Source organism: Pseudomonas sp. UYEF17, from assembly GCF_040546125.1.
Classification (GTDB): Bacteria; Pseudomonadota; Gammaproteobacteria; order Pseudomonadales; family Pseudomonadaceae; genus Aquipseudomonas; species Aquipseudomonas putida_Z.
This window is the reverse complement of record NZ_JBEPNE010000003.1, coordinates 112,370-338,594: the sequence shown is the minus strand read 5'-3', so window position 1 is coordinate 338,594 and position 226,225 is coordinate 112,370. Positions and strand designations below refer to the sequence as shown.

The 226,225-nt window shown below is 63.5% G+C and carries 202 protein-coding genes, 1 tRNA gene, 1 other RNA gene and 2 pseudogenes (2 of these 206 cut by a window edge); 119 read left to right on the top strand and 87 right to left on the bottom strand.

Annotated features, from left to right (window positions below):
* A protein-coding gene (locus ABIB24_RS06905) for a tryptophan--tRNA ligase (protein ID WP_137162370.1) crosses the window boundary here: on the top strand, positions 1-1,349 show its 3' portion. Its footprint begins 1 nt before the window's first position; the window shows 1,349 of its 1,350 coding nt (coding positions 2-1,350); only part of the start codon is in view: it crosses the left edge, with 2 bases visible at positions 1-2; it ends in the stop codon at positions 1,347-1,349.
* A 164-nt stretch (positions 1,350-1,513) separates the two neighbouring features.
* Positions 1,514-2,608: a cell division protein ZapE gene (zapE, locus tag ABIB24_RS06900; RefSeq protein ID WP_025340562.1), complete on the top strand. Its 1,095-nt coding sequence runs from the start codon at positions 1,514-1,516 to the stop codon at positions 2,606-2,608.
* 116 nt (positions 2,609-2,724) lie between these two features.
* Here the strand turns inward: zapE and ABIB24_RS06895 are convergent, their stop codons facing one another.
* The gene (locus tag ABIB24_RS06895) at positions 2,725-3,645 is read right to left on the bottom strand and encodes a GlxA family transcriptional regulator (protein WP_075047039.1); all 921 of its coding nucleotides are present in this window, start codon (positions 3,643-3,645) and stop codon (positions 2,725-2,727) included.
* Positions 3,646-3,858: 213 nt separating this feature from the next.
* Entirely contained in the window at positions 3,859-4,899 is a 1,041-nt protein-coding gene (locus tag ABIB24_RS06890) for an NADP(H)-dependent aldo-keto reductase (protein ID WP_023662822.1), read from the bottom strand.
* Positions 4,900-5,156: 257 nt separating this feature from the next.
* Here ABIB24_RS06890 and rplM point away from each other — a divergent pair, with 257 nt between their 5' ends.
* The 7 genes from rplM to ABIB24_RS06855 all read left to right on the top strand — a co-directional run bounded on the left by rplM (position 5,157) and on the right by ABIB24_RS06855 (position 10,022).
* Positions 5,157-5,585 (top strand): 50S ribosomal protein L13, encoded by a 429-nt coding sequence (gene rplM / locus ABIB24_RS06885; protein ID WP_003260798.1) that lies wholly within the window; start codon positions 5,157-5,159, stop codon positions 5,583-5,585.
* 14 nt (positions 5,586-5,599) lie between these two features.
* The gene (rpsI, locus tag ABIB24_RS06880) at positions 5,600-5,992 is read left to right on the top strand and encodes a 30S ribosomal protein S9 (protein ID WP_003260797.1); all 393 of its coding nucleotides are present in this window, start codon (positions 5,600-5,602) and stop codon (positions 5,990-5,992) included.
* Between the two features lie 263 nt (positions 5,993-6,255).
* On the top strand, positions 6,256-6,849 hold the full coding sequence (gene petA / locus ABIB24_RS06875) for a ubiquinol-cytochrome c reductase iron-sulfur subunit (protein ID WP_015271723.1): 594 nt from the start codon (positions 6,256-6,258) through the stop codon (positions 6,847-6,849).
* Positions 6,849-8,060 (top strand): cytochrome b, encoded by a 1,212-nt coding sequence (locus ABIB24_RS06870; RefSeq protein ID WP_025340560.1) that lies wholly within the window; start codon positions 6,849-6,851, stop codon positions 8,058-8,060. Before petA ends, ABIB24_RS06870 begins: the two co-directional genes overlap by 1 nt.
* Entirely contained in the window at positions 8,060-8,839 is a 780-nt protein-coding gene (locus tag ABIB24_RS06865) for a cytochrome c1 (RefSeq protein WP_085614300.1), read from the top strand. The genes ABIB24_RS06870 and ABIB24_RS06865 overlap by 1 nt, the downstream gene beginning before the upstream one ends.
* A gap of 117 nt (positions 8,840-8,956) precedes the next feature.
* Complete coding sequence (locus tag ABIB24_RS06860; protein WP_137162367.1) at positions 8,957-9,580, top strand: glutathione S-transferase N-terminal domain-containing protein; 624 nt, start codon at positions 8,957-8,959, stop codon at positions 9,578-9,580.
* Positions 9,581-9,590: 10 nt separating this feature from the next.
* Positions 9,591-10,022 (top strand): ClpXP protease specificity-enhancing factor, encoded by a 432-nt coding sequence (locus ABIB24_RS06855; protein WP_084785265.1) that lies wholly within the window; start codon positions 9,591-9,593, stop codon positions 10,020-10,022.
* A gap of 48 nt (positions 10,023-10,070) precedes the next feature.
* Here the strand turns inward: ABIB24_RS06855 and ABIB24_RS06850 are convergent, their stop codons facing one another.
* From ABIB24_RS06850 to ABIB24_RS06830, 5 genes are all read right to left on the bottom strand, one after another.
* Entirely contained in the window at positions 10,071-10,289 is a 219-nt protein-coding gene (locus ABIB24_RS06850) for a YgdI/YgdR family lipoprotein (RefSeq protein WP_025340556.1), read from the bottom strand.
* 163 nt (positions 10,290-10,452) lie between these two features.
* Complete coding sequence (locus ABIB24_RS06845; protein WP_015271720.1) at positions 10,453-11,031, bottom strand: BON domain-containing protein; 579 nt, start codon at positions 11,029-11,031, stop codon at positions 10,453-10,455.
* Positions 11,028-11,621: a phosphoheptose isomerase gene (locus ABIB24_RS06840; RefSeq protein ID WP_012274070.1), complete on the bottom strand. Its 594-nt coding sequence runs from the start codon at positions 11,619-11,621 to the stop codon at positions 11,028-11,030. Before ABIB24_RS06840 ends, ABIB24_RS06845 begins: the two co-directional genes overlap by 4 nt.
* A gap of 86 nt (positions 11,622-11,707) precedes the next feature.
* Entirely contained in the window at positions 11,708-12,079 is a 372-nt protein-coding gene (locus ABIB24_RS06835) for a YraN family protein (RefSeq protein ID WP_085664411.1), read from the bottom strand.
* Entirely contained in the window at positions 12,079-13,896 is a 1,818-nt protein-coding gene (locus ABIB24_RS06830) for a penicillin-binding protein activator (protein ID WP_025340555.1), read from the bottom strand. Before ABIB24_RS06830 ends, ABIB24_RS06835 begins: the two co-directional genes overlap by 1 nt.
* Positions 13,897-14,082: 186 nt before the next feature.
* On the opposite strand from ABIB24_RS06830, the gene rsmI reads away from it, so the two are divergent.
* The 18 genes from rsmI (at position 14,083) to lpxC (ending at position 33,503) form a co-directional block, all read left to right on the top strand.
* Positions 14,083-14,958 carry a 16S rRNA (cytidine(1402)-2'-O)-methyltransferase gene (gene rsmI / locus ABIB24_RS06825; RefSeq protein WP_043935900.1) on the top strand — a complete coding sequence of 292 codons (876 nt, stop codon included), beginning with the start codon at positions 14,083-14,085 and terminating at the stop codon, positions 14,956-14,958.
* A 67-nt stretch (positions 14,959-15,025) separates the two neighbouring features.
* Positions 15,026-15,385: RNase P RNA component class A (rnpB, locus tag ABIB24_RS06820), an RNA gene on the top strand.
* 308 nt (positions 15,386-15,693) lie between these two features.
* Entirely contained in the window at positions 15,694-16,149 is a 456-nt protein-coding gene (mraZ, locus tag ABIB24_RS06815) for a division/cell wall cluster transcriptional repressor MraZ (protein ID WP_004575120.1), read from the top strand.
* Positions 16,146-17,093, top strand: a complete 948-nt coding sequence (gene rsmH / locus ABIB24_RS06810) for a 16S rRNA (cytosine(1402)-N(4))-methyltransferase RsmH (RefSeq protein ID WP_502945820.1) — start codon at positions 16,146-16,148, stop codon at positions 17,091-17,093. Before mraZ ends, rsmH begins: the two co-directional genes overlap by 4 nt.
* Entirely contained in the window at positions 17,090-17,383 is a 294-nt protein-coding gene (gene ftsL, locus ABIB24_RS06805) for a cell division protein FtsL (RefSeq protein ID WP_025340552.1), read from the top strand. The genes rsmH and ftsL overlap by 4 nt, the downstream gene beginning before the upstream one ends.
* Positions 17,383-19,125 carry a peptidoglycan D,D-transpeptidase FtsI family protein gene (locus ABIB24_RS06800; protein ID WP_162276789.1) on the top strand — a complete coding sequence of 581 codons (1,743 nt, stop codon included), beginning with the start codon at positions 17,383-17,385 and terminating at the stop codon, positions 19,123-19,125. The genes ftsL and ABIB24_RS06800 overlap by 1 nt, the downstream gene beginning before the upstream one ends.
* Positions 19,122-20,612, top strand: coding sequence for a UDP-N-acetylmuramoyl-L-alanyl-D-glutamate--2,6-diaminopimelate ligase (locus ABIB24_RS06795; RefSeq protein ID WP_286918961.1), 1,491 nt, complete (start codon positions 19,122-19,124; stop codon positions 20,610-20,612). The genes ABIB24_RS06800 and ABIB24_RS06795 overlap by 4 nt, the downstream gene beginning before the upstream one ends.
* Positions 20,605-21,972 carry a UDP-N-acetylmuramoyl-tripeptide--D-alanyl-D-alanine ligase gene (locus ABIB24_RS06790; protein ID WP_075046265.1) on the top strand — a complete coding sequence of 456 codons (1,368 nt, stop codon included), beginning with the start codon at positions 20,605-20,607 and terminating at the stop codon, positions 21,970-21,972. Before ABIB24_RS06795 ends, ABIB24_RS06790 begins: the two co-directional genes overlap by 8 nt.
* The gene (gene mraY, locus ABIB24_RS06785) at positions 21,972-23,054 is read left to right on the top strand and encodes a phospho-N-acetylmuramoyl-pentapeptide-transferase (RefSeq protein ID WP_025340548.1); all 1,083 of its coding nucleotides are present in this window, start codon (positions 21,972-21,974) and stop codon (positions 23,052-23,054) included. The genes ABIB24_RS06790 and mraY overlap by 1 nt, the downstream gene beginning before the upstream one ends.
* Before the next feature lie 6 nt (positions 23,055-23,060).
* Positions 23,061-24,407 (top strand): UDP-N-acetylmuramoyl-L-alanine--D-glutamate ligase, encoded by a 1,347-nt coding sequence (gene murD, locus ABIB24_RS06780; RefSeq protein WP_039613069.1) that lies wholly within the window; start codon positions 23,061-23,063, stop codon positions 24,405-24,407.
* On the top strand, positions 24,404-25,618 hold the full coding sequence (gene ftsW, locus ABIB24_RS06775; RefSeq protein WP_025340546.1) for a putative lipid II flippase FtsW: 1,215 nt from the start codon (positions 24,404-24,406) through the stop codon (positions 25,616-25,618). Before murD ends, ftsW begins: the two co-directional genes overlap by 4 nt.
* On the top strand, positions 25,608-26,687 hold the full coding sequence (gene murG, locus ABIB24_RS06770) for an undecaprenyldiphospho-muramoylpentapeptide beta-N-acetylglucosaminyltransferase (protein ID WP_137162364.1): 1,080 nt from the start codon (positions 25,608-25,610) through the stop codon (positions 26,685-26,687). The genes ftsW and murG overlap by 11 nt, the downstream gene beginning before the upstream one ends.
* Complete coding sequence (gene murC, locus ABIB24_RS06765; protein WP_013974110.1) at positions 26,680-28,128, top strand: UDP-N-acetylmuramate--L-alanine ligase; 1,449 nt, start codon at positions 26,680-26,682, stop codon at positions 28,126-28,128. The genes murG and murC overlap by 8 nt, the downstream gene beginning before the upstream one ends.
* Positions 28,125-29,081, top strand: a complete 957-nt coding sequence (locus tag ABIB24_RS06760) for a D-alanine--D-alanine ligase (protein WP_015271707.1) — start codon at positions 28,125-28,127, stop codon at positions 29,079-29,081. Before murC ends, ABIB24_RS06760 begins: the two co-directional genes overlap by 4 nt.
* 5 nt (positions 29,082-29,086) lie before the next feature.
* Positions 29,087-29,956, top strand: a complete 870-nt coding sequence (locus ABIB24_RS06755; RefSeq protein WP_025340544.1) for a cell division protein FtsQ/DivIB — start codon at positions 29,087-29,089, stop codon at positions 29,954-29,956.
* Between the two features lie 14 nt (positions 29,957-29,970).
* Positions 29,971-31,227, top strand: coding sequence for a cell division protein FtsA (gene ftsA / locus ABIB24_RS06750; protein WP_051098537.1), 1,257 nt, complete (start codon positions 29,971-29,973; stop codon positions 31,225-31,227).
* Positions 31,228-31,282: 55 nt separating this feature from the next.
* Positions 31,283-32,479: a cell division protein FtsZ gene (gene ftsZ, locus ABIB24_RS06745; RefSeq protein WP_003260772.1), complete on the top strand. Its 1,197-nt coding sequence runs from the start codon at positions 31,283-31,285 to the stop codon at positions 32,477-32,479.
* A 112-nt stretch (positions 32,480-32,591) separates the two neighbouring features.
* Positions 32,592-33,503, top strand: coding sequence for a UDP-3-O-acyl-N-acetylglucosamine deacetylase (gene lpxC / locus ABIB24_RS06740; RefSeq protein WP_003260771.1), 912 nt, complete (start codon positions 32,592-32,594; stop codon positions 33,501-33,503).
* A 47-nt stretch (positions 33,504-33,550) separates the two neighbouring features.
* On the opposite strand, the gene ABIB24_RS06735 is transcribed toward lpxC, so the two are convergent.
* Positions 33,551-34,006: a DUF721 domain-containing protein gene (locus tag ABIB24_RS06735; RefSeq protein WP_025340543.1), complete on the bottom strand. Its 456-nt coding sequence runs from the start codon at positions 34,004-34,006 to the stop codon at positions 33,551-33,553.
* Positions 34,007-34,396: 390 nt separating this feature from the next.
* On the opposite strand from ABIB24_RS06735, the gene secA reads away from it, so the two are divergent.
* From secA to ABIB24_RS06715, 4 genes are all read left to right on the top strand, one after another.
* On the top strand, positions 34,397-37,132 hold the full coding sequence (gene secA / locus ABIB24_RS06730; RefSeq protein WP_075046258.1) for a preprotein translocase subunit SecA: 2,736 nt from the start codon (positions 34,397-34,399) through the stop codon (positions 37,130-37,132).
* 195 nt (positions 37,133-37,327) lie between these two features.
* Positions 37,328-38,545, top strand: coding sequence for a bifunctional glutamate N-acetyltransferase/amino-acid acetyltransferase ArgJ (gene argJ / locus ABIB24_RS06725; protein WP_289514478.1), 1,218 nt, complete (start codon positions 37,328-37,330; stop codon positions 38,543-38,545).
* A gap of 143 nt (positions 38,546-38,688) precedes the next feature.
* Positions 38,689-39,321: a glutathione S-transferase family protein gene (locus ABIB24_RS06720; RefSeq protein ID WP_289514479.1), complete on the top strand. Its 633-nt coding sequence runs from the start codon at positions 38,689-38,691 to the stop codon at positions 39,319-39,321.
* Positions 39,318-40,262, top strand: a complete 945-nt coding sequence (locus tag ABIB24_RS06715) for a Nudix family hydrolase (RefSeq protein ID WP_274078292.1) — start codon at positions 39,318-39,320, stop codon at positions 40,260-40,262. Before ABIB24_RS06720 ends, ABIB24_RS06715 begins: the two co-directional genes overlap by 4 nt.
* A gap of 143 nt (positions 40,263-40,405) precedes the next feature.
* Here the strand turns inward: ABIB24_RS06715 and ABIB24_RS06710 are convergent, their stop codons facing one another.
* Genes ABIB24_RS06710 through ABIB24_RS06700 form a run of 3 tightly spaced genes read right to left on the bottom strand, consistent with a single transcriptional unit; the run spans position 40,406 to position 43,960 of the window.
* On the bottom strand, positions 40,406-40,972 hold the full coding sequence (locus ABIB24_RS06710; RefSeq protein WP_085614292.1) for a cob(I)yrinic acid a,c-diamide adenosyltransferase: 567 nt from the start codon (positions 40,970-40,972) through the stop codon (positions 40,406-40,408).
* A 1-nt stretch (position 40,973) separates the two neighbouring features.
* On the bottom strand, positions 40,974-43,004 hold the full coding sequence (locus ABIB24_RS06705) for a sensor histidine kinase (protein WP_085592119.1): 2,031 nt from the start codon (positions 43,002-43,004) through the stop codon (positions 40,974-40,976).
* A 38-nt stretch (positions 43,005-43,042) separates the two neighbouring features.
* Complete coding sequence (locus ABIB24_RS06700; protein WP_286918957.1) at positions 43,043-43,960, bottom strand: putative 2-dehydropantoate 2-reductase; 918 nt, start codon at positions 43,958-43,960, stop codon at positions 43,043-43,045.
* A 100-nt stretch (positions 43,961-44,060) separates the two neighbouring features.
* On the opposite strand from ABIB24_RS06700, the gene ABIB24_RS06695 reads away from it, so the two are divergent.
* From ABIB24_RS06695 to ABIB24_RS06685, 3 genes are all read left to right on the top strand, one after another.
* Positions 44,061-44,546: a YajQ family cyclic di-GMP-binding protein gene (locus ABIB24_RS06695; RefSeq protein WP_013974099.1), complete on the top strand. Its 486-nt coding sequence runs from the start codon at positions 44,061-44,063 to the stop codon at positions 44,544-44,546.
* Positions 44,547-44,660: 114 nt separating this feature from the next.
* Complete coding sequence (locus ABIB24_RS06690) at positions 44,661-45,503, top strand: mechanosensitive ion channel family protein (RefSeq protein ID WP_015271698.1); 843 nt, start codon at positions 44,661-44,663, stop codon at positions 45,501-45,503.
* 204 nt (positions 45,504-45,707) lie between these two features.
* A complete protein-coding gene (locus ABIB24_RS06685; protein ID WP_025340535.1) occupies positions 45,708-46,952 on the top strand; it encodes an MFS transporter in 1,245 nt (414 codons plus the stop codon).
* Positions 46,953-47,084: 132 nt separating this feature from the next.
* On the opposite strand, the gene ABIB24_RS06680 is transcribed toward ABIB24_RS06685, so the two are convergent.
* Positions 47,085-48,632, bottom strand: a complete 1,548-nt coding sequence (locus tag ABIB24_RS06680) for an AmpG family muropeptide MFS transporter (RefSeq protein WP_025340534.1) — start codon at positions 48,630-48,632, stop codon at positions 47,085-47,087.
* Between the two features lie 43 nt (positions 48,633-48,675).
* The gene (locus ABIB24_RS06675) at positions 48,676-49,029 is read right to left on the bottom strand and encodes an MGMT family protein (protein WP_085592113.1); all 354 of its coding nucleotides are present in this window, start codon (positions 49,027-49,029) and stop codon (positions 48,676-48,678) included.
* A gap of 166 nt (positions 49,030-49,195) precedes the next feature.
* Between ABIB24_RS06675 and ABIB24_RS06670 the strand changes: the two genes are divergently transcribed.
* The 5 genes from ABIB24_RS06670 to groL all read left to right on the top strand — a co-directional run bounded on the left by ABIB24_RS06670 (position 49,196) and on the right by groL (position 53,933).
* The gene (locus tag ABIB24_RS06670; RefSeq protein ID WP_274078294.1) at positions 49,196-50,206 is read left to right on the top strand and encodes a DUF481 domain-containing protein; all 1,011 of its coding nucleotides are present in this window, start codon (positions 49,196-49,198) and stop codon (positions 50,204-50,206) included.
* 149 nt (positions 50,207-50,355) lie between these two features.
* The gene (locus tag ABIB24_RS06665; RefSeq protein ID WP_137162359.1) at positions 50,356-51,087 is read left to right on the top strand and encodes a HugZ family pyridoxamine 5'-phosphate oxidase; all 732 of its coding nucleotides are present in this window, start codon (positions 50,356-50,358) and stop codon (positions 51,085-51,087) included.
* 67 nt (positions 51,088-51,154) lie between these two features.
* On the top strand, positions 51,155-51,616 hold the full coding sequence (locus ABIB24_RS06660) for an FxsA family protein (protein WP_025340530.1): 462 nt from the start codon (positions 51,155-51,157) through the stop codon (positions 51,614-51,616).
* 334 nt (positions 51,617-51,950) lie between these two features.
* Positions 51,951-52,244 carry a co-chaperone GroES gene (locus tag ABIB24_RS06655; protein WP_003260750.1) on the top strand — a complete coding sequence of 98 codons (294 nt, stop codon included), beginning with the start codon at positions 51,951-51,953 and terminating at the stop codon, positions 52,242-52,244.
* A gap of 48 nt (positions 52,245-52,292) precedes the next feature.
* On the top strand, positions 52,293-53,933 hold the full coding sequence (gene groL, locus ABIB24_RS06650) for a chaperonin GroEL (protein WP_013974091.1): 1,641 nt from the start codon (positions 52,293-52,295) through the stop codon (positions 53,931-53,933).
* A gap of 167 nt (positions 53,934-54,100) precedes the next feature.
* Here the strand turns inward: groL and ABIB24_RS06645 are convergent, their stop codons facing one another.
* A complete protein-coding gene (locus ABIB24_RS06645; protein ID WP_085592104.1) occupies positions 54,101-54,829 on the bottom strand; it encodes a phosphatase PAP2 family protein in 729 nt (242 codons plus the stop codon).
* Between the two features lie 183 nt (positions 54,830-55,012).
* Between ABIB24_RS06645 and colR the strand changes: the two genes are divergently transcribed.
* From colR to ABIB24_RS06620, 5 genes are all read left to right on the top strand, one after another.
* The gene (gene colR, locus ABIB24_RS06640; RefSeq protein ID WP_003255215.1) at positions 55,013-55,696 is read left to right on the top strand and encodes a two-component system response regulator ColR; all 684 of its coding nucleotides are present in this window, start codon (positions 55,013-55,015) and stop codon (positions 55,694-55,696) included.
* Positions 55,686-56,996 carry a sensor histidine kinase gene (locus tag ABIB24_RS06635; protein ID WP_025340528.1) on the top strand — a complete coding sequence of 437 codons (1,311 nt, stop codon included), beginning with the start codon at positions 55,686-55,688 and terminating at the stop codon, positions 56,994-56,996. The genes colR and ABIB24_RS06635 overlap by 11 nt, the downstream gene beginning before the upstream one ends.
* 107 nt (positions 56,997-57,103) lie before the next feature.
* Positions 57,104-57,787, top strand: a complete 684-nt coding sequence (locus tag ABIB24_RS06630) for a class I SAM-dependent methyltransferase (RefSeq protein ID WP_025340527.1) — start codon at positions 57,104-57,106, stop codon at positions 57,785-57,787.
* A gap of 6 nt (positions 57,788-57,793) precedes the next feature.
* Entirely contained in the window at positions 57,794-58,495 is a 702-nt protein-coding gene (locus ABIB24_RS06625; protein ID WP_025340526.1) for a lipopolysaccharide kinase InaA family protein, read from the top strand.
* Positions 58,492-58,725: a hypothetical protein gene (locus ABIB24_RS06620; protein ID WP_085592097.1), complete on the top strand. Its 234-nt coding sequence runs from the start codon at positions 58,492-58,494 to the stop codon at positions 58,723-58,725. Before ABIB24_RS06625 ends, ABIB24_RS06620 begins: the two co-directional genes overlap by 4 nt.
* Before the next feature lie 169 nt (positions 58,726-58,894).
* Here ABIB24_RS06620 and ABIB24_RS06615 read toward each other — a convergent pair whose 3' ends face one another.
* From ABIB24_RS06615 to ABIB24_RS06575, 9 genes are all read right to left on the bottom strand, one after another.
* Positions 58,895-61,939, bottom strand: coding sequence for a multidrug efflux RND transporter permease subunit (locus ABIB24_RS06615; protein ID WP_354316244.1), 3,045 nt, complete (start codon positions 61,937-61,939; stop codon positions 58,895-58,897).
* 12 nt (positions 61,940-61,951) lie between these two features.
* Positions 61,952-63,100: an efflux RND transporter periplasmic adaptor subunit gene (locus ABIB24_RS06610; protein WP_075046245.1), complete on the bottom strand. Its 1,149-nt coding sequence runs from the start codon at positions 63,098-63,100 to the stop codon at positions 61,952-61,954.
* A gap of 233 nt (positions 63,101-63,333) precedes the next feature.
* The gene (locus ABIB24_RS06605) at positions 63,334-64,431 is read right to left on the bottom strand and encodes a DUF1513 domain-containing protein (RefSeq protein ID WP_274078296.1); all 1,098 of its coding nucleotides are present in this window, start codon (positions 64,429-64,431) and stop codon (positions 63,334-63,336) included.
* Between the two features lie 2 nt (positions 64,432-64,433).
* Positions 64,434-65,498 (bottom strand): imelysin family protein, encoded by a 1,065-nt coding sequence (locus tag ABIB24_RS06600; protein ID WP_025340522.1) that lies wholly within the window; start codon positions 65,496-65,498, stop codon positions 64,434-64,436.
* A 20-nt stretch (positions 65,499-65,518) separates the two neighbouring features.
* The gene (locus ABIB24_RS06595) at positions 65,519-66,946 is read right to left on the bottom strand and encodes a di-heme oxidoreductase family protein (protein WP_025340521.1); all 1,428 of its coding nucleotides are present in this window, start codon (positions 66,944-66,946) and stop codon (positions 65,519-65,521) included.
* A 317-nt stretch (positions 66,947-67,263) separates the two neighbouring features.
* Positions 67,264-68,601: an imelysin family protein gene (locus ABIB24_RS06590; RefSeq protein ID WP_274078298.1), complete on the bottom strand. Its 1,338-nt coding sequence runs from the start codon at positions 68,599-68,601 to the stop codon at positions 67,264-67,266.
* Positions 68,602-68,759: 158 nt separating this feature from the next.
* Positions 68,760-70,814, bottom strand: a complete 2,055-nt coding sequence (locus tag ABIB24_RS06585) for a putative bifunctional diguanylate cyclase/phosphodiesterase (RefSeq protein WP_025340519.1) — start codon at positions 70,812-70,814, stop codon at positions 68,760-68,762.
* A gap of 351 nt (positions 70,815-71,165) precedes the next feature.
* Positions 71,166-71,762 (bottom strand): superoxide dismutase, encoded by a 597-nt coding sequence (locus tag ABIB24_RS06580; RefSeq protein WP_013974076.1) that lies wholly within the window; start codon positions 71,760-71,762, stop codon positions 71,166-71,168.
* Between the two features lie 473 nt (positions 71,763-72,235).
* Entirely contained in the window at positions 72,236-72,835 is a 600-nt protein-coding gene (locus ABIB24_RS06575; RefSeq protein ID WP_003258234.1) for a LysE/ArgO family amino acid transporter, read from the bottom strand.
* A gap of 97 nt (positions 72,836-72,932) precedes the next feature.
* Between ABIB24_RS06575 and ABIB24_RS06570 the strand changes: the two genes are divergently transcribed.
* The 3 genes from ABIB24_RS06570 to ABIB24_RS06560 all read left to right on the top strand — a co-directional run bounded on the left by ABIB24_RS06570 (position 72,933) and on the right by ABIB24_RS06560 (position 75,825).
* Positions 72,933-73,823, top strand: coding sequence for a LysR family transcriptional regulator ArgP (locus ABIB24_RS06570; protein ID WP_054573319.1), 891 nt, complete (start codon positions 72,933-72,935; stop codon positions 73,821-73,823).
* Between the two features lie 49 nt (positions 73,824-73,872).
* Complete coding sequence (locus tag ABIB24_RS06565) at positions 73,873-74,868, top strand: NAD-dependent epimerase/dehydratase family protein (RefSeq protein ID WP_085614284.1); 996 nt, start codon at positions 73,873-73,875, stop codon at positions 74,866-74,868.
* 87 nt (positions 74,869-74,955) lie between these two features.
* The gene (locus tag ABIB24_RS06560) at positions 74,956-75,825 is read left to right on the top strand and encodes a hypothetical protein (RefSeq protein WP_025340516.1); all 870 of its coding nucleotides are present in this window, start codon (positions 74,956-74,958) and stop codon (positions 75,823-75,825) included.
* Positions 75,826-75,933: 108 nt separating this feature from the next.
* Here ABIB24_RS06560 and ABIB24_RS06555 read toward each other — a convergent pair whose 3' ends face one another.
* A complete protein-coding gene (locus ABIB24_RS06555; RefSeq protein ID WP_013974072.1) occupies positions 75,934-76,983 on the bottom strand; it encodes an alkene reductase in 1,050 nt (349 codons plus the stop codon).
* Positions 76,984-77,000: 17 nt separating this feature from the next.
* Complete coding sequence (locus ABIB24_RS06550; RefSeq protein ID WP_003258229.1) at positions 77,001-77,303, bottom strand: ArsR/SmtB family transcription factor; 303 nt, start codon at positions 77,301-77,303, stop codon at positions 77,001-77,003.
* A 150-nt stretch (positions 77,304-77,453) separates the two neighbouring features.
* On the opposite strand from ABIB24_RS06550, the gene ABIB24_RS06545 reads away from it, so the two are divergent.
* Positions 77,454-78,038, top strand: coding sequence for an acyl carrier protein phosphodiesterase (locus ABIB24_RS06545; protein ID WP_274078299.1), 585 nt, complete (start codon positions 77,454-77,456; stop codon positions 78,036-78,038).
* 122 nt (positions 78,039-78,160) lie between these two features.
* Here ABIB24_RS06545 and ABIB24_RS06540 read toward each other — a convergent pair whose 3' ends face one another.
* Both ABIB24_RS06540 and olsB read right to left on the bottom strand, forming a co-directional pair.
* A complete protein-coding gene (locus ABIB24_RS06540) occupies positions 78,161-78,949 on the bottom strand; it encodes a lysophospholipid acyltransferase family protein (RefSeq protein WP_025340514.1) in 789 nt (262 codons plus the stop codon).
* Positions 78,949-79,704: an L-ornithine N(alpha)-acyltransferase gene (olsB, locus tag ABIB24_RS06535; RefSeq protein WP_274078300.1), complete on the bottom strand. Its 756-nt coding sequence runs from the start codon at positions 79,702-79,704 to the stop codon at positions 78,949-78,951. The genes ABIB24_RS06540 and olsB overlap by 1 nt, the downstream gene beginning before the upstream one ends.
* A 160-nt stretch (positions 79,705-79,864) precedes the next feature.
* On the opposite strand from olsB, the gene ABIB24_RS06530 reads away from it, so the two are divergent.
* From ABIB24_RS06530 to ABIB24_RS06505, 6 genes are all read left to right on the top strand, one after another.
* Positions 79,865-80,752 carry an acyl-CoA dehydrogenase middle domain-containing protein gene (locus tag ABIB24_RS06530; protein WP_025340513.1) on the top strand — a complete coding sequence of 296 codons (888 nt, stop codon included), beginning with the start codon at positions 79,865-79,867 and terminating at the stop codon, positions 80,750-80,752.
* A 172-nt stretch (positions 80,753-80,924) separates the two neighbouring features.
* Complete coding sequence (locus ABIB24_RS06525) at positions 80,925-82,004, top strand: serine hydrolase domain-containing protein (protein ID WP_137162355.1); 1,080 nt, start codon at positions 80,925-80,927, stop codon at positions 82,002-82,004.
* Positions 82,001-82,297: an amidase gene (locus ABIB24_RS06520; RefSeq protein ID WP_137162354.1), complete on the top strand. Its 297-nt coding sequence runs from the start codon at positions 82,001-82,003 to the stop codon at positions 82,295-82,297. The genes ABIB24_RS06525 and ABIB24_RS06520 overlap by 4 nt, the downstream gene beginning before the upstream one ends.
* Positions 82,298-82,341: 44 nt before the next feature.
* Positions 82,342-82,923, top strand: a complete 582-nt coding sequence (locus tag ABIB24_RS06515) for a YceI family protein (RefSeq protein ID WP_025340510.1) — start codon at positions 82,342-82,344, stop codon at positions 82,921-82,923.
* A 1-nt stretch (position 82,924) separates the two neighbouring features.
* Positions 82,925-84,082: a phospholipase D-like domain-containing protein gene (locus tag ABIB24_RS06510; RefSeq protein WP_025340509.1), complete on the top strand. Its 1,158-nt coding sequence runs from the start codon at positions 82,925-82,927 to the stop codon at positions 84,080-84,082.
* A 51-nt stretch (positions 84,083-84,133) separates the two neighbouring features.
* A complete protein-coding gene (locus ABIB24_RS06505) occupies positions 84,134-84,712 on the top strand; it encodes a DJ-1/PfpI family protein (protein WP_025340508.1) in 579 nt (192 codons plus the stop codon).
* 123 nt (positions 84,713-84,835) lie between these two features.
* Here the strand turns inward: ABIB24_RS06505 and ABIB24_RS06500 are convergent, their stop codons facing one another.
* Positions 84,836-85,234, bottom strand: a complete 399-nt coding sequence (locus ABIB24_RS06500) for a nuclear transport factor 2 family protein (RefSeq protein WP_015271666.1) — start codon at positions 85,232-85,234, stop codon at positions 84,836-84,838.
* Between the two features lie 115 nt (positions 85,235-85,349).
* On the opposite strand from ABIB24_RS06500, the gene ABIB24_RS06495 reads away from it, so the two are divergent.
* A complete protein-coding gene (locus ABIB24_RS06495) occupies positions 85,350-85,940 on the top strand; it encodes a GNAT family N-acetyltransferase (protein WP_137162352.1) in 591 nt (196 codons plus the stop codon).
* Positions 85,937-86,809, top strand: coding sequence for a carbon-nitrogen hydrolase family protein (locus ABIB24_RS06490; protein WP_354316243.1), 873 nt, complete (start codon positions 85,937-85,939; stop codon positions 86,807-86,809). The genes ABIB24_RS06495 and ABIB24_RS06490 overlap by 4 nt, the downstream gene beginning before the upstream one ends.
* A 120-nt stretch (positions 86,810-86,929) precedes the next feature.
* Here the strand turns inward: ABIB24_RS06490 and ABIB24_RS06485 are convergent, their stop codons facing one another.
* A complete protein-coding gene (locus ABIB24_RS06485; protein WP_025340505.1) occupies positions 86,930-88,453 on the bottom strand; it encodes a fumarate hydratase in 1,524 nt (507 codons plus the stop codon).
* 372 nt (positions 88,454-88,825) lie between these two features.
* On the opposite strand from ABIB24_RS06485, the gene ABIB24_RS06480 reads away from it, so the two are divergent.
* The gene (locus ABIB24_RS06480) at positions 88,826-89,746 is read left to right on the top strand and encodes an iron-sulfur-binding ferredoxin reductase (RefSeq protein ID WP_354316242.1); all 921 of its coding nucleotides are present in this window, start codon (positions 88,826-88,828) and stop codon (positions 89,744-89,746) included.
* A gap of 125 nt (positions 89,747-89,871) precedes the next feature.
* On the opposite strand, the gene pyk is transcribed toward ABIB24_RS06480, so the two are convergent.
* Positions 89,872-91,326, bottom strand: coding sequence for a pyruvate kinase (gene pyk / locus ABIB24_RS06475; RefSeq protein WP_013974057.1), 1,455 nt, complete (start codon positions 91,324-91,326; stop codon positions 89,872-89,874).
* A gap of 179 nt (positions 91,327-91,505) precedes the next feature.
* Here pyk and ABIB24_RS06470 point away from each other — a divergent pair, with 179 nt between their 5' ends.
* From ABIB24_RS06470 to sbcB, 3 genes are all read left to right on the top strand, one after another.
* Positions 91,506-91,892: a tol-pal system YbgF family protein gene (locus ABIB24_RS06470; protein WP_025340503.1), complete on the top strand. Its 387-nt coding sequence runs from the start codon at positions 91,506-91,508 to the stop codon at positions 91,890-91,892.
* Positions 91,893-92,015: 123 nt separating this feature from the next.
* Positions 92,016-92,375, top strand: coding sequence for a PilZ domain-containing protein (locus ABIB24_RS06465; protein WP_025340502.1), 360 nt, complete (start codon positions 92,016-92,018; stop codon positions 92,373-92,375).
* A gap of 75 nt (positions 92,376-92,450) precedes the next feature.
* Positions 92,451-93,884 carry an exodeoxyribonuclease I gene (gene sbcB / locus ABIB24_RS06460; RefSeq protein WP_286918947.1) on the top strand — a complete coding sequence of 478 codons (1,434 nt, stop codon included), beginning with the start codon at positions 92,451-92,453 and terminating at the stop codon, positions 93,882-93,884.
* Positions 93,885-93,969: 85 nt separating this feature from the next.
* Here sbcB and mvaT read toward each other — a convergent pair whose 3' ends face one another.
* Positions 93,970-94,347 (bottom strand): histone-like nucleoid-structuring protein MvaT, encoded by a 378-nt coding sequence (gene mvaT, locus ABIB24_RS06455; RefSeq protein ID WP_003259590.1) that lies wholly within the window; start codon positions 94,345-94,347, stop codon positions 93,970-93,972.
* A 283-nt stretch (positions 94,348-94,630) separates the two neighbouring features.
* On the opposite strand from mvaT, the gene purU reads away from it, so the two are divergent.
* The gene (purU, locus tag ABIB24_RS06450) at positions 94,631-95,482 is read left to right on the top strand and encodes a formyltetrahydrofolate deformylase (RefSeq protein WP_023662871.1); all 852 of its coding nucleotides are present in this window, start codon (positions 94,631-94,633) and stop codon (positions 95,480-95,482) included.
* 308 nt (positions 95,483-95,790) lie between these two features.
* On the opposite strand, the gene gpgF is transcribed toward purU, so the two are convergent.
* The 5 genes and pseudogenes from gpgF to ABIB24_RS26790 all read right to left on the bottom strand — a co-directional run.
* A complete protein-coding gene (gpgF, locus tag ABIB24_RS06445) occupies positions 95,791-96,783 on the bottom strand; it encodes a glucosaminyl phosphatidylglycerol flippase (RefSeq protein ID WP_061551882.1) in 993 nt (330 codons plus the stop codon).
* Entirely contained in the window at positions 96,780-97,544 is a 765-nt protein-coding gene (gene gpgD / locus ABIB24_RS06440) for an N-acetylglucosaminyl phosphatidylglycerol deacetylase (protein ID WP_025340499.1), read from the bottom strand. Before gpgD ends, gpgF begins: the two co-directional genes overlap by 4 nt.
* Positions 97,537-98,658, bottom strand: a complete 1,122-nt coding sequence (gpgS, locus tag ABIB24_RS06435; protein ID WP_354316241.1) for an N-acetylglucosaminyl phosphatidylglycerol synthase — start codon at positions 98,656-98,658, stop codon at positions 97,537-97,539. The genes gpgD and gpgS overlap by 8 nt, the downstream gene beginning before the upstream one ends.
* Positions 98,659-98,901: 243 nt before the next feature.
* Positions 98,902-99,498, bottom strand: a pseudogene (locus ABIB24_RS26795) (methyl-accepting chemotaxis protein); the annotation flags it as partial.
* A 261-nt stretch (positions 99,499-99,759) separates the two neighbouring features.
* Positions 99,760-100,776: pseudogene (locus ABIB24_RS26790) on the bottom strand (HAMP domain-containing protein); the annotation flags it as partial.
* Between the two features lie 169 nt (positions 100,777-100,945).
* Between ABIB24_RS26790 and ABIB24_RS06425 the strand changes: the two are divergent.
* Positions 100,946-102,421 (top strand): helicase HerA-like domain-containing protein, encoded by a 1,476-nt coding sequence (locus tag ABIB24_RS06425; protein WP_354316240.1) that lies wholly within the window; start codon positions 100,946-100,948, stop codon positions 102,419-102,421.
* A gap of 224 nt (positions 102,422-102,645) precedes the next feature.
* On the opposite strand, the gene ABIB24_RS06420 is transcribed toward ABIB24_RS06425, so the two are convergent.
* Both ABIB24_RS06420 and ABIB24_RS06415 read right to left on the bottom strand, forming a co-directional pair.
* Positions 102,646-104,118, bottom strand: coding sequence for an inorganic phosphate transporter (locus ABIB24_RS06420; protein WP_025340495.1), 1,473 nt, complete (start codon positions 104,116-104,118; stop codon positions 102,646-102,648).
* Between the two features lie 312 nt (positions 104,119-104,430).
* Positions 104,431-104,631 carry a hypothetical protein gene (locus ABIB24_RS06415; RefSeq protein WP_003259583.1) on the bottom strand — a complete coding sequence of 67 codons (201 nt, stop codon included), beginning with the start codon at positions 104,629-104,631 and terminating at the stop codon, positions 104,431-104,433.
* A gap of 489 nt (positions 104,632-105,120) precedes the next feature.
* Here ABIB24_RS06415 and pcaR point away from each other — a divergent pair, with 489 nt between their 5' ends.
* The 9 genes from pcaR (at position 105,121) to pcaC (ending at position 114,901) form a co-directional block, all read left to right on the top strand.
* Positions 105,121-106,011, top strand: coding sequence for a pca regulon transcriptional regulator PcaR (pcaR, locus tag ABIB24_RS06410; RefSeq protein WP_025340494.1), 891 nt, complete (start codon positions 105,121-105,123; stop codon positions 106,009-106,011).
* A 434-nt stretch (positions 106,012-106,445) separates the two neighbouring features.
* Positions 106,446-107,792 carry a 4-hydroxybenzoate transporter PcaK gene (gene pcaK / locus ABIB24_RS06405; RefSeq protein ID WP_354316238.1) on the top strand — a complete coding sequence of 449 codons (1,347 nt, stop codon included), beginning with the start codon at positions 106,446-106,448 and terminating at the stop codon, positions 107,790-107,792.
* 226 nt (positions 107,793-108,018) lie between these two features.
* Positions 108,019-108,879: a CoA transferase subunit A gene (locus ABIB24_RS06400; protein ID WP_015271654.1), complete on the top strand. Its 861-nt coding sequence runs from the start codon at positions 108,019-108,021 to the stop codon at positions 108,877-108,879.
* Entirely contained in the window at positions 108,876-109,655 is a 780-nt protein-coding gene (locus ABIB24_RS06395) for a CoA-transferase subunit beta (RefSeq protein ID WP_015271653.1), read from the top strand. Before ABIB24_RS06400 ends, ABIB24_RS06395 begins: the two co-directional genes overlap by 4 nt.
* Positions 109,652-110,857, top strand: a complete 1,206-nt coding sequence (pcaF, locus tag ABIB24_RS06390; protein ID WP_354316272.1) for a 3-oxoadipyl-CoA thiolase — start codon at positions 109,652-109,654, stop codon at positions 110,855-110,857. The genes ABIB24_RS06395 and pcaF overlap by 4 nt, the downstream gene beginning before the upstream one ends.
* Positions 110,858-111,042: 185 nt before the next feature.
* The gene (locus ABIB24_RS06385) at positions 111,043-112,332 is read left to right on the top strand and encodes an MFS family transporter (protein WP_046617253.1); all 1,290 of its coding nucleotides are present in this window, start codon (positions 111,043-111,045) and stop codon (positions 112,330-112,332) included.
* A gap of 9 nt (positions 112,333-112,341) precedes the next feature.
* Positions 112,342-113,694 carry a 3-carboxy-cis,cis-muconate cycloisomerase gene (locus tag ABIB24_RS06380; RefSeq protein ID WP_137162344.1) on the top strand — a complete coding sequence of 451 codons (1,353 nt, stop codon included), beginning with the start codon at positions 112,342-112,344 and terminating at the stop codon, positions 113,692-113,694.
* A gap of 11 nt (positions 113,695-113,705) precedes the next feature.
* On the top strand, positions 113,706-114,497 hold the full coding sequence (pcaD, locus tag ABIB24_RS06375; RefSeq protein WP_015271650.1) for a 3-oxoadipate enol-lactonase: 792 nt from the start codon (positions 113,706-113,708) through the stop codon (positions 114,495-114,497).
* A gap of 11 nt (positions 114,498-114,508) precedes the next feature.
* Entirely contained in the window at positions 114,509-114,901 is a 393-nt protein-coding gene (gene pcaC, locus ABIB24_RS06370) for a 4-carboxymuconolactone decarboxylase (RefSeq protein WP_013974040.1), read from the top strand.
* A 127-nt stretch (positions 114,902-115,028) separates the two neighbouring features.
* Here the strand turns inward: pcaC and ABIB24_RS06365 are convergent, their stop codons facing one another.
* The 6 genes from ABIB24_RS06365 to ttgA form a co-directional block, all read right to left on the bottom strand.
* The gene (locus tag ABIB24_RS06365; protein WP_025340488.1) at positions 115,029-115,541 is read right to left on the bottom strand and encodes an Mpo1 family 2-hydroxy fatty acid dioxygenase; all 513 of its coding nucleotides are present in this window, start codon (positions 115,539-115,541) and stop codon (positions 115,029-115,031) included.
* A 194-nt stretch (positions 115,542-115,735) separates the two neighbouring features.
* Positions 115,736-116,659, bottom strand: coding sequence for a LysR family transcriptional regulator (locus tag ABIB24_RS06360; protein WP_085692306.1), 924 nt, complete (start codon positions 116,657-116,659; stop codon positions 115,736-115,738).
* Between the two features lie 181 nt (positions 116,660-116,840).
* Positions 116,841-118,097, bottom strand: coding sequence for an OprD family porin (locus ABIB24_RS06355; RefSeq protein ID WP_274078307.1), 1,257 nt, complete (start codon positions 118,095-118,097; stop codon positions 116,841-116,843).
* 359 nt (positions 118,098-118,456) lie between these two features.
* Entirely contained in the window at positions 118,457-119,914 is a 1,458-nt protein-coding gene (locus ABIB24_RS06350; protein WP_274078308.1) for an AdeC/AdeK/OprM family multidrug efflux complex outer membrane factor, read from the bottom strand.
* Positions 119,911-123,063 carry a multidrug efflux RND transporter permease subunit TtgB gene (gene ttgB / locus ABIB24_RS06345; RefSeq protein WP_075046219.1) on the bottom strand — a complete coding sequence of 1,051 codons (3,153 nt, stop codon included), beginning with the start codon at positions 123,061-123,063 and terminating at the stop codon, positions 119,911-119,913. The genes ABIB24_RS06350 and ttgB overlap by 4 nt, the downstream gene beginning before the upstream one ends.
* Positions 123,064-123,066: 3 nt before the next feature.
* The gene (gene ttgA / locus ABIB24_RS06340) at positions 123,067-124,221 is read right to left on the bottom strand and encodes a toluene efflux RND transporter periplasmic adaptor subunit TtgA (RefSeq protein ID WP_075046218.1); all 1,155 of its coding nucleotides are present in this window, start codon (positions 124,219-124,221) and stop codon (positions 123,067-123,069) included.
* A gap of 258 nt (positions 124,222-124,479) precedes the next feature.
* Between ttgA and ttgR the strand changes: the two genes are divergently transcribed.
* Positions 124,480-125,112 carry an efflux transport transcriptional regulator TtgR gene (gene ttgR, locus ABIB24_RS06335; RefSeq protein ID WP_025340482.1) on the top strand — a complete coding sequence of 211 codons (633 nt, stop codon included), beginning with the start codon at positions 124,480-124,482 and terminating at the stop codon, positions 125,110-125,112.
* A 221-nt stretch (positions 125,113-125,333) separates the two neighbouring features.
* On the opposite strand, the gene ABIB24_RS06330 is transcribed toward ttgR, so the two are convergent.
* The gene (locus tag ABIB24_RS06330; protein ID WP_286918941.1) at positions 125,334-126,785 is read right to left on the bottom strand and encodes an MDR family MFS transporter; all 1,452 of its coding nucleotides are present in this window, start codon (positions 126,783-126,785) and stop codon (positions 125,334-125,336) included.
* Positions 126,786-127,225: 440 nt separating this feature from the next.
* Between ABIB24_RS06330 and ABIB24_RS06325 the strand changes: the two genes are divergently transcribed.
* A complete protein-coding gene (locus ABIB24_RS06325; protein WP_354316237.1) occupies positions 127,226-128,095 on the top strand; it encodes an oxaloacetate decarboxylase in 870 nt (289 codons plus the stop codon).
* Positions 128,096-128,228: 133 nt separating this feature from the next.
* On the opposite strand, the gene ABIB24_RS06320 is transcribed toward ABIB24_RS06325, so the two are convergent.
* Positions 128,229-129,134: a LysR family transcriptional regulator gene (locus ABIB24_RS06320; RefSeq protein ID WP_354316236.1), complete on the bottom strand. Its 906-nt coding sequence runs from the start codon at positions 129,132-129,134 to the stop codon at positions 128,229-128,231.
* Between the two features lie 103 nt (positions 129,135-129,237).
* Here ABIB24_RS06320 and ABIB24_RS06315 point away from each other — a divergent pair, with 103 nt between their 5' ends.
* Both ABIB24_RS06315 and ABIB24_RS06310 read left to right on the top strand, forming a co-directional pair.
* Entirely contained in the window at positions 129,238-130,113 is an 876-nt protein-coding gene (locus ABIB24_RS06315) for an MBL fold metallo-hydrolase (protein ID WP_137162339.1), read from the top strand.
* Between the two features lie 27 nt (positions 130,114-130,140).
* Positions 130,141-130,755 carry an NAD(P)-dependent oxidoreductase gene (locus ABIB24_RS06310; RefSeq protein ID WP_274078311.1) on the top strand — a complete coding sequence of 205 codons (615 nt, stop codon included), beginning with the start codon at positions 130,141-130,143 and terminating at the stop codon, positions 130,753-130,755.
* A 200-nt stretch (positions 130,756-130,955) separates the two neighbouring features.
* Here ABIB24_RS06310 and ABIB24_RS06305 read toward each other — a convergent pair whose 3' ends face one another.
* Positions 130,956-131,831: a LysR substrate-binding domain-containing protein gene (locus tag ABIB24_RS06305; protein ID WP_354316235.1), complete on the bottom strand. Its 876-nt coding sequence runs from the start codon at positions 131,829-131,831 to the stop codon at positions 130,956-130,958.
* Between the two features lie 114 nt (positions 131,832-131,945).
* On the opposite strand from ABIB24_RS06305, the gene ABIB24_RS06300 reads away from it, so the two are divergent.
* The gene (locus ABIB24_RS06300; RefSeq protein ID WP_354316234.1) at positions 131,946-133,583 is read left to right on the top strand and encodes a 5-guanidino-2-oxopentanoate decarboxylase; all 1,638 of its coding nucleotides are present in this window, start codon (positions 131,946-131,948) and stop codon (positions 133,581-133,583) included.
* 134 nt (positions 133,584-133,717) lie between these two features.
* Here ABIB24_RS06300 and ABIB24_RS06295 read toward each other — a convergent pair whose 3' ends face one another.
* Complete coding sequence (locus ABIB24_RS06295) at positions 133,718-134,638, bottom strand: AraC family transcriptional regulator (protein ID WP_025340474.1); 921 nt, start codon at positions 134,636-134,638, stop codon at positions 133,718-133,720.
* A gap of 202 nt (positions 134,639-134,840) precedes the next feature.
* Between ABIB24_RS06295 and ABIB24_RS06290 the strand changes: the two genes are divergently transcribed.
* A complete protein-coding gene (locus ABIB24_RS06290) occupies positions 134,841-135,134 on the top strand; it encodes a putative quinol monooxygenase (protein ID WP_137162335.1) in 294 nt (97 codons plus the stop codon).
* Between the two features lie 130 nt (positions 135,135-135,264).
* The gene (locus tag ABIB24_RS06285; protein WP_015271637.1) at positions 135,265-135,531 is read left to right on the top strand and encodes a hypothetical protein; all 267 of its coding nucleotides are present in this window, start codon (positions 135,265-135,267) and stop codon (positions 135,529-135,531) included.
* Here the strand turns inward: ABIB24_RS06285 and ABIB24_RS06280 are convergent, their stop codons facing one another.
* Positions 135,532-136,137, bottom strand: coding sequence for a flavin reductase family protein (locus tag ABIB24_RS06280; RefSeq protein WP_085614260.1), 606 nt, complete (start codon positions 136,135-136,137; stop codon positions 135,532-135,534).
* A 118-nt stretch (positions 136,138-136,255) separates the two neighbouring features.
* Positions 136,256-136,660 (bottom strand): heme utilization protein, encoded by a 405-nt coding sequence (locus ABIB24_RS06275; protein WP_215520800.1) that lies wholly within the window; start codon positions 136,658-136,660, stop codon positions 136,256-136,258.
* Positions 136,661-137,003: 343 nt separating this feature from the next.
* Here ABIB24_RS06275 and ABIB24_RS06270 point away from each other — a divergent pair, with 343 nt between their 5' ends.
* Positions 137,004-137,756, top strand: coding sequence for a COG4705 family protein (locus tag ABIB24_RS06270; RefSeq protein WP_137162333.1), 753 nt, complete (start codon positions 137,004-137,006; stop codon positions 137,754-137,756).
* Here ABIB24_RS06270 and ABIB24_RS06265 read toward each other — a convergent pair.
* The 5 genes from ABIB24_RS06265 to bglX all read right to left on the bottom strand — a co-directional run bounded on the left by ABIB24_RS06265 (position 137,735) and on the right by bglX (position 146,180).
* Entirely contained in the window at positions 137,735-138,874 is a 1,140-nt protein-coding gene (locus ABIB24_RS06265) for a Fic family protein (protein WP_354316233.1), read from the bottom strand. The two genes, ABIB24_RS06270 and ABIB24_RS06265, sit on opposite strands and share 22 nt — an antisense overlap.
* Before the next feature lie 183 nt (positions 138,875-139,057).
* Positions 139,058-140,377 carry an MFS transporter gene (locus ABIB24_RS06260; RefSeq protein WP_137162331.1) on the bottom strand — a complete coding sequence of 440 codons (1,320 nt, stop codon included), beginning with the start codon at positions 140,375-140,377 and terminating at the stop codon, positions 139,058-139,060.
* A 279-nt stretch (positions 140,378-140,656) separates the two neighbouring features.
* Entirely contained in the window at positions 140,657-141,991 is a 1,335-nt protein-coding gene (gene mifR / locus ABIB24_RS06255; RefSeq protein ID WP_354316232.1) for a two-component system response regulator MifR, read from the bottom strand.
* Positions 141,985-143,742 carry a sensor histidine kinase gene (locus ABIB24_RS06250; RefSeq protein WP_354316231.1) on the bottom strand — a complete coding sequence of 586 codons (1,758 nt, stop codon included), beginning with the start codon at positions 143,740-143,742 and terminating at the stop codon, positions 141,985-141,987. Before ABIB24_RS06250 ends, mifR begins: the two co-directional genes overlap by 7 nt.
* 146 nt (positions 143,743-143,888) lie before the next feature.
* Entirely contained in the window at positions 143,889-146,180 is a 2,292-nt protein-coding gene (gene bglX, locus ABIB24_RS06245) for a beta-glucosidase BglX (RefSeq protein WP_025340465.1), read from the bottom strand.
* A 186-nt stretch (positions 146,181-146,366) separates the two neighbouring features.
* Between bglX and ABIB24_RS06240 the strand changes: the two genes are divergently transcribed.
* From ABIB24_RS06240 to ABIB24_RS06230, 3 genes are all read left to right on the top strand, one after another.
* The gene (locus ABIB24_RS06240; RefSeq protein ID WP_025340464.1) at positions 146,367-146,984 is read left to right on the top strand and encodes a TPM domain-containing protein; all 618 of its coding nucleotides are present in this window, start codon (positions 146,367-146,369) and stop codon (positions 146,982-146,984) included.
* A gap of 321 nt (positions 146,985-147,305) precedes the next feature.
* Complete coding sequence (locus tag ABIB24_RS06235) at positions 147,306-148,520, top strand: class I SAM-dependent methyltransferase (RefSeq protein WP_354316230.1); 1,215 nt, start codon at positions 147,306-147,308, stop codon at positions 148,518-148,520.
* 265 nt (positions 148,521-148,785) lie between these two features.
* Complete coding sequence (locus tag ABIB24_RS06230; protein WP_289514492.1) at positions 148,786-149,286, top strand: helix-turn-helix transcriptional regulator; 501 nt, start codon at positions 148,786-148,788, stop codon at positions 149,284-149,286.
* On the opposite strand, the gene ABIB24_RS06225 is transcribed toward ABIB24_RS06230, so the two are convergent.
* Positions 149,271-150,149: a response regulator transcription factor gene (locus ABIB24_RS06225; protein WP_137162325.1), complete on the bottom strand. Its 879-nt coding sequence runs from the start codon at positions 150,147-150,149 to the stop codon at positions 149,271-149,273. The genes ABIB24_RS06230 and ABIB24_RS06225 overlap by 16 nt on opposite strands.
* Positions 150,150-150,599: 450 nt before the next feature.
* On the opposite strand from ABIB24_RS06225, the gene ABIB24_RS06220 reads away from it, so the two are divergent.
* The 14 genes from ABIB24_RS06220 (at position 150,600) to ABIB24_RS06155 (ending at position 163,402) form a co-directional block, all read left to right on the top strand.
* Positions 150,600-150,791 carry a Flp family type IVb pilin gene (locus ABIB24_RS06220; RefSeq protein WP_137162324.1) on the top strand — a complete coding sequence of 64 codons (192 nt, stop codon included), beginning with the start codon at positions 150,600-150,602 and terminating at the stop codon, positions 150,789-150,791.
* A 32-nt stretch (positions 150,792-150,823) separates the two neighbouring features.
* On the top strand, positions 150,824-151,342 hold the full coding sequence (locus ABIB24_RS06215; RefSeq protein ID WP_137162323.1) for an A24 family peptidase: 519 nt from the start codon (positions 150,824-150,826) through the stop codon (positions 151,340-151,342).
* Positions 151,343-151,357: 15 nt separating this feature from the next.
* The gene (locus ABIB24_RS06210; protein ID WP_137162322.1) at positions 151,358-152,692 is read left to right on the top strand and encodes a DUF8689 domain-containing protein; all 1,335 of its coding nucleotides are present in this window, start codon (positions 151,358-151,360) and stop codon (positions 152,690-152,692) included.
* Positions 152,693-152,704: 12 nt separating this feature from the next.
* A complete protein-coding gene (gene cpaB / locus ABIB24_RS06205) occupies positions 152,705-153,517 on the top strand; it encodes a Flp pilus assembly protein CpaB (RefSeq protein WP_137162321.1) in 813 nt (270 codons plus the stop codon).
* 87 nt (positions 153,518-153,604) lie between these two features.
* A complete protein-coding gene (locus tag ABIB24_RS06200; RefSeq protein WP_137164737.1) occupies positions 153,605-155,092 on the top strand; it encodes a type II and III secretion system protein family protein in 1,488 nt (495 codons plus the stop codon).
* Between the two features lie 15 nt (positions 155,093-155,107).
* On the top strand, positions 155,108-155,389 hold the full coding sequence (locus tag ABIB24_RS06195) for a hypothetical protein (RefSeq protein ID WP_354316229.1): 282 nt from the start codon (positions 155,108-155,110) through the stop codon (positions 155,387-155,389).
* A gap of 35 nt (positions 155,390-155,424) precedes the next feature.
* Positions 155,425-156,738: a TadE/TadG family type IV pilus assembly protein gene (locus tag ABIB24_RS06190; RefSeq protein ID WP_354316228.1), complete on the top strand. Its 1,314-nt coding sequence runs from the start codon at positions 155,425-155,427 to the stop codon at positions 156,736-156,738.
* Between the two features lie 9 nt (positions 156,739-156,747).
* Positions 156,748-157,218, top strand: coding sequence for a TadE/TadG family type IV pilus assembly protein (locus ABIB24_RS06185; protein WP_354316227.1), 471 nt, complete (start codon positions 156,748-156,750; stop codon positions 157,216-157,218).
* Entirely contained in the window at positions 157,218-157,721 is a 504-nt protein-coding gene (locus tag ABIB24_RS06180) for a TadE/TadG family type IV pilus assembly protein (protein ID WP_289514493.1), read from the top strand. The genes ABIB24_RS06185 and ABIB24_RS06180 overlap by 1 nt, the downstream gene beginning before the upstream one ends.
* On the top strand, positions 157,715-158,932 hold the full coding sequence (locus tag ABIB24_RS06175) for an AAA family ATPase (RefSeq protein ID WP_354316226.1): 1,218 nt from the start codon (positions 157,715-157,717) through the stop codon (positions 158,930-158,932). Before ABIB24_RS06180 ends, ABIB24_RS06175 begins: the two co-directional genes overlap by 7 nt.
* A gap of 3 nt (positions 158,933-158,935) precedes the next feature.
* Positions 158,936-160,378 (top strand): TadA family conjugal transfer-associated ATPase, encoded by a 1,443-nt coding sequence (locus ABIB24_RS06170; protein WP_354316225.1) that lies wholly within the window; start codon positions 158,936-158,938, stop codon positions 160,376-160,378.
* A complete protein-coding gene (locus tag ABIB24_RS06165) occupies positions 160,375-161,361 on the top strand; it encodes a type II secretion system F family protein (protein WP_354316224.1) in 987 nt (328 codons plus the stop codon). Before ABIB24_RS06170 ends, ABIB24_RS06165 begins: the two co-directional genes overlap by 4 nt.
* A gap of 27 nt (positions 161,362-161,388) precedes the next feature.
* Positions 161,389-162,357, top strand: a complete 969-nt coding sequence (locus ABIB24_RS06160) for a type II secretion system F family protein (protein ID WP_137162314.1) — start codon at positions 161,389-161,391, stop codon at positions 162,355-162,357.
* A 1-nt stretch (position 162,358) separates the two neighbouring features.
* A complete protein-coding gene (locus ABIB24_RS06155; RefSeq protein ID WP_085614245.1) occupies positions 162,359-163,402 on the top strand; it encodes a tetratricopeptide repeat protein in 1,044 nt (347 codons plus the stop codon).
* 352 nt (positions 163,403-163,754) lie between these two features.
* On the opposite strand, the gene ABIB24_RS06150 is transcribed toward ABIB24_RS06155, so the two are convergent.
* Positions 163,755-164,765, bottom strand: a complete 1,011-nt coding sequence (locus ABIB24_RS06150; protein ID WP_354316223.1) for a DUF4917 family protein — start codon at positions 164,763-164,765, stop codon at positions 163,755-163,757.
* A 239-nt stretch (positions 164,766-165,004) separates the two neighbouring features.
* Here ABIB24_RS06150 and ABIB24_RS06145 point away from each other — a divergent pair, with 239 nt between their 5' ends.
* Positions 165,005-166,072, top strand: a complete 1,068-nt coding sequence (locus ABIB24_RS06145; protein WP_274078328.1) for a glycerophosphodiester phosphodiesterase family protein — start codon at positions 165,005-165,007, stop codon at positions 166,070-166,072.
* Positions 166,073-166,154: 82 nt separating this feature from the next.
* Here ABIB24_RS06145 and ABIB24_RS06140 read toward each other — a convergent pair whose 3' ends face one another.
* The 7 genes from ABIB24_RS06140 to ABIB24_RS06110 all read right to left on the bottom strand — a co-directional run bounded on the left by ABIB24_RS06140 (position 166,155) and on the right by ABIB24_RS06110 (position 171,253).
* On the bottom strand, positions 166,155-166,442 hold the full coding sequence (locus ABIB24_RS06140) for a helix-turn-helix domain-containing protein (RefSeq protein ID WP_354316222.1): 288 nt from the start codon (positions 166,440-166,442) through the stop codon (positions 166,155-166,157).
* Entirely contained in the window at positions 166,439-166,759 is a 321-nt protein-coding gene (locus ABIB24_RS06135; protein ID WP_075046186.1) for a type II toxin-antitoxin system RelE/ParE family toxin, read from the bottom strand. The genes ABIB24_RS06140 and ABIB24_RS06135 overlap by 4 nt, the downstream gene beginning before the upstream one ends.
* Positions 166,760-166,946: 187 nt before the next feature.
* The gene (locus ABIB24_RS06130) at positions 166,947-168,653 is read right to left on the bottom strand and encodes a SulP family inorganic anion transporter (protein ID WP_137162309.1); all 1,707 of its coding nucleotides are present in this window, start codon (positions 168,651-168,653) and stop codon (positions 166,947-166,949) included.
* A 164-nt stretch (positions 168,654-168,817) separates the two neighbouring features.
* Positions 168,818-168,891: transfer RNA gene (locus ABIB24_RS06125), tRNA-Gly, on the bottom strand.
* Between the two features lie 111 nt (positions 168,892-169,002).
* Entirely contained in the window at positions 169,003-169,890 is an 888-nt protein-coding gene (gene phaG / locus ABIB24_RS06120) for a (R)-3-hydroxydecanoyl-ACP:CoA transacylase (protein ID WP_274078332.1), read from the bottom strand.
* Between the two features lie 448 nt (positions 169,891-170,338).
* Positions 170,339-171,031: a pseudouridine synthase gene (locus ABIB24_RS06115; protein ID WP_274078333.1), complete on the bottom strand. Its 693-nt coding sequence runs from the start codon at positions 171,029-171,031 to the stop codon at positions 170,339-170,341.
* A 9-nt stretch (positions 171,032-171,040) separates the two neighbouring features.
* On the bottom strand, positions 171,041-171,253 hold the full coding sequence (locus ABIB24_RS06110; protein ID WP_274078334.1) for a cysteine-rich CWC family protein: 213 nt from the start codon (positions 171,251-171,253) through the stop codon (positions 171,041-171,043).
* 143 nt (positions 171,254-171,396) lie between these two features.
* Between ABIB24_RS06110 and ABIB24_RS06105 the strand changes: the two genes are divergently transcribed.
* Positions 171,397-171,849: a hypothetical protein gene (locus tag ABIB24_RS06105; protein WP_025340441.1), complete on the top strand. Its 453-nt coding sequence runs from the start codon at positions 171,397-171,399 to the stop codon at positions 171,847-171,849.
* A gap of 130 nt (positions 171,850-171,979) precedes the next feature.
* Here the strand turns inward: ABIB24_RS06105 and dspII are convergent, their stop codons facing one another.
* The gene (gene dspII / locus ABIB24_RS06100; protein WP_025340440.1) at positions 171,980-173,086 is read right to left on the bottom strand and encodes an enoyl-CoA hydratase/isomerase DspII; all 1,107 of its coding nucleotides are present in this window, start codon (positions 173,084-173,086) and stop codon (positions 171,980-171,982) included.
* 126 nt (positions 173,087-173,212) lie between these two features.
* On the opposite strand from dspII, the gene ung reads away from it, so the two are divergent.
* Positions 173,213-173,905 (top strand): uracil-DNA glycosylase, encoded by a 693-nt coding sequence (gene ung / locus ABIB24_RS06095; RefSeq protein ID WP_075046180.1) that lies wholly within the window; start codon positions 173,213-173,215, stop codon positions 173,903-173,905.
* A 120-nt stretch (positions 173,906-174,025) separates the two neighbouring features.
* On the opposite strand, the gene ABIB24_RS06090 is transcribed toward ung, so the two are convergent.
* The 5 genes from ABIB24_RS06090 to ABIB24_RS06070 form a co-directional block, all read right to left on the bottom strand.
* Positions 174,026-175,057, bottom strand: a complete 1,032-nt coding sequence (locus ABIB24_RS06090) for an AbrB family transcriptional regulator (protein WP_085614237.1) — start codon at positions 175,055-175,057, stop codon at positions 174,026-174,028.
* Positions 175,050-176,564, bottom strand: a complete 1,515-nt coding sequence (locus ABIB24_RS06085; RefSeq protein WP_025340437.1) for a tripartite tricarboxylate transporter permease — start codon at positions 176,562-176,564, stop codon at positions 175,050-175,052. Before ABIB24_RS06085 ends, ABIB24_RS06090 begins: the two co-directional genes overlap by 8 nt.
* A 3-nt stretch (positions 176,565-176,567) precedes the next feature.
* Entirely contained in the window at positions 176,568-177,026 is a 459-nt protein-coding gene (locus tag ABIB24_RS06080) for a tripartite tricarboxylate transporter TctB family protein (protein ID WP_274078335.1), read from the bottom strand.
* A 200-nt stretch (positions 177,027-177,226) separates the two neighbouring features.
* Positions 177,227-178,207: a Bug family tripartite tricarboxylate transporter substrate binding protein gene (locus tag ABIB24_RS06075; protein WP_274120330.1), complete on the bottom strand. Its 981-nt coding sequence runs from the start codon at positions 178,205-178,207 to the stop codon at positions 177,227-177,229.
* A gap of 46 nt (positions 178,208-178,253) precedes the next feature.
* On the bottom strand, positions 178,254-179,543 hold the full coding sequence (locus ABIB24_RS06070) for an OprD family porin (RefSeq protein ID WP_025340434.1): 1,290 nt from the start codon (positions 179,541-179,543) through the stop codon (positions 178,254-178,256).
* Positions 179,544-179,742: 199 nt separating this feature from the next.
* Here ABIB24_RS06070 and tctD point away from each other — a divergent pair, with 199 nt between their 5' ends.
* Together tctD and tctE are read left to right on the top strand one after the other, a co-directional pair.
* Positions 179,743-180,414 (top strand): two-component system response regulator TctD, encoded by a 672-nt coding sequence (gene tctD, locus ABIB24_RS06065; protein WP_025340433.1) that lies wholly within the window; start codon positions 179,743-179,745, stop codon positions 180,412-180,414.
* Positions 180,407-181,786, top strand: coding sequence for a two-component system sensor histidine kinase TctE (gene tctE / locus ABIB24_RS06060; protein ID WP_025340432.1), 1,380 nt, complete (start codon positions 180,407-180,409; stop codon positions 181,784-181,786). Before tctD ends, tctE begins: the two co-directional genes overlap by 8 nt.
* 127 nt (positions 181,787-181,913) lie before the next feature.
* On the opposite strand, the gene ABIB24_RS06055 is transcribed toward tctE, so the two are convergent.
* Both ABIB24_RS06055 and ygfZ read right to left on the bottom strand, forming a co-directional pair.
* Entirely contained in the window at positions 181,914-182,720 is an 807-nt protein-coding gene (locus ABIB24_RS06055; RefSeq protein ID WP_015271603.1) for an HDOD domain-containing protein, read from the bottom strand.
* 55 nt (positions 182,721-182,775) lie between these two features.
* Entirely contained in the window at positions 182,776-183,717 is a 942-nt protein-coding gene (ygfZ, locus tag ABIB24_RS06050; protein ID WP_025340430.1) for a CAF17-like 4Fe-4S cluster assembly/insertion protein YgfZ, read from the bottom strand.
* 133 nt (positions 183,718-183,850) lie between these two features.
* On the opposite strand from ygfZ, the gene ABIB24_RS06045 reads away from it, so the two are divergent.
* Both ABIB24_RS06045 and ABIB24_RS06040 read left to right on the top strand, forming a co-directional pair.
* Positions 183,851-184,105 carry an FAD assembly factor SdhE gene (locus ABIB24_RS06045; protein ID WP_003252043.1) on the top strand — a complete coding sequence of 85 codons (255 nt, stop codon included), beginning with the start codon at positions 183,851-183,853 and terminating at the stop codon, positions 184,103-184,105.
* Positions 184,089-184,553: a protein YgfX gene (locus ABIB24_RS06040; RefSeq protein ID WP_100412747.1), complete on the top strand. Its 465-nt coding sequence runs from the start codon at positions 184,089-184,091 to the stop codon at positions 184,551-184,553. The genes ABIB24_RS06045 and ABIB24_RS06040 overlap by 17 nt, the downstream gene beginning before the upstream one ends.
* A gap of 82 nt (positions 184,554-184,635) precedes the next feature.
* Here ABIB24_RS06040 and nadB read toward each other — a convergent pair whose 3' ends face one another.
* On the bottom strand, positions 184,636-186,240 hold the full coding sequence (gene nadB, locus ABIB24_RS06035) for an L-aspartate oxidase (protein WP_075046174.1): 1,605 nt from the start codon (positions 186,238-186,240) through the stop codon (positions 184,636-184,638).
* Between the two features lie 434 nt (positions 186,241-186,674).
* Between nadB and rpoE the strand changes: the two genes are divergently transcribed.
* The 10 genes from rpoE (at position 186,675) to pdxJ (ending at position 196,655) form a co-directional block, all read left to right on the top strand.
* Entirely contained in the window at positions 186,675-187,256 is a 582-nt protein-coding gene (rpoE, locus tag ABIB24_RS06030) for an RNA polymerase sigma factor RpoE/AlgU (RefSeq protein WP_003252049.1), read from the top strand.
* 31 nt (positions 187,257-187,287) lie between these two features.
* A complete protein-coding gene (locus tag ABIB24_RS06025; RefSeq protein ID WP_075046173.1) occupies positions 187,288-187,878 on the top strand; it encodes a sigma-E factor negative regulatory protein in 591 nt (196 codons plus the stop codon).
* Positions 187,879-187,890: 12 nt separating this feature from the next.
* A complete protein-coding gene (locus ABIB24_RS06020; RefSeq protein ID WP_085692281.1) occupies positions 187,891-188,853 on the top strand; it encodes a MucB/RseB C-terminal domain-containing protein in 963 nt (320 codons plus the stop codon).
* A gap of 222 nt (positions 188,854-189,075) precedes the next feature.
* Positions 189,076-190,476 (top strand): DegQ family serine endoprotease, encoded by a 1,401-nt coding sequence (locus ABIB24_RS06015; protein ID WP_371257967.1) that lies wholly within the window; start codon positions 189,076-189,078, stop codon positions 190,474-190,476.
* A gap of 181 nt (positions 190,477-190,657) precedes the next feature.
* Entirely contained in the window at positions 190,658-192,457 is a 1,800-nt protein-coding gene (gene lepA / locus ABIB24_RS06010; protein WP_025340425.1) for a translation elongation factor 4, read from the top strand.
* A gap of 5 nt (positions 192,458-192,462) precedes the next feature.
* Positions 192,463-193,317 carry a signal peptidase I gene (gene lepB, locus ABIB24_RS06005; RefSeq protein ID WP_003258486.1) on the top strand — a complete coding sequence of 285 codons (855 nt, stop codon included), beginning with the start codon at positions 192,463-192,465 and terminating at the stop codon, positions 193,315-193,317.
* 161 nt (positions 193,318-193,478) lie between these two features.
* On the top strand, positions 193,479-194,168 hold the full coding sequence (gene rnc, locus ABIB24_RS06000; RefSeq protein ID WP_003258487.1) for a ribonuclease III: 690 nt from the start codon (positions 193,479-193,481) through the stop codon (positions 194,166-194,168).
* Complete coding sequence (gene era, locus ABIB24_RS05995; RefSeq protein ID WP_015271595.1) at positions 194,161-195,063, top strand: GTPase Era; 903 nt, start codon at positions 194,161-194,163, stop codon at positions 195,061-195,063. Before rnc ends, era begins: the two co-directional genes overlap by 8 nt.
* A 124-nt stretch (positions 195,064-195,187) precedes the next feature.
* Positions 195,188-195,871 (top strand): DNA repair protein RecO, encoded by a 684-nt coding sequence (recO, locus tag ABIB24_RS05990; RefSeq protein WP_015271594.1) that lies wholly within the window; start codon positions 195,188-195,190, stop codon positions 195,869-195,871.
* Between the two features lie 61 nt (positions 195,872-195,932).
* Positions 195,933-196,655 carry a pyridoxine 5'-phosphate synthase gene (pdxJ, locus tag ABIB24_RS05985; protein WP_153670549.1) on the top strand — a complete coding sequence of 241 codons (723 nt, stop codon included), beginning with the start codon at positions 195,933-195,935 and terminating at the stop codon, positions 196,653-196,655.
* 127 nt (positions 196,656-196,782) lie between these two features.
* Here pdxJ and ABIB24_RS05980 read toward each other — a convergent pair whose 3' ends face one another.
* On the bottom strand, positions 196,783-198,165 hold the full coding sequence (locus ABIB24_RS05980; RefSeq protein WP_354316221.1) for a heavy metal sensor histidine kinase: 1,383 nt from the start codon (positions 198,163-198,165) through the stop codon (positions 196,783-196,785).
* Positions 198,162-198,836 (bottom strand): heavy metal response regulator transcription factor, encoded by a 675-nt coding sequence (locus ABIB24_RS05975; RefSeq protein ID WP_137162299.1) that lies wholly within the window; start codon positions 198,834-198,836, stop codon positions 198,162-198,164. The genes ABIB24_RS05980 and ABIB24_RS05975 overlap by 4 nt, the downstream gene beginning before the upstream one ends.
* Before the next feature lie 343 nt (positions 198,837-199,179).
* Between ABIB24_RS05975 and ABIB24_RS05970 the strand changes: the two genes are divergently transcribed.
* A complete protein-coding gene (locus ABIB24_RS05970; protein ID WP_025340422.1) occupies positions 199,180-199,383 on the top strand; it encodes a hypothetical protein in 204 nt (67 codons plus the stop codon).
* A gap of 68 nt (positions 199,384-199,451) precedes the next feature.
* Here the strand turns inward: ABIB24_RS05970 and cmoB are convergent, their stop codons facing one another.
* On the bottom strand, positions 199,452-200,408 hold the full coding sequence (gene cmoB, locus ABIB24_RS05965; protein WP_025340421.1) for a tRNA 5-methoxyuridine(34)/uridine 5-oxyacetic acid(34) synthase CmoB: 957 nt from the start codon (positions 200,406-200,408) through the stop codon (positions 199,452-199,454).
* Positions 200,405-201,148 (bottom strand): carboxy-S-adenosyl-L-methionine synthase CmoA, encoded by a 744-nt coding sequence (gene cmoA / locus ABIB24_RS05960; protein WP_025340420.1) that lies wholly within the window; start codon positions 201,146-201,148, stop codon positions 200,405-200,407. The genes cmoB and cmoA overlap by 4 nt, the downstream gene beginning before the upstream one ends.
* A gap of 238 nt (positions 201,149-201,386) precedes the next feature.
* Between cmoA and ABIB24_RS05955 the strand changes: the two genes are divergently transcribed.
* A complete protein-coding gene (locus tag ABIB24_RS05955) occupies positions 201,387-202,538 on the top strand; it encodes an alpha-xenorhabdolysin family binary toxin subunit A (protein WP_137162297.1) in 1,152 nt (383 codons plus the stop codon).
* 13 nt (positions 202,539-202,551) lie between these two features.
* A complete protein-coding gene (locus tag ABIB24_RS05950) occupies positions 202,552-203,475 on the top strand; it encodes an alpha-xenorhabdolysin family binary toxin subunit B (protein WP_137162296.1) in 924 nt (307 codons plus the stop codon).
* A gap of 7 nt (positions 203,476-203,482) precedes the next feature.
* Here ABIB24_RS05950 and ABIB24_RS05945 read toward each other — a convergent pair whose 3' ends face one another.
* From ABIB24_RS05945 to ABIB24_RS05925, 5 genes are all read right to left on the bottom strand, one after another.
* On the bottom strand, positions 203,483-203,875 hold the full coding sequence (locus ABIB24_RS05945; protein ID WP_137162295.1) for a protease inhibitor I42 family protein: 393 nt from the start codon (positions 203,873-203,875) through the stop codon (positions 203,483-203,485).
* A 170-nt stretch (positions 203,876-204,045) separates the two neighbouring features.
* Positions 204,046-206,466 carry an endopeptidase La gene (gene lon / locus ABIB24_RS05940; RefSeq protein ID WP_075046168.1) on the bottom strand — a complete coding sequence of 807 codons (2,421 nt, stop codon included), beginning with the start codon at positions 206,464-206,466 and terminating at the stop codon, positions 204,046-204,048.
* A 237-nt stretch (positions 206,467-206,703) separates the two neighbouring features.
* Entirely contained in the window at positions 206,704-209,115 is a 2,412-nt protein-coding gene (locus ABIB24_RS05935; protein ID WP_354316220.1) for a glucose/quinate/shikimate family membrane-bound PQQ-dependent dehydrogenase, read from the bottom strand.
* Between the two features lie 30 nt (positions 209,116-209,145).
* Positions 209,146-210,480, bottom strand: coding sequence for a carbohydrate porin (locus ABIB24_RS05930; RefSeq protein ID WP_354316219.1), 1,335 nt, complete (start codon positions 210,478-210,480; stop codon positions 209,146-209,148).
* Between the two features lie 303 nt (positions 210,481-210,783).
* On the bottom strand, positions 210,784-212,829 hold the full coding sequence (locus ABIB24_RS05925; RefSeq protein ID WP_274120346.1) for a TonB-dependent receptor: 2,046 nt from the start codon (positions 212,827-212,829) through the stop codon (positions 210,784-210,786).
* 165 nt (positions 212,830-212,994) lie between these two features.
* Between ABIB24_RS05925 and ABIB24_RS05920 the strand changes: the two genes are divergently transcribed.
* Together ABIB24_RS05920 and ABIB24_RS05915 are read left to right on the top strand one after the other, a co-directional pair.
* Positions 212,995-213,216, top strand: coding sequence for a VF530 family protein (locus ABIB24_RS05920; protein ID WP_003252112.1), 222 nt, complete (start codon positions 212,995-212,997; stop codon positions 213,214-213,216).
* A gap of 1 nt (position 213,217) precedes the next feature.
* Positions 213,218-213,853 (top strand): Pr6Pr family membrane protein, encoded by a 636-nt coding sequence (locus ABIB24_RS05915; protein ID WP_085590256.1) that lies wholly within the window; start codon positions 213,218-213,220, stop codon positions 213,851-213,853.
* A 259-nt stretch (positions 213,854-214,112) separates the two neighbouring features.
* Here ABIB24_RS05915 and ABIB24_RS05910 read toward each other — a convergent pair whose 3' ends face one another.
* From ABIB24_RS05910 to ABIB24_RS05900, 3 genes are all read right to left on the bottom strand, one after another.
* On the bottom strand, positions 214,113-214,874 hold the full coding sequence (locus ABIB24_RS05910; RefSeq protein ID WP_075046163.1) for a siderophore-interacting protein: 762 nt from the start codon (positions 214,872-214,874) through the stop codon (positions 214,113-214,115).
* Positions 214,867-215,412: a PadR family transcriptional regulator gene (locus tag ABIB24_RS05905; RefSeq protein WP_046614772.1), complete on the bottom strand. Its 546-nt coding sequence runs from the start codon at positions 215,410-215,412 to the stop codon at positions 214,867-214,869. The genes ABIB24_RS05910 and ABIB24_RS05905 overlap by 8 nt, the downstream gene beginning before the upstream one ends.
* A gap of 89 nt (positions 215,413-215,501) precedes the next feature.
* Complete coding sequence (locus ABIB24_RS05900) at positions 215,502-218,651, bottom strand: transglycosylase domain-containing protein (protein ID WP_085692276.1); 3,150 nt, start codon at positions 218,649-218,651, stop codon at positions 215,502-215,504.
* 476 nt (positions 218,652-219,127) lie between these two features.
* Between ABIB24_RS05900 and ABIB24_RS05895 the strand changes: the two genes are divergently transcribed.
* A complete protein-coding gene (locus tag ABIB24_RS05895; protein ID WP_137164735.1) occupies positions 219,128-220,546 on the top strand; it encodes an amino acid permease in 1,419 nt (472 codons plus the stop codon).
* 124 nt (positions 220,547-220,670) lie between these two features.
* Here the strand turns inward: ABIB24_RS05895 and ABIB24_RS05890 are convergent, their stop codons facing one another.
* On the bottom strand, positions 220,671-222,290 hold the full coding sequence (locus tag ABIB24_RS05890) for an FMN-binding glutamate synthase family protein (protein WP_025340407.1): 1,620 nt from the start codon (positions 222,288-222,290) through the stop codon (positions 220,671-220,673).
* A gap of 276 nt (positions 222,291-222,566) precedes the next feature.
* A protein-coding gene (locus ABIB24_RS05885; RefSeq protein ID WP_354316218.1) for a DEAD/DEAH box helicase crosses the window boundary here: on the bottom strand, positions 222,567-226,225 show its 3' portion. Its footprint extends 610 nt past the window's final position; only the last 3,659 of its 4,269 coding nucleotides appear in the window; its start codon lies off the right edge, out of view; the stop codon is at positions 222,567-222,569.

The window sequence follows — 226,225 nt, the reverse complement described above, 5'->3', positions numbered from 1 at the left end:
TGACCACGCGCATTCTTACCGGTATCACCACCACCGGCACTCCGCACCTGGGCAACTACGCCGGCGCCATCCGCCCGGCGATCCGTGCCAGCCAGCAGCCCGGTGTCGACTCGTTCTATTTCCTGGCCGACTACCACGCCCTGATCAAGTGCGACGACCCGCTGCGCATCCAGCGTTCGCGCCTGGAAATCGCCGCCACCTGGCTGGCCGGTGGCCTCGATCCGGACAAGGTGACCTTCTACCGCCAGTCCGATATCCCGGAAATCCCCGAGCTGACCTGGCTGCTGACCTGCGTCAGCGCCAAGGGCCTGCTCAATCGCGCGCACGCCTACAAGGCTTCGGTGGACAAGAACCTGGAAAACGGCGAAGACCCGGATGCCGGCGTGACCATGGGCCTGTACAGCTACCCGGTGCTGATGGCCGCGGACATCCTGATGTTCAACGCCAACAAGGTGCCGGTCGGCCGTGACCAGATCCAGCACGTGGAAATGGCCCGCGACATCGGCCAACGCTTCAACCACCTGTTCGGCCAGGGCAAGGACTTCTTCGCCCTGCCGGAAGCGGTGATCGAGGAGAGCGTGGCGACCTTGCCGGGCCTGGACGGGCGCAAGATGTCCAAGAGCTACGACAACACCATCCCGCTGTTCACCAGTGCCAAGGAGATGAAAGACGCCATCTCGCGCATCGTCACCGACTCGCGTGCGCCTGGCGAAGCGAAAGACCCGGACAACGCTCACCTGTTCACCCTGTTCCAGGCCTTCTCGACGCCGGCGCAGTGCGCCGAGTTCCGTGAAGAGCTGCTGCAGGGCCTGGGCTGGGGCGAGGCCAAGCAGCGCCTGTTCCAGCTGCTGGACGGCCAGTTGGCCGAGAAGCGCGAGTACTACCACCAGCTGATCGCCCGCCCGGCGGACCTGGAAGACATACTGCTGGCCGGTGCCGCCAAGGCTCGCAAGATCGCCACGCCATTCCTCGAGCAACTGCGCGAGGCCGTTGGCCTGCGTTCGTTCCGCAGCAGCGTGCAGGCCAGCACCGAAGTTAAGAAGAAGGCCGCCAAGAGCGCGCGTTTCGTCAGCTTCCGCGATGAAGACGGCAGCTTCCGCTTCCGCCTGCTGGCCGCTGACGGCGAACAACTGCTGCTGTCGCGCAGCTTCGCCGACGGCAAGAGCGCCGGCGCCGTGAGCAAGCAGCTGCAGCAAGGTAGCGAGGCGGATGTGCGCGTCGAAGGGCTGGGCTTTGGGCTGTGGCTGAACGGCGAACAGGTTGCCGACGGGCCGCAGTTCGACAGTGCCGAAGCCCGTGATTCGGCCATTGAAAGCCTGCGTGCAGCGCTTGCTCCTCAACCGGACTGAGGCATTTCGCCTATAGGAGCGGGTTTACCCGCGAACACCGGCAAAGCAGGTACCATCCAGCACTTAGTTGGTCTGGATGAGGCATATTGACGCAAGTCGCATTGCCATTAAGCGGGCCTGTCGCTACAGTGACGGCCCGTTTTTTGTTGCCTCGCTAACGAATCATGACGCCCCTAGAACGATATCAAGCAGATCTGAAACGTCCCGACTTCTTCCATGACGCGGCGCAGGAAACTGCGGTGCGTCACCTGCAGCGCCTGTACGACGACCTGGTGCACGCGCAGAACAACAAGCCGGGCGTGTTCGGCAAGCTGTTCGGCAAGAAGGAGCAGACCCCGGTCAAGGGCCTGTACTTCTGGGGTGGGGTAGGGCGCGGCAAGACCTACCTGGTCGATACCTTCTTCGAGGCGCTGCCGTTCAAGCAGAAGATGCGCACGCACTTCCACCGCTTCATGAAGCGTGTGCACGAGGAAATGAAAACCCTCAAGGGCGAGAAGAACCCGCTGACCATCATTGCCAAGCGCTTCAGCGAAGAAGCCAAGGTCATCTGTTTCGACGAGTTCTTCGTATCGGACATTACCGACGCGATGATCCTCGGCACCCTGATGGAAGAGTTGTTCAAAAACGGCGTATCGCTGGTGGCTACTTCCAACATCGTGCCGGACGGCCTGTACAAGGACGGCTTGCAGCGCGCGCGCTTCCTGCCCGCCATCGCCATGATCAAGCAGTACACCGAGGTGGTGAACGTCGACAGCGGGGTCGACTACCGCCTGCGTCACCTGGAGCAGGCCGAGCTGTACCACTACCCGCTCGATGAGGCGGCGCACCAGAGCCTGCGCGCCAGCTTCAAGGCGCTGACCCCTGAATGCACCCAGGCGGTCGAGAACGACGTGCTGATGATCGAGAATCGCCCGATCAATGCCCTGCTTACCTGTGACGACGTGGCCTGGTTCGACTTCCGCGCCCTGTGCGACGGCCCCCGCAGCCAGAACGACTACATCGAACTGGGCAAGATCTTCCATGCCGTGCTGTTGAGCAACGTGGAGCAGATGGGTGTCACCACCGACGACATCGCCCGCCGCTTCATCAACATGGTGGACGAGTTCTACGACCGCAACGTCAAGCTGATCATCTCGGCCGAGGTGGAGCTGAAGGACCTGTATACCGGTGGGCGCTTGGCCTTCGAGTTCCAGCGTACCCTGAGCCGCTTGCTGGAGATGCAGTCGCACGAGTTCCTGGCGCGGGCGCACAAGCCCTGAGAATCCGGGGCCGCTTTGCGGCCCTTTCGCGACACAAGGCCGCTCCTACAGGATTACGCGATTCCCTGTAGGAGCGGCCTTGTGTCGCGATGGGCTGCAAGGCAGCCCCATTGGCCTCAAGCTTCTTGCATGAACTGCTGCCGATACTGGTTCGGCGACAACTCGGTGTGCTGACGGAACAGCCGCGCAAAGAAACTGGCATCGTCATATCCGACCTCATAGCTGATGGTCTTGATGCTCTTGCGCGTACTCGACAGCAACCCCTTGGCCGTCTCGATCCGTAGCCGTTGCAGGTAGTGCAGCGGTTTGTCACCCGTCGCGCCCTGGAAGCGGCGCATGAAATTGCGAATGCTCATGCCGTGGTTGCGGGCCACGTCCTCGAAGCGGAACTTGTCGGCGAAGTGTTCCTCCAGCCAGTGCTGGATCTGCAGGATGATCAGGTCCTGGTGCAGCTTCTGCCCGCCAAAGCCCATGCGCCCGGGGGTGTAGTTGCGCTGCACTTCGTAGAGGATGTCGCGGGACACGGCGCGGGCCACGTTGGCGCCACAGAAGCGTTCGATCAGGTAGATGTACAGGTCACAGGCCGAGGTGGTGCCGCCGGCGCAGTACAGGTTGTCGGCGTCGGTCAGGTGCTTGTCCTGGTTCAGCCGGATCTTCGGGAAACGTTCGGCAAAGCTGTTGAAGAAGCGCCAGTAGGTGGTCGCTTCCTTGCCGTCGAGCAGGCCGGACTCGGCCAGCCAGAACACGCCACTGGCCTCGGCGCACAGCACAGCGCCACGGGCATGCTGTTCACGCAGCCACGGCAGCACCTGTGGATAACGTTGCAGCAGGTTGTCGAAGTCGTCCCAGAAGGCCGGGAGGATGATCACATCGGCGTCGTCCAGGCCGCCTTCGACCGGCAGCTGCACATTGCTGAAGCTGTCCACGGGCTGGCCGTCCGGGCTTACCAGGCGGATCTCGAACATGGGCTGAAGGCCCAGGCCCAGCTGCTTGCTGTAGCGCAAGCTGGCGAGGTGGAAGAAATCCTTGGCCTGCATCAAGGTCGAAGCGAACACCTTGTCAATGGCCAGGATGCTGACGCGCCGCAGCGACGCGGAGGGTTGGGTAAACATCATTGTCATTGTTCTTATAGGGTAGAGTGGTCAATCACCGGCTGGATCGTCTTATTTTTTGGCGATTGTGTCTAGCCTGCTACACCGCGCTGGTTTCTTCGCGGGCTTGCCCGCGAAGAACACAGCACAGGGTCCGGCTCAAGGCGCCGGGTTCGGTTGCTCCTGGTGAATCGCCTCGATCGCCGCCAGCAGTTCATCACTCAGGCTCAGCTCGAGGCTGGCAAGGTTGCTGTCCAGTTGCTCGAGGCTGGTCGCGCCAATGATGTTGCTGGTCACGAACGGCTGCCGGGTGACGAATGCCAGGGCCATCTGTGCCGGGTCCAGGCCGTGCTCGCGGGCCAGCTGCACATAGCGGCTGCAGGCCGCCACGGTCTGTGGGTTGGAGTAGCGGGCAAAGCGGCTGAACAGGGTCAGGCGTGCGTTTTCCGGGCGTGCGCCGTTCTCGTATTTGCCGGAAAGCATGCCGAACGCCAGCGGCGAATAGGCCAGCAGGCCGCACTGCTCGCGGATGGCCACTTCCGCCAGGCCCACCTCGAAGCTGCGGTTGAGCAGGTTGTACGGGTTCTGGATCGACACCGCTCGCGGCCAGCCGCGGCTTTCGGCCAGTTGCAGGAACTTCATGGTGCCCCACGGCGTTTCGTTGGACAGGCCGACGTGGCGGATCTTGCCCGCGCGCACCTGCTCGTCGAGCACTTCGAGGGTTTCTTCAAGCGGGGTGAAGTGGTCCTGTGGCAGGTGCTGGTAGCCCAGCTTGCCGAAGAAGTTGGTGCTGCGCTCGGGCCAGTGCAGCTGGTACAGGTCGATGCGGTCGGTCTGCAGGCGCTTGAGGCTCTCGTCCAGCGCGGCGACGATGTGCTGGCGGTTGTGCTTGAGCTGGCCGTCGCGGATGTGGCTGATGCCGTTGCCGGGGCCGGCGACCTTGCTGGCCAGCACCCAGTCGTCGCGATCGCCATTGGCGCGGAACCAGTTGCCGATGATGCGTTCGGTGGCGGCGTAGGTTTCGGGGCGGGGCGGCACCGGGTACATCTCGGCGGTGTCGATGAAGTTGACCCCGGCGGCCTTGGCCCGGGCAATCTGCTCGAAGGCCTCGGCCTGGACGTTCTGCTCGCCCCAGGTCATGGTGCCCAGGCACAGGGCGCTGACATTGAGGTCGGTACGGCCGAGCTGGCGGTATTCCATCGGGTAGACACTCCTTGACAAAGAAGCCCATCAAAGCAGGTTGAAATTTTTCGCGCAATCTGGATAATTCGGCCCCTCTCCGTGTGGCGGAAGTGATGCACCACCACGCAGGAAGAACCCCGTCGAACATTGGCGTGCCTGACCCGAGCCCCCAAAAGCGTCAGCGTTCGGCTGCGCGCTTGCCCTTGGCAAGCTGTGCACTATCCAGTAAGATTCGCCGTCTATTTTTCGCTGGGCGGCCTCTGAGGCTTTAGAGAATGAAAACTTTTACTGCTAAACCGGAAACAGTAAAGCGCGAGTGGTTCGTAGTCGACGCCGCTGGCCAGACCCTGGGTCGTCTGGCTACCGAAATCGCTAGCCGTCTGCGTGGCAAACACAAACCAGAATACACCCCTCACGTTGACACCGGCGACTACATCGTCGTCATCAACGCCGAGCAGGTTCGTGTGACTGGTGCCAAGTCTTCCGACAAGATGTACTACTCCCACTCCGGTTTCCCGGGCGGTATCAAGGAAATCAACTTCGAGAAGTTGATCGCCAAGGCCCCTGAGCGTGTTATCGAAACTGCGGTCAAAGGCATGCTGCCGAAGAACCCGCTGGGTCGCGACATGTACCGCAAGCTGAAAGTGTACGCGGGTGCTGCTCACCCACACACTGCTCAGCAGCCTCAAGAACTGAAGATCTAACGGGATAGTTCATTATGTCGGCGACTCAAAACTACGGCACTGGCCGTCGCAAGACCGCAACCGCTCGCGTATTCCTGCGTCCGGGTACTGGTAACATTTCCATCAACAACCGTTCTCTGGACGTGTTCTTCGGTCGCGAAACCGCTCGCATGGTTGTTCGTCAGCCGCTCGAGCTGACCGAAACCGTCGAGAAGTTCGACATCTACGTCACCGTTTCCGGTGGTGGTGTCAGCGGTCAAGCCGGTGCGATCCGTCACGGTATCACCCGCGCTCTGATGGAATACGACGAAACCCTGCGTGGCGCTCTGCGTCGTGCTGGTTACGTCACCCGCGACGCTCGTGAAGTTGAGCGTAAGAAAGTGGGTCTGCGTAAAGCGCGTAAGCGTCCTCAGTACTCCAAGCGTTAATACCGCTTCGGCAGTCGAAAAAAGCCCGGTTCCTTGGAACCGGGCTTTTTTTATGTCTTGAACTAACCTGTCAGCATGTCGGTGACGACTTGCCGCATAGACGCAGATCAAGCAAAGCGAGGGTTGTAGCCCGTTCCCCGGGTAATCACCTTGTCAGTGTGTGGATTTGTTTCTTACCATGGCGGCCAATTTTTAGTGCCACAGACATTACCTAAGTACAGGCCAGGTCCAACTGGCCAAGCAAGCTGATGGGAGAGGACTGAATGAGCAATGACGGCGTCAACGCAGGCCGGCGCCGCTTCCTCGTAGCCGCGACATCTGTAGTCGGGGCAGCGGGGGCAGTGGGGGCTGCGGTACCGTTCGTGGGGTCATGGTTTCCCAGTGCCAAGGCGAAAGCCGCGGGTGCACCGGTGAAGGTCAATATCGCCAAGGTCGAGGCCGGGCAGCAGATGGTGGCCGAGTGGCGTGGCCAGCCGGTGTTCATCGTGCGGCGAACGGACGAGATCCTCGGTAACCTGAAAAAGGTCGTCGGTGACCTGGCTGACCCCGAGTCCAAGGCCTCGGTACAGCCCACCTACGTCGACCCGCAGGTTCGTTCGATCAAGCCGGAAATCCTCATCCTTGTCGGCCTGTGCACACACCTGGGCTGCTCGCCCACCTTCCGTCCGGAAGTCGCACCCGCCGACCTTGGCCCGAAATGGGTCGGTGGCTATTTCTGCCCGTGCCACGGCTCCCACTACGACCTGGCCGGGCGTGTCTACAAGTCGCAGCCGGCACCTCTCAACCTGCCCGTGCCACCGCACTCTTACGAGTCGGACGAGATCGTCGTCATCGGCGTTGACCAGGAGAACGCATGATGAGCAAGTTCATGGACTGGATTGATGCTCGCTTCCCCGCCACCAAGATGTGGGAAGACCACCTGAGCAAGTATTACGCGCCCAAGAACTTCAACTTCCTGTACTTCTTCGGCTCCCTGGCGCTGCTGGTGCTGGTCAACCAGATCGTCACCGGTGTGTGGCTGACCATGAGCTTCACGCCCTCGGCGGAAGAGGCGTTCGCCTCTGTCGAGTACATCATGCGTGATGTGGAATACGGCTGGATCCTGCGCTACTTGCACTCCACCGGTGCATCGGCGTTCTTCATCGTGGTCTACCTGCACATGTTCCGCGGCCTGCTCTACGGCTCCTACCAGAAGCCGCGTGAACTGGTTTGGCTGTTCGGCATGCTGATCTACCTGGCGCTGATGGCCGAAGCCTTCATGGGCTACCTGCTGCCGTGGGGCCAGATGTCGTACTGGGGTGCCCAGGTGATCATCTCGCTGTTCGGTGCCATTCCGGTGATCGGTGGCGACCTCACCCAGTGGATCCGCGGTGACTACCTGATCTCGGGTATCACCCTGAACCGCTTCTTCGCCCTGCACGTGGTCGCCCTGCCGATCGTGATTCTCGGCCTGGTGGTGCTGCACATCCTCGCCCTTCACGAAGTGGGTTCGAACAACCCCGATGGCGTCGACATCAAGAAGAAAAAGGACGAGAACGGTATCCCGTTGGATGGTATCCCGTTCCACCCGTACTACACCGTCAAGGACATTGTCGGCGTGGTGGTGTTCCTGTTCGTGTTCTGCGCCGTGGTGTTCTTCTTCCCGGAAATGGGCGGTTACTTCCTGGAGAAACCTAACTTCGAGCAGGCGAACGCCTTCAAGACCCCCGAGCACATTGCGCCTGTGTGGTACTTCACGCCGTTCTACGCGATCCTGCGTGCGGTGCCTGACAAACTGATGGGCGTCATCGCCATGGGTGCGGCCATTGCCGTGCTGTTCGTGCTGCCCTGGCTCGACCGCAGCCCGGTGCGCTCCATGCGCTACAAGGGCTGGATCAGCAAGCTCTTCCTGCTGGTGTTCTGCGTGGCCTTCGTCATCCTCGGCGTGCTGGGCGTACTGGCGCCGACACCTGGGCGTACCTTGCTGTCGCAGGTGTGCACGGTGTTGTACTTCGCCTACTTCCTGCTGATGCCGTTCTACACAAGGCTCGAGAAGACCAAACCGGTTCCGGAAAGGGTGACTGGCTGATGAAAAAGTTGATTGCAGTATTTTTGCTGGCAGTGATGCCTGCCTTTTCCTTCGCGGCCGAAACGGGCCTGGAGCTGGACAAGGTCGACATCGACCTGGGCGACAAGGCCGCCATGCAGGACGGGGCGCGTACCTTTGCCAACTATTGCATGGGTTGCCACAGTGCCAAGTTCCAGCGTTACGAGCGGGTGGCCGATGACCTTGGCATCCCCCACGAGCTGATGCTCGAGAAGCTGGTGTTCACCGGTGCCAAGATCGGTGACCACATGCAGATCGGCATGAAGCCCAGTGACGCCAAGACCTGGTTCGGCGCCGCACCGCCAGACCTGACCCTGGTGGCGCGGGTGCGTGGCACCGACTGGCTGTACACCTACCTGCGCAGCTTCTATGAGGACCCGTCGCGGCCTTATGGGGTGAACAACAAGGTGTTCCCGAACGTTGGCATGCCAAACGTGCTGGTTGGTCTGCAGGGCAACCAGTACGTCGGCTGCAAACAGGTGCAGACCGTGACCGATGGCAAGAAGCAATTCGACCCGTTGACCGGCGCCCCGATCACCCATGAAGCCTGCGACCAGCTGACCATTACGCCGAATTCCGGTACCCTGACGACCGAGCAGTTCGACGAGAAGGTCAAGAACCTGGTGACCTTCCTGGCCTATTCGGCCAACCCGGTCAAACTGGAAAGCCAGCGCATCGGTACCTACGTGTTGCTGTACCTGGCTTTCTTCTTCGTATTCGCCTACTTGCTCAAGCGTGAATACTGGAAGGACGTGCACTGATCACGCAGTAGTTTCTGGTTGTTGAACGCGCCCGTGGTGGCCTGGCAGATCTGCCAGGTCACCACGGGCGCGTTTTCATTTACAGTTTCACAAGCATCCCGTGCGAGGAGGCGCTACATGGGCGCAACCAACAGGTTAGCCTGCTATTCCGACCCCGCTGATCACTATTCTCATCGGGTACGCCTCGTGCTGGCCGAGAAGGGTATCAGCGTGCAGGTCATCGATGTCGACCCCAGTCGCCTGCCGCCCAAGCTGGCCGAGGTGAACCCTTACGGCAGCGTGCCGACCCTGGTCGACCGTGACCTGGCGCTGTATGAATCGTCCGTGGTGATGGAATACCTCGAGGAGCGTTATCCACATCCGCCGCTGATGCCGGTGTACCCGGTTGCGCGGGGGAACAGTCGCTTGCTGATGCATCGCATCCAGCGCGACTGGTGCTCCCTGGCCGATACCGTGCTCGATCCGCGCAGCAGCGAGGCTGACCGAGCCGAAGCGCGCAAGGCGTTGCGTGAGAGCCTGACCGGGGTCTCGCCGCTGTTCGGCGAGTACGCCTGCTTCATGAGTGAGGAGCAAAGCCTGGTCGATTGTTGTCTACTGCCCATCCTCTGGCGTCTGCCGGTGTTGGGTATCGAGTTGCCGCGGCAAGCCAAGCCGCTGCTGGATTACATGGAGCGGCAGTTCGCCCGCGAGCCTTTCCAGGCGAGCCTGTCCTCTGTAGAACGTGAAATGCGCAAGCTTTAAGGAGCCGTTGATGAACTCCAGTCGCCCCTATCTGGTTCGAGCACTGTACGAGTGGATCGTCGACAACGATTGCACGCCCCATATGCTGGTCAATGCCGAATTCCCGGCGGTGCAGGTGCCGCAAGGTTTCGCCAGTGATGGCCAGATCGTGTTGAACATCTCGCCAAGTGCCGTGCGCAGCCTGCACATGGACAACGACGCGGTCAGCTTCGAGGGCCGCTTCGGTGGCGTGGCTCACTCGCTGTACGTGCCGGTTGGCGCCATCCTGGGTATCTATGCCCGCGAAAATGGCCAGGGTATGGTCTTCGAGCTGGAGCCGCCCGTGATGGATGACGATGAGCCGGAAGATGATGATGTACAGCCGGATGACAATGGCCCACCAGAAGGTGGTGGCCAGCCGCCACGCCCGACTGGCCGGCCAAGCCTGAAAGTGGTCAAGTAACAAAAAAGGCGATCCAACCGGATCGCCTTTTTCTTTACCAGCCCTGGCTTACAGGTCGCTGATGGTGCGTACCTGGTCCTTGTTGATGCGGGTACGCTTGCCGTCGAGTTGCTGGAACTCGTAGAAGCCGGCGTCGCGGTCGAATTCCGGTACGTCGACGGCCTGGATTTCACGGCCATCGTTGAGGGTGATCAGGCTTGGTGTGGAGCAGCCGGCCAGGGTGGCGAAAGTGCCGAACAGCAGGGCAGGCAGCAGAAGCTTTTTCATGCGGTGTTTCCTGGATTTCTGAAAGGTGGGGCAGTGTTGTCGCCTGTGCTGGCCTTTTCGCGGGTAAACCCGCTCCCACAGGAACACAACAAGCCTCGAAAGCTGTGAGATCCCTGTGGGAGCGGGTTTACCCGCGAAGAGGCCGGTGCAGGCAATCAGTGAATCAGTCGATGTACTCGAACAGTTTGACGATCTTCTGCACACCCGAAACGCCCTGTACCACGGCAGTGGCCGAGTTGGCCTCCTGCTGGGTCACCAGGCCGAGCAGGTAGACGATGCCGTTCTCGGTAATCACCTTGATGCGCGAGCTGGGCACGGCATTGTCGGTCAGCATCTGGGTCTTGATCTTGGTGGTCAGCCAGGCGTCGTTGTTGCGCGCCAGGATGGAGGAGGGCTGCATCACCTGCAGCTCGTTGTGTACTTTCTTGACCCGCTGTACCTGGCTGGCAGTCTGCTCGGCAAGGCTCTTGAGGTCGGCGCGCGGGGTCTGGCCGGCCAGCAGGACGATGCCGTTGTAGCTGCTGACAACGATGTGCGAACCTTTGTCCAGGTCAGGGCTGGCCTTGGCGATGTTGACCGAGGCCTTGGTTTCGATCAGCGAGTCGTCGATCTTGCTGCCGATGGTGCGCGTGCCGCGATCGTCCTCGATCGGCGAATTGCGGGTAGAGGTCAGTACCGAGCTGCAACCAGTGACGCTCAGGCACAGGGTCAGGGCCATAAGGCCGAGGCGCATAGGGGTCATTCTTCACTCCCGAACAGTTGGCTGTCGATCAGATCACACAGGCAGTGGATCGCCAGCAGGTGGACTTCCTGGATGCGCGCGGTAACCGTCGAAGGTACGCGGATTTCCACGTCTTCGGGCAGCAGCAACGAAGCCATGCCGCCGCCATCGCGACCCGTCAATGCTACGACAATCATTTCGCGGTCATGTGCGGCCTGGATCGCCTGGATCACGTTGGCCGAGTTGCCGCTGGTGGAGATCGCCAGCAGAACGTCACCGGGCTGGCCCAGCGCGCGGATCTGCTTGGAAAAGACTTCGTTGTAGCTGTAGTCGTTGGCGATCGAGGTCAGGGTCGAGCTGTCGGTGGTCAGCGCGATGGCCGGCAGGCTCGGGCGTTCGCGCTCGAAGCGGTTGAGCAGCTCCGAGGAAAAGTGCTGGGCATCGCCGGCCGAGCCGCCGTTGCCGCAGGCGAGCATCTTGCCCTCGTTGAGCAGTGCATTGACCATGACCAGGCTGGCCTGCTCGATGTGCGGTGCCAGGATGTCCATTGCCTGTTGCTTGGTATCGATGCTGGCCTGGAACAGCCGGCGAATTCGGGATTGCATGTCCATCTGGTGACCTTAAGTGGGGCGGTGGCCTTTGCTACGCGCAACAACGACCAGCCCGCGAAACATAGAGCAAAAAAATCGGAGTGGGTTCAGCATTCGAAGGCGTTTTTCAGCCATTGAAGCGGTCTGCCTGCATGGTGGCTGCCCTGCAGGGCGACTACGTCGAAGCGGCAGGGGTGGTTGCCCCAGTGGGGCTCCTTCTGCAGGAACAGGCTGGCGGCGAGCACCAACCGTTTCTGCTTGCGCCCGTCGATACTGCCGAGGGCGCCACCGAAGCCCGCGTGCAACCGGTAGCGGACTTCGACGAATACTACTGTATCGGCGTCGAGCATGACCAGATCAAGCTCACCGCCTTTGCATCGCCAGTTGCGCGCCAGCAGGTGCAGGCCCTGCCCTTGAAGGTATTCAAGGGCTTGGGTTTCCGCTGCCTGCCCGGCGCTGGTGGGCGACGCTGCTGCCATCAGCGGGCGGTGTCTGGCAGGCGCTGGACCTGGCCGCCGACGAACTCGGCCCAAGGCAGCTGGCGCTCGACACGCTGGTTGGCGTTCATGCTCAGGCTGCCCGAAAGGCCCAGTACGCGGTTGTCCGGCAGCGCTTTCAGTTGGCCCAGGCGCGGCGCCAGGCTGTAGGCGTCGACGCCCATGGCATACAGGCGGCCCAGGCTGCCGGCGGCTTGCGGCCATTGCTGCACGACCTGCTGGCGCAGGCTGTTGCTGGTATCGAGCAGCCACGGGGTTTCGCAGAAGCGGATGCCGTTCATGTCGTTGTACTGGTTGACGTCACCACTGGCGCTGTACAGGTTCGAGGTGGCGTAGACCGGTACGTCACCGGCGTACTGGAAGTTCAGGGTCGGCTTGATCTGCTGGGCCTGTTGCGGGGTCGAGGCGAGGAAGATGAAGTCGATGTCCTGGCGGCGCGACGGCTGCGCGGCGATGCTGCCGCCTACCGTGCTCTGCAGGCTCTTGGCGCGGCCTTCGCTCTGGCGCAGCTGGAACAGGTCGGCAATCTGCTGGGCCAGTGCGACCGGCTGGGCGATGCGCTCGGCGGCGAGCAGGGTGCCACCGTTGCCTTCCCAGTCCTGGCGGAAGGCGGCAAGCACGCGGTCGCCCCATTCGCCGCTCGGCACCAGGGCCACGGCGCGGACCATTCCATCGGCGCGGGCGCGGCGGGCCACTTCACGGGCTTCGTCTTCGGCAGCCAGGCCGAACTGGAACAGCTGCGGCGGCGCCTTCTGGCCGGCGTCGGCGTAGTTCAGGGCCAGGGTGGTGATCGGCAGTTGTGGCTTGGCAGCCAGTTGCTTGACCAGCGGTTTTTCCAGCGGGCCGATGACCAGCTGTACGCCTGCGGCCTGGGCCTGGCGATAGAAGTCGTCGAGCGAACCGATGCGCGAGCTGTCGAATACCTGCACGGCTGGCGCCTGCTGGCCGGCTTGCTGGGCCTGGAAGTGCGCAGCCATGAAGCCGTCACGCAGGGCGCGGGCAACACCGGCCAGCGGGCCTTCCTGAGGCAGCAGCAGGGCAATCTTGGTCAGCGGCTGGCTGGCCAGCTCCTTGAGCTTGGTCAGTGCCAGCGGCAGTTGCTGGGCAGCCGGGTGGTCCGGGTGCTGTTTGACCCAGGCGTCGATAGCCGCTTGCTGCTGTTCCAGGGTGCCGGCGCTTTTTACCGCGAAGGCCAGGCTGGTCCAGCCCGCCAGGGTCTGGTCGTTGCCAGGCTGCTGCAGTTGCTCTGCCGGCAGCGAGGCGACCAGTGCCCAGATGGCGTCATTGTTGGCGCTGGCGGCCTGGCCGCTGAGCAGCGGGGCCAGCAGCACGCGCTGTTGCGCGGCGGCCAGGGCCTGGCCATCGGCTTCGAGGGCGGCCGCGTGTACGCTGTAGGTGCGCGCTTGCTGTTCTTCCGGCAGTTCGGCGACGCGCTGCAGGCTCGGGTGGGCCAGGGCGGTCAGGGCGGCCTTGGGCTGGTTGCGGCTCATGGCCAGCTCGGCACCGAGGGTGCTGGCGAACACTTGCTGCGCCGGCTTGAGCGTGTCCAGCGGCACCTGCTCGAGGATGCGTGCGGCGCGTGGGAAATCCTTCTGCTTGTAGGCCAGGTCGGCTGCGCTCAGGCGCAGCAGGGCGGCGTCTTCCGCGGACTTGCTGGAAGCAGCCTTCTCGAGCAGTTGCTCGATGCTGGCGTCCGGGGTGCGTGGCAGTTCGCCCAGGCTGGATGAGGGCGAGCTGGCGCAGGCTGCCAGCAAGGCAGCAAGGCAGAGGGCTGTGAACAGCCGCAGGCAAGCGATCATGTAAAGGTCCTGTTACTCGATCAAGGTGGCCGGCAATTGTACCCAAGCGCTGGCCGGGGCGCGATGTTGCCGTGTCGATCCTTCACTATAGGAGGCCTGCCATCGGTCGTCGGCGAAGTTCTTTGCGCCCTGTTGCAGGCGCTCGGGCTACAATGGCGCCTTTGATCCGAACGACAGGTGTGCGCAGTGACTGATGTGGCAGGGGCTTCGAAATCCACCGTGGGGACGCTGTATGTGGTCGCAACCCCCATCGGCAACCTTGACGACATGAGCGCCCGGGCGCTGAAGGTGCTGGCGGACGTGGCCCTGATCGCGGCGGAAGATACCCGTCATTCGATCCGCCTGCTGCAGCACTTCGGCATCGACACGCCGCTGGCGGCCTGTCATGAGCACAACGAGCGTGACGAGGGCGGGCGTTTTCTCACCAAGCTGCTGGCGGGTGAGAATGTGGCGTTGGTCTCCGATGCCGGCACGCCGCTGATTTCCGATCCGGGGTACCACCTGGTGCGCCAGGCGCGCGCTGCGGGTGTGAACGTGGTGCCGGTGCCGGGCGCCTGCGCTCTGATCGCCGCGCTGTCGGCGGCCGGCCTGCCTTCGGACCGCTTCATCTTCGAAGGCTTCCTGCCGGCCAAGGCAGCGGGGCGTCGGGCGCGCCTGGAGCAGGTAAAGGAAGAGCCGCGCACGCTGATCTTCTATGAGGCCCCGCACCGTATCCTGGAATGCCTCGAGGACATGGAGGCGGTGTTCGGTGGCGAGCGCCCGGCGCTTTTGGCGCGCGAGCTGACCAAGACCTTCGAGACCCTCAAGGGCCTGCCCCTGGCCGAGCTGCGCGCGTTCGTTGCCGGCGACAGCAACCAGCAGCGCGGTGAGTGCGTGGTGCTTGTCGGTGGCTGGAGTGCGCCGGAGGGCGAGCAGGCGATCAGTGCCGAGGCGCAGCGGGTGCTCGACCTGCTGCTGGCCGAGTTGCCACTCAAGCGGGCGGCGGCACTGGCCGCGGAAATTACCGGGGTGCGCAAGAACCTGCTGTACCAACTGGCCCTGGAAAAGCAGAAAGCCGAGTAGTGGCAAATTGATATAGATGTCGGTATTGCTTGTTCTCGGGCGCGCGTGCCGTTAATCTTGGCGGCGGAGAGTCGATCGGACAGTCGCTGCCTGCTTTTGTTCCGCAACAGCAGGGGGAGGAAAGTCCGGGCTCCATAGGGCAGAGTGCCAGGTAACGCCTGGGAGGCGCGAGCCTACGGAAAGTGCCACAGAAAATAACCGCCTAAGCACTTCGGTGCCGGTAAGGGTGAAAAGGTGCGGTAAGAGCGCACCGCACGGCTGGCAACAGTTCGTGGCTAGGTAAACCCCACTCGGAGCAAGACCAAATAGGGTTCCATCAGGCGTGGCCCGCGTCGGAACCGGGTAGGTTGCTAGAGGCGTCCAGCGATGGCCGTCGTAGAGGAATGACTGTCCTCGACAAAACCCGGCTTACAGATCGACTCTCCACCTTTCCCTCCCTGCTTTATTCGATAGCAGATGCCCTCTGGTAATACCGAAAAAATCTTACTCTTAATAAATCACTTTAACTTCGAACTCCATTCGCCTGCGTGGGTTTGATTTTTCTCGTGTTTTTTTCTCCTCGGTAGTCCTTCCGCATTCCTTTATTGCGCTAAATCTCGGTCCTGTAAGGCTTTTCCTTCCGAACGTGCCTTGACGGTGCTGCGGGCGGATTCCTATAGTGTGCGCAAGTGGCAGAAAGTGGGATGAAGTGGGTTTTCTGGCACAAAAAAGCTAACATTGTGGGGAATCGCAGCCGTGTTCCGCGGAGCCAACGCCGTCAGCCTCGATGCCAAGGGCCGTCTCGCCATGCCGAGCCGGTACCGTGACGAGCTCGATTCGCGTTGCAATGGTCAGCTGATCGTGACCATCGACGCCGTTGACCCCTGCTTGTGTGTTTATCCCCTCGATGAGTGGGAACAGATAGAAGCCAAGTTGCGTGCCTTGCCATCGTTGCGTGAGGAAAACCGCCGCCTGCAGCGTTTGCTGATCGGTAATGCGGTTGACCTGGAGCTCGATGGCAGCGGGCGTTTCCTGGTGCCGCCCCGTCTGCGTGAGTACGCCAAACTCGACAAGAAGGCGATGCTGGTGGGGCAACTGAACAAATTCCAGCTGTGGGATGAAGATGCCTGGAACGCGGTTTCGGCAGCCGACCTTGCAGCTATTCAACAACCGGGCGCCATGCCCGACGAATTGCGTGACCTGATCCTGTGACCATAGATAGCGGCTTCAACCACATTACCGTCCTGCTCGACGAAGCTGTCGAGGCATTGGCCTTGCGCGCCGACGGTTGCTATCTGGACGGCACTTTCGGCCGTGGCGGGCACAGCCGGCTGATTCTCAGCAAGCTCGGGCCGCAAGGGCGGCTGCTGGGTTTCGACAAAGATCCACAGGCGATTGCCACGGGGCAAGCGCTGGCGGCCGAAGACGGCCGCTTTGTCATTGTGCAGCGCAGCTTTGCCGAGCTGGGCGCGGAAGTGGCCGAGCGCGGCCTGGATGGCAAGGTCAGTGGCGTATTGCTCGACCTGGGCGTTTCCTCGCCGCAGCTGGATGACCCCGAGCGTGGCTTCAGCTTCCTCAATGATGGCCCGCTGGACATGCGCATGAACCCGGACCAGGGCATCAGCGCCGCCGAGTTCATCGCCACTGCGCCGGTGGAAGAGATCGCCCGCGTATTCAAGGAATACGGCGAGGAGCGCTTTGCCGGGCGCATGGCGCGTGCTGTGGTGGAGCGCCGCGAAAAGCAGCCGTTCACCCGTACCGCCGACCTGGCGGAATTGCTCAAGGTGGCCAACCCGGCTTGGGAAAAGGGCAAGAACCCGGCTACCCGTGCCTTCCAGGGCCTGCGTATCCACGTCAACAACGAACTGGGCGACCTAGAGACCGGTCTTGAGGCAGCGCTCGAAGCGCTGGAAGTTGGCGGGCGCCTGGCAGTCATCAGTTTCCACTCGCTGGAAGACCGTATCGTCAAGCTGTTCATGCGCAAGCTGGTCAAGGGCGAGGCCGACAACCTGCCACGTAACCTGCCGGTTCAGCACAAGGCCTTCGAGCCGAAAATCAAGCTCATCGGCAAGGCCCAGTTCGCCTCCGAAGCCGAGCTCAAGGCCAACCCGCGGGCGCGCAGCGCCGTGATGCGGGTGGCGGAGAAGCTGCGGTGAGCAGGCTGTTTGCCAAACCCTTGCCAGGCGGAAGCTTCCTGATGCTTCTGCTGTTCGTTGCCGTGCTGATTTCGGCCATCGCCGTGTCCTACAGCGCGCACTGGAACCGTCAGTTGCTCAACACCCTGTACGGCGAGTTGAACGAACGCGACAAGGCCCAGGCCGAGTGGGGCCGGCTGATCCTCGAGCAAAGCACCTGGACCGCCGCCAGCCGCATCGAAAACCTGGCTTCCGAGCAACTGAAGATGCGCGTACCTTCGGCTGACGAAGTACGGATGGTGGCGCCATGATGAAGCTCGAAGGCGCACTCTACCCATGGCGCTTCCGTGTGGTGATCGGCTTGCTGGCGCTGATGGTCGGTGCCATCTGCTGGCGCATCATCGACCTGCAGGTGGTCGACCGTGACTTCCTCAAGGGCCAGGGCGATGCGCGCAGCCTGCGTCACATCCCTATCCCGGCTCACCGCGGCCTGATCACCGACCGTAACGGTGAACCGCTGGCGGTCAGTACCCCGGTCACCACCCTGTGGGCCAACCCCAAGGAAATGCAGGCCTCCAAGGACCGCTGGCCACAGCTGGCGGCAGCGCTGGGGCAGAACCCGCAGCAGCTGACCGAGCGCCTGACCCAGCAGGCCAGCAAAGAGTTCATCTATCTGGTCCGCGGCCTTACCCCGGAGCAGGGCCAGCATGTACTCGACCTGAAAGTGCCAGGCGTGTACGGCCTGGAAGAATTCCGCCGCTTCTACCCGGCCGGTGATGTCACCGCGCACATGGTCGGCTTCACCGACCTCGACGACCACGGTCGCGAAGGGGTAGAACTGGCCTATGACGAGTGGCTGGCCGGCGTACCCGGCAAGCGGCAGGTGATCAAGGACCGGCGCGGCCGGCTGATCAAGGACATCCAGGTAACCAAGAACGCCAAGGCCGGGAAGACCTTGGCGTTGTCGATAGACCTGCGCCTGCAGTACCTGGCTACCCGCGAGCTGCGCAACGCCATTGCCGAACAGGACGCCAAGGCCGGCAGCCTGGTGATCATGGACGTCAAGACCGGTGAGGTCCTGGCCATGGTCAACCAGCCGACCTACAACCCCAACAACCGACGCAGCATGTTCCCGGCCGCCATGCGTAACCGCGCGATCATCGACGTGTTCGAGCCAGGTTCCACGGTCAAGCCGATCTCCATGAGCGCGGCACTGGAAAGTGGCCGCTGGAAGCCGACCGACAAGGTCGAGGTGTACCCGGGCAGCCTGCAGATCGGCCGCTACACCATCAAGGACGTGTCCAGGAGCGAAGGCCCGATCCTCGACCTGACCGGCATTCTGATCAACTCCAGTAACGTTGGCATGAGCAAGATCGCCTTCGACATCGGCGGCGAGGCCATCTACCGGGTCATGTCCCAGGTCGGCCTGGGCCAGTACACCGGCCTTGGCTTCCCCGGCGAGCGCGTCGGCAACCTGCCCAACCACCGCGAGTGGCGCAAGGCAGAGACCGCGACCCTGTCCTATGGCTATGGCGTGTCGGTCACCGCCCTGCAGCTGGTGCATGCCTACGCGGCGCTGGCCAACGACGGCAAGATGGTGCCGCTGTCGATCCTCAAGGTCGACAAGGCCCCGGAAGCCGTGCAGGCCATTCCGAAGGAAACCGCCGAAACCGTCCAGGGCATGCTGCAGCAGGTGATCGAAGCACCGCGCGGCGTGTTCCGCGCCCAAGTGCCGTTCTACCACGTGGCCGGCAAGTCCGGTACCGCGCGTAAAGCCACCGTGGGCTCCAAGGGCTACACCGAAAACGCCTACCGCTCGCTGTTCGCCGGCTTCGGGCCGATGAGCGACCCGCGCTACGCCATCGTCGTGGTCATCGACGAACCAGGCAAGGGCGGCTACTTCGGCGGCCTGGTTTCGGCGCCGGTGTTCAGCAAGGTCATGTCCGGCACCCTGCGCCTGATGAACGTGCCGCCAGACAACCTGCCGCCACCAGCACCCGTCGAACAATCGCAAGTCAATGCAGCAGCAACCGCCAAGGGAGGGCGTGGATGATGACAATGCCATTGAGCAAGCTTTTCGCTCACGCCAGCCGCGACCCGCTGATCCGTGAACTGACCCTGGACAGCCGCAATGTGCGCCCGGGCGACCTGTTCCTGGCCGTGCCGGGCGCCAAGGTCGATGGCCGCGAGCATATCGCCGATGCCCTGGCGCGTGGCGCTGCTGCTGTGGCCTATGAAGAACAGGGCACGAGCGTTCTGCCACTGACCGACGTGCCGCTCATCCCGGTCAAGGGCCTGATCGCCCAGCTTTCGGATATCGCAGGGCGCTTCTATGGCGAACCGAGCCGCCAGCTGAACCTGGTGGGCGTGACCGGTACCAACGGCAAGACCAGTGTCACCCAGCTGGTGGCCCAGGCGCTGGACTTGCTTGGTCAGCGTTGCGGCCTGATCGGCACCCTGGGTACCGGCTTCTATGGTGAGCTGCAGAGTGGCCGCCTGACCACGCCCGACCCGATCGCCGTACAGTCGACCCTCAACGACCTCAAGAAAGGTGGCGCCAAGGCCGTGGCCATGGAGGTTTCCTCCCACGCCCTGGAGCAGGGCCGGGTCGCCGCGCTGGAATTCGACATCGCGGTCATGACCAACCTGTCCCGCGACCACCTGGACTACCACGGCAGCATGGAGGCCTACGAGGCCGCCAAGGCCAAGCTGTTCGCCTGGCCGAGCCTGCGCTGCCAGGTGGTCAACCTGGATGACGACTTCGGCCGTCGCCTGGCCGCCGATTTTGCCCGCCGCCCGAGTGTCGACCATATCGAGACCCGGTTGCTCAGCTACAGCCTGGAGAACCCGGAGGCCTCGTTGTTCTGCCGCGAAGCCATGTTCAATGACGATGGCGTGCGCGCCACCCTGGTCACCGCCCAGGGCGAACGTACCCTGAGCAGCAAGTTGCTGGGCCGCTTCAACCTGAGCAACATGCTCGCCGCCGTGGCGACCCTGTTGGCGCTGGACTACGCGCTGGACGAAATCCTCAAGGTCACCCCGCAGCTGCAGGGGCCGATCGGCCGCATGCAGCGCCTGGGTGGGGGCGACAAGCCGCTGGTGGTGGTCGACTACGCACACACCCCGGACGCCCTGGAGAAAGTGCTCGAAGCCCTGCGCCCGCATGCGCACGGCAAGCTGCTGTGCCTGTTCGGCTGCGGCGGCGACCGAGACCGCGGCAAGCGTCCGTTGATGGCCGAAGTGGCCGAGCGCCTGGCCGACCGCGTGCTGGTCACCGACGACAACCCGCGTACTGAAGACCCGCTGCGCATCTTTGACGACATCCGCCCGGGTTTCGCCAAACCTGCCGGGGTCGAGTTCGTTGCCGGTCGTGGCGAAGCCATCGCACACCTGATCGCCACTGCCGCTACCGACGATGTGATCGTGCTGGCCGGCAAGGGGCACGAGGATTACCAGGAGATCAATGGCGAGCGCCATGATTTCTCCGATTTGATCGAGGCCGAAAAGGCACTTGCAGCCTGGGAGGCTCCACATGCTTAAGCCGATGTCACTCAGCCAGCTGACCACAGCACTGAGTGGTCAACAAATCGGTGCCGACGCCACCTTCACCGGCGTCAGCATCGACAGCCGCAGTGTTGGCGCCGGGCAACTGTTCGTCGCCCTGGCCGGCCCGCGCTTCGATGGCCACGACTACCTGGCCGATGTGAAGGCCAAAGGCGCTGTCGCGGCCCTGGTCGAGCGGGAAGTAGCCGATGTCGACCTGCCGCAGCTGCTGGTCGCCGATTGCCGCCTGGCCCTCGGCCAGCTTGGCGCGCTGAACCGTGCTGCCTTCGACAAGCCGGTGGTGGCCATCACCGGTTCCAGCGGCAAGACCACGGTCAAGGAGATGCTCGCCAGCATCCTGCGCACCCGTGGCCTGGTGCACGCCACCCGCGGCAACCTGAACAACGACCTCGGCGCGCCGCTGACCCTGCTGGAGATCGCTCCCGAGCACAGTGCCGCGGTGATCGAACTGGGCGCCTCGCGCATTGGCGAGATCCGCTACACCGTCGGCCTGACCCAGCCCCAGGTGGTCATCATCAACAACGCCGGTACCGCCCACGTTGGCGAGTTCGGCGGCCCGGAAAAGATCGTCGAAGCCAAGGGCGAGATCCTCGAAGGCCTGGGCGAGGGCGGCATCGCCATCCTCAACCTGGACGACAAGGCCTTTGATATCTGGAAGGCACGCGCCGGCGCGCACAAGGTCTTCAGCTTTGCCCGCAGCAATGCAAAGGCCGATTTCCATGCCACGGACATCGGTCGCGATGCCCGTGGTTGCCCGTCGTTCAAGCTGCACGGCGCTGGTGACGTGGTAGACGTGCAACTCAATGTGCTTGGTGAGCACAACGTCAGCAATGCCCTGGCCGCCGCCGCCGCTGCCCATGCCGTTGGTCTGAGCCTGAGCGGCATCGCCGCCGGCCTGGCTGCCGTGCAGCCGGTCAAGGGCCGTACCGTGGCGCAGATCGCGCCGAACGGTGTGCGCGTGATCGACGACAGTTACAACGCAAATCCCACCTCCATGTGCGCGGCCATTGATATACTCGCCGGCTTTTCCGGACGCACCGTCCTGGTGCTTGGAGATATCGGCGAACTGGGGCAATGGGCGGAAGAAGGCCACCGTCAGGTGGGTGACTACGCGCGTGGCAAGGTCGACGCCCTGTACGCAGTGGGTTCCAACATGACACACGCGGTCAAGGCGTTCGGCGCCAATGGCCGCCATTTCGCTACTCAAGCTGAGCTGATCGACGCGGTTGGCGCCGAGAATGCCAGCGACACCACAATCTTGATCAAGGGCTCGCGCAGCGCTGCGATGGAAAACGTCGTGGCGGCATTGTGCGGTGCCAGCGGGGAGAAACATTAATGCTGCTGCTGTTGGCCGAGTATCTGCAACAGTTCCACAAAGGCTTCGCGGTCTTCCAGTACCTGTCCCTGCGCGGGATTCTGGGTGTGCTGACCGCGTTGTCCCTGGCGCTGTGGCTGGGGCCGTGGATGATCCGTACCCTGCAAATCCGCCAGATCGGCCAGGCCGTGCGTAACGACGGCCCGCAATCGCACCTGTCCAAGTCCGGCACCCCGACCATGGGTGGGGCGCTGATCCTGTCCGCGATTGCCGTCAGCACCCTGCTGTGGGCCGACCTGACCAACCGCTACGTGTGGGTGGTGCTGATCGTTACCCTGGCATTCGGTGCCATCGGCTGGGTCGACGACTACCGCAAGGTGATCGAAAAGAACTCGCGTGGCCTGCCAAGCCGCTGGAAGTACTTCTGGCAGTCGGTGTTCGGCCTGGCTGCAGCCATCTTCCTGTACAAGACCGCGCCGACCAGCGTCGAAACCACGCTGATCCTGCCGTTCATCAAGGATGTCACCATTCCGCTGGGCATCGGCTTCGTCGTGCTGACCTACTTCGTCATTGTCGGTTCGAGCAACGCGGTCAACCTCACCGACGGCCTCGACGGCCTGGCGATCATGCCGACGGTGATGGTCGGCGGTGCCCTGGGCATCTTCTGCTACCTGTCGGGCAACGTGAAGTTCGCCGAATACCTGCTGATCCCCTATGTGCCGGGCTCGGGCGAGCTGATCGTGTTCTGCGGCGCGCTGATCGGTGCCGGCCTGGGCTTCCTGTGGTTCAACACCTACCCGGCGCAGGTATTCATGGGTGACGTCGGCGCGCTGGCGCTGGGCGCCGCGCTGGGCACCATCGCCGTGATCGTCCGCCAGGAAATCGTGCTGTTCATCATGGGCGGCGTGTTCGTCATGGAAACCCTGTCGGTGGTGATCCAGGTTGCCTCCTTCAAGCTTACCGGCAAGCGCGTGTTCCGCATGGCGCCGATCCACCACCACTTTGAACTCAAGGGCTGGCCAGAGCCACGGGTGATCGTCCGCTTCTGGATCATCACCGTGATCCTGGTGCTGGTCGGCCTTGCAACCCTGAAACTGAGGTAGATGAGCGTGTCCCTGATCGCTTCCGACCAATTCCGCATCGTTGTCGGCCTCGGCAAGAGCGGCATGTCCCTGGTTCGCTTCCTGGCGAGCCGGGGCATTGCCTTTGCGGTCGCCGACACCCGCGAGCAACCGCCGGAACTGGACACCCTGCGCCGTGATTACCCGCAGGTGGAAGTGCGCTGTGGTGAACTGGACGTGGACTTCCTGTGCCGCGCCAACGAGCTGTACGTCAGCCCCGGCCTGGCCCTGGCCACCCCGGCCCTGCAGCAGGCGGCCGCGCGTGGCGTGAAGCTGTCCGGTGACATCGAACTGTTCGCCCGCCACGCCAAGGCCCCGATCATTGCCATCAGCGGCTCCAACGCCAAGAGCACCGTCACCACCCTGGTCGGCGAAATGGCCGCCAAGGCGGGCAAGCGCGTGGCGGTGGGCGGCAACCTCGGTACCCCGGCGCTGGACCTGCTGGCCGATGACGTCGAGCTGTACGTGCTGGAACTGTCCAGCTTCCAGCTGGAAACCACCGACCAGCTCAACGCCGAAGTGGCCACCGTGCTGAACATCAGCGAAGACCACATGGACCGCTACAGCGGCCTGCCGGCCTACCACCTGGCCAAGCACCGGATCTTCCGTGGTGCCCGCCAGGTCGTGGTCAACCGCCAGGACGCGCTGAGCCGGCCGCTGCCGGTGGAAGGCCGCCCATGCTGGACCTTCGGCCTCAACCAGCCGGACTTCAAGGCCTTCGGCCTGCGCGAAGTGGACGGCGAGAAATACCTGGCGTTCGAATTCCAGGCGCTGATGCCGGCGCGTGAGCTGAAGATTCGTGGCGCCCACAACCAGAGCAATGCCTTGGCGGCACTGGCCCTGGGGCATGCTGCCGGCCTGCCGTTCGAACCGATGCTCGAGGCACTGCGCGAGTTCGGCGGCCTAGCCCACCGTTGCCAATGGGTGCGCGAGCGCAATGGCGTTAACTGGTACGACGATTCCAAGGCCACCAACGTCGGTGCTGCCCTGGCCGCCATCGAAGGCCTGGGTGCCGACATCGAAGGCAAGCTGGTGCTGATCGCCGGTGGCGATGGCAAGGGCGCCGACTTCGCCGCGCTGCGCGAGCCGGTCAAGCGCTTCTGCCGTGCCGTGGTACTGCTTGGCCGTGATGCCGAGCGCCTGGCCGAAGCCCTGGGCGATGGCGTGCAACTGGTCCGCGTGAAGACCCTCGACGACGCCGTGCAGCAATGCGCCGAACTGGCCCAGGCGGGTGATGCCGTGCTGCTGTCGCCGGCGTGCGCCAGCCTCGACATGTTCAAGAACTTCGAAGAACGCGGGCGCCTGTTCGCCCAGGCAGCGGGAGGCCTTGCATGATCTTCGGCATCCTCAAGCCCTATCCGTCGCCGCTGATCAGCGGCCGTGGCATCGACCTGGACTTCGCGATGCTTGCCGGCTGCCTGGCATTGTTGGGCCTGGGCCTGGTGATGATCACCTCGGCGTCCTCGGAAGTGGCTGCGGTGCAGTCGGGCAACCCGCTTTATCACATGTTCCGCCACCTGGTGTACGTGTTCCTCGGCCTGGTCGCCTGTGGCGCCACCATGCTGGTACCGATCGCCACTTGGCAGCGCATGGGCTTCATGATGCTGCTGGGTGCCTTCGGCCTGCTGGTACTGGTGCTGGTGCCGGGTATCGGCCGCGAAGTGAACGGCTCCATGCGCTGGATCGGCTTCAGCTTCTTCAACGTGCAGCCTTCGGAAATTGCCAAGGTGTTCGTGGTCGTCTACCTGGCCGGCTACCTGGTGCGCCGGCAGACCGAGGTACGCGAAACCTGGATGGGCTTCTTCAAGCCGTTCATCGTGCTGCTGCCCATGGCTGCCCTGCTGCTGATGGAGCCGGACTTCGGTGCCACCGTGGTGATGATGGGCGCGGCGGCGGCCATGCTGTTCCTCGGCGGGGTGGGGCTGTTCCGCTTCAGCCTGATGGTGGTGTTGGCGGTGGTCGCAGTGTTCGTCCTGGTACAGGCGCAGCCTTACCGGATGGCGCGCCTGATTACCTTTACCGACCCGTGGTCCGACCAGTTCGGCTCGGGCTACCAGCTGACCCAGGCGCTGATTGCCTTCGGCCGTGGCGAGTGGTTGGGCGTTGGCCTGGGCAACAGCGTGCAGAAGCAGTTCTACCTGCCTGAAGCGCACACCGACTTCGTGTTCTCGGTACTGGCCGAAGAGCTCGGCGTGGTCGGCTCGCTGCTGACTATCGCGCTGTTCGTATTCGTGACTGTACGTGCCCTGTATATCGGCCTGTGGGCCGAAAAAGCCAAGCAGTTCTTTGCCGCTTATGTTGCCTTCGGCCTGGCCTTCCTGTGGATCGGCCAGTTCCTGATCAACATCGGTGTGAACGTCGGCCTGCTGCCGACCAAGGGCCTGACCCTGCCGTTCCTCAGCTACGGGGGCAGTTCGCTGGTGATCTGCTGTGCCTGTGTGGGCCTGTTGCTGCGTATCGAGTGGGAAAGCCGCACGCACCTGGGCAGTGAGGAACACGAATTCAGCGAAAGCGATTTTGCCGAGGAGACCAATCATGGCCGCTGACGGCAAGAACGTACTGATCATGGCGGGCGGCACCGGGGGCCACGTGTTCCCGGCCCTGGCCTGCGCCCGTGAATTCCAGGCGCGCGGCTACAGCGTGCACTGGCTGGGCACCCCGCGTGGCATCGAGAACGAACTGGTGCCCCAGGCCGGCCTGCCGCTGCACCTGATTCAGGTCAGTGGCCTGCGCGGCAAGAGCAAGCTGTCGTTGCTCAAGGCGCCGTTCACCCTGGTCAAGGCCGTGCTGCAGGCGCGGCGTATCGTACGCGAGCTCAAGCCGGTATGCGTGGTCGGCTTCGGTGGCTATGTGACCGGCCCCGGCGGCGTGGCCGCACGCCTGTGCGGCGTACCGCTGGTGATCCACGAGCAGAACGCCCGCGCCGGTACCACCAACCGCCTGCTGCTGCCGCTGGCTGCGCGTGTGTGCGAAGCCTTCCCGGCCACCTTCGCCGCCAGCGACAAACTGCGCACCACCGGCAACCCGGTGCGCCCGGAACTGTTCATGGACGCCCTGCGCGCGCCCCTGGCCGAGCGCCGTGCGCGCCTGCTGGTGATGGGCGGCAGCCTGGGTGCGGAACCATTGAACAAATTGTTGCCTAAGGCCCTGTCCGAAGTGCCCGCCGCGCTGCGGCCAGAGGTATTCCACCAGGCCGGCAAGCAACACGCGCCGGCCACCGCCAAGCGTTATCACGAGGCGGGTGTCGAGGCTCAGGTAGAGCCCTTCATCAAGGACATGGCCCAAGCCTATGGCTGGGCCGACATTGTGGTGTGCCGGGCCGGCGCCCTGACCGTCAGCGAGCTGGCGGCAGCGGGCCTGCCTTCGATGCTGGTGCCATTGCCCCACGCGATCGACGACCACCAGACCCACAACGCCCAATATCTGGCCCGGGAAGGCGCAGCCTTCCTGATGCCACAAGCGACAACTGGCGCAGCGCAGCTCGCTGAACGCCTGAACGAGGTGCTGATGCAACCCGAGAAACTCAACGTCATGGCAGGCACCGCACGGCGCCTGGCCAAACCTGCCGCAACCAGCACCGTGGTCGATATCTGCCTGGAGGTGGCCCATGGTTGAGAGCCAGAAAGCCATGCCCCAGCCGAAGATGGGCCGTATCCGCCGTATCCACTTCGTCGGTATCGGCGGCGTGGGCATGTGCGGCATTGCCGAAGTGTTGCTGAACCTGGGCTATGAAGTGTCCGGTTCCGACCTGAAGGCCTCGCCGGTCACCGAGCGCCTGGAATCGTTCGGCGCCGAGATCTTCGTCGGCCACCGCGCCGAGAACGCCGCCACCGCCGATGTGCTGGTGGTATCCAGTGCCATCAACCCGGCCAACCCGGAAGTCGCCACCGCCCTCGAGCGGCGCATTCCGGTGGTGCCGCGTGCCGAGATGCTCGCCGAGCTGATGCGCTATCGCCATGGCGTGGCTGTTGCCGGCACCCACGGCAAGACCACCACTACCAGCCTGCTGGCCTCGGTGTTCGCCGCTGGCGGCCTGGACCCGACCTTCGTCATCGGTGGCCGCCTGACCGCGGCCGGCACCAATGCCCAGCTGGGTACCAGCCGCTACCTGATTGCCGAAGCGGACGAGAGCGATGCCAGCTTCCTGCACTTGCAGCCAATGGTTGCCGTGGTCACCAACATCGACGCCGACCACATGGCGACCTACGAAGGTGACTTCAACAAACTGAAGAAAACCTTCGTCGAGTTCCTGCACAACCTGCCGTTCTACGGCCTGGCCGTGATGTGCCTGGACGACCCGGTAGTGCGCGAGATCCTGCCACAGGTCAAGCGCCCGACCGTGACCTATGGCTTCAGCGACGAGGCCGACATCCGCGCCATCAACGTGCGCCAGATGGGCATGCAGACCCACTTCACCGTGCTGCGCCGCGACCGCGAGCCGCTGGAGGTGTCGGTGAACATGCCCGGCAACCACAACGTGCTGAATGCCTTGGCCACCATCGCCATCGCCACCGACGAAGGCATCACTGACGAAGCCATCGTCCAGGGCCTGTCCGGCTTCCAGGGCGTCGGCCGCCGCTTCCAGGTGTACGGCGAACTGCCGGTCGAAGGCGGCAGCGTGATGCTGGTCGACGACTACGGCCACCACCCGACCGAAGTGGCTGCGGTGATCCAGGCCGTGCGCGGCGGTTGGCCAAGCCGTCGCCTGGTGATCGTCTACCAGCCGCACCGCTACAGCCGTACCCGCGACCTGTACGACGATTTCGTCCAGGTGCTGGGCGATGCCAACGTGCTGCTGCTGATGGAGGTCTACCCGGCCGGCGAAGAGCCGATCCCCGGCGCCGACAGCCGCCAGCTGTGCCACAGCATCCGCCAGCGCGGCAAGCTGGACCCGATCTACATCGAGCGTGGCGTCGACCTGGCGCCGCTGGTCAAGCCACTGCTGCGCGCTGGCGACATCCTGATCTGCCAGGGTGCCGGTGATGTCGGCGGCCTGGCCCCTCAATTGATGAAAAGCCCGCTGTTCGCTGGCGCCAAGCAGGAGAAGTCGAAATGACCAGCGCCTACGACAAACTGCACTCGACCCTGGACGTCAAGGCGTTCGGCCGCGTCGCGGTGCTGTACGGCGGCAAGAGCGCCGAGCGCGAAGTGTCGCTCAAGTCCGGTGCCGCAGTGATCGACGCGCTGACCACCGCCGGTGTCGACGTGGTCGCCATCGACGTGGGTGACGACCTGCTCGACCGCCTGCAAAGCGAGAAGATCGACCGCGCTTTCATCATCCTCCACGGCCGTGGCGGTGAAGACGGCAGCATGCAAGGCCTGCTCGAGTGCCTGGGCATCCCCTACACCGGTAGTGGCATCCTTGCCTCGGCACTGGCCATGGACAAGCTGCGCACCAAGCAGGTGTGGCAGAGCCTGGGTATTCCTACCCCGCGCCACGCGGTGCTGGCGAGCGAAAGCGATTGTTTGCAGGCCAGTACGGAACTGGGCTTCCCGCTTATCGTCAAACCCGCCCATGAAGGTTCCAGCATCGGCATGGCCAAGGTGAACAGCGCCCAGGAACTGGTCGCCGCCTGGCAGGATGCCGCCCGATACGATTCCCAGGTACTGGTGGAGCAGTGGATCCACGGGCCGGAGTTCACCGTTGCGGTATTGCGCGGCCAGGTGCTGCCGCCGATCGCCCTGGGTACGCCGCACGTGTTCTACGACTACGACGCCAAGTACATCGCCAACGATACCCAGTACCGCATTCCGTGCGGCCTGGACAGCGTCAAGGAACAAGAACTGATCGACCTGACCGCACGTGCCTGCGATGCCATCGGCATCGAAGGCTGGGGGCGGCTGGACGTGATGCAGGACGAGCAGGGCCGGTTCTGGCTGCTCGAAGTCAACACCGCACCCGGCATGACCGACCATAGCCTGGTGCCCATGGCGGCCCGCGCGGCCGGCCTGGACTTCCAGCAACTGGTGCTGGCGATCCTGGCCGAAAGCGTGGCGACGCGAGGTTAACAACCATGCAAGGCGCGATGATACGTCAGCAGCAACCCGTTACCGGCCGTAGCAAGCCGGTGCCGCGTGGTGCCAGCCGGCTGGTGGCCGACGAGCCCGTATCGGCGCGCCTGCCGCGGCCAAGCCTGGGTGGTCTCAAGCGCCTGCTGTGGCCGGTGCTGCTTGTGGCGGCCGGGTTTGGCGCCTACGAGGGCGCCATTCGCCTGATGCCGTACGCCGACCGGCCGATCACCAAGATCGACGTGCAGGGCGACCTCAGCTACATCAGCCAGCAGTCGGTGCAGCAGCGTATCGCGCCCTACGTGGCAGCGAGCTTCTTCAGTGTCGACCTGCCGGCGATGCGCGCAGAGCTCGAGCAGATGCCGTGGATCGCCCACGCCGAAGTGCGCCGGGTGTGGCCCGACGAGGTGGTGATCCGCCTGGAAGAACAGTTGCCGGTGGCGCGCTGGGGTGACGAAGCCTTGCTCAACAACCAGGGCCAGGCCTTCACCCCGCGCGAACTGGCCAACTACGAGCACCTGCCGCAGCTGGCCGGGCCGCAGCGTGCTCAGCAACAAGTGATGCAGCAGTATCAGGTATTGAGCCAGATGCTGCGCCCCCTGGGCTTTTCCATCGCTCGCCTGGAGCTGCGCGAGCGAGGCAGCTGGTTCCTGACCACGGGCGCGAGCAGCGCCGGGCCGGGCATCGAGCTGCTGTTGGGGCGCGACCATCTGGTGGAGAAGATGCGCCGTTTCATTGCCATTTACGACAAGACACTCAAAGACCAGATCAGCACTATCGCCCGCATTGATCTGCGTTACTCCAACGGACTTGCCGTTGGTTGGCGGGAACCGATTGCACCGACGACGGCCCAACCCGCCGTTGCGAAGAATTAGAGAGAGGCAGGACCATGGCAAACGCGCATAGCGGCAAAATGATCGTCGGGCTGGACATCGGCACCTCCAAGGTGGTGGCGCTGGTGGGTGAAGTGGGCGAGGACGGCACCCTGGAAATCGTCGGGATCGGTACCCATCCGTCCCGCGGCCTGAAAAAAGGCGTGGTGGTGAACATCGAGTCCACCGTGCAGTCGATCCAGCGCGCCGTGGAAGAAGCGCAGCTGATGGCCGGCTGCCGCATCCACTCGGCCTTCGTCGGCGTGGCCGGCAACCACATCCGCAGCCTGAACTCCCACGGTATCGTCGCCATTCGCGACCGCGAGGTCAGCCTGGCCGACCTGGAGCGCGTACTCGACGCCGCCCAGGCCGTTGCCATCCCGGCTGACCAGCGCGTGCTGCACACCCTGCCGCAGGACTACGTGATCGACAACCAGGAAGGCGTGCGCGAGCCGCTGGGCATGTCTGGCGTACGTCTGGAAGCCAAGGTCCACGTGGTCACCTGCGCGGTCAACGCGGCGCAGAACATCGAGAAATGCGTACGCCGCTGCGGCCTGGAAATCGACGACATCATCCTCGAGCAGCTGGCCTCGGCCTACTCGGTGCTGACCGACGATGAAAAAGAGCTGGGCGTGTGCCTGGTGGACATCGGTGGCGGCACCACCGACATCGCCATCTTCACCGAGGGCGCGATCCGTCACACTGCGGTGATCCCAATTGCCGGCGACCAGGTGACCAACGACATCGCCATGGCCCTGCGTACCCCGACCCAGTACGCCGAAGAAATCAAGATCCGCTACGCCTGCGCCCTGGCCAAACTGGCTGGCGCCGGCGAGACCATCAAGGTGCCAAGCGTGGGTGATCGCCCACCGCGCGAGCTGTCGCGCCAGGCCCTGGCCGAGGTGGTAGAGCCACGTTACGACGAGCTCTTCACCCTGATCCAGGCCGAACTGCGCCGCAGCGGCTACGAGGACCTGGTGCCGGCCGGCATCGTCCTCACCGGCGGCACCGCGAAGATGGAAGGCGCTGTGGAACTGGCCGAGGAAATCTTCCACATGCCGGTACGCCTGGGCGTGCCGCACAGCGTTCGGGGGCTCAGCGACGTGGTTCGCAACCCGATCTATTCCACCGGCGTGGGCTTGCTCACCTACGGCCTGCAGAAGCAGACCGAAGACCTGCCCCTGACCGGTAACAGCAGCAGCAACAGCTATGGCGATGAACCGAAGGCTCCAGTGCTTGAACGCTTCAAGCGCTGGGTCCAGGGCAACTTCTAAGTTTCAAAGCAGTAGTGGTAGGCGCGACAACTAGAGAACTGTAAGGAGAGGGAAAATGTTCGAGCTCGTAGACAACGTCCCGCAAAGCCCGGTCATCAAAGTGATCGGTGTTGGCGGTGGTGGCGGCAACGCCGTCAACCACATGGTCAAGAGCAGCATCGAAGGCGTGGAATTCATCTGCGCCAACACCGATGCTCAGGCGCTGAAGAACATCGGCGCGCGCACCATCCTGCAATTGGGCACTGGCGTGACCAAGGGCCTGGGTGCCGGTGCCAATCCGGAAGTCGGCCGCCAGGCCGCGCTGGAAGACCGTGAGCGCATCGCTGAAGTGCTGCAGGGCACCAACATGGTGTTCATCACCACTGGCATGGGCGGCGGTACCGGTACCGGTGCAGCGCCGATCATCGCCGAAGTGGCCAAGGAAATGGGCATTCTCACCGTTGCCGTGGTGACCCGTCCGTTCCCGTTCGAAGGCCGCAAGCGCATGCAGATCGCCGATGAAGGCATCCGCATGCTGGCCGAAAGCGTCGACTCGTTGATCACCATCCCCAACGAGAAGCTGCTGACCATCCTGGGCAAGGATGCCAGCCTGCTGTCCGCCTTCGCCAAGGCTGACGACGTACTGGCCGGTGCCGTGCGCGGTATCTCCGATATCATCAAGCGCCCGGGCATGATCAACGTCGACTTCGCCGACGTGCGTACCGTGATGGGTGAAATGGGCATGGCCATGATGGGTACTGGCTGCGCCAGCGGCCCGAACCGTGCGCGTGAAGCCACCGAGGCAGCGATCCGCAACCCGCTGCTGGAAGACGTCAACCTGCAGGGCGCCCGCGGCATCCTGGTGAACATCACCGCAGGCCCTGACCTGTCGCTGGGTGAGTACTCCGACGTGGGTAGCATCATCGAAGCCTTCGCCTCCGACCACGCCATGGTCAAGGTCGGCACCGTGATCGACCCGGACATGCGTGACGAGCTGCACGTGACCGTAGTGGCCACCGGCCTGGGCGCGCGCATCGAGAAGCCTGTGAAGGTAGTCGACAACACCCTGCAGACTGCCCAGCAGGTGTACGAGGCTTCCAACCCGGCGCCGGTTCGCCAGGAGCAGCCTGCGGTCAACTACCGTGACCTGGAGCGCCCGACCGTAATGCGCAACCAGGCCCATGCAGGTGCTGCTGCAGCCGCTAAACTGAACCCTCAGGATGACCTGGACTACCTCGATATCCCGGCATTCCTGCGTCGTCAGGCTGATTAATGGAATTTATCAGGGGTATAAAGGTGATTGGTATTCATCAAAGGTTGGGTCTGTTATCATCCCCAGCCTTTGTTGATACCTGTTCGCAATTTGCGCTGAAGCGGCCAATGCCATGATTAAACAACGCACCCTGAAGAATACCATCCGTGCCACAGGTGTCGGTCTGCACTCCGGGGAGAAGGTTTACCTGACCCTCAAGCCTGCACCTGTTGACACCGGCATCGTCTTCCGCCGCGCCGACCTCGACCCTGTGGTCGAAATCCCGGCGCGCGCGGCCAACGTCGGCGAGACAACCATGTCGACGACGCTGGTCAACGGTGACGTCAAGGTCGATACGGTCGAGCACCTGCTCTCCGCCATGGCGGGCCTGGGCATCGATAACGCCTACGTCGAGCTCTCCGCCTCGGAAGTGCCGATCATGGATGGCAGCGCCGGACCCTTTGTATTTCTGATTCAGTCTGCCGGCCTGGAAGAACAGGACGCAGCCAAGAAGTTCATCCGCATCCTCCGTGAGGTAACCGTGGAAGAGGGCGACAAGCGCGCCACTTTCCTGCCTTTCGACGGTTTCAAGGTGAGCTTCGAGATCGACTTCGATCATCCGGTCCTCAAGGGCCAGACCCAGAGTGCGGTCGTCGACTTCTCCAGCACCTCGTTCGTGAAGGAAGTCAGCCGCGCCCGTACCTTCGGTTTCATGCGTGACATCGAGTACCTGCGCAAGCACAACCTTGCGCTGGGTGGCAGTGTCGAGAACGCCATCGTGGTCGACGAGACCGGTGTGCTCAACGAAGACGGCCTTCGTTCCGATGACGAATTCGTCAAGCACAAGATCCTCGACGCCATTGGCGACCTTTATCTGCTGGGCAACAGCCTGATCGGCGAGTTCAAGGGCTACAAGTCCGGCCACGCGCTGAACAACCAGCTGTTGCGCAAGCTGATTGCCGAAACCGATGCCTGGGAAGTGGTCACCTTCGAAGATGCCAGCACGGCACCGATCTCGTACATGCGCCCTGTTGCGGCCGTGTAAGTTCGAACACTCTCTAGTTCATTAAGGCCACCTTCGGGTGGCCTTTTTTATGGCTTGCCCTGGGCGTGGGCGGCCAATCGTTCCAGTGCTGCGCGCAGCTTGGGGTCAGTGATGCCCTCGGCGGTATCGCGCAGGCTCTCGGCTGCGTTATTGGACAGTTCCGCAGCATGGCCACCACGCTTGGCTGGCACCAGCGGGGGCTGGACCTTGTACAGGATGCGCCTGAGATTGGCGAACGCCTCCATGGCCTGTAATGCCGACATCAGGCGTTTCTGCTGATAGCGCAGGCGGGTTGCCCAGTGGCCGTCGGTTACCACCAGCAACAGTGTGCCATCGCGCCACGACGCCACATGGCAGTGCTCGCGGGCGGCTGGTTGCAGCTGGCTTTCCAGCAGGCGCTGCAGGTGCTCCAGGCGTTCGGCCTGGTTCAGCAGCAGGCGCAGCGGGCGGACCTGGCGGAGCAGGGCCGAGGGCGGCTGGGCGGGGGAGGGTTTGTAGGCCATGGGGGTACGCATGAGGTTACATGGTCCGCAGTCTAACATCTCTATAGCCTGCACTGGCCTCTTCGCGGGTGAGCCCGCTCCCACAGGTACGGCACTGCCCTTGATGTGTAGGTGATCCTGTGGGAGCGGGTTTACCCGCGAAGAGGCCGGCACAGATAACAAAAGACAAGACTCATTCTCGATACGTTTCATCTTCCCGAACCTTGAACTCAGGGAAAATGCCCCTATCTAAAACAAGCCCCCGCCAAAACGCTGTACAAGCATCGTGGAAATCCACCACTTTCCTCACCATCGTTTCCGGGTAGAATGCTCGTTCGCATGCGGCCTCAGGGCTGCACGGGCGACTCATGGGGCCGCCCTCCATCCCTACGTGTGGAAGATCCTGCCGATATGTTTGCGCCTTTGTTAAAGAAACTTTTTGGAAGCAAGAACGAGCGTGAAGTCAAACGCATGCTCAAGACGGTGAACATCGTCAATGCTCTCGAAGAGAAGATGGTGGCCCTCTCCGACGAGCAACTGCGGGGCAAGACCGCAGAGTTCAAGGAGCGCCTGGCCAAAGGCGAGACACTGGACCAGTTGCTGCCTGAAGCCTTCGCCGTGGCCCGTGAGGCCGGCAAGCGCGTGATGGGCATGCGCCACTTCGACGTGCAGCTGATCGGTGGCATGACCCTGCACGAGGGCATGATCGCAGAAATGCGTACCGGTGAAGGCAAGACCTTGGTCGGTACCCTGGCCGTGTACCTCAACGCATTGTCCGGCAAGGGCGTGCACGTGGTCACTGTCAACGACTACCTGGCCCGCCGCGACGCCAACTGGATGCGCCCGCTGTACGAGTTCCTCGGCCTGTCGGTCGGCATCGTCTCGGCCTTCCAGCCGCCGGAAGAAAAGCGCGCCGCCTACGCGTCCGACATCACCTACGGCACCAACAACGAATTCGGTTTCGACTACCTGCGCGACAACATGGCGTTCAGCCAGGACGAGAAGTTCCAGCGTGAACTGAACTTCGCCGTGATCGACGAAGTCGACTCCATCCTCATCGACGAAGCGCGTACCCCGCTGATCATCTCCGGTCAGGCCGAGGACAGCTCCAAGCTGTACATCGAGATCAACCGTCTGATCCCGCGCCTTACCCAGCACATCGAAGAGGTCGAAGGCCAGGTCACCCAGGAAGGCCACTTCACCATCGACGAGAAGAGCCGTCAGGTCGAGCTGAACGAAGCCGGTCACCAGTTCATCGAAGAGATGCTCACCCAGTCCGGCCTGCTGGCCGAGGGCGAGAGCCTGTACTCGGCGCATAACCTGAGCCTGCTGACCCACGTCTACGCCGGCCTGCGCGCGCACAAGCTGTTCCACCGCAACATCGAATACATCGTCCAGGACGGCCAGGTCCTGCTGATCGACGAGCACACCGGCCGTACCATGCCGGGCCGTCGTCTGTCCGAAGGCCTGCACCAGGCCATCGAAGCCAAAGAGAACCTGAACATCCAGGCCGAGAGCCAGACCCTGGCTTCGACCACCTTCCAGAACTACTTCCGCCTGTACACCAAGCTGTCCGGCATGACCGGTACCGCCGACACCGAAGCGTTCGAGTTCCAGTCGATCTACGGGCTCAACGTGATGGTCATTCCGCCGAACAAGCCGTTGGCGCGTAAAGACTTCAACGACCTGGTGTACCTGACCGCCGACGAGAAATACGCCGCGATCATCGCCGACATCAAGGAAAGCATGAAGCAGGGCCGCCCGGTGCTGGTGGGTACTGCGACCATCGAAACCTCCGAGCACATGTCCAACCTCCTGAAGAAGGAAGGTATCGACCACAAGGTGCTCAACGCCAAGTACCACGAGAAGGAAGCCGAGATCATCGCGCAAGCCGGTGCGCCAGGTGCCCTGACCATCGCCACCAACATGGCCGGCCGTGGTACCGACATCCTGCTGGGCGGTAACTGGGAAGCCGAAGTGGCTGCCCTGGAAAACCCGACCGCCGAGCAGATCGCCCAGATCAAGGCCGACTGGCAGAAGCGTCACCAGCAGGTGATCGAGACGGGTGGCCTGCACGTGATCGCTTCCGAGCGCCACGAATCGCGCCGTATCGACAACCAGCTGCGTGGCCGTTCCGGCCGTCAGGGCGACCCGGGCTCCAGCCGCTTCTACCTGTCGCTGGAAGACAGCCTGATGCGTATCTTCGCCTCTGACCGGGTGAAGAACTTCATGAAGGCGCTGGGCATGCAGTCCGGCGAGGCCATCGAGCACCGCATGGTCACCAACGCCATCGAGAAGGCCCAGCGCAAGGTCGAAGGCCGCAACTTCGACATCCGCAAGCAGTTGCTGGAATACGACGATGTGGCCAACGAGCAGCGCAAGGTGATCTACCACATGCGCAACAGCCTGCTGGCCGCCGAGAACATTGGCGACACCATCGTCGAATTCCGCAAGGAAGTACTGGACGCTACCATCAGCCAGCACATTCCGCCGCAGTCGCTGCCAGAGCAGTGGGACGTGGCCGGTCTGGAAGCTTCGCTTGCCAGCGATTTCGCCATGAAGCTGCCGATCCAGCAGTGGCTCGACGAGGACGATCACCTCTACGAAGAGACCCTGCGCGAGAAGCTGCTGAACGAAATCACCACCGCGTACACCGAGAAGGAAGACCAGGCCGGTATCGAAGCCCTGCGTACCTTCGAGAAGCAGATCCTGCTGCGCGTGCTGGACGACCTGTGGAAAGACCACCTGTCGACCATGGACCACCTGCGTCACGGTATCCACCTGCGTGGTTATGCGCAGAAGAACCCGAAGCAGGAGTACAAGCGCGAATCCTTCAGCCTGTTCCAGGAGCTGCTCGAGTCGATCAAGCGCGACACCATCCGTGTGCTGTCGCACGTTCAGGTACGCCGCGAAGACCCGGTCGAAGAGGAAGCCCGCCTGCGCCGCGAGGCCGAGGAACTGGCCAGCCGCATGCAGTTCCAGCATGCCGCTGCCCCGGGCCTGGAAAGCGAGCAACTGAACGAGGAGGGCGCCGAAGTGGCCGTTGCCTCGGCACCGGTGCGCAACGAGCAGAAGCTGGGCCGCAACGAGCCGTGCTGGTGTGGTTCGGGCAAGAAGTTCAAGCATTGCCACGGGCAGATCGAGTGATCTGACCAGGCTGTTGTAACCTGAAACATCCGGGGCCGCTTTGCGGCCCATTCGCGGCACAAGGCCGCTCCTACAGGGATCGCGCCAGCCCCAATGGTTGCGATGTCCTTGTAGGAGCGGCCTTGTGCCGCGAATGGGGCGCGAAGCGGCCCCGCTTTCCATCACCTGTTCACCGTATTTTCTAGGAGCGCTCTAATGGCTGTTGGTCTTGGTCCTTTGCCCACCCTGCACCCGGTTCCGGGTTTTGAACTCGGCATCGCTTCTGCCGGCATCAAGCGCCCGGGGCGCAAGGATGTGGTGGTCATGCGCTGCGCCGAAGGCTCCAGCGTGGCTGGCGTGTTCACCCTCAACGCCTTCTGCGCAGCGCCGGTGATCCTGTCCAAGCAGCGTGTGCAGGGCACCGTGCGCTACCTGCTGACCAACACCGGTAACGCCAACGCCGGCACCGGCGCGCCAGGCCTGGCCGCCGCCGAGCGCACCTGCGCCAAGCTGGCCGAACTGGCCGGCGTACCGGCCGAGTCGGTACTGCCGTTCTCCACCGGCGTAATCGGCGAGCCGCTGCCAGTCGAGAAGATCGAAGGCGCGCTGCAGGCCGCCCTCGACAACCTGTCGGAAAACCACTGGGCCGAAGCCGCCACCGGCATCATGACCACCGACACCCTGCCCAAGGGCGCCAGCCGCCAGTTCCAGCACGATGGCGTGACCGTTACCGTCACCGGCATCAGCAAGGGTGCAGGCATGATTCGCCCGAACATGGCTACCATGCTCGGCTACATCGCCACCGACGCCAAGGTTGCCCCGGCGGTACTCAAGGACCTGATGCTGGACGGCGCCAACAAGTCGTTCAACCGCATCACCATCGATGGCGACACCTCGACCAACGACTGCTGCATGCTGATCGCCACCGGCAAGGCCAACCTGCCGGAAGTCACCGAAGCCAGCGGCGCATTGTTCGAAGCGCTGAAGAAGGCGGTGTTCGAAGTGTGCATGGAAGTGGCCCAGGCCATCGTCCGTGACGGCGAAGGCGCCACCAAGTTCGTTACCGTGCAGGTCAACGGCGGTGGTAACCACCAGGAGTGCCTGGACGTCGGCTACGCCGTGGCCCACTCGCCGCTGATCAAGACTGCGCTGTTCGCTTCCGACCCCAACTGGGGCCGTATCCTCGCCGCCGTTGGCCGTGCCGGCGTACCGGAGCTGGATGTGAGCCTGATCGATGTGTACCTGGACCGCGTGTGCATTGCCAGCAAAGGCGGCCGCAGCCCGAGCTACACCGAAGACCAGGGCGCCAAGGTAATGGCCCAGGAAGAGATCACCATCCGCATCGAGCTGGGCCGTGGCCAGTGCAGCGAAACCATCTGGACCACCGACCTGTCCCACGAGTACGTGAAGATCAACGCCGAGTACCGTACCTGATGTAGTTGGGGCCGCTTTGCGGCCCATCGCGACACAAGGCCGCTCCCACAAGGACCTGCGTACACCGCCCCATGTGGGAGCGGCCTTGTGTCGCGAAAGGGCTGCAGAGCAGCCCCAAAATTCCCAAACGATGGAGCCGAACCATGAGCTATCACCTGATCATCGGCGACAAGCTGTATTCCTCCTGGTCGCTGCGTGGCGCCCTGGCCCTCGAGCTGGCTGGCGTGCCTTACGAAGAAACACTGATCAAACTCAACCAGCCTGACACCCGTCAGCGCATCCTCGCCTTCTCTGCTACCGGCAAGGTTCCGCTGCTCAAGACCGAGCACGGTGTGATCGCCGACTCGCTGGCCATTGCCGAATACCTCAACGAACGCCACCCCGACGCCCAGCTGTGGCCTGCCGACGTGGCGGCCCGGGCCCAGGCCCGTTCGGCCTGCGCGCAGATGCACAGCGGCTTCTTCGCCCTGCGCGGTGCCATGCCGTTCGACCTGTCGCGCGACCAGGCGCTGGACAGCGTGCCGCTGGAGGTTCAAATCGATATCGACCGTATCGTTGCTCTGTGGTCCGAATGCCGCCTGGTGGCCAAGGACAGCGGCCCGTTCCTGTTCGGCAAGCCGAGCCTGGCCGATGCCTTCTTTGCCCCGGTGGCCGTACGCCTGCGCACCTACCGCGTGGAAGTGCCTGCGGAGGCGGCGGCCTATATCGAAACCATTTACCAGTGGCCGGCCTTCCTGGCCTGGCAGCAGGCTGGCCTGGCGGAGCGTGAAGGGTGAAACGGATTCATGTTGTAGCCGCTGTCATTCGTGGTACTGACGGCCGCATTCTGATCGCACGGCGTGCCGATACCCAGCACCAGGGCGGCCTGTGGGAATTCCCGGGCGGCAAGGTGGAAGAGGGTGAGGGCGTCGAGGCGGCGCTGGCCCGCGAGCTGCGCGAGGAGCTGGGCATCGAGGTAAGCCGTTCGCGCGCGCTGATCAAGGTCAGCCACGACTACCCGGACAAACAGGTGCTGCTGGACGTGCGCGAAGTCGAGGCGTTCACCGGCGAGCCGCATGGCGCCGAGGGCCAGCCGCTGGAATGGGTTGCCCCACGTGATCTGCCCCAGTACGAATTCCCCGAGGCCAATAAACCGATCGTTGCGGCCGCGCGCCTGCCGGACCAGTACCTGATCACCCCCGATGGCCTGGAAGTGCCGCAGATGCTCAAGGGCATCCAGAAGGCGGTGGCCAGCGGCATTCGCCTGATCCAGTTGCGTGCGCCGGACATGTACGACCCCAAGTACCGCGATGTGGCGGTGGATGCGGTCGGCCTGTGCGCGGGCAAGGCGCAGTTGATGCTCAAGGGGCCGCTGGAGTGGCTGGGTGACTTCCCAGCCGCGGGTTGGCACCTGACGGCTGCACAACTGCGCAAGTATGCCGCCAACGGCCGGCCGTTCCCCAAGGAGCGCTGGCTGGCGGCGTCCTGCCACAGTGCCGAAGAGCTGGCGCTGGCGGAGGAGATGGGCGTGGACTTCGTCACCTTGTCGCCGGTGCAGGCAACCCGGACACACCCTGAGGCGGTGCCGCTGGGCTGGGACGAGGCACAGCGGTTGATTGCCGGGTTCAACAAGCCTGTCTACCTGCTGGGTGGGATAGGCCCGGGTGAGCGCGAGCAGGCCTGGGAAGCGGGGGCACAGGGTGTGGCCGGGATCCGGGCGTTCTGGCCTGAGATCTGAGTCGCCTGTAATTGGGGCCGCTTTGCGGCCCATCGCGACACAAGGCCGCTCCTACACAGGAATCGCGTAATCCTGAATGAATCGCGCCCCCCCTGTAGGAGCGGCCTTGTGTCGCGATGGGCTGCGCAGCAGCCCCAAAAATATCAGCCCTGCGGCTTTTCAGCAGGCTGCCACAAAACCTCAGCCACCCCCTGCCGCCGCCCAATGATCCGCGCCGCCACGAACAGCAGATCCGAAAGCCGGTTGATATACGCCAACCCAACCCCCGCCAACGGCTCCAGCGCATTCAGCTGCTGGCACCGTCGCTCCGCACTGCGCGCCAGGCTCCGGCACACATGCGCCTGCGCCACCAGCGCCGAGCCACTGGGCAAGATGAAGTTCTTCAACGGCCCCAGCTCTTCATTCCACACATCGATCGCCGCCTCCAGGCGTTCCACTTCCGCCAGGTTCAACGCCTGATAACTGGGCATCGCCAACTCACCGCCCAGGTCGAACAGGCGGTGCTGACACGGCGCCAACACCGCGCTCACTTCATCCAACCCTTGTTCGGCCAGCCCCGCCAGCAGCAAACCCAGTTGGCTGTTCAGGCTGTCCACCTCGCCAATCGCTTCGATCCGTGGGTGGTCCTTGGGCACCCGACGCCCGTCGCCCAGGCCGGTTTCGCCTTTGTCGCCGGTGCGGGTGTAGATCTTCGACAGGCGGTAACCCATGTCATTTCTCCGTTTTGGCCGGCGCCACCGCTGCCGGCTGGCCGAGGGGCAGGCGCAGGGTGAAGCAGGTACCCTGGCCGGGCGTGGATTGCACTTCCATCTGCCCCTTGTGGTTGTTGGTGATGATGAAGTACGAGACCGACAGGCCCAGCCCGGTGCCCTGGCCGATTTCCTTGGTGGTGAAGAACGGCTCGAAGGTGCGTTTGCGCACCCCCTCGGGCATGCCGACGCCGTTGTCCTCGACCTGGATTTCCGCCCATGGCGGGCTCAAGCGGGTGCGCAGGGTGATGCGCCCGGGCTCGCTCGGCTGCGGCCGCTGGTGGATGGCCTGGGCGGCGTTTTTCAGGAGGTTCAGCAGCACCTGCTCCAATTCGTTGGCGGTGCACGGCACCTGCCCCAGTTCGGGGTCGAACTGGCGCACGATGGCCTGGCCCTTGAAGTCGAAGCCGATGGCCAGGTCGAAATCGTTGCCGGCAATCTCCACCGCCTGATCGATCAGCGCCGGCAGGTCGCACGGCGCCAACTGGCGGTTGCTGCGGCGGCTGAAACTGAGCATGTGGGTGACGATCTTCGCCGCCCGGGCACCGGCCTGCTGGATGCCGTCGAGCAATAGCGGCACTTCGCGGCTCTCCAGGTAGCGGTTGACCGTGGGCAGGTCGATGCCCAGTTCCTCGGCCTGCTCCTGGTTGCGCGGCAGCTCGGGTGACAGGCGCCGGCGGATGTTCTGCACGTTATGCAGGATCGCGCCTAGCGGGTTGTTGATCTCGTGGGCCATGCCGGCGGCCAGGCCGCCGACCGAAAGCATCTTCTCCGATTGCACCATCATTTCCTCCAGCGACAGGCGCTGGGTGATGTCGTCGATACGGATGACCACGCCACGGCCGCCGCCACCGGTCAGCGGGTAGAAGGTCAGGGCGTAGTGGCGCAGGTCGTCGCCCTTGGGCCAGGTGACCCGCTCGATCTTCGCCACCCGGTGCTTTTCCACGGTTTCCTTCAGCTGTGGCAGGAACGGTTTGAGCGGTTCGAAGGCGATGAAGATCGGCTGGTTCAGCGCCTCGTCCAGTGGCGTGCCGGAAAGCACCGTGGCTTCGTGATTCCACTGGGTCACGTAGAGCTGTTCGTCGAGAGCGATCAGCGCCGAAGGCATCGAGTCGATGATGCTGTTGAGGTAATTCTGGAAGCCGGTGAGTTTCTTCTCGATCTTGCTGCGCACCTGGACTTCCAGCTCCAGCTTGCGGTTGGTATGGCGGGTTTCCTCAGCCAGGCCCTGGGCCTGGTCATAGGCCTCCTGGAACTCGTCGCGGGTGCGCTTGAGCTGCTGTTCGCGGGCCTCGATGCGCGAAAGCATGGTGTTGAACGCTTCGGCCAGGCTGCCGATTTCGTCGTCGTTGCCGCGATGCGCACGCAGGGCATAGCTTTCTTCGCGGGTGACCTGGCGGCTGAGTTCTTCGAGCTGGTTGATCGGCTGGGTGATCAGGCGCTTGATCTGCCGGGCGATGACGATCCACAGCAGGATGCTGAACACCAGGATGCCAAGGCTGGCGCTGAGGGTGCCGGTATAGAAAGCCGTGGGCAGTTCGCTGCTGGCCACCAGCAGCAGGTGCGCGGGCGGGTTGGCGTCGCGTGGCATGCGGATCAGCTGGGTGCTGCGAAACTCCATCAGGCGCCAGCCGTCGATGTCGCGAAAACGCCTGGGCAACGCCAGCGGCTCGCCGTGCTGCAGTTGCGCCAGTATGCGGCCATCGCCACCGTAGACGGCGGCGGCGCGCAGCGGCGTGTAGCTGTCCAGTTCCTTGAGCAGGGCGCTGGCGGTGTCCGGGCTGTCGCCGGCGCGGGCCGCCAGCTGCGGGTTGGCCACCAGCCGGCCGATGGTGTGCAGCGCCTGTGGCGCCATGCTTTCCTGGGTGATCCAGTAGGCGGCGCTGATGAAGGTGAGGTTGGCCACCAGCAGGATGGTCACCAGCAACACCAGCAGGGCCGCCAGCAGCTTCTGCCCGACCGGGAGGTTTTCCAGGCGTTGGCGCAAGGTCATGGGCTAGGCAATGTCCATATCCGGTTGAAAGGGCCGCGTCAGTCGCAGGGCAAACCACGCACGCGCAGGTTATCGACCAGGTGCTGCAGCAGGCGTTCCAGCTCTGGCAGCTGCAGGCCATGACGGCCAGCGGCGCGGCAGGCGTGGCCAAGCAGGTAGTGCACCTCGGTGCGCCGGCCAGCGCGTACATCCTGGTACATGGAAGAGTAGTTGGCTGCGGTGGCGAGGATCACCCGCTGTACTTCTTCGTCCAGCCCGTTTGCCGCTTCTGGCTGGCCACAGTGGCGCAGCAGCTGGGCCAGCTCGACGCACAGGGCGTCCACTTCGCCCAGGTGCCCCAGCAGCCCGCCGTTCTGGCAATCGTGCAGCACGGTCAGCGGGTTGATGGCGCAATTGAGCGCCAGCTTGCGCCACAGGCGGGTGAGGATATCCACCGTCCACTCGGCGGGGATGCCGGCCTCGTGCAGGTCATCGAACCAGGTCGGGATCGTCGGATTGCGTGGGTCGCCCAGCCAGTTGAAGCCGTGGCCGGCAAAGCGTACCTGCCAGTCACCCTCGCGGAACGCCCCTTCGGTACTGGAGGCGAAGATGCAGCGCGCGTGGGGCACCAGGTCGGCGACTTCGTCCTGGCTGCCCAGGCCGTTCTGCAGCAGCACCACTTCGGCGCCCTCGGCCAGGCGCGCTGCCACGCCGGCAATGGCCGGGGCAGCGTCGTAGGCCTTGCAGGCCACCAGCAGACGGTGGATCGGGCCGTGTGCCTGCGCGGTTTCGGCGGGGATGGCGTAGTGGCGGGGCTGGTCCTGTTCGACCAGGGTAAGGCCGCCGGCCTGCTGGTAGGCCTGCAGCCGTTGCCCGTCACGCAGGATCAGGCGTACTGCCTTGCCTGCGCGCGCCAGGCGGCAAGCCCACAGGCTGCCCAGGCTACCGGCGCCGAGAATATGCCAGGTGCTGCTCATATGCGTTTCGCAACCCGTTATAATGAGCCCGCATTTTAACCGTCAAACCCAGCGCGCTCCATCTTCAGCCTGAGCGCGCTTTTATTTTGGGAGAACAACCATGCCTTCGTTCGACGTGGTATCGGAACTGGACAAGCACGAAGTGCAGAACGCGGTCGACAACGCCATCAAGGACCTGGACCGCCGCTACGACCTCAAGGGCAAGGGTACCTTCGAGTTCAAGGACAAAGAGCAGACCGTGATGCTCACCGCCGAGGAAGAGTTCCAGCTCGAAGCGATGCTGGAAATCCTGCGCCTGGCGCTGGTCAAGCGCAAGATCGACGTGAAGTGCCTGGAAACCAAGGACCCGTACGCCTCGGGCAAGGAAAAGAAACAGGAAGCCAAGTTCCGCGAAGGCATCGACAAGGACCTGGCGAAGAAGATCGTCGCCACCATCAAGGATGCCAAGCTGAAAGTGCAGGCCGCCATCCAGGGCGAACAGGTACGCGTTACCGGTAAAAAGCGTGACGACCTGCAGGAAGCCATTGCCCTGCTGCGTACCAAGGAATTCGACATGCCGTTGCAGTTCAACAACTTCCGCGACTGATGTGGGCACCACCCGGAACCCCGATGGCGAGATGATGTCCATGGGGGCCGGGGCTGCGCAATCGCGCGCGGCCTGTTCTACCGTGTACTTGCCGCTCGGCATCAGGAGATGAATATGGATTTGAACGCTGAAGTCGATCAGCTGGTCCGCCAATCCCAGACCTGGATTCCCTTGATCATGGAATACGGCAGCCGTGTGCTGCTGGCGCTGCTGACCCTGGCGGTCGGCTGGTGGATCATCAACAAGGTCAGCGCCCGCTTGGGCAAGCTGGTTGGCCTGCGCAACGCCGACCTGGCGCTGCAGGGGTTCATCAGCACCCTGTCGAATATCGTGCTGAAGGTGCTGCTGTTCGTCAGCGTGGCGTCGATGATCGGTATCGAGACCACCTCGTTCGTTGCCGCCATCGGTGCCGCGGGCCTGGCCATCGGCCTGGCCTTGCAGGGCAGCCTGGCGAACTTCGCCGGCGGTGTGCTGATCCTGATGTTCCGCCCGTTCCGCATCGGTGACTGGATCGAGGCGCAAGGCGTGGCCGGCACCGTCGACAGCATCCAGATCTTCCACACCGTGCTGCGCACCGGTGACAACAAGACTGTGATCATGCCCAACGGCAGCCTGTCCAACGGCATCATCACCAACACCAACCGCCAGCCGACGCGCAAGGTGGTGTTCGATGTGGGCGTGGACTACGAGGCCGACCTGCAGAAGGCCCGCAACGTGTTGCTGGAGCTGGCGCAGGACCCGCGTGTACTGCCCGACCCGGCGCCGCAGGCGGTGGTCGCGACCCTGGGCGACAGCTCGATCACCGTGTCGTTGCGCTTGTGGACCAAGACTGCCGATTACTGGGATGTGATGTTCATGCTCAACGAGCATGCGCGCGACCGGTTGAAGGCTGAAGGGATCGACATTCCGTTCCCGCAGCGGGTGATTCGCGTGGTGCAGGAGACTGCAGCGCAGTAATACCGCGTTGTCATCGGTTGGGGCCGCTTCGCGCCCCTTCGCGACACAAGGCCGCTCCTACAGGGAATCGCGTAACCCTCGTAGGAGCGGCCTTGTGTCGCGATGGGGCGCGAAGCGGCCCCGGCTTTTTACACTTGTTCACAGCAATACCCCGCCATTTCTGGCATATAGCCTGACCCCACCTGCCACACCCGATACGCCATCATGAAACCACTGCTGTACATCACCCCCCTGCGCGCCTTGCTGTTCGGCCTGACCCTGGCGCTGTTCGAGCTGCTCACCTACCTGGCCAGCGACGCCGTCATGCCGGCCATGCCGGTGGTGGTCGGCGACCTGAACGCCAGCCCCGAATACATTCCCCACGCCCTCAACCTGTACCTGCTGGGTGGCGTGGTGCTGCAATGGCTGATCGGCCCGCTGGCCGACCGCTATGGCCGGCGCCCGTTGCTGCTGATTGGCTGCGCGTTCTTCGGCCTGGCCTGCCTGGCCACCTTCTGGGTCCACGACATCGGCCTGTTCAACTTGCTGCGCCTGCTGCAGGGCATCGGCCTGGGCTTTGTGGTCACGGTCAGCTACCCGGCCCTGAACGAAGCCTTCAGCGAAGCGGACGCCGTGCGCATGATGGCCCTGCTGGCCAACATCGCCTTGCTCTCGCCACTGCTCGGGCCGCTGGTGGGCACCTTGCTGCTGCAGTGGCTGGACTGGCGCTGGCTGTTCGTGGCCTTTGCCATCGGCGCGGTTCTGGCCTGGCTGCTGCTGCACCGGCTGATGCCGGAAACCCTTGGCGTGGAACGTCGTGATGGCTCGCGCCTGGCATTCACGCCCATCCACCTGCTGCCGCTGCTGGCCGGTTACGGCCAGTTGCTGGCCAACCGCCGCTTTGTCGCTGGTAGCGCGGCCCTGGGCCTGGTCGGTCTGCCGCTGATTGGCTGGATCGGCCTGTCGCCGGTGCTGCTGATCCACGACGAGGGGCTGAGCACCATGGAATACGCCTTGTGGCAGTTGCCGGTGTTTGGCGGGCTGATCCTGGGCAACCTGATCATCAACCGCATCGCCGACCGCTATCCGCTGCCGGCGCTGGTGCGGGGTGCGTTGTGGCCATACCTGGCCGGCCTGTGCCTGATGGTGCTGGCGACCTGGTACTGGCCGAGCGTGACCAGCGTGGTGGCGGGCATGTCGCTGTACGCACTGGGGTTGGGCGTGGCCAACGCGGTGCTGTATCGCATGACGCTGTTCGCCAGCGAGCAGAGCAAGGGCCTGGTCTCGGCCATGCTGGGGATGATCACCATCGCCTTGCTGGGGTTGGGTGGGGCGGTGCTGGCGATGATTGGCGCCGGGGCCAGCTTGCTGCACTTTGCCCTGGCGGCGGGTGTGGCGGGGGCCTTGGCGCTGTGGCCGCTGTGGTTTGTGGTGGGTGGGCGGCCTGGTGAGGGGGCTGTTGCTCAGTAAACTTTATTGCCTGTACTGGCCTCTTCGCGGGTAAACCCGCTCCCACAGGTACAGCACTGCCCTCGAGAGCTGTGCAGTCCCTGTGGGAGCGGGTTTACCCGCGAAGAGGCCAGTACAGGCAATACAAATCTGTCAGGGCCGCTCGGCCGCCGAACCTTCCTCTGCCACCGGTTTGCCCGGCCCGGCCTCCTGGCGCCACTGCAGGGCAATCAGGATCAAGGTCGGCACGCCCAGCAGGGCAGTGATCAGGAAGAAGTCGTGGTAACCGAACTTCTCCACCATCACCCCCGAATAACCCCCGATCAGCCTTGGCAACAGCAGCATGATCGAACTGAGCAACGCGTACTGGGTAGCCGAGAACTTCAGGTTGGTCAGGCTCGACAGGTAGGCGACGAAGGCCGAGGTGGCCATGCCGGAGCTGAAGTTGTCCAGCGAGATGGTCACCACCAGCATCTGCAGGTTCGGGCCCATGTCGGCCAGCATCAGGAACAGGATGTTGGTACCCGCCGAGGCCACACCGCCGATGAACAGGATCGGCATGATGCCGAAGCGCACGATCAGCAGGCCACCAACCCCGGCGCCGACCAGGGTCATGATCAGGCCGAAGATCTTGCTGACGCTGGCGATCTGGTCCTTGGTGAAGCCCATGTCGATGTAGAACACGTTGGCCATCACGCCCATCACCGTGTCCGACATGCGATAGGTGGCGATCAGGCCGAGCAGCAGCAGTGCCTGCCAGCGGTAGCGGGCGATGAAGTCGTTGACCGGGGTCAGCACCGGGGCCAGGCCGCGACGGCCCAGGCTCGACAGGCACGCCCAGGTCAGCAGCACGTAGAGGATCAGGCGCAGGAAGGCGCGGTCCTCCAGCAGCAGGTCCAGTGGCGTGGCATCACCGGAGATGACGCTGGACCAGCCGGTATTGAACATCTGGGTAAAGCTGGCCGGTACCGAAACCAGCAGGATGATCAGCACGAACACCGAGGCCAGCTGGTGCACCAGCCCATAGCGCGCTGCCGACAGCTGGGTACGCATGGGTACGGGCGGTTCGCGCATGATCAGGGTGGTGAACACGGCGGGCAGCATCATCACCGCGAACATGACGTAGGTGCCGGCCCAGGCCTTGTGCAGGTAGCTGAAACCGGTGGAGCCGAACCACTCGGCGAAGAACAGTGCACCAGCCGTGGCCAGCAGGGCCGCCACGCGGTAGCCGGCCATGTAGCTGGCAGCGAGCGCAGCCTGGCGCTGGTCGTCGGCGATTTCCAGGCGGTAGGCATCGACGGCGATGTCCTGGGTAGCGGAGGCGAAGGCCACCAGCACCGCCAGGGCGATCAGCCATGACAGGTGCTGCTGGGGATCGCACAGGCTCATGCCGACCAGCCCGACCACCACCAGCGCCTGCGACAGCAGCAGCCACGAACGCCGACGCCCCAGGCTGCCGAGCAGCGGCAGGCGCCATTGGTCGAGCAGCGGCGACCACACCCACTTGAAGGCGTAGGCCAGGCCGATCAGGCTGGCGTAACCAATGGTCTCGCGGGCCACGCCGGCTTCGCGCAACCACACCGAAAGGGTGGAGAACACCAGCATGTAAGGCAGACCGGCAGCGAAGCCGAGCAGCAAAAGTACCAAGGTTGACGGGCTGGCATAGGCAGCAAGCGCAGCGCGCCAGGTTTTACGGGGCATGGGCCAACATCTGCCTCAAGTTTGCGAAAACAAAGCGCGCACTCTAACCGCTGTGCTCCATCGGGCGCCAGCCATGGCGCGTCATATCCACACGATTGTTGGTTACATTCACACCCTCCGCACGCAGTCGCGCCCGTTGTTCATCCCCGGACGGGGTACCCAGTGCCAGGCTCAGCCGGCCACCTGCGCCAAGCACCCGGTGCCAGGGCAGGCGAGTGTCCGCGGGCAGTTGCCCGAGGGTACGCCCGACCCAGCGTGCCGCCCGCCCAAGCCCCGCCAGCTCGGCCAACTGGCCATAGCTGACCACCTTGCCGGCCGGCACTTGGCCGAGTACCGAATACAGCGCCGTTCGTCGGCCCTCGGCGGAGTCCAGGGCGTGCTCATATCCGTCAGACATCAGGCCCCCACTGGGCTGCAGATGAAACCGGACCGGCGGTCTGGCAAATGAGAGTTGAACTCAACGGCATGCTCCCGGTCTTTCCTTGCTCTGGTCGTGGTTATCTGGATAATGCCCGGCTTTTTTCGTCAAATCGAACCCGTAGTCCGCAAAACATAGCCCGCTTATGAATTCTAGATCCTTGTTGTGCCTGCTTGCTGTTTCCCTGTGCGCCTCCCCGGTGTTCGCCGACACCGTGTGGATGAAGAACGGTGACCGGCTCAGCGGCAAGATCAAAGTCTTCGATGGCGGCAAGCTGCTGCTGGAAACCCCCTATGGCGGTTCCATCGCCCTGGACTGGAAAGAAGTCCAGACCTTGGAGAGCGACCAGGAGATGCTGGTCAAGCAGGACGCCTACAGCGGTGAGCGCGCCAAGTCGCTGAAGGCCGCCGAGCCCGGCAAGGTGACCTTGGCCAATGGCGAGGCGCCAAAGACCGTGGAGCTGGCCAGCATCGAGCAGATCATGAAGCCCAAGCCACTGGTCGAGGACTTCGTGTGGAAGGGCAATGTCGACGTGGCGCTGGACTACAAGCGCGCCGAGAACGACACCGACGACTACGACATCGGCTTCAAGACCAGCGCCCGCCATGGCCGCTGGCGGCACAACGCCGAAGGCGAATACAACCGCGAGACCAAGGACGACGTCACCACCACCGACAACTGGAGTGCCGAGTACGCCCTGGACCGCTTCCTTACCGAGAAGTGGTTTTGGCAGGGGCGCGCGGAGTACAAGCGCGACCGCATCGAAGACCTCGCCCGCCAGCGCACCGTGGGTACCGGCCCGGGTTACCAGTTCTGGGACGACGAGCTGGGCGCGTTCTCGCTGGGTTCGCTGATCAACCGTACCGACTTCGAATACCAGGATGGCGCCAAGGACAACTTCTATTCCGCGGCGGTGAAGTGGGACTACACCCGTTACCTGATTGGCAAGAACGTGCAGCTGTTCACCAACGGCGAGTTCGCCAAGCCGCTGGGTGGCGTGGCCGACTACGCGCTGGATGCCGAGATTGGCCTGCGCTACAAGGTCACCGAGTGGGCCTCGCTCAACCTCAAGGCGGAGAAGGACGTCATCACCGGTACGCGTGACAGTGACCTGGACAAGACCCGCTATACCGCAGGCTTCGGCGTTACCTGGTAAATCTTTGCGGCCTATCGCGATACAGGATGTACGCGATCTCTTGTAGGAGCGGCCTTGTGTCGCGATGGGCTGCAAAGCAGCCCCATTGGCACTGGATCTGATAATGCTTATCTTGTCCCATCCAGCCCGATATCAGGAGCCGCCCCCAAGTGAGTACCAATGCCATCCGCCCCGCCCGGGAGCTGCTGCTCAAGGAATACCGCGGCGTGCTCTCGACCCATTCCAAGTCGATGCCCGGCTACCCGTTCGGCTCGGTCGTGCCGTACTGCCTGGACGCCCAGGGCAACCCGCTGATCCTCATCAGCCGCATCGCCCAGCACACCCACAACCTGCAGAAAGACCCCAAGTGCTCGCTGCTGGTGGGCGAACGCGAAGCCGAGGACGTGCAGGCCGTGGGGCGCCTGACGGTGATGGCCGAGGCGCACAAGCTGGTGGAGGAGACCGCCATCGAGGCCGCCGCCGAGCGCTACTACCGCTATTTCCCGGACGCGGCCAACTACCACAAGGCCCACGACTTCGACTTCTGGGTGCTGCAGCCGGTGCGCCACCGCTACATCGGCGGCTTCGGCGCGATCCACTGGCTTGACCAGGTAACCCTGGCCAACCCGTTCGCCGGTAAAGCAGAGGCAAGCATGGTCGAGCACATGAACAACGACCACGCCAACGCCATCGCCCACTATGTGCAACTGACCGAGCTGCCAAGCCATGCGCCAGCGCAGATGGTCGGGGTAGACAGTGAAGGCATGCACCTGCGTATCGGCCAGGCGGTGCACTGGTTGCCTTTCCCAAGTACTTGCAACACGCCGACACAAGTCCGCGAAGCCCTGGTTTTACTGGCACGCGCCGACCAGTGGCCGGTTGCGACAGAAGTCGAGGGTTGAAAAGCCGAGCGCCCGCATCCATTTGTTGGTCTTACAGGAAGGGTCTCTTCCGACGAGGAATGCTTTGATGCGTGCTTTTCTACTGTTGTTTCTACTGTTTCCCGTGCTGGAGCTGTTCGTCTTCGTGAAGGTCAGTGCCGCCATCGGTTTCTTCCCGGCGCTGCTGCTGATCATCGCCGGCTCCGCCCTGGGTGTGCTGGTGATGCGCGTGGCCGGGCTGGCCACCGCACTGCGCGCCCGTGAAAGCCTGCAGCGTGGCGAACTGCCCGCCGAGGACATGTTCCAGGGCATGATGCTGGCCGTTGGTGGTGGCCTGCTGTTGCTGCCAGGTTTCATCAGCGACGTGCTGGGCTTGCTCTGCCTGCTGCCATTCACCCGTCACCTGGCCGCGCGCAAGATGCGCGAGCGTGCCGAGGCCCAGGCCATGCGCCAGCGCGCCTTCCAGGACGACCCGTTCCAGGCCCGGCCGCAGGATGGCGGGCATCGGCCGAATGTGATCGAAGGCGAGTACGAGCGCCGCGACAAGTAATAGCCGGGGGCCGCTTCGCGCCCCTTTCGCGACACAAGGCCGCTCCCACAGGGAATGCACACCTCCTGTGGGAGCGGCCTTGTGTCGCAAAAGGGGCGCGCAGCGGCCCCAGCTTTTTGCGGGGCCAAGGCGCTAATGAAAAATTTTCTGAAACAAGCCTTGTAATTGAATATGGCGGCCTCATGTATGTGGTCACCGCAAGGTTTCTGGTGGCGACACCAGACATTACACAGGTGCTTCGCCCATTGCGGATCACCCCCGGCAACGCCGGACTGCATCAAACCGCCGGTGTCGACACCGGCCGATGAAAACCACTATTTGGGAGAGATCGACAATGAAGCTTCGTCCTCTGCATGACCGCGTCGTTATCCGTCGCAGCGAAGAAGAATCGAAAACCGCTGGCGGTATCGTCCTGCCGGGTTCGGCCGCTGAAAAACCAAACCGCGGCGAAGTCGTCGCCGTCGGCACCGGTCGCATCCTGGACAACGGCGAAGTTCGCGCGCTGGCCGTGAAAGTGGGTGACAAAGTGGTTTTCGGCCCTTACTCGGGCAGCAACACCGTGAAAGTCGATGGCGAAGACCTGCTGGTCATGGCCGAAAACGAAATCCTCGCCGTTATCGAAGGCTGATTTCCCCGACTTCCCGTTACTCCAAAGAATTCCAAGGATTAAACGATCATGGCTGCTAAAGATGTAAAATTCGGCGACTCCGCTCGTAAGAAAATGCTGGTTGGTGTCAACGTTCTGGCTGACGCGGTAAAAGCGACCCTGGGCCCGAAAGGCCGTAACGTGGTGCTGGCCAAGAGCTTCGGCGCGCCGACCATCACCAAGGACGGCGTTTCCGTCGCCAAAGAAATCGAGCTGAAAGACGCCTTCGAGAACATGGGCGCCCAGCTGGTCAAGGAAGTTGCTTCCAAGGCCAACGACGCTGCCGGTGACGGCACCACCACCGCTACCGTCCTGGCTCAGGCCATCGTCAACGAAGGCCTGAAAGCCGTCGCTGCCGGCATGAACCCGATGGACCTGAAGCGCGGCATCGACAAGGCCACCGCTGCCGTCGTCGCCGAGCTGAAGAACCTGTCCAAGCCATGCGCCGACTCCAAGGCCATCGCCCAGGTAGGTACCATCTCCGCCAACTCCGACAACTCCATCGGTGAAATCATTGCCGAAGCCATGGAAAAAGTCGGTAAAGAAGGCGTGATCACCGTTGAAGAAGGCTCGGGCCTGGAAAACGAACTGTCGGTCGTGGAAGGCATGCAGTTCGACCGTGGCTACCTGTCGCCGTACTTCGTCAACAAGCCGGACACCATGGTTGCCGAGCTGGAAGGCCCGCTGCTGCTGCTGGTCGACAAGAAGATCTCCAACATCCGTGAGCTGCTGCCAGTTCTGGAAGCCGTTGCCAAGGCCGGCCGCCCACTGCTGATCGTTGCCGAAGACGTTGAAGGCGAAGCCCTGGCTACCCTGGTAGTCAACAACATGCGCGGCATCGTCAAGGTTGCTGCGGTCAAGGCTCCGGGCTTCGGCGACCGCCGCAAGGCCATGCTGCAGGACATCGCCGTCCTGACTGGCGGCCAGGTCATCTCCGAAGAAATCGGCCTGTCCCTGGAAACCGCTACCCTGGAGCACCTGGGTAACGCCAAGCGCGTCATCCTGTCCAAGGAAAACACCACCATCATCGACGGCGCTGGCGCCGACACCGAGATCGAAGCACGCGTCAAGCAGATCCGTGCCCAGATCGAAGAGACTTCCTCGGACTACGACCGTGAGAAGCTGCAAGAGCGTCTGGCCAAGCTGGCTGGCGGTGTTGCCGTGATCAAGGTCGGTGCCGGCACCGAAGTTGAAATGAAAGAGAAGAAAGCCCGCGTTGAAGACGCCCTGCACGCTACCCGTGCAGCCGTTGAAGAAGGCGTGGTGCCTGGCGGTGGTGTGGCCCTGGTTCGCTCCCTGGCTGCCATTGCCAACCTCAAAGGCGACAACGAAGACCAGAACGTCGGTATCGCCCTGCTGCGTCGCGCCGTTGAAGCGCCGCTGCGCCAGATCACTGCCAACGCCGGCGACGAGCCAAGCGTTGTCGCTGACAAGGTCAAGCAAGGTTCGGGTAACTTCGGTTACAACGCTGCTACCGGCGAATACGGCGACATGATCGAGATGGGCATCCTGGACCCAGCCAAGGTCACCCGTTCGGCGCTGCAAGCTGCTGCTTCGATCGGCGGTCTGATGATCACCACCGAAGCCATGGTTGCCGACCTGCCGGAAGACAAGCCAGCTGCTGGCATGCCTGACATGGGCGGCATGGGTGGCATGGGCGGCATGATGTAAGCCAGCCTTACCCCCTGCACCATGAAAAGCCCCGGTTCGTGAGAACCGGGGCTTTTTTGTTTTCCTTGTGAGGGCCCTTTCGCAGCACAGGGCTGCTCCTACAGACGATCTCGTACTCTTGTAGGAGCAGCCTTGTGCTGCGAAAGGGCCGCAAAGCGGCCCCTGGGTCAGGCGACGCTACGCTCGGCAGCAGGCACCTCAGCCATTCCCCGACGATACAGAACCAGGTAATACGACCCCAAGCCGATCAACCAGCAGAACACCGCCGTCCACACGTTGTGCGAAAGGAAGTGCGCCCCTTGCATCATCCGCCCCAGCGAAAGCACAGACCCGGCCACTAAGGCCACCGCCAACGCCACCCGCGCCAGCCTCGGCTTGCGATCACGCAACATGAAGAACAGCCCGAACAGGCAGAACCCGGTGGCGGCATGCCCGCCCGGCCAGCACAGCCCGGGCTTGTCGGTCGCCGGCCGCGGCTCCAGCAGCTTGCTGTAGGTTTCCTTGCCGCCAAACTGGGTCAGGCTCCACGGGCATTGCACCTGAGTCACTTTCTTCAGCGGTGTGACAAACGCCGTGGACAGGCCCAGTGCCAGTACCAGGCAGCCCAGCTCACGGCGCCAGCCGAACAGGCGCTTCCAGAAGAAGCTGGCAGCAAAGGTCACCAGCGACATCACGCCCAGCAGGATCACCCCCTGTTTGACCCGGTCATGCAGGATGTTCTCCAGCAAATAGCTGTGGCGGCCGATGAATTGCCCGGCAGCAGGGTCGAAGAACAGGTTGGCAATGTCCATGTCGACCGAGGTCAGTTCCAGCAGGATCAGGCCAAGCGCGGTCGCCAGGGGTAGCCCAAGGTACAGCCAGAAATTGATCGGGCGAGGGCGGGTTGGTTGCTGCATGACGGCTCCAGGGCGCGAAAAAGATCGGGCATTGTCGGCCGCCCGCTATCCTGTGTCCGTGAAGGATCAGTGAAAAAACCGTCAAGTGCGCTGAATTTTCCCTGGGGCTGGCACCCTGCAGGCATAGGCCTTAAGCTGCGCCTGCCGCGCACCACAGCGAGAAGCGCCGCACAGGAGAAACCGATGCGCATTCTTTTGGTTGAAGACAACCGCGATATCCTGGCCAACCTGGCCGATTACCTGGGCATGAAGGGCTACACCGTCGACTGCGCCCAGGATGGCCTGTCCGGCCTGCACCTGGCTGCCACCGAGCACTACGACCTGATCGTGCTCGACATCATGTTGCCGGGCATCGACGGCTACACCCTGTGCAAGCGCCTGCGCGAAGACGCCCGCCGCGATACGCCGGTGATCATGCTCACCGCCCGCGACCAACTGGACGATCGCCTGCAAGGCTTCCGCTCCGGTGCCGACGATTACCTGCTCAAGCCCTTCGCCCTGTCGGAGCTGGCCGCTCGCATAGAGGCGGTGCTGCGCCGGGCCCAAGGTGGCGGGCGCCGCACCTTGCAGGTGGCTGACCTCAGCTATGACCTCGACACCCTCGAAGTCACCCGCCAGGGCCGCTTGCTCAAGCTCAACCCGGTCGGCCTCAAGCTGCTGGCGGTGCTGATGCAGAAGAGCCCGCACGTATTGCGTCGCGAAGTGCTGGAAGAAGCCCTGTGGGGCGATGACTGCCCTGACAGCGACAGCCTGCGCAGCCACGTGCACCAGCTGCGCCAGGTGATCGACAAGCCGTTTGAAAAACCGCTGCTGCATACCGTCCATGGCGTCGGCTATCGCCTCGCCGAGGGCCGTGATGGAGTTTAAGCAAAGCCTTGCCCAGCGCATCATCATCGCCTTTGCCCTGATGAGCGCGCTGGTGGCCGGGGCCTTCGCCTTCGGCATCGTCGGCACCGTGCACCTGGTCGAAGAGCGGCTGATTTCCTCGGTGCTGGGCGGTGACCTGCAACGCCTGCTGCGCATGGACAGCGTCAGCGACTGGAGCCACCGGCCACGTCCCGACCAGCTGTTCTACTTCAGCGGCGGGCGTGACGACTTCGAGCTGCCCAAGGACCTGCGCCACCTCGACCGCGGCTTCCACGAGGTATTCCGCGATCAGCTGTCGTACCACGCCATGGTCGAGATCGTCGATGGCCGCCGCTATGTGCTGCTGCAGGACCAGAGCGACTTCGAGGAGCGCGAGCGCGTGCTGTTCGCGGTGGTGGTGGTGGGCTTCCTGCTCAGCCTGGTGCTGGCGGTCATCCTCGGCTGGCTGGTGGCGCGCCGAGTGATGGCGCCGGTGATCCGCCTGGCGCGCCAGGTACGCCACCGTGACCAGTTGCTGGGCCTGGCCCCGCCGCTGGCGCCGGACTACGCCGCGGACGAAGTCGGCCAGCTGGCGGTAGCCTTCGACGATACCCTGGGCCGCCTGCGCGATGCGCTGACCCGCGAACGGTTGTTCACCAGCGACGTCAGCCATGAACTGCGCACGCCCTTGATGGTGCTGGCCACCTCGTGCGAACTGCTGATGGAAAACCCGACGCTGGACGCTCGCTCGCGCAGCCAGGTGGAGCGTGTGGCGCGGGCCACGGAAGAAATGCGCGAACTGGTCAAGACCTTCCTGATGCTGGCCCGGGCACAGCGCGACGAGGGCGCCGTGGCTTCGCGGGCCACCCTGCGGGAAGTGGCGGACGAACTGGTCGGGGTCTGGCGCGACACCATCGAACAGAAGGGCCTGGCCCTGTATTTCGATGGTCGCGTCAGTGCCAGCCCGGTGCTGTACAACGCCACCTTCCTGCAGTCGGTGATGGGCAACCTGCTGCGCAATGCCGCGCACTACACCGACAGTGGCTACATCCGCCTGAGCCTGGAAGCCAACGGCTTCAGCGTGGAGGACAGCGGCGTGGGTATCCCGGAGGAGCAGCGCGAGGCGATGTTCCGGCCGTTCGTGCGCGGCGATGAGCGGCGCGGCGAGGGCCTGGGCCTGGGCCTGTCGTTGGTACAGCGGATCTGCGACGACCAGGGCTGGCATGTCACCCTGACCTCGACCTTGCCGCACGGCTGCCGTTTCATGGTGGACCTGAGCAATACCGCGGCCAAGGGCGACCCGGAGGCTTTGGTCGAGTAATCTGTTGTAACAGGTCATGCGGCGCTCAACATATTTTTCACATCAGCATGACCTGATTCCTACGCTTGCTTACCTAATGTGGGCGGAATGGAGTCAGGAGATGCCCAATGCGTAGCCCCATCAAGCTTGAATTTTCCGAGAAGTACGACAAAGAACATGCGCGCGAGTACTTTCTCAAGCACCAGGATGGCCTGGCGCGACGCCTTTCCCACAAGCGTGATGAGCAACTGGCGCGTCGCGCCTTGGCATTGGCTGGTGAGCCTGGGCTAGTCCTCGACCTGCCATGCGGTGCCGGCCGCTTCTGGCCATTGCTGGCAGAAAAGCCCAACCGGGTGATCATCGGCGCCGACAACTCCGAAGCGATGATTGAGACAGCCTGTACCGCGCAAGCGCCAGAGGTGGTTGCACGGGTACGCCCTTTGCAGACTTCGGCGTTTGCCATCGACTTGCCGGACAACTCGGTGGACAGCATTTTCTGCATGCGCTTGTTCCACCACATTGGCGAAGCGGCGCACAGAAAGACCATTCTGTCGGAATTTCAACGGGTTAGCCGTGATAGTGTGATCCTGTCCTTGTGGGTGGATGGCAACTTCAAGGCCTGGCGCCGGAAAAAGCTGGAACAGCGTCGCAGCGCCAGAAAGGGCGACCAGGACAATTACCAGAACCGTTTTGTGTTACCGGCCGACACGGTCGAAGAAGAATTCCGAGCCGCCGGCTTCAGAATCCAGGAACGCCTCGACTTCCTGCCGTTCTATGCCATGTGGCGGGTCTATGTATTGCGTAAGGGGTAGTGTTTGATGGCTGTAGCCCAGAGAGGGGAGTCGCGGTTCGATTTTTACTGGCGCCAGCAGGGCGAGTGGGTCGAGGAGCCTAACCAGCGCCGTGGTGGCGAGAGTGGTGTGCAACGCCTCGACGATGGCAATGGCAAGCTGCTGTATGCCAAGCGCCAGGTCGGGCATATCTACCGTAGCCTGCTGCACCCTTTCGGCCGGCCGACCGTATTGCGTGAACTCGATGCGTTGAACAGCTTCGAGCAACTGGGCGTGCGTGTACCGCGCATCGTCTTCTGTGGCGCCGAGCGTGGTGCCGACCAGCAGTGGCGTGCGCTGCTGGTTAGCGAAGCACTCGACGGCTTCGTCGAACTCGACACCTGGCATGCCGAAGGTGCCCGCGAGCGTTACCCGCAGGTGGTGCATGAGCGCATGCTCAAGGACCTGGCGGACAACCTGGCGCGCATGCACCTGGGGCACTGGCAGCACGGCTGCCTGTATGGCAAGCACGTGTTCATCAAGGTGATTGGCGAGGGCGAGCAGGCCCGGGTCGAGGTCGCCCTGCTGGACCTGGAAAAATGCCGGCGGCGCATCAGCTGCCAGCGCGCGGCGGGCAATGACCTGCGCCAGCTGCGCCGCCATTCGTCGATCAATGACGCGGAATGGCAAACACTGCTCTACTTTTACCAGATGGCGTTTGGCAGCGCTGTCAAAGGGTTAGGGCAATGAAACTAGAAATAGCTCGAGCTTTGTTCCTGGTAGCTGGCTTGGCGGTGACCACCGCAGCGGTGGCTGCGTGGGAAGAGCCGAGGCCGACAGTGTTCAGCAAGGCCGAGCTGGCCGACCAGTGCGCGTTGCCGCGGGATGTGAAACCGCAGCAACAGGCCGAGGCCGCGCCGGACCAGGACTTGTTGCTGTTCCTGTTCGGCATGCGCCAGGGGTTGCGGCCGTTCGGTTGAACCCGGTGGTAGATGGAAATGCCAGAGGCCTTGCGATTGCGGGGCCTCTGGCATTTTTGCATTTGCCTTGCCGGCCTCTTCGCGGGTAAACCCGCTCCCACAGGTACTGCACCCATTCCGGATCCGGTGCCGTACCTGTGGGAGCGGGTTTACCCGCGAAGAGGCCGGTTCAGGCAACCGATGTCGCTCTGGCCACCTCTTTGTGCGCCAGCAGGGTGTAGATACAAGGCAACACGAACAGGGTAAACAGCGTGCCGATCGACATCCCGGTGGCAATCACCGTACCGATGTCGAAGCGGCTTACCGCCCCCGCCCCGGTCGCCAGGATCAGCGGCACCATGCCGAACACCATCGCCGCCGTGGTCATCAGCACCGGCCGCAGGCGAATCGCCGCGGCTTCCTCGATCGCCTCGCGCACGCTCAGGCCGCGCTCCTCACGCAACTGGTTGGCAAACTCGACAATGAGGATGCCGTGCTTGCTGATCAGCCCGATCAGCGTCACCAGCCCGACCTGGGTGTAGATGTTCATGCTCGATACGCCCAGGAACAGCGGCAGCAGCGCGCCACAGATCGACAACGGTACCGTCACCAGAATCACCAGCGGGTCGCGGAAGCTTTCGAACTGCGCCGCCAGCACCAGGAAGATGATCGCCAACGCCAGGCCGAAGGTCACCCACAGCGCGCTGCCTTCCTGCACGTACTGCCGCGCCACGCCGGCATAGTCGAAGGCGAAGCCTTCCGGAGCCTCTTCGCGGGCGATGCCCTGCACGGTCTGCAGCGCCTCGCCCAGGCTGACCATGGGCACGCCCTGGATGATCGCCGAGTTCAGCTGCTGGAACTGGTTGAGCTGGCGCGGGCGGGCGCGGTCGGTGAGGGTGATGAGGGTGGATAGTGGCAGCAGTTGGCCCTGGTCGTTCTTCACGTAGTAGTTGTTCAGCCAGCCGGGGTTGTCGCGGTACGGCCGCTCGACCTGGGCAATCACCTTGTAGCTGCGGCCTTCGAGGGTGAAGCGGTTGATTTCCGCCTCGCCCAGCAAGGTAGCAAGGGTGCTGCCCAAGGTGTCCATCGACACCCCCATCTGCGCTGCCTTGGCCCGGTCGATATCCACCACCACCTCGGGCTTGTCGAAGGCCAGGTCGATGTCGAGGAAGGCGAACTTGCCGGTATCCTGGGCGCGGGCCTTGATGCGCTGGGCCACATCCAGCAGTGCCGGGTAGTCGCCAGCGCTGTTGATGACGAACTGGAATGGCAGGCCCTCGCCGGTGCCGGGCAGCGACGGCAGGTTGAAGCCGAAGATCTGCAGGCCACTGATTTCCTCGAGCTTGCTCTGCACCAGCGGCAGCAACTCCATCTGCGTGCGTTCGCGCTCGTTCCAGGGCTTGAGCAGGAAGCCACCGATGCCGGTCTGCACGCCATTGAAACCGTTGATCTGGAACGACGAGTAATATTCGGGGAAAGCCTTGAACAGCGGGGTGAATTCGTCGGTATAGGCGTTGAGGTAATCAAGGTTGGCCGGCTGCGGCGAACTGCTCATCATGAAGATCACCCCTTGGTCCTCGTTCGGCGCCAGTTCGTTCTGGGTGAACTTCAGCAGTACCGGAATCAGGCACAGGATGATCACGGCAAACACCAGCACGACAGGCCGGCTGTCGAGGGTGGTGTGCAGCAGGCGCTGGTAGCGCACCTTCAGGCGTTCGAACAGCATGTCCAGGCGGTGGGCCAGGCCGCTGGGGTTCTGTTCCTGGCGCAGCAGCAGGGCGCACATCATCGGTGACAGGGTGAGGGCAACGATGCCGGAGATGATCACCGCACCGGCCAGGGTCAGGGCAAACTCCTTGAACAGCGCGCCGGTGAGCCCGGTAAGGAAGCCGATCGGTGCATACACCGCCGCCAGGGTGATGGTCATCGACACCACCGGCATGGCGATTTCGCGGGCGCCCTCGAGGGCGGCGTCGAACGGCGACTTGCCTTCTTCCATGTGCCGGTGGATGTTCTCCACCACGACAATCGCGTCGTCCACCACCAGCCCGATGGCCAGCACCATGGCCAGCAGGGTCAGCAGGTTGAGCGAGTAGCCCATCATCTGCATGAAGAACAGCACGCCGATCATCGACAGCGGGATGGTCACCACCGGGATCAGCACCGAACGCAGGGCACCGAGGAACAGGAACACCACCACGATGACGATCAGTACCGCTTCGCCGAGGGTCTTGATCACTTCGTCGATGGAGGCCTGGATGAACAGTGTGGCGTCGTAGGCGATCGATACCTTCAGCGCCGAGGGTAGCTGGTTTTCCAGCTCGGGCATGATGCGCCGCACTTCCTTGATGACGTCCAGCGGGTTGGCGGCCGGTGTGGCCTTGATGCCGATGTACACCGATGGGGTGCCGTCGAACGAGCTGACCGTGTCGTAGTTTTCCGCCCCCATCTCGACCCGTGCCACATCGCCCAGCAGCACGCGGCTGTCGCCACTGGTCTTGACCGGCAGGGCGGCGAACGCCTCGGCCGACTTCAGCTCGGTGCTGGCGTTGATGCTGGTGACCACGTATTCACCCTTCACCTCGCCGGCCGCGGAAAGGAAGTTGTAGCGGCGCACGGCATTGGTCACGTCGGTGGCCGACAGGCCATAGCCTGCCAGTTTCACCGGGTCGATCCAGATGCGCATGGCGAACACCTGGTTGCCGAGGATTTCCGCTTCGGCCATGCCCGGCAGGGTCGCCAGCTTGGGCTGGATCACCCGTGACAGATAGTCGGTGATTTGCGGGTTGCTCATCTCCTTGCTGTAGAAACTGATGTACATCAGCGCCGAGGCATCGGCGGCTTCCTTGCTCAGTACCGGGTCTTCCGAGTCCTGGGGCAGCTTGTTGCGCACTTCGTTGGCCTTGGCCAGCAGTTCGGTGAACAACCGGTCGCTGTCGGCGCCGATGCGGGCGTAGATGGAAATGATCGAGAAGTTTTGCCGGCTCACCGAGGTCATGTAGTCGATGCCTTCGGCGCTGGCCAGGCTTTGCTGCAGCGGCTGGGTGATATAGCCCTGGATGGTCTCGGCGTTGGCGCCGGGGTAGGCGGTGGTCACCGTGATCAGGGCGTTTTCCATTTGCGGGTACTGGCGGATCTGCAGCTTGTTCCAGGCCTGGAAGCCCAGCAGCAGGATCAGCAGGCTGACCACGCTGGCCAGCACCGGGCGGCGGATGAACGGGTCGGTGAACGCCATGCCAGCCTCCTGTCAGTCCTTGCCCGGCGCGCCCTGTGCGGGCTTGAGGGCTTTGTCCTGGCCGATGCGGATCGCGGCGCCGGGGGTGAGCTTCAGTTGGCCGGCGGTGACCACCTGTTCCCCGGCCTGCAGGCCCTTGCTGACCACCACCACGCCGTCACGGCGCTCGCCGGTCTGCACCGTGCGCTGCTCGGCGGTGAGCTGCGGCTGGCCCTTGTCGTCGTTTTCCGGCTTGCCGTCCTTGTCCTTTTTCGGCGTGGCGACGTATACCGAGTTGCCATACAGGGTGTAGGTGATGGCGCTTTCCGGCACTACCACTTGTGGCTGCGGGTTGGGTAGCAGGATCAGCAGGCTGGCGAACATGCCCGGCAGCAGCTTGCCGTCCGGGTTGGCCATGGTCGCGCGCACCAGCAGGTTGCGCGTGGTTTCCTCGACCTTGGGGTTGATGGCGCTGAGGCTGGCTGGGAAGGTCTGGCCCGGGTAGGCGGCCACCTGCACCAGCACCTGCTGGCCCAGGCTGAGGTGCGGCAGGGCCTGTTCCGGTACGTTGAAGTCGACGTAGAGGCTGGATGTGTCCTGCAGGGTGGCGATCACCGTGCCGGCGGCGAGGTAGTCGCCGACGTCCACCTGGCGAATGCCGATGGTGCCGCTGAACGGGGCGCTGATGCTCTTCTTGGTCTTCGATGCCTTGAGCTGGTCGACCACCGCCTGGTTGCGCCGGTACTGGGCGGTGAGGCGGTCGAACTCGCCGCGGGAGATGGCCGAGTCGCCGACCAGCTGGCTGCCACGTCCGAAATCTACCTTGGCCAGGCCCAGGTCGGCCTGGGCGGTGCCGAGCAGGGCGGTTTCCTGGTCGTCGTTGAGTTGCAGCAACAGTTGCCCGGCCTTGACCTGCTGGCCCGAGTCGAAATGCAGGGCCTTGACGATACCCTCCACCTCCAGGCTCAGCTCCACGCCCTGTAGCGCCTTGAGGCTGCCGACGGCGGGCAGGCGCTCTTGCCACGGGCGCTGTTCGGCCAAGGCGGCCGCCACGGTGATGGGCGGCTTGGGGGCAGTGAACATCTGGATCTGCTGGTAGATCGAAAAGGCTTTGTAGCCCCCCAGGGCCAGCACGATCAGCAGAACCACGGCCAACATGATGAGCATGCGGCGGCGCAGCATAGGTCCGGTTCCTTGGATGCGGTTGTTATTCGCTTAGACACGACAACGGGCGATCCTGCCCACGTGTGGATGGGGGAAGTATTGACTGTTTTTGGGGGGAAGGGGAGTGGAATGCCTGGGCCGGCCCCTTCGCGGGCACGCCCGCTCCCACAGGAACCGCGCAGTCAGTGGGTTGCGCGGCCCCTGTGGGAGCGGGCGTGCCCGCGAAGAGGCCGGTGAAGGCAGCAGAAAAATCAGACCAGATGCAGGTGGTTGTCCCAGAAACCCGACGGCAGGTTCATCGGTTGCCCGACCAGCTCGGCCTTGCGGCAATCATAGAACCGGCAACGGCCCTGCCCGGAGGTGACGACAAAGCCGTCCTGTACCGCGCCCACCCCCGCGCAATCGGGCATTGGCGCATCCAGCCGCACCGCGCCGCTGTCCAGGTCCCAGACGAACAGGCGGTTGGCCCGTGGCGCGGTCAGCGCCACCAGCCGCAGCTCGCTGTGGATAGCCACGCTGGCGGTGTACTGGGCCATGGCCTGCAACTGCCGCTCCGGCACCGGGAAGGCCTTGAACGGCTCGCCCGGGCGCTTGATCGCCAGCAGCTCTGCGGTTTCATCGGCATCGCCCATGAACTGTTGGCAGGCGGCGATGGTGCCATCGCTGCCTACTGCCAGGTGGCGCACGCTGTTCATCTGCTGGGCCAGGGTTTCCTTGCTCAGCAGGGTACCGTCGCGCTGCATCAGCACCAGGCTCGGTTCCATGGCGTCGAGGTTCATCTCCACCCGGCTTTCGGCTTCGGTGCGGATACCGCCGTTGGCCACGATCAGCGTTTCGCCGTCCGGCAGCCAGGCCACTTCGTGCGGGCCGATGCCGTGGGTCGGAATCTCCCCGGTGTGCACCAGGCGCTCGCCTTCGAAGCGGTACACACCGAGTACGCCACGCCCCGGGTCGGTGGTGTCGTTCTCGGTGGCATACAGCCATTCGCCACCTTTGTGGATGACCGCGTGGCCGTAGAAGTGCCGGTTCGGCTGCGAGGTGACGGTCTGCAGCAGGCGCCCGTCGCGCAGGTCGACCAGGTAGCTTTCGGTGCCGGGACGGCGGGCGACGAACAGGGCGATCGGCAGGTCCGGGTGATGGATGATGGCATGGCAACGTTGGGCGACCTGGGTGCTGAACACCTGGGTGCCGTCCAGGCGGAACCCGACCGCATAGTGCTTGCCGTCGCCGTCGTCACGCGCCGACAGCAGCAGGGGCTCGCTGCCTTTGTTGCGGAACAGGCTCCAGCCGCCCAGGGTGAGGGCGCTGAGCAATACGCTACCGAGTTTGAGGGCCTGGCGTCGCAGCATGATCAGTCACCGTCGTTGGCATTGAAGCCCAGCTGGATGTTCAACGCCTTGGCCAGCTCGCCTTCGTGCAGGCGGTGGACGGCGTTGAGGCTGTCGTAGATCTGGTTCAGGGTTTGCTGGCCGGCGTCGTCGGCCAGCAGCTCGCCCAAGGTCTTCTGGTTGGCGGCCAGCAGTTTGAGCGAGGCAGCGTAGGCGGCGTCGATCTTGTCCGCCAGGGCTTTCTGATCGCTGGACAGCAAGCCGCGCAGGCCTTGGTTGTCGACCCCGACCCAGACCGCTTCGGCGGCCTTGAGGCTGGCCTCCAGGCTCTTGAGCGAGCTGTGGCTGCGCCAGGCTTCGGCCTGCAGTGGCTGCGGGATACCCTTGCTCTGGCGGCCCATCGGCGCACCGAGCTTTTTCTTCAGGCTGTCCAGGGCGGTGACCTGAGCGCGCAGCAGGTCGGCGATGGCCTCGTGGGAGTCGGCGTAGCGCTGGTTGGGGAACTTGGTCATCTGCGAGAGCATGCCGTCGGTGCTGTTCCAGCCCTTGAGGATCTCTTCGGCCAGGGCCTTCTGGTGTTCACCAATGGCCACCAGCAACGGGCAGTAGCGGGCTTTCTGCTCGGCGGTGGCGATGTCCGGCTTGCTATCGAACAGGATGTACTCGTAGGCCGACAGGCCACGTACCACCACGCTGGCCTTGCCCAGGGCCGCGGCATCGACCGGCTGGTCGGCGTTGACCAGTTGCTCGACCTGGCGGCCGACCAGGTTCTTCTTGTCGGGCCAGAACTGTACCTGCCAGGCGCGGTTGCCTTCGGCCAGCGGGCCGACCAGCAGCGGTTGCAGCTCGGCCCAGGCCTTTTGCGCGTTGAGGAAGTCGGCACGGGCCTTGTCCAGGGTTTCCTTGCCTTCGCAGTAGGCCAGGGCGCTGGCGGCCAGCGTGCGGTCGGCTTCGACCCAGCGGCTGTAGGTGGGCAGGATCACCTGCTTGGCGATGGCAGCGGAGGTCACGGCTTGCGGGTCCTGCGGCGAGCAGGCGCCGAGGGCGAGTGCGGCGAGGCTGGTGAACAACAGTTTGGGTCGGAACATGCCCGGCTCCTTTGCGCTTTTTAAAGTGAGTTCAGGAACGCCAGCAACGCGGCACGCTGCTCGGCATTGAAAGTGAGTACGAAATTGCGTGCCGCCTCGGCCTCGCCACCGTGCCAGAGCACGGCTTCGAGCAGGTTGCGGGCGCGGCCGTCGTGCAGGAACTGGCTGTGGCCACTGACCGTTTCGCTCAGGCCGATGCCCCACAGTGGCGGGGTGCGCCAGTCCTGGCCGTTGGCGGCAAATTCGGTGCGCTCGTCGGCCAGGCCCGGGCCCATGTCATGCAGCAGCAGGTCGCTGTAGGGACGGATCAGCTGGTTGGCCAGCTCCGGCTCGGCGGCATTGGCGGCGGTGGTGAACTGCGGTGTATGGCAGCCCTGGCAGCCGGCCTGGTAGAACAGGTTCTTGCCTGCCAGCACCTGCGGCGAGCCCACGTCGCGGCGGGCCGGCACGGCCAGGTTGCGGGTGTAGAAAGTGACCAGGCGCAGGATGTTGTCGCTGACTTCCTTCTCGCCATTGGCACCGTCGCCGTTGGGCGCGGCCAGGCAGTCGGCCTGCGCCGGGGTACAGTCGTCGTTGGGCTGCAGGGTGGTGGTCAGGCCCATGTCGCCGGCAAAGGCGTGCACGTTCTGCTGGTTGACGTTGGGCTGCCCGGCCTTCCAGCCGAAGCGGCCGACCACGGTCTTGCCTTGGGCGTCGTCCCACACCCGGTTGGCCCGGCCGCGGATGCCGTCGCGGTTGCGGTCATCCGGGTCTTCGTTGGCCAGCAGGTCGGCTTCGGGGATGGCTTCGAGCAGGCCCAGGCCGATCATCGGCGGCGCCACCCGCGCCGAAAAGCGCGTGTCGGGGTGCATCACGCCATAGCCGAGTTGGGTGATCTGCAGGGCCGGCTTGCGCAGCTCGACCTGGTGGCCGTCCTCGAACGACACCGTTTCGCTGGTGTAGCTCACCCGCACCTTGCCTTCCGGCGTCACGCCAGGGATGGCCATGTCCTGCAGCTGGGTGCCATAGACCGGCTCCGGCACCACGCCGAGGCGTTCGACCACCTTGGCCAGGTAGGGCTGGTCGGGGATCGACAGGCGTACCAGCATCGATACGGCGTTGCTGTCGCCCGGCTCTGGCGGGTGGCCGCGGCCGTCGCGCACGTGGCAGTTCTGGCAGGCATTGGTGTTGAACAGCGGGCCCAGGCCGTCACGGGCGGTGGTGGTGGACGGGGCGATCACCCAGGGGTTGCGGAAGAAGCTGTTGCCTACGGCGAAGTCCAGGCGCCGCTCGGGCGAGAGGTTGGCCGAGGGCAGGGAATAGGCATTGCGGTCAGTGCGCTGCACGGTGGCTTTGCCGCCCGACAACGCTTCGCCGGGCTCGGCCTGGGTGAAACGCGGGGCGTCGTCACAGGCGGCGAGGGCAAAGGCCAGCAGCAGGGGGGAGAGTCGGGACAGCGACAAGGACATCGAGAATCCTGGGCGTGAGCGAAAAACCGGCGTGCAAGCTTAGCAGGGTGAGGGAGTTTGAATAAGAGCAATTTGCAATTGCTGGATGAAATCGGTGTCAGTTGGCCATGTCGGCAGCATTGGTGCGGGCTCTTGTAGGAGCGGCCTTGTGTCGCGAAGGGCCGCAAAGCGGCCCCAGGACCATAGCGTCAACGTCCAGATAGCTGGGGCTGCTTTGCAGCCCTTCGCGACACAAGGCCGCTCCTACAGGGGACCGTGCAGCTTGCAAAGAAAAAGGCGACCCGAAGGCCGCCTCTTTCAGAACCGCTACAGCAGGATTAGAACTCGTGATCCGCGGTATCCGGGTTCAGGTTGGCAATGCCCAGCTTGCCCGCGGCCTGCTCGATCGCACCGGTCTGCTTGACCAGGGAGGCGATGGCGTCACGCACGATCTGGTTGCCGGCTGCGTTGTCGGCAGCGATCAGCTGGTCGTAGTGCTCGCCCTTGAGGGCGTGGTCGACGATCACCTGGATCTTGGCTTCGGTGGCTTCCAGGTCGGCCTTGAGGGTGGCGTCGGCGGCCGGGTCTACCTTGGCCACCAGCGATGACAGGCTCGGGCCGGTCACCTTGCTGCCGTCCGGGCGGGTGTACTCGCCCAGGTAGACGTTGCGGATGCCCTTGGCGTCGTAGAAGTGCGAGTAGTGGGTGTTGTCGCTGAAGCAGTCGTGCTCGTCTTCCGGCGAGTTGGCCTCCAGCGAAACCTTCATGCGTTCGCCAGCCAGTTCGCCCAGCGACAGGCTGCCCATGCCGAACAGCATCTTGCGCAGGCCGTCGTTGACCGACTCGGCTTCCAGCTTGGCGCGGTAGTTGTCGGCGACGTTCGGTGCCCAGTTGCCGACCATCTCTTCGAGGTCCTTGACCAGCAGGTCGGTGACCGCTTTCAGGTAGGCACGGCGGCGGTCGTTGTGGCCGCCGGTGGCGCCCTTGCCTTCCAGGTAGTCCGACGCCGGACGGTTGCCCGCGCCCGGGCCGGTGCCGTTCAGGTCCTGGCCCCAGAGCAGGAACTCGATGGCGTGGTAGCCGGTGGCGACGTTGGCCTCGGAGCCGCCCAGTTCGTTCAGGCTGGCCAGCTTCTCGGGGGTGATGTCCTTGACGTCGACCTTCTCTTCTCCCACCTGGATCTCGGTGTTGGCGATGATGTTGGCGTTGGCCGCCGGGTTGCCCAGGGCGTGCTCATAGCTCTTGTCGACGTAGTCGATCAGGCCTTCGTCCAGCGGCCAGGCGTTCACCTGGCCTTCCCAGTCGTCGATGATGGTGTTGCCGAAGCGGAAGGCTTCGCTCTGCAGGTACGGTACGCGCGAGGCGACCCAGGCTTCTTTGGCTGCCTTCAGGGTTTCGTCGTTGGGCTTGGCCAGGAACGCGTCGACTGCGGTCTGCAGGGTCTTGGCGGTGCTCAGCGAATCGCTGTACACGGCGTAGACCAGCTCGGCGTAATGCTTGACCACGGCTTTGCCGGCAGCTTCGTCGACAGCCCCGGGCGCCGCAGCGGTGGTGCTGGCGGCAGCAGGTGCCTGGGCTTGCGGCGCGGCGGCCTTGTCGTCCTTGCCTTCACCGCAACCGGCGAGAGCGATGGCAATGGCCAGCAGACTGGCGGAGGCCAGAGGCATTCGAATCATTATTGGTTTTCCTGCGTCGTGTGGTTGGACCAAGGGGTGGACCGTGCGCCGTGGCACGCGAAACCGCAACATCATGCGAAAGATTTGCATTTGCTGTAAAGGGGGCGGGCATGCAATTCGTGTAAATGCCGGTCACGGCCTGTAACCGGGCAGGCGGCTCAGAGCATCGAAACCTGGTTTCGCTGTGCCTGCTTGAGGAAGTTGGTCAGCTCACGGGCCGACAGCGGCTTGCTGTAGTGGTAGCCCTGGCCCTCGTGGCAGCCCTGGGCGACGATGTAGGTTTCCTGTTCGGCGGTTTCCACGCCTTCGGCGATCACCTGCATCCCCAGGCTCTTGCCCAGCTGGATGATGGCGCGAACGATGGTGGCGTCGTCATCGTCGTCCAGCAGGTCCTGGACGAAGCTCTTGTCGATCTTGATCTTGTCCAGCGGCAGCGATTTCAGGTAGCTGAGCGACGAGTAGCCGGTGCCGAAGTCGTCGATGGCAATCAATGCTCCGGAGCGGCGCAGGCTCAGCAGGTGCTGGGCGGCGGTGCTGATGTCTTCCATCAGGCCGGTCTCAGTGACTTCCAGTTCCAGGCTGCGCGGCGGCAGGCGATAGGCCTGCAGCAGGTTGTTGACCACCCGCGGCAGTTCGCTGTGGTGCAGCTGCACGGTGGACAGGTTGACCGCCATGCGCAGCTCGCTGAAGCCCATGTCGTGCCATTCGCGCAATTGCCGGCAGGCCTGGTCGAGCACCCATTCGCCAATGCTGATGATGCTGCCGTTCTGTTCGGCCAGGGGGATGAACTGATCTGGCGGCACCATGCCCAGCTCCGGGTGCTGCCAGCGCAGCAATGCCTCGACACCGACCACGCGGTGGTCGCGGTAGCTGATCTGTGGCTGGTACACCAGGTACAGCTGGTTGCGCGGCAGGGCTTCGCGCAGGTCCTTTTCCAGCTCGCGACGGCGGCGCATCTCGCTGTCGACGCTGGCGATGTAGAACTGGTAGCGGTTGCGCGAACGGGCCTTGGCCAGGGTCATGGTCTGTTCGGCTTTCTGCAGCAGCTTCTCGGTGCTGTCGCCGTCTTCCGGGAACAGGGTGATGCCGATGGTGGCGCGCAGGCGGATCTGCTGGTGGTGGTCGAGGTCGAACGGCACTTCCAGGTCGTCGAGGATACTCTGCGCCAGTTCGGCCGCCTCGTAGGGCTGCTCGATATTGGCCTGCACCAGGGCGAACTGGTCACCACCCAGGCGTGCCAGGGCGCCCAGGCGGCCACTGTGGGCGCGCAGGCGGTCGGCCAGGGCCAGCAGCAGCTGGTCGCCGACCTGGTAGCTGAACTGCTCGTTGATGCCCTTGAAGTCGTCCAGGCCTACGCACAGTACCGCCACGCGGTGTTGCAGGCGGCCGCCGTCGACCAGGATCTTGTCCAGTTGCTGCTGCAGCTGCTGGCGGTTGGGCAGGCCGGTGAGGAAGTCGTACTGGGCCATGCGTTGCAGGCTGTTTTCCGCCTCGTGGCGCAGATGGGTGTTGCGCTCGATCGAGGCCAGCAACTGGTTGGCGGTATTTACCCAAAGGCCCAGCTCGTTCTTCTCGTGGCCCTTGAGCAGCGGCAGTTGGTGCTGGCTTGGGCGGTCGGGGTTGATCTGGGTGAGGTGCTCGATGATCTTCGACAGCGGTTTGGTCAGCAGCCAGTGGTAGACCAGGTACAGCACCAGGCCCATGGCCAGGGCCCGCAGCACACCGGAGATGAAGATGATCACGGCGTTGATCAGGAAGTCTTCGCCGTAGGACGAGGTGTCCAGGGTGATGCTCAGGTCGCCGTAGTATTCGCTGTAGGGGCCGCGGCCGACCAGTTGCGTGGTGTAGGTACGTTCCTGGCCGAGGATCAGGTCGGTCAGCCAGCGCATGGACATGTCCTGCAACGGGCGGGACTTTTCCGCCAGCATGGTTTCGTTGGGGTGGCCGATGGAGGCCATGCGTACCGATTCGTCCTGGAACAGGCCTTCCATCACCTGCATGCCCATTTCGCGGTCGAGGCTGTATACCGCCTGGGTCGAGGGGTCGCGGAACATGTCGAGGATGCGCTGGGCATCGTTGTTCACGGCCTGGCGGGTCTTGTAGGTGTCGTAGACGATTTGCGCACAGCTGAGCACGACACCGACCGCTAGCGCCGACAGCAGCACGACCCTAAGCAACTTGACCGACAAGCTGTTCCGCAATTCCAGCTTCAATGGGGTTTCCTTAATCCATGCGCATGGCATCATTTTGCCATCAACGATGACGATACACTATCGGCCGACCATCAATAGTGTATCGGTTGCCTGACCCCGCAACTTGAATGCGCTGTAACAATCTTCCAGAGGTTTGATGTTAGCGTGCTATGCGGGCTGAGCAAGCCTTTGCTGGTGGGTTGAAGGTGAAATCTGTGCTGACCCCTTCGCGGGCACGCCCGCTCCCACAGGTAGGGCGCCGCCTGTGGACCTGATGCTATCCCTGTGGGAGCGGGCGTGCCCGCGAAGAGGCCGGTACAGGCATAAAAAAACCCGGCACCGGGCCGGGTTTTTTGTTCAGGGCTGAATGACTCAGGCCTTGAAGGTCTTGCCTTCGAACTGTTCGGCAACGAAGGCCCAGTTGACCAGGTTCCAGAACGCCTCGACGTACTTCGGACGCAGGTTGCGGTAGTCGATGTAGTAGGCGTGTTCCCATACGTCGCAGGTCAGCAGCGGGGTGTCGCCGCTGGTCAGCGGGCAGCCGGCGCCGATGGTGCTGGCCAGGGCCAGGGAACCGTCAGCCTTCTTCACCAGCCAGCCCCAGCCGGAACCGAAGGTGCCAACCGAAGTCTTGGTGAACTCTTCCTTGAACTTGTCGAAGGAACCGAAAGCGGCGTTGATGGCGTCAGCCAGGGCACCGGTCGGCTGGCCACCGGCGTTTGGTGCCAGGCAGTTCCAGTAGAAGGTGTGGTTCCAGACTTGAGCGGCGTTGTTGAAGATGCCGCCCGAAGAGCTCTTGACGATCTCTTCCAGGGTCTTGCCTTCGAATTCGGTGCCTGGGACCAGGTTGTTCAGGTTCACGACATAGGTGTTGTGGTGCTTGTCGTGGTGATACTCCAGGGTTTCCTTGGAGATGTGCGGCTGCAGGGCATCGTGGGCGTACGGCAGCGGCGGCAATTCAAAAGCCATGGTGGATCTCCTGATTCAGGTCTGTTTGCGGTTTGCGCAAGGCCGATCACGGGCGGCCCGATGAGCGTCGGCGAGTTTGTACTCTTTGCGACGCAAGGGCTGGATCATAGCACCGGGCCCGGCGCATAACCACGCAACAAAGATAGGGAATAGAGGTTCCAGAGCGGTCGGGGTGTGCCGACCGGTGGTGTTCGGCTTAACGCTTGTAGCGCCTGTGAGATCGAGCGCCGCCCGCGCGGCGCTTCGCAGCACAAGGCTGCTCCTACATCTGTTTCAGGCCAGTCATTCCTGAGGCAGGCGCGCTCGGCCCCTTAGTGTTCACCTCGATATCGTGTCGGACCAACAAGGCGGTCGCGCGCGTTGGTGCAGGCATTACTGGCCCAAAACAGATGTAGGAGCAGCCTTGTGCTGCGAAGCGCCGCGCGGGCGGCGCTCGATCTCACAGGCGATAAAGATGTTGTGGTGAGCCGAGGTCAGTTGAAGATCAACTGCGCCGCCACCGCGAACATCATCACCGCCACCATCAGGTCGAGCATGCGCCAGGTCGCCGGCCGAGCCAGCCAAGGTGCTAGCCAGGCGGCACCGATCGCCAGGGTCGAGAACCACAGCAGCGAGGCGCTGGCAGCGCCGGCCACGTAGGCGCCAGGCGCAGCCTGCTGGGCGCCCAGCGAGCCGATCAGCAGCACCGTGTCGAGGTATACGTGCGGGTTCAGCAGGGTCACCGCCAGGGCGCTGAGCAGTACCGCGCGGCGTGAGCGCGCACCCTGGCCTTGCTGGTGCTGCAGGCTCTGCCTGGAGCAGGCGCTGCGCAAAGCCTTGGCGCCGTACCAGATCAGGAACACCGCCCCGCCCCAGCGGGCGATCGCCAGCAACGTCGGGTTGTGCGCCAGCACGGTGGCCAGGCCGAACACACCGGCTGCTACCAGGATGGCGTCACAGACGATGCACAGTGCCGCCACCGGCAAATGATGCTCGCGGCGCAAGCTCTGGGCGAGGACGAAGGCGTTCTGTGCACCGATGGCCATGATCAGGCCGAAGGCCACGAGCATGCCGTTGAGATAGCTTTGCCACATGGCGTGCTCTCCAAAGAGTCCAAAAGATGCTGGTCATTGTGATGAACCACGCTGTATAAGAAAAACAAATAGAGCTGATCCGTCATTAGGAAAATCGATGTTCGACTACAAGCTGCTGGCCGCCCTTGCCGCCGTGATCGAGCAGGGTGGTTTCGAACGCGCGGCGCAGGTGCTGGGCTTGTCGCAGTCGGCCATCTCCCAGCGCATCAAGCTGCTCGAGGCGCGGGTCGGCCAGCCGGTGCTGGTGCGTGCCACACCGCCAAGCCCGACCGAAGTCGGCCGCCAGTTGCTCAACCATGTGCAGCAGGTGCGCCTGCTCGAACGCGACCTGCAGCGCCAGGTGCCGGCGCTGGACGAGGAGGGCATGCCGGAGCGCCTGCGCATCGCCCTCAACGCCGACAGCCTGGCTACCTGGTGGGCCGGCGCAGTGGGCAACTTCTGCGCACAGCAGAACGTGCTGACCGACCTGGTGGTGGAAGACCAGGAAGTGGGCCTGAAACGCATGCGTGCGGGCGAAGTGGCGGCCTGCCTGTGTGGCAGCGAGCGGCCGGTCGCCGGCGCGCGCAGCCTGCCGCTGGGCGCCATGCGCTACCGGGCGCTGGCCAGCCCCGGGTTCATGGCGCGGCATTTTCCGCAGGGCTTCGCTGCCAGCCGCCTGGCCCGTACCCCGGCGATCGTGTACGGCCCGGACGACTTCCTGCAACACCGCTACCTGGCATCGCTGGGCATCGAGGATGGCTTCCTGCACCACTTGTGCCCGTCGTCCGAAGGCTTCCTGCGCATGACCGAAGCCGGCCTGGGCTGGGGCCTGGTGCCGGAACTGCAGGCTCGCGAGCAACTGGCCAGCGGCCAGTTGGTGGAAATCTGCAGCGATACCCCCATCGATGTGCCGCTGTACTGGCATCATTGGCGCAATGGCGGGCAACTGCTCGCGCAACTGACCGACCACCTGCGGCACACCGCACGGCAATGGCTGGTGCCCTTGTAGCCACGGCTGGCGTCAGTTGCATCTGAAATCTGGCAAGACGGAGTCTTACATGCGAATTCTGGTCACCGGCGCGAGTGGCTTCATTGGCGGGCGCTTTGCGCGCTTTGCCCTGGAGCAGGGCCTGGACGTGCGGGTCAGCGGCCGTCGAGCCGAAGGGGTCGAGCACCTGGTCAAGCGCGGCGCCCAGTTCATCCCCGGCGACCTGGGTGATGCCGAGCTGGCACGCCGCCTGTGCCAAGGCGTCGAGGCGGTGGTGCACTGCGCCGGCGCAGTGGGCAACTGGGGGCGCTACCAGGACTTCTATCAAGGCAATGTGGTGGTCACCGAAAACGTGGTCGAGGGCTGCTTGAAGGAGCACGTACGACGCCTGGTACACCTGTCGTCGCCGTCGATCTACTTCAATGGCCGCTCGCGCCTGGACATCCGGGAAGAGCAGGTGCCGCGCCGCTTCCATGACCATTACGGGCAGACCAAGCACATGGCCGAACAGAAAGTGTTCGGTGCCCAGGAGTTCGGCCTCGAGGTGCTGGCGCTGCGCCCGCGCTTCGTCACCGGCGCCGGCGATGCCAGTATCTTCCCGCGGCTGATGCAGATGCAGCGCAAGGGGCGTGTGGCGATCATCGGCAACGGCCTGAACAAAGTCGATTTCACCAGCGTGCACAACCTCAACGAAGCGCTGCTCAGTGCTCTGTTCGCCGACGACCGGGCGCTGGGCCAGGCCTATAACATCAGCAACGGCCAGCCGCTGCCGCTGTGGGACGTGGTCAACTACGTGATGCGCCAGATGCAGTTGCCGCAGGTTACCCGGTACCGCTCCTACGGCCTGGCCTACAGCCTGGCCGCGCTGAACGAGGCGGCCTGCATGTTGTGGCCGGGGCGCCCGCAACCGACCCTGTCGCGCCTGGGGATGCAGGTGATGAGCCGCGATTTCACCCTGGATATCAGCCGCGCCCGGCAGTACCTGGACTACCAGCCCAAGGTCAGCCTGTGGACGGCGCTGGATGAATTCTGTGCCTGGTGGAAGCACCAGCCGCCGGGGCAGTGAAACCGTCGGGCCGACAATGGACATCAACGCGCCGCGCTGGCGGTTTATACTCGTGCCTCTTTGCGACTACCGCGGTTGAATGTATCCATGCGTAACCATGCTCACGATGACTACGATGATGTGCCTACCCTGCGGGCCGGCACCCATGACGATGACGAACTGATGCCGGCGCACGTGGTGCGCAGCCGCCAGAAAGCCGCTCGCGGTGCCAGCACGGCGCCGCTATGGGCATTGCTCGGGGCCTCGTTCATCGCCTTGGCGGGCCTTGGCTGGTGGAGCTTCCAGCAGATCTCGCTGATGGAGCAGCAACTGGTGGCGACCCAGGAAAGCTTCGCCCGCATCAGCGAAGAGGCTGCCGGGCGCCTGCAGGCGATCAGCGGCAAGGTGGCGGCCAGCGAATCCGGCGCCACTACCAACAGCGAGGCGTTGAAGCTGCAGCTGCGCCAGTTGCAGAAGGGTGTGGCCGGGCAGACCGGTGACCTGGGCAAGCGCCTGGAGCAGGTACTGGCCGATACCCGTGAACAGCAGAAGGCCGTGACCGAGCTGCAGAGCCAGTTGCAGGCGCAACTGAAGGCAGTGAATGGTGAGCTGGCCGCGTTGCGCTCGGGGCAGGTCGATGGTGGCAAGCTGGATACGCAGTTCAAGGGCCTGAACGAACAGGTTGCTGCGCTGAAGGCCGCGCAGGCTGATGGCGCCAAGCTGGACGGGCAGCTCAAGAGCCTGGGCAACGAGGTGGCAGCGCTGAAGAAGCAGGGTAACCCGAGCGCGGCCATCCAGGACCTGGAGCAGGACATCCTGGTGCTCAAGAGCCAGATCGACAACCGCCCGGCCGCGGCGGCGTCCAGTGGTGCTTCGGTGCAGGAATTCGACGCCTTCCGGGCGCAGACGACCCGCAACCTGAATACCTTGCAGAGCCAGATCCAGAACCTGCAGCAGCAGATCAATGCCCGGCCGTGAGATCACCTGAACCTTCTTCGCGGGCACGCCCGCTCCCACAGGTACAGCGACAAGCTTGAAGATTGTGCTGACCCTGTGGGAGCGGGCGTGCCCGCGAATGGCCCTGAATCACAACCGCGGATAATCGATGTACCCCACCGGCCCCTTGCCATAGAAAGTCTCCGGCCGCGCCTCGTTCAACGGCGCATCCGCCGCCAACCGCGCCGGCAGGTCAGGGTTGGCGATGAACGGCACGCCAAACGCCACGGCGTCGGCCTTGCCATTGGCCAGGGCTGCATTGGCACTGGCCTTGTCAAACCGCTCATTGACGATGTACGGGCCACCGAACGCCTCTTTGATCAGCGGGCCGATACTGTCATCGGCTTCCTTTTCCCGTGAGCAGATGAAGGCAATACCCCGCTTGCCCAGCTCACGGGCCACGTAGGTAAAGGTTTCGGCACGGTCGGCATCGCCCATGTCATGGGCATCGGCACGCGGCGCCAGGTGCACGCCCACGCGGTTTGCGCCCCACACCTCGATGGCCGCATCGGTCACTTCCAGCAGCAGCCGCGCACGGTTTTCCAGCGAGCCGCCGTAGCGGTCGGTGCGCTGGTTGGTGCTGCTCTGCAGGAACTGGTCGAGCAGGTAGCCGTTGGCACCGTGGATCTCCACGCCATCGAAACCGGCAGCCTTGGCATTCTCGGCACCGCTGCGGTAGGCCTCGACGATGTCGATGATTTCTTCGGTTTCCAGCGCGCGTGGGGTGGGGTAGTCACTGAGCGGGCGCACCAGGCTTACATGGCCCTTGGGCTGGATCGCGCTGGGGGCTACCGGCAGCTCGCCGTTCAGGTAGCTGGGGTGGGAGATGCGGCCAACGTGCCACAGCTGCAGGAAGATGCGCCCGCCAGCGGCATGCACGGCCTTGGTCACATTGTTCCAGCCACGCACTTGCTCGTCGTTCCAGATACCAGGGGTATCCGGGTAGCCGACGCCCATGGCACTGACCGAGGTCGCCTCGCTGAGGATCAGCCCGGCGCTGGCGCGCTGCACGTAGTACTCGGCCATCAGCGCATTGGGCACGCGGCCTTCGTCGGCCCGGCAGCGGGTGAGCGGGGCCATGATGATGCGGTTGGGCAGTTGCAGGTCGCCCAGGGTGATCGGATCGAAAAGCGTGGTCATGACGGTTACCTGCCTGTTCAGAGTGCTTGGCGCAGTTGTTCGAGAAACGCCTGGATAGTGGCTTCGTTGCGTTTGAAGAAGTGCCATTGGCCGATCTTCTGGCTGCTGATCAGCCCGGCGCGCTGCAGGGTGGCCAGGTGGGCGGAGACGGTCGACTGCGACAGGCCGCAGCGTTGGTCGATCTGCCCGGCACACACACCGTTCTCGGTGCTGTGGTACTGGTCGGGGAATTGCGTTGCCGGGTCCTTCAGCCAGCTGAGGATTTCTCGCCTGACCGGGTGGGCCAGCGCTTTTATGATTTCGTCGAGATCGAGAGGCATGGGTTGAGGCTCGTTGTAGCGGTATATCGCGATAGGGCGAAATGTAAATCGTGGATTCCCGATATACAAATATGAAGAGGTTCTGAGCTGAGCACGAATCGCTATATCGCGTTATAACGATATAGGCGGCGGCGGTGCTAGACTGCGCTCATGAACTACCTCGCACACCTGCACCTTGGCGGCCCGGCGCCGCAACAACTGCTTGGCAGCCTGTATGGCGACTTCGTCAAAGGCTCGCTGGAAGGGCGCTTCCCGCCTGCGCTGGAGGCGGCCATCCGGCTGCACCGGCATATCGACAGCTATACCGACCAGCACCCGTTGGTGCTGGCGGCACTGGCGCGCTTTCCGCGGGAGCGGCGGCGCTTTGCCGGCATTGTTCTGGATGTGTTTTTCGACCATTGCCTGGCCCGGCATTGGCGGGATTATGCCGAGCAGCCGCTGGCGCAGTTCACCGGGGACTTTTATCGGGTGTTGCTGGCGGAGCCCGAGTTGCCGGGGCGGCTGGCGGGGATTGCGCCGTTCATGGCGGCGGATGACTGGCTGGGGGCGTATGGCGACTTTGCCACGCTGGAGCAGGTGTTCAACGGCATTGCCCGGCGCTTGTCGCGGCCGGAGGGGATGGTTGGGGTGATGGGGGAGCTGGAGCGGCTGTATGAGCCATTGCTGGCGGACTTCAGGGAGTTTTATCCACAGTTGCAGGCGTTTGCAGCGGCTGGCCGGTTGTCTGGCAGTTAGTCCTGCGCTCGATTCTTCGCGGGCTTGCCCGCTCCCACAGGTTGGCGCAGTTCTCAAGATATGCGCGGGCCCTGTGGGAGCGGGCTAGCCCGCGAAGAGGCCGGTACTGGCAGTGCGGGAATTCAGGCAGCCCGCGCCTGCCGCCGTGGCGCCAGCTCAACTTCTTCAACCCCGAACAACGCCAGGTGAATCGCCTGCTGCGCCTGCAACGCCAGCACCGCTCGCTCCTTGCCCACGCTACCGATCGGCTGCAGCAGGTGAATGCATACCTCGCCCCGCGGCAGGGCAAACAGGCGCATCAGGTGCGACACCAGGTCATCGTCACCAATGAACGGTGCAATCGGGTCGATCTGGCCATCGCGCAGGTACTGGATGGCGACCGGCTGCACCGCCACGCCACGGTCGATGGCGCCTGCCAGCAGGCGGCCATGGAAGGTGCGCAGGGTACGGCCGCTGGTGGTGGTGCCTTCCGGGAAGATCAGCAACGGCCGGGCAAGGCCCAGCTGCCCGGCGATCTGTTCACGCAGGCGCTGGCTGTCGCCCCCGCCACGGCGGATGAACAGGGTGCCGGCCTTTTCTGCCAGCCAGCCGGCCACCGGCCAGTGGCGGACTTCGGCCTTGGACAGGAACGACAGCGGCAGCAGCATGCCGAGCAGGGGGATATCGGTCCAGGACACGTGGTTGCTGACCCACAGCATCGGCCGCTGCGGCAGCTCGCCGACCACCCGCACATCGAAGGGCAGGGCCGCGACCAGGCGCTTCATGAACAGGCAGGTCCAGCGCTGGCGGCGCTCGATGGGCGCCTTGAACCCCAGGCGTTCGCCCAGGGCGATCACGCTGGCCATCAGCATGCCCAGCAGCAGTACCAGCAGCAGTCGAGTCAGGCGGGCCATTACCCGCAGCTTCGGCATCAGACCGCTGCCTTGAAGTGGCGGGCGTAGCGTGGGCACAGTTCGTCGCGCTTGAGCAGGATGAACACATCGGCCACCTGGAAGTCTTCGTCCCAGCACGGCTCGCCGCAGATCTTCGCGCCCAGGCGCATGTAAGCCTTGAGCAGCGGTGGCATTTCGGCGATGACGTTGTTCGGCAGGGCCAGGTTGGGCAACGGGTTCTTCGGCTCGGCGCGCAGGTGCTCGGTGCACAGGTAGCGGTCACGTAGGCGCTGCATCACCGCGTGGGCCTGCACCCCGCCATCCTGCATGGGGATGCTGGCGCAGCCCATCAGGTAGCTGTAGCGGCCTTCGTTGAGCACTTCGGCCAGTTCGCCCCAGAGCACGGCGATGGTGCCGCCGTTGCGGTAATCGGGGGCTACGCAGGTACGGCCCAGCTCCAGGATTGGGCCTTGCAGCTGCAACAGGCCGTGCAGGCTGAATTCCTTTTCGCTATAGAAGCGGCCCAGGCTGCTGGCGGCCTGATGGTCGAGCAGGCGTGTGGTGGCAACCAGCTCGCCAGTGCTCAGGTCGCGTACGCCAATGTGGCGGCAGTGCACGTCGTAGTCGTCCATGTCCAGGCCTTGCTCGGCTCCTTTGAGCTTGGCCTTGAATTCGGCGCTGAACACTTTGTAGCGCAGGGCCTGGGCTTCCTGCAGGGCCGCAGCGCCAACCAGGCGTTCGGCTTGCAGACGGCGTTCGGTGCTGTTGTCGCCAGCGTGAGCGATCCGAGTCATTACGAGTCTCCATAAGCCAGCCATGAAGGGTTGCGGCCGGTCGGCTTTGTTGTGCAAAGTCAGCCTAGGTAGATGGGGTGTCACCCCTGTGAATCTTTGGTGATGCTTGCGTGACACCCCCTGAGCCTCAACTGAAAGCCCCTCAGCAAGGAGCCGACCGATGGCCTGGTTGCAACGACTCAACGACCCGCTTCGCCAAGCGCTGGCGGGCACCCTGGGCGAAACCTATGCCGCGCTGCTCGAGCGCCTTGGCCCGGTTGCCCCGTTCGAACTGGCGGTGCTCGGCGGGCGCGCGATGGCCACCCCGGGCCTGGCCTTCCTGGTCGGCTACCAGGCCGCCTTGCGCGTGCTGTGGCCCAGTGCTCCACCCAGCCTCGGTGCCCTGTGCGCCACCGAGCGGCGCAGCGTGCGGCCGGCGGACATGCGCACGCGCCTGGACGGCTTGCGGCTGACCGGCAGCAAGGACTTCGTCACTGCCGGCCTGGAGGCGGAATGGCTGCTGGTGGCGGCGCGCTGCGAGGCGACGGGCGCGGCGCCGCAGTTGAACCTGGCGGTGGTCTACCCCGGGGAGCCTGGTGTGACGCTGGAAGCGCTGCCGACCCTGCCGCTGATGCCGGAGGTGGGCCATGGGCGACTGGTGCTGGAGCAGGCGGCGTGCGAGTTGCTGGCCGGTGATGGTTGGGATGCCTATGTGAAGCCGTTCCGTTCGCTGGAGGACTTGTATGTGCTTACGGCGTTGACGGCCTGGCTATATGGCGTGGGGCAGGAGTGCGCCTGGCCGCAGGCCCTGCGCCTGCAGTTGCTTGGGCTGCTGGCCGGGTGTGCCGAAGGTAGCCGGCAGTGCGCCGATAGCGTTGGTTGCCATTTGTTGCTAGGGGGATTGTTTGCACAGTTCCAGGCGCTGCGAGGGGAGATCGATGCTGCGTTGGCGGCGGGGCCGGCGCAGTGGGCGCAGATCTGGCAGCGTGACCAGGGGGTGATGGCGCTGGCGGCGGCGGCGCGGGAGAAGCGGCTGAACAAGGCTTGGGCTGCTGCGGGATTGTCATGAATGCCTGATAGGTTTGTGTGATCCGATGAATCCTGGGGCCGCTTTGCGGCCCTTTCGCGACACAAGGCCGCTCCTACAGGTACAGCGTCAGCCTGAACTTGACGCGTTCCACTGTAGGAGCGGCCTTGTGTCGCGATAGGGCTGCGCAGCGGCCCCAATAATGGCGATCACGATGAAGGTACTGTTGATCATCCTGATATTGCTTGCGGGTTGTGCCCGGGCCGAAGACTGGCCTGAACCCGACTGGCCAATCGACAACACCTCCCTCGACTGGCAAGCCGTCGACGCCTACGCCTTCCCCGCACACACCACCCCCGAACGCAGCGGCATCCGCACCGACGCGCTGCTGATCATCCGCGACGGCCGCATCCTCCACGAACGCTACGCCGCCCCCAGCACTGCCGCCACCGCCCACCTCACCTGGTCGATCAGCAAGAGCGTACTCGCCACGCTATTGGGCGTAGCCCAGGGCGAAGGCCGCTTCCAGCTGCAGGACCCGGTCACCCGCTTCTACCCGGCCATGCACGCCCATCCCGGCGTGCGCATGGCCGATCTGCTGCATTGGGCCAGCGGCCTGGACTGGCAGGAAGACTACGAATACGCCCCGCTCAAGTCCTCGGTGGTGGCCATGCTGTATACCCGTGGCCGCGAGGACATGGCGGCCTATGCGGCGGCGCGGGAAGCGGTGGCCAGCCCGGGCCAGCGGTTTCTCTATTCCAGTGGCGACAGCAACCTGCTGGCCGCCGCGTTGCGCGGCATGCTCGATGCCGGTCAGTACCCCGACTACCCCTGGCATGCGCTGTTCACTCCGTTGGGGATCGACAGCGCGGTATGGGAGCGGGACCGCGCGGGTACCTATGTGGGTTCGTCCTACCTGTACCTCAGCGCTCGCGACCTGGCGCGCATCGGCCTGCTGATGCAGCGCGACGGGCGCTGGCAGGATCGGCAATTGCTGCCCAAGCCCTGGGTGGCTTTCAACCGCACGCCGTTTGCCGAGGCCGAAGCGCTGCCCGGCGAGGCCAACCCCGGTGGCCACTGGTGGCTCAACCAGCCGCTGGCCGGCGCTGCACGGCCTTGGCCGAGTGCACCCGCAGACACCTACGCAGCCCTTGGCCACTGGGGCCAGGCGCTGTACGTGCTGCCCGCGCAAAAGCTGGTGATCGTGCGTTACGCCGATGATCGCGACGGCAGCTACCAGCACGACGAACTGCTCAAGCGGATACTCGCGGCGCTGGCCGGGGAGGGGGCATGAAGCGGGTGCTGCTGGTGGTGTTGCTGGGGCTGGTGTACTGGGCCTGGCACGAGCGCCAGGCCTTCGCAGACTTCCCCGGTATCCTTTCGGCCTACTCGGCCAAGGAATATTGCTCGTGCCGCTTCGTCATGGGGTTCGAGCCGGCGTATTGCCAAGGCTACGTGAAGCAATGGCTGCCGCTGAGCCTGCTGGAGGAAGACAGCCAACAGCGGCAGGTCACCGCCGAAGGCCTGGGCCGTCGCAATCAGGCCGCCTGGCAAGGCCCGCGCGAGGGCTGCCGCTTGCTGCCGTGAAGGCGGGCGGGTAAGGTTGGCGGCCTGGTTTCACGAGATCTGTCATGTTCAAGCTGCCCCGCCTGCTGCCCGCCTTGTTGCTGGCTTTTTGCCTGCCCGCCCATGCCAACTGGCACCTCGATGGCGAGTCTTCGCGCCTTTCGTTCATTACCGGCAAGAACGGTAACACCGCCGAAGTGCACCGCTTCCTGGTGCTGCATGGCACGGTCGACCGCAAGGGTGTGGCCGGGTTGAGCATCGAGATGGATTCGGTGAGCAGCGGTATTCCGCTGCGTGACGAACGCATGCGCGAGGACCTGTTCGAGGTCGAGCGCTTTGCCGAAGCCAAGGTGCAGGCGCAACTGGACCTGCGGCCGATCAACGACCTGGCCAACGGTGCCCAGATAGAACTGCGCCTGCCATTGACCGTGACCCTGCATGGCCAGTCGCACAGCTACAACGCCCTGCTGCTGGCCACCCGCCTGGACGAGCGACGCTTCCAGGTGGTGACCCTTGAGCCCCTGGTGCTGCGCGCCGAGGATTTCGGCCTGTTGCCGGGGCTGCAACGCCTGCGCAAGCTCGCCGGGCTCAAGTCCATCAACCCGTCGGTGCCGGTTAGCGCGGTGCTGATCTTCACCGCCCGCTGACATGCCCGGGCCGGTCTTTCCCTGGCGGGATGGCAACCAGTTCGAACTGCTGATCGACGGCCCCGAGTTTTTTCCGCGCATGCTCCTGGCGATCATGCGCGCCGAGTTCCAGGTCGACCTGGAGTTGTACCTGGTCGAGGCCGGTGACTGCGCGGATGCGGTGGTCGAAGCGCTGGAGCAGGCTGCCCGACGTGGCGTGCGGGTGCGCTGCCTGTTCGACGACTATGGCTCGTTGGCTTTCAACAGCCAGTTGCGTCAGCGCCTGCTGGACGCAGGTGTGTACTTGCGCTGGTACAACCGCCTGCGCTGGAAGCGTGGCCTGCGCAACCTGTACCGCGATCACCGCAAGTTGCTGCTGGTGGACGAGCGCTGGGCAGTGGTGGGCGGCACGGGTGTCACCGACGAGTTCTGGACACCGGGCGAGGCGACCAGTGAATGGCACGAGGTGATGGTGCAGATGCAGGGGCCGGTGGTAAGCGACTGGCAGTTGCTGTTCGACCGCCAGTGGCACGCCAACAACCGTCGCACTGCCTGGCGCCCCGCCGAGGGCTTTGGCCTGCCGCGCCTGCCCAAGGTGCCTGCGCAGGGGCAGGGCATGGGCCGGGTGGCCTATGCCGACGCCCGCCAGCACCAGGACATCCTGCATTCGCTGGTGCGGGCGATCAACAGCGGCAAGCAGCGAGTTTGGCTGGCCACGCCTTACTTCCTGCCGACCTGGAGCGTGCGCCGGTCGCTGCGCCGGGCTGCCGGCAAGGGGGTCGATGTGCGGCTGCTGCTGACCGGGCCGCGCACCGATCACCCCTCGGTACGTTACGCCGGGCACCGCTATTACCCGCGTCTGCTGCGCGCCGGGGTGCGCATCTATGAGTACCAGCCGTGTTTCCTGCACCTGAAGATGGTGCTGATCGACGACTGGGTCAGTATCGGCTCATGCAACTTCGATCACTGGAACCTGCGCTTCAATCTCGAGGCCAATATCGAGGCACTCGACCCGCCGCTGACGGCAGCCGTGCAGGCCAGTTTCGAGCGTGATTTCGCCTTGAGCGAGGTGGTCGACCTGGGCCACTGGAATGCCCGGCCGCTATGGCGCCGGGTGAAGCAGCGGTTGTGGGGTTGGCTGGACCGGTTGGTGGTCAACTTGCTCGACCGTCGCGACTGAGACCGGCTATCGTGCAGTGACTGTCTCAAGGCAATCGAAGGAGTGGGTGCGATGACGGCGAAGAAAATTCTCATGTTGGTCGGCGACTACGTCGAAGATTACGAAGTCATGGTGCCGTTCCAGGCGCTGAGCATGGTCGGGCACACGGTGCATGCGGTATGCCCGGAAAAGGTCGCGGGGCAGACCGTGCGTACCGCGATTCATGATTTCGAGGGCGAACAGACCTACAGCGAAAAGCCGGGGCACAACTTTGCCCTGAACTACGATTTCGTGCGGGTGCGTGCCGAGGGTTACGACGCGTTGCTGATCCCGGGTGGACGTGCACCGGAGTACCTGCGCCTGGATGAAAAGGTCCTAGAGCTGGTGCGCGCATTCAACCAGGCCGGCAAGCCGATCGCGGCGGTATGCCATGGTGCCCAGTTGCTGGCGGCGGCCGGCGTGCTGGAAGGGCGCGAATGCAGTGCGTACCCGGCGTGCGCCCCGGAAGTGCGCTTGGCGGGCGGGACATTCATCGATATCGCGGTGGACCAGGCGCATGTGGACGGCAACCTGGTGACGGCACCGGCATGGCCGGCACATCCGGCGTGGTTGGCGGCATTCCTCAAGGTGCTTGGTACCCGTATTGCCTGACAGGGCCTCTTCGCCGGCAAGCCAGCTCCCACAGGTTTAGCGAAGGTTTCAAGACCTGTGGAGTACCTGTGGGAGCTGGCTTGCCGGCGATGAGGCCAGTGCAGGCAGCACAGTCAACCAGGCTTAACCCACCTGCTCGACCCAGTCATTGAGGTTGTAGTAGTTGGTCACCCGGGCAATCTTCCCGCAATGGATGTAGAAAAACGCCCCCGCCGGCAGTACATAGGTCTGCCCGTTGGCCGCCGGCAACCCTTCGTCATCGGCCAGATATTCCCCATGCACGGTGAACTCCGCCGCCGCGCGGCTGCCGTCGGCGTTCTGCATCACCACGATATCGGCCAGGCGCTCGCGGTAGCAGCGGTTCATCTTGTCCATGAACGCTGCAAACCGGGCCTTGCCCATCTGCCGCTCGCCCTGGTTGATGTCGTGGATCACATCCTCGCTGAGCAGGGCGAGAAAGGCCGGCATGTCGCCAGCGTTGAAGGCGGCGTAGTAAGCATTTACCAGTTCGGTAGCGGTCATGGAACAATACCTGTCGTGGAGGGAAAAGGCGGGTCGTTGCTCCGGATGATAGGGTTTCCCCTCAAGCCCGGCTTAGCCGAGCGCGTCATCCACATCGACAAAACGACCGCCAAGCATGGAAATACGCCTGTTGCACGGCGCCGCTATCGCGCCTTACATCGATGACCTCGCTCGCCTGCGCCTTACCGTGTTCCGCGAGTTTCCCTACCTTTACGACGGCACCCCGGAGTACGAGGCCGACTACCTGGCCACCTATGCCCGCTCCGGGCGCAGCCTGGTGGTGCTGGCACTGGACGACGGCAAGGTCGTTGGCGCCTCCACCGGCCTGCCGCTGGTGGATGTCGCCCCCGAGTTCCAGCAGCCGTTCCTGGCCCAGGGGCGCGACCCGACCAGCGTGTACTACTTCGGTGAATCGGTGGTACTGCCCGAGTACCGTGGCCAGGGCCTGGGGGTGCGCTTTTTCATCGAGCGCGAGTCCTACGCCCACAAGCTGGCCGAGTTCGACTACTGCGCGTTCTGTGCGGTCGAGCGGCCAGGCGTGCATCCACGGCGGCCAGCGGACTACAAGCCATTGCATGGCTTCTGGCGTAACCGCGGCTTCCTGCACGACCCGTCGCTGCGCACCAGCTACGCCTGGCGCGACCTGGACGAGCAGGAAAGCTCCGACAAGCTGATGTCGTTCTGGCTCAAGGAACTGCCGATATGATCCGTCTGGCGGCCTGCCAGTACGCCATCGAGCTGCATGAAACCTGGGATGCCTACGCCGACCACCTGCAAGGCCTGTGTGCCGAAGCGGTGGAGGCGGGGGCCCACCTGGTGCTGTTGCCGGAGTACGCCGGGCTGGTGCTCAGCGGGCAGCTGAGTGCCGAGCAGCGGGGTGACCTGAAGGCCTCCATCGCCGGTATCCAGCCGCTGATCGAGCCCTGGAAGGCCTTGTGCGAGAGCCTTGCCCGGCGCTGGGGAATCTACCTGCAACCGGGTAGCGTACCGGTGCTGGACAGCGATGGGCGCTACCGCAACCGTGCCTGGCTGTTCGGCCCCAAGGGCGTGCTGGGTTACCAGGACAAGTTGATGATGACCCGTTTCGAACGGGAGCAATGGGATATAGCCGCAGGCCAGGGGCTGCAGGTGTTCGATACCGAATTGGGGCGCCTGGGCATCCTGATCTGCTACGACAACGAATTCCCGATGCTGGCGCGGCGCCTGGCCGAGGGTGGTGCCGACCTGATCCTGGCGCCGAGCTGTACCGACACCGAGGCGGGTTACCACCGGGTGCGTATCGGTGCCCAGGCGCGGGCGCTGGAGAACCAGATTGCGGTGTTGCAGAGCCCTACGGTCGGGCTGGCGCCCTGGTCGCCGGCGCTGGACGAGAATATCGGCCGGGCAGGGCTGTTCGTGCCGCCGGATCATGGGATGCCGGGGGATGGGGTGGTGGCCTTGAGTGAAGAATCGAGCCCTGCAACCAGTCAGTGGCTGGTCTGTGAGGTGGACCTTGAGGAAGTACGGCGGGTGAAGCGGGAAGGGCAGGTGTTTACCCGAAGGGATTGGCCGGAGCAGTTCGAAAGAATTGTGTAGAGCAGGGGCGGCCTCTTCGCGGGTGAACCCGCTCCCACAGGTAACGCGTAGCCCTCGGGCTTGCGCTGTACCTGTGGGAGCGGGCAAGCCCGCGAAGAGGCCGCCGCTGTTACATCAGGCTTACTTCACTTCGACTGCCAGGCTCTGGGCAATCTTGCTCTGCCACAGGGCAGGGCCAGTGATGTGTACCGACTCACCGTTGCTGTCCACGGCGACAGTCACCGGCATGTCCTTGACCTCGAACTCGTAGATCGCTTCCATGCCCAGCTCGGCGAAGGCCAGGACCTTCGACTTGCGGATGGCCTGGGCCACCAGGTAGGCAGCGCCGCCGACGGCCATCAGGTACACGGCCTTGTTGTCCTTGATCGCTTCGATGGCGGCAGGGCCGCGCTCGGACTTGCCGATCATGCCCAGCAGACCGGTCTGCTCGAGGATCTGGCGGGTGAACTTGTCCATGCGGGTGGCGGTGGTCGGGCCGGCTGGGCCTACCACTTCGTCACCGACCGGGTCGACCGGGCCAACGTAGTAGATGAAGCGGCCTTTCAGGTCCACCGGCAGCTCTTCGCCACGGTTGAGCATTTCGACCATGCGCTTGTGCGCGGCATCGCGGCCGGTCAGCATCTTGCCGTTGAGCAGGATGGTTTCGCCCGGCTTCCAGCTGGCGACTTCTTCCGGGGTGATGGCGTCGAGGTTGACGCGACGGGCGCTCGGGCCGGCTTCCCAGACGATTTCCGGATAGGCGTCCAGCGACGGCGCTTCCAGCTCGGCCGGGCCGGAGCCATCGAGCACGAAGTGGGCGTGGCGGGTGGCGGCGCAGTTGGGGATCATGCACACCGGCAGCGAAGCGGCGTGAGTCGGGTAGTCCATGATCTTGACGTCGAGCACGGTGGTCAGGCCACCCAGGCCCTGGGCGCCAATGCCCAGCTGGTTGACCTTCTCGAACAGCTCCAGGCGGATTTCTTCCAGGCGGTTCTGCGGGCCACGAGCTTTCAGTTCGTGGATGTCGATGGACTCCATCAACACTTCCTTGGCCATCACGGCGGCCTTCTCGGCGGTACCGCCGATGCCGATGCCGAGCATGCCAGGCGGGCACCAGCCAGCGCCCATGGTCGGGACGGTCTTCAGTACCCAGTCGACGATCGAGTCGGACGGGTTGAGCATGGCCATCTTCGACTTGTTCTCCGAGCCGCCGCCCTTGGCTGCGACATCGACCTCGACCTTGTCGCCGGGGACGATGGAGTAGTGGATCACTGCCGGGGTGTTGTCCTTGGTGTTCTTGCGGGCACCGGCCGGGTCGGCCAGGATCGAAGCGCGCAGGACGTTTTCAGGCAGGTTGTAGGCGCGACGCACACCTTCGTTGATCATGTCGTCGACGCTCAGGGTGGCGCCGTCCCAGCGCACGTCCATGCCCACGCGCACGAACACGGTGACGATACCGGTGTCCTGGCAGATCGGGCGGTGGCCGGTGGCGCACATGCGCGAGTTGATCAGGATCTGGGCGATGGAATCGCGCGCAGCAGGCGACTCTTCACGCAGATAGGCCTCGTGCATGGCCTGGATGAAATCGACGGGGTGGTAGTACGAGATGAATTGCAGGGCGTCGGCGACGCTCTGAATCAGGTCGTCTTGCTTGATCACGGTCATGCAGCGCGCTCCTCTTAAAGACGGGAACATTCATTACGGCGCTCGACGGTGCCGACCAGCGTGTCGAAGCGCCTTGCAAGGCGCCGGCAGGTCAGGCCGACGGAAAAAGGCGCGGCAGTATAGCGCGCATCCGTGCCGGGCACACCTGCGGCCGGTCTGGACCATGGTCGGCAGGTGGCAGGCATTCTTTTTGCTGCTGGGTTGCGCGGCTGGCCGTAAAATCGATTGGGGCTGCTGCGCAGCCCTTTCGCGACACAAGGCCGCTCCCACATGATGGGCCGGTGTACGCCGTGCCTTTGTGGGAGCGGTCTTGCGTCGCGAAAGGGGCGCAAAGCGCCCCCAACAATCCAAAGCGGGAAGAGAAACCAGAACATGCCCGAACTTTGCGTGGGCGAGCGCCGCTGGGCGGTGCCGACCGGCAGCAACCTGCTCGATGCCCTGAACGAGGCCGGGCTGAATGTGCCCTACAGTTGCCGCGCTGGCAGTTGCCATGCCTGCCTGGTGCACTGCCTGGGCGGGCAACCGCTGGATGCCATGCCCGAGGCCCTGGCGCAGGACAAGCACGCCCAGGGCTGGCGCCTGGCCTGCCAGTGCCGGGTAGTCGAGGACCTGCGCGTGGCGTTGTTCGACCCGCAGCAGGATGGCGTGCCGGCGCAGGTCTGTGCCCTGGACTGGTTCGGCGATGTGCTGCGCGTGCGGCTGCGGCCCGAACGGGCAATGCGTTACCAGGCGGGGCAGCATGTGGTGCTGTGGAATGGCGCGGTAGCGCGGCCTTACTTCTTGGCCAGCCTGCCGGGCGAAGATGATTTCCTCGAGTTTCATATCGACTGCCAGCGCCCCGGCGCCTTTTGTGACAAGGCCCGTGGTTTGCAGCTGGGTGATGTGTTGCGCCTGGGCGAGCTAAGGGGTGGGGCATTGCATTACGACCCGGACTGGCAGCAGCGGCCGCTGTGGTTGCTGGCGGCGGGGACCGGGCTGGCGCCGTTGTGGGGCATCTTGCGCGAGGCTCTGCGGCAGGGGCACCAAGGGGAAATCAGGGTCATGCATGTGGCGCGCGAGGGCGTTGGGCATTATCTGGCCGAGCCGTTGCGGGAGATGGCGGATGTGAATGTCGAGCTGGTGCTGGCAGAGCAGCTGGATGAGGCGTTGGCCGGGTTGCGGCCGTCATCGCGGCAGACGGTGGCGCTGGTGTGCGGGGCGCCAGGGAGTGTCGAGCGGTTTGCCCGGCGGCTGTTCATTGCCGGGGTGCCGCGGGGGCAGGTGTTTGCCGATGTGTTTGTCGAGCATGCCTGAGTGAGCAGGGGAGGGCTTTGCCCTCCTTTCGCGACACAAGGCCGCTCCTACAGGGGAATGCGTATCCCTTGTAGGAGCGGCCTTGTGTCGCGAAGGGCCGCAAAGCGGCCCCCTTTCAAGCAGGATCAACCGACCAGCGGATCACCGACATGCAGGATCTTCATGCCATTGGTGCCACCGATGGTGTGGTAGCTGTCACCCTTGGTCAGGATTACCCAGTCACCTTGCTCCACCAGGCCACGCTTGAGCAGTTCGTCGACCGCTGCCTGGCTCACCTTGTCGGCCGGCAGCGAGGCCGGGTCGAAGGCGATCGGGTACACGCCGCGGAACATGTTGGCACGGGCCTGGGTAGCGCGGTGCGGCGACAGGGCGAAGATCGGCACGTGCGAACGCAGGCGCGACATGATCAACGGGGTGTAGCCACTCTCGGTCAGGGCGATGATCGCCTTCACGCCCGGGAAGTGGTTGGCGGTGTACATGGCCGCCAGCGCGATGCTCTCGTCGCAGCGCTCGAAGGTGGTGTGCAGGCGGTGGCTGGACTTCTGGCTGGTCGGGTGCTTTTCGGCACCCAGGCAGATGCGGGCCATGGCCTGGACGGCTTCGATCGGGTAGGCACCGGCGGCACTCTCGGCCGACAGCATCACCGCGTCGGTGTTGTCCAGCACGGCGTTGGCCACGTCGGACACTTCGGCACGGGTCGGCATCGGGTTCTGGATCATCGACTCCATCATCTGGGTCGCCACGATCACCGCCTTGTTGTTGCGGCGGGCGTGCTGGATGATCTTCTTCTGGATGGCGATCAGCTCGGCGTCGCCGATTTCCACGCCCAGGTCGCCACGGGCGACCATGACGGCGTCGGAGGCGAGGATCAGCTTGTCGAGGGTTTCGTCGTCGGCCACCGCTTCGGCGCGTTCGATCTTGGCCACCAGCCAGGCGCTGCCGCCAGCTTCGTCACGCAGCTTGCGTGCGTATTCCATGTCGCTGGCGTCACGCGGGAAGGACACGGCCAGGTAGTCCAGGTCCATTTCCGCGGCCAGCTTGATGTCGGCCTTGTCTTTTTCGGTCAGGGCCGGTGCGGTCAGGCCGCCACCTTTACGGTTGATGCCTTTGTGGTCCGACAGCGGGCCACCGATGATCACCACGCAGTGCAGGGCATCTGCGGTGGCGGTCTCGACGCGCATCACCACGCGGCCATCGTCGAGCAGCAACTCGTCACCAACGCCGCAGTCCTTGACCAGGTCGGGGTAGTCGATACCGACGATGTCCTGGTTGCCTTCGGTCAGCGGGTGGGCGGTGGAGAAGGTGAACTTGTCACCGATCTTCAATTCGATGCGCTTGTTGGCGAACTTGGCGATGCGGATCTTCGGACCCTGCAGGTCGCCCAGCAGTGCAACATGGCGGCCGTTCTTGGCGGCGATGTCACGGATCAGGCGCGCGCGGGCCTTGTGCTCGTCCGGAGTGCCGTGGGAGAAGTTCAGGCGTGCCACGTCCAGGCCGGCGAGGATCAGCTGTTCGATCACTTCCGGCGAGTTGCTGGCGGGGCCAAGGGTGGCGACGATTTTGGTACGGCGGATGCTCATGCACAGACTCCTATAGTGAAGCGCAGCGAAAGGCTACTCCTGAATCTCGCTGTAGTCATTGTTCCGTTGCACTACCTGCGACCAAGGCAGGGTGGCATTTGAACGGGCAGGGTATCCTTGCAAAAGGGTGTGAAGATTTGCCGGCAAAGGCCGATACACTGGCATCAAAGGAGACCCCCATGCGAGCCCTGATCGTTTTAGCCCTGGCGGCCAGCGCCGTCGGCTGCACCCGCTGGTCCATGGACCACCACCTGAACAATGCCTACCGCGCCTACGACCGTGGCGATTGCGCACGGGTCATGCTCGAGCTGTCGCAGGTCGACCGCACCAGCCGTGCGCGACCGTTCATCCACCCCGAGGTGTCGCTGCTGCGCGGCCAGTGCCTGGAGCGCCAGGCCTTGTACGTGGATGCGGCGCAGACCTACCAGTACCTGATTCAGCAGTACCCGGGCAATGAATACGCCTATCGTGCCCAGGCACGCCTGCAGACCCTGGAGAAACTCGGCCATTTGCGCGGCGCCGAAGCCGCCGTGGCAAACCCGGTGACCGCCGCACCTTGGCGTTAACACCAAGGTGTGATTTATTTCACGGGATTTGCCGCGCGTGCTGGGCTAATCTGTAACTCAGCTGTTACAACAACCGCCAGTTCCACGTATTCCTGGCATCGGATACGGACTGCACTTGCGATCATGTTCAACAAGCGCCACATCGAACGCCATCAGCTGCCTTGTGTTCTCAAGGTGTTCAACCGCATTACCGGCCAGGCCATCGGCCAGCTGGGCAACGCCTCCGAAGACGGGCTGATGTTGATAAGCCAGCTACCTGTGCTGGTCGGGCCCGACTACGATCTGCAATTACGCCTGCCGCTGGTTGGTGGCGGGCATCAATTCGTCAACCTTACCGCCAGCTGCCTGTGGTGCCGCGAAGACCAGACGCCCGGGCACTACGATTCGGGCTTCATGCTGCTGCAGGCGCCCCGCGAGTACGACGAATTCGTCCGCTCGTTGCGCGACTATTTCAGTTTCCGCCCCGCCAACGCCTCTGCCTGAGCCTCGGGCCCAGGCTCGCTGGAGTCGCGCCAGAATCGCGCTAGAATCGGGTCGACCTCGATACAGGACGACCCCGTGACCTCCAGCATTTTCTGGCACGACTACGAAACCACCGGCATCAACCCGCGCTGCGACCGGCCGCTGCAGGTGGCCGGCGTGCGCACCGACTTCGACCTCAACGAAATCGACGAGCCGATCAGCCTTTATTGCCGGCCCTCCGACGATATCCTGCCGCACCCGGCCGCCTGCCTGGTGACCGGCATCACCCCGCAACTGCTGGCCGAGCAGGGCCTGTGCGAAGCCGAGTTCATGACCCGGGTGCATGCGCAGCTGGCGCACCCTGGTACCTGTGGCGCCGGCTACAACACCCTGCGCTTCGACGACGAAGTGACCCGCTACAGCCTGTACCGCAACTTTTTCGACCCTTATGCCCGAGAGTGGCAGGGTGGCAACAGCCGCTGGGACCTGATCGACATCGTACGCACGGCCTATGCATTGCGCCCGGACGGCATCGAGTGGCCGCAGCAGGACGGGCGCACCAGTCTGCGCCTGGAGCTGCTGAGCAAGGCCAATGGCATCGACCATGGCCATGCCCACGAAGCGCTTTCCGACGTGCGGGCAACCATCGCCCTGGCCCGCCTGATCCGGCAGAAACAGCCCAAGTTGTATGACTGGCTGTTCCAGTTGCGCAGCAAGCATAAAGTGATGGAGCAGATTCGTTTGTTGCAGCCACTGGTGCATATATCCGGGCGCTTCTCGGCGGCACGCAATTACCTTGGTGTCGTATTGCCACTGGCCTGGCACCCGCGTAATCGCAATGCACTGATTGTGTGCGACCTGCATCAGGAAACCCTACCGTTACTACGGGAAAGTGCTGAAGTTCTACGCCAGCGTTTGTATACCCGCCATGAAGAACTGGCCGAAGGCGAATTACCCGTGCCGCTCAAACTGGTGCAGATCAATCGCTGCCCGGTACTGGCGCCACTTTCGGTATTGCGTCCGGCCGATCAACAACGGTTGGGCCTGGACTTGACGTTGTTACAATTGCGCGGCGAAGAATTGGCCAAGCAACAGGCGCAATGGCAAGACAAGCTGGAACACATCTACGGCAAGGAAGACTTCACCCCGAGTGAAGACCCGGAACAACAGTTGTATGACGGTTTTCTGGGGGACCGTGACCGCCGCTTATGTGAGCAAGTTCGTGCACTGGAACCGGCGCAGTTGGGCCGTGGGCAGTGGATGTTCGATGACCCGCGCCTGCCTGAACTGTTGTTCCGCTATCGGGCGCGCAACTTCCCCGAGACCCTGACCGGCGAAGAGCGGCAACGCTGGTTCAGCTTCTGCCAGCAGCGCCTGAGCGACCCGCATTGGGGCGCGCCGAATACGCTGGGCGACTTCGAACAGGCGCGGCAGCAGGCCTGGGAGGGCGCCGACGAGGCGGGGCGGCGCGTGCTGGACGCGTGGCAGGTACATGTCCGGCAATTGCAGGCACAGTTTGCAATTGGCTGAGCGCTGACACAAAACGCGGACAAACAAAAACGCCGGCAATATGCCGGCGTTCTTGTTGCGATAAGCAGCAGGCGTGTGCGGACAATCAGTCCAGCAGGGTCGCCCAGCTTTCAACCACATCGCCACCCCACTTGGCTTTCCATTCTTTCAGGGTCTTGTGGTTGCCGCCTTTGGTTTCGATCACTTCATTGTTGTGCGGGTTCTTGTATTGCTTGACCTTGCGTGCACGCTTGGTGGCGGTAGTCTTGACCGCACCACGAGGTGCCTTGCTCAGTTTCGACTCTGGGTCGAGCAGGGCAATCACGTCGCGCAGCGACTTGGAGTACTCGCCCATCAGTGTGCGCAGTTTGCCTTCGAACTCCAGTTCTTTCTTCAGCTTGTCATCCTGCGACAGGTTGGCCAGGCGGGCCTGAAGTTCCTTGATGGCTTCTTCGGTAGCGCGGTACTCGTTGATCAGGGACATGGAGTGTTCCTTAATGCGTGTTCAGAAATGTGTGGGGCAATAATAGACAGGCAATACTCGCAAGTAAACATATTGTTGGGCAATTAACTGTTAACTAAGCTGTGACAACCATTTTCTACGTGAACAAAAATTTACAATTAACCCTGCATTTCGTCATGTCTGTCAGAGAATGCTGGCAGTGCATCTCGTCAGGAACACAGGCCACGGCCGCTGCGATCAATACTGCGTTTTTCCTGGCGGGCCGCTAGAATGAGCGCCTTTGCGAAGTTCTGGAGTCTCATTCATGCGCACCTATCGTCTGGTGATCGCCTGCCCCGACCGTGTTGGCATCGTGGCGAAAGTCAGTAATTTCCTGGCCTTGTACAATGGCTGGATCAACGAAGCCAGCCACCACTCCGATGAGCAGAGCGGTTGGTTCTTCATGCGCCATGAAATCCGCGCCGAATCGCTGCCATTCGGTATCGAAGCCTTCCGCGAGGCGTTTGCGCCGATCGCCGAAGAGTTCTCCATGACCTGGCGCATTACCGACTCGGCGCAGAAAAAGCGCGTGGTGCTGATGGCCAGCCGCGAGTCGCACTGCCTGGCCGACCTGCTGCACCGCTGGCACACCGATGAACTGGACTGCGAGATCCCTTGCGTGATCTCCAACCACAACGACCTGCGCAGCATGGTCGAGTGGCACGGTATTCCGTTCTTCCATGTACCGGTCGACCCCAAGGACAAGGCCCCGGCCTTTGCCGAAGTGTCGCGCCTGGTGCAGGAGCACGCCGCCGACGTGGTGGTGCTGGCCCGCTACATGCAGATCCTGCCGCCGCAACTGTGCCAGGACTATGCTGAAAAGGTGATCAACATCCACCACAGCTTCCTGCCGTCGTTCGTCGGCGCCAAGCCGTATCACCAGGCCGCCCTGCGTGGTGTGAAGCTGATCGGCGCGACTTGCCACTACGTCACCGAAGAGCTGGACGCCGGACCGATCATCGAGCAGGACGTGGTGCGTGTCAGCCATGCCGACAGCATCGACGACATGGTCCGCTTTGGCCGTGATGTGGAGAAGATGGTGCTGGCCCGTGGCCTGCGTTATCACCTGGAAGACCGGGTGCTGGTGCATGGCAACAAGACTGTGGTGTTTGACTGATACAGACTGGTTGCCTGTGAGGTTCTGGGGCTGCTTTGCAGCCCATCGCGACACAAGGCCGCTCCTACAAGGGATCGCGTACCGGCACTGCGTCGCGTAACTCCTGTAGGAGCGGCCTTGTGTCGCGAAAGGGGCGCGAAGCGCCCCCAGCAATCTGAGGGATAAGCCGATGGCCAAGCAGCGCAACCAACCCACCGCCTCACCCCCACCCACACTCGGTGAAGGCTGCCTGGCCCGCTACGACCCCGAAGCCCTGGCCGACACCGATGGCACCGATTTCCCCGGCGCCGCCGAACTTTGGCAGCAGCTCAACCCGCCTGACGCCGCCAACGCTCCAGCAGCGGGCGCGCCAGCAGGCACACAAACACCGGCCCACCCGCCAGCAGATAAAAGTAGTAAGTGACAGCCCGCCATATCAGGATCGCCGCAGCTGCGGTCGAACTGCCCACCAGTGGCGTCAGCAAGCTGGCCGAAGTCAGCTCGGCGGCACCGGCACCGCCAGGCAGCAGGCTGAACTGGCCGGCACTGAGCGAGAGCATCTGTACCAAAAAGCTGGGAATCCACGCCAGGTCTACCCCCAACCCCCTCAATACCAGATACAACACGCTGTAGCGCAGGCCCCAGTGGGCGCAGGTCAGGGTGAACACCAGGGTCAGCGTGCGCTTGGGCAGGCGCCAGGTCTGCGCCAGTGCGTCGATGAAGCGCAGCAGCTTGCGCGCCCAGCGCCGCTTGCGCTGGCGGCTCATGCCCAGGCGGCGCAGCAGCCTGCCGTTCACGCGCATCACCGTGCGCCGGTAGCGCAGCAGGCCGATCACCCCGGCCAGTGCCGTGCACAGCAGCAACGCGCTGCCCAGCAACATGCTTTCCTGGCTGCGGCCCAGGCTGTGGAACAGTGCATAGCCGGCAATCGCCAGCATCGCGCAGAAAAAGAACACCAAGTCGTTCAACTGATCCATGGCAAACACCGCGCCGCTGCGCGCCGGGCCGATCCGGTCACGTGCCAGCAGGGCCATCAGGGTCAAGGGGCCGCCGCTGCCGCCGGGGGTGGTACAGATGGCGAACTCGGTGGCCATCACCACACCCAGGCTGCGCAGGCGCCCAAGCCTTGCTCCTTGCTGGCCGAGCAACAGGCGCAAGCGGATGGCGTTGATGACCCAGCACAGCAGGATCATGCCCAGCAGGGTCAGCATCAGGCTGGGTGCGAAGCGCTGCAGCCTCGGTAGAAGCTCGCTGCCACCGAGCAGGGCTGGCACCAGCACGGCACCCAGCAGTGCCAGGGCCAGCCAGGCCAGGCGGTTCATGCGCTGGCCTGGCGGTCGAGCCAGGTGGACTTGGTCAGGGGCTCGCGGCCCTGTGCCAGTAGCGTGTGCAAGGTGTTCAGCCAATAGTCGCGGGACGCGCGATGGCGCATGTCCACCGGGTGCAGGCCCAGGCGCAGGGTCTGGGCGTCACGCCAGCGCCGGCATTGCCAGTCGCACAGCACCCGTGACAGGCCGCGACGCCAGGCGCTGCGGGCACTCCAGACCAGCCCCGGGGCCTTGATCGCGGTGAAGTCTGGTAAACGGTACAAGTGCTGTGGCGTGCTGGTGTAGCGCAGCGGCAGGCGGCGCAGTGCCTGGCGGGTGCCTTCGCTCATCAACCAGGCAGGCGCGACGAAGCCGGCCACCGGCCAGCCCTGCTGGGCGAACAGGGCCAGGCCGTGCTCCAGGCGTTGCAGGGCCTGCTGCTGGTCCAGGGCGTAGAACTCGCCTTCATGGGTATAGATGCGGCGCATGAAGTATTCGCCGGGCGTGCGTGGTGGCGGGCCGTTGTCGGCATGGTAGAAGCCGTGCAGGGCAAGCTCGTCGCCCTGGGCCAGGCGCCGTTCGAGCAAGCGGCAGAAGGTGGGCGAGCGCTGCAGCGGGTTGCGGTGGTGAAAGTCCGGCACCACCAGCCAGGTCATGGGGATGCCGCCGATGGCGTCGACGGCCTGGACGAAGGGTTGATAGTCGGGCCAGGTCTCGGGCGCGACATCGTGCAGCACCAGCATCAGGCTGCGCGCTGGCGGCAGTGGTTCAGCCATGGGCACGGACCTGCGGCTGGTGGCCAAGCACGGCCTGGTAGTGCTGCAGCAGGCCGGCGACCACGTGGTCCCACGAATACTGCTGCTCGGCATGGCGACGGGCCTGAGCCCCGAGCTTGCGCACGCCGGCCTCGAACGCCTCCTGCACGGCCGTCGCCATGGCTTTGCTATCGTTGGGGCGGCACAGGCGCCCGCACTGTTCGTTGACGATTTCGCCGAAAGCACCGGCGCGCACGGCCACCACCGGCGTGGCGCTGGCCATCGCTTCGAGAATGACCAGGCCGAAGGTTTCCTGGTCGCCGGCGTGCACCAGCAGGTCGGCGCTGGCCATCAGCCGGGCGACTTCCGGAGCCGGGCAGAAGTGATCGATGACACTGACGTTCTGCGGCACGTTGGCCGGCATGTTCGAACCCACCAGCAGCAAGTGGTAGGGGTGGCCCAGGTGCTGCATGCACTCGAGCAGCACCGGCAGGTTCTTTTCCCGCGAGCCACGGCCGGCGTAGATCAGCAGGCGAGTGGTGTCGGCAATGCCCAGTTCGGCACGCAGTTGCGGGTCGCGCTGGCTGGGGTGGAAGGTGGCCAGGTCGACGCCCAGGCGCTGCACGTGCACATCGCGCACACCCAGGCGGCGCAACTTGTCGGCCATGACCTGGCTGGGGGCCAGGACCCGGTCGAAATTGCCGTACAGCTTGCTGACATAGGCCTCGACATTGGGGGTGAACCAGTTGCCCATGCGGTTGCTGACCAGTAGCGGCAGGTCGGAATGGTAGAAGCCGATCACCGGCACATCGAGCTTGCGCCGCGCTTCCAGCGCAGCCCAGGCGGTCAGGTAGGGGTCGCCGACTTCGATCAGGTCGGGCTTGAGCCTGCGCAGTACATTGCACCAGGGGGCCAGGCGCACCGGGAAGCGGTAGCCATTGCCGAACGGCAGCGGCGGTGCGGGCACCTGGTAGATGCCATCGGCGTGCTGGGCGCTGGCACCGGGTATCAGCAAGCTGTGGCGGACGCCCTGGATGGCGTCGAGGCGGTGGTGTTTGGCATCAAGATAGGTACGTACGCCGCCACTGGCGGGGGCGTAGAACATGGTGATGTCGGCGATGTGCACGATCAGCATCCCTCCGGGATCGTCTTCGGGTCTGTCATCCGGCGCTAACGGGCCGGCGATGACGCGCCTAAAGGTTGACCTATCAGAAGGATAGTTTGTTCGATCGGGGTTGGGCGGGGCGGGGGAAGGCGGGGGATCGGTGTGGACTTCTTCGCGGGCTTGCCCGCTCCCACAGGAGTTACACAGGCCCCAGGGGGTGTGCAGTTCCTGTGGGAGCGGGCGAGCCCGCGAAGCAGGCGACGCGGATCGAGATCAGATGCGGAAGCTGCCCACCAGGTGCTTCAGGCGGCCGGCCTGCTGCTCCAGGTCAGAGCAGGCCCGCAGGGTGGCCTGCAGGTTTTCCACGCCTTCCTGGTTGAGCATGTTGATCTCGTTGATGTCCATGTTGATCGCTTCGACCACGGCGGTCTGCTCTTCGGTGGCGGTGGCCACCGACTGGTTCATGCCGTCGATCTCGCCGATGCGCACGGTAACGCTGTCCAGCCGCTCACCGGCCTGGTTGGCGATCTGCATGCTGTCCTGGCTGTGGCGCTGGCTCTGGTCCATGGTCTCGACCGATTCGCGCGCGCCGACCTGCAGTTCTTCGATCATGGTCTGCACCTGTTGCGCCGACTCCTGGGTGCGGTGCGCCAGGTTGCGTACTTCATCGGCTACAACCGCAAAACCACGCCCGGCTTCACCGGCGCGGGCCGCTTCGATGGCCGCGTTCAGCGCCAGCAGGTTGGTCTGCTGGGAAATGCTGGTGATCACTTCGAGGATCTGGCCGATGTTGACGGTCTTGCTGTTCAGCGTCTCGATGTGCGCGCTGGAAGTGACGATCAGGTCGGACAGGCGGTTCATTGCCGCAATGTTGCGTTCCACCACCTGCTGCCCTTCTTCGGCCAGCAACCGCGCCGAACTGGCGTGCTGCGAAGCCTGGGCGGCGTTGCCGGCAATTTCCTGGGCGGCGGCGCCCAGTTCGTTGATGGCGGCGGCCACGCTGTTGGTGCGGTTGGACTGTTCGTCGGAGTTGGTCATCGACGAGTTCGAGGCACTGATGACCCGCAGGGCTACTTCGTTGACCTGCTCGGTGGCCGAGGACACTTCGCGGATCGAGCTGTGAATACGCTCGACGAAACGGTTGAAGGCGCTGCCCAGGATGCCGAATTCGTCGTGGTTGTGGATACGCAGGCGCTTGGTCAGGTCGCCTTCACCTTCGGCGATGTCTTCCATGGCGCGGGTCATGGTGTGCAGCGGCTGCATCAGCACACGGATCAGCAGGCCGAGCAGGCCGATGATGATCACCACCGCCACCAGCGTGGCGATCACCGCCGAGGTGCGGAAGGTGCTGAGCATCGAGAATGCCTTGTCCTTGTCCACCGACAGACCGATGTACCAGTTGGCCGAAGGCAGGCCGGTGATCGGGGTGAAGGTCAGCAGGCGGGCCTGGCCTTCGCTCTGTACTTCGGTCAGCTCACCGGTCAGTTTCGGCGTGTGCTGCGGGAACAGGTCCGACAGCGACTTCATCACCAGGTCTTTGTCCGGGTGCACCAGGATCTTGCCCTGGTCGTTGACCAGGAAGGCGTAGCCCATGCCGCCGAAGTTCAGCGAGTTGATGATCTGTACCAGGCCGTCCAGGGCCAGGTCGCCACCGACCACGCCGACACTGGCGGAAACCTTGCTGAGGATGCCGATGACCATCTTGTTGGTGGTCATGTCGATGTACGGCTCGGTCAGGGTCGCGCCGGCGGCATTCATGCCGTCCTTGTACCAGGGGCGGGTGCGCGGGTCGTAGCCGTCGGGCATTTTCGAATCAGGGCGTACGCTGAAGCCACCGTCGACCTTGCCCAGGTAGACGGTGAGGAAGCTGGAAACCAGCGCATTCTGGCCCATCAGTGTTTCGGCGTTGGTCGGGTCCTGGGCTATGTTCTGTGCCAGGTTTTCCACCAGCTTGATACGGCCTTCGAACAGGTTGCGAATATTGGTCGAAGTGGAAGCGCCCATTTCAGCCAGATAGTTTTCGAGGTCCTCGCGGATCGCATTACGCTGGAGGTAATCGTTGTAGAGCGTGAAAAGGCTGAAGGCGAGTATCACGATCAGTGACGCTGCCAAAAGAATCTTGTGGCTGAAACGAAGGCTTTTGTTCATGGCGTAATCGGTTCCGCTAAGGTTTCATATCAGGCGTTTGCACGCGTGGAGTCGCAAAGCAGTGCAACATCCCGAAAAGTCCCTTTTCGGTTGTTCCTCTCTATTAAGGCGAATATCACCCACAGGTATCGGCCGAATTACGCTAAAGCTTGAGCAGAGGATTAAAGAGATGTCGGAAATTTCGACCATCGTTGTAGGTGCTGGCCCGGATGGCCAGCCGGTTGGGCAAGCCATGAGGCTGGCCAACCGCCATGGCCTGGTAGCGGGTGCAACGGGTACTGGCAAGACCGTCACCCTGCAGCATCTGGCGGAAACGTTCAGTGACGCGGGGGTTGCGCTGTTCGCCGCCGATGTCAAAGGTGACCTTTGCGGCCTGGGCGCTGCTGGTGCGCCGCAGGGCAAGGTGGCCGAGCGCATCGCCGGCATGCCCTGGCTGGGGCACAGGCCCCAGGCTTACCCGGTGAGCCTGTGGGATATTGCCGGGCAGTCCGGCCACCCGCTGCGCACCACCCTCAGTGAAATGGGGCCGCTGCTGCTGGGCAACCTGCTGGAACTGACCGACAGCCAACAGGCGGCGCTGTACGCGGCGTTCAAGGTGGCCGACCGTGAAGGCCTGCTGCTGCTCGACCTCAAGGACCTCAAGGCGCTGCTCGCGCACTTGAAGGACGACCCGCAATTGCTGGGCGAAGACAGCGCGCTGATGACCACGGCCTCCACTCAGGCGCTGTTGCGCCGGTTGGCGACCCTGGAGCAGCAGGGCGCCGAGGCGTTGTTCGGTGAACCGGGGTTGCAGCTCGAGGACCTCCTGCGGCCAGACCCGGATGGCCGTGGGCGTATCCACCTGCTGGACGCCAGCCGGTTGGTTCACGATGCCCCCAAGGTGTACGCGACCTTCCTGTTGTGGCTGCTGGCCGAGTTGTTCGAGCAACTGCCCGAGCGCGGTGATGCTGACAAGCCGGTGCTGGCGTTGTTCTTCGATGAAGCGCACTTGTTGTTCAACGATACGCCCAAGGCATTGCAGGATCGCCTGGAGCAGGTGGTGCGGCTGATTCGCTCCAAGGGTGTGGGGGTGTACTTCGTTACCCAGTCGCCGGGGGATTTGCCGGATGCGGTACTGGCCCAGTTGGGCTTGCGCATCCAGCATGGCTTGCGGGCGTTCACTGCCAAGGAGCAGAAGTCGCTGCGGGCGGTGGCTGATGGCTTCCGCCCCAACCCGGCGTTCGACACCCTGGCGGTGCTGACTGAACTGGGCATTGGCGAGGCACTGGTGGGGACGTTGGAAGAGAAGGGCACGCCTGCGATGGTGCAACGGGTGCTGATTGCACCGCCGCAGTCGCGTATCGGGCCGTTGAGTGCGGCTGAGCGCAGTGCGCTGATTGCCGATTCGCCGCTGGCGGGGCGTTACGACAAGCCGGTGGACCGTGAGTCGGCGTATGAGATGCTGACCCAGCGCAAGGGCGAGCCGGTGGAGCCCGCGCCGCAACCCAAGGCAGATGAAGAGAGCTTTGCCGACAAGGCTGGTGAGTTCTTGCAAAGTGCGGCAGGGCAGGCAATCAAGTCGGCGGTGCGCCAGGCGGCCAACCAGCTGGGGCGGCAGTTGGTGCGTGGGTTGATGGGGTCGTTGCTGGGGGGCAAGAAAAGGTAGGTTGCCTGTATCGGCCCCCATCCACAGGCCTGCGCTGTACCTGTAGGAGCGGCCTTGTGTCGCGAAAGGGCTGCGAAGCAGCCCCGGGATTTCAGCGCAGATGCACAAATTGCTGGGGCTGCTCTGCAGCCCTTTCGCGACACAAGGCCGCTCCTACAAGAGGCGTGTGTGTTGCGGATACGAAAAAGGCGCCCGAGGGCGCCTTCTTCTTATTGCGGTATCACTCAGCCAATGGCTTTGGACGCCAGCCAGAACAGGCCGGCCGCCAGGCCCATCGACGCAGGCAGGGTCAGTACCCAGGCCAGCAGGATGGTCTTCACGGTGCCGCCTTGCAGGCCGCTCTTGTTGGCGACCATGGTGCCGGCCACACCGGACGACAACACGTGGGTGGTCGATACCGGCAGGGCGAAGATGTTGGCCATGCCGATGGCGCAAGCCGCGGTGATCTGCGCCGACATGCCCTGGGCATAGGTCATGCCCTGCTTGCCGATCTTCTCGCCAACGGTCAGTACCACGCGCTTCCAGCCGACCATGGTACCCAGGCCCAGGGCCAGGGCGACGGCCACGATCACCCAGAACGGGGCGTACTCGGTGGTGGCGGTCAGGTCTTTGCGCAGTTTTTCCAGGTCGGCCTTTTCACGGGCTTCCAGGCCTGGCAGCTTGCCGACCTTCTTCGCCGTGTCGTCCAGGCACAGCAGGTAGCGGCGCACTTCGACACGCTTGTCGGCACTCAGGCTGTGGTAGTCGGTCACGCCCTGCAGCGAGGATTGCAGCGCGGCAATGGTCGGCTCGGTCTGCTGCGGGTTGCAGCTGAACTGCTCCGGCAGGTCGCTGGCCTTGGCCTTGCCCAGTGCCAGGAACTCGCCCAGGGTGGCGGCGTTGCGCTGGTAGAACTGGCTCATGTGCAGGGTGGCGTCGCGGGTACGCTCGATCTGATAGGTGGTGCTGTTCAGGTCGAGAACGAACTTGGCCGGAACGATACCGATCAGCACCAGCATGATCAGGCCGATGCCTTTCTGGCCGTCGTTGGAGCCGTGCACGAAGCTCACGCCCATGGCCGAAACCACCAGTACCAGGCGGTTCCAGAACGGCGGGTGCTTCTTGTCGTCGAGCTTGCGGCGCTGCTCGGGGGTCTTGTGCATCTTCGACAGCGGGCGCCACCACTTCAGGCCGATCAGTACCAGGGCGGCAACGGCGAAGCCGGCCATCGGCGAGACCACCAGCGACATGGCGATGTCGATCGCCTTCTGCCAGTTGACGCCGTCGCCCAGCGGGATGTCGTTGATCAGGGCGTTGGCCAGGCCGACGCCGAGGATGGAGCCGATCAGCGTGTGCGAGCTGGAGGCGGGGATACCGAAGTACCAGGTGCCCAGGTTCCAGGTGATGGCCGCAGCCAGCAGCGAGAAGACCATGGCCAGGCCGTGTCCGGTGTTCACATTGATCAGCAGCTCTACCGGCAGCAGGTGCACGATGGCATAGGCCACCCCGACACCGCCGAGCAGAACGCCAAGGAAGTTGAACACGCCGGAGAAGAACACGGCGAGGTGCGGCGGCATGGCTTTGGTATAGATGACGGTAGCTACCGCGTTGGCGGTGTCATGAAAGCCATTGATGAACTCGAAGGCGAGCACGAAGGTCAAGGCGAGCAGCAGGCTCACCAACACCCAGGCATCCAGTCCGCTGAATAATTCGATCATGAAGGTTGTCTGGCGGTCTTAGGGGGGCGGGATTATGCCAGAAAACCTTGGCAATCGATGCATCCGCGACAGACCGACGGCAATCTTCCTGTCGGGAGCGGGATGTGCACGGAGGGGCGTGCAGGAAGGGAAATGTCCGCTAAAACGCGCAAAACCTGGCGAAAACCGGCAAAAAGCTGGAGAAAAAGCCGCTTCGCTTCTGTTCAAACGGCCGTATGAAATTTGTGTAATTCCATTTCACCTTCGGCCAGACAGTAAAGATCGACCGCGCCCGGGCTGGCCGGGCGACGACGCGCTGGCGTGGTCCCGGGGTCAGGGAGTGTCGCTGCGCAGTTCCTTTTCCATGCGTTCCAGTTCCTGGCTGAAGGCCTGGTCGCGCACGCTTGCGCGCTTGCGCCAAGGTTTGCGTTCCGGATCCGGTTGTGCGGCGTAAGTGGTGACTTCGCCACCGTAAACATCCTTGTAACGTTCAGCCTGGCGCTCGAGTTCCGCGCGCAGTTCATCTTTCGTCACAGTAGTACCTGAATTAGTTTTGATGAGTGTTGTTATGCGCTGTGCAGCGTGCACATGCCTTGCTGGCCGCAACGGTTTGATACAGCGGAAGGTTCCATTGCCACGGCATCGTCGAGGCCCGCGCAATCGATTATAGCAACCGATATTTCGCCGAACATCGTTATTTACCCAACCCTGACATCACCAGACGCAAGTAACGCAATGCATCCGACAACAGTTTGGGCCTTTCGTACAAGTTTGAAAGGCAAGACGGACAAAAGTTCGTTGCAATGCAGCAGCGGGCCCGTCGACCGGGAGGGTAATGAAAAACGGCCTCGCCAAAAGGCGAGGCCGTTGCCTGGGGACTTCTACGGTGGGTACCTGACCAGTCTCTCCAAAGAAGCCACAAGTGGCATGAGAAAGGTATAAGTAAAAGTGTCAGCGGTCAATTGCGATTATCGGCCGTTTGTTCGATAATCGCACGAGTGGGCGTTTTTTTTGAGGTGTGCGATGAGTGACGAAACCCTGGCCAACGATTCCGTCAATCCAGAGTCGGGCAACCCGGAGCAGGGGCGGTCTGCCTCGGCAGCCCTGGCACCGCCGATCGTGGCTTCCCCGGCAAAGCGCATCCAGGCCTTTACTGGCGACCCGGACTTCATGACCTCCCTGGCGCGAGGCCTGGCTGTGATCCAGGCTTTCCAGGAACGCAAGCGTCACCTGACCATCGCCCAGATCAGCCACCGCACCGAAATCCCTCGTGCGGCGGTACGCCGTTGCCTGCACACGTTGATCAAGCTGGGTTACGCCACCACCGACGGGCGCACCTATTCGCTGTTGCCCAAAGTGCTGACGCTGGGGCATGCGTACCTGTCGTCGACGCCGCTGGCGATTTCCGCCCAGCCTTACCTGGACCGCATCAGCGACCAGCTGCACGAGGCGGCCAACATGGCCACGCTCGAAGGTGACGACATTCTTTATATAGCCCGTTCGGCCACCGTGGAGCGGCTGATTTCGGTCGACCTGTCGGTGGGCGGGCGCCTGCCGGCCTATTGCACATCGATGGGGCGCATTCTGTTGGCGGCCATGGACGACACCAGCCTGCGTGAATACCTGGAGCGTGCCGACCTGAAGGCGCGTACCAGCCGTACCTTGCATGACCCCGAGTCGCTGTTCGCCTGTATCCAGCAGGTGCGCGCCCAGGGCTGGTGCGTGGTGGACCAGGAGCTGGAGCAGGGGCTGCGTTCGATTGCGGTGCCGGTGTATGACGCCTCGGGGCAGGTGTTGGCGGCGTTGAATGTGAGTACCCATGTCGGGCGGGTGACGCGCAGTGAACTGGAGCAGCGGTTCTTGCCGATCCTGCTGGCGGCCAGCCGGGACCTTTGCCATCAGTTGTTTGGCTGAGCCTGCCGGGGGCCGCTTTGCGGCCCAATCGCGACACAAGGCCGCTCCCACAAGGGCCTCGCATATATCAAATATTGTGCGATACCTGTGGGAGCGGCCTTGTGTCGCGATTGGGGCGCACAGCGCCCCCTTTCAAATTTAGAACAGGCAAAACCGTTTCCTGTGCGATAAACGCACAGTGTCGTTCGCGGTCAATTGCGCCACCACCGCCCGCTGATTAATGTCTCTCGCAACGGTCGGCTGTGCCGACCGAACAAGAAAAACATAATAAGAGGCACTTACATGAATACTGTCCCCTCGCTGCCGCGGCCGCACCCGCGCGCAGTACCGTTATATCCAGGCTGACGCCGGCCGCATTCCCTCAAACTATTGTCCTCTGTACCGGTTTATCGCGTGCAGTGGCCTGGCTGTGCCCCTCATTCTGGATAACAACAATGAACCAAGCGCAAACCAACGTCGGCAAAAGCCTCGACGTCCAGTCGTTCATCAATCAGCAGCCGCTGTCCCGCTACCAATGGCGGGTGGTGTTGCTGTGCTTCCTGATCGTCTTCCTCGATGGCCTGGACACCGCCGCCATGGGCTTCATCGCCCCGGCCCTGTCGCAGGAGTGGGGGATTGACCGCGCCAGCCTCGGCCCGGTCATGAGTGCTGCATTGATCGGCATGGTTTTCGGTGCCCTCGGCTCCGGCCCGCTGGCGGACCGGTTTGGTCGCAAGGGCGTGCTGGTGGGCGCGGTGCTGGTATTCGGCGGCTTCAGCCTGGCCTCGGCCTATGCCACCAACGTCGACCAGTTGCTGGTGTTGCGCTTCCTGACCGGCCTGGGCCTTGGCGCAGGCATGCCCAACGCCACCACGCTGTTGTCTGAATACACCCCCGAGCGCCTCAAGTCGCTGCTGGTGACCAGCATGTTCTGCGGCTTCAACCTGGGCATGGCCGGTGGTGGTTTCATTTCCGCCAAGATGATCCCGGCTTACGGCTGGCACAGCCTGCTGGTGATCGGTGGCGTGCTGCCGTTGCTGCTGGCGCTGGTGCTGATGGTATGGCTGCCGGAGTCGGCGCGGTTCCTGGTGGTGCGCAATCGGGGCACCGACAAGGTGCGCCAGACCTTGTCGCCCATCGCGCCGCTGGTGGTGGCCGAGGCGGGCAGCTTCAGCGTGCCGGAGCAGAAGGCGGTGGCAGCGCGCAACGTGTTCGCGCTGATCTTCTCCGGTACCTACGGCATGGGCACCATGCTGTTGTGGCTGACCTACTTCATGGGCCTGGTGATCGTCTATCTGCTGACCAGCTGGCTGCCAACCTTGATGCGCGACAGCGGCGCGAGCATGGAACAGGCTGCCTTCATCGGCGCACTGTTCCAGTTCGGTGGCGTGCTGAGTGCCGTCGGCGTGGGCTGGGCAATGGACCGCTTCAACCCGCACAAGGTGATCGGCATTTTCTACCTGCTGGCCGGGGTGTTCGCCTACGCCGTGGGGCAGAGCCTGGTCAACATCACCGTATTGGCCACCCTGGTGCTGGTTGCCGGCATGTGCGTGAACGGCGCCCAGTCGGCGATGCCTTCGCTGGCGGCGCGCTTCTATCCGACACAGGGCCGCGCCACAGGGGTATCGTGGATGCTGGGTATCGGCCGCTTCGGGGCGATTCTCGGGGCCTGGAGTGGCGCAACGCTGCTGGGGCTGGGCTGGAACTTCGAACAGGTGCTGACGGCGTTGCTGGTGCCGGCGGGGCTGGCGACCGTGGGTGTGATCGTGAAAGGGCTGGTGAGCCACGCTGACGCGACCTGAAGTTTGCGGCCCTTCGCAGCACAAGGCTGCTCCTACAGGGAAACGCGATCCCCTGTAGGAGCGGCCTTGTGTCGCGAAAGGGCTGCGCAGCAGCCCCAGAATCAAGATGAGTAGCAGGACAACAAATGGTTCGATAATCGCACAAATAGTCGATTATCGGATTGTAAGCCACCCACCAGTCTCCTTAATCTGAGCTCACCGAAGCACCCTGACCAGGAGTCTCCAAATGGCTGCAATTCTCCCGCTTCACGAAGCCGTGAAGCAGTTCATCCAGGATGGCGATACCGTCGCCCTCGAAGGTTTCACCCACCTGATCCCGACTGCCGCCGGCCACGAGATCATCCGTCAGGGCAAGCGCGACCTGACCCTGGTGCGCATGACTCCGGACCTGATCTACGACCAGCTGATCGGCGCCGGTTGCGCCAGCAAGCTGATCTTCTCCTGGGGTGGTAACCCGGGTGTCGGTTCGCTGCACCGCCTGCGTGATGCCGTCGAGAAGCAGTGGCCACACGCCATCGAAATCGAAGAACACAGCCACGCCGACCTGGCCAACGCCTATGTCGCCGGTGCTTCTGGCCTGCCGTTCGCCGTGCTGCGTGCCTACGCCGGCTCCGACCTGCCGAAGGTCAACCCACTGATCAAGAGCGTCACCTGCCCGTTCACCGGTGAAGTGCTGGCAGCCGTGCCGTCGGTGCGCCCGGACGTGACCGTGATCCACGCGCAAAAGGCCGACCGTAAAGGCAACGTGCTGCTGTGGGGCATCCTCGGTGTGCAGAAGGAAGCCGCCCTGGCCGCCAAGCGCTGCATCGTCACCGTCGAGGAAATCGTCGACGACCTGCAGGCGCCGATGAACGCCTGCGTGCTGCCGACCTGGGCGCTGAGCGCGGTGTGCCTGGTGCCAGGTGGTGCGCACCCGTCCTATGCCCACGGCTACTACGAGCGTGACAACCGCTTCTACCAGGCCTGGGACCCGATCGCGCGTAGCCGCGAATCGTTCACCGCCTGGATCGACACCTACATCCGTGGCACTGCCGATTTCAACGAATTCAAGGCCAAGCTGGCCAGCACTGCGGAGGCCGCACAATGAGCTACTCCACTTCCGAAATGATGACCGTCGCCGCAGCCCGTCGCCTGCGCAACGGTGCTGTGTGCTTCGTCGGCATCGGCCTGCCATCCAAGGCTGCCAACCTGGCGCGCCTGACCTCGTCGCCAGATGTGGTGCTGATCTACGAATCCGGCCCGATCGGCGCCAAGCCCAGCGTGCTGCCGCTGTCGATCGGCGACGGCGAGCTGGCCGAAACCGCTGACACCGTGGTGCCGACCGGCGAGATCTTCCGCTACTGGCTGCAAGGTGGGCGCATCGACGTCGGCTTCCTCGGCGCCGCCCAGGTCGACCGCTTCGGCAACATCAACACGACTGTGGTCGGTGACTACCACGCCCCGAAAACCCGCCTGCCGGGTGCCGGTGGCGCACCGGAAATCGCCGGCTCTGCCAAGCAGGTGCTGATCATCCTCAAGCAGTCGCCGCGTGCCTTCGTCGACAAGCTGGACTTCATCACCTCTGTTGGCCACGGTGAAGGCGGCGACTCGCGCAAACGCCTTGGCCTGCCAGGCGACGGCCCGGTCGGCATCATCACCGACCTGTGCATCATGGAGCCGGAAGCCGGCACCCACGAATTCGTCGTCACCGCGATCCACCCGGGTGTGACCCGCGAGCAGATCATCGCCGCCACTGGCTGGGCGATCCGCTTTGCCGACGATGTGCAGACCACTGCCGAACCTACCGAAGTCGAGCTGTCCGCCCTGCGTGACCTCGAAGCCCGTACCGCCGCGGCCCATGGCCAGGTGGCAGGAGAAGCCTGATGCGCGACGTATTCATCTGTGACGCCATCCGTACCCCGATCGGCCGCTTCGGCGGCGCCCTGGCCGGTGTGCGGGCCGACGACCTGGCCGCCGTGCCGCTGAAGGCGCTGATCGAGCGCAACCCGAGCGTGCAGTGGGATCAGGTTGACGAAGTGTTCTTCGGCTGCGCCAACCAGGCCGGTGAAGACAACCGCAACGTGGCGCGCATGGCGCTGTTGCTGGCCGGCCTGCCGCAGAGCATCCCGGGCGTTACCCTGAACCGCCTGTGCGCGTCGGGCATGGATGCCATCGGCACTGCCTTCCGCGCCATTGCCAGCGGCGAAATGGAGCTGGCGATTGCCGGCGGCGTCGAGTCGATGTCGCGTGCCCCGTTCGTCATGGGCAAGGCCGAAAGCGGCTATTCGCGCAACATGAAGCTCGAAGACACGACCATCGGCTGGCGTTTCATCAACCCACTGATGAAGAGCCAGTACGGTGTGGATTCAATGCCGGAAACCGCCGACAACGTGGCCGACGATTACCAGGTTTCGCGTGCTGACCAGGACGCCTTCGCCCTGCGCAGCCAGCAGAAGGCAGCTGCCGCCCAGGCCGCCGGTTTCTTCGCCGAAGAAATCGTGCCGGTGCGTATCGCGCACAAGAAGGGCGAGACCATCGTCGAGCATGACGAGCACCTGCGCCCGGAAACCACGCTGGAAGCCCTGACCAAGCTCAAGCCGGTCAACGGCCCGGACAAGACCGTCACCGCCGGCAACGCCTCGGGCGTGAACGACGGTGCCGCGGCGTTGATCCTGGCCTCGGCCGAGGCGGTGAAGAAACACGGCCTGACCCCACGTGCCCGGGTACTGGGCATGGCCAGCGCCGGTGTTGTACCGCGGGTGATGGGCATTGGCCCGGTGCCGGCAGTGCGCAAGCTGACCGAGCGCCTGGGTGTGGCGGTGAATGATTTCGATGTGATCGAGCTCAACGAAGCCTTTGCCAGCCAAGGTCTGGCGGTGCTGCGTGAGCTGGGTGTGGCCGACGATGCACCGCAGGTGAACCCCAACGGCGGTGCCATCGCCCTGGGCCACCCGCTGGGCATGAGCGGTGCGCGCCTGGTGCTGACTGCGCTTCACCAGCTGGAGAAGAGCGGTGGGCGTAAAGGTCTGGCGACCATGTGTGTGGGCGTAGGCCAAGGTTTGGCGCTGGCCATCGAGCGGGTTTGACCTGTACCGGCCTCTTCGCGGGTAAACCCGCTCCCACAGGGAACCACGCATCCCCTGTGGGAGCGGGTTTACCCGCGAAGAGGCCGGCACATGCGACTCAAGGCTAATTGCCAGCCAGATAGCGGAACGAGTGTGTTACCAGGTGTGTCTAGAATTACCTGCGACCCTCCAGGAGTAAACTCACCATGACCTCAGCCTATTACACCGGCGAAGAACGCAGCAAACGCATCTTCGCTATCGTTGGTGCCTCTTCAGGCAACCTGGTGGAATGGTTCGACTTCTACGTCTATGCCTTCTGCGCGATCTACTTTGCCCCGGCTTTCTTCCCCTCCGACGACCCCACCGTGCAGTTGTTGAACACGGCAGGCGTGTTCGCCGCGGGCTTTCTGATGCGCCCCATCGGTGGCTGGATCTTCGGCCGCCTCGCTGACCGCCATGGTCGCAAGAATTCCCTGATGATCTCGGTGCTGATGATGTGCTTCGGCTCCCTGATGATCGCCTGCCTGCCCACCTATGCCAGCATCGGCACCTGGGCCCCGGCGCTGCTGTTGCTGGCCCGGCTGATCCAGGGCCTGTCGGTAGGCGGCGAATACGGCACCACTGCCACCTACATGAGTGAAGTGGCCCTGCGCGGCCAGCGCGGCTTCTTCGCCTCGTTCCAGTACGTGACCCTGATCGGCGGCCAGTTGCTGGCGGTGCTGGTGGTGGTGATCCTGCAGCAGCTGCTCACTGAAGAAGAACTGCGCGCCTGGGGCTGGCGCATTCCGTTCGTGGTCGGCGCCATTGCCGCGCTGATCTCGCTGATGCTGCGCCGCTCGCTGCATGAGACCAGCAGCGCCGAAACCCGCCAGGACAAGGACGCCGGCACCATCAAGGGCCTGTTCCGCAACCACGCGGCGGCTTTCATCACCGTGCTCGGCTATACCGCGGGCGGTTCGCTGATCTTCTACACCTTCACCACCTACATGCAGAAGTACCTGGTCAACACCGCCGGCATGACCGCAAAAAACGCCAGCTACGTGATGACTGGCGCGCTATTCCTGTTCATGGTGCTGCAGCCGTTCTTCGGCATGCTCTCCGACCGCATCGGCCGGCGTAATTCGATGATGCTGTTCGGCGCCCTGGGTACGCTGTTCACCGTGCCGCTGCTGATGGCGCTGAAAACCGTGAGCAGCCCGTTCATGGCCTTCGTGCTGATTACCCTGGCGTTGTGTATCGTCAGTTTCTACACCTCGATCAGCGGCCTGGTGAAGGCCGAGATGTTCCCGCCGCAGGTGCGTGCGCTGGGTGTGGGCCTGGCCTATGCAGTGGCCAACGCGGCGTTCGGCGGTTCCGCCGAATACGTTGCCCTGGGTCTGAAGACCCTGGGCATGGAAAACACTTTCTACTGGTACGTGACAGCGATGATGGCGATTGCCTTCCTGTTCAGCCTGCGCTTGCCGAAGCAGGCCGCGTACCTGCACCACGATGATTAAGGACGTGGCATGACCAACCAACTGTTCGACGCCTACTTCACCGCACCGGCCATGCGCGAGATCTTCTCCGACCGTGGCCGCCTGCAGGGCATGCTCGATTTCGAAGCGGCGCTGGCGCGGGCCGAGGCGGCTGCCGGGCTGGTCCCGCATAGCGCGGTAGCGGCCATCGAGGCGGCGTGCCACGCCGAGCGCTATGACGTTGGCGCGCTGGCCAATGCCATCGCCACTGCTGGCAACTCGGCGATCCCGCTGGTGAAGGCGTTGGGCAAGGTGATTGCCAGTGGCGTGCCCGAAGCCGAGCGCTATGTGCACCTGGGCGCCACCAGCCAGGACGCGATGGACACCGGGCTGGTCCTGCAGCTGCGTGCTGCCCTCGACCTGATCGAAGCCGACCTCGGCAAGCTGGCCGATACCTTGTCGCGCCAGGCCTTGCAGCACGCCGACACGCCGCTGGTGGGGCGCACCTGGCTGCAGCATGCCACCCCGGTGACCCTGGGCATGAAACTGGCCGGTGTGCTGGGCGCCTTGACCCGTCACCGCCAGCGCCTGCAGGAGCTGCGCCCACGCTTGCTGGTGCTGCAGTTCGGCGGCGCCTCGGGCAGCCTGGCGGCTTTGGGCAGCAAGGCGATGCCGGTGGCCGAAGCCCTGGCCGAGCAGCTCAAGCTGACCCTGCCCGAGCAGCCCTGGCACACCCAGCGCGACCGCCTGGTGGAGTTTGCCTCGGTGCTGGGCCTGGTCGCCGGTAGCCTGGGCAAGTTCGGCCGTGATGTCAGCCTGCTGATGCAGACCGAGGCGGGGGAACTGTTCGAGCCTTCCGCGCCGGGCAAGGGTGGGTCTTCGACCATGCCGCACAAGCGCAACCCTGTCGGCGCCGCGGTGCTGATCGGCGCCGCGACCCGCGTGCCGGGGCTGGTTTCGACGCTGTTCGCCGCCATGCCCCAGGAGCATGAGCGCAGCCTCGGCCTGTGGCATGCCGAATGGGAAACCCTGCCGGACATCTGCTGCCTGGTATCTGGTGCGCTGCGCCAGGCCCAGGTGATTGCCGAGGGCATGGAAGTGGATGCCGCGCACATGCGCCGTAACCTCGACCTGACCCAGGGCCTGGTGCTGGCCGAAGCGGTGAGCATCGTCCTTGCCCAGCGCCTGGGCCGCGACCACGCCCACCACCTGCTGGAGCAGTGCTGCCAGCGCGCCGTGGCCGAACAGCGCCACCTGCGCACCGTGCTGGGTGAAGAGCCGCAAGTCAGCGCCGAGTTGTCCGCCGAAGAACTCGATCGCTTGCTCGACCCTGCCCATTACCTGGGCCAGGCCCGCGTCTGGGTGGCGCGCGCCGTGTCCGAACATCAACGTTTCACTGCCTGAAGGAGACCGCTGTGGCGCACTTGCAACTGGCCGATGGCGTTTTGAATTACCAGATCGATGGCCCGGAAAACGCCCCGGTGCTGGTCCTGTCCAACTCGCTCGGTACCGACCTGGGCATGTGGGACACGCAGATTCCACTGTGGAGCCAGCACTTGCGCGTGTTGCGCTACGACACCCGTGGCCACGGTGGGTCGCTGGTCACTGAAGGCCCTTACAGCATCGAACAGCTGGGCCGTGACGTGCTGGCCCTGCTCGATGGCCTGGATATCGCCAAGGCGCACTTCGTCGGCCTGTCTATGGGCGGCCTGATCGGCCAGTGGCTGGGCATCAATGCCGGCGAGCGCCTGCACAGCCTGACCCTGTGCAATACCGCCGCCAAGATCGCCAACGACGAGGTGTGGAACACCCGTATCGACACCGTGCTCAAGGGCGGCCAGCAGGCCATGGTCGACCTGCGCGATGCCTCCATCGCCCGCTGGTTCACCCCGGGCTTCGCCCAGGCCCAGCCAGCGCAAGCCCAGCGTATCTGCCAGATGCTGGCGCAAACCAGCCCGCAAGGCTACGCCGGCAACTGCGCCGCGGTGCGCGATGCCGACTACCGCGAGCAGTTGGGCCGCATCCAGGTGCCGGCGCTGATCGTTGCCGGTACCGAGGACGTGGTGACCACTCCGGAGCACGGCCGCTTCATGCAGGCCGGTATCGCGGGTGCCGAGTACGTCGACTTCCCGGCGGCGCACCTGTCCAACGTCGAGATCGGCGAGGCGTTCAGCCGCCGCGTGCTCGACTTCCTGCTGGCTCACTGAGGGATACCGCCATGGACGAGAAACAACGTTACGACGCCGGCATGCAGGTACGCCGCGCAGTGCTTGGCGATGCCCACGTGGACCGCAGCCTGGAGAAGCTCAACGACTTCAACGGCGAGTTCCAGGAGATGATCACCCGCCACGCCTGGGGTGACATCTGGACTCGCCCGGGCCTGCCGCGCCATACCCGTAGCCTGATCACCATCGCCATGCTGATTGGCATGAACCGTAACGACGAGCTGAAGCTGCACCTGCGCGCGGCGGCCAACAACGGCGTGACCCGTGACGAGATCAAGGAAGTGCTGATGCAGAGCGCGATCTATTGCGGCATTCCGGCGGCCAATGCCACCTTCCACATGGCTGAGTCGGTGTGGGATGAGCTGGGCGTGGAGTCGCGTACCTGACCACTACGCGGTCCCTTGTAGGAGCGGCCTTGCGTCGCGATGGGCCGCAAAGCGGCCCCGGCAATATTGGCTGCGAAGCTGAAACCCTGGGGCCGCTTCGCAGCCCTATCGCGACACAAGGCCGCTCCTACATAGAGCGCGCCACCACGGGCCCGGCGTTGGCCTCGACGGCGCGTTTCAGGGCCGGGCACAGGCCGAGCATGAATGCCGCTTCTGCCACCACGAACAACGGCCCGATGATCAATCCGCTGACATCGTCGACAAACGCCGGCTTGCGGCCTTCGTAGTAATGGCCGACGAACTGGATGATCCAGCCCACCACGAACGCCCCCAGCCCGGCACCGAGCCACAGCGCTGTCGTCTGCATCGCCAGCACCTGGCCGACCCACAGGCATAGCCCAAGCAACAACCCCATCACCAGGCCGAAGCGCAGGTCCAGGCGCAGGTAGAACCAGACCGAGGCTGCCGCCGCTGGCAGGGCAGGGGACAGCCACATGCCGGCTACCTCCCAGCCAGGGCGCGACAGCAGGATGGTGACCGCCAGCACGATCATCGGGATGCCGACGAAGTGGGTGGCGATGTTGCGTGGGTCGCGGTGGTAGCTGGCGTATTGGCTCAGGTGGTCGACGAGGGTTTTCATTGTTGTGCCTCCCTGGTTGCCTGATCGAGGTGTATTGCCTGTTCTGGCCTCTTCGCGGGTAAACCCGCTCCCACAGGGGGCACCACAACTCCTGAGGGCTGCGCTGTACCTGTGGGAGCGGGTTCACCCGCGAAAGGGCCGGTACAGGCGACCGATATAGCTCAGGATAGCCCGCCCCTGCCACCATCATCAGCTCAGCGAATGGCAGCAGCCCGCACTGGCATATCCAGCCCCACCAGCGTCTCGATCATCGCTCGCGCCGCCGGCGATAGCCGGTAACCGCTGCGGCTGACCACGCCACAGCGCACGCTCAGCACTTCCAGTGCCGGTGGCAGGTTGCGCCAGTGCAGGCGCACCAGGCGGCCGCTGGCCAGGTCTTCGGCCACGGCTTCCTCGCTGGCGGTGCCGATGGCATCGCTGGCCTGCACCACGCTGCGCAGCACGGCCAGGTGCTCGGTTTGCAGGTGCGGGGTGAAATCGCTGCGCCCGCTCAGGTTGGCCAGGCGCTTGCGCACGCCGGGGGCGAGCAGGGCGCTGGCTAGGGGGTAGCTGAACAGGTCGTTGGTCGACAGGCTGTCCTTGGCCAGCAATGGGTGCCCCGGGCGGCAGAAGAACAGGCCGGGGCGTGGTGAAAGGGGCTCGGTGTGGAAGTTGGGGTCGGCTTCGAACGGGCGGATATCGTCGACGAAAAACTCGATCTGCTCGCGGCGCAGAGCCTGGCCGAGGCGTTCGGCGTTGTCCACCAGCAGCGAGGTGCGGATGCCCGGGTGGCGTTCGAGAAAGTGGCGCAGGGCGTCGGGTACCAGGCGCACAGCCAGCGCCGGGCCGCTGCCGAAATGCAGCTCGCCGGCGTCGAGCTTGGTCATCTGCAGCACTTCGTTGCTCAGCTGCGCGGCACCTTGTACCAGGCGCCGGGCATGCTGCAGCACCACCAGGCCTTCGGGGGTGGGCGGCAGGGCTTTGCTGGCGCGGTCGACCAGTGGGCAGCCGAAGCTGTGTTCCAGGCTCTGGATGGCACGGCTGAAGGCGGGTTGGGTGATGCCCATGGCCTCGGCGGCACGGACGAAGCTGCGGTATTCGGTGAGGGCGATGAAGTAGCGCAGCTGACGGAGGTCCATGTCACGGCTCTGGGGCGGGGATCAGGGGCCTATTCAAGCGGTTGCTGCATATGTCGTCAAAGAAGGTTTATTGATTTGTTTATAGCTTATGGTTATTTGTTGTGGCTTCTGGCCTCTTCGCGGGTAAACCCGCTCCCACAGGTTCACCACAGATTCTGAAACTGTGGTGAACCTGAAGAATTCAGAGGAGATTCAGCGGGTAACTCACGATCAACCGGTTCTCATCGAACGAGTTGGTGCTGAAGTCGCGGCGCATGGTGGAGTTGCGCCACTTCACCGACAGGTCCTTGAAGCTGCCCGACTGCACCACATAGGCTAATTCGGTTTCCCGCGCCCATTCCTTGCCATCGTCCACGCCGCCTGCGGTGACGTTGTCACCCTTTATGTAGCGGTTCATCAGGGTCAGGCCTGGCACGCCGACGGTGGCGAAGTTGAAGTCATGACGCACCTGCCAGGAGCGCTCCTTGGCGTTGTCGAAGCTGGAGTTGTAGCTGTCGTTTGCCAGGGTGCCGCCGCTGGTGCCGTTGACCCGCATCCAGGCGTCGTCGCCGCTGACTTTCTGCAGGCCGACGTAGAAGGTGTGGCCCTGATAGCGCGCCGAGAGCATGGCCGAGGCAGTGCGGTTGTCCAGTTCGCCAGCGCGTTCGGCGCCGTCTTCCTTGCCGATGAAGTAGCCCAGGTTGGCGCCCAGGGTCCAGTCACCCAGGGGTTGGCTGTGCACCAGGTTGAGGTACTGCTGGCGGTAGATGTCCTTGAGCTGGGCATCCCACACGCCGATCATGGTGCGCTTGTCGTTGAAGGTGTACTCGCCGCCGCCAAAGTTGAAACGGTCGGAGGTGAATGCGGCCTTACCGTTCAGCGACATGTCTTCCATGCTGGCGTCGTTGCGCGGGCTGTTGCCGCGGAACTGGCCGGCGTACAGGGTCAGGCCGGCGATTTCCTTCGAGGTCAGCTGGCCGCCGCGGAAGGTCTGCGGCAGCGAGCGGCCATCGTCCGAGCGCAGGATCGGCAGTACCGGCATCCATTCACCCACTTTCAGCTCGGTTTCGGACAGCTTGGCTTTCAGTGCCACGCCCAGGCGGCCGAAGTCATCGGCCGGGCGGCCGTCGTCGTGCACCGGCAGCAGGTGGGTGTTGGTGGTGCCTTTGCCGCCGTCGAGCTTGACCGAGTACAGGCCCAGTACGTCCACGCCGAAACCGACGGTGCCTTGGGTAAAGCCGGAGCGGGCGTCGAGGATGAAGCTCTGCGTCCACTCCTCGGCCTTGGCCTGCGGGTGGGCCGGGTCGACGAAGTTGCGGTTGATGTAGAAGTTGCGCAGGTTGAGGGTGGCCTTGGCGTCCTCCAGGAAACCACCTTGGTCGGCGGCGAACACGGGGAGCGCGCAGGACATGGCCAACAGGCCGGGCAGCAGCTGGCGTGCGGGTTGCAAAGTGCTCATCTGTCGTGGATCTCTTGTTTTTATGGGCGAGCCGGTACGCTGCAGGATGCGGCCTGCAGGTGCGGGTCTTTTGGGATGAACCGGGGCAACGTTGCGTGTGAGGATGGTGCGGGGTAGGGCTGGGGTGAGGCAATTCGCCACAAACGGAAGCGGGCGATAATCGAACGGAATGTTCTGGTTGGTTAATTGTTTTTCCTGTGCTGGCCTCTTCGCGGGCTTGCCCGCTCCCACAGGATCACCACAGCTTTGGAAACTGTGGTGGCCCTGTGGGAGCGGGCAAGCCCGCGAAGAGGCCAGCACAGGCAAAACAAAACAAAAAGCCCACCGCGAGGGTGGGCTTGATGCTTTGACAGCTGCAATCAGCTCTTCGGTGCTTCCACCGCTGCCTGCTGGTTGTTGGCCTGCCCGGTCTGCTCGTACCAGCCACCGCCAAGCGCCTTGTACAGGTTGACCTCGCTGGTCAGCTGCGACAAGCGGTCGCCGATCAGTGCCTGCTGGGCGCTGAACAGGTTGCGCTGGGCGTCGAGGAAGGTCAGGTTGCTGTCGATACCGATGCGATAGCGGCGTTCGGCCAGGCGGTAGTAGTCCTGGTTCGCCTGCACCAGGTCGCGTTGCGCCTGCAGCTGCTCTTCGAAGGTCTTGCGCGCCGCCAGGCCATCGGAGACTTCCTGGAAGGCGGTCTGGATGGTCTTTTCGTACTTGGCGACGTTGATGTCCTTCTGGATCTTCGAGTAGTCCAGGCTGGCCTTCAGGCTGCCGGCGTTGAAGATCGGCAGGTTGATCTGCGGCTGGAACAGCCAGGTGCCCTGGCCGCCCGAGAACAGGTGGCCCATGTCGGGGCTCAGGCTGCCGGCATTGGCGGTCAGGCTGATGCTCGGGAAGAACGCTGCGCGGGCCGCGCCAATGTTGGCGTTGGCGGCCTTGAGCAGGTGCTCGGCTTCCTGGATGTCCGGGCGACGCTGGAGGATGTCCGACGGCAGGCCGGCCGGTACTTCGGCCAGCTGGTCGGCATTGAGCTCCAGAGGCTTGGCCAGGTCGGCGGGAATGCCGGTGCCCAGCAGCACGGTCAGGCTGTTGACGTCCTGGGCAACCAGGCGCTGGTACTGCGAGTACTTGACCCGGGCGCCTTCCACGGCGGTACGCGCCTGGCTGACGTCGAGTGCCGAGGCTACGCCGACTTCGTTGCTGCGACGGGTGAGGTTGTAGCTTTCCTCGTAGGTCTTCAGCGTTTCTTCGGTCAGCTTGAACAGCGCCTGGTCGGCCTGCCAGGTGTAGTAAGCGTTGGCCACGCTGGCCACCAGGCTGATCTGCGTGGAGCGACGCGCCTGCTCGCTGGACAGGTAGGTTTCCAGGGCCTGCTCGGTCAGGCTGCGCACGCGGCCGAACAGGTCCAGCTCATAGGCGCTGACGCCCAGGGTGGCCGAGTACTGGCTGGTGATGCCCGCTTCGCCCGTCTGCGACATGTTCGCCGGTACGCGCTGGCGGCTGCCGCTGCCGGTGGCCGAAACCGCCGGGAACAGGTCGGCACGCTGGATGCGGTACTGCGCACGGTAGGCGTCGATGTTCAACGCGGCAACGCGCAGGTCGCGGTTGTTGACCAGCGATGTCTGGATCAGCTGCTGCAGTGCCGGGTCGTGGAAGAACTGGCGCCAGCCCTGCTCGGCGGCGGCAACTTCCGCCGATTGCGTCGGCGAGTACGCAGGGCCTTGCGGCCACTGCGCAGCCACCGGCGATTCCGGGGTCTTGTAGTCAGGGATCAACGAGCAGCCGCCAAGAATGAAAGCGGTTACTGCCAGGGACAACAAAGACTTGGTCATTGCCCAGCCTCATAACGTGGAGTTTCAGGGGTGACGTCTTTTTCCGGCTCTTTGCTGCCGAACAGTGACGACACTGCGACGAAGAACAGTGGTACCCAGAAGATAGCCAGCACGGTCGCACTGATCATGCCGCCGATCACGCCAGTACCGATGGCATGCTGGCTGCCGGCGCCGGCGCCGCTGGCGATAGTCAACGGTACCACGCCGAGGATGAACGCCAGCGAGGTCATGATGATCGGGCGCAGACGCATGCGGCACGCCTCGATCGCCGCGTCGTACAGGCTGCGGCCTTGCTCGTGCAGTTCCTTGGCGAATTCGACGATCAGGATGGCGTTTTTCGCCGCCAGGCCGATGGTGGTCAACAGGCCGACCAGGAAGTACACGTCGTTGGACAACCCGCGCAGGCTGGTGGCGATCAGGGCACCGATGATACCCAGCGGTACTACCAGTACCACGGCGATCGGGATCGACCAGCTTTCGTACAGGGCTGCCAGGCACAGGAACACGAACAGTACCGAGAGGGCGAACAGTGCCGGCATCTGCGAACCGGAGAGTTTTTCCTCGTAGGACATGCCGGTCCAGGAGAAGCCGATGCCGCTTGGCAGTTCGCCAGCAATGCGCTCGACCTCGGCCATGGCTTCACCGGTACTGTAGCCCGGGGCCGGAGCACCGAGGATTTCCATTGCCTCGACGCCGTTGTAACGCGACAGCTTCGGCGAACCGTAGGTCCATTCGCCCTTGGCGAAGGAGGAGAACGGCACCATTTCGCCGGCGCCATTGCGCACGTACCACTTCTGCAGGTCTTCCGGGCTCATCCGCGCGTTCGGCTCGCCCTGGATGTACACCTTCTTGACCCGGCCACGGTCGATGAAGTCGTTGACGTAGCTGGCACCCAGGGCAATCGACAGGGTGTTGTTGATGTCGGCGATGGTCACGCCCAGGGCGCTGGCACGCTCGTCATCGATGGTCAGCTGGTACTGCGGCTCGTCGTTCAGGCCGTTCGGGCGCACGGCGCTGAGGATCTTGCTCTGCGCGGCCTTGGCCAGGAACTGGTTGCGCGCTTCCATCAGCTTGGCATGGCCGACACCGCCGCGGTCCTGCAGGAACACGTCGAAGCCGGTGGCGTTACCCAGTTCGAGCACCGCAGGCGGGGCAAAGGCGAACACCATCGCATCGCGGAAGGTGAAGAAGTGCTGCTGGGCGCGCTGGGCAAGGGCGAACACGCTGTTTTCCTTGGAGCGCTCATCCCACGGCTTGAGCATGATGAACGCCATACCCGAGCTCTGGCCACGGCCGGCGAAGTTGAAGCCGTTGACGGTGAACACCGAAGCCACGGTGTCGGCCTCTTCGCTGAGCAGGTACTCACGCATCTGGTCGACCACCACCTGGGTGCGCTCGGCACTGGAGCCGGCCGGGGTCTGTACCTGGGCGAACAATACGCCTTGGTCTTCTTCCGGCAGGAACGCGGTAGGGATGCGGGCGAACAGCCAGATCATGCCGACCACGATCAGCGCGTAGGCCAGCAGGAACGGTACCTTGTTGCGCAGGATGGTACCCACGCTGCGCTCGTAGCCGGTTACGCTGCGGTCGAAGTTGCGGTTGAACCAGCCAAAGAAGCCGCGCTTGGCCACATGGTGCTCGCCCTTCTTCAGCGGCTTGAGCATGGTGGCGCACAGGGCCGGGGTGAAGATGAGCGCCACCAGCACCGACAGGCCCATGGCCGAGACGATGGTGATGGAGAACTGCCGGTAGATCACACCCGTGGAGCCGCCGAAGAATGCCATGGGCAGCAGTACCGCCGACAGCACCAGGGCGATACCCACCAGGGCACCCTGGATCTGCTCCATCGAGCGCTTGGTCGCTTCCTTGGGCGGCAAGCCTTCCTCGGACATCACCCGCTCGACGTTCTCCACCACGACGATGGCGTCGTCCACCAGCAGGCCGATGGCCAGGACCATGGCGAACATGGTCAGGGTGTTGATGCTGAAGCCGGCAGCGGCAAGGATGCCGAAGGTACCCAGCAACACAACCGGTACGGTCATGGTGGTGATGATGGTGGCGCGGAAGTTCTGCAGGAACAGGTACATCACCAGGAACACCAGGACCACGGCTTCGATCAGGGTGTGGATAACGCCACTGATCGATTCGGTGACCACCGGGGTGGTGTCATACGGGAATACTGCTTTCACCCCAGGCGGGAAGAACGGTTCCAGGTCGGCGATGGTCTGGCGCAGGGCCTTGGCGGTGTCCAGGGCGTTGGCACCGGTGGCCAGTTTTACTGCCAGGCCGGAGGCCGGCTTGCCGTTGAACTGGGCGCTGACGGCATAGTTTTCACCACCCAGGCCAACCTGGGCGACATCACCCAGACGCACCTGCGAACCGTCGCTGTTGACCTTGAGCAGGATCTTCTCGAACTGCTCGGCAGTCTGCAGGCGGGTCTTGCCGATGATGGTGGCGTTCAGCTGGGTACCCGGCATGGCCGGCAGGCCGCCGAGCTGGCCGGAGGACACCTGCACGTTCTGCGCGGCCACGGCGGTCTTGACGTCGACCGGGGTCAGCTGGAACTTGTTCAGCTTGGCCGGATCGAGCCAGATACGCATGGCGTATTGCGCACCGAACACCTGGAAGTCACCCACACCCGCGGTACGCGAGATCGGGTCCTGCATGTTGGAGACGATGTAGTTGGCCAGGTCGTCCTTGGTCATGCTGCCGTCTTCGGACACCAGGCCGATCACCAGCAGGAAGTTCTTCACTGCCTTGGTGACGCGGATACCTTGCTGCTGCACTTCCTGCGGCAGCAGCGGGGTGGCCAGGTTCAGCTTGTTCTGCACCTGCACCTGCGCGGTGTCTGGGTTGGTGCCCTGCTCGAAGGTGGCGGTAATGGTCATGCTGCCGTCGGAGTTACTTTCCGACGACACATAACGCAGGTTGTCGATACCGTTGAGCTGCTGCTCGATCACCTGTACCACGGTGTCCTGCACGGTTTGCGCCGAGGCGCCCGGGTAGGTCACGGCGATGGCGATGGCCGGCGGCGCGATGCTGGGGTACTGGTTGATCGGCAGCTTCAGGATCGACAAGGCGCCGACCAGCATGATCACCAAGGCGATCACCCAGGCGAAGATCGGGCGATCGATAAAGAACTTCGACATGGTTTACTCCGCTTTGGCGTCTGCTTTCGCCGCGTTGGCCTGAACAGGGCTGGCCGGCTTCTTGACGTTGGTGGCTTCGCTGACCTTGACCTCGACGCCCGGGCGCACGTACTGCAGCCCTTCGGTGATCAGGCGGTCGCCCGGGTTCAGGCCTTCCTCGATCAGCCAGTCGCTGCCCAGGGTACGGTTGGCCTTGAGCTGGCGCAGTTCGACCTTGTTCTCCTGGTTGACCACCAGCGCGGTCGGCGCGCCTTTCAGGTCGCGGGTCACGCCCTGTTGCGGGGCCAGGATGGCGTTGGCGTTGACCCCGGCCTTGAGCCGCGCATGCACGAACATGCCTGGCAGCAGGGTGTGATCGGGGTTGGGGAACAGGGCGCGCAGGGTGACCGAGCCGGTGGTCTCGTCGACCGAGACCTCGGAGAACTCCAGGCGGCCCTCCTGCTTGAACAGGCTGCCGTCTTCCAGCACCAGCTGCACCGAGGCGGCGTTGTCGCCGGCCTTTTGCAACTGGCCGCTTTCCAGGTCACGGCGCAGCTTGAGCAGCTCGGCGGTGGACTGGGTGACGTCGACGTAGATCGGGTCGAGTTGCTGGATGGTGGCCATGGCGTTGGCCTGGCCATTGCTCACCAGTGCACCTTCGGTGAACGAAGAACGGCCGATACGGCCGCTGATCGGTGCCAGGACCTTGGTGTAGCGCAGGTCGATCTGCGCGCTTTTGAGCGAAGCCTCGGCCTGCAATCGTTTGGCATTGGCGTCGTCGTATTCCTGCTTGGAGACAGCCTGTTCGTCGATCAGCTGCTTGTAGCGCTCGGCCAGCGAGCGGGTGGCCTGCAGGTTGGCCTGGGCATTGGCCAGGGTGGCTTCGTACACGGCAGGGTCGATCTGGTACAGCTGCTGGCCTTCCTTGACCTCACTGCCTTCCTTGAACAGGCGCTTGAGGATGATGCCGTTGACCTGCGGGCGCACTTCGGCGACGCGGTAGGCACTGGTACGCCCCGGCAATTCCGAGGTCAGGGTGAAGGCTTGGGGCTGGATGGTCACGACGCCGACCTGAGGAGCCTGCGCCGCTGGCGCTGCTTCTTCTTTCTTACAGCCACTGAGCAGGGTTGCCAGGGCGACGGCGGAAACCAGAGCGGTAACGGCTGGCTTGAATTGCATGAGGATCCTCGGGTCGCTGGAGCTGGGAGACGCTCAAGAGTAATGGAAGAGTCTTGATCTGGAAAAATTGCTATCCGGTGGATAAATAGCTTGCTAAGGAATATACTTACATTCATGGTTGTTTGTAAATACCGCTGGGTTGTACTCGGGTACTGCCACAGCCCTTGATTAGCTCCTCCGCGAGGCACCCTGCAGAGGTGCCCCCGGAGTGTTCCCCGCACGCGCCGCGCGTTCGGGGCAGATGAGGTTTGTACTGCCATGGTCCGTCGAACCAAAGAAGAAGCCCAGGAAACCCGCGCCCAGATCATCGAGGCGGCGGAAAAGGCCTTCTACAAGCGCGGGGTTGCGCGAACCACCCTGGCCGACATCGCCGAACTGGCGGGTGTGACGCGGGGGGCGATCTACTGGCACTTCAACAACAAGGCCGAGTTGGTGCAGGCGCTGCTCGACAGCCTGCATGAAACCCATGACCACCTGGCGCGGGCGAGCGAAAGCGAGGACGAAGTGGACCCGCTTGGCTGCATGCGCAAGCTGTTGCTGCAAGTGTTCAACGAGCTGGTGCTCGATGCCCGAACCCGGCGTATCAATGAAATCCTGCATCACAAGTGCGAGTTCACCGATGACATGTGTGAAATTCGCCAGCAGCGCCAGGGTGCGGTGCTGGATTGCCACAAGGGCATCACCCTGGCGTTGGCCAATGCCGTGCGCCGGGGCCAGTTGCCAGGCGAGCTGGATGTCGAGCGCGCGGCGGTGGCCATGTTTGCCTATGTCGATGGCCTGATCGGGCGCTGGCTGTTGCTGCCTGACAGTGTCGATCTGTTGAAGGATGTCGAAAAATGGGTCGACACCGGGCTGGATATGCTGCGCTTGAGCCCGGCTCTGCGCAAATGACACTTTGTTAAGGATTGTGAGGGAGTGTTACCCCTTTGTGTTAAGGGGGGATTAATGCTTTCGGGTGACCTTGAACAAATCACAGATCCTGTGGGAGCGGCCTTGTGTCGCGATAGGGCTGCGCAGCAGCCCCGGCAATTTGTGCATCACTGCTGAAATCCTGGGGCCGCTTCGCGGCCCTTTCGCGACACAAGGCCGCTCCCACAGAGATCGCGTAGCTTCTAGCGTCCGCGCAGTTGCCGGTCGGGCAATGCAAACGCTGCAAACATTCCCAGCACGGCTACCCCGGCACTCCCCATCAACAGTTGCTGGAACGTCTCCAGCAACCGCCCCTGTGTCACCAGGTCCACTTCTCCGGCCTTCAGGCTCCCCAGCAACGGATTACCCAGCGACTCGAACCCGCCCTGGTGCAGCAGCGCCAGCAGCAGGCTGGACATGCACGCCACCCCCATGGCCCCGCCCAGCGAGCGGAACAGGTTGGTGGTGCTGGTGGCCACGCCGATATCCTTGCTGTCCACCGCGCTTTGCGTGCCTACCAGCGAGGTCGGGAACTGCAGCCCGCACGCGATGCCGGTCAGCAGCATGAACAGTGCACTGAGCAAGGCCGACTGCGGCGGGGTCAGCGCCATGGCGAAAATGGCCAGCGGCATCAGCAGTGCGCCGGCCAGGATCTGCGGCTTGTAGCGCCCGGTCAGGCTGGTCATGCGCCCGCCGGTGAAGGCACCCATGGGCAGCCCCATCACCAGCGGCAGGAGGTGTAGGGCAGCGCTGTCGGCACCGGCGCCGGTGATGCCCTGGTAGCGCAACGGCATGAGCATGGTCAGGGAGATCGACTGGAAACTGGCGAAGAAGATCACGCCCCAGCACAGCACCGCCACGCGGTTGCCGAACAGGCCGAGTGGCAGCAGTGGCTCCGGGCAGCGGCGCTCATGGGCGATGAACAGCACCAGGCCCAGCGCGGCGCAGGCGAACAGCGCCAGCACGGCCGAGTCGGCCCAGGCGTGGCCCTGGCCGACCAGGGTAATGCCCAGCAACAGGCTACCCAGGCCGAGGATCAGCAGCACGGCGCCAAGGTAGTCCACCTGCGCCTCGCGGCGCTGCGCCGGCATGCCGCCGAGGGCGCGGCGGATCGCCCACAGTGCAACCAGCCCCAGCGGCAGGTTGATCCAGAACACCCAGCGCCATGACAGGTATTCGGTCAGCCAGCCGCCCAGCACCGGCCCGGCGACGCTGGCCACCGCATACATGCTGCTGAAATAGCCCTGGTAACGGCCGCGCTCTCGCGGGGGCACGAAGTCGCCGATGATCGCCTGGCTCACCGAGACCATGCCACCGGCGCCAATGCCCTGCAGTACCCGGGCCAGCACCAGTTGCTGCATGTCCTGGGCCAGGGCGCAGGCGATCGAGGCCAGGGTGAACAGGCTGATGCCGGTGAGGATCATCCTGCGCCGCCCGTACAGGTCGCCCAGCTTGCCGTAGATCGGCACGGCCACGGTCATCGCCACCATGTAGCCGGAGATGACCCAGGCCAGCAGGCCGACATCGTTGAACTGCGCCGAGATCGCCGGCAGCGAGACGGCAACGATGGTCTGGTCCAGGGCGCCGAGGAAGATCGCCAGCATCAGGGCGGTGAGCACGTTGCGCAGGGTGGTGGGGGGCAGGGCGGCGGTCACGGGGATACCTTGTTTATCGGTTGAGGCCTCTTCGCGGGCACGCCCGCTCCCACAGGTACACAATGGCCTTCAAGCCCTGAGTTGTACCTGTGGGAGCGGGCGTGCCCGCGAAGGGGCCCCGAAATTGTAACCTGAGTTAGGTAGCTTCCTATGTACTATCTGCATCCCCTATGCAAGATCGGCATTGGCGCATTCATCCAGTGCTGCATGGCTGCGTGATATCGTTGGTATGCCACAGAGGCTGAAAACCGGGGGCTTGCACCAGCTTGGTGCAACATTATGCCGCAGGTTTTCGCGCCGCTGTCTCCCACACCTTTTATTCCTCTGCCTGCATGTCGAGCATGACCGCCCAGATGGCGACGGTTGGAACAGGTCAGGTAGACCCGATTACAGGGGTCGGTAGTTACCGTTCGAATTTCAACTTATTTTGCGGAGTGATCATGCCCAAGGCTTCCCATCAAGATCTGCGTTTTGCCTTCCGCGAGCTGCTCGCTTCAGGTTCCTGTTATCACACTGCATCGGTGTTCGACCCGATGTCGGCACGCATTGCCGCAGACCTGGGCTTCGAGGTCGGCATCCTCGGTGGTTCGGTCGCTTCGTTGCAGGTACTGGCTGCACCGGACTTCGCCCTGATCACCCTCAGCGAGTTCGTCGAGCAGGCCACCCGTATTGGTCGCGTGGCGCAACTGCCGGTGCTGGCTGACGCCGACCACGGCTATGGCAACGCGCTGAATGTCATGCGCACGGTCATCGAACTGGAGCGCGCCGGCGTGGCTGCGCTGACCATCGAGGACACCCTGCTGCCTGCCCAGTTCGGGCGCAAGTCCACCGACCTGATCCCGGTTGAAGAGGGCGTCGGCAAGATCCGTGCGGCGCTGGAGGCGCGGGTCGATTCGTCGTTGTCGATCATTGCCAGGACCAACGCCGGCGTACTCACTACCGAAGAAATCATCGTGCGTACCCAGAGCTACCAGAAGGCCGGAGCCGACGCTATCTGCATGGTTGGGGTGAAGGACTTCGAGCAACTCGAGCAGATTGCCGAGCACCTGACGGTGCCGCTGATGCTGGTGACCTACGGCAACCCGAACCTGCGCGACGACGAGCGCCTGGCACGCCTGGGCGTGCGCATCGTGGTCGATGGTCACGCCGCCTACTTTGCCGCGATCAAGGCCACCTACGATTGCCTGCGGCTGCAGCGCGGCCAGCAGAACAAGTCGGAAAACCTCAGCGCCACCGAACTCTCGCATACCTACACCCAGCCCGAGGACTACATCCGCTGGGCCAAGGAATACATGAGCGTCGAGGAGTGACAGCGCCATCCCTGTAGGAGCGGCCTTGTGCCGCGAAAGGGCTGCGTAGCAGCCCCGACAATATTTGATGTGGCCAAGATCCCGGGACCGCTGCGCGGTCCTTTCGCGACGCAAGGCCGCTCCCACATGGGCCTTACAAGTCCTGATCCCACTCCGGTTCGTCCTTGAACCGCTGCACCAGAAAATCCAGCATGCTGCGCAAGGTCGCCGGCATGTGCTTGCGTGAGGTGTACACCGCATTCAGGTTCAGCTCGCGTGGCCTGGCTTCGGGCAGCAGGCGCACCAGTTCACCCCGGCGCAGGGCCTCCGCGGCCTGGTAGGTCGGCAGCATGGCGATACCTGCGCCGGCCAGCGCCGCCTTCTGCAGTGTCATCGCCTCGTTGGCACTGATGTTCCCCGCCACTGGCACGGCGACTTGCTGGCCGGCCACCTCGAAATGCCACAGGCTGTGGCCGAAGTAGGCATGGGTCAGGCAGTTGTGCCGGCTCAGATCCTCGACCCGTTGCGGCGTGCCGTGCTCGCGCAGGTAGGCCGGTGCCGCACACACTGCCGAGCGGCACACACTCAGGCGCCGGGCGATCAGGTTGGGGTCCAGGTCATTGCTGGTGCGGATGGCCAGGTCGATGCGCTCGTCCACCAGGTTGACCGTGCGATCGAGCATCTGCAGTTCCACCTTCACCCCGGGGTAGCGCCGGACGTAGGCGGCCACTGCATCCACCAGCTGGGCCTGGCCGAACGAGGTGCTGACACTGATGCGCAGCGCGCCCTTGGGCGCGTCATCCGGCTGCTGCACCGCGGCCTGCAGGTCGCCAGCCAGTTCCAGCAATTGCCGGCAGCGGGGCAGGGTTTCCTGGCCGGCGGCTGTGAGGCTGAGCTTGCGTGTGGTGCGCTGCATCAGCCGTGCGCCAACCCAGTCTTCCAGCTCTGCCAGGTAGCGCGACACCACCGGCCGCGACAGTTGCAGATGATCCGCCGCCGCCGACTGGCTGCCCAGGTCGACGACGGTGACGAATACGCGCATGGCGTTGAGACGGTCCATGATTTGCCCGGTTTCAGAAACAAACTATGTTCGAGCATCGCATTTTTTGTCACGGATTGGGCAACTAAGCTGTTGGGCATTGTTCATCTGACGGGCGTTTGCGATGTCTCTTTTCACTCCTCTGCGTGGCCTGCTGCTGGCCTGTGTGACCCTGGCCGGCCCGGCGCTGGCTGCCGACCCCTTGCGGCTGGAGGTATACAACCCCGGGCATGAGGCGATCTTCCCGGTCAGTTCGGTGATCGTCAGCGGCGAGCACGACGCCATCCTCGTCGATGCGCAGTTCGGCAAGGCCCAGGCCGAGCAGCTGGTGCAGCGCCTGCGGGCAGGCGGCAAGCAGCTGACCAGCATCTACATCAGCCATGGCGACCCGGACTACTACTTCGGCCTGGATACCCTGACCCAGGCCTTCCCCGAGGCCAAGGTGCTGGCGTCGGCCGCCACGGTTGCCCATATCCGCCAGACCATGGATGCCAAGCTGGCCTACTGGGGCCCGCAGATGGGCGCGGACAAGCCGGCGCGACTGGTGCTGCCGCAGGTGCTCGAAGGCAACCGCCTGACGCTGGAAGGGCAGGCCCTCGAAGTGGTCGGCCTCGACGGCCCGCAACCTGACCGCAGTTTTGTGTGGATCCCGTCGATCAAGGCGGTGGTCGGTGGCGTGGTGGTGTCGGAGAACATTCATGTATGGATGGCCGACACGCAAACGGCCAAGTCCCACGCCGACTGGCTCGGCACCCTGGCGCACATCGAAGCGCTGGCGCCGCGCACGGTCATCCCCGGACATTACCTGGAAGACAGCAGCCGATCGCTGCAGGCCGTGCGTTTCACGGCGAACTACATTCGTGATTTCGATGCCGAGACCGCCAAGGCGAAAGACGCCGGTGCGTTGATCGCGGCGATGAAGCGACGTTACCCAGGGCTGGCCGATGAAGGCTCGCTGGAGCTGGGGGCCAAGGTCGCCAAGGGCGAGATGAAGTGGTAATTCCGTTCAACTGATGGAGAGTATCCCATGAGCAAGATTGCAATCATCGGTGCCACTGGCCGCGCTGGCAGCCAGTTGCTGGAAGAGGCCCTGCGCCGTGGCCACAGTGTGCTGGCCATCGCCCGCGACCCGTCGCGGTTGCAGGGGCGGGACGGGGTGACGGTCAAGGCGCTGGATGCCAAGGACAGCGCGGCCCTGCAAGCGGCGGTCGCGGGTGTGGATGCGGTGCTGAGTGCGGCGCATTTCTCGACCATCGAGCCACACGCCATCATCGAGCCGGTCAAGCGGGCCGGGGTCAAGCGCCTGCTGGTGGTAGGTGGGGCCGGTAGCCTGTTGCTGCCGTCTGGGCATCGGGTGATCGACAGCCCGGACTTCCCCGAGGCATACAAGGCCGAGGCCACTGCCGGGGTGCGTTTTCTGGAAGCGTTGCAACGGGAGCCGAACCTGGACTGGACCTTCCTGTCGCCGTCGGCGGAGTTCATTGAAGGTGAGCGCAGCGGGCATTACAAGCTGGGCAAGGATCATCTGTTGATCGGCGCGGATGGCAAGAGCTGGATCACCTTTGCCGATTACGCGATTGCCATGCTCGACGAACTGGAAAAGCCGCAACATTCGCGGCAGCGGTTCACGGTCGGCTATTGAGTCGCCTGCTTCGTTGGCATGAATGTATCTGGTGCAGGCAGTTCGCCTGTAGGAGCGGCCTTGTGTCGCGAAAGGGTCGCGCAGCGACCCCAGGATATCCGCCACAGTGCAATATCGCCGGGGCTGCTGCGCAGCCCTTTCGCGACACAAGGCCGCTCCTACAAGGGCTTGTGCACATCGGCGAATAGGGAAAACGGGCCTTAGAAGCTGGCCTGTCCCTCCAGCCAATCCAACAACTCCACCAGCCCCGGCGGCAAGCTCTTGGCCTGGCTCACCAGGTAATACCCCTTGCCGGTCATCACTTTCAGCGCAAACGGCATGCACAACCGCCCCCCGCGCAAGTCATCGCCGATCAGCGACCAGTCGCCGATGGCCACGCCGGTGCCCTGCGAGGCCATGGCCATCGCCATGTCCAGCGTCTCGAAATGCTGCTTCGGCCCTTGAGTGCCCAGCGTCACCCCGGCTGCCTGCAGCCATAACCGCCAGTCATGCTCATCCCGCGACGGGTGCAGCAGCATGTGTAGCGCCAGGTCCTCGACCTTCTGCAACGGTACCGGCCCTTGGCGCAATGACGGCGCGCACACCGGCGTCAGCTGCTCATCGAACAGCTTGCGCACGCGCAGCCCATGGTTCGGCGCATCGCCATACACCACCGCCGCATCGAAACCCTCGCGGCGAAAGTCCACTCCATGTTGCACCGTAGTGGTCAGCTCTACAGGCACATCCGGGCGTAGCGCCTGCCATTCCATCAGGCGTGGCAGCAGCCAGCGCATCACGCAGGTCGGTGCCTTGAGCTGCAAGGTAGTGCTGCGCCCACCCACCTCGCGCACCCCTTGTTCGATCAGCGCGAACACCTGCTGCACCCTTGGCAGCCAGTCCTGGCCTTCACGGGTCAGGCTCAGCCCACGGGCCTGGCGCTGGAACAAGGCATAACCCAGATGCTCTTCGAGGGCCGCGATCTGTCGGCTGACGGCGCCCTGGGTGATATGCAACTGCTGCCCGGCACGGGTGAAATTGCAGTGCTGGGCGGTGACCAGGAAGGTATGCAGGGCGGGCAGGGGCGGGAGGCGTTTCATTGTGCTGAGCCATGATTGCAGGACATGGCTAGTATGTGTTTTTTTGCATTGTGGCGATAGCCGTGGCTGGGTCCAATAAGGGCATAACCCAACCAAGATTCATGGTGAAACCCGATGGCAACCTGCGGCGAAGTACTGGTAAAACTCCTTGAAGGCTATGGCGTTGACCATGTCTTCGGCATTCCTGGTGTACACACCGTGGAGCTCTACCGCGGCCTGGCGGGCTCGTCCATCCGCCATGTCACCCCGCGCCACGAGCAGGGTGCCGGGTTCATGGCCGACGGCTATGCGCGGACCCGCGGCAAACCGGGGGTGTGCTTCATCATCACCGGCCCGGGCATGACCAACATCACCACCGCCATGGGCCAGGCCTATGCCGACTCGATCCCGATGTTGGTGATTTCCAGCGTGCAGGCCCGCGACCAGCTGGGCGGTGGCCGCGGCAAGCTGCACGAGTTGCCCAACCAGGCAGCGCTGGTGTCGGGTGTGGCGGCGTTTTCCCACACCCTGATGAGTGCCGATGACCTGCCGCAGGTGCTGGCCCGGGCATTCGCCGTGTTCGAAGGCGCCCGGCCGCGCCCGGTGCATATCGAGATCCCGCTCGACGTGCTGGTCGAACCGGCCGACCACCTGCTGCCGGGGCGCGTGGTACGCAGCAGCCGGGCGGGGGCAGCGCCGCAGGCCGTGGCGCAGATGGCCGAGCGCCTGGCCAATGCACAGCGGCCATTGATCCTGGCCGGGGGCGGCGCATTGGCCGCGGGCGCTGCGCTGGCGCGCCTGGCCGAACACCTGCAGGCGCCGGTGGCGCTGACCATCAATGCCAAGGGGCTGCTGCCGGCCAGCCACCCGCTGCAGATTGGCTCGACCCAGTCACTGCCAGCCACCCGGGCGCTGGTGGCCGAGGCCGATGTGGTGCTGGCGATCGGCACCGAACTGGCCGAAACCGACTATGACGTCACCTTCAAAGGTGGATTCGAGATCCCGGGCAGCCTGTTGCGCATCGACATCGACCCGGACCAGACCGTGCGCAATTACCTGCCGGCGCTGTCGCTGGTGGCCGATGCCGAACTGGCCGCCGAGGCGCTGCTCGGTGCCTTGCAGGCGCTGCCGCAACCCGTGCGTGAAAGCACGTGGGGCGCGGCCCGGGTGGCCAAGCTGCGCCAGGCACTGGCGGCAGGTTGGGACCAGCCGACCCTGAGCCAGACGCGCTTGCTGAACGCAATTCTCGAGCGCCTGCCCAATGCCATTCTGGTGGGCGATTCGACCCAACCGGTGTACACCGGCAACCTGACCCTGGACATGGACCAGCCACGCCGTTGGTTCAATGCCTCGACCGGCTACGGCACCTTGGGTTATGCATTGCCGGCGGCCATGGGCGCCTGGCTGGGCAGCGCGGAGCAGGTCGGTGAGCGTGCGCCTGCGGTGTGCCTGATTGGTGATGGCGGTTTGCAGTTCACCTTGCCGGAGCTGGCAAGCGCGGTGGAAGCGCAGGTGCCGCTGATCGTGCTGCTGTGGAATAACCAGGGGTACGAGGAAATCAAGAAGTACATGGTCAACCGGGCGATCGAGCCAGTCGGGGTGGATATCCATACGCCAGACTTCATCGGTGTGGCGCGGGCCTTGGGCGCGGCGGCGGAGCAGGTGGCAGAAGTGGCTCAGCTGCAGGTGGCGTTGGGGCAGGCAGTGGAGCGCAAGGGGCCGACCTTGATCCAGGTTGACCAGAATCAGTGGCAGGGGGCTGTGTTGGGTTGAAGTGAAGCTATTGCCTGTACCGGCCCTTTCGCGGGTGAACCCGCTCCCACAGGTACTGCACAGTTTTCAGAATCTGTGCAAAACCTGTGGGAGCGGGTTTACCCGCGAAAGGGCCGGCACAGGCAAAGCCAAACTCAGCCAGCAGTCGCCCGCAACCTCGCCACATCACGAATCGGCGGCGCGCCATACAGCCGGCTGTATTCACGGCTGAACTGTGACGGGCTTTCATACCCCACCCGGTAGGCCGCCACCGCCGCCTCGAGCCCGTCATTCAGCATCAAGCGCCGCGCCTCCTGCAGGCGCAGTTGCTTCTGATACTGCAACGGGCTCATCGACGTCACGGCCTTGAACCGGTGGTGCAAGGTCGAGGTGCTGAGGTTGACCTCCCGCGCCAGGTCCTCGATGCGCAAAGGCAGTTGGTAGTTCTGGTTGAGCCAGGTAATGGCCTGGCAAACCCGGTGGGTCTGGCTGTTGGCCAAGGCGATTTCGTACAACCGATAGCCCTGCGGCCCGCGCAGCAGGCGGTACAGGATCTCCCGACGGAACAGCGGCGCGAGCATCGCGATGTCGCGAGGGGTGTCCAGCAGGCGTATCAGCCGCAGCAAGGCGTCGAGCAACGCGGCATCGGTTCTTTCCACATACAAGCCACGACCGGAAGGCCGGTTGGGCACCAGCATCGGCCCGCTTTCGGCGATCAGCTGGCTGATTTCGGCCGGGTCCAGGTCCATGCGCAGGCCAAGGCTCGGGTGCTCGGGGCTGGCGTCGAGCTTTACGCCGCTAAGCGGCAAGGTTACCGAGACCACCATGTAGTGCAGCGGGTCGTAGGCGTACTGCTCGTCACCCAGGAACAGGCTTTTGCTGCCCTGGGCGAGGATGCACAGCGCGGGTTGCGCCAGGGTCGGTACCGAGCGCACGTTTTCGGTGTAGCGCACCAGGTACAGGTCATCGATGGCCGATGCCGGGCCGTGGGGCTCCCCGGCGTGGCGGCGGATCAGCTCGGCCAGCTCCTGGCGTTGCAGTTCCAGGCTAGGGTCGATGGACGTGGCGGTGGTCATGATGGCTTTCCTCTGCTGACCGACGCAGCATAGGTTTGGGCAATGGCGGGCGCTAGTCAAAAGCTGCACGCCGATTGCCTGATCCTGCCGCGCTGCAGGATCAGGCAATCGGCGAGCAGTAATGGCCTAACGCGTCGCGCGGGTGAGGCCCTAACCTTGGCAGCCTGGCTTTTCCGTCCGCCTGCTTCAAGGAGATTGTGCAATGACCCCGACACAACCGGTCACCCACCTTGCTTTCATCCGTGCCAGCAGCGGGCGCTCGGCGGAGCTGGGCGCGCGCCTGCGTGACCTGCTCGAGCCCTCGTTGCGGGCACCGGGCTGCCTGAGTTTCACGGTGCAGCGTTCGCAGGCTGATGCCGATTTATGGTTGCTCAGTGGCAGCTGGCAAGACCAGCAGGCGATGACTGGCTACTTTGCTTCGCCGACGCTGGAAGCGTTTGGTGAGTTGGTGCAAGAACAGGTGGTCAGCAGCCTGGATCTGCATACCTTTGATTGAGGTATTGCCTGTTCTGGCCTCATCGCCGGCAAGCCAGCTCCCACAGGGGCATCACAGGTCTTGAGGGCGGTGCAGTACCTGTGGGAGCTGGCTTGCCGGCGATAGGGCCGGTACAGGTGAATAGGGTAAGATGCTGCCCTTGATCAACCAGGTAGATAGCAACATGGCACGTAGAGAATTCCCGCATTTCGAAGCGGTTTCGGCGATGGTCCCGGTGGAAGGTGGCGGCTACAACGCGGCCATCGCGGTCAAGGCCCTGGGCATGGGCGGCGCGCCGCGCTTTCACAAGATTCTCGACGGCCAGGTGTTCAAGGGCGCCGTGGCCGCCGATGAAGCGGCCACGGCCGAGCTGCAACGCCTGCAGGGCGTCAGCGAAGAGGGTGAGCTGATCTGGTGATCAGGCCGGCGGGCGGGCCATCTTGAACAGGTTGCCCAGCTCGAAATAGTCTGCCGGGCCACCGCCACGCAGGATCGGCTCGGCAGCAGCGGTATCGTAGATACCGTTCTTCAACAGGTGCTCGGCAATGTGCACCGCCACCACTTCACCCAGGATCAGCCAGCTGGGCACCAGTTCCTGGTCGGCCCGCTTGAGCTGGACAATCTGGCTGACCTTGCACTCGAAGGCCACCGGGGTTTCGCCGACACGCGGCACGTTGACGATGCTCGACGGCTTGGCGGTGAGGCCGCTCAGTTCGAATTCGTTTATCTCGGCGGCAACCGGTGCGCAGCTCTGGTTCATCTGCTCGGCCAACGGGCGGGTTGCCAGGTTCCAGACGAACTCGCCGGTCTGCTCGATGTTGTTCAGGCTGTCTTTGCGCCCGACGCTGCAGAAACCGATGATTGGCGGAATGTAGTTGAAGGCGTTGAAGAAGCTGTAGGGTGCCAGGTTCAGGCGGCCTTCGCGGTCCTGTGAGGAGATCCAGCCGATAGGGCGGGGGCCGACGATGGCGTTGAACGGGTCGTGGGGCAGGCCGTGGCCTTTTGCGGGTTCGTAGTAATACATCTGTGCTGGGCTTGCTGGCCCTACCTCCTGGTGGACAAGACGCCTAGTGTGCCAAGCCTGTGCCCGCCTGCAAATGATCAAGCCCGGCCGAAGCCGGGCTGGGTGCTCGCATCAGGGATCAGCTGATGCGGTGGGCGTTGGTGCGATCGAAGCCATCTTCGGCGAAACGTTGGCCACCAGTGCGGTCGAAGCCGTCTTCAGCGAAGCGCTGGCCACCGGTGCGGTCGAAGCCGTCTTCGGCGAAGCGCTGGCCACCGGTGCGGTCGAAGCCGTCTTCGGCGAAGCGCTGGCCACCGGTGCGGTCGAAGCCGTCTTCGGCGAAACGCTGGCCACCGGTGCGGTCGAAGCCGTCTTCGGCGAAACGCTGGCCGCCAGTGCGGTCGAAGCCATCTTCAGCGTAGGCAGCGGATTGGCTCTGGGTCGCTGCGAAGGTGTGGGCGTTGGTGCGGTTGAAGCCATCTTCGGCGAAGGCGCCAGCAGCGAAAACCGAGAGGGCCAGGGTGAGGATCAGTTTGTTTTTCATGGTCGTTGCTCCAGGGGTTCTTGAGGTTGTTTTGTTTCTATGGGTTTAATCCTACGCCGATTAACTTGATTAAAAAGCGCAAATAATAGCGCTTAAAAATCGAATAATTAGATATATATTGGCGCGCATCTTGGGCTCTGGCAGCGGTTCTGGCTCAGGATGTGTCCGCGGATGCGCCGACGTTCTGCCAGCCATTGCAGCTTGAGGGGGTGGAATTAATGGGGCGTTAAGGATGAAAAATCTGTCATTGAAGGCTGCTCAACGCATTTTTCATACATCACCAACCGATTTTTCAAATGCTGCTCAGCACCATCGCCGCACCTCAAACCGGAGCGGCACAACAATGAACAAACTTCCGCAAATCACCTTGGCCTTCTGGGTCATGAAGATCTGCGCTACCACCCTTGGCGAAACGGCGGGTGATTTGCTGTCGATGACCCTGGACATCGGCTATGCCCTCAGCTCGCTGCTGCTGATCAGCGTGTTCCTGCTGACCTTGCTCGGCCAGCTGTACTCGCGCCGCTACCACCCGATGCTGTACTGGCTGGTGATCCTCTCCACCAGCACCGCCGGCACCACCATGTCCGACTTCATGGACCGCACCCTGGGCCTGGGCTACGCCGCGGGTTCGGCCATCCTCATCGGCATCCTGCTGCTGACCTTCCTGGTATGGCGCCTGAGCGGCAACCCGCTGGATGTCACCCGCATAAAGAACCGCACGGGCGAATTGTTCTACTGGGTGGCGATCCTGTTTTCCAACACCCTCGGCACGGCGCTGGGCGATTACCTGGCCGATGACTCGGGGCTCGGTTTTGCCGGTGGCGCACTGTTGATCGGCAGTGCCATCGCCTTGGTAGTCGTGGCCCGCTGCTGGACACGCATTCCTGGCGTGGTGTTGTTCTGGGTTGCGTTCGTGCTTACCCGCCCGTTCGGCGCCACCTTGGGCGACTTCCTTACCAAGCCCCACGAGAAGGGCGGCCTGGACTTCGGCACGGTCGGCTCTTCGGCGGTGCTGGGCGGGGTGTTGCTGGTACTGGTGCTGATGGCCACCTGGTACCAGCGCCGTGAGCCGCGTCAGGCGTTGGAGATGTCCTGAGTGTTGATGCGGTAGCGGGTACTGCGGCCCCCGCCAGGCAGGCGAACCAGGCAGGCCTTGTCGAGCAGATCGGACAGGTGGCGGGTCGCAGTGGCCTTTGATACCTTCGCCACCGCCTGGTATTGCGCTGCGTTGATGCCTTCCTCGAATCCTCGGGGGCCGCCATCGAGCAACCTGTTGAGCACCTTTACCTGTTCGGGCAGCAAACCATCTGAGCGATGTGCTTGCCAGAACCTGGCCTTGGCCAGTTTCCGGTCGATATTGGCCAGGGCCTGTTCCAGGCTGCGCAGCAGGGTAGAAAGAAACCAGGATAGCCAGCGGGTGATATCCAGGTCGCCTTTCTGGCTGTTCTCCAGCACTTGGTAATAGCCGGCCCTGTCTTCGAGGATGCTGGCAGACATGGCATAGAAACGAATGGCCTGTCGCTCACCTTGCGCCAGCGCCAGGTCGGTGATTGCCCGAGTCAGACGGCCATTGCCATCGTCGAACGGATGCAGGGTGACGAACCAGAAGTGGGCGATGCCGGCACGTAGCAGTGGGTCCAGGCTGGTGGAATCGCGACTGTTGGCAAACCAGTCGAGAAACTCGTTGAGTCGGGCTTCCAGGCCATCGCGCGGTGGTGCTTCGAAATGCACGGTAGGCTTGTCTAGCCGGCCGGAGATCACCTGCATGGGCATTTCATCACGCAACTGGCCGACCAGTATCGCTTTGCTCAAGGCGCCTTGTGCCAGTGGGAACAGCCACTGGTGCCAGGTGTACAGGCGCTGCAGGGTCAGCGGTCGGTCATACCCTTGCGTTGCATCCAGCATCAGCTCCGCCAGCCCTTCACTGCGGGCATTGGTAGGTCCATGCTCCTCGATGCCCAGCCGGCGAGCGAGGGAAGAGCGGACAGAACCCACGTTCAACTGCTCACCTTCGATTGCCGAAGAGGTGACGATGTTTTGCAGCAGCGTATCGAGGATGTTCTGGCACTCGCTGAGTGCATCGACGCTGCCGATCTTGCCCAGCAGGCGTCCTTGCATGTCGATGCAATTGCGTAGCATTGGGGCGATGGCTTCGTTTTGCCAGGTGAAGCGTGGCCAGGCAGGTTGCTGCCAGATCCATAAGGGGCTATTCATGATCCGTCCCATGAGCCGAATGAGCCGGCTATTCGGCTCACCTTGTGAGCCGAATAATAGCGCTATTCGGCTCATCCTGTGAGCCGAATAAGGCCCGTCAATCGGCTCACAGGCTGCCGCGTATCACAAAAAAAGGGCGCCCCATGCACTGGAGCGCCCCTTTTCAGTACTGCCAGGCCAGCATCACTCAGTGGTAATCCGCGAGTGCTGCTTGGTGTCCTTCATGGTCGCGTAAACCAGCAGCGAGCAGGCGATGCAGGCGGTGACGTACCAGTAGAAGCCACTCTCCATGCCGGCGCTCTTGAACCACAGGGCCACGTACTCGGCGGTGCCGCCGAAGATCGACACCGTCAGGGCGTACGGCAGGCCCACGCCCAGGGCGCGGATTTCGGTTGGGAACAGCTCGGCTTTGACCACGGCGTTGATCGAGGTGTAGCCGCTGACGATGATCAGCGCCGCCATGATCAGGAAGAACGCGCCCCACCAGGTCTGGATGGTGTGCAGGGTGCTGAGGATCGGTACGGTGAACAGGGTGCCGAGTACACCGAAGGCGATCAGGATCGGGCGTCGACCGATCTTGTCGGACAGGCCGCCGATCACCGGCTGCAGGCACATGAACAGGAACAGCGTCGCGGCCGAGATGGTGGTCGAGTCGCTGATGCTCATGCCCACGGTGTTGACCAGGTACTTCTGCATGTAGGTGGTGTAGGTGTAGAAGGCCAGGGTGCCGCCCATGGTCAGGCCGACCACGGTCATCAGCTCCTTGGGGTGGCGCAGCAGGGTGCGCATCAGGCTTTCCTTGGCCTTTTCCTTCTTGGTGAAGGAGGCGGTTTCTTCCATGCCGCGACGCAGGTACAGGGCCACCACGGCGCACAGCGCACCGATCACGAACGGTACGCGCCAGCCCCAGGCATACAGCTGCTCGGTGGTCAGGGTCTGTTGCAGGACGATCAGTACCGCCAGGGCGATGAGCTGGCCGGAGATCAGGGTGACGTACTGGAAGCTGGAGAAGAAGCCACGGCGGTCCTTGCTGGCCATCTCGCTGAGGTAGGTGGCCGAGGTGCCGTATTCACCACCCACCGACAGGCCCTGCATCAGGCGTGCAATGACCAGCAGGATGGGGGCGGCGACGCCGATGGTTTCGTAGCCCGGGGTCAGGGCGATGACCAGCGAGCCGGCGCACATCAGCAGCACCGAGGCCATCAATGCGGCCTTGCGGCCTTTGCGGTCGGCGTACAGGCCCATCAGCCAGCCACCGATCGGGCGCATGAGGAAGCCCACGGCGAAGATCGCGGCGGTATTGAGCAATTGTGCGGTGGAATCGCCGGCTGGGAAGAAGGCCTTGGCGAAGTACAGCGAGAATGCGGCGTAGACGTACCAGTCGTACCATTCGACCATGTTGCCGATGGACCCGCTGAAGATCGACTTCAGGCGGCTGGCGGTGGTTTTTTCTGTGGCAGGCGCGGTGGCCGCCCCGGCTGGCAGGGAGGTGGCATTATCCATCAGGGATACCTTCTCGTTGTTTTTGTGGAGCGCGCCGTGGCGCAGCTTGCCAAGGCAATTGCAGAAGGTGTGCCAAATGGGTGCGTTGGGCTTCAAATGGGGGCGCTGCGCGCCCCTTCGCGGGCACGCCCGCTCCCACAGGGACCGCGTGACGTCTGACTCTTCGCGTTTCCCTGTGGGAGCGGGCGTGCCCGCGAAGGGCTGCAACGCAGCCCCAAAAGAATCCAGCTAATGAGCGGTTATTTGCTTAGTGACCGAGCGCGATAGGCGGATTTCCGCTCATTCCCGCCCAATGAAGTCCTCGCGCACCAACCCATGCCGCTGCATCTTCTCGTTCAGCGTGCGCCGCGGCAGCTGCAACATTTCCATCACTGCATTGATCGCGCCCCCGTGCTGGCGCAGCGCCGCGCGCAGGCATTGCGCCTCGAACGCTTCCATCTGCTCGCTCAGCGACTGCCCGGCAGGCGCCACCTCGATGTTCGGTGAGCCCAGCCCCAATGCATGGCGTTCCGCCGCGTTAGCCAGTTCACGCACGTTGCCCGGCCAGTCGTGTGACAGCAGCTGCGCCAGTTGCGCACCCGACAGTGGTGGGGCTGCGCGGCCAAGCTTTTCGCCGGCGGCACGGGCAAAGTGCTCGAACAGCAGTGGAATGTCCTCACGCCGTTCACGCAATGGCGCCAGGCGCAGCTCGGCCACGTTCAGGCGATAGGCAAGGTCTTCGCGGAAGCGCCCGGCGCGGGCTTCTTCGAGCAGGTCGGGCTTGGTCGCGGCAATGATGCGCAGGTCGACGCTGATGCTCTGGTTGGCCCCCAGGCGCTCCAGCTTCTGTTCCTGGATCACCCGCAGCAGCTTGGCCTGTTGGGCCAGTGGCATGCTTTCGATTTCGTCGAGGAACACCGTGCCGCCGTTGGCGTACTCCAGCTTGCCGATGCGCTTGCCCTGGGCGCCGGTGAAGGCGCCGCTTTCATGGCCGAACAGCTCGGCCTCGAACAGCGACTCGGGGATGGCTGCACAGTTGAGGGCGACGAACGGCTTGCCGGCGCGCGGGCCAAAATCGTGCAGGCAGCGCGCCACGCGCTCCTTGCCACTGCCGGTTTCGCCGCGGATCAGCACATTGACCGGCAGGCAGGCCAGGTCCAGCACTTGCCGGCGCAGCTGTTGCAGGCCTTGGGACATGCCAAGCAGCGTGCCTTCCAGGCGTGACTTTAGGTCGGCCTGCTCGTGCAGCCGGCGGTTTTCCAGGACCAGCTGGCGCTTTTCCAGGGCCCGGCGCAGGCTGCCCAGCAGGTGCTGCGGGGTAAAGGGTTTTTCCAGGAAGTCGTAGGCCCCGCTGCGCATGGCTTCCACTGCCATGGGCACATCGCCGTGGCTGGTCAGCAGGATCACCGGCAAGTCGGGGTCGTCCGTCTGCAGGCGTTCGAGCAATTGCAGGCCATCCATGCCCGGCATGCGTACATCGCTGATGATTACCCCGGGAAAGTGCCGTGGCAGGTGTGCCACGCATTCTTCGGCGCGGGCGAACAGTTGCACGCTGAAGCCGGACAGGCTCAGCCATTGCTCGACCGCGGTGCGGATACTGGCTTCATCATCGACGACGATCACTGAATTCAACATACAGGCTCCAGGTCACGGGGCAGGGTAAGGCTCAGGCGCGCGCCGCCAGGCAGGTTTTCGGCCTGTAGCTGGCCACCGGCCTCGTGGACGATGCCGTAGGAAATGGCCAGGCCCAGCCCCAGGCCTTCGCCCACCGGCTTGGTGGTGAAGAACGGGTCGAAGACCTTGGCCAGGTCGGCCTCGGCAATGCCGCCACCCGAATCCAGCACGCTCAGGCGCCACAGCTCGCCGTCGGGCTCGATGCGGATCTCCAGGCGTTTGTAGCGCTTGTCGGCCATGGCGTCGAGGGCATTGCGCAGCAGGTTGATCAGCACCTGCTCCAGGCGAATGGCATCGCCGCGCACCCAGGCCGGGCGCGCCAGGTACAGGGCTACTTCCACTTCTTCGCTGCGAATGCGTGCTTCCAGCAGGTGCAGGGCCTGGTCGACCACCGTGGCCAGGTCGAGGCGCTCGCGCAGGCCGACCGGGCTGTTGCGGGCGAAGGTTTTCAGGTGGCTGGTGAGCGCGGCCATGCGTGTGAGCATCTGCTCCAGCGGCTCCAGTGCCTGGCGTGCTTCGTCATGTCGGCCATGGTCGAGCAGCAGGCGCAGGGTCTCCAGCTGCATGCGCTGGGTGGTCAGCGGCTGGTTGATTTCATGGGCCATGGCTGCCGACATCTGCCCCAGCGCCGCCAGCTTGGCCGATTGCACCAGCCCCTCCTGGGCGGTGCGCAGCTCACGGGTGCGCTCCTCGACCTGGCGCTTGAGCTCCTCCCGGCTGCGCTGGCGCAGGCGGGCCAGGCGCAGGCGCTGGCTGACGAACAGCGCAGCGAACACCAGGCTCAGCCAAACGGCGGCGGCGCCGAGGGCGGCATTGCGACCGTCGGCGGCCACCTGCGGCTTGCGCAGCAGGTGCAAGGTCCAGTTTTCACCCTCCAGTGGCAGGCTTTCCCACAGGTACTCGGCGCTGCCCTCCGGGCCTTGCACCCGGCTGAGGGTGCTGTTGTCGGCAAAGCGGGTCAGCACCTGGTGCTGCAGCGGCACCAGCGGTTGCTTGTCGTACTGACGGGTTTCGGCCAGTTCGGCACGGTCGGCACCACTGAGTGGCTGCAGTTCGCGGTAGCGCCAGCCGTCCTGGTTGGCGATGAAGGTGATGCCGCGGGCATCGCTGACCAGCAGGATGTCGCTGCCCTGGCGCCACTCGCGCTCCAGCTCGGGGAACTCCAGCTTCACCACCATGGCGCCGAGGAAGCGGCCATGCTCGTCGTTCACCGCGCTGGCGAGGAAGTAGCCCGGCACGCCACTGGTCACGCCCACGGCGTAGAAGCGGCCACTACCTTGGCTGCGGGTCTGCTTGAAGTAGGGGCGGAAACCGTAGTTGGAGCCCACGTAGCTGCTGGGCAAACGCCAGTTGCTGGCGGCGATGGCCAGGCCGGTGCGGTCGAGCAGTTCGAGGGTGGAGGAGTTGGCGGCGCCATTGATGCGTTCGAGCTTGCGGTTCAGGGCGTCCTGCACCGCTTCGCTGACCGGGCCACGCAGGGCGGCGATCAGCTCCGGGTCCAGTGCCAGCACGGCGGGCAGGGCGCGGTAGCGGTCGATCAGCGTGTGCAGGGCATTGGCGTACAGGCCCAACTGCTGGCTGGCACGCTGGGCGTCGGCTTCCATGGCCTGGCGCTTGGCCTGGTGCATGGCCCAGCCGGCGCTGAGGGCGGTGCCCAGCACGATCAGCAGGGTGATCAGCCCCAGACGCAGGGCGCGAACGGAAAAGGGCATGGGGCGGATCCGGATGAATGGGATATCAGGGCCGGCCTCTTCGCGGGTAAACCCGCTCCCACAGGTATCGCGCAGGCCATCTGCTTGCGGAGTACCTGTGGGAGCGGGTTTACCCGCGAAGGGGCCGGTACAGGCAAACCTGTCAGTTACAGCAGTTCAAAGCTCTGCTGCTGCACCGCCTGGGAATCCAGCCCGACCTGGACATTGAATTCCCCTGGCTCGGCAACCCGTTGCAGTTGGCCATTGTAGAACTTCAGGTCTTCTTCGCTGATGCGGAAGCTCAACGTGCGCGACTCGCCAGGCTTGAGCATCAGCTTCTGGAAGTTCTTCAGTTCCTTCACCGGGCGGCTCATCGATGCCGATACATCCTGCAGGTACAGCTGCACCACGGTCTCGCCTGCCACCTTGCCGGTGTTCTTCACCGTCACCTTGGCTTCCAGCGTGTCGCCACGCTTGAGGTCCTTGTTCGACAGCTTCAGCCCCGACAGCTCGAAGCTGCTGTAGCTCAGGCCATAGCCGAACGGGTACAGCGGGCCATTGGGCTCTTCGAAGTACTGCGAGGTGTAGTTGCCCGGCTTGCCCGGCGTGAAGGGCCGGCCAATACGGGTGTGGTTGTAGTACATCGGGATCTGCCCGACCGAGCGCGGGAAGGTGATGGCCAGCTTGCCGGACGGGTTGTAATCGCCGAACAGCACGTCGGCAATCGCGTTGCCGCCTTCGGTACCGGCGAACCAGGTTTCCAGAATGGCGTCGGCCTGCTCGCGTTCCCAGGCAATCGACAGTGGGCGGCCGTTCATCAGCACCAGCACCAGCGGCTTGCCGGTGGCCTTCAGGGCCTTGATCAGTTCCCGCTGGCTGGCCGGGATTTCCAGGGTGGTACGGCTCGACGACTCGTGGGACATGCCGCGGGATTCACCGACCACTGCCACCACCACATCGGACTGCTTCGCCGCCTTCACCGCCTCGTCGATCAGCACCGCGGGCGGGCGCGGGTCGTCGACGATTTCCGGTGCATCGAAGTTGAGGAAGTTCAGGTAATCGAACATCGCCTTGTCGCCGGTGACGTTGGAACCTTTGGCGTAGACCAGCTTGGCCTTGCCCTCCACGGCGCGGCGCAAGCCTTCGCGCACGGTCACCGAGTGCACTGGTTTGCCGTCGGCTGCCCAGCTGCCCATCATGTCGATCGGGGCATCGGCCAGCGGGCCGACCAGGGCGATGGTGCCGGCCTTTTTCAGCGGCAGGGTCTGGTTGCGGTTTTCCAGCAGCACCAGGCTGCGGCGCGCCACGTCACGCGCGGCATCGCGGTGCAGGCGGTCGTTGCCGTAGTAGTCCTTCAGGTCGGTTTCGGCCTTGCCGATGCGCACGTACGGGTCCTTGAACAGGCCCATGTCGTACTTGGCACCCAGCACTTCGCGCACCGCCTGGTCCAGTTCGCCCTGGGTCACTTCGCCGGACTTCAGCAGGCCTGGCAGCTCTTCGCCGTACAGGGTGTCGTTCATGCTCATGTCGATGCCGGCCTTGATCGCCAGCTTGGCGGCTTCGCGGCCATCGCGGGCGACGCCATGGCGGATCAGCTCCTGGATGGCGCCGTGGTCGCTGATGGTCACGCCCTTGAAGCCCCACTCCTTTCGCAGCAGGTCGTTCATCAGCCAGGTGTTGGAGGTGGCCGGCACGCCGTTGATCGAGTTCAGCGCCACCATCACCCCGCCGGCACCAGCGTCAAGCGCGGCGCGGTAGGGCGGCAGGTAGTCGTTGTACATTTTCGGCAGGCTCATATCGACCGTGTTGTAGTCGCGCCCGCCTTCCACCGCGCCATACAGGGCGAAGTGCTTGACGATGGCCATGATGCTGTCGGGATTGGCCGGGCTGCTGCCCTGGAACGAGCGGACCATCACCTGGCCGATCTTCGAGGTCAGGTAGGTGTCTTCGCCAAAGCCTTCACTGGTGCGGCCCCAGCGCGGGTCGCGGGCAATGTCGACCATCGGTGCGAAGGTCATGTCCAGGGCGTCGGCCGCGGCTTCGATGGCGGCGGTGCGGCCGACCTTGGCGACGGCGTCCATGTCCCAGGTCGCGGCCATGCCCAGGCCGATCGGGAAAATGGTGCGTTCGCCGTGGACGGTATCGTAGGCGAAGAACATCGGGATCTTCAGGCGGCTGCGCATGGCCGCGTCCTGCATCGGCCGGTTCTCGGGCGCGGTACGCGAGTTGAAGGTGCCACCGATGCGGCCGGCGGCGATCTCCTCGCGAATCTTGTCGCGGGGCATTTCCGGGCCGATGCTGATCAGGCGCAGCTGGCCGATCTTCTCGGCTTCGGTCATCTGGCTGATCAGATGGTCGATGAACGCCTGCTTGTCCTGCAGGGGCGGGGCGGAGGGGGCGGCGAGGGCCGCCTGACTGGCAAGGCCCATGGCCAGGCCCAGCAAAGACAGTTTCATCATCAATTCCGTTGTGGGGCCTCTGCCGTATCCACGGTGATACGCGCGCGGCCGAAGTTTTCAGGCGGCTATTGTTGTACGATTTGCAGGCATTTCTTCCAGCGGCGGATTATGCCTGAATATGTCGCCTGCGGACGAAGCCCCGAATGCCGGGACAACAACTATAAGAACGCTCAAGAGACCGACGGCATGACCCCCCTCGACGAATACCATCAGCGCCAGATCGCCGAAGCCATTGCCCGTGCCGAACGGCGCACCGATGCCGAACTGGTGACGGTGCTGGCCCGCCGGGCCGATGACTACGCCTACTGGCCGTTGTTCTGGGCCGCCGTGCTGGCGCTGGCCGTGCCGGCCCTGTTTCACTGGCTGCTGGGTTGGCCCGGAGTGCGTGGCTTGCTGGTGGCCAATGTGCTGTTGTTCGTCGGCTTGTGCCTGCTGCTGCGCAGCCCACGCCTGGCCGGCTGGCTGATCCCCCGAGCCCTGCGCCGCTGGCGCGCCTCGCGCCTGGCCCGCCAGCAGTTTCGCGAACAGAACCTGCAGCGCACTGCTGGTGCCACGGGCGTACTGATCTTCGTCAGCGAGGCGGAGCGGCATGTGGAGATCCTGGTCGACCGCGGCATCGAGCACTACCTGGATGCCACCGCCCGCGCGGCCATCGTCGCCCGCTTTGCCGAACAGGTACGCCAGGGCCGCACCTTGCAGGGTTTTGTCGAGTGCATCGAGGCGTGCGGCGAACTGCTCAGCGAGCATGTGCCGCCTACCCATGCACGTAACGAGTTGCCCAACCGGTTGGTGATTCTCGATTGAACCGAACCCCGATGGCTTGACGCGCCCCTTTTGAGAGCGGGCAAGCCCGCTCCCATAGAACTGCACATAACTCATTGAATTAGCAGGGACTCTGTGGGAGCGGCTTTAGCCGCGAACACCGGCGCAGCCGGTGCCATGCACCGCGTTGGATTCTTCGCGGCTAAAGCCGCTCCCACAGGGTACGCGTACCGCTTGCGAATTCAGTTCTCTACGCGACAGCGCAGCCCAAACGACTGGGCGATCTCCCACAGGAAGTTAGCCACCCTGTAGAATGCGCGCATTGCGCCATGCGCTCCCCGCTATCCGAGGCACCGTTTTTCCATGTCCGCCAGTTCTTCTGCCCCATCCGCGCCGGATGCGCGCACCCAGTTTCTCGACCTGCTGAACGCCGCCCTGCATGGCAATACCCTGGTCAAACTGGTATTGGCGCGCCATGTCGGTGCCGACCAGACCTTGCAACGGATCATTGCCAAGCCGCTGCAGGTCAAGGGCCAGCCGTGCCTGTCGCTGGTCTATCGCCACCAGACCCGCGACATCACCCGCAACCTGGCGCTGGACCAGGCCCAGGCGCTGGTCGCCGAGCTGCTGCCGGACAGCTTCCGCAACGCGCACCTGTTCGACGCCGACGGTGAAGTGCAGTTGACCTTCAGCAAGAAGGGCAAGCCCATGCTCCAGCGCCACGGCGCACAGGCACCGCGCGAAGCTGCCAGCAGCAGCGGCCATGACCGCGAGAAGAAGCGCTACCTGGAGCTGTCGCGGCCGTTCCTGCGTGACCTCGGCGTGACTGACGCACAAGGCGCGCTTATCCCGTCCATGTCGCGCAAGTGGAAGCAGATCAACAAGTTCATCGAAGTCTTCGACCATGCCCTGGCCAGCGCCCCGGTGCCGGCGGAGCAGGCGCTGCGGGTGGCCGACTTCGGCTCTGGCAAGGGCTACCTGACCTTTGCCATGCACGACTACCTGCGCAACAGCCTGGGCCGCGAAGCGCAGGTAACCGGCGTCGAGCTGCGCCAGGACATGGTCGACTTGTGCAATGCCGCCGCCTTGCGCCTGGAGCACCCGGGCCTGGAGTTTCAATGTGGTGACGTGCGTAGCGTGGTGCCCGAGGCCATCGAAGTGATGATCGCCTTGCATGCCTGCGACATCGCCACCGACTACGCCATCCACACCGGCATCCGCTGCAACGCCGCGATCATCATGTGCTCGCCGTGCTGTCACAAGCAGATCCGCCCGCAACTGCACAGCCCAGGGTTGTTGCAACCGATGCTGCAGTACGGCCTGCACCTGGGCCAGCAGGCCGAGATGCTGACCGACAGCCTGCGCGCGCTGTACCTCGAAGCCTGCGGGTATGAGACCAAGGTGTTCGAGTTCATTTCGCTGGAGCACACCAACAAGAACAAGATGATTCTTGCGGTGAAGCGGCGCCAGGCAGGGGACAACGGCGCGTTGCTGGAGAAGATCGGGCAGCTCAAGGCGTTTTACGGGGTGCAGGAGCATTGCCTGGAGACGTTGTTGCAGGCGGACGGGTTGCTCTGACAGCACTGCTTGCTTCTACGGGCCTCTAAAACATTCTTCGGGTCGAAGTCCCGATTCTGCGTAGGACAATTCCCAACAGTTACTTACAGCGACTCCCAGCATCATCAATTCTGTAGTGTGGCGTGCACGCTTGCCGCATTACCAGTATCTGGAGCACCCCGAGGAGCCCTGGCAATTTGGCGCGTCAGCTGAGGCGTGTGGTTGATAACTGTTCGGGCAGCAAAGTTGCCTTAGGCGCACCAAATGCCGGAGAGGAGTAGAAGCAGTGGAATATGAGTTCACCCTCAAGTATCAATTGAGCGAAAACGAAGATACCGATGCGCTACTGGAGCGTCTGGCTGAAGGCGGATGCGATGATGCGGTGGTTGGCGTAGGTCAACCGGGCCGCTTGGCGCTTGCCTTCATCCGCGAGTCCCCTACTGCGAAAGAGGCTATCGAGAGCGCTTTGAAAGATGTTTGCAGAGTGGTGCCAGGCGCTCGCCTCATCGAAGCGACCCCCGATCTTGTAGGGCTTTCCGACGTGGCTGAAATCATAGGCGTATCTCGGCAAAACATGCGGAAATTGATGTTGGCGCATTCACATAACTTCCCTGCCCCCGTGCACGATGGCAGCACTGCTCTCTGGCATCTTGCCGACATTCTGGTTTGGTTGCAGGCGCGGGGTAGTTACTCAATTGGGCAGAGCACCCTTGAACTGGCTCGTATAGCGATGGCAGTCAATATTTCAAGCGCATATGAACGGGTAGTGCTTCAGCGATACTTTTGAGTCCCCGCACCCTGCAACAAATTGTCTGCCACGGCTGCATTGGTATCTTTCAAGGGCTCGGTTTCGCTGGCCGTCGCTTCGAGCTGGCGGGCCTGGCGGTATTCGCTGGGCGTGCAGTTGCTGACCTGCTTGAAGGTGCGGGCGAAGTAGGACGGGTCCTTGAAGCCTGCCTCATAGCCAATGCTGGTAATCGGCATTTGGCTGTTGACGAGCAGGTCCATGGCCAGGTTCATGCGCTTGCTCAGGATGTAATCCAGAAACCCAACGCCGTTGACTTCCTTGAACAGGCGGCTGAAGCGGGCCGTGGTCATGCCGCAGCGCTGCGCGAGTTCCTTTTGATCGACACATTCGCGAAAGTGCTGGTCGATGTACGGCATGACCTTGCTGAGCGCCTGGTGCTTGTGGTGTTCGCCGGTCAGGCGAATGCTGTCCGGCAGGGAGGGAAGGTGATCGATGCGCTGCGCATGGCCTGAGGCCTTGCTGGCGCGGCGTATGTCGCAAAGCTGCCTGAGGACATCGATGTAGCGACTTTTCTCACCGCTTGTCAGCGGCAATACCAGATACTCCCAGACCCGCGAACGCATGGCCCAGACGGCCAACTCTTCGGAGTGCTGCACGGTGAACATGGTGACCGGGATGGATGGTGAGTTGCGTTTCACTTCCAGCAGCAGGTTGAGGTTGAGGGTGTCGGGGCGATCGAAATGCATGCAGATCATATCTGCCTGCTGGCGTTCGGAATGCGCGACGGCCTTCGCCAGTTTGCAATCGCAGACATGACTGAACTGTGCCATCAGCGCTTCGGTGGAACGATCGCGTGTCAGATCGAACCACAACAACAGCGGCTTTGTGCCCGGGTTAGACATCGTGACTTAACCTTATGCTGGGGAGTTTCCCTACGAGCAGCAGTATTGTCAAAACACTATTAAGTCGCCGAGCAATTTGGTTATTACCTTAGAACGTTTTTGCTTAAGGGGTTCTATGGTTTTTGTAAAACCCTGATGTTAGACGGGTTCCGCATTTGACCTGGCCTCTGCTCATGACGACCGCTTGTCGGCTTTGAACAAACGTGCCAGAACCTTTCCCTGAACCGGCTGCAAATGCGTACGAAAGTGCTTCTCATATTCGGGTTTACTGCCTGTTTTACTGGTGGGCTTGCCCACCTTTTCGATGCTGGCCAATGGCCGCAAAAAAGTCCTAGCGATTCGCAAAAATCTCCTAACCACTGCTGTTAGCCTCTGACTAGGATTCGCAACAGGTAGTGCAAAACACCACTGCCCGGGAAGAAAAATAATGTCCTTAGCGAGGTGAGCGAAATGAATCTGCAAACTATCAAGGCTTCGGTCCTGAAGTTCGTCAAAGATGAAGATGGCCTGACCGTTGTGGAATATGCGGTGGCTGGTGGGTTGGTGACGGCACTTGTTGTTGGGATATTCACTACTCTCGGAACTGAAGTGCAAACAAAGATGCAGAGTCTCTGCACTGCCATTAAAGGGGCGGCGTGCTAATAGAAATAATCATCCAGCAGGGAGAGGCGGTGATGACCAGAGAGCAGTTGGTTATGACTGTTTTGCTAATGGGGCTGCTGGGTATCGCGGTGGCGAGCGACCTTCGTCGCCACCGCATTCCCAACCTCCTGATTCTGGTGGGGCTGGGGTTGGGCTTGGCTGGTCAGGCTTACTCCGCCGGAGTCAGTGGTTTCGGTTATGGGTTGCTGGGGTTGCTGATTGGCTTCGCCATTTTTCTCCCAATGCATGCCTTGGGAGGGATGGCTGCCGGCGATGTCAAACTAATGGCCATGGTCGGCGCTTTTCTTTCTTGGAACGTCGCGCTCAGCGCGGCACTCCTGAGCCTGATTGCCGGATGTCTATGTGGTCTTCTACTAATTCTAGTGCGTGGCCAGTTACCGATGACCTTGTCGCGTTACTGGTTGATGTTGAAAGCAAAGGCGTATTTCGCACCGCAGGCTGATGAAGTGGCTGGAAAGCCTTTCCCATACGCCATAGCAATTCTTCTCGGAACCCTTGTCAGCCTTTTTTGGCAACCGCTTGGCCTATAGCCTGGGAGGCTAACCATGTACGCACTCAGAGACAGTGGTGCCTGCGCCTGTGACAAGGACGCAGTGCAGAGTCTGGCACCTCAGCCACGTACAGTCCGTGAGACTGGCCTGGCAGAAAGCTTTCTCGCTGATCTGCTGTGCAAGCACCTGTACGACGCCGGTACGCTGGATCTGTCGCGCCTGGTGGAGCGCCTGGCACTGACCGGTGCGGTGGTAGAAGAAGTGTTGGCTTTTCTGCGCAAGGATGGCCGCGTTGAAGTACTGGGTCAGGTCGGTGTGCAAACGGGGGGGCAGGTGCTGCGCTACGGCCTGACCGAACGCGGCCGTGCCACCGCTCGCGATGCACTGGCGCGCAGCGGCTATATCGGCGCGGCGCCCTTCCCTGTAAGTACCTACCGTGACCTGCTCAAGCTGCAGACCATCCACCATGGCCGCATCAGTACGCAGGACATGCACTCGGCCTTCGCAGGTGTTGTGCTCTCGGAGAGCATGCTCGATCAACTGGGCGTAGCGTTGAACTCCGGGCGCGCGATCATGATTTACGGTCCCGCAGGCACCGGGAAGACCTACGTCAGCAGCCGGTTGATTCGTCTGTTCGCCGAAGCCATCTGGGTACCGCATGCCATAGAAATCAATGAGTCGGTTATCGAGGTGTATGACCCTCAGGTGCATCAGCGCCTGGAGGAGGAGGGTCAATCCACCAGCCTGTTGCTGAACGAAGGCATCGATCGCCGGCTGGTGCGCTGTAAGCGCCCGGTGGTGATCACTGGCGGCGAACTGGGCATGGAGCAACTGGATGTCCGTTTCGATCCGAGCACCCGCCAGTATCAGGCCTCCTTGCAACTCAAGGCCAGCAATGGCCTGTTCATCATCGACGACATGGGGCGCCAGCGCATGGCCCCGGCCGAACTGTTCAACCGCTGGATCGTGCCGATGGAAGAGAAGCGCGACTTCCTCAACCTGGGTGGCGGGCGCCATTGCGAACTGCCGTTCGATCTGGTGCTGGTGTTCTCCACCAACCTCAACCCGCTGGAGTTGGCCGACGAAGCCTTCTTGCGGCGCATTGGCTACAAGCTGCAGTTCAGCTACCTGAAAGTCGATGAGTACGAACGCATCTGGCGCCAGGAATGCGAACGCCTGGGCCAGGCTTACGACCCGTCGTTGTTGCGCTATGCGCTACAGGCATTGTACGAGGCCGAAGGCGTGCCGCTGGTGCCCTGCCACCCTCGCGACCTGCTGAACATGGCGCTCGACCGCCAGCGCTACCTGGGCGGTGAGGGGCCGCTGTCGCCGCAGGAGCTGGAATGGGCCTGGCGTAGCTACTTCGTCCAGATCGACTTCCTTGGATAAGGAGATGCAGACATGAGTGCCCGTACGCTGACCCTGGTAGCTGTTTCCCTGACCTTGGGACTTGGTGCCGCCTTGATGGCCAACAACTGGCTCAACGGTCGGCTCAACGCCGCCCCGGATGACAATATGAAGAACGTGGTGGTGGCCACGGTGGAGATCCCGTTCGGGCAGATGATCGAGGCCCAGCAGGTCGCCATCGTGCGCATGCCCAAGGATGCGGTACCTGACGATGCCTTTGACAGCAATGAAAAGGTGGTTGGCAAGATTGCCACTTTCGCACTGTTGCGCGGCGATGTGCTGCGTAGCGCGCGCCTGGCCGAGCACCTGGGTGGCAGTACCCTGGCTTCGTTGATTGCTCCAGACAAGCGCGCCATTTCGGTGCGTGTGGATGATGTGGTCGGGGTGGGCGGGTTCCTGTTGCCGGGTAACCGGGTCGATGTTCTGGCGACCAAGCAAAGCAATGGCGGTAGTAATGACGCTGAATCCAGAACCATCCTCCAGGACCTCCGGGTATTGGCTGTGGACCAGACAGCGGGGACGGACAAGACCCAGCCGGTGGTGGTACGTGCCGTGACCCTGGAAATGTCGGCCAAAGAGGCCGAGGTGCTGGTCAGGGCGCAATCCGAAGGGAAGTTGCAGCTGGCCCTGCGCAATCCGCTGGACGCTCAGAAGCAGGCGCCAGCCGTTGCCGCTGTCGAGCCGGTGAAGGCTGCAACGCCAGCATTCAAACCCCAACCAAGACCGGTGGTAAATCGTAGTAGTGATGGTGGCGCGGTCACCATCATCCGCGGGACTGAAGTTGAAGTAGCGAAAGCACGGTTCTAAAGCAGCTGGCGTCCGAATGGCTAACCTTCGGCAGGAACAAGAATACCTCGCAAGGAGTTGTGCATGAATACTTTGCAGAGACTGGGGATGTACCTGTTGTGCGGGCTGGGTACGCAGCTGCTGTTCGTCGGTGTGACGCAGGCTGCAGAACCGGGATCGGGATACAGCGCCATGCCGGCGGCCAACACTAATATGGTCCAGGTGCCCATCTACAAGTCGCGGACGATCAGCGCTCGTACGCCGGTGAGGAAGATCTCGGTCGGCAACCCGGATATCGCCGATATCCTGATCACCAGCCCGACCCAGCTCTACCTGCTCGGCCGTTCCCTGGGCACTACCAACGTGCTGCTGTGGGACAGCAACAACCGCTTGATCGAGACCATGGATGTGGAGGTCGTGCATGACCTCACCGGGCTCAAGACCAAACTGCACCAGCTGCTGCCCGAGGAGAACATCGAGGTGTTCAGCGCACAAGGCGCGTTGGTACTGCGTGGTCAGGTGCGCAGCGCCGCGGCCATGGACACAGCGATGAAAGTGGCCAAGACCTATGCCGCGCAGACCTCGAGTGTGGTGCAGGGCAAAGGTGAAGCTGCCGCAGCGGCCCCGGCCCAGTCCCTTGAGGTGATCAACCTGCTCAGCGTCGGTGGCAGCCAGCAAGTGATGCTGGAAGTGAAAGTGGCCGAGATGCAGCGCAGCCTGATCAAGAACCTCAACGTACGCTTCAATGCACTTGGTTCATCCGGCAACTGGAGCGGTGGCGGGTTCAACAATGGTCAAGGACTGGGCCTGACTCCAGGCGGTGGGTCGATCCTTTCGCCAGGTTCGCTGATTGGTGGCGGCAAAGGCTTGTTCGCCCAGTTCCTGTCCGACGATTTCCTCTTCAACGTGGTGCTGGAGGCGTCCAAGGACAATGGTTCGGCCAAGGTGCTTGCCGAGCCCACCCTCACCACTCTTACCGGCCAGCAGGCGGAGTTCATTTCCGGTGGCGAGTTCCCGGTGCCGATTACCGAGGATGATGGCATCACCATCGAATACAAGGAATTCGGTGTCGGCGTGAAGTTCCTGCCGGTGGTGCTCGACTCCGGGCGTATCAACCTCAACCTGAATGTCTCGGTGAGCGAGCTTTCCAACGCTAACTCGCTGGTACTCGACACGGGCCTCAGCAGCATCCTGGGCGATGGAGTTTCCCAGGTTATTCCGTCGCTGACCAAGCGCAGCGCAGAGTCCACGGTCGAACTGGGCAATGGCCAGACCATTGCCATCGCCGGCTTGATCAGCGAAAACACTCGCGATTTCGTCAGCCGTTTCCCGGGTCTGGGGGACCTGCCGATACTCGGGCACCTGTTCCGCAGCCAATCGTTCATCAACGGTGAAACCGAACTGGTGATCCTGGTGACGCCGCACCTCGCCAAGCCCGTGGACGCCAAGGCGGTGCGCCTGCCCACCGAGAAATTCGTCGAACCCAGTGACCTGGACTTCTACCTGCTTGGCAAGACCAAGGGCAGTGAGCCGGGGCGCGCGGTGCCCGTCAGCCTCGGTGTCAGCGGTGGCAACTTTGGCCATGACCTGAATTGATCGGAGAGAACCAGCATGAGAAGCATGATCGTGTGTTGCGTGCTGCTGTCGGGGTTGTCGGGTTGCATGTCGTACGACGAAGGGCGCGTTGGCCCGTTGGGCTACAGCGTCTACCAGACCACCTACCAGCAGATTGCCGACAAGCAGGTAGCCGCCAACCCAGGCACTGAAGTGCCGGCTGCTGGCTCTGACGGGCCTTTACTGGAGAAGGTGATCAATAGCTACCGGGGGACGACTGGTGATGCACAGCAGATCGGTCAGCCAATCCAGATCCAAGTCTCCGACTCAACTCGCTGATTGAGGGCGTGACAATGACTCCTCGAGCCCAACGGATGTTCACCGCGCCGCCAGGCCAACAGCGGGGGGCAGTGACTGTCATTATCGTGATCGCCCTGTTGGCGATACTGATGATGGCAGCGTTGGTGCTCGATGGCGGTCACATGTTGTTGAACAAGACTCGACTGCAGAATGCCGTGGACGCCGCCGCCCTCAGTGGCGCCAAGACCCTGAGCCAGGTGATGGGCTCTGGCAATGCCGCCAGTACCACGCGAGCAGCCGCGCTCTTCACCCTTGACGAAAATGCCAAGGCCGCTGGCAACACGGAGCTGTTGACGGCAATCGGCGGCAACCCTGGCGGATTTGCCGTGGTGGAGTTGGCAGACAATGTCTATGGGCCTTTCTCCTTCCCCGGGCCGGCCAATGCCACCTATGTGCGGGTCTCGGTATCGAATTACTCACTGGCGGGCTTTTTCTGGAGCTTCGCCCAGTCAATCGGTACAGGAACCGTGGGGACCAAAAGTGTGACGGCGATTGCCACCGCCGGGCCGAGCCCCACCAGTCCATGTGATCTTGCGCCGCTGCTGGTGTGTGGGGATCCGACCAAATACACCCCGGATACCGGCATGTTCTGGGGGTATCGCTTTGGTGACCTGGAGGTCTTGAAATCAGCTTCCAAGGACAGCGACCCGATTGGCCCGGGCAATTTTCAGCTGCTCGATTTTGGCTCGGGCGGCAAGGCTGTTGGCGAACTTATGGCTGGTGGCGCCTCGGTTTGCCGAAATGTCGGTGACAACGCCGCTACCAAGCCTGGCAACACGGTTGGCCCTGCTGTGAAAGGCCTGAATACTCGCTTCGGCGAGTACGCCGGGTCGCTCAATAGCACGGACTATCCGCCCGATCTGGTTACGAGCTATAGCAACCCGGCGATGAAGTACAACGACAAAACTGAAAAGGTGGAGCACCAAGGCCAAGTCGTCACTTCGAGCAATGGCAACCTGTCTGCTGGCGGCACGCCGCTGTTCGACTACAACGACTATGCCGCGCAGACCGCCGCATGTGTCGCAGGCGGTACGGGTTGCCAGTCGGGTGGAGTTTTCGAGCGACGGATGCTGAAGATCGTGGTGGGGGACTGTTCGGGCAAGAACTCGGGGGCATCGTCGATTCCGGTCATCGGTTTCGGTTGCTTCTACGTAGTGCAGCCAGCGGACAACTCAGGTGGGGATTCGCAGATCTTCGGCCAGTTCGTCAAGCAATGCGAGGGTGACGGCGTGCCTGGACCTACACCGCAAGACGATTCCGGCCCGCAGATCATCCAGCTGTACAAAACCTTTATCAGTGGCAGTGGCACACCGAGCACCGACTCCTAGGAGCGTGTCATGGAACTTTATCGGCTCAAGCGTGCGCAGCGTCAGCAAGGGGTGGCAATCGTCGAGTTCACCATCACTCTGCCACTGTTGCTCCTGACCTTGCTGGCCTTCGGCGAATTTGGCCGCATGCTTTACCAATACAACAGCTTGCTGCAGGGCAGCCGGGATGCCGCGCGCTTTGTGGCCAGCCAGGCCTGGAACTCGACCTTGGGCAAGGTCGAGGTGAGCACCGACCTCGAGTGCATGACCAAGAAAGTGGCGGTGTACGGTGCACCTTCCGCGCCGCCTTGCAGCCTGACCGGGATGCCTGCCAATACCACCGTGCAGGTTACCAAGGTAGCGGGCACCAACGACCACGTGCAGGTGACCATCAGCGCGGTCTTTTCCCCACTGATCGCCAGCGGCATTCCGGCCTTTATCGGCAACGGCACGGCGCTGAACTTCCCGTTGGTCGCTACCACCGTGATGAGGGCACTGTGATGAAGCGCAGAGGCATGCAGGGCGTTTACGTGGTGGAGTTCGCCATCGTCAGTGCGTTGATGTTCACGCTGTTGTTCGGGGTGCTGGAAATAGGCCGGCTGTACTACACCGTGAATGTGCTGAATGAGTCCGTTCGGCGTGGCGCACGGCTGGCAGCGGTGTGCAATATCAGCGATCCGGTGGTGCTGCGCCGGGCGATATTCAACAGTGCGGGCGACAGTGGCGCCAGCAGCCTGCTGGCCGGTCTGGACACCTCGGACCTGACTCTGCGTTACCTGGACAAGAACGGTGCACAGGTCGCCAACCCCGGTGATCTGGTGAGTGCCACCGGGTTTGCCGCTGTCCGCTATGTGCAACTGACGCTGCAGAACTTTCAATTCAGCCTGTTTATTCCAGGGTTTGGCGTGCCCATTACCTTGCCAGTATTCAAGGCGACCTTACCTCGCGAGAGCCTCGGGCGTCATACCGAGGCGGATGTCGTACCGGAGATCACGCCATGCTGAATCTTAGGGAGAGTTCCGTATCCGCTACATCCATCAAGCCCGGGATGCGTCTGTTGATCAGCAGTTCCGACGCCTTGGCCTTGCGTCAATTACAAGAAATCTGTCAGCGCATCTCCGGTCTGGAGGTGAATGTTCGTCAGGTGAGCAATGGGCATTGCGACCCGCTTTACGGGCTCGACCGGATGCCCGATTTCCTGCTGCTGCGCGTTGGCCAGCTGTGGCGTGAGGAACTGGCGGCCCTGTTGCAGCGCCCGGCCCATGAGCGCCCGCCGCTGCTGGTATGTGGCCAGCTGGACGATCGGGAAGGCATGCGCCTGGCTATGCAGGCTGGTGCGCGCGATTTTCTGCCGGAGCCTATCGTTGCCACGGAACTTATCGCAGCCTTGAACCGTATGGTCATGGAAACCCAGGCCAACAGCACGGCAACAGGCAAACTGATCGCGGTGATGAATGCCAAGGGGGGCTCCGGCGGCACGGTGCTGGCCTGCAACCTGGCGCATCAACTCAGCATCAAGGGCAACGCCCTGTTGCTTGACCTGGACCTGCAGTTTGGCAGCGTGTCGCATCATCTGGATGTGGCGCAGTCGCACAGCCAACTGGATGTGTTGCAGCAGATAAAAGAAATGGATGGTGTTGCATTGCGCGGCTTCTGCAGCCATTTCAGCCCGTCCTTGCATGTGCTTGGCAGCCGCGCCAATGAGCTGTGCCTGCCGCAGGATGTCCAGGCCGAACAGCTCGATGCGCTGCTGCAGCTGGCGCGGGCCAACTATGACTGGGTAGTGGCGGACTTGCCGCGGCAGATCGATCACATCACCGCTTCGGTGCTGGAGCAGGCCGACCGGGTGTATGTCGTGGTGCAGCAGAGCGTCAACCACCTGCGCGACGCCAGTTCCCTGGCGCGCATTCTGCGCGATGACCTGGGCGTACGCGGCAACCAGCTGGAGGTGGTGGTCAACCGCTACGACAAGGCGGCACCGGTCAGCCTCAAGGATATTGGCGAGGCGCTGCGCTGCACCAATATCGTGAAACTGCCGAATGACTTCAGCGTCATCAACCAGAGCCAGAACACAGGTGTGCCATTAGGTCTGCAAGCACCTCGCTCCGCGATCACCCAGGCGCTGCGTGGGCTGGCCGAGGAATTGGTTGGCAAGCAGGTGGACACTGAAAACGGACTGTTCAAACGCGCCTTCAAGCGTGTTTTTCGGGGGTGAACCATGCTTAGCGATTTCCGTAACCGTTTGCGCAAACAGGCAGCCCCCCCCGAGGCATCGACGCCGTCGAAGCAGGGTGGAGGCGCGAAGGACCCGGCAGAGGCGCTGATGGCGTGGGAACATTCAGCACCGGATGTTCTGTTTGAAACGAAAAGCCAGGTCACATCGGTGGAAGCCGAGTGGCGGGAGAAGACCTATCAGCAACTGCTCAAGGTCATGGACCTGTCCTTGCTCGATTCGCTCGAGCAGGCCGAGGCTGTGCGGCAGATCCGCGATATCTGCCAGCGTCTGCTCGATGAGCATTCGGCGCCGGTGAGCTCTGCCAGCCGCCAGTTGATCATCAAGCAGATTACCGACGAAGTGCTTGGCCTTGGCCCGTTGGAGCCGCTGCTGGCCGACCATACGGTGTCCGACATTCTGGTCAACGGCCATGACTCGGTATACGTCGAACGGTTCGGCAAGTTGCAGCGCACCGATGTGCGTTTTCGCGATGATCAGCACCTGCTGAACATCATCGACCGCATCGTCTCCAGCCTCGGCCGGCGTATCGACGAGTCTTCGCCGTTGGTCGACGCACGGCTCAAGGATGGTTCACGGGTCAATGCGATCATCCCGCCGCTGGCCATCGACGGGCCGAGCATCTCGATCCGCCGCTTTGCGGTGGACCTGCTCAATATCGACAGCCTGATCCAGGCCGGCGCCCTTACCCCGGCCATCGCGCTGATGCTCAAGGCGATCGTGCGAGGCCGGCTGAACGTGCTGATCTCCGGCGGCACCGGCTGCGGCAAGACCACCATGCTCAATGTGCTGTCCAGTTTCATTCCCCACAACGAGCGCATCGTCACCATCGAGGACTCGGCCGAGCTGCAGCTGCAGCAGCCGCATGTGGTGCGCCTGGAAACACGGCCTGCGAACATCGAGGGGCGCGGCGAGGTGGGCCAGCGGGAGCTGGTGCGCAACAGCCTGCGGATGCGCCCCGACCGTATCGTGATCGGTGAGGTGCGTGGTGCCGAGGCGCTGGACATGCTGACGGCGATGAACACCGGGCACGATGGTTCACTGACTACCATCCACGCCAACACCGCGCGCGATGCGTTGGGCCGGGTCGAGAACATGGTCCTGATGTCTGGCGCTACATTCCCGATCAAAGCCATGCGCCAGCAGATCGCATCGGCCATCGATGTGGTGATCCAGCTGGAGCGACAGGAAGACGGCAAGCGGCGGTTGGTAAGCGTGCAGGAGATCAACGGCATGGAGGGTGAAATCATCACCATGACCGAGATCTTCTCATTTGTCCGCAATGGTGTGGGCGAGCAGGGCCAGGTGCTTGGTGACTTCCGGCCAAGTGGCATGGTCCCAGCGTTTCGCGATTCTTTGGCCAAGCGCGGAATCGAGTTGCCGCTGACGATGTTCAGGCCTGAATGGATGGAGGCTCGTCAGCCATGAGCCAGATACCCGGTGAATTCATCCTGATGTTTCTTGGCATGGTGTTCATTGCCGTGTTTCTCCTCAGCCAAGGCTTGGCAGTGCCAGTGTTCGGCGAGGCGGGCAAGGTACGCAAGCGTATCCGCAGTCGACTTGTGCTCCTGGAGCGGGCAAGTCATCTGCCGAACATGCAGACCGTGCTGCGGCAGAAATACCTGACACGCCTGTCGCCGCTGGAGGCGCGGCTCGAGCAATTGCCCTTCATGGCGACGCTGACGCAACTGATCGAGCAGGCCGGGCATGAGTACCGGGCCTATCGGGTACTGCTGCTAGGATTGGCGCTGGCAGCAGCTGCCGGGATGCTGGCCTGGATGTTCTTTCCTTACTGGTGGCTGGCGCTGGCGGCAGCGTTCGCGGCGTTCTGGCTGCCGCTGCTGAAAATTACCCATGACCGTGGCAAGCGTTTCGCCAGATTCGAGGAGGGTTTGCCGGATGCGCTGGAAGCCATGTGCCGGGCATTGCGCGCTGGGCATCCCTTCAATGAAACCCTGCGCCTGGTGGCAGATGAGCACAAGGGACCGGTGGCGCATGAATTCGGCCTGACCTTCGCCGATATCAACTACGGTAACGATGTGCGCCGGGCCATGCTTGGCCTGCTGGAACGGGTGCCGAGTATGACGGTGATGATGATGGTGACTTCGATCCTCATTCATCGCGAGACTGGCGGCAACCTGACCGAAGTTCTGGAGCGTCTGAGTAGCCTGATCCGGGGGCGTTTTCGCTTTCAACGCAAGGTCAAGACCATGTCAGCCGAAGGGCGAATGTCGGCTTGGGTGCTGGTGGCCGTACCCTTTGTGCTGGCGGCGGGGATCATGCTCACTAGCCCCACGTATTTGCCAACGCTGGTCAACGATCCTTTCGGCCAAAAGCTCATCATGGCGGCTTTTGGCTCCATGTTGGTTGGGATCTTCTGGATTCGCAAAATCATCCGAATCCAGGTTTAAGCAGTTCTCTCAACGGGGGCGTCGGTCATGGATTATTTGCTCGGTTTATTGAGTCGGGTGACGGACAATGAGGCACTGACACGCCTGCTGATCGTCGGCGCGATCGGGGTAAGTACGGTCATTGCGGTGATCACCGTGACGTTACTGGTGCTGGGGTTGCAGAGCCCTCTGCAACGTCGTCTTGCATTAATCAAGCGTGATCACTCCAGCGCTGCGGCCGGGCGGGAGGCGCCAGGCAATCTGCAACTCCTACTGGAGCGGGTCGGTCGGCGCCTTGGCCCGTCTGAGCAAGGGCAGGCGTCAGCCACCCGAACCCTTTTGACCCACGCGGGTTACGGCTCGGCGTCAGCGGTACAGGTGTACTGGGCGGTTCGTTTGCTGTTGCCACTGATTTTGGTTGGTATATCGCTGTTGACACTGCCACTGGTACCCAACCTTTCCTCAACCATGATTATCGCTGTGGTGCTCATAGGGGCTGCTGTCGGATGGTTGCTGCCGGCACTGTATATCGACAAGCGCAAGACGGCTCGGCAGGGGCGGTTGCGTGCGGCCTTCCCCGATGCCCTGGACCTGATGGTGGTTTGCGTGGAGTCGGGCTTGGCGTTGCCCCAGGCCATCGAGCGGGTGGCCGAAGAAATGGCGGTCAGCCAGGCCGAGCTGGCCGAGGAACTGGCCTTGGTCAATGCGCAGATCCGCGCCGGCATTTCCAGTACCGAAGCGCTCAGACAACTGGCGGACCGCACCGGCCTGGAAGACATCCAGGGCCTGGTCAGCCTGTTGGCCCAGAGCATCCGCTTCGGTACCAGCGTAGCGGCCACCTTGCGCATCTATGCCGAGGAGTTTCGTGACCGGCGCATGCAGGCCGCAGAAGAAATGGGCGCGAAAATCGGAACAAAGCTGGTTTTTCCGCTAATTTTCTGTCTGTGGCCAAGCTTTTTTCTGGTCGCCATCGGCCCGGTGATAATCGGGGTACTTAGAACGTTCGGGAATCCATGACATGAACAGGATCAGCTTGCTGTTGACCATGATAGCCGTGCTTTCGGGGTGCCAGAGCACGGGGCCTGACCTGAATGGGGTGCGTTCTGTCTACTCCGCTGGCAATTCGGTGCTCTATCAGGTGCAGTCGCAGAGCAACTCGCCCGACCAGGCGATGCAGATGGCTGCTATGGCTTACCAGGCCGGTGACCTGGACCAGGCGCTGTACCAGTATCTGCGCGTCCTCGAGCTGGCGCCCGAACGTTATGAGGCCTTGGTCTGGGTTGGCCGTATCCACCGCGAACGCGGCAATAACCAGCTTGCCGAGATGGCTTTCACCGAGGTATTGAGCAAGGCGCCGGAAAACCCTGATGCGCTGACTGAAATGGGCCTGCTGAACCTGTCCATGCGTAAACATGAGCAAGCCAAGGTGATGCTGTTGAAGGCAGTTGCCGTGGATCAGAAACGCTTCGCCAAGGACCCAGCCAACACCCAGACAGGGGCGGCTGCGCTCAGGGTCGACAGCAAGTCACCACTCAAGGCTTACAACGGGCTCGGGGTGCTCGCGGATCTGGCCGACAACTTCGCCGAGGCGCAGACCTACTACCGCCTGGCCGAGCTCATCGACCCCCGTTCGGCGTTGGTGCAGAACAGCCTGGGGTATTCCTACTACATGGCCGGGCAATGGGCCGATGCCGAGCTTCGGTACAAGCGTGGTGTGAGCTACGACGGCACCTACAAACCGCTTTGGCGCAACTATGGGTTGCTGCTGGCTCGCATGGGGCGCTATGAAGAGGCGGTGTCTGCCTTCGAACAGGTCGAAAAGCGTGCAGAGGCCAGTAATGATGTCGGCTATGTCTGCCTGGTGGAAGGCAAGCTGGATGTGGCTGAGCAGTTCTTCCGCAGCGCGATCGAGTTGTCGCCGGGGCACTATCCCGTCGCCTGGGAAAACCTGAACAGGGTCCAGCAGATTCGGCAAATCCGCCAGCTGGGCGGCGATGTAGCGATGCCCGAGCCGGTTGCAGTTGGCCCGGCCGTGCAGGTGACAACCGCGTCGGCGCCTTGATGGGGTTCCGCGGGCAAGCGCTGATGCCTGTCAGATAGCGTAAACGGGGCTGCTACGCAGCCCATCGCCGGCAAGCCGGCTCCCACAGGTACCGCGCAGAATTCAGGAGTTGCGCGATCCCTGTGGGAGATTGCCCAGCCCTTTTGGGCTGCGCTGTCGCGCAGAGAACATATTTCGCTCGTCTGACTCGTCCTTTGTAGGAGCAGCCTTGTGCTGCGAAGAGGCCGGTACAAGCAACAGACAGGCTTTGTCAGTACCGGCCTCTTCGCAGCACAAGGCTGCTCCTACAGAACCTCGCAGAACCAATGAGTCATGTGTTGTTCTATGGGAGCTGGCTTGCCGGCGGTCCACTTCACCTGTGGGTGAGCGGTGCTTCAATAGCCAACGCTGCTTGCCCCAACGGATGCGTACTGGCATCAAAGAAGTGCAGCACTGTCCCCGGCATATCCCCGAACCTGTCGACAAAATGCTGCTTCTGGTTGATCACCGATGCCTCGCTCAATGGCCGTATGGCAATCGACAGATGCTTCGGCCGGGCCTGTCGGATGGCTTCGAGCAGATGCTGGTCACTGCTGTCCAGGTGCAGCCCGAACAGGCATAGCCCCTGGCTTTCCCGCGCCAGTTGCCCCAGGCACCAGCCCAGGTAGTCAGAGTTGCGAATGGCGCGCAGTTTCTCGTCGCTGCGGTCTTCGTTGACGAACAGCGGCACTTCGCCCGGGATGTTCACGGCAAAACCATCGAGCAGTTCGGCGCTGTCGGCGCTGCGTTGGCGGGTGGTGCCGTCGGGCAGCTTGAGCAGGTGCAGGCCGCCATGCAGGTGCAGCACCCGCGTGGCTTCGCCGTTGGTGCGGCGTACGTCGAAGAAGCCTTGCTCGTCGAACAGTTCGGCGAAGCCGTGCGGTGCGTGTTGCACGGCCCACGGTAGCAGCAGGTCGTAGTTGCTGGTGTAGACGCTGCGGTAGCCGCGCAGGGCCTGGTTAAGGGTTGCCAGGGTCGTGGCCGGCATGAGTGGCCACGGCAGGTGCACCGTGCGTACCGCGTGTATCAGCGCTTCCTTGATCGAGTAGTAGCGGTTCAGCGGCGCGGTGGAGTTGATGGCCAGCGCGGCGTTGGTGCGCACGGTGGTGTTGAGGGCGCTGAGCACCGGCTCGAACAGTTCCGTACCCAGCGACTTGAACAGTGCCTGGTCGCTCACGGCCAGGCCTTTCTTGCGGCCGGCACGCTGCGCTTCCTCGAACAGCGAGAAGTAGCCGAACGGCTTCCACAGCACGCGGCTGGCGCCGTTGCCCAGCAGCAGGGCGTCGCAAGGGTGGCGGGCGGCGAGTTCCGGCCAGGGGGTGAGGGTGGCGTCTAGTGCGGGCATGCTGGGGTCCGTTGGGTGGAGCGGGAACGGGGGCGACTTTAGCATGTCATGCAAGGTGTGCGAGGGTTGTATCCAGGCAAGGGCCTTGTGTCGGCAATGCCGGCCCCTTCGCGGGCACGCCCGCTCCCACAGGAATTACACTGCCCATGAATTCAATGCAGTACCTGTGGGAGCGGGCGTGCCCGCGAAGGGGCCAGAACAGGCAGCGCAAGGTTCACAGGACGATAAAGGACTTATCCATGCGCAATCCCATCTTCAGTTTCTTGGCTTTGACCGCTTTGTTCACTGTATCGGCCGCTTCCGCCAGCAATGGCAAGGCCCTGGCCACCGCCCACGGCATTGCGCACCCGGCGGTGATCGCCCACCGCGGCGCCTCGTACGATGCCCCGGAATCCACCACCCCTGCATACCTGCTGGCCCGCGACCAGGGCGCCGACTACCTGGAACTCGACCTGCAACGCAGCAGTGACGGCGTGCTGGTGGTGGTCCATGACGATGTGCTGTCGCGTACCAGCGATGTCGCCGAGCGCTTCCCAGAGCGAAAGGACAGCCCGGTCAGCGCCTTCACGCTCGCCGAGCTGAAGTCGCTGGATGCTGGCAGCTGGTTCAACCAGGCCTACCCGGCGCGCGCCCGGGCCTCTTTCCGCAAACTGCCGATCCTCACCTTGGACGAGGTCATCGACATCGCCGAAGGCAACCCCGAGCGGCACCCCGGGTTGTACATCGAGACCAAGGTCCCCAAGCAGTTCCCGGGTATCGAGCAGGACCTGAAGGCGCGCCTCGCAGCCCGTGGCTGGCTCGACCGGCCAGGCCGTGTGGTATTGCAGACCTTCGACCGCAACAGCCTGGCGTTGCTGCACGAGGCCATGCCGCAGGTGCCGAAGGTACTCCTGCTGTGGGTGGGGACAAAAACCATCGAGCCCGCTTCCGGGCAGGATTTCGCTGACTCGGGTGAAACCGACAAGGCCGCGTTCTATGCCCGTCAGCAGCCGAAGGACCAGGCAGAATTCCTGCGCTGGCTCGATCAGGCCAGGCAGGGCGGTGCGGTCGGTACGGGGCCTTCTGCCATGCGCACTCATCTGGGCGAACAGAGCTATGCCGACTTGATCCAGCCCTGGATGAACCAGGCCAGCCAGGCGCGGGATTTGCTGGTGCATGCGTACACCCTCGACGAACCGGTGGACTTCGACAAGGCGATGAAGGCAGGTGTCGACGGGATCTTTACCAACCGCACGGGGGCGTTGCTACGGTTCTATCAGCGTCCGGCGGAGCCAGAGGTTGTGATGCTGGAGAGGTTGGGATACTGAATGGTTGCAGGCGGACGGTTTGTAGCGGCCAAAGCGCTGAACAGTCGGTCACAGGTGATCATGCTGGTCAGGCGGGCCTATGTCAGTGAGCAAGGGCCTTCAGTACATGATCTGGATCGTTGCGTATCGCACGTAACAATGCCTTGGCTGGCCCGGTCGGTTCTCGTCGGCCTTGTTCCCAATTTCTCAGCGTGGCGACCTGAACATCGATCATCTCGGCAAAGCGTACTTGTGTAAGCCCTGTTGCCCTGCGGATGCTTCGTACCTGAAGAGCATCGATTGCGAATTCGCGAGAAGGCGCGCACTTGCCCTGGACGATGTCGTCCATCTGTTGAACGCTCTCTATCAGTTCGTCAAAAAAGCGGTTCATGCATGCCTCCAGTGTTCAATGATGGACTTCAATGCCTTGCGCTGCTCGCTGGACAGATCGGGCTGCTCATTTTTGCCGTAGATGTAGAGCATGGCTATCTGTGATCTGGATATGAAGTGGTAGTAGATAACCCTGGCACCACCGCGTTTTCCATGCCCGTTAGCGGGCACTCGTATTTTGCGTAGGCCACCGGTTCCCTCAATCAGGTCTCCTGTCTCAGGTGAAGCCATGAGCCTGACTTGCAGCAAGCGATAGGTGTCATCATCAAGGAGTTCTCTGACTCGTTTGGTGAACAAGGTTGTTTCAGTGAAAAGCATAGCAGAGTGTACGCCATTGGCGTAGCTTCCGGTTATCCAGCGCTACAGATAAGGGAGTGCCCGGCCGTGTTTTCAGAGCGGGAAAACGAGGCTAGCGAACAAGGTTGTCGCTAGCCCATCATCCTTTTCCGAATGCCCAGTAGTCCTTTTCTCTGTAGGAGGCAAATTTGTGGCATCAACTCGCCCGTCAGCCTTGTTCGGTCACCTTCACACTGCGACTCCTGTTACGCCAAACCCGATAGGCGCGAATGCCCGCGCGCACCGAGCCGAACAGCAGCTTGTCTTCCATCTCCCGGGCCATCCCCGAGCGCACCAGCATGCGCAGGAAGGTGCCGCGGGCGCGGGCGATGGCGAAGAAGATGCCCTGGGCGGCCAGGGTGTCGCGCACTTCGCGCAGGGCGGCGATGCCGCTGACGTCGATGCTGGTTACCGCTTCGGCATCGAACAGCACGGCCTTGGGCTGGTCCTGGCTCTGCACCGCCTCGAGCAGGCGCATCTTGAAGTAGTCGGCGTTGAAGAACAGGATCGCGTCGTCGAAGCGGTACACCACCAGGCCTGGCACGGTGCGGGCATCCTTGTGTTTGCGGATGTCCACCTGGCCTTCGGTGCCCGGCAGCCAGCCCAGCACCGCGTCGGTGGGCTGATAGATGCTGTACAACAGGCGCAGGATTGCCAGGGTCACGGCAAACACGATACCGGGCAGCACACCCAGGCTCAGAACGCCGACCGTGGTCAGCAGGCACAGCCAGAACTCGAAGCGGCTCAGGCGGCGAATGTGCCCCAGCGACTTGATGTCGATAAGCCCCCAGCCGGCCATCAGCAGCACGGCACCCAGCGCAGCCTGCGGGATCCACGCCATCGGCGCGGTGAAGAACAGCAGGATCAGGGCGATGACCAGCGCGGCGATGATGCCCACCAGCTGGCTCTTGCCACCGACCATGTCGTTGACCGCCGTGCGCGAGTCTGCGCCGCTGATGGCAAAGCCCTGGGAAACACCGGCAGCCAGGTTGCTTACGCCCAGGGCGACGAATTCGTGGTTGGCGTTGATCGCGTAGCCGTGCCGGGCGGCAAAGCTGCGTGCGGTAAGCATGGCGCTGCAGAAGCTGACGGTGGCGATACCCAGGGCGTCGCGCAGCAGGCTTTTCATTTCTGCCAGGTTACTGTGTGGCCAGGCCAGTTGCGGGATGCCGGCAGGCACCGGGCCGAGAATGGCGACGCCGAAGCGGTCGAGGCCGAACAGGCCGACCAGCAACATGAACAGCGCCACCACCGTCAGCGCCGCAGGCAGGCGGGGGTAGCGCCGTGGCAGCCAGATCAGCAGGCCCAGTGCGGCGAGGCCGATGAGTAGCGTCACCCAGTGGATTTCGCCCAGGCGCTGGAAGAAGTTGATCAGGCTGAGGATGAAGCCGTCGCCCTCGATCTTGAACCCCACCACCTTGGACAACTGCCCCGCGATCAGGCTCAGGCCGATACCGTTGAGATAGCCGATCAGGATCGGTCGCGAGAAGAAGCTGGCGATGAACCCGGCCCGGGCCACCCCGGCCGCGATCAGCATTACCCCGACCAGCAAGGTGACGATCACCGACAGTTCGGCAATGCGGTGCGGCTCGCCCATGGCCAACGGCGCCACGGCGCCGGCGATCATCGCGCAGGTGGCGGCGTCAGGGCCTACCATCAGCTGGCGCGAACTGCCAATCAGGGCGTAGACCATCATCGGCAGCACACAGGCGTACAGGCCGTATTGCGGCGGCAGGCCGACGATCTGCGCGTAGGCGATGGCAATGGGAATCTGGATCGCTGCCACCGAGAGGCCGGCCTGCAGGTCGGCGTGGAACCACTCGCGGCGGTAGTGCAGCAGGTTGGCAAGGCCTGGTAGCCAGCGGGAGAGAAACATGCGTCGTCCTTTCGAAATGCTTCACGAATCCATCCACGCATTGAAGCGGATCGGCAGGCAAATGGCCATGGGGCAGGTCAAAGGGAGGGGGAGAAACGAAAAAAGGAGCCTGGGCCCCTTTTGACAGCGATGACGTTGCGGGAACGCCATGCGGGAATGCGATGTGGAGCGGGTAGAGGGAATCGAACCCTCAACTAAAGCTTGGGAAGCTTTCGTTTTGCCACTAAACTATACCCGCGTTTGCGCAGCACTTTTTACCAGAACCCTCAACGAATTAGAAGCCCAAGTTATAAAAAAGCTTGTCGGCGCCCCCTGGCTTGCGGGTCTCATCCACAGGACGCCGAGCTGCTCAGATGGCCAATGCATGCTGCCCCTGTTTTACAGGCTGGTAACGGTGACGAGGCTCACGCATGGTTGGCTTCAGGAACCCCAGCATGACGCTGCGGGTGTCTTCGCAAGCGGCCTTGTGTTCCATATCCAGGAAGTGGCCTGCGTCGCGGATCACGCTGAAGTGGCTGCGGCCCACGTGCTTGCTGAACTGCCGCGCATCTTCGACCGTGGTGTACTCGTCGCGGTCGCCGTTGATGAACAGCACCGGGATGTCGATATTGCGTGCACCATCCAGCGCCCGCTCCAGGTCATGTTGCAGCACCTCGTTGATGTGGAAGTGCATCTGCGCGTACTCGTGGCTGTCCAGGCTGCTTACGTGGCGGTAGTTGAAGCGCTTGAACAGTGACGGCAGGTGTTTGCCGATGGTGTCGTTGACCAGGTTGCCGACCTGATAGCGGTCGCAGGCGGCCAGGTACTGGCAACCACGGTCCAGGTAGTCGCGCATCGGTTCGTTGATCACCGGTGAGAACGAACTCACTACAGCTTTCTTCACGTGCCGCGGCTGGTGCGCCAGCGCCAGCAGCGTACTTGCGCCACCCCACGAGAACGACATCACGTGGTCTGCCTGGAAGTGCTCGATCAGCTCGAGGAGGATATGTGCTTCGGTCTCCTTGCTGATAAGGCGTTCCTGGCGATTGTGCGGCTTGGATTTGCCCGCGTATGGCTGGTCGAACAGTACTACGTTGAACTGCGGGTGCAGGTTACGTACCGTCTGGGCGAACGAGGCCGTGGTGGCCAGCGAGCCATTGATCAAAATGATCGTATTCTCGGCCGCATCCGCGCGATAGAACTCCGTGTAAACCCGATACTGACCTTGGATATCAAGTACAGCGATTTCTGGCCTCATGTCATCGACTCCTGGCGCAAAAAGGGTATTCGCGTCACCTAGGGTGCACGTTCTTTATGACAGGTAGGCATTTGCCTGAAGAGATACCGGGGGGCCCTGTGTCGATCCTTGGCACTTGCGTCGACGGTATTGTTTTTGGCGGGCAATTTGCCGTGCCCCAAGGCATCGAGGCCCTGGGTGGCCGGCAAAAGGTGTCTTCGACTGCGGGTGTGACTTGGTAGTCACATGCAGACTGACGATTTGGATTCAAGCAGTGGGTCGGGGATCCCGCAAGTGCCGTTCGGGGGAAAATGTGACTTTTGTCGCTGAGCGGTCGTATGACGACCCTGATCTGTCTGTTCCGGCCTCTTCGCGGGCTCGCCCGCTCCCACAGGTACACCACAGGCCTCCGGGCTGGTGTGATCCCTGTGGGAGCGGGCGAGCCCGCGAAGAGGCCGGTACAGGCTGATTAGACCGTCGCTATTTCATCCGCCGTCAGCTCACGAAACGCCCCTGGCGCCAACCGCGGGTCCAGCCGGATCGCCCCCATGCTCTCCCGATGCAACCCCACCACCTTGTTGTCGAAATGGCCGAACATGCGCTTCACCTGGTGATAGCGCCCTTCGACGATCGCCAGCCGCGCCTGGCGCGGCCCGAGGATGTCCAGTTGGGCGGGCAGGGTGGTGAGGTCTTCGAAGGCGAAGTAGAAGCCCTCCAGGAACTTGGCCACATAGTGCTCGCCAATCTCGTCCTCGGTTTCCACCAGGTAGTGCTTGGGCAGCTTGGTCGTGGGCTGGGTAAGCCGCCGTGACCATTGGCCATCGTTGGTCAGGATCATCAGGCCGGTGGTGTTGAAGTCCAGGCGCCCGGCAATGTGCAGGTCCTCACGCAACGCGGCTGGCAGCAGGTCGAGCACGGTGCGGTGTTGCGGATCCTGAGTGGCGCTGACGCAGCCAGCGGGCTTGTGCAGCATCAGGTAGCGCGCCGGGCGGCCAGCCTGCAGCAGCTGGTCGTCCAGCTCCACGCGGCTGAATTCACGCACCTCGGCCAGCGGGTCGCTGACCACCTGGCCATCCAACCGCACACGGCGTTGCGCCAGCATCAGACGGACTTGCTGGCGGTTGTGGCTGGGCAGGTTGGCGAGGAAACGGTCGAGGCGCATTGCAAACGGTCAGTCGGAGGCGGGGGAGCGAAGTTGTTCTTCGACGGCGGCGCAGCGCGGGCACAGGCAGGCTTTGTCGCGTAGCGCGGCGGGCAAGGCCTCGAGCACGGCAGGGTCGATGGTCACGCTGTAACACCAGCAGGCCTGGGTGGCCCGGCGCGGGTCGGCCAGGCTGCACTGGTTGAGGGCGCCACAAGCGGGGCAGTGCTGGTTGTCGGGCATGGCTGCCGCTCACCTGTATCAAATTGTTGCAGAAATGGCACTGCACCTTGGCGGCACTGTCTTATTCAATGTCGATGATCGCATTTCGCATCGATGCTCGCCAGCGCCGCTGTTCGGGCACTCCAGCGGTCCAGGAGGCCGCCATGTCCTATCGAATCCTGTTGATCGCCCTGCTGGGGCTGATGACTTCCGCCTGCGTTCCGTACTACGAGAGCGGGGGCTATTACCGGTCGGACCACTACTATTCCGACCGTTATGTGTCACCGGATTATTACCGCTATGACCGCTATTACGTAACGCCGCAACAGCGCTATTACTACCAGCCGGCGCCGCGCTACTACTACCGCTCGGCGCCTGCGCCTCACTACCGGTCTCATCCACAGCCGGGGATGAAGCAGTGGCATGGCAACCCACGCTATGACTATGGCAACCGCCAGCGGTATGACTATGGGCGCGACCGGGACCGTCATGATTATCGCGGTGGCAGCCAGCGTTACCAGCAGAATGACCGTTGGCACTCCAACGGGCGGGGGGATGGTGACCGGCGCGGGGACGGGCGGCGTGGGCATGGGCAAGGAGGGAACTGGCAGCGGTAGTTGAATTGAAAATCGCGGGCGCGTTGCGCCCCTTTCGCGACGCAAGGCCGCTCCCACAGGGGACCGCGATCCGCTTGTAGGAGCGGCCTTGTGTCGCGATGGGCTGCAAGGCAGCCCCAGCTTCTCGAAACTACCCGAGATCCGCCAGCGGATGCCGCCCCTCCCACACCTTGGCAAAATGCGCCTCCACCACCGCCGCCGGCACTTGCGCCACATCGGGCCAGTGCCAGTGCGGCTGGTTGTCCTTGTCCAGTAAGCGCGCACGCACGCCTTCGCTGAATTCCGGGTGGCGGCAGCAGTTCAGGCTCATGCTGTACTCCATCTGAAACACCTGCGCCAACGACAGGTGCCGTGCCCGGCGGATCTGTTCCCACACCAGGTGTGCGGTCAGCGGGCAACCTTCATGCAACCGTTGGCCGGCATCTGCCAGCAGCGGGTCGTCGTGGTGCTTGAGCCCCTCCAGCGCACGCCAGGCGGCGGCTGCGTCGGCCACATCGAGCAACTGATCGATCACCTGTCGTCGCGGCAGCCACTGGGCCTCGGGCAACTCGGCGCAGGCGCGGTGCTGTTCGGCCTTGAGCAGGCTGTTCAGTTGCAGGGCAGTTTGTTCCTGCCAGTTCAGTTGCAGCAGTTCTTCGATCAGCGCCTCTTGCTGGTACTCACCCAGAAAGCGGTCGGCCAGGCCCAGGTCCAAGGCGTCATGAGCATTGATCGGCGCGCCTGTCAGGCCGAGGAACAACCCCAGCTTGCCCGGCAGGCGGGCAAGGAACCAGCTGGCGCCCACGTCCGGGTACAGGCCGATGCTGATTTCCGGCATTGCCAGCCGACTGCTGGGGGTGACGATACGTACATTGGCGCCCTGCAGCAGGCCCATGCCGCCGCCCAGCACATGCCCGTGCCCCCAGCACAGCAGCGGCTTGGGATAGGTGTGCAGGGCAAAGTCCAGGCGATATTCGGCGGCGAAGAAGGTGGCGGCCAGCGGGGGGACGCTGCCGGGGTGGTCGCGGCAGGCTTGCACCAGCGCACGCACATCACCGCCGGCGCAGAAGGCCTTTGCACCGTTGCCGCGCAGCAGCACGCAGACGATCCCGGGGTCGCGAGCCCAGGCGTGCAACTGTTCGCCCAATACCTCGATCATCGGCAGGTTCAGGGCATTGAGCGCCTTGGGCGCATCCAGGGTGGCGATGCCGATGCGGGCGCCATCGGCGCCGGTGAGTACCTCGCAATGAATGGTCATGGACTACCTCGCGCAAGTCATCGGACAAGTATGGCTTGCCTGGCCGAACATGCCGGTCGTCGGTCGGATCGTTTGACAAGCGGGAAGGGCTTACCTAGTGTCGCGCCATTGTTTATGGAAGGCCCCATGACTGACGACGATCGCATCAAACTCGAACCCAGCTGGAAGGCCGCCTTGCGCGCCGAATTCGACCAGCCCTACATGCATCAGCTGCGCGAGTTCCTGCGCGGCGAGTACGCCGCCGGCAAAGAGATCTACCCGCCAGGGCCGTTGATCTTCAATGCGCTCAACTCGACGCCGCTGGACCAGGTGAAGGTGGTCATCCTCGGCCAGGACCCGTACCACGGGCCGGGCCAGGCGCATGGCCTGTGCTTCTCGGTGCAGCCTGGCGTGGCCACGCCACCGTCGCTGGTCAACATCTACAAGGAGCTGCAGCGCGACCTGAACATCCCGATTGCCAACCATGGCTACCTGCAGAGCTGGGCCGAGCAGGGCGTGCTGTTGCTCAACACGACCATGACCGTGGAGCGCGCCAATGCCGCGTCGCATGCCAAGAAGGGCTGGGAGTTCTTTACCGACCGGGTCATCCAGGTGGTCAGCGAGCAGTGCCCGAACGTGGTGTTCCTGCTGTGGGGCTCGCATGCGCAAAGCAAGCAGAAGCTGATCGACGGGACCAAGCACCTGGTGCTGAAGTCGGTGCATCCATCGCCGTTGTCGGCTTACCGTGGGTTCCTGGGGTGCGGGCATTTCAGCCGGGCCAACAGTTTCCTCCAGCAGCGCGGGCTGGCGCCGATCAACTGGGCGTTGCCGCCGCTGTGATCACCTGAAAGAACGCGTCGCCTGCTTCGCGGGTGAACCCGCTCCCACAGGTACCGCACTACCCTCAGGGCTTGTGTGGTCCCTGTAGGAGCGGGTTTACCCGCGAAGAGGCCGTCACAGTCATTCCGGGGTTGCGTTCCACACCCGGAACAACGGCTCTGCCAGAAACAGCACGAACAACAAGCGCATCACCTGCAGCGCCGTCACCAGCGGCACCGACAGTTGCAGGGTCTCTGCCGTCAGGCTCATCTCGGCAATTCCGCCCGGCATCATCCCCAATGTCAGCGAGCGCAGATCCAGCGCGGTCATGACGCTCAATACCCAAGCGGCGCTGCCGGCAATCGCCATGCACAACGCCGTGGCCACCAGGGTACGCCCCAGGAACGACGGTGCGCGGCGGAAGAACGCGCGGTTGAAGTGGCAGGCCAGGCCACTGCCGATCAACCACTGGCCGATCTGGCTGGCGCCATTGGGCAGGGTTATCTGCAGGTTGCCCGCCAGGCTCACGGTGGCTGCCACCAGCAATGGCCCGAACAGCCACGGGTTGGGCTGGCGCAAGCGCTGCCAGAGCAAGGCGACGGCAACGCCCAGCGGCGCAATCAGCGCCAGCCAGCCCCAGCTCACACTGCCGGTGTGATTCAGCGGTACTCCGTCACCCAGCAGGAACTTGAACAGCGCCGGCACGCACAGTACCACCGCCAGCACGCGCAGGCTCTGCGCCGCCGCTACCTGGCTGAGCACCGCGCCGTTGCGCGCGCCAAGGTTGACCATCTCCCCCGAACCGCCCGGCATGCTGGCAAAGAACGCCGTGGCACGGTCTTCACCGGTGCGCCGCAACAGCCATACGCTGATCACGCTGGACAGGGTGGTGAACAGCGCGCCGAAGAAGATCAGTGCGAAATGGCTGGCCACCTGCTCGATCACCGCCGGGGTGAAGTGCAGGCCGATACCGATGCCGATGATCCACTGCCCGCATTTGCGACCATTGGGGATTTCCGGCAGCTGCCAGGGTGTCAGGCAGCGCACCAGGATGATCGCCAGCAACGAGCCGACCATCCACGGCAAAGGCCAGCCGACCTTGCTGGCGGCAAAACCGCCAGCGAGGCCGACCAGCCCGGTCGCGACAAACAACGGCAACGAGCGATCAGGCATCGGCCATCGCCCGGCGCTGCTGGCTGCGTTTGCGCCAGATGCGCAGCAGCGGCAGGGTCAGCATGCAAATGGTCAGTACCCATACCGACATGCTGATCGGGCTCGACCAGAGGATGCCCAGTTCGCCGTTGGAGATCGACAGCGCCCGGCGCAGGTTCTGCTCCATCAGCCCACCGAGGATGAAGCCGAGCAGGATCGGCGACAGCGGGAAGTCCAGCTTGCGCAGGATATAGCCCATGATGCCGATGCCGACCATCAGGAACAGGTCGAAGGTGGTGGCATGCACGGCGTACACCCCGATCCCCGTGATGATGGCGATCACCGGCACCAGCGCCCAGTTCGGCACGGCGAGGATGCGGGTGAAGATGCGGATCATCGGGATGTTGAGGATCACCAGCATGATGTTGGCGATGAACAGCGAGGCGATCAGGCCCCAGACGATGTCTGGCTGCTGTTCGAACAGCAGTGGGCCCGGGGTGATGTTGTACAAGGTAAGAGCGCCGATCATCACCGCGGTGGTGCCCGAGCCGGGTACGCCCAGGGTCAGCATCGGTACCAGGGCGCCACAGCAGGAGGCACCGATGGCGGTTTCCGGGGCGGCCAGGCCGCGGGCGTCGCCCTTGCCGAACTTGCCCTTGTCACCTGCCAGGCGTTTTTCGGTCATGTAGGCCACGGCGCTGGCCAGTGTTGCACCGGCGCCAGGCAGCACACCCATGATGAAGCCCAGCAGGCCGCAGCGGATGTTGACCACGAACACCGAGGCCGCTTCCTTGAAGTTGAACAGCATGCGCCCGGTGGCCTTGACTGCCTGGTGGCCATGGTGGGTCTTTTCCAGCAGCAGGAGGATTTCGCTGATGGAGAACAGGCCCAGCACCAGCACCACGAACTGGATGCCGTCGGCCAGATGCACGCTGTCGCCGGTGAAACGGTACACGCCACTGTTGGCATCGATGCCGACTGCCGACAGGAACAGGCCGATCAGTGCGGCAATGAAGGTTTTCAGCGGCTTGTCGCCGGCCATGCCACCGAGGGCGACGATGGCGAACACCATCAGCACGAAGTACTCCGCCGGGCCGAAGGCGATTGCCCATTTCGCCAGCAGCGGGGCGAACAGCACCATGCCGCAGGTGGCGATCAGCGCACCGATGAACGAACTCCAGGCCGACAGCGACAGCGCTACGCCAGCCAGGCCATTGCGGGCCATCGGGTAGCCATCGAGGGTGGTCATCACGGTCGAGGCTTCGCCGGGGATGTTCAGCAGGATCGAACTGATGCGCCCACCGTATTCACAGCCCAGGTACACCGCCGCCAGCAGGATCAGCGCCGACTCCGGCGGCAGGCCGAGGGCGAAGGCGATGGGGATCAGCAAGGCCACGCCGTTGATCGGGCCCAGGCCCGGCAGCAGGCCGACCACGGTGCCGATCAGCGTGCCGGAGAGGGCGGTGACCAGGTTGTAGGGGGACAGGGCGACGCCGAAGCCCTGGCCCAGGTAGCTCAAGGTATCCATGTGTCAGTTCTCCAGTACGCTCAGCAGGCCAAGGGGCAGGGGCACGTCCATCACGCGGTCGAACAGCCAGTAGAGGAACAGGCTCATGCCCACCACCACGATGGCGCTGTGCAGCCAGCGGCCGCCGTACAGGCGGGCCATGGGCACGCCGACCAGAATGGCGCTGAGGATGAAGCCCAGGGCTTCGAAGGTGCTGGCGAAAACGATCAGCAGGCCGACGCAGGCGGTGATCTTGATCAGGGTTTCGCGGTCCAGTTCCGGTTCGTCGTCCTTGCGCACGATGGGCGTGGGGCGGAACACCAGGTACAGCAGGCCCAGGCCAAGCAGGCCGAGCATCAACAGCGGGTAGGCGCGCGGGCCCACCGGTTCATAGGAAAACGCCGCCTGGTAAGGCCAGGCCATCACGGCCAGGGTGGCGCACACCGCCAGCAGGGCCAGGGCGAAGATGCGTTGCAGGATCATGAAGGAATCCTCGTTGGGATCGCTCAAGCGAGATGCAAATCCTGTGGGAGCGGCCTTGCGTCGCGATCGGGCGCGAAGCGGCCGCAAAACCTGCCACTGCGATCTGTCTGAAGCATCGCATCGGCTGAGACAGGGGCCGCTGTGCGGCCCATCGCGACACAAGGCCGCTCCCACAGGGATTGTGGTAACTCCGGCCAGTGTTACTGGATCAGGCCAAACTCCCTGGCCAGTGCCTTGTAGTCAGCCACTTGCTTCTTCACATAGCCGTCCAGCTCTGCACCGGTCATGGCGAAGGGGAACAGTTCGCGCTGGTCACGCAGCTTGGCGAAGTCTTCCGAGGCCAGCATCTTGTCGAATGACTGTTTCCACCAGGCGTAGTCCTCGTCGCTCACCTTTGGCCCCAGGTAGAAACCGCGTACCACCGGCCAGACGATGTCGTAGCCCTGCTCCTTGGCGGTGGGGATTTCTTTCATCTCGGGCTCGTCCAGGCGGTTTTCCGAGAACACCGCGAGGATGCGCATGTTGCCGCTCTGAATGTGCGGCATGGAGTCGGAGATGTCGGTCGAGCCTACCTGGATATGCCCGCCCAGCAACGCCGTGGCGATTTCGCCACCGCCTTCCAGGGCCACGTAGCGCAGGTCACGCGGGTTGATACCGGCGGCCTTGGCGATCAGGGCGGTCTGCATCCAGTCCTGGCTGCCGACCGTACCGCCGGAGCCGATCACCACCTTGCTCGGGTCTTTCTTCAACGCCGCGACCAGGTCGTCGAGGGTCTTGTAGGGCGAGTCGCTTTTCACTGCGATGGCGCCGTAGCTGGTGCCGACGGCGGCCAGCCATTTCACCGCGTTTTCGTCAAAGCGGCCGAACTTGCCCTGGGCCAGGTTCAGCAGCGAGCCGCTGGACCAGGCCACCAGGGTGCCGGCATCGGCCGGGCGTTGGGCGACCACGGCGTTGTAGGCCACCGCGCCGACACCGCCGGGCATGTAGGTGACGCGCATCGGCTTGGTGAGGATCTTTTCCTGCACCAGGGCGCTCTGCACCAGTTTGCAGGTCAGGTCGAAGCCGCCGCCGGGCGAGGCGGGGGCAATGCATTCGGGGCGTTTCGGTTCGGCAGCGAGGGCGTTGCCGGCCAACAGCAGGCAGCCGGTAGCGAGGACGAGGCGGCGCAGTGAAAAGGTCATCGTCTATCTCCGTGAGCGTTGTTGTTATCAAGTTATCGCTATGGGGTTACCACAGCGCCACGCTGTAGCTCACCAGCAGCCGCACCTCGTCCGCGTCGCGGGCGAAGTTGGAGCGGAAGGTGGCGTTGCGCAGGCGCACGGCGACGTTCTTCAACGGGCCGCTTTGTACCACGTACTTCAGTTCGGTGTTGCGCTCCCACTCCTTGCCCTCGCCACCGGCCGCGCGGCTGACGTTGTCGCCGCTGATGTAGCGGGTCATGAAGGTCAGGCCGGGCACGCCGAGTGCGGCGAAGTTGTAGTCGTAGCGCGCCTGCCAGGAGCGCTCGTCGGCACCGGCGAAGTCGTTGATCTGGACGAAGTTGACCAGGTACGGGTCGGCACCATCGACGTACGGGAAGGCGCTGTCGCCGGACAGCTGCTGCCAGGCGGCGCTGACCTTGTGCCCGCCCAGGGCGTAGCTGAGCATGCCGTTGACGGTGGTGTTGTCGATGTTGCCGGCCTTGGCGGCGCCGGCGTCGTCACTCACCGCCAGGCGCAGGTCGGCGCCGAAGGTGCCCGGGCCCCATGGCTGGGTGGCGACCATGCCGATGAAGTGCTGGCGGTAGATATCGTCGAGCTGGGCAAAGTGGTAGCTGCCGGTGATGCGATCGGTGAACTGGTAGTCGAGGCCGGCCAGGTCCAGGTTGTCGGCGCTGAACGAGCCACCGAAGCGGCCGTTCTTGTTGTTCAGGGCCAGGTCTTCCCAGTTGGTATCGTTGCGGTCCTTGGCCTTGTCCAGTCGGCCGCCGGTGAAGGTCAGGCCCTTGACCTCCTTCGAGGTGAGCAGGCCGCCTTCGAAGGTTTGCGGCAGGATGCGCCCATCGTTGGGCTGTAGGGTTGGCAGTTCGGGGATCAGCGTGCCGATCTTCAGTTCGGTCTGCGACACCTTCACCTTGCCGGTCAGGCCGAGCTTGGAGTACTCGTCGGCGGCCTTGCCGTCATCGTGGGTCGGCAGCAGGCCGGTGTCGGTGCGGTCGGGGCTGGAGTCGAGCTTGATGCCGAGCATGCCCAGCGCATCCAGGCCGAAGCCCACGGTGCCATCGGTGTAGCCAGACTCGAAGTTGAGCATGAAGCCCTGGGCCCACTCGTCGCGCTTGGATTGCTGCGCACTGGTGCCGTCGCGGAAGTCGCGGTTGAAGTACATGTTGCGGGTTTCGAAGGTGGCCGTGCTGTCTTCGAAGAAGGCGGCCTGGCTCATCGGGGCGACACCGGCAAGCGCAAGGGCGCTGGCGATGGCGGAGGGGCGTGCGGCAAAGGAACGGGTAGGCGCGAACGCCTGCGGCTGCGATGACAGCATCACTGATGGCTCCGTTTATTGTTCTTATTCGTTGCACCTTGCTGGTGCTTTTTTCGGCGCGAAGGGCGACCGTGGTGCGATGCTAGGTAACCAACCTTTCGCTAACCTTTCAGCGTGAAAGGTTTGTCGACAGGGCTTCACAGGCCTGCCGACAGCGGTACACTCCGCGCCACCGTCCCACCCGAGCAGGGAGAATCCGATGCGTGTGCTGCTGGTCGAAGACCACCTGCAACTGGCCGAAAGCGTGGCCCAGGCCTTGAAAAGCCATGGCCTGACCGTGGATGTGCTGCATGACGGCGTGGCCGCCGACCTGGCCCTGGCCAGCGAGGAATACGCCGTGGCCGTGCTGGATGTCGGCTTGCCGCGCATGGACGGCTTCGAGGTGCTGGCGCGCCTGCGCGGCCGTGGCAAGACCCTGCCGGTGCTGATGCTGACCGCGCGCAGTGACGTCAAGGACCGGGTCCACGGCCTGAACCTGGGCGCCGACGACTACCTGGCCAAGCCGTTCGAGCTGACCGAACTGGAAGCACGGGTCAAGGCCCTGCTGCGGCGCAGCGTGCTCGGTGGCGAGCGCCAGCAACGCTGCGGGCCGCTGGTGTACGATCTGGACACCCGGCGCTTCGCCCTGGGTGGCGAAAACCTGACCCTGACCTCGCGCGAACAGAGCGTACTGGAAGCGCTGATCGCCCGACCGGGCCGGGTGATGAGCAAGGAGCAACTGGCCGCCCAGGTGTTCGGCCTGGACGAAGAAGCCAGCCCCGACGCCATCGAAATCTACATCCACCGCCTGCGCAAGAAGCTCGACGGCCACCCGGTGGCCATCGTCACCTTCCGTGGCCTTGGCTACCTGCTCGAGCACCGCGATGCGTGACAACGGCAGCCTGCGCGGGCGCTTGCTCGGCAACCTGGCCTTGCTGCTGGTGGTGCTGATGCTGGCCAGTGGCCTGAGCGCCTACTGGAACGGCCGCGAGGCCGCCGATACCGCCTACGACCGGACCCTGCTGGCCTCGGCGCGGACCATTGCCGCAGGCCTGTCCCAGCGTGACGGCTCGCTGAGCGCAGATGTGCCCTACGTGGCCCTGGACACCTTCGCCTACGACAGTGCCGGGCGCATCTACTACCAGGTGCTGGACATCCAGCAGCGGCTGATTTCCGGCTACGAGAACCTGCCAGCGCCGCCGCCGGGCACACCGCGTACCGACGATTACCCGGCGCTGGCGCGGTTCTACAACGCCACCTACCTGGGCCAGGATGTGCGCGTTGTCAGCCTGCTGAAGCCGGTGAGCGAGCCGAACATGAACGGCATGGCGGAAATCCGTGTGGCCGAGACCGAGGAAGCGCGGGTGCGCATGGCCCGTGGCCTGATGGCCGATACCCTGCTGCGCCTGGGGATGCTGGCGCTGGGCGCGCTGGTGATGGTGTGGTTTGCCGTGAGTGCCGCGTTGCGGCCGCTGGAGCGCCTGCGCACGGCGGTGGAAGAACGCCAGCCGGACGACCTGCGGGCCTTGCCGGTGGTGCAGGTGCAGCGTGAGCTAGGCCCACTGGTGCGGGCTTTGAACCATTTCACCGAGCGATTGCGCGGCCAGTTCGAGCGCCAGGCGCAGTTCATCGCCGACGCCGCCCATGAGTTGCGTACGCCACTGGCCGCGCTGAAGGCACGTGTCGAGCTGGGCTTGCGTTCGGCCGAGCCGCAGGAGTGGCGGCAGACACTGGAGTCCGCGGCCCAGGGCACTGACCGCCTGACCCACCTGGCCAACCAGCTACTGTCGCTGGCGCGGGTCGAGAACGGTGCGCGGGCGATTGCCGAAGGCGGGGCGCAGCGCCTGGACCTGAGCCAGTTGGCTCGTGAGCTGGGCATGGCCATGGCACCGCTGGCGCACAAACGCGGGGTGGCGCTGGCCCTGGAGGCCGAGGCGCCGGTGTGGCTGAAGGGTGAGCCGACGCTGCTCAACGAGTTGTTGAGCAACCTGGTGGACAATGCCTTGGCGCATACGCCGGCTGGCGGCAACGTGATCTTGCGGGTGCTGGCGCCGGCGGTGCTTGAGGTGGAGGACGACGGGCCGGGGATTCCCGAGGCCGAGCGTGAGCGGGTGTTCGAGCGCTTCTACCGGCGCAGTGCGCAGGGCAGTGGGCTTGGCTTGGCGATTGTCGGCGAGATCTGCCGGGCGCACCTGGCGCAGGTGAGCCTGCATGACGGTGCGAAGGGCGGGTTGCGGGTGCGGGTGAGTTTTATCGCGGATTGATGTGTGGCCTGTACCGGCCCTTTCGCGGGTGAACCCGCTCCCACAGTGACCGCGCCGCTGCTGAAGGCTGCGCTATACCTGTGGGAGCGGGTTTACCCGCGAAGAGGCCGGCACAGGCTGACACCGGTCAGCGCAACATGCTCCGCGCCTCGATCAGTTCACCCACTTCAAGCTCGGTGCCGTACGGCAGGCCCAGGTGGCGGTATGCCGGTAGTGCTGCCAGCGGCCGGTGGCGCCCGCGCTGGCTGATGCAGCGGGCGATCTGCACGATGTCGATGTAGTCGATCTTGTCAGTCTGCCGGTCCAGGTCCTGCACCTGGCTCGGCAGGTTGACCAGTTGCTCCGGAAATTCCCAGGCCTTGAGGATCTTGTCGCCCAGCACCGGCTGGATCTGCTCGATCACATAATGCAGGCACACCGGGTCGGACAGCAGTTCGTTGTGCTCTTCGGCATAGATCAGCACCGGCAGTGCGCCAATCTGGTTGACCAGCCCGCCGAGGGTGGCCTGGTCGGGCTTGAGCTGTGTAAAGCGGCGGCAGATTTCGTAGCTGATGCCCGCCACATCCAGGCTGTTGGCCCAGATATCACGTAACTTCTGCTCCACTGCCGGCGCCCGGGCGTGGAAAATCTGCTCGATCACCAGGCCAATGGCCAGGTTGCAGCTGTAGTTGATGCCCAGCCGCGTGATGGCGGTGTGCAGGTCGGTGACCTCGACCGCCGCGCGCAGCAGCGGGCTGTTGACGACCTTGATCAGGCGCGCTGAAAGGGCCGCATCGCGACCGATCACCTTGCTCAGGGCCGCTACGCTGATTTCGCTGTCTTCCGCCGCCTCGCGGATGCTCAAGGCAACCTCGGGCAGGGTCGGCAGGACCAGGTCATCCTTTTCGATGGCATCGAGCAACTGTGCTTGAACCATCTCGGCCAGCTTGTTCATGGGCGTGTCTACCGCAGTGGTGGTGCGGCCCCGCCACGTAGGCGGGGCAGGCTGGTCAACGCTGGATTTCCCGGTCGCGGTCCAGTTCGTAGGGCAGGGTCAGCACCTGCAGGCGTGGGCCTTCCAGGCTGCCCAGGTGCAGGTTGTCGTCTTCCACCGCTTCGGCGCTGAGCACGGCGAGCAGTTCGCAGCCTGTGCCGTTGCTGGCAGCAATGACCACTTCACCGACCGACGAACCATGGGTGGGCGAGAAGATCTCGGCGCCCGGGGCCGGAATGGCCTGCTGGTCCAGTGCCAGACGGTACTGGCGGCGCTTGAGCTTGCCCAGGTACTGCATGCGGGCAACGATTTCCTGACCGGTGTAACAGCCCTTCTTGAAGCTGACGCCGTCGACGGCCTGCAGGTTGATCATCTGCGGGATGAACAGCTCGCGGGTCGGCCCCATTACCTGGCCGATCCCGGCGCGAATCTGCCCCAGCAGCCAGTCGCCGAGGCTACCTTCGGGCAGTGCGGCGGCCAGCGCCTGGCGAACGCTGTCGGCTTTGTCTGCCGGTACCCACAGCTCCACGCGGCCAGCGGACACGGCAATGGCGATCAACCCGTCGTGGCGCACGGTGCTGCCAGCTGCCGCAGGCACATCGAGCCCCAGGGCCTGCAGCGCCGCATCGCCGCCTTGCAGGCCGAAGCGTGCCCAGGCAGCGCTTTCATCGGTCAGCGTCGCCTTGGAGAACACGGCGTACTTCTTGAGGTCGGCCAGCTGGGCGTCGAGCAGCTCGCTGGCCATGGCCAGCAGGTAGCCGTTGCCTTCGGGCAGGATGCGGAAACTCGACTGCATGCGCCCCTTGACCATGCAGCGGGCGCCGAGGCTGGCGTGTTCCGGGCTGAGGTAGTTGATGTTGCAGGTCAGCTGGCCTTGCAGGAACTTGCCTGCATCGGAGCCGCGGACGGCGAGGATGCCCTCGTGGGACAGGGGGCAGAAGAAAGCGGAATCGGCCATGGGTCATCGCGGTGGCTAAAGACTGGCGGCCATCATAGAACGCCGGTAACAAAATAGGTAGGTGACTAGACCAACGCCCGGTGTCGCTTCGCTCGCCTGGCTGTATACTGGCGGGCCATTCGAGGAGGGCCCCATGGTCGAACAAACTGAACTCAACCGGCTTTTCTGGCACAGCCGCCGCGGCATGCTGGAACTGGACGTGCTGTTGGTGCCTTTCACCCAGGAAGTCTACCCCACGCTCAACGAAACCGACCGCGAACTCTACGTGCGTCTGTTGAGCTGCGAGGATCAGGACATGTTCGGCTGGTTCATGGAGCGCACCGAGTCCGAAGACCCGGAGCTGCAGCGCATGGTTCGCATCATCCTGGACCGTGTCCAGCCCAAGTGAGTGCTTCGAGTGCCGCTGGCAAGGCTCGCGCCTGCTGCTGGCGGCCTACCTGGGGTGCCAGGTACTGGCGTGGTTCGCCGTATGGGCGAGCCCGCTGCCCGGGTGGTCGGCCCTTGCTGTTGTCGCCGCCTGTATTGCCCACGCTGGCTGGGCCATTCCCCGACGTATTCTGCTGACGCATGAGCATGCCGTTGTTGGCCTGCGCCGTGATGTGCGCGGCTGGCAGGTGTTCAGCCGTGCCCGTGGCTGGCAGCCGGTGCGCTTGTGCCGGGACAGCGTGGCGTTACCGGCGCTGGTGGTATTGCGCTTTGTGCGGGCGGGGCGCTGGTTGGGGGAGAGCCAATGCGTGCCACGGGATGCGCTGGGGGCTGATGAGCACAGGCGCTTGCGGGTGCGGTTGAAATTCAGCCGGCGCAGGTGGGCAGGGGTTGGGGCGAGTCAGGGCTGACAGGTGTTCGTCGTGGCGGCTTCAGCGCCTGCGAGATCGAGCGCCGCGCGGGCGGCGCTCGATCTCGCAGGCGCCACAACTTTCAGATCGGGCTGAGAATGGTGTCCTTGGCCTCGTCCAGCATCCCCGGGTAATCCAGGGTGTAATGCAGTCCGCGGCTTTCCTTGCGCTGCATGGCCGACAGGATCATCAACTCGGCCACCTGCGCCAGGTTGCGCAATTCGATCAGGTCGCGGCTGACCTTGTAGTTGCTGTAGAACTCGTCGATTTCGTCCAGCAGCAGGCGAATGCGGTGCTGCGCTCGCTGCAGGCGCTTGCTGGTGCGCACGATGCCGACGTAGTCCCACATGAAGCGCCGCAGTTCGTCCCAGTTGTGCGCAATGATCACGTCCTCGTCCGAGTCGGTGACCTGGCTGGCGTCCCAGCCGGGCAGGGCCTTGGGCATGACCACTTCATCCAGGTGCGCCTGGATGTCGGCCGCGGCGGCACGGCCATAGACGAAGCACTCCAGCAGCGAATTGCTGGCCATGCGGTTGGCACCGTGCAGGCCGGTGAAGCTGGTTTCACCTATGGCATAAAGGCCCGGCACGTCGGTATGGCCGCGGTCGTCGACCATCACTCCGCCGCAGGTGTAGTGCGCCGCAGGTACTACCGGGATCGGCTGGCGGGTGATGTCGATGCCGAAGGCCAGGCAGCGCTCGTACACGGTGGGGAAGTGGCTCTTGATGAAGTCGGCCGGCTTGTGGGTGATGTCCAGGTACACGCAGTCCACACCCAGGCGCTTCATCTCGTGGTCGATGGCGCGGGCCACGATGTCGCGCGGGGCCAGTTCTTCGCGGGGGTCGAAGCGTGGCATGAAACGCTCGCCATTGGGCAGGCGCAGCAGGGCACCTTCGCCGCGCAGGGCTTCGGTGACCAGGAAACTCTTGGCCTGCGGGTGGTACAGGCAAGTCGGGTGGAACTGGTTGAACTCCAGGTTCGCCACCCGGCAACCGGCCCGCCAGGCCATGGCGATGCCGTCGCCGCAGGCACCATCGGGGTTGCTGGTATACAGGTAGACCTTGGCCGCGCCGCCAGTGGCCAGCACGGTGAAACGCGCACCGAAGGTGTCCACCTCGCCGGTGTTGCGGTCGAGCACATAGGCACCCAGGCAGCGCTCGCCGGGCAGGCCAAGGCGACGTTCGGTAATCAGGTCGACCGCCACGCGCTGCTCCAGCAGCTGGATATTCGGGCGTTTGCGGGCCTGCTCCAGCAGCGTGGTGAAGATGGCTGCGCCGGTGGCGTCGGCGGCATGGATGATGCGCCGGTGGCTATGGCCGCCTTCGCGGGTCAGGTGGAACTCGAAGCCACCGTCGTCGACGCTGTAATGCTCGTCGCGGGTAAAGGGCACGCCTTGCTCGATCAGCCACTCGATGGCTTCGCGGCTGTGCTCGACGGTAAAGCGCACAGCTTCTTCATGGCACAGGCCGCCGCCGGCATTGAGGGTGTCCTCGACATGCGACTGCACGGTATCGGTATTGTCCAGCACTGCCGCGACACCGCCCTGGGCCCAGAAGGTCGAGCCGTTGGCCAGGTCGCCCTTGCTGAGCACGGCGACTCGCAGGTGGCTGGGGAGGTTCAGTGCCAGGCTGAGACCGGCGGCACCGCTGCCGATCACCAGGACATCATGTTGGAATTGTTGGCTCATGTCGGGACACTAGTATTCTTTGGAAGGGGCGCGGCACAATAGTCACGCGCCGATGGCATTGTGAAACTATCGTTAAAGCTGGCCGGGTTGCCTTTATAGCAGCCCCGGGTGGCCAATTTCCATGCCACTTGCCTGGTCGCGACAACCTTTGTGGGAACTTTCCGACATGGCCGGAAATCCTATGAAGGCTGCCCACGCGCCACAACTTGCCGCGGCGACGCAGGGCGGCAGGCCTGTCCGGGCTGTCCCTGCGTACTCGAAACCTGATTATCGACGTAGCCGGCCGTGACCGTGCCGCGTCTTCCGTGCAACCCGACCAAGGGCTGCAGGAAACTTGCTTGGAGGGGAGAACTTTTGCGCAAAGCCCGAGTCTATGGTTGCAAGCCTGAACGATGGCTGATGCAACGCTCCTTCGAGTTCACTGAGGAGTGTTCATGCTAACCCAGGAAGAGGATCAGCAGCTTGTCGAGCGCGTTCAGCGCGGTGACAGGCGAGCTTTCGATCTGTTGGTGCTGAAGTATCAGCACAAGATTCTCGGGTTGATCGTGCGGTTCGTTCACGATACCCACGAGGCCCAGGATGTAGCACAGGAAGCCTTCATCAAGGCCTACCGTGCGCTTGGCAACTTCCGCGGAGACAGTGCGTTCTATACGTGGCTGTACCGCATCGCCATCAACACGGCGAAGAACTACCTGGTGTCCCGTGGAAGACGGCCGCCAGACAGTGATGTGAGCTCCGAGGATGCGGAGTTTTACGACGGCGATCATGGTCTCAAGGATCTCGAGTCCCCAGAACGCTCGTTGTTGCGGGATGAAATCGAAGGCACTGTCCATCGCACCATCCAGCAACTGCCTGAAGACCTGCGCACGGCACTTACCCTGCGCGAGTTCGACGGGCTGAGTTACGAAGACATTGCCAGTGTCATGCAATGTCCGGTGGGTACCGTGCGCTCTCGAATCTTCCGCGCTCGGGAGGCCATAGACAAAGCCCTGCAACCTTTGCTGCAGGAAACCTGAGACAGCGGCGACAGCCAAGAGAGGAACCGCCATGAGTCGTGAAGCTTTGCAGGAATCGCTGTCCGCGGTGATGGATAACGAAGCGGACGAGCTTGAACTGCGTCGTGTGTTGAACGCCGTAGACGATGCTGAAACCCGTGCCACCTGGTCGCGTTACCAGGTTGCCCGCGCAGCCATGCACAAGGAGCTGCTGCTGCCCAATCTGGATATCGCCTCGGCGGTGTCTGCAGCGCTGGCTGACGAAGCCGTGCCGGCCAAGGCCAAGAAAGGGCCATGGCGCAGCATTGGCCGCCTGGCGGTAGCTGCCTCGGTCACCGTAGCGGTGCTGGCCGGTGTGCGCATGTACAACCAGGACGAGATCACTGGTGCCGAGCTTGCTGCCCAGCAACCTGCCCAGCAAGGCCTGACTGTGCCACAAGCACAAGGCCCGGCCGTTTTGGCAGGCTATAGTGAGAGCAGTGAGCAACCGACCGGGCCGATGGCCAACGGCGTGCTGCAGAACCAGGCCGGCTGGGACCAGCGTCTGCCAGGCTACCTGCGCCAGCATGCCCAGGAATCTGCGCTCAAGGGCACTGAAACCGCATTGCCGTATGCCCGCGCCGCCAGCCTGGAAAACCGTTAAGTAAGGAGGATCATGCGCGCGCTACCTCTCCTGTCGCTGCTGATTGGCAGCTGCATGACGGTGCCAGCATTGGCGGCCAATTCCTCGCCCGAGGCGAGCGAGTGGCTGAGCAAGCTGGCACAGGCCGAGCAAAAGCAGAGCTACCAAGGCTCTTTTGTCTACGAACGCAATGGCAGCTTCTCTTCCCACGAGATCTGGCACAGGGTCGACGACGGCAAGGTCAGCGAGCGGCTGTTGCAGCTCGATGGCGCCGCCCAGGAGATCGTGCGCGTGGATGGCAAGGTAGAGTGCGTCAGCGGGGCCTTGGCCAGTGGTGTGACGACGCCCCCGGACACCGCGCAGCGTGTGCTTGATCCGCTGAAACTGATGGGCTGGTATGACTTGAGCGTGGCGGGCAAGTCACGGGTCGCCGGGCGCGATGCCGTGATCGTGACGCTCACCCCGCGCGACCAGCACCGTTATGCCTTCGAATTGCACCTGGACCGTGCTACCGGCCTGCCGCTGCGCTCGTTGATGGTCAACGACAAGGGGCAGTTGCTGGAGCGCTTCCAGATGACCCGTCTCGATACCGAAGCACCTAGCGACGACGACCTGCGCGCCAGCGCTGCGTGCAAGCCGGTGCAGCATGTGGCCGCTGCCGCCAATGACACGGTCGCCGGCTGGCGTTCGGACTGGCTGCCGCCTGGCTTCGAACTGGTCAACAGCTCGGTACGCCGCGACCCCAAGAATGACAGCACGGTCAGCAGCCTGATGTACGACGATGGCCTGGCGCGCTTCTCGGTGTTCCTCGAGCTGGTAAAGGATGAGGGCGGGACCGACATGCGCACCCAGCTTGGCCCGACTTCGGCGGTTTCGCGTCGGCTGAACACGCCCAAGGGCAAGGTAATGGTCACTGTGGTCGGCGAGATTCCGCTGGGTACCGCAGAGCGTGTGGCGCTGTCGATGCGCCCCCAGGATGGCCAGGCGCGCCAGTGATGGCGCGCATTTGCGGGCCAGGCGTGCGGGCCATGCCAAAGCGTGCGGACATGCCTCTGAAATGAAATTAAAGCATTGTCATTTGCAATCCATCGGCAAATTTTCTATAGGTCAGGCTTCTTGGAGCCTGGCCTTTCCTGCTTTGTGCAGGGGCCTTTCTAAACTACCGCTCGTTGTGACGGGAGCCGTATGTCAATACCACGCTTGAAATCCTACCTATCGATGTTCGCCGCCGTGCTGATGCTCGGCCAGGTGCTCAGCGCCCAGGCCGAGGAAGCCCTGCCGGACTTCACTACCCTGGTCGAGCAGGCCTCGCCAGCCGTGGTCAACATCAGTACCAAGCAGAAGCTGCCGGACCGCCGCATGGCCGCCGGGCAGATGCCCGACCTGGAAGGCCTGCCGCCGATGTTCCGCGAGTTCTTCGAGCGCAACATGCCGCAGCAGCCGCGCTCGCCGCGTGGCGACCGCCAGCGCGAGGCCCAGTCGCTGGGTTCGGGCTTCATCATTTCCAGCGATGGCTACGTGCTGACCAACAACCACGTGGTAGCCGATGCCGACGAAATCATCGTCCGCCTGTCGGACCGCAGCGAGCTGCAGGCCAAGCTGGTCGGCACCGATCCGCGCACCGACGTGGCCCTGCTCAAGGTCGAGGGCAAGAACCTGCCGACCGTCAAGCTGGGTGATTCCGAGAAGCTCAAGGTGGGCGAGTGGGTACTGGCCATCGGTTCGCCGTTCGGCTTCGACCATTCGGTGACCAAAGGTATCGTCAGCGCCAAGGGTCGCACCCTGCCCAACGACACCTACGTACCGTTCATCCAGACGGACGTTGCCATCAACCCGGGCAACTCCGGCGGCCCGCTGTTCAACATGAACGGCGAAGTGGTGGGTATCAACTCGCAGATCTTCACCCGTTCCGGCGGTTTCATGGGCCTGTCGTTCGCCATCCCGATCGATGTGGCGATCGATGTCTCCAACCAGCTGAAGAAAGACGGCAAGGTCAGCCGCGGCTGGCTGGGCGTGGTGATCCAGGAGGTCAACAAGGACCTGGCTGAGTCGTTCGGCCTGGACAAACCGGCCGGTGCCCTGGTGGCCCAGGTGCTGGAAAACGGCCCGGCAGCCAAGGGCGGCCTGCAAGTGGGTGACGTGATCCTGAGCATGAACGGCCAGCCGATCGTCATGTCGGCCGACCTGCCGCACCTGGTCGGCAGCCTCAAGGACGGCGAAAAGGCCAAGCTGGAGATCATCCGCAACGGCAAGCGCCAGAACCTCGACATCAGCGTTGGCGCTTTGCCGGACGACGATGCCGACATCGGTACCGGCGCCGAAGGCAGCGCCGAGCGCAGCAGCAACCGCCTGGGCGTCTCGGTGGCCGACCTGACCGCCGAGCAGAAGAAAGCCCTGGAGCTCAAGGGTGGCGTGGTCATCAAGGAAGTCCAGGATGGCCCGGCCGCGATGATCGGCCTGCGCCCGGGTGACGTGATCAGCCACCTGAACAACCAGGCCATCGGTTCGGCCAAGGAATTCACCGAAATCGCCAAGGAACTGCCGAAGAACCGTTCGGTGTCGATGCGCGTGCTGCGTCAGGGTCGTGCCAGCTTCATTACCTTCAAGCTGGCTGAATAAGCGGCTTGGCAAGGAGAAAAGGGCAGCTTCGGCTGCCCTTTTTCATGAAAGTTCACAATTGCAGGGGCGAATGCTGTGTACAGCCCGATAGAGGAATCTCCCATATCCCGGCAGCTTAAGGTACAATTCCCGGCTATTTTTCGGCGGGCGTCCGGCTCGCAGCCTTTTCGAGTGTTGACCCGTGAGTGATTTGAGTCATATCCGCAATTTCTCCATCATCGCCCACATCGACCATGGCAAGTCGACGCTGGCCGACCGTTTCATCCAGATGTGCGGTGGCCTGTCGGCACGCGAGATGGAAGCCCAGGTGCTCGATTCCATGGACCTGGAGCGTGAGCGCGGTATCACCATCAAGGCCCACAGCGTCACGCTCAACTACAAGGCGCAGGACGGCAAGGTCTACCAGCTGAACTTCATCGATACCCCCGGCCACGTCGACTTCACCTACGAAGTCTCGCGTTCGCTGGCGGCCTGTGAAGGCGCGCTGCTGGTGGTGGATGCCGGCCAGGGCGTCGAGGCCCAGTCCGTAGCCAACTGCTACACCGCCATCGAGCAGGGCCTTGAGGTCATGCCGGTACTGAACAAGATGGACCTGCCCCAGGCCGATCCGGATCGCGTCAAGGACGAGATCGAGAAGATCATCGGCATCGACGCCACCGACGCCGTGGCCTGCAGTGCCAAGAGCGGCATGGGCGTGGACGAGGTGCTCGAGCGCCTGGTGCAGACCATCCCCGCGCCGGAAGGCGATATCGAGGCGCCGCTGCAGGCACTGATCATCGACTCCTGGTTCGACAACTACCTGGGCGTGGTCTCGCTGGTGCGCGTGCGCCACGGCCGCGTCAAGAAAGGCGACAAGATCCTGGTCAAGTCCACCGGCAAGGTGCACCTGGTCGACAGCGTGGGCGTGTTCACCCCGAAACACACCCAGACCGCCGACCTGAAGGCCGGCGAAGTGGGCTTCATCATTGCCAGCATCAAGGACATCCACGGTGCCCCGGTCGGTGACACCCTGACCCTGTCCTCGACCCCTGAGGTCGAAGTGCTGCCAGGCTTCAAGAAGATCCAGCCGCAGGTCTACGCCGGCCTGTTCCCGGTCAGCTCCGACGACTTCGAGGACTTCCGCGATGCGCTGCAGAAGCTGACCCTGAACGACTCGTCGCTGCAGTACATGCCGGAAAGCTCCGACGCCCTGGGCTTCGGCTTCCGTTGCGGCTTCCTCGGCATGCTGCACATGGAGATCATCCAGGAGCGCCTGGAGCGCGAATACGACCTGGACCTGATCACCACGGCGCCAAGCGTGATCTACGAGCTGGAACTGAAAACCGGCGAGACCATCACCGTCGACAACCCGTCGAAGCTGCCAGACGTCTCGGCGGTCGCCGACTTCCGCGAGCCGATCGTCACTGCCACCATCCTGGTACCGCAGGAACACCTGGGCAACGTCATCACCCTGTGCATCGAGAAGCGTGGCGTGCAGCGCGACATGCAGTTCCTCGGCAGCCAGGTGCAGGTGCGCTACGACCTGCCGATGAACGAAGTGGTGCTGGACTTCTTCGACCGCCTCAAGTCCACCAGCCGCGGCTATGCTTCGCTGGACTATCATTTCGATCGCTACCAGTCGGCCAACCTGGTCAAGCTGGATGTACTGATCAACGGCGACAAGGTCGATGCCCTGGCATTGATCGTGCACCGCGACAACGCGGCCTACAAAGGCCGTGCGTTGACCGAGAAGATGAAGGAGCTGATCCCTCGGCAGATGTTCGACGTGGCGATCCAGGCAGCTATCGGCGGCCAGATCATCGCGCGGACAACCGTCAAGGCGCTCAGAAAGAACGTACTGGCCAAGTGCTACGGTGGTGACGTCAGCCGTAAGAAGAAGCTGCTGGAGAAGCAGAAGGCCGGTAAGAAACGCATGAAACAGGTGGGTAACGTGGAGATTCCACAGGAAGCCTTCCTCGCCGTGCTCAGGTTGGATAGCTAGGTCCTATGTCGCTAAATTTCCCGCTGTTGCTAGTCATCGCCGTCTTCGTCTGCGGCCTGCTGGGCTTGATCGACCTGCTGTTCCTGGCCCCGCGCCGGCGTGCGGCAATCGCCAACTATCAGGGCAGCGTCAGCCAGCCCGAGATGGCGGTGGTCGAGCGCCTGGGCAAGGAGCCGTTGCTGGTCGAGTATGGCAAGTCGTTCTTCCCGGTGCTGTTCATCGTGCTGGTGCTGCGTTCGTTCCTGGTCGAGCCGTTCCAGATCCCTTCGGGGTCGATGAAGCCGACCCTGGAAGTGGGCGACTTCATCCTGGTGAACAAGTTCTCGTACGGCATTCGCCTGCCGGTGATCGACAAGAAGGTCATCGAGGTGGGTGACCCGCAACGCGGTGATGTGATGGTGTTCCGCTACCCGAGCGACCCGAACGTCAACTACATCAAGCGTGTGGTAGGCCTGCCGGGTGACCAGGTGCGCTACACCAGCGACAAGCGGTTGTTCGTCAACGGCCAGCCGATTGCCGAACAACTGGTGGGCACCGAGCCGGGCACCCTGGGCAGCGCCGAGCTGTACAAGGAAAAGCTCGGCGAGGCCGAACACCTGATCCGCAAGGAAATGAGCCGTTACCGCATGCCGCCGGACCAGCAATGGACCGTGCCGGCAGGCCATTACTTCATGATGGGCGACAACCGCGACAACTCCAACGACAGCCGTTACTGGGATGACCCGAACATCCCGAAGGAACTGCACGGCATGGTTCCGGACCGGAACATCGTCGGCAAGGCCTTCGCGGTGTGGATGAGCTGGCCAGAGCCCAAGCTCAGCCACCTGCCCAACCTGTCGCGGGTCGGTCTGATCCATTGATACCCATCGGCGCTGGCCAGCAGGCAGCGCCGAATGCATTTCTGACATAGGCTGTGTTCTCAGGGATCGGGAGATTCGCCGCACATCGCGGCGGGCCACAGCCAAACAGTCTTTCAGGATGTTGATTTGAACAACGCGTTGAACAACGAACGGGTGGCTGCATGAGTGCTCCCCTTGCCCGTCTGGAGCGAAAGCTCGGTTATACCTTCAAGAACCAGGACCAGATGCTCCTGGCACTGACCCATCGCAGTTACGCCGGGCGCAACAATGAGCGCCTGGAGTTTCTCGGTGACGCCATTCTCAACTTCGTCGCCGGCGAAGCGCTGTTCGAGCGCTTCCCGCAGGCCCGCGAAGGCCAGCTGTCGCGCCTGCGCGCGCGCCTGGTCAAGGGTGAGACCCTGGCCCGCCTGGCCCGTGGTTTCGACCTGGGCGATCACCTGCGCCTGGGTTCGGGTGAGCTCAAGAGCGGTGGCTTCCGCCGCGAGTCGATCCTGGCCGACGCCCTGGAGGCGCTGATTGGCGCCATCTACCTGGACGCCGACATGGAAACGGCCCGGGAGCGCGTGCTGGCCTGGCTGGCCGATGAGTTCGAAGGCCTGACCCTGGTCGATACCAACAAGGACCCGAAAACCCGCCTGCAGGAGTTCCTGCAGTCGCGCAGCTGCGAGCTGCCGCGTTACGAAGTGGTGGACATCCAGGGCGAACCGCACTGCCGGACCTTCTTCGTCGAATGCGAAGTGGTGCTGCTGAACAACAAGAGCCGTGGCCAGGGCGTTAGCCGGCGTATTGCCGAGCAAGTCGCTGCCGCGTCTGCACTGATCGCCCTGGGCGTGGAGAATGGCAATGACTGATAGCAACCCGACCCGCTGCGGCTACGTAGCCATTGTCGGCCGCCCGAACGTGGGCAAGTCGACCTTGCTCAACCACATCCTCGGCCAGAAGCTGGCGATCACCTCGCGCAAGCCGCAGACCACCCGCCACAACATGCTCGGCATCAAGACCGAGGGTGACGTGCAGGCGATCTACGTCGATACCCCCGGTATGCACAAGGCCAACGACAAGGCCTTGAACCGCTACATGAACCGCAACGCTTCGGCGGCCCTGAAGGACGTCGACGTGGTGATCTTCGTGGTCGACCGCACCAAATGGACCGACGAGGACCAACTGGTGCTGGAGCGCGTGCAGTACGTGACGGGCCCACTGATCATCGCGGTCAACAAGACCGACCGCATGGAAGAGAAGGCCGAACTGATCCCGCACCTGCAATGGCTGCAGGAGCAGTTGCCGAACGCCGAAGTGATGCCTATTTCCGCGCAACAGGGGCACAACCTGCAGGCGCTGGAAGCACAGATCGCCAAGCACCTGCCCGAGAACGAGCACTTCTTCCCCGAAGACCAGATCACCGACCGCAGCAGCCGCTTCCTGGCCGCCGAACTGGTGCGCGAGAAGATCATGCGCCAGCTGGGTGCGGAATTGCCGTACCAGATCACCGTGGAAATTGAAGAATTCAAGCAGCAGGGTCATGTGCTGCACATCCATGCGCTGATCCTGGTCGAGCGCGACGGCCAGAAAAAGATCATCATTGGCGACAAGGGCGAGCGCATCAAGCGCATCGGCTCCGAGGCGCGCAAGGACATGGAGGTGCTGTTCGACTCCAAGGTCATGCTCAACCTGTGGGTCAAGGTGAAAGGCGGCTGGTCCGATGACGAGCGCGCCCTGCGCTCGCTGGGCTACGGCGACCTGTAAATTCGCCTGACGGCTCAGGTTACTCTGTGGGAGCGGGTTTACCCGCGAATGCGTCAGTGGGTTCACCATCGCATTCGCGGGTAAACCCGCTCCCACAGTTGTCTGGGGCTTTTAGAGAGCGTTTATGGAACAACCTGTCGGCCAGCCAGCCTATGTGCTGCACAGCCGTGCCTACAAGGAAACCAGCGCGCTGGTGGACTTCTTCACCCCGCAGGGCCGCATGCGCGCCGTGCTGCGCCGTGCGCGTGGCAAGGGTGGCAGCCTGGTGCGGCCGTTCGTGCCGCTGGAGCTGGAACTGCGTGGGCGTGGCGAGCTGAAGAATGTCGGGCGCATGGACAGTGCCGGCATCGCCGCGTGGCTGCATGGCGATGCCCTGTTCAGCGGTTTGTACCTCAACGAACTGCTCATGCGCCTGCTGCCCGCCGAAGCGCCTTTCCCGGCGCTGTTCGAGCACTACACCCTGACCTTGCAGGCCTTGGCCGCCGGTCGCCCGCTGGAGCCGCTGCTGCGCTCCTTCGAATGGCGGCTGCTGGACGAGCTCGGTTACGCGTTTTCGTTGCACCACGACGTCAATGACCAGGCGATCGCGGTCGATGGCCTGTACCGCTTGCGTGTGGACGCCGGCCTGGAGCGGGTCGAGCTGGTGCAACCCGGGCTGTTCCGCGGCACCGAACTGCTGGCCCTGGCCGAAGCCGACTGGGATGCCCCAGGTGCCTTGCTCGCCGCCAAGCGCCTGATGCGCCAGGCACTGGCGGTTCATCTGGGGGCAAAACCGCTGGTCAGCCGGGAACTGTTTCGCAAGCGCTGATCACGACGTATGCTGTGGGGCTCAATCTTCAGGAGAGCCTTTCGTGACTCACAGCAACCGCATGCTTCTCGGCGTAAACATCGACCACGTGGCGACCCTGCGCCAGGCCCGGGGCACGCGTTACCCTGATCCGGTCAAGGCTGCCCTGGATGCCGAGGAAGCAGGCGCCGATGGCATCACCGTGCACCTGCGTGAAGACCGCCGGCACATCCAGGAGCGTGACGTGGTGCTGCTCAAGGACGTGCTGCAGACGCGCATGAACTTTGAGATGGGCGTCACCGAAGAGATGATGGCCTTTGCCGAGAAGATCCGCCCGGCGCACATCTGCCTGGTACCCGAAACCCGTCAGGAGTTGACCACCGAAGGCGGCCTTGACGTGGCGGGCCAGGAAGCACGGATCAAGGCTGCGGTTGAGCGCCTGTCGCGTACCGGTGCCGAAGTGTCGCTGTTCATCGATGCCGACGAGCGGCAGATCGAGGCTTCGCGTCGTGTTGGCGCGCCTGCCATCGAACTGCACACCGGGCGTTACGCCGATGCCGAAACCCCGACCGAAGTGGCCGAGGAACTCAAGCGTATCGTCGATGGCGTGGCGTTTGGCGTGGGGCAGGGGCTGATCGTCAATGCCGGTCACGGGTTGCATTACCACAACGTCGAGGCGGTGGCGGCAATCAAAGGCATCAATGAGCTGAACATCGGTCATGCGTTGGTGGCGCATGCCCTGTTCGTCGGCTTCAAGGCTGCAGTGGCCGAGATGAAGGCGCTGATCGTGGCGGCTTCGCGCTGATCGTTGGTCGCCTGTACCGGCCTCTTCGCGGGCTTGCCCGCTCCCACAGGGATTGCACAAGCTTCAAGGCCTGTGGGGCACCTGTGGGAGCGGGCAAGCCCGCGAAGAGGCCGGTGCAGGCAGCCGATCACTCGGCAGGAAACACCAAGGTAAACCGGGTAGGCCCCAAGGGGCTGCTGCTGACCTCGACCCGCCCACCATGCAACTGCATGATCGATTTCACGATCGCCAGCCCCAACCCGGTCCCTCCCTCCAGCCGCGAGCGCCCCGAGCCCACCCGATAAAACCGCTCGAACAAGCGCGACTGGTGTTCTTCAGCAATACCAGGCCCCTGGTTTTCCACCGAAAGCCGAACTTCGCTGCCCACGCGCTCGATACGTAGTTCCACAGGCCTGTCATCGGGGCAGTGCCGAATGGCATTGCTCAACAGGTTCGACAGTGCCCGCTGAAACATCAGCCGATCACCCTGCGCCGTCCCCCAGCCTTGCACACGCAACTCAACCCCTTTCAGCTCGGCACTGAACGCAAACAGCTCGACAACCCGCGCCGTCTCGTCGGCCAATGACATGGGCTTGAGCGCGACCTGGGCCTGGGGTTGGCTGACCTGGGCGAGAAACAGCATGTCATTGATGATGCGGTTGAGCCGGGTCAGTTCTTCGATGCTGTCTTCCAGCACTTCCCGGTAATTCGCGTTGTCCCGTTCGCGGGCCAGCGTCACTTGCGCCTTGCCCATCAGGTTGCTCAACGGTGTGCGCAGTTCATGGGCCAGATCATCGGAGAACTGCGACAGCTGGCTGACGCCCTGATCGAGGCGGTCGAGCATCACGTTGATGCTACTGGCCAGCTCTGCCAGTTCCAGCGGCAGGCCGGTAGCGGGAAGACGATGTTGCAGGTCCTGGGCCGACACCCGCCCGGCAATGCGCCGGAAGTGCCGCAGTGGCTTCAGGCCGCGCTGCATCAGCCACCAGGCACCGGCCCCGATCAGCAGCAGCAGCAACGGCAGCGCGAGCAAGGTGGAGTGCAGGTAGGCCTGCAGCAGGGCGTTGTCGTCGGCGCGGTTGAGCGACATCATCACCTTGACCGGGGTGTCGTCGCGCAGGCGCATCAGCCGGGTCACGGTGAGTATCTGGTTGCCATTGCTGTCGCGCCACGCATGAAAGGCCAGACGGGCATCGGTGCGCAGATCGCCTACCTGCGATTCCAGCGCTGGCCCCAGGCTGAGCAGGTGCGGGTGGCGGCCTTCGAGGGCCAGCACGCTGAGGCTGAGGTTGTCGTGTCCCATCACCAAGTCGAGCAAGGGATGGGCGCGGCTGCCCAGGTCTTCGCTACGCAGGTCGACCCGAAGGTTGTGCTCGACCTGCAGCATCTTGCGCGCCAGGTCCTTGCGTGCGCGGCTGTCCAGTTCGTGATCGAGGGCGAACACGGCCAGGCAGGCCAGCAGCAGCACCAGTGCGGCGCCCATCAGCGTCACGCTCAGGCCCAGGCGCAGTGACAGGCTGGCGTTTTTCAAAAGCGTGCCTCGAGCACGTAGCCGACGCCGCGCAGGGTATGGATCAGCTTGTTGTCGAACGGGTCGTCGATCTTTGCCCGCAGGCGCCGTATCGAAACCTCGACCACATTGGTGTCGCAGTCGAAGTTCATGTCCCACACCAGCGAGATGATTTGGGTGCGTGACAGCACCTCGCCGGTCTGGCGCATCAGCAGGTGCAGCAGGGCGAATTCCTTGGCGGTCAGGTCTATACGCTGGCCGGCGCGGTAGGCGCGGTGGCGGCCAGGGTCCAGCTCCAGATCGGCGACGCGCAGGGTGCTGGGCTGCAGTTGCTGGTCGTTGCGGCGCAGCAGGCTGCGGATACGGGCCAGCAGTTCCGGGAACTCGAAAGGTTTGAGCAGGTAATCGTCGGCCCCCAGGTCCAGGCCCTTGACCCGGTCGGCCAAGCGGCCGTGGGCGGTAAGCATCATGATGCGCGTGGCCGATTCGGCGCGCAGCCGCTGCAGCACGGTCCAGCCATCGAGTTCGGGCAGGTTGACGTCGAGGATGACCAGGTCGTAGGGCTGCTGGAGGGCCAGGTGCAGGCCATCTGTGCCGGTGTGGGCGCAGTCGACCACGTAGCCGGTCTCGCGCAGGCCCTGTTGCAGGTAGTCGGCGGTACGCAGTTCGTCCTCGATGATCAGTAGACGCATGGGTGGGCTCGGTGTGATGAAAGGGGGCGATTCTCGACCCTGTAGTGGCGTCAGGGTCAAGGAGCGGGATGTTACGGCATGAGTAAGGACGCGCGGCGCAGATAACGGATTTGTAATCCTGGTGTTATCTGGCTGTCTGCTAGGGCCCTTTCGCGGGTAAACCCGCTCCCACAGGATTTTCACAGACGCTGAAATCCGTGCAGTTCCTGTGGGTTTACCCGCGAAGAGGCCAGCACAGACAACACAGGGCCACATTGCAAGACTGTAATCCCCGCCTCACCTTGCCGTTAGCTAGCCCTCGCTAGGATGGCCCTGTCTGATCGGTTATCACGAGGCAACCACGATGAACCTGACCAAATACCTGCTGTTGGCCACCCTTGCCCTGGGCAGCGCCAGTGTTTACGCCGAGGGCGGTGCAGAACGTTCCAAACAATTCTGGCAAGCGTTCCGCGAAGACCAGCAGCGCCTGCACGGCGACAAGCAACAGGCCGTTGCCGAGCGTGAGCGCAAGGCACAGGAGAAGGCCCGCGAGTTGGCCAAGGATTGAGTGACAGCACCTACGCCGTGACAGCTCCTCGGCGCAGGTGTATTCAGGCGCCCATCCGGGCGCCTTTTTTATTTGCGCGCCAGCAGGGTGGCGCGGCGTGGGGCCGGCAGGCCTTCGATGGTCTTGCTGTGGTCGTTCGGGTCGAGGAAGTCGCCCAGTGACTGGTAGCGCATCCACTCGGTGCTGCGCTGTTCCTCGACGCTGGTCACGCTTACGTCGACGCAACGCACGTCGCTGAAACCGGCACGGCGCAACCAGCGCTCCAGGGCCGGTACCGACGGCAGGTACCAGACGTTGCGCATCTGTGCATAGCGGTCCTCAGGTACCAGCACCTGGTTTTCGTCACCCTCGATCACCAGGGTTTCCAGCACCAGTTCACCGCCTTTGACCAGGCAGTCCTTGAGCGCCAGCAGGTGCTCGATGGGCGAGCGGCGATGGTAGAACACCCCCATGGAAAACACCGTGTCGAAACCTTCGAGGTTGGCCGGCAGGTCTTCCAGGGCGAATGGCAGGTGCCAGGCGGGCAGCTCTGGCAGGTATTGCTGAACGGCCTGGAACTGGCAGAAGAACAGCCAGTTGGGATCGACGCCAATCACCATGTCGGCGCCGGCACCGAGCATGCGCCACTGGTAGTAGCCGTTGCCGCAGCCCACGTCGAGCACGCGCTTGCCCTTGAGGTCCAGGTGCGGGCCGACCCGGGACCATTTCCAGTCCGAACGCCATTCGGTGTCCACATGCACGCCGAACAGGTCGAATGGCCCTTTGCGCCAAGGGGACAGGCCCATCAGTGCCTGGCGCATCTGCGCGCGGGTGGCGTCGTCGCAATCGCAGTCCAGGCGCAGCCCGTTGACCAGGTCGATTTCGCTCGGTTGCAGGGCGGGCAAGGCTTCCAGAGCACCTCGCCAGCGGTCGAGGTCACCGTGACCCTTCTCCAGCTTGGCTTCCAGTTGCGCTTGCAGGCCTTGCGACCAGGAAGCCAGGGGCGTGCCCGCCAGGCGGCGGACGAGGGGGGACAGATCGATCATGGCAGGGCAATCAAAGAGGCGAAGTTAAGGCATTGGAACCAGGGCACCACTTTCGAGAAACCGGCTGCGCGCAGGCGCGCCTGGTGGGCTTCGAGGGTGTCGGGCCTCATCACGTTCTCGATGGCACTGCGCTTCTGGGCAATTTCCAGTTCGCTGTAGCCATTGGCACGTTTGAAGTCCAGGTGCAGTTCATTGAGCAGGTCCTGCTGTTCATCATCGGCGAAGCGCAGTTTTTCCGAGAGGATCAGCGCACCACCGGGCAACAGCGCCTGGCGGATGCGGCCGAGCAGCTCCAGGCGCTGGTCGGGGGCGATGAACTGCAGGGTGAAGTTCATCGCCACCACCGAGGCGGGCTCGAAGGGCAGGGCCAGGATGTCGGCTTCCAGCACCTGCACCGGCAGCAGTTCCTGGAACATCGAGTCCTGGGCGGTGAGGTACTGGCGGCAACGCTCGACCATCGCCGCGGAGTTGTCCACGGCGATTACCCGGCAGCCGTCACTGCGCACATGGCGGCGCAGCGATTGGGTAACGGCACCCAACGACGCACCCAGGTCGTACAGCGCGGTATGCGGCTGGGCGAAGCGCGCGGCCAGCACGCCGAGGTTCTCGACGATGGTCGGGTAGCCCGGTACCGAGCGCTTGATCATGTCCGGGAACACACGCACCACATCCTCGTTGAAGACGAAGTCGGGCACTTGCTCCAGGGGCTGGGCGAAAAGGCGGTCGGGTTGTTTGCTCACGGGGAGGGCTCGGGCCGGAAAAACGGGGCGATATTCTAACCAAACCGGGCCAAGGTTGCCTATTTATCGGACCGAAATGACAAATGGGCGTCACAGGGGGCGTTTCCCTTGCGCACGTGTCTGGCAGAAACTGCAGATGTTTCCGTGACGGTATCGATAATTGCCTGACTCTATTAATGCCTTGTGAATACTAAGGTGCACCGGCGAGTCGCGCCAGAGGATTAATAGGAGGTTTTATATGGGAAGTGATGTCGTTGAGCCCAAAGCGTTGCCATTCGATAAGCTTACCGAAGACCAGCGTGTTGAGTTTATACCCAGTCAAATTTTCGAACTGAAGAAGAATGAGCCCGCATTCATTTTTAGTCGGGATAACTTACGAACAATCAAGCGCTATGAAAACGCCGTGCGCCAACTGCCGAAGGATTACGAGGTCAAGGTGAATGAAACGTTCGCTGCGCTTGGTCTCGACATCAATGATGTCAATGTTTTTTTCAATAACTTACGCAGTCACGTCAACTCTTGGGATCGCGTTGAGGATGCATGCAAGACCATGGGCGCAGACCTGCAGGTCTTTGCTGAGGACTTGATTGATGAAGCGAATAACCTGATAAGCAAGATCAAGTGCATGGACGCTTGGGAATCGGCAGCCATTGTGCGTGATGATACGGACAGTGTTGGGCTTTCTGCAGTGGATACGCACATCTTCAGGGAAAGTGTCGACATCCACCTGAGTGCGATTACCGAAGACATCGAGGCGAAGCTCGATGGTATCCGGCATGTCAAAGCGCTGATTGACCGTTTCGGCGATGACATTATCGAGAACCTCCAGCCCATGGCGAAATCCTTGCTGAACCGCATTGGCGGCGAGAATATCCCGGAAGCACTGGCGAAGCTGGAGCCCGAGCTCGACGAGTTGGATGCCGAGATTCTGAAAAAATTGGATGAATATAATGCGCTTGTCGGCACTGCTTTTTACGGGCTGGTTTTTGGGCCGTTAGGGCTGATAGTGACCGGCGGTATTTACGGGGCTCAGGCCGAGAAGGTGCGAGCTGATAAGAACGAGCTGATCAGAGATAGAGAGAAGCTGGCAGCCCGTCGAAGTGGGCTGCTAGGCGGTGCATCCGAGTTCGAAGTTATCAGAACTCATGTTTCCGACATGCAGTTTCGCCTGGTCGACGTCGGCACGGCCATCAAGAACCTGGAAGATGTCTGGGTTTTGATGGAGGCGTATGCCAAGAACTCCAAGAAGCGCGCGGCGGGCGTTTCTACCCAGTTGGCACTCAAACGTTTTGTCGACCGCTTCCAGCGAGTTATTTCCCCCTGGGAAAACATTCTTGGTATTTCGAACAATATATCCAGGCTGTTCAATGAAGCGCTGCAGGACTATTGAGGAGAAACTTTTTATGGAAGCCAAGGTTGATAATTTACCTGACATCAAGGTAATACTCACCAGCGAAGCGCGAATGGCCGAGCTTTACTATGCCAACATGAATGGCATGCTCCCGTCTTTGCGTGAGCGGTTGCTGGACCTGACCAAGTTGCTCAAGGCTGGCAACGACTGCATGCGGGAAAACGTACTTTCCAGTCTGGTGGCATTGAACCTGGAGCTGGACAGCAGTACAGCAGTTTTGGATGACGAGGACCTGCTACGTCTTCGCCAGAGCTTGCAGGCGGACATGGAGAATATAGCCAAGGCTGTCGAACGGGTATCTGCTTACCGTACACCCGATGTGAAGGGGCTCAGGCGAGATCAGGACGAAGTTGTCGCCAAGCTCGGCGCCTCTGCGACGCAGCTTGAGCAGACCGTGGCAGCTCAGCAGAAACGTGTCGCCGAAGTCGATGGCCTGCTCGATACCTTGGACCATCCCTCTGTTCGCGATGCGCTGCGCAATGTCATACCGCAAGAGCAGGATATTGATAGCTTGTTCGCGACGTTCAAAGACCCTTCGGTAACGCCGGAGCTTGTCAAAGGGGCTTTGGTAAAGCTCAATTCGCATCTGGACTTGCTTGAGCAGGGGCGAAAGTTTGCTGATGTTGTCGCCGCTCGTGAGCGGCTCTCCAGCAACTTGAACCAGCAAAAGCAGGGGCTGCGTACCGTTCAGAGGCAACTGGAGGAGGCGCAGGAGAAAAGCGGCCAGTTCGATCAGGTCGAACAACTGCTCGGGGAGCGTGAACCTTGGCTGGAGCAGATGAGCAAGTTCGTCCGTCATTGGCAAATGCTTTCAAACCTGATGGATGCCTCCGCCCAGCTGGCCGAGTTGCAGGCAGCGCTGGAAAAAGCCCGCGAGTACATGGTTGCCTTGCGCCGCCGCTTCGAAGCGGCCTGAAGCGTGATCACCTCACCCTGATGGCACAATCAAATGTTTGCACGGGTGGTGTGTCCGCTGCCCACGGTTGCTGATACACCAGCACCAGCTGAGCATCACCGGCGCTGCTGGCCTGGTAGCGCCAAGTGGATATCCCAGCGCTGCCAACCACTTCTTCTGCTTCCGGAGCGCTATACACCTCTGGGCCCAGGTTGCGCAGTACGTTGGCGGCCGGGTTTTCGACACGCCAGCGGTAGCCGGTGGACGGGTTGCTGGGCAAGGTTAGGGTCAGTGCCTGGCCTACCTGCAGACGGATGGGACATTCGCTTTCGGCGTCCAGTTCGACGGTCTGTGGGGGGTGTTGGGCACAGGCAGAAAGCAGGGCGAAGCTCAGGGGAACGAGCAGACGAGGGGCGGTCATGTTGGCTCCGGAGGCTGACGATGGCCTGAGGATAACCGATGATCGAGGAGATTTGTGTTGCCTGTGCCGGCCCTTTCGCGGGTAAACCCGCTCCCACAGAGATCTCACTGGGCTCAAGCCCCGCGCTATCCCTGTGGGAGCGGGTTTACCCGCGAAGAGGCCGGTGCTGGCTAGAACAGCACTTTGGCTACATCGGCGAAGCGCTTGGCGAAATGCACGGTCAGGCCTTCGCGCAGGTAGTCCGGCAGCTCCTCATAGTCCCCACGGTTAGGCTCCGGCAAGATCAGCTCGAAGATCTTCTGCCGCCGCGCCGCAATCACCTTCTCGCGCACACCGCCAATCGGTAGTACCTGCCCGGTCAGGGTCAGCTCGCCGGTCATGGCCACGCCCTTCTTCGGCGCCTGGTCTCGGGCCAGCGACAGCAGGGCGCTGGCCATGGTGATGCCGGCACTCGGGCCGTCCTTGGGCGTGGCGCCTTCGGGCACGTGCAGGTGAATGAACGCTTCGTTGAAGAAGCCAGGATCACCACCAAACTGCTTGAGGTTGGAGCTGACGTAGCTGTAGGCAATTTCGGCCGACTCTTTCATCACATCACCCAGCTTGCCGGTCAGCTTGAAGCCGCGGTTGAGGGTGTGGATGCGGGTGGCTTCGATCGGCAGCGTGGCGCCGCCCATGCTGGTCCAGGCCAGGCCGGTGATCACGCCTTTGCCAGCCAGCACCTGCTCGCTGCGGAACACCGGCATGCCAAGCGCGGCTTCCAGGTCCTTGGTGCCGATCTTCAGTTTGGCCTCGGGGGTTTCCAGCAGCTTGACCACGGCCTTGCGCACCAGCTTGCCCAGTTGTTTCTCCAGCTGGCGTACCCCGGCTTCGCGGGCATAGCCTTCGATCACCGCGCGCAGGGCGCTGTCGCTGATGCCGAGGCTGGTCTTGGCCACACCGGCCTTTTCCAGCTGCTTGGGCCACAGGTGGCGCTTGGCGATGGCCAGTTTCTCTTCGGTGATGTAGCCGGACAGGCGGATCACTTCCATGCGGTCGAGCAATGGCCCGGGGATCGAATCCAGGGTGTTGGCGGTGCACACGAACAGCACCTTGGACAGGTCCAGGCGCAGGTCCAGGTAGTGGTCGAGGAAGTCGACGTTCTGCTCCGGGTCGAGGGTTTCCAGCAGCGCTGAAGCCGGGTCGCCCTGGTAGCTCTGGCCCATCTTGTCGATCTCGTCGAGCATGATCACAGGGTTCATCACCTCGACGTCCTTCAGGGCCTGCACCAGCTTGCCGGGCTGGGCGCCGATATAGGTGCGGCGGTGGCCCTTGATCTCGGCCTCGTCACGCATGCCGCCGACACTGAAGCGGTAGAACGGCCGGCCGAGCGATTCGGCGATGGATTTACCGATGCTGGTCTTGCCTACCCCGGGCGGGCCCACCAGCAGCACGATCGAGCCACTGATCTCGCCTTTCCAGGCGCCCACGGCAAGGAACTCGAGAATGCGCTCCTTGATGTCGTCGAGGCCGGCGTGGTGCTGGTCGAGGACCTTGCGTGCGTGCTTGAGGTCGAGCTTGTCCTTGCCGTACACGCCCCAGGGCAGGGCTGTGGCCCAGTCCAGGTAGTTGCGGGTGACGGCGTATTCGGGCGAGCCGGTTTCGAGGATGGCCAGCTTGCCCATCTCTTCGTCGATGCGCTTGCGTGCCTGGTCCGGCAGGGTCTTGCCTTCGAGGCGCTGCTCGAACTGCTCTAGGTCGGCGCTGCGGTCGTCCTTGGTCAGGCCCAGCTCCTGCTGGATGACCTTGAGCTGTTCCTTGAGGAAGAACTCGCGCTGGTGCTCGCCGATCTGCCGATTGACCTCGGCCGAGATCTCGTTCTGCAGGCGCGCCACCTCGACTTCCTTGCGCAGCATCGGCAGGACCTTTTCCATGCGCTTTAGCATGGGTACGCAGTCGAGCACTTCCTGCAACTGGTTGCCGGTGGCCGAGGTGAGGGCGGCGGCGAAGTCGGTGAGCGGCGACGGGTCGTTGGGGCTGAAGCGGTTGAGGTAGTTCTTCAGCTCTTCGCTGTACAGCGGGTTGAGCGGCAGCAGCTCCTTGATCGCATTGATCAGCGCCATGCCGTAGGCCTTGACCTCGTCGGTCGGCTCGGCTGGCTGACGCGGGTATTCCACCTCGACGAGGTACGGCGGGCGGTGGTGCTTGAGCCAGGTACGGATGCGTACCCGGGTCAGGCCCTGGGCGACGAACTGCAGCTTGCCGTTTTCGCGGCTGGCGTGGTGCACCTTCACCAGCGTGCCGTACTGCGGCAGCGCCGAGGTGTCGAAGTGGCGGTGGTCTTCTGGCGGGGTATCCATGAAGAACAGGGCCAGGCTGTGGTCTGGCGACTTGGCCACCAGGTCGAGGGTTTCTGCCCAAGGGTCTTCATTGACGATGACCGGCAGCACCTGGGCCGGGAAGAACGGGCGGTTGTGGATCGGGATCACATAGACCTTGTCCGGCAGCTGCTGGCCGGGCAGGGCAAGGGCGTGGCCGGTTTCGGCCTGGGGAGTGGTGTGTTCGACTTCGCTGTGTTCGTCGGGATGTTCCGGGAAATCCTGCTGGTCGCTCATGGGGCACCTGCGTGAATGACTATGGTGCTTAGATGGGGCGGGGGGGGATGGGTTTCAATGGTAGATGATGGCAGGAGGGAAGGGGATCTTTGGTGGCCTGTTCCGGCCCTATCGCCGGCAAGCCAGCTCCCACAGGTGACCCACTGCTTTCAAGGCTAGTGGAGTACCTGTGGGAGCTGGCTTGCCGGCGATGAGGCCAGTACAGCGAGTGAGCCCCGCTGGCGGGGCTCGGCAGCTTTATTCAGCCAGTTTGTAGGCGATGATGTAGTCGCCCATCCTGGTGCCCAGCGAGCCATGCCCGCCGGCAGTCACCAGCACGTACTGCTTGCCATCCTTGCCGCTGTAGCTCATCGGCGTGGCCTGGCCACCCGCTGGCAGGCGGGCTTTCCACAGTTCCTTGCCGTTGTTCACGTCATAGGCGCGCAGGTACTGGTCCAGGGTGCCGCTGAGGAAGCCGACGCCACCGGCGGTGACGATCGAACCACCCATGCTCGGCACGCCAACCGGCATGCCGATCGGCACCGGGGTGCTGTCGCGGGTGGTGCCGTTCTTGTGCTTCCACACCATCTTGTTGGTGAACAGGTCGATGGCGGCGACATAGCCCCAGGCCGGGGCCTGGCACGGTACGCCCAGTGGCGACATGAACGGGTGCATGGTCACCGCGTACGGCGCACCGGTGTTCGGCTGCACGCCGCTGGTCTCGCTTTCACGCTTGCTGCCCTCTGCCACCTGCTCACGCGGGATCATCTTCGACACGAAGGCCATGTAGTTGGGCGAGGTGAACAGCAGTTGGCGCACCGGGTCGACCGACACGCTACCCCAGTTGAACACACCGACGTTGCCCGGGTAGATCAGCGAGCCTTGCTCGGATGGCGGGGTGTACTGGCCTTCGTAACGCAGTTCGCGGAACTGGATGCGGCACAGCATCTGGTCGAACGGCGTGGCGCCCCACATGGCCTGTTCGGTCAGTTCAGGGCCGAGCAGGTTGAGGTCGGAGCGGGCCTGGGTCGGCGAGGTGTGGTCGCCTTTCACCGCACCTTGCGGGGTGGGGATCTCGCGGATCGGCACGATCGGCGTGCCGTCGCGGCGGTCGAGCACGTACAGGCTGCCTTGCTTGGTCGGCACGATGATTGCCGGCTTCACGCCGTCGTCGGTCTTCAGGTGGACCAGGGTCGGCTGGCTGCCGACGTCCATGTCCCACAGGTCGTGGTGGGTGAACTGGTAGTTCCAGCGAGCCTTGCCGGTGGCAAGGTCCAGGGCGACCACGCCGGCGCTGTACTTCTCGGCACCCGGGGTGCGGTTGGCGCCCCACTGGTCCGGGGTCTGGTTGCCCAGTGGCAGGTAGATCATGCCGAGGTCTTCGTCGACGCTGGCGATCGACCACATGTTGGCCGAGTTGCGGCTGTACATCTTGCCAGGAGCCAGCGGCTGGGTGTCGTCCGGGTTGTTGCTGTCCCAGTTCCACACCAGGTGGCCATCGTGCACATCGTAGGCACGGATCACGCCGGATGGCTCGTTGGTCGACTCGTTGTCGGTGACATGGCCACCGATGATCACCAGGTCACGGGTGACTGCGGCTGGCGAGGTGGAGTAGTAGCCGCCGGCGGTGAACGGGCCGATGCCGGTGGTGAGGTCGATCACGCCCTGGTTGGCGAAGCCTTCGCAGACCTTGCCGTTGTCGGCATTGATGGCGATCAGGCGGGCGTCCGCAGTCGGCAGGTAGAGGCGGCGCGGGCAGGCCTGGGCCACGGCCTGGCCGGCGTCGGTAATTTTCGGTGCCGGGCTGCCGTCGCGGCTGACGTAACGGTTTTCGTCATAGTACGAAACGCCACGGCAGGTCATGTGGGCGAAGCCCTTGAAGGTGCCGACTGGGCTCTTGACCTGCGGGTCGTAGCGCCAGATTTCCGCGCCGGTGTCCGGGTCCAGGGCCAGCACGCGGCTGTGCGCGGTGCAGGCATAGAGCATGCCGTTGACCTTCAGCGGGGTGTTCTGGTTGGTCAGCTCCACCGGGTCGTTTTCGGTCGGCAGGTCACCGGTGTGGATGCGCCAGGCTTCTTCCAGGCGGTAGGCATTCTGCGGGGTGATCTGGCGCAGCGGCGAATAGCGGTCGCCGTGCTCGGTGCGGCCGTAGGCCTGCCATTCGCCGTCGGGCATGGCCGGGGCGGCGCTGGCCATTTCGCTGCTGTCGCGGCCCAGTTCGCCGAACACTTCACCTGGGTGGGTGAACTGGCTGCCCAGGGCGCAAGCGCCCGAAGCGACCACTGCAATGCCGAGCAGCGCAGTGTTGGCCTTGTTGGCCGGGCCGATCAGCGGGCGACGCGCCCAGGGCAGCAGCAGGACCACACCGATGGCAAACCAGATGGCCAGGCGCGGTACCAGTTGCCACCAGTCCAGGCCCACTTCGAGCAGGGCCCACACGGTGCTGCCCAGCAGTACCAGGCCGTACAGGCCCAGGGCGATGCGGCGCTGGGCCAGCAGCAGGATGCCCGACAGGGCAAAGCCGATACCGGCGATCAGGTAGTACAGCGATCCGCCCAGCTGGCTCAGCTTGATGCCGCCGGCCAGCAGGGCCAGGCCCATCAGCAACAGCAGCGCGCCGATCAGGCGCGGTAGCCAGCGGCTTCCATTGTTGGCACCTTCAGTGCTCATCGTAGGTTCTCCGTCAGGTCAAAAAGGGGGTTAGAAACTGCTCTGGATCTTCAGGCCGCCGATCAGGGCGCCATCGACCTGCGACACCCCGCCCGGGTGGCGGATGTACTGCAGGTTGGGGCGGACCGTGAGCCAGTCGGCCAGGTGGATGCCGTAGTACAGCTCGGCGCTGTACTCGGTGTCCTGCACCGGCAGGAAACCAGGGTTGTCGTAGTCGTAGAGGCCGGCGGCCTGGTTGGCCAGGCGCGCGTTCTTGCGATAGGCAGGGTTGACGTGCACACGGGCCAGGGCGAAACCGATGTCGTCCTTGGCGCGGGCGTCGAAGGGCCCTTTGTATACCAGTCCTGCCTGCACATAGTTGTCGATGGCATTGGTCTTCTTGTCGTGCACCGTGGCGTTGGCGAACAGGCTCAGGCCACGCGACTGGTCGGACGCCAGCGAAGTCACCTGCTGCTGGGCGCCGAGCCACAAGCCGTGCTTGCTCGAACTGCTGCGGTAGGCGGCGCCGCTGAGGGCTGCCGGCTGGCCGTTGCTGTCCTTGAGAACATCCTGTGCCTTGGCATTACTGTAGTAGTAGCCGGCGCGATATTCCCCTTTCAGACCATTGACCTGTGGACTCCATACCAGTTCTATCGGTATTACCGCGCCTTGGGTGCCGCTGCCGCTGAGCTTGAAGCCGTTGCCCGACTCCAGGTTGGAGGGATTCTGCTCGTACACGCCGACCTGGGCGTAGAGGGCATCGCTGAGGTTGTAGCGGACGCGCAGGGCCCACTGGCTAACCGGCCAGTTGTACCAGATGCCGCCCACCCAGTTGCCTACCTGCGAGCCGCAGAAGGCCAGGTTCTGGAAGTCGCAGGGGAAGCTGTTGAAGTCCTCGCCTTCGCCGAAACGGCCGAATTTCACGTCCAGTGCGCCATCGAAGTACTTCTGCTTGATCCACATCTGCGTCAGCCGCCAGGTTTCGCCACGGCCCCAGACCTCCTGGGCCGAGGTGAAGCCGCCGACACGCGGGTCGTTGATGCGGTCGTTGCTGATGTTGTCGCCGTGGCGCTCGGTGATGGTCAGCTGGAATTCGGTGTCGTGCCAGCCAAGGATCTTCTCCAGGTCCAGGTGGCTGCCGAAGGTGAACTGGTCGCTGTAGCGCGCGGTGCGGTCGTGGTCGTAGCCACCATGCAGGTTGCTGCCCATCTCGCCGGTGTAGCCGAGGGTGAAGTCGTAGCCTTTTTCCAGCAGTTCGCTGCGGGTGCCACCCCAGTCGCCGAGCATCCAGGGGGAGTCGCTGGCGAACATCTCGCTGGCGCCGGTGGGGGCCGCCAGGGCGCTGAGGGCAAGGCCGATGTAACAGGTTTTGGGCAGTTGGAGCATGAGATAGCGCTATCTTTTGATTATTGAATAAACGGCAAGCGCATCGAAGGGCGGGCCCTCCAATGGAAATGACGACAAGATGGTTTCGATGAAGCGATTCAGCTTGCGGCGGGGAGGATATAGGGGAAGTTGTAAGAAAAAAAGACAAATTGTCGCAGTGGATTGTTGCTGATATGGCAACAGTCCAGAGCTTGCGAGCTCTTTGTGGGAGCGGGCGCGCCCGCGAACACCGGCGGAGCCGGTGCCATCCACCGTGTCGGCTTCTTCGCGGGCATGCCCGCTCCCACAGTTACTGATTTGCAATCAGAAGGAGGTACGCAGGCCCACTTCCACACTACGCCCCGGCGCCGGGGCGATATCGCGCAGGATCGAGCTGGCATAGCGCACGGTCTGGTCAGTCAGGTTCTCGCCGCGCACAAACGCCAGCCACTGGCTCTGGCCAACTTCGAAGCGATAGCCAACGCTGGCCCCCAGCGTGGTATAGCCATCGGTGCTGGTTTCGTTGGCCGGTTTGCGATGCTGCGACGCAGCATGCTGCACGTCGACCCGCGCCTGCCAGCGGTCCAGCTCCCAGACCAGGCCGCTGTTCAGGCGCAGTGGGGCGATGCGTGGCAGCGGCTCGCCACTGTCGAGGTTTTTCGCCCGGGTGTAGTCACCGGAGAGCTCCAGGGCAAAGCTGCCATAGCGGTTCTCGGCCAGTTGCCAGCGGTCCTGGGCCTCGATGCCATAGAAGCGCGCCCGCACGCCCTGGTACTGGTATTCCGGGAAACCGTCATGGTCGTGATCGTGGTCATGGTCATCCTCGCCATGGTCGTGGTCATGCCCCTCGCGGGTGTTGCCGGTGCCGATCAGGCCGATGTAGTTGCGGAAGTGGCTGTAGAACACCCCGACACTGCCCTTGTGGGTGCCGTTGTCGAAACGCAGGGCCAGGTCGGCGGAAATGGCTTTTTCCTTGTTCAGGCTGGCATCGCCGACTTCAAAGGCTCCAGTGGCCACGTGGGCACCATTGGCATACAGCTCGTAGAAGGTCGGGGCGCGCTCGGTGTAGCCGAGGTTGGCGGCCAGCGACCAGATCGGGTCGAGCTGGTACACCGCCCCGGAAGACAGGCTGAAGGCGTTGAAAGTGCTGGCGCTGTCGGCGTCGGCGAAGTTCTCGTTGCCTTTGGCATCCGGGTCGACCCGGGTGTGCTCCATGCGTGCGCCCAGGCTCAGGTTCAGGCGCTCGGTGGCTTGCCACTGCTCCAGCATGAACAGCGCCAGGCTGTCGGTGTCGGTGTGCGGGACGAAGGCTTCCTCGCCCAAGGCGGAGAATTCGTTGCGGCTGACCTGGGCGCCGATCACGCCTTCTACCGGCCCTAGCGGTTGGTGGCGGGCTTCGATACGTGCTTCATAGCCCTTGTTCCTGAAGGTGGTGTGGACTTCGCCTTCTTCTATTTCACGGTGCTCGTAGTCGGTGTAGCCGGCATCGACCTTGACCGAAGTGAACGGGCCGTCCAGGTCACGCAGTTCGGAGGCGAAGGCGTAGTGGTCCTGCTTCATGTCCAGGCGCACACCTGGCTCGGCCACCGAGCCATAGTTGCTGTCGTAGCGGCTGTACGACAGGCCGGCGTAACCGTGGTCCCAATGGTAGGCGCCACCCACGGCGCCACCGTCCTGGCGGCCGTCGCTGTTTTCCAGGCGGTGCTTGCCGCCGGGTTCGTCGGCGTCGCGCACCTTGGAACTGCGCGCGTAACCGGGGATGCGCAGGTCGTTGAACTGGCGGCTGTTGGCATCCAGGTGCAGGGCGAAGGCACCGTTGCCGGCCTCCAGCTTGCCAGCGCTGCTGCGGGTGGTATCGGCGCCGCCGTAGCGCAGTTCACCGGCACCTTGGATGCCCTCGATAGGGGTATCCGGGATGCGATTGTCGAAGGTATTGACCACACCTCCGATGGCGTTGCCGCCGTAGAGCAGGGCTGCCGGGCCACGGACGATCTCGACACGGTCGACGGTCACCGGGTCCAGCGGCACGGCGTGGTCGTAGGACAGCGATGAAGCATCCAGGGCGCCGACGCCATTGCGCAGGATGCGAATACGGTCGCCATCCAGGCCACGAATTACCGGGCGACTGGCGCCAGGGCCGAACCAGGTGGAGGCGACCCCGGGCTGCTTGTTCAGGGTTTCACCGAGGCTGCCGTGCTGCTGTTGCAGCAGGTTGTTGCCTTCGAGCACGGTGCTGGGTGCGGCCAGCTGGCTATTGCCCAAAGGGTTGGCGGTGATGACCTGGGGTTCGAGTTCCACGGCGTGGCTGGGTGATGCGGCCAGCCACAGCGCGACGGCGAGGGGAGAGAGGCGAAGCGGTGTGTACAGCATGGGGATGGGGCGTTCCTTGGCAGATGCTTTTGTATTGTTACAATATAACATCTCCATTTCAGCACAGAGGTTTTGCGCCTGGCCAGCGGTTTTTCTGTCGACTCACCTGATCCCACCCACCACTACACTCGTGTAAGGTGCGCATCTTTCCTACGGAGCACTGGCATGAGCACGGCCCAACACAACGCGCTGCACGGCAAGACCCTCGAACAGATCCTCACCGAGTTGGTGGCGCACTACCAATGGCAGGGCCTGGCCGAGCGCATCGATGTGCGCTGCTTCAAAAGCAACCCGACCATCAAGTCGAGCCTGACCTTCCTGCGCAAGACGCCGTGGGCACGGGAAAAGGTCGAGCAGCTGTACGTGAAGCTGCAGCGCCAGGCCTGACATGCCGCGCCGTCCCTGGCTGACCGGCATGGCCGTGCTGGGTTGGTTCGGCCTGGCCGTGCAGGTGTACCTGGTGCTGTTGGCGCGTTGGCAGGAACAGGCCAGTCTGGTGGGTGGCCTGATCAATGTGTTCGGGTATTTCACCGTGTTGACCAATACCCTGGTGGCAACAGTGCTCAGTTATGCGGCGTTCGGCCGGGAAGGCCGTGCCAAGCGCTTTTTCCTGTCGCCTGCGGTGAGTTCCGCGGTGGCCGCCAGCATCGTGCTGGTGGCATTGGCCTACAGCGTGCTGTTGCGTCACTTGTGGCAACCGCAGGGCTGGCAATGGCTGGCGGACGAGTTGCTGCACGATGTGATGCCCGTGCTATATGCCTTGTACTGGTGGTGCGAGGTGCCCAAGGGCAGGTTGCGGCTATGGCATCTGCTGGTCTGGGCGGTGTACCCGGCGACGTATTTTGCCTACGCGCTGTGGCGGGGGAGCGAGATTGGCGTGTATGCCTACCCGTTCATCGATGTGGCGAGCCTGGGTTATGGGCAGGTATTGCTCAATGCCCTGGGGGTGTTGGCGGGGTTCTGGGGGATTGGGCTGGTGTTGCTGGGGCTGGACAGGTGGCGGGGGCTGCACAGATTGGCTTGACCTGCACTGGCCCTATCGCCGGCAAGCCAGCTCCCACGAGTACAGCGTTGATCTCTAGGTTGTCGCTGTACCTGTAGGAGCGGCCTTGTGTCGCGAAAGGGCCGCAACGCGGCCCCAGGATTGATGCGCAACAGTTGAAATTGCTGGGGCTGCCTTGCAGCCCTTTCGCGACACAAGGCCGCTCCTACACCCCTCAGCGTTCAAGGGCTGCGCGATTCCTGTGGGAACTGGCTTGCCGGCCAGTGCAGGCAATAAACAATCATTCGTCGTCCGCAGTCCCGTCGGCACGCCAGTAGGCCACAGCCTTGAGCGCATCCTCAGGCAAGCCTTTCTCCAGCAACAGTGCCTTGGCCTGCCGGCTCAGGGCCTTTTCCAGTGCCACCCAGCCGTACAAACGGCCCTGCGGCAAGGTCAGGTTCTTCACCAGTGCCAGCAAGTCCTCCTGTTGGCGACGTACCCAGATCACCTCCACCTGTGCCTTGCTCGGCAGTGGCTGGCGTTCCTGCTCGTCTTCGATCTGGATAACCGCCAGCACCTGACGGCCCGCAGGCAACTCCTCCAGACGGCGGCCAATGGCCGGGATGGCAGTTTCGTCACCGATCAGCAGGTAGCTGTCGAAAATGTCCGGCACCACCATCGAAGCCCGCGGCCCGGCAATGTCCAGGGTTTGCCCGGGTGCCGCCTGGGCTGCCCAGGTAGAGGCAGGGCCATCGCCGTGCAGCACGAAGTCGATGTCCAGCTCATTGGCCACCAGGTCGATGCGCCGTGGCGTGTATTCGCGCATGGTAGGCCGCGCGCCACCTTCTCGGCCCAGGTTACGAGCCTCGATGGCCTGTTGTTGCTCCGGCGTTTCGGCGAACAGCAGCTTGATATGGTCGTCGCTGCCCACGCTGGTGAAGCCCTGCAGCTCGGCACCCCCGAGGGTGATGCGGCGCATGCGCGGGGTCAGTTCGGTGACCCGCAGCACCTGCAGGCGGCGTTGGCGGATTTCGTGGTTGACGCGGTGAATGGTGTCACTCATGGGGTGTCTCCCTGACAGGTTCGGCCGGCCCGGAGGCGATGGCCTTGGCGGTGTGGTTGAGCAGGTCGCGGACCCGCTCGATTTCTTCCGGTGTCCAGCGGCCACTGTGCATGTGCAGTGCGTGGCGCAGGTTGCCGACCGCTTCATGAATCTCTGGTGGGCGGTCGTGGCCGCGCAGGGCGCGCTTGCTGACTTCGATGCGCATGCGCACGCCGTCCAGTGCGACGGCCTGTTCGGCCAGGGCGGTGCGGCCGGCTTCGGTAATGGCGTAGAGGCGTTTGCTGCCCTGCACCTGGCCGCTGATCAGTTCGGCCTCCTCGAGGAAGTTGAGGGTGGGGTAGATCACCCCGGGGCTTGGGCTGTAGCTGCCGTCGAACAGGTTTTCGATCTGGCGGATCAGGTCGTAGCCGTGGCCTGGCTGCTCGGCGAGCAGGGCCAGCATCAGCAGCTTGAGGTCGCCGGGGGCGAAGACGCGCGGGCCGCGTTCGCCACGACCTGGGCGCCGCTCGAAGGGGTCATGGGGGGTATGTTCGCGCATGGGGGCAGGGCTCCGTCGTTTGCGATATATCGTAAGATATTACTCAAGATATATCTAAAGACAAGCCCTTAATTGCAGATGATTATCATCTAGTTGTTCGATGTATCCCCTTGCGGCGTGGCTGTGTGCATGGCCACCTGCGGCGCTTTGCACTCATTCGGATTGCCCGGTTGCAGGTATGGCATGAGGATCGGAGCCATGCCCTTGAGTACCTGCACCGGCAGCGCCGAGGTGAACTTGAAGGCCTCTGCCGAGCGCCCCGGCACGAACGCGGTCAAGGTGCCGAAGTGGTTGTCACCCAGGAAGAACACGAAGGTGGCGGTACGGTTCAGCGAGCGCGAGCCGATCAGCCGGCCGCCAGCACCAAAGCTTTCGATGCGGTTGTCACCGGTACCGGTCTTGCCGCCCATCACCAATGGCGTGCCGTCCTGCAGCTTGAAACTGCCGGAAATACGCCGCGCGGTGCCCGCATCCACCACCTGCGACATGGCGCCTTTGAGGGCGCGCGCCACTTCGACCGGCAGAATCCGCACACCCCGGTCCGGGTCGGTGACCAGCTTGGTCTCGTAAGGCGTGTTGGCAGCGAAGTGCAGGGTGTCGATCCGCAAGGTCGGCAGCCGCACGCCGTCGTTCTGGATGATGCCGACCAGTTCGGAGAGGGCAGCGGGGCGGTCGCCCGAGCTGCCGATGGCGGTGGCCAGCGAGGGTACCAGGTGGTCGAATGGATAGCCCACGCGCTTCCAGCGCTGGTGAATGTCGAGGAACGCTTCGATCTCGACCATGGTGCGAATGCGGCTGTCACGGGCGCCCTGATGGCGGCTCTTGAACAGCCAGCCGTAAACCTCCTGGCGCTCGAAGCGGCTGGCATTGACCATTTCGGTCAAGGTAGAGCCGGGGTTCTTCAGCAGGTAACCCAACAGCCACAAGTCCAGCGGGTGGACCTTGGCGATATAGCCCTGGTCGGGCAGGTCGTACTTGCCCGGGCCATAGGCGTCGTACATCTCCGACAGGCGGCCATCGGTCAGTTTGCCCAGGACGATCTTGTCACCCTTGAGGTGGGCGCGGACGAAGGCGTTGAAGGTTTCCTGGCCAGCCTCGGGGAACAGGTAGCGGTGCACGGCCGCCAACCGTTGCGGGGTTACGCGCATGCTGTCGAGGAAGGTGTCCAGGCGCTGCTGCGAGGTCTTGCGCTGGTATTTCTTCCAGAAGCGCATCAGGTAGTTGGTGCCTTCCTTGTCGGCGAAACGGGCCAGGTATTCCTGGCGGCGCGGGTCGGAGTCGTCCTTGAGCAGCGGCACGCGGTTGTATGGCTGCTGGTAGGTCACGTAGCGCACTAGGTCGCGCATCAGGCGGATGAATGGCAGGTTGATCGACTCGCGCAATGCATCCTTGAGGGTCGGGTTGCGGCTGTTGTCTTCCTTGCGGAAGTTGTTGAACACATGCATGCCGCCGCCGGTGAAGAAGGCTTCGCCGGTGTTGGCCGAATACTTGCGTTCCAGCGCCGCATCGAGCATCGCGTCCAGGCTCTGGTTCTTGCTGTTCTGCGCCAGCCATTCCAGCGACCACTGGCTGATGCGGTCGAGTTCGGCGACTTCGACTTTCTTCAACTCGGCGGCTGGCTTGCCGGCGTACTTGTCGTGCAGTTCGGCGATGATCTCCAGGTAGGTGGTGAGCACCCGCAACTTGGCGGTGGAACCCAGCTCCAGCTTGCTGCCTTCGTTGATGTCGAACGGCTGGTCGGTGCTGTCGGTCTGCACCCGCACCCGCGAGCCGTCGGCAGTGCGCTCGAACAAGGTGAAGCTGTAGCTCACCTGGTCGGTGGTCTTGGCGGTAAGCAGGCGTTCGCCGATCAGGCCGATCTGCGCCGCGAATTCAGGATCGGCAAGGTTTTTCAGGTACTGGCTGACCTGCAGCTGCAGGTCGGACTGCAGAGTACTGGTGGCCGACACGTCGAGCCGGTCGAGGTCGTACAGCGGGCGGTTGAGCATGGCCGCCAGGCGGTTGCGTGCCAGGCTGATGCCCTTGTTGGTGACGATCGGCACGATGGTCGGTTGCGCCACCCAGTCGCGGTATACCGCCTTGCTGGCCAGTGCGGCGTCGGCCAGTGGCTGCTCGATGACCTTGTTGGCGGCCAGCACGCGGATGTGCGCGTCGGTCAGTTCGGCCAGTTCGAGCCGCCCCTTGGACAGGTAGTGCGACGGCCGGCGCTGGGCAATCATCAGTGACAGCACCTGGCGCAGGGCCAGGCCGCGTGCGGCCATGCTCTCGGGGTCGCTGGCGGTGGAGTTCAGGGCCTGGTTGACCTGGTCGAAGTCGGCGCCGTACCACACCCGCAGGCCTTCGGCCATGCCATGCACTTCGCCATGCCCAGGCACCGCCGACAGCGGCACGCTGTTGAGGTAGTCCCGCACGATGCGCTGGCGCGCCTCGGTGGTGTCAGGGCCGCCCTGGTAGGCGCGCACGCTGGCGGAAATCATCTGGCGGATCTTCTCGGCGCCGGAAACGGTCAGGCCGTCCGGTGAATGGCGGTACTTTTCCAGCTGCGTGGCCAGGGTGCTGCCGCCAGCGGACTGGCCGGGCAGGGCCAGGTACTTGGCCACCTGGCTGTAGGCGGCCTTGGCGAAGCGCGGCCAGTCCACGGCCGGGTTGTTGCGTGGGTCCTTGGTGTCGAGCAGGTCGCGGTTCTCGATGAACAGCAGGCTGTTGACGATCACCGGCGGGATCGCCGCAAAGTCCGGGTACAGGTGTTGCGGGTAGTTGTACTGGTACAGCATGTCGCCGCGGCAATCGGTGATCGACAGGCCAGCCTGGATTTTCTCGATATAGGGGGCGAACAGCCCATGATCGACGTAGTTCATCAACGCCGGCGAGAACTTCACCTGCTCGCTGATCAGGTAGTCGCGCTTGAGCAGGCGCGGCAGGAATTCGCCCAGCGCGCTGTAGCCCAGGCGTTTGTCGAACGGCCCTTCGCCGGGGTAGACGATGGCATCGCTGGGGCCTGGTTGCAGCGAATAGGTGAGGGTGCTGGCCAGCTTGCTGAATTCCCGCGATTGCAGGTTGGAGGTGCGGAATTCGTCATACGCAGCGAAGCCGATGGCCACCAGCGCCACCAGCAGAATGAGGATGATCAGCCGCCACCATAGCCGACGCTGACGGGGGGACTTGGGTTGTGGCGTCTCGGCCGGAGGTATCTCGGGTGCTTCCGTTCTGCTTGGTTCCGATTGCCACAGTGCGCCCATAGTCTTCTATCCGGCCAGGTATTTTCGTCTTGCTTGTCTGAAGCTTAGACGTTGAGCGGGTCAGGTGAAAAATTTGTAAGAGACGGAGAAAAGTGGCGTAGGGCTATGCGGCTTTGGTGTGGGTTTATTCGAAAGGCGATATTGCTATGGTGGCCGGGCGATTTTGGGGCTGCTGTGCAGCCCTTTCGCGACACAAGGCCGCTCCTACAGGAGACAGAGCACGCTTGTAGGAGCGGCCTTGTGTCGCGAAAGGGGCGCGAAGCGGCCCCAGAGATCTTGCTGAATTTTCCTGTTTATACAGCGAAAACCCCTACAACGGTCTTCCTATACTGCTCGCCCCCTTCGCCTTGCCGGGCGCTCTATTCCGGCACACGGGCCGGCCCACAAGGCCAGCTCGGCAAGCCAACGCCACGCCTATCGGCCTGGCCGGTGCTGCACGAAGGTCAAATCCAATAACAAAATGAGGTTGTATTGCTATGCCAGTCGGCAACCACCCTGCCCACGGCCAGGCCACCGAAGGCGGCCCGCTCAAGCGTGAACTGGGCGAACGGCACATCCGCCTGATGGCGCTGGGCGCCTGTATCGGTGTCGGTCTTTTCCTCGGTTCGGCCAAGGCCATCGAAATGGCCGGCCCCGCCATCATGCTGTCCTACATCATCGGCGGCCTGGCCATTCTGGTGATCATGCGCGCCCTTGGCGAAATGGCCGTGCACAACCCTGTCGCCGGCTCGTTCAGCCGTTATGCCCAGGACTACCTCGGCCCGCTGGCGGGTTTCCTTACCGGCTGGAACTACTGGTTCCTGTGGCTGGTGACCTGCGTTGCCGAAATCACCGCGGTGGCCATCTACATGGGCATCTGGTTCCCCGACGTACCACGCTGGATCTGGGCCCTGGCGGCGCTGGGCAGCATGGGGGCGGTCAACCTGGTGGCCGTCAAGGCGTTTGGTGAGTTCGAGTTCTGGTTCGCCCTGATCAAGATTGTCACCATCATCGCCATGGTCCTTGGCGGCATCGGCATCATTGCCTTCGGCTTCGGCAATGACGGCGTGGCAGTGGGTATCTCCAACCTGTGGAGCAACGGCGGCTTCATGCCCAATGGCGTGACCGGCGTGCTGATGTCGCTGCAGATGGTGATGTTCGCCTACCTGGGCGTGGAAATGATCGGCCTGACCGCCGGTGAAGCACGCAACCCGCAAAAGACCATCCCACAGGCCATTGGCTCGGTGTTCTGGCGCATCCTGTTGTTCTATGTCGGTGCGCTGTTCGTGATCCTGTCGATCTACCCGTGGAACGAAATCGGCAGCCAGGGCAGCCCATTCGTCATGACCTTTGAGCGCCTGGGCATCAAGACCGCCGCTGGCATCATCAACTTCGTGGTCATCACTGCAGCGCTGTCGTCGTGCAACGGCGGCATCTTCAGCACCGGGCGCATGCTCTACAGCCTGGCGCAGAACGGCCAGGCCCCGGCGGCCTTCGCCCGTACGTCGAAGAGCGGCGTGCCGCGCAACGCGCTGCTGCTGTCGATCGGCGCGCTGCTGCTGGGCGTGCTGGCCAACTACCTGGTGCCGGAGAAGGTCTTCGTCTGGGTGACTTCGATCGCCACCTTCGGCGCGATCTGGACCTGGGTGATGATCCTGCTGGCGCAGCTGAAGTTCCGTGCCGGCCTCACCACTGCCGAGCGCAAGGCACTGAAGTACCGTATGTGGTTGTGGCCGCTGAGCTCGTACCTGGCGCTGGCCTTCCTGGTGCTGGTGGTCGGCCTGATGGCGTACTTCGAGGACACCCGCGTGGCGCTGTACATCGGTCCGGCGTTCCTGGTGCTGCTGACGGTGCTGTACTACGCATTCCGCCTGGCGCCGAAAGACGCGCAGGGCGTGGCCAGTACTGCTTCCTGATCTGAAATGGCTGGGGCCGCTTTGCGGCCCTTTCGCGACACAAGGCCGCTCCCACAAGAGATAGCGTACTCCTGTGGGAGCGGCCTTGTGTCGCGATGGGCTGCGTAGCAGCCCCAGGGTTCTATCAGGCTGCCACTTCGCTGTTCGGTTCGAAGCTGTCCGCCCGCGCCAGCTGCCACATGCGCGAATAGAACTGCCCGTTCACCTCGCCAGTCAGCAGCTCACCCGGCTTCAGGAACACATGCATCTGCGAGAACAGCTTGATCTCGGTGGCCGAGATGCGCCGTACCAGGTGCTTGGCTTCCAGCTGCGCCGGGTGCTCCAGGCCTGCTGCCGCAAGCATTTCGGCCAGGGCACGCAAGGTATTGTGATGGAAGTTCAGCACCCGCTGGGCTTTGTCCGGCACCACCAGCGCCCGCTGGCGCAGTGGGTCTTGCGTGGCCACACCGGTCGGGCACTTGTTGGTGTGGCAGCTCTGCGACTGGATGCAGCCGATGGCGAACATGAAGCCGCGCGCCGAGTTGGCCCAGTCGGCGCCAATGGCCAGCACGCTGGCAATGTCGAACGCGCTGACGATCTTGCCGCTGGCGCCCAGTTTGATCTTGTCGCGCAGGTTCAGGCCGACCAGGGTGTTGTGCACGAACAGCAGCCCCTCGCGCAGCGGTACGCCAATGTGGTCGGTGAACTCCACCGGCGCCGCGCCGGTGCCGCCTTCCTTGCCGTCGACGACGATGAAGTCGGGCAGGATGCCGGTTTCCAGCATGGCCTTGGCGATGCCCATGAACTCCCACGGGTGGCCCAGGCAGAACTTGAAGCCTACCGGTTTGCCGCCAGACAGCTCACGCAGCTGGGCGATGAACTGCATCATCTCGATGGGGGTGGAGAAGGCGCTGTGGCGCGACGGTGATATGCAGTCTTCGCCCATCAGCACGCCACGGGTTTCGGCAATTTCCCGGGTCACCTTGTGCTTGGGCAGGATGCCGCCATGGCCGGGCTTGGCGCCCTGGCTCATCTTGATCTCGATCATCCGCACCTGCGGGCTGCGCGCCTGGGTGGCGAAGCGCTCGGGGTCGAAGCGCCCGTCCGCCGTGCGGCACCCGAAGTAGCCACTGCCCAGTTCCCAGACCAGGTCGCCACCGTGCTCGCGGTGATAGGGGCTGATGCTGCCTTCGCCGGTGTCATGGTGGAAATTGCCCAGCTTGGCGCCTTGGTTGAGGGCGCGGATGGCGTTGGCGCTGAGCGAGCCAAAGCTCATCGCCGATATGTTGAAGATCGATGCCGAGTATGGCTGGCTGCACTGCGGCCCGCCGACGATGACCCGGAAGCTTGCCGGGTCGGCCAATGGCGCCGGGCGCATGGAGTGGCCGATGAATTCGAAGCCGGACTCGTACACGTCGATCAGGGTGCCGAAGGGCTTGTCCGAGGCTTCGTTCTTCGCCCGTGCATACACCAGCGAGCGCTGGGCGCGGGAGAACGGCAGGGCGTCGCTGTCTGCCTCCAGCAGGTACTGGCGGATTTCCGGGCGAATGGCCTCGACAAGATAGCGGATGTTGCCCAGGATCGGGTAGTTGCGGCGTACTGCGTGGCGTTGCTGCAACAGGTCGAACAGGCCGATCAGGCTGAGGATGGCGGTGCTCAGGGTGAACGGCCACAACCATTCGTGGTGGGTGAAGGGCAGGCTCGCCAGGGTGAACAGCACACAGGCGGCGAAGAAGGCATAGCGGCTGAGAAGTGACAGGCTCATACAGGGTCCTTGCGATGGCGCGGTCAGGCTCAGGGCCTGGGGCAAACCCCGACCATAGCCAAGTTGCACGGCTGTGCAAATTAAAATCGGGGTAGCGAAAATCATTCTCGCAGAGCCTGGCAATAGTCTTCAGGCCAGCACGGGCTTTTGTAGGAGCAGCCTTGTGCTGCGAAGAGGCCAGCAGGGATACGGATTGTCTTCGGCAATAATGGCCTCTTCGCAGCACAAGGCTGCTCCTACAGGTGCTATGCATGCCCGAAGTCGGCAACAAGGGATTCAGATAGTGTCGCGCAGCAGCTTCTGCCGCCAGCTTTCCTGCTCTTGTGCCGGTGCTTCGACCAAGTACGAATAGTGCCCGGCCACCCGCACCGCCACCGGCACCCCGTCGCGATACAACAGGCGGTTGCCGCTCACCGCCGGCACTTTCGCCCCCGGCAGCAGCGACCCGACCAGGTTCAGCGGGTCACTGGCACTTACCACCACCAGTGCCCCGTCCAATTCACGCTTGCGCACCTGCCGCAGCAGCCCCACCGCCTCCGGCAGGGCGAACTGTTCGCCGGCCAGCCCGGCAATGAAACGCCCGCCACGAATCTCGCCACGCGCTTCCAGCCTGTGATAGCAGCGCAGCAGTTCGCGCCAGGGCGGCAGCACATCGCTTTCGCGCTCCAGCAGGCGCCAGCACACCACGCCATAGCGCCGAAGCAGGGCCCGGGCGATGTGCTCCAGGCGCTGGCTGTCGTCTACAGCGCCCCTGCGCAGCAAGGCCCAGCGCCCGGCATGGGACATGCTGCTGGACAGCGGCGGGTGGCCGCGTCGGCTGTTGCGCGATGTGCGTTTCGCCGCCGGGGTGATCAAGCTGCGCAGGCCGGTGAAGCTGTCGGCCCCCACCAGGCCTGCGCCTACCAGCTCTTGCAAGGCCGTTTCCAGTTCGCTGGGCAGCAGGTGGGCATCGTGTGTCAGCTCGTCGAAGAACAGCGCGCCATGTGCGTTCAGCACCTCGTGGACGCGTTGCGCCCGTGCGCCGAGGCTATCCAGGGTTGGCACGGGGGCAAGGCTGCGCCACAACCCAAGATGCTCGCGCGGCAACAGCACCAGCGGTGTGCTCGACAAGGTGTTGCTCGACACGGTCGCCGCCAGCCGGCTCCAGGCAAACTGCCCGCTACGGCAGGCATCGTCGAGCCAGTGCGGGCTGTAGTCCTTGATACGTGCTGGCAGCAGTTCGGCCTCCCATGCTCCGGCGGCACTCGGGAATCCTTGTAACTGGCCTAGTACCTCGGCCACGGCTTGCGGGCCGCGCAGGCGCGTGTCGTCAGCCAGGTGCTGCCAGTCGAACAGAAAGCGCATGAAGTCCTGCAGGCTGACCGGCTCGATCTCCCGGCGCAGGCGTTTGACCGTGTAGCGGTGGATGCGCGCCAGCAAATGGCGCTCGCACCACTGCAGTTCGCTTGCGCCGGGGCTGAAATGCCCACGCAGCACGTAGCCTTCGGCCTCCAGGCGGGCCAGGGCCTGTTCGATGGCTGGCAGCGGTTTGCCAAGTGCTGCCGCAATCTGCGCACGGGTCAGCGGGCCATGGCCGCTCAGGCGGGCTCGCAATAGTTCGACCAGCGCAATGTCCGGCTCGATGGCCTGATCGAAGCCTGGCAGTACCTGCAGCGCAGGTTCCAGCCGGGAGCCGGGATACAGCACTTGCAGCAGGCTCAACCGCTCACGCGCCAACCACAGCTTTTCATCCACCAGGCGCAAGGCCCGGCCGGCCTTGGCCAACTGCCTGAGCAGCAGCTCCCAGCTGGCATTGCCCTGTACTTCGTCCTGGCTGATGGCCCCCAGGCCCATCAACGCTTCATGCATTTCGTCGGCATTGCCCGGTTGCGGCCATGCCTCGGCTGCGACGGCGGCGATGGCATCGGCGTCCAGCGCGCCCAGGTCGTCGCCGCTCTGCACTTCGCTCCAGCGCCGGTTGAGCACCGCCTGAGTGCGTCGTTCTTCCAGTGGCGCGTCATCCAGGAAGGCATAGGGCCGTGCATTGAGGATGGCCGCCGCCAGCGGCGAAGGGGCGGGCAGGTCGCGGCACAGCAGGCGCACCGTGCCGCTTTCCATACGCCGCAACAGCGCCAGCCAGCCTTCGCTGTCCATCGCCTCGTGCAGGCAGTCGTCGAGGGTTTGCTCGACCAGCGGATGATCGGGAATCTGCCGCTCGCCGACGATGTTCTCCAGGCAGGCGATCTGATCGGGGAATACGGCGGCAATCAGGTCTTCACTCTTCATCCGCTGGATCTGTGGCGCCACCTTGCGACCGCCGACAAAGCGCGGCAGAGCCATGGTCACGCTGGCGTTCCAGCGCCAGCGCACGCCAAACAGCGGCGCATCGAGCAGCGCCTGGACAAGGATCGGCTCGGCGCTGCGGCTGTTCAGGTAACGCCACACGTCGTCCAGTTCGAAACTGTGGCTGGAGGACAGCGACAGCACGATGGCGTCCTCGCTGGCTGCCGCCTGCAACTCGAAGTTGAAGGTGCGGCAGAAGCGCTTGCGCAGGGCCAGGCCCCAGGCGCGGTTGATGCGGCTGCCGTAGGGCGAATGGATGATCAGCTGGGTACCGCCGGACTCATCGAAGAAGCGCTCCATCACCAGCGTGTCCTGCGATGGCAGGGCGCCGAGCACTTCGCGGGTGCGGGCCAGGTAGTCGAGCAGCTGCCCAGCGGCGGCTTCGTCCAGTTCGAAGGTGGCCTGCAACCATGCCAGCACCTCGGCCTGGTTGTTGTCAGCCAGCTGTTGGTCGATCTGCGCCTGCAGCCGGGCCACCGCGGCAGACAGCTCGTCGCTGCGCCCCGGCGCCTCGCCCAGCCAGAACGGGATGGTCGGTGGCAGGCCCTGGGCATCCTCCACCCGCACCCGACCCGGCTCGACCCTCAGGATGCGATAGGAGGCATTGCCCAGCTGGAAAATATCGCCGGCGATGCTTTCCACGGCAAAGTCTTCGTTGACGCTGCCGATGTTCAGCGCCTGCGGTTCGAGCAGCACGGCGTAGTCGGCGTTGTCGGGGATGGTGCCGCCGCTGGTCAGGGCGGTCAGCTGGCTGCCGCGGCGGCCGCGCAGGGTGCCGCTCACCGCATCGCGGTGCAGGTAGGCACTGCGCACGCCCTGGCGGCCGTTGTAGCCCTCGGCGAGCATGCGCAGCAGGGCCTGGTAATGTTGCTGGTCGAGCTCGGCGTAGGGTGTGGCCTGGCGCAGGCAGTCGAACAGGGCCTGTTCGTGCCAGGGCTGGTTGCTGGCTTCGGCGACGATCTGCTGGGCCAGCACATCCAGCGGCGCCCGGGGAATGTGCAGTTCATCCAGCTCGCCCCGGCGTATGCAGTCGAGCAGGGCCACGCATTCGATCAGGTCATCGCGCGAGGTCGGGAACAAGCGCCCCTTGGGCACGCCATCGACCTGGTGTCCGGCGCGGCCGACCCGCTGCAGCAAGGCCGCGATCGAGCCTGGCGAAGCGATCTGGCAGACCAGGTCGATGTCGCCGATATCGATGCCCAGCTCCAGCGATGCAGTGGCCACCAGCACCTGCAGTTGGCCGTTTTTCAGGCGTTGTTCGGCATCCAGGCGTAGCTCCTTGGCCAGGCTGCCGTGGTGCGCGGCAACCGCCTCCTTGCCCAGGCGGTCGCTGAGGTGGCGGGTGATGCGCTCGGCCAGGCGTCGGGTGTTGACGAACACCAGGGTGGTGCGATGTTCGCGCGCCAGGGTGGCCAGGCGGTCATAGACCAGGCCCCAGACATCGGTGGCCATAACTGCACCCAGCGGCACTGGCGGCACCTCGATGTCCAGGTCGCGCTGCCGAGCATGGCCGACATCGACGATTGCGCAGGGGCGGCCGTTGCCGACCAGAAATTGCGCCACCCGCTCGACCGGGCGTTGCGTGGCCGACAGGCCGATGCGCCGCAACGGCC

Bases quoted from the DNA above. Each gene is read 5' to 3' on its own strand.
- ABIB24_RS06485 (WP_025340505.1), bottom strand. From the start codon at position 88,453: ATGACCGTGATCAAGCAAGACGACCTGATTCAGAGCGTCGCCGACGCC.
- ABIB24_RS06720 (WP_289514479.1), top strand. From the start codon at position 38,689: ATGAGCTATCACCTGATCATCGGCGACAAGCTGTATTCCTCCTGGTCG.
- ABIB24_RS06310 (WP_274078311.1), top strand. From the start codon at position 130,141: ATGAGCAAGATTGCAATCATCGGTGCCACTGGCCGCGCTGGCAGCCAG.
- ABIB24_RS06790 (WP_075046265.1), top strand. From the start codon at position 20,605: ATGCTTAAGCCGATGTCACTCAGCCAGCTGACCACAGCACTGAGTGGT.
- ABIB24_RS06055 (WP_015271603.1), bottom strand. From the start codon at position 182,720: ATGAACAAGCTGGCCGAGATGGTTCAAGCACAGTTGCTCGATGCCATC.
- ABIB24_RS06870 (WP_025340560.1), top strand. From the start codon at position 6,849: ATGAGCAAGTTCATGGACTGGATTGATGCTCGCTTCCCCGCCACCAAG.
- ABIB24_RS06495 (WP_137162352.1), top strand. From the start codon at position 85,350: ATGGAAATACGCCTGTTGCACGGCGCCGCTATCGCGCCTTACATCGAT.
- tctD (WP_025340433.1), top strand. From the start codon at position 179,743: ATGCGTGTGCTGCTGGTCGAAGACCACCTGCAACTGGCCGAAAGCGTG.
- ABIB24_RS06505 (WP_025340508.1), top strand. From the start codon at position 84,134: ATGACGGCGAAGAAAATTCTCATGTTGGTCGGCGACTACGTCGAAGAT.
- pdxJ (WP_153670549.1), top strand. From the start codon at position 195,933: ATGCTTCTCGGCGTAAACATCGACCACGTGGCGACCCTGCGCCAGGCC.
- ABIB24_RS05920 (WP_003252112.1), top strand. From the start codon at position 212,995: ATGAGCACGGCCCAACACAACGCGCTGCACGGCAAGACCCTCGAACAG.
- ABIB24_RS06355 (WP_274078307.1), bottom strand. From the start codon at position 118,097: ATGAGCACTTTGCAACCCGCACGCCAGCTGCTGCCCGGCCTGTTGGCC.
- ABIB24_RS06575 (WP_003258234.1), bottom strand. From the start codon at position 72,835: ATGTGGCAAAGCTATCTCAACGGCATGCTCGTGGCCTTCGGCCTGATC.
- ABIB24_RS06025 (WP_075046173.1), top strand. From the start codon at position 187,288: ATGAGTCGTGAAGCTTTGCAGGAATCGCTGTCCGCGGTGATGGATAAC.
- ABIB24_RS06480 (WP_354316242.1), top strand. From the start codon at position 88,826: ATGCCCGAACTTTGCGTGGGCGAGCGCCGCTGGGCGGTGCCGACCGGC.
- ABIB24_RS06540 (WP_025340514.1), bottom strand. From the start codon at position 78,949: ATGCCGAAGCTGCGGGTAATGGCCCGCCTGACTCGACTGCTGCTGGTA.
- ABIB24_RS06130 (WP_137162309.1), bottom strand. From the start codon at position 168,653: ATGTTTCTCTCCCGCTGGCTACCAGGCCTTGCCAACCTGCTGCACTAC.
- ABIB24_RS06890 (WP_023662822.1), bottom strand. From the start codon at position 4,899: ATGGAATACCGCCAGCTCGGCCGTACCGACCTCAATGTCAGCGCCCTG.
- ABIB24_RS06795 (WP_286918961.1), top strand. From the start codon at position 19,122: ATGATGACAATGCCATTGAGCAAGCTTTTCGCTCACGCCAGCCGCGAC.
- ABIB24_RS06190 (WP_354316228.1), top strand. From the start codon at position 155,425: ATGTTCACCGCGCCGCCAGGCCAACAGCGGGGGGCAGTGACTGTCATT.
- bglX (WP_025340465.1), bottom strand. From the start codon at position 146,180: ATGATGAAACTGTCTTTGCTGGGCCTGGCCATGGGCCTTGCCAGTCAG.
- ABIB24_RS06325 (WP_354316237.1), top strand. From the start codon at position 127,226: ATGCCCAAGGCTTCCCATCAAGATCTGCGTTTTGCCTTCCGCGAGCTG.
- ABIB24_RS06595 (WP_025340521.1), bottom strand. From the start codon at position 66,946: ATGTCCTTGTCGCTGTCCCGACTCTCCCCCCTGCTGCTGGCCTTTGCC.
- ABIB24_RS06270 (WP_137162333.1), top strand. From the start codon at position 137,004: ATGAACAAACTTCCGCAAATCACCTTGGCCTTCTGGGTCATGAAGATC.
- ABIB24_RS06350 (WP_274078308.1), bottom strand. From the start codon at position 119,914: ATGACCAAGTCTTTGTTGTCCCTGGCAGTAACCGCTTTCATTCTTGGC.
- ABIB24_RS06135 (WP_075046186.1), bottom strand. From the start codon at position 166,759: ATGCTTTTCACTGAAACAACCTTGTTCACCAAACGAGTCAGAGAACTC.
- ABIB24_RS06555 (WP_013974072.1), bottom strand. From the start codon at position 76,983: ATGACCACGCTTTTCGATCCGATCACCCTGGGCGACCTGCAACTGCCC.
- ABIB24_RS06105 (WP_025340441.1), top strand. From the start codon at position 171,397: ATGTCCTATCGAATCCTGTTGATCGCCCTGCTGGGGCTGATGACTTCC.
- ABIB24_RS06380 (WP_137162344.1), top strand. From the start codon at position 112,342: ATGACCAACCAACTGTTCGACGCCTACTTCACCGCACCGGCCATGCGC.
- ABIB24_RS06185 (WP_354316227.1), top strand. From the start codon at position 156,748: ATGGAACTTTATCGGCTCAAGCGTGCGCAGCGTCAGCAAGGGGTGGCA.
- nadB (WP_075046174.1), bottom strand. From the start codon at position 186,240: ATGAGCCAACAATTCCAACATGATGTCCTGGTGATCGGCAGCGGTGCC.
- ABIB24_RS06635 (WP_025340528.1), top strand. From the start codon at position 55,686: ATGGAGTTTAAGCAAAGCCTTGCCCAGCGCATCATCATCGCCTTTGCC.
- mifR (WP_354316232.1), bottom strand. From the start codon at position 141,991: ATGTTGAATTCAGTGATCGTCGTCGATGATGAAGCCAGTATCCGCACC.
- lpxC (WP_003260771.1), top strand. From the start codon at position 32,592: ATGATTAAACAACGCACCCTGAAGAATACCATCCGTGCCACAGGTGTC.
- ABIB24_RS06175 (WP_354316226.1), top strand. From the start codon at position 157,715: ATGCTGAATCTTAGGGAGAGTTCCGTATCCGCTACATCCATCAAGCCC.
- ABIB24_RS06285 (WP_015271637.1), top strand. From the start codon at position 135,265: ATGCTGCCCTTGATCAACCAGGTAGATAGCAACATGGCACGTAGAGAA.
- ABIB24_RS06280 (WP_085614260.1), bottom strand. From the start codon at position 136,137: ATGTATTACTACGAACCCGCAAAAGGCCACGGCCTGCCCCACGACCCG.
- ABIB24_RS06760 (WP_015271707.1), top strand. From the start codon at position 28,125: ATGACCAGCGCCTACGACAAACTGCACTCGACCCTGGACGTCAAGGCG.
- ABIB24_RS06090 (WP_085614237.1), bottom strand. From the start codon at position 175,057: ATGCCTGATCGCTCGTTGCCGTTGTTTGTCGCGACCGGGCTGGTCGGC.
- ABIB24_RS05970 (WP_025340422.1), top strand. From the start codon at position 199,180: ATGAACCTGACCAAATACCTGCTGTTGGCCACCCTTGCCCTGGGCAGC.
- ABIB24_RS05890 (WP_025340407.1), bottom strand. From the start codon at position 222,290: ATGAGCCTGTCACTTCTCAGCCGCTATGCCTTCTTCGCCGCCTGTGTG.
- ABIB24_RS06695 (WP_013974099.1), top strand. From the start codon at position 44,061: ATGCCTTCGTTCGACGTGGTATCGGAACTGGACAAGCACGAAGTGCAG.
- ABIB24_RS06470 (WP_025340503.1), top strand. From the start codon at position 91,506: ATGCGAGCCCTGATCGTTTTAGCCCTGGCGGCCAGCGCCGTCGGCTGC.
- ABIB24_RS06600 (WP_025340522.1), bottom strand. From the start codon at position 65,498: ATGTTCCGACCCAAACTGTTGTTCACCAGCCTCGCCGCACTCGCCCTC.
- ttgB (WP_075046219.1), bottom strand. From the start codon at position 123,063: ATGTCGAAGTTCTTTATCGATCGCCCGATCTTCGCCTGGGTGATCGCC.
- ABIB24_RS05925 (WP_274120346.1), bottom strand. From the start codon at position 212,829: ATGCTGTACACACCGCTTCGCCTCTCTCCCCTCGCCGTCGCGCTGTGG.
- ABIB24_RS06360 (WP_085692306.1), bottom strand. From the start codon at position 116,659: ATGGACCTCCGTCAGCTGCGCTACTTCATCGCCCTCACCGAATACCGC.
- pcaK (WP_354316238.1), top strand. From the start codon at position 106,446: ATGAACCAAGCGCAAACCAACGTCGGCAAAAGCCTCGACGTCCAGTCG.
- ABIB24_RS06690 (WP_015271698.1), top strand. From the start codon at position 44,661: ATGGATTTGAACGCTGAAGTCGATCAGCTGGTCCGCCAATCCCAGACC.
- ABIB24_RS06865 (WP_085614300.1), top strand. From the start codon at position 8,060: ATGAAAAAGTTGATTGCAGTATTTTTGCTGGCAGTGATGCCTGCCTTT.
- cpaB (WP_137162321.1), top strand. From the start codon at position 152,705: ATGAGTGCCCGTACGCTGACCCTGGTAGCTGTTTCCCTGACCTTGGGA.
- ABIB24_RS06240 (WP_025340464.1), top strand. From the start codon at position 146,367: ATGACCCCCCTCGACGAATACCATCAGCGCCAGATCGCCGAAGCCATT.
- gpgD (WP_025340499.1), bottom strand. From the start codon at position 97,544: ATGGCTGAACCACTGCCGCCAGCGCGCAGCCTGATGCTGGTGCTGCAC.
- murC (WP_013974110.1), top strand. From the start codon at position 26,680: ATGGTTGAGAGCCAGAAAGCCATGCCCCAGCCGAAGATGGGCCGTATC.
- ABIB24_RS05910 (WP_075046163.1), bottom strand. From the start codon at position 214,874: ATGAGTGACACCATTCACCGCGTCAACCACGAAATCCGCCAACGCCGC.
- ABIB24_RS06545 (WP_274078299.1), top strand. From the start codon at position 77,454: ATGAACTACCTCGCACACCTGCACCTTGGCGGCCCGGCGCCGCAACAA.
- ABIB24_RS06320 (WP_354316236.1), bottom strand. From the start codon at position 129,134: ATGGACCGTCTCAACGCCATGCGCGTATTCGTCACCGTCGTCGACCTG.
- ABIB24_RS06160 (WP_137162314.1), top strand. From the start codon at position 161,389: ATGGATTATTTGCTCGGTTTATTGAGTCGGGTGACGGACAATGAGGCA.
- ygfZ (WP_025340430.1), bottom strand. From the start codon at position 183,717: ATGGCCGATTCCGCTTTCTTCTGCCCCCTGTCCCACGAGGGCATCCTC.
- ABIB24_RS06580 (WP_013974076.1), bottom strand. From the start codon at position 71,762: ATGGCTTTTGAATTGCCGCCGCTGCCGTACGCCCACGATGCCCTGCAG.
- mvaT (WP_003259590.1), bottom strand. From the start codon at position 94,347: ATGTCCCTGATCAACGAGTACCGCGCTACCGAAGAAGCCATCAAGGAA.
- ABIB24_RS06645 (WP_085592104.1), bottom strand. From the start codon at position 54,829: ATGCAGCAACCAACCCGCCCTCGCCCGATCAATTTCTGGCTGTACCTT.
- ABIB24_RS06165 (WP_354316224.1), top strand. From the start codon at position 160,375: ATGAGCCAGATACCCGGTGAATTCATCCTGATGTTTCTTGGCATGGTG.
- dspII (WP_025340440.1), bottom strand. From the start codon at position 173,086: ATGACCATTCATTGCGAGGTACTCACCGGCGCCGATGGCGCCCGCATC.
- ABIB24_RS06220 (WP_137162324.1), top strand. From the start codon at position 150,600: ATGAATCTGCAAACTATCAAGGCTTCGGTCCTGAAGTTCGTCAAAGAT.
- ABIB24_RS06260 (WP_137162331.1), bottom strand. From the start codon at position 140,377: ATGGATAATGCCACCTCCCTGCCAGCCGGGGCGGCCACCGCGCCTGCC.
- ABIB24_RS06365 (WP_025340488.1), bottom strand. From the start codon at position 115,541: ATGAAAACCCTCGTCGACCACCTGAGCCAATACGCCAGCTACCACCGC.
- ABIB24_RS06565 (WP_085614284.1), top strand. From the start codon at position 73,873: ATGCGAATTCTGGTCACCGGCGCGAGTGGCTTCATTGGCGGGCGCTTT.
- ftsZ (WP_003260772.1), top strand. From the start codon at position 31,283: ATGTTCGAGCTCGTAGACAACGTCCCGCAAAGCCCGGTCATCAAAGTG.
- ABIB24_RS06195 (WP_354316229.1), top strand. From the start codon at position 155,108: ATGAGAAGCATGATCGTGTGTTGCGTGCTGCTGTCGGGGTTGTCGGGT.
- ABIB24_RS06525 (WP_137162355.1), top strand. From the start codon at position 80,925: ATGAAGGTACTGTTGATCATCCTGATATTGCTTGCGGGTTGTGCCCGG.
- ABIB24_RS06840 (WP_012274070.1), bottom strand. From the start codon at position 11,621: ATGGACATGCAATCCCGAATTCGCCGGCTGTTCCAGGCCAGCATCGAT.
- ABIB24_RS06140 (WP_354316222.1), bottom strand. From the start codon at position 166,442: ATGAACCGCTTTTTTGACGAACTGATAGAGAGCGTTCAACAGATGGAC.
- ABIB24_RS06515 (WP_025340510.1), top strand. From the start codon at position 82,342: ATGTTCAAGCTGCCCCGCCTGCTGCCCGCCTTGTTGCTGGCTTTTTGC.
- ABIB24_RS06755 (WP_025340544.1), top strand. From the start codon at position 29,087: ATGCAAGGCGCGATGATACGTCAGCAGCAACCCGTTACCGGCCGTAGC.
- ABIB24_RS06625 (WP_025340526.1), top strand. From the start codon at position 57,794: ATGGCTGTAGCCCAGAGAGGGGAGTCGCGGTTCGATTTTTACTGGCGC.
- ABIB24_RS06835 (WP_085664411.1), bottom strand. From the start codon at position 12,079: ATGGCAGCAGCGTCGCCCACCAGCGCCGGGCAGGCAGCGGAAACCCAA.
- gpgF (WP_061551882.1), bottom strand. From the start codon at position 96,783: ATGAACCGCCTGGCCTGGCTGGCCCTGGCACTGCTGGGTGCCGTGCTG.
- argJ (WP_289514478.1), top strand. From the start codon at position 37,328: ATGGCTGTTGGTCTTGGTCCTTTGCCCACCCTGCACCCGGTTCCGGGT.
- ABIB24_RS06420 (WP_025340495.1), bottom strand. From the start codon at position 104,118: ATGATCGAATTATTCAGCGGACTGGATGCCTGGGTGTTGGTGAGCCTG.
- ABIB24_RS06465 (WP_025340502.1), top strand. From the start codon at position 92,016: ATGTTCAACAAGCGCCACATCGAACGCCATCAGCTGCCTTGTGTTCTC.
- ABIB24_RS05895 (WP_137164735.1), top strand. From the start codon at position 219,128: ATGCCAGTCGGCAACCACCCTGCCCACGGCCAGGCCACCGAAGGCGGC.
- lon (WP_075046168.1), bottom strand. From the start codon at position 206,466: ATGAGCGACCAGCAGGATTTCCCGGAACATCCCGACGAACACAGCGAA.
- ABIB24_RS06290 (WP_137162335.1), top strand. From the start codon at position 134,841: ATGACCCCGACACAACCGGTCACCCACCTTGCTTTCATCCGTGCCAGC.
- rpoE (WP_003252049.1), top strand. From the start codon at position 186,675: ATGCTAACCCAGGAAGAGGATCAGCAGCTTGTCGAGCGCGTTCAGCGC.
- ABIB24_RS06685 (WP_025340535.1), top strand. From the start codon at position 45,708: ATGAAACCACTGCTGTACATCACCCCCCTGCGCGCCTTGCTGTTCGGC.
- ABIB24_RS06300 (WP_354316234.1), top strand. From the start codon at position 131,946: ATGGCAACCTGCGGCGAAGTACTGGTAAAACTCCTTGAAGGCTATGGC.
- ABIB24_RS05935 (WP_354316220.1), bottom strand. From the start codon at position 209,115: ATGAGCACTGAAGGTGCCAACAATGGAAGCCGCTGGCTACCGCGCCTG.
- ABIB24_RS06170 (WP_354316225.1), top strand. From the start codon at position 158,936: ATGCTTAGCGATTTCCGTAACCGTTTGCGCAAACAGGCAGCCCCCCCC.
- rplM (WP_003260798.1), top strand. From the start codon at position 5,157: ATGAAAACTTTTACTGCTAAACCGGAAACAGTAAAGCGCGAGTGGTTC.
- ABIB24_RS06305 (WP_354316235.1), bottom strand. From the start codon at position 131,831: ATGAAACGCCTCCCGCCCCTGCCCGCCCTGCATACCTTCCTGGTCACC.
- ABIB24_RS06150 (WP_354316223.1), bottom strand. From the start codon at position 164,765: ATGCCCGCACTAGACGCCACCCTCACCCCCTGGCCGGAACTCGCCGCC.
- ABIB24_RS06425 (WP_354316240.1), top strand. From the start codon at position 100,946: ATGTCGGAAATTTCGACCATCGTTGTAGGTGCTGGCCCGGATGGCCAG.
- ftsW (WP_025340546.1), top strand. From the start codon at position 24,404: ATGATCTTCGGCATCCTCAAGCCCTATCCGTCGCCGCTGATCAGCGGC.
- ABIB24_RS06590 (WP_274078298.1), bottom strand. From the start codon at position 68,601: ATGATTCGAATGCCTCTGGCCTCCGCCAGTCTGCTGGCCATTGCCATC.
- ABIB24_RS06180 (WP_289514493.1), top strand. From the start codon at position 157,218: ATGAAGCGCAGAGGCATGCAGGGCGTTTACGTGGTGGAGTTCGCCATC.
- ABIB24_RS06225 (WP_137162325.1), bottom strand. From the start codon at position 150,149: ATGTCTAACCCGGGCACAAAGCCGCTGTTGTTGTGGTTCGATCTGACA.
- ABIB24_RS06210 (WP_137162322.1), top strand. From the start codon at position 151,358: ATGTACGCACTCAGAGACAGTGGTGCCTGCGCCTGTGACAAGGACGCA.
- ABIB24_RS06660 (WP_025340530.1), top strand. From the start codon at position 51,155: ATGCGTGCTTTTCTACTGTTGTTTCTACTGTTTCCCGTGCTGGAGCTG.
- ABIB24_RS05950 (WP_137162296.1), top strand. From the start codon at position 202,552: ATGGAAGCCAAGGTTGATAATTTACCTGACATCAAGGTAATACTCACC.
- ABIB24_RS06655 (WP_003260750.1), top strand. From the start codon at position 51,951: ATGAAGCTTCGTCCTCTGCATGACCGCGTCGTTATCCGTCGCAGCGAA.
- ABIB24_RS06315 (WP_137162339.1), top strand. From the start codon at position 129,238: ATGTCTCTTTTCACTCCTCTGCGTGGCCTGCTGCTGGCCTGTGTGACC.
- ABIB24_RS06675 (WP_085592113.1), bottom strand. From the start codon at position 49,029: ATGTCTGACGGATATGAGCACGCCCTGGACTCCGCCGAGGGCCGACGA.
- rpsI (WP_003260797.1), top strand. From the start codon at position 5,600: ATGTCGGCGACTCAAAACTACGGCACTGGCCGTCGCAAGACCGCAACC.
- ABIB24_RS06530 (WP_025340513.1), top strand. From the start codon at position 79,865: ATGGCCTGGTTGCAACGACTCAACGACCCGCTTCGCCAAGCGCTGGCG.
- ABIB24_RS06500 (WP_015271666.1), bottom strand. From the start codon at position 85,234: ATGACCGCTACCGAACTGGTAAATGCTTACTACGCCGCCTTCAACGCT.
- ABIB24_RS06895 (WP_075047039.1), bottom strand. From the start codon at position 3,645: ATGCAGGCCAAGGATTTCTTCCACCTCGCCAGCTTGCGCTACAGCAAG.
- era (WP_015271595.1), top strand. From the start codon at position 194,161: ATGACTGATAGCAACCCGACCCGCTGCGGCTACGTAGCCATTGTCGGC.
- ABIB24_RS06620 (WP_085592097.1), top strand. From the start codon at position 58,492: ATGAAACTAGAAATAGCTCGAGCTTTGTTCCTGGTAGCTGGCTTGGCG.
- ABIB24_RS06200 (WP_137164737.1), top strand. From the start codon at position 153,605: ATGTACCTGTTGTGCGGGCTGGGTACGCAGCTGCTGTTCGTCGGTGTG.
- ABIB24_RS06490 (WP_354316243.1), top strand. From the start codon at position 85,937: ATGATCCGTCTGGCGGCCTGCCAGTACGCCATCGAGCTGCATGAAACC.
- pcaC (WP_013974040.1), top strand. From the start codon at position 114,509: ATGGACGAGAAACAACGTTACGACGCCGGCATGCAGGTACGCCGCGCA.
- ABIB24_RS06275 (WP_215520800.1), bottom strand. From the start codon at position 136,660: ATGAAAAACAAACTGATCCTCACCCTGGCCCTCTCGGTTTTCGCTGCT.
- tctE (WP_025340432.1), top strand. From the start codon at position 180,407: ATGCGTGACAACGGCAGCCTGCGCGGGCGCTTGCTCGGCAACCTGGCC.
- ABIB24_RS06295 (WP_025340474.1), bottom strand. From the start codon at position 134,638: ATGACCACCGCCACGTCCATCGACCCTAGCCTGGAACTGCAACGCCAG.
- ABIB24_RS05930 (WP_354316219.1), bottom strand. From the start codon at position 210,480: ATGCTCCAACTGCCCAAAACCTGTTACATCGGCCTTGCCCTCAGCGCC.
- ABIB24_RS06705 (WP_085592119.1), bottom strand. From the start codon at position 43,004: ATGACCTTGCGCCAACGCCTGGAAAACCTCCCGGTCGGGCAGAAGCTG.
- groL (WP_013974091.1), top strand. From the start codon at position 52,293: ATGGCTGCTAAAGATGTAAAATTCGGCGACTCCGCTCGTAAGAAAATG.
- ABIB24_RS06250 (WP_354316231.1), bottom strand. From the start codon at position 143,742: ATGCCCTTTTCCGTTCGCGCCCTGCGTCTGGGGCTGATCACCCTGCTG.
- ABIB24_RS06845 (WP_015271720.1), bottom strand. From the start codon at position 11,031: ATGACCCCTATGCGCCTCGGCCTTATGGCCCTGACCCTGTGCCTGAGC.
- ftsA (WP_051098537.1), top strand. From the start codon at position 29,971: ATGGCAAACGCGCATAGCGGCAAAATGATCGTCGGGCTGGACATCGGC.
- ABIB24_RS06115 (WP_274078333.1), bottom strand. From the start codon at position 171,031: ATGCGCCTCGACCGTTTCCTCGCCAACCTGCCCAGCCACAACCGCCAG.
- ABIB24_RS05915 (WP_085590256.1), top strand. From the start codon at position 213,218: ATGCCGCGCCGTCCCTGGCTGACCGGCATGGCCGTGCTGGGTTGGTTC.
- ABIB24_RS06560 (WP_025340516.1), top strand. From the start codon at position 74,956: ATGCGTAACCATGCTCACGATGACTACGATGATGTGCCTACCCTGCGG.
- rnc (WP_003258487.1), top strand. From the start codon at position 193,479: ATGAGTGCTCCCCTTGCCCGTCTGGAGCGAAAGCTCGGTTATACCTTC.
- ABIB24_RS06045 (WP_003252043.1), top strand. From the start codon at position 183,851: ATGGTCGAACAAACTGAACTCAACCGGCTTTTCTGGCACAGCCGCCGC.
- ABIB24_RS06710 (WP_085614292.1), bottom strand. From the start codon at position 40,972: ATGGGTTACCGCCTGTCGAAGATCTACACCCGCACCGGCGACAAAGGC.
- pyk (WP_013974057.1), bottom strand. From the start codon at position 91,326: ATGAGCATCCGCCGTACCAAAATCGTCGCCACCCTTGGCCCCGCCAGC.
- murG (WP_137162364.1), top strand. From the start codon at position 25,608: ATGGCCGCTGACGGCAAGAACGTACTGATCATGGCGGGCGGCACCGGG.
- ABIB24_RS06680 (WP_025340534.1), bottom strand. From the start codon at position 48,632: ATGCCCCGTAAAACCTGGCGCGCTGCGCTTGCTGCCTATGCCAGCCCG.
- ABIB24_RS05955 (WP_137162297.1), top strand. From the start codon at position 201,387: ATGGGAAGTGATGTCGTTGAGCCCAAAGCGTTGCCATTCGATAAGCTT.
- ABIB24_RS06610 (WP_075046245.1), bottom strand. From the start codon at position 63,100: ATGCTGCGCCGCCGCATGCTCATCATGTTGGCCGTGGTTCTGCTGATC.
- ABIB24_RS05900 (WP_085692276.1), bottom strand. From the start codon at position 218,651: ATGGGCGCACTGTGGCAATCGGAACCAAGCAGAACGGAAGCACCCGAG.
- ABIB24_RS06860 (WP_137162367.1), top strand. From the start codon at position 8,957: ATGGGCGCAACCAACAGGTTAGCCTGCTATTCCGACCCCGCTGATCAC.
- lepB (WP_003258486.1), top strand. From the start codon at position 192,463: ATGTCGCTAAATTTCCCGCTGTTGCTAGTCATCGCCGTCTTCGTCTGC.
- ABIB24_RS06735 (WP_025340543.1), bottom strand. From the start codon at position 34,006: ATGGCCTACAAACCCTCCCCCGCCCAGCCGCCCTCGGCCCTGCTCCGC.
- ABIB24_RS06395 (WP_015271653.1), top strand. From the start codon at position 108,876: ATGAGCTACTCCACTTCCGAAATGATGACCGTCGCCGCAGCCCGTCGC.
- ABIB24_RS06020 (WP_085692281.1), top strand. From the start codon at position 187,891: ATGCGCGCGCTACCTCTCCTGTCGCTGCTGATTGGCAGCTGCATGACG.
- ABIB24_RS06520 (WP_137162354.1), top strand. From the start codon at position 82,001: ATGAAGCGGGTGCTGCTGGTGGTGTTGCTGGGGCTGGTGTACTGGGCC.
- ABIB24_RS06080 (WP_274078335.1), bottom strand. From the start codon at position 177,026: ATGATCCTGCAACGCATCTTCGCCCTGGCCCTGCTGGCGGTGTGCGCC.
- ABIB24_RS05975 (WP_137162299.1), bottom strand. From the start codon at position 198,836: ATGCGTCTACTGATCATCGAGGACGAACTGCGTACCGCCGACTACCTG.
- ABIB24_RS06570 (WP_054573319.1), top strand. From the start codon at position 72,933: ATGTTCGACTACAAGCTGCTGGCCGCCCTTGCCGCCGTGATCGAGCAG.
- gpgS (WP_354316241.1), bottom strand. From the start codon at position 98,658: ATGCTGATCGTGCACATCGCCGACATCACCATGTTCTACGCCCCCGCC.
- ABIB24_RS06385 (WP_046617253.1), top strand. From the start codon at position 111,043: ATGACCTCAGCCTATTACACCGGCGAAGAACGCAGCAAACGCATCTTC.
- zapE (WP_025340562.1), top strand. From the start codon at position 1,514: ATGACGCCCCTAGAACGATATCAAGCAGATCTGAAACGTCCCGACTTC.
- ABIB24_RS06670 (WP_274078294.1), top strand. From the start codon at position 49,196: ATGAATTCTAGATCCTTGTTGTGCCTGCTTGCTGTTTCCCTGTGCGCC.
- purU (WP_023662871.1), top strand. From the start codon at position 94,631: ATGCGCACCTATCGTCTGGTGATCGCCTGCCCCGACCGTGTTGGCATC.
- ABIB24_RS06510 (WP_025340509.1), top strand. From the start codon at position 82,925: ATGCCCGGGCCGGTCTTTCCCTGGCGGGATGGCAACCAGTTCGAACTG.
- petA (WP_015271723.1), top strand. From the start codon at position 6,256: ATGAGCAATGACGGCGTCAACGCAGGCCGGCGCCGCTTCCTCGTAGCC.
- mraY (WP_025340548.1), top strand. From the start codon at position 21,972: ATGCTGCTGCTGTTGGCCGAGTATCTGCAACAGTTCCACAAAGGCTTC.
- phaG (WP_274078332.1), bottom strand. From the start codon at position 169,890: ATGAGGCCAGAAATCGCTGTACTTGATATCCAAGGTCAGTATCGGGTT.
- ABIB24_RS06070 (WP_025340434.1), bottom strand. From the start codon at position 179,543: ATGCTGTCATCGCAGCCGCAGGCGTTCGCGCCTACCCGTTCCTTTGCC.
- ttgR (WP_025340482.1), top strand. From the start codon at position 124,480: ATGGTCCGTCGAACCAAAGAAGAAGCCCAGGAAACCCGCGCCCAGATC.
- ABIB24_RS06155 (WP_085614245.1), top strand. From the start codon at position 162,359: ATGAACAGGATCAGCTTGCTGTTGACCATGATAGCCGTGCTTTCGGGG.
- ABIB24_RS06110 (WP_274078334.1), bottom strand. From the start codon at position 171,253: ATGCCCGACAACCAGCACTGCCCCGCTTGTGGCGCCCTCAACCAGTGC.
- ABIB24_RS06850 (WP_025340556.1), bottom strand. From the start codon at position 10,289: ATGAAAAAGCTTCTGCTGCCTGCCCTGCTGTTCGGCACTTTCGCCACC.
- ABIB24_RS06145 (WP_274078328.1), top strand. From the start codon at position 165,005: ATGCGCAATCCCATCTTCAGTTTCTTGGCTTTGACCGCTTTGTTCACT.
- ABIB24_RS06075 (WP_274120330.1), bottom strand. From the start codon at position 178,207: ATGACCTTTTCACTGCGCCGCCTCGTCCTCGCTACCGGCTGCCTGCTG.
- olsB (WP_274078300.1), bottom strand. From the start codon at position 79,704: ATGACTCGGATCGCTCACGCTGGCGACAACAGCACCGAACGCCGTCTG.
- pcaR (WP_025340494.1), top strand. From the start codon at position 105,121: ATGAGTGACGAAACCCTGGCCAACGATTCCGTCAATCCAGAGTCGGGC.
- ABIB24_RS06605 (WP_274078296.1), bottom strand. From the start codon at position 64,431: ATGCTGCGACGCCAGGCCCTCAAACTCGGTAGCGTATTGCTCAGCGCC.
- ABIB24_RS06855 (WP_084785265.1), top strand. From the start codon at position 9,591: ATGAACTCCAGTCGCCCCTATCTGGTTCGAGCACTGTACGAGTGGATC.
- ABIB24_RS06265 (WP_354316233.1), bottom strand. From the start codon at position 138,874: ATGAATAGCCCCTTATGGATCTGGCAGCAACCTGCCTGGCCACGCTTC.
- ABIB24_RS06015 (WP_371257967.1), top strand. From the start codon at position 189,076: ATGTTCGCCGCCGTGCTGATGCTCGGCCAGGTGCTCAGCGCCCAGGCC.
- ABIB24_RS06550 (WP_003258229.1), bottom strand. From the start codon at position 77,303: ATGCCTCTCGATCTCGACGAAATCATAAAAGCGCTGGCCCACCCGGTC.
- ABIB24_RS06085 (WP_025340437.1), bottom strand. From the start codon at position 176,564: ATGGATACCTTGAGCTACCTGGGCCAGGGCTTCGGCGTCGCCCTGTCC.
- colR (WP_003255215.1), top strand. From the start codon at position 55,013: ATGCGCATTCTTTTGGTTGAAGACAACCGCGATATCCTGGCCAACCTG.
- ABIB24_RS06400 (WP_015271654.1), top strand. From the start codon at position 108,019: ATGGCTGCAATTCTCCCGCTTCACGAAGCCGTGAAGCAGTTCATCCAG.
- secA (WP_075046258.1), top strand. From the start codon at position 34,397: ATGTTTGCGCCTTTGTTAAAGAAACTTTTTGGAAGCAAGAACGAGCGT.
- ABIB24_RS05905 (WP_046614772.1), bottom strand. From the start codon at position 215,412: ATGCGCGAACATACCCCCCATGACCCCTTCGAGCGGCGCCCAGGTCGT.
- ung (WP_075046180.1), top strand. From the start codon at position 173,213: ATGACTGACGACGATCGCATCAAACTCGAACCCAGCTGGAAGGCCGCC.
- ABIB24_RS06215 (WP_137162323.1), top strand. From the start codon at position 150,824: ATGACCAGAGAGCAGTTGGTTATGACTGTTTTGCTAATGGGGCTGCTG.
- ABIB24_RS06830 (WP_025340555.1), bottom strand. From the start codon at position 13,896: ATGATCGCTTGCCTGCGGCTGTTCACAGCCCTCTGCCTTGCTGCCTTG.
- ABIB24_RS06615 (WP_354316244.1), bottom strand. From the start codon at position 61,939: ATGGCGTTCACCGACCCGTTCATCCGCCGCCCGGTGCTGGCCAGCGTG.
- recO (WP_015271594.1), top strand. From the start codon at position 195,188: ATGGAACAACCTGTCGGCCAGCCAGCCTATGTGCTGCACAGCCGTGCC.
- ttgA (WP_075046218.1), bottom strand. From the start codon at position 124,221: ATGCAATTCAAGCCAGCCGTTACCGCTCTGGTTTCCGCCGTCGCCCTG.
- ABIB24_RS06235 (WP_354316230.1), top strand. From the start codon at position 147,306: ATGTCCGCCAGTTCTTCTGCCCCATCCGCGCCGGATGCGCGCACCCAG.
- ABIB24_RS06700 (WP_286918957.1), bottom strand. From the start codon at position 43,960: ATGAGCAGCACCTGGCATATTCTCGGCGCCGGTAGCCTGGGCAGCCTG.
- ABIB24_RS06630 (WP_025340527.1), top strand. From the start codon at position 57,104: ATGCGTAGCCCCATCAAGCTTGAATTTTCCGAGAAGTACGACAAAGAA.
- cmoB (WP_025340421.1), bottom strand. From the start codon at position 200,408: ATGATCGATCTGTCCCCCCTCGTCCGCCGCCTGGCGGGCACGCCCCTG.
- ABIB24_RS05945 (WP_137162295.1), bottom strand. From the start codon at position 203,875: ATGACCGCCCCTCGTCTGCTCGTTCCCCTGAGCTTCGCCCTGCTTTCT.
- ABIB24_RS06800 (WP_162276789.1), top strand. From the start codon at position 17,383: ATGAAGCTCGAAGGCGCACTCTACCCATGGCGCTTCCGTGTGGTGATC.